This is a genomic window from Mesorhizobium sp. M9A.F.Ca.ET.002.03.1.2 (assembly GCF_003952365.1).
GTDB lineage: Bacteria > Pseudomonadota > Alphaproteobacteria > Rhizobiales > Rhizobiaceae > Mesorhizobium.
In genome coordinates this window covers 4,129,580-4,355,820 of record NZ_CP034443.1, presented here as the reverse complement: position 1 = coordinate 4,355,820, position 226,241 = coordinate 4,129,580, and the positions used below count along the sequence as shown (strand labels likewise).

Annotated in this window: 205 protein-coding genes, 3 tRNA genes and 9 pseudogenes (2 of these 217 running past the window's edge); 93 read left to right on the top strand and 124 right to left on the bottom strand. The window is 63.0% G+C overall.

From position 1 onward, the window contains the following. From lon to clpP, 3 genes are all read right to left on the bottom strand, one after another. Positions 1-2,074, bottom strand: the 5' portion of a protein-coding gene (lon, locus tag EJ066_RS20940; RefSeq protein ID WP_126041259.1) for an endopeptidase La. 338 nt of this gene lie to the left of the window's left edge; the window shows 2,074 of its 2,412 coding nt (coding positions 1-2,074); its start codon is at positions 2,072-2,074; the stop codon falls past the left edge of the window. 281 nt (positions 2,075-2,355) lie between these two features. Further along, on the bottom strand, positions 2,356-3,630 hold the full coding sequence (gene clpX, locus EJ066_RS20935; RefSeq protein ID WP_029353486.1) for an ATP-dependent Clp protease ATP-binding subunit ClpX: 1,275 nt from the start codon (positions 3,628-3,630) through the stop codon (positions 2,356-2,358). A 293-nt stretch (positions 3,631-3,923) separates the two neighbouring features. Continuing rightward, complete coding sequence (gene clpP / locus EJ066_RS20930) at positions 3,924-4,553, bottom strand: ATP-dependent Clp endopeptidase proteolytic subunit ClpP (RefSeq protein WP_126041257.1); 630 nt, start codon at positions 4,551-4,553, stop codon at positions 3,924-3,926. 337 nt (positions 4,554-4,890) lie between these two features. Here clpP and EJ066_RS20925 point away from each other — a divergent pair, with 337 nt between their 5' ends. Further along, positions 4,891-5,481 (top strand): hypothetical protein, encoded by a 591-nt coding sequence (locus tag EJ066_RS20925; protein WP_126041255.1) that lies wholly within the window; start codon positions 4,891-4,893, stop codon positions 5,479-5,481. A gap of 1 nt (position 5,482) precedes the next feature. Here EJ066_RS20925 and EJ066_RS20920 read toward each other — a convergent pair whose 3' ends face one another. Continuing rightward, positions 5,483-6,586 (bottom strand): FAD-dependent oxidoreductase, encoded by a 1,104-nt coding sequence (locus tag EJ066_RS20920; protein ID WP_126041252.1) that lies wholly within the window; start codon positions 6,584-6,586, stop codon positions 5,483-5,485. Between the two features lie 104 nt (positions 6,587-6,690). Here EJ066_RS20920 and EJ066_RS20915 point away from each other — a divergent pair, with 104 nt between their 5' ends. Then, on the top strand, positions 6,691-7,929 hold the full coding sequence (locus EJ066_RS20915; RefSeq protein ID WP_126041250.1) for a cytochrome P450: 1,239 nt from the start codon (positions 6,691-6,693) through the stop codon (positions 7,927-7,929). A 27-nt stretch (positions 7,930-7,956) separates the two neighbouring features. Further along, positions 7,957-8,676: a transporter substrate-binding domain-containing protein gene (locus EJ066_RS20910; RefSeq protein ID WP_126041248.1), complete on the top strand. Its 720-nt coding sequence runs from the start codon at positions 7,957-7,959 to the stop codon at positions 8,674-8,676. A gap of 116 nt (positions 8,677-8,792) precedes the next feature. Here the strand turns inward: EJ066_RS20910 and EJ066_RS20905 are convergent, their stop codons facing one another. From EJ066_RS20905 to EJ066_RS20885, 5 genes are all read right to left on the bottom strand, one after another. Next, positions 8,793-9,143 carry a cupin domain-containing protein gene (locus EJ066_RS20905; protein ID WP_126041246.1) on the bottom strand — a complete coding sequence of 117 codons (351 nt, stop codon included), beginning with the start codon at positions 9,141-9,143 and terminating at the stop codon, positions 8,793-8,795. Positions 9,144-9,164: 21 nt separating this feature from the next. After that, positions 9,165-10,445 (bottom strand): O-acetylhomoserine aminocarboxypropyltransferase, encoded by a 1,281-nt coding sequence (locus tag EJ066_RS20900; RefSeq protein ID WP_126041244.1) that lies wholly within the window; start codon positions 10,443-10,445, stop codon positions 9,165-9,167. 165 nt (positions 10,446-10,610) lie between these two features. After that, positions 10,611-11,132, bottom strand: a complete 522-nt coding sequence (locus tag EJ066_RS20895; protein WP_126041242.1) for a CoA-binding protein — start codon at positions 11,130-11,132, stop codon at positions 10,611-10,613. After that, on the bottom strand, positions 11,129-11,905 hold the full coding sequence (locus tag EJ066_RS20890; protein ID WP_126041239.1) for an AAA family ATPase: 777 nt from the start codon (positions 11,903-11,905) through the stop codon (positions 11,129-11,131). The genes EJ066_RS20895 and EJ066_RS20890 overlap by 4 nt, the downstream gene beginning before the upstream one ends. A gap of 12 nt (positions 11,906-11,917) precedes the next feature. Beyond that, entirely contained in the window at positions 11,918-12,340 is a 423-nt protein-coding gene (locus EJ066_RS20885; RefSeq protein WP_126041237.1) for a VOC family protein, read from the bottom strand. Between the two features lie 74 nt (positions 12,341-12,414). Here EJ066_RS20885 and EJ066_RS20880 point away from each other — a divergent pair. Beyond that, positions 12,415-13,178, top strand: a protein-coding gene (locus EJ066_RS20880) for an IS5 family transposase (protein ID WP_126034609.1) whose coding sequence is annotated in 2 segments (ribosomal slippage) — positions 12,415-12,748 and positions 12,748-13,178 — 765 coding nt in all. Because the reading frame shifts where the segments join, the coding sequence is not laid out codon by codon here. A 2-nt stretch (positions 13,179-13,180) separates the two neighbouring features. Here the strand turns inward: EJ066_RS20880 and EJ066_RS20875 are convergent. After that, a complete protein-coding gene (locus EJ066_RS20875) occupies positions 13,181-14,002 on the bottom strand; it encodes an enoyl-CoA hydratase (RefSeq protein WP_126041235.1) in 822 nt (273 codons plus the stop codon). A 180-nt stretch (positions 14,003-14,182) separates the two neighbouring features. On the opposite strand from EJ066_RS20875, the gene EJ066_RS20870 reads away from it, so the two are divergent. The 4 genes from EJ066_RS20870 to rpsI all read left to right on the top strand — a co-directional run bounded on the left by EJ066_RS20870 (position 14,183) and on the right by rpsI (position 16,105). Continuing rightward, a complete protein-coding gene (locus EJ066_RS20870; protein ID WP_126041233.1) occupies positions 14,183-14,638 on the top strand; it encodes a PaaI family thioesterase in 456 nt (151 codons plus the stop codon). 18 nt (positions 14,639-14,656) lie between these two features. Then, on the top strand, positions 14,657-14,920 hold the full coding sequence (locus EJ066_RS20865; RefSeq protein WP_126041231.1) for a type II toxin-antitoxin system HicB family antitoxin: 264 nt from the start codon (positions 14,657-14,659) through the stop codon (positions 14,918-14,920). A 236-nt stretch (positions 14,921-15,156) separates the two neighbouring features. After that, positions 15,157-15,621: a 50S ribosomal protein L13 gene (gene rplM / locus EJ066_RS20860; RefSeq protein ID WP_023674645.1), complete on the top strand. Its 465-nt coding sequence runs from the start codon at positions 15,157-15,159 to the stop codon at positions 15,619-15,621. 1 nt (position 15,622) lies between these two features. Further along, positions 15,623-16,105: a 30S ribosomal protein S9 gene (gene rpsI, locus EJ066_RS20855; RefSeq protein ID WP_126041229.1), complete on the top strand. Its 483-nt coding sequence runs from the start codon at positions 15,623-15,625 to the stop codon at positions 16,103-16,105. 69 nt (positions 16,106-16,174) lie between these two features. Here the strand turns inward: rpsI and EJ066_RS20850 are convergent, their stop codons facing one another. Continuing rightward, a complete protein-coding gene (locus tag EJ066_RS20850; protein ID WP_126041227.1) occupies positions 16,175-17,083 on the bottom strand; it encodes a LysR family transcriptional regulator in 909 nt (302 codons plus the stop codon). A gap of 95 nt (positions 17,084-17,178) precedes the next feature. On the opposite strand from EJ066_RS20850, the gene EJ066_RS20845 reads away from it, so the two are divergent. Beyond that, positions 17,179-18,051, top strand: a complete 873-nt coding sequence (locus tag EJ066_RS20845) for an aldo/keto reductase family oxidoreductase (RefSeq protein ID WP_126041225.1) — start codon at positions 17,179-17,181, stop codon at positions 18,049-18,051. 246 nt (positions 18,052-18,297) lie between these two features. Here the strand turns inward: EJ066_RS20845 and EJ066_RS20840 are convergent, their stop codons facing one another. After that, positions 18,298-19,356 carry a glycerophosphodiester phosphodiesterase family protein gene (locus EJ066_RS20840; RefSeq protein ID WP_126041223.1) on the bottom strand — a complete coding sequence of 353 codons (1,059 nt, stop codon included), beginning with the start codon at positions 19,354-19,356 and terminating at the stop codon, positions 18,298-18,300. A gap of 422 nt (positions 19,357-19,778) precedes the next feature. Here EJ066_RS20840 and speB point away from each other — a divergent pair, with 422 nt between their 5' ends. Genes speB through EJ066_RS20825 form a run of 3 tightly spaced genes read left to right on the top strand, consistent with a single transcriptional unit; the run spans position 19,779 to position 22,589 of the window. Further along, positions 19,779-20,786, top strand: coding sequence for an agmatinase (speB, locus tag EJ066_RS20835; protein ID WP_126041221.1), 1,008 nt, complete (start codon positions 19,779-19,781; stop codon positions 20,784-20,786). Between the two features lie 30 nt (positions 20,787-20,816). Next, positions 20,817-21,749 carry an N-acetyl-gamma-glutamyl-phosphate reductase gene (gene argC / locus EJ066_RS20830; protein ID WP_126041219.1) on the top strand — a complete coding sequence of 311 codons (933 nt, stop codon included), beginning with the start codon at positions 20,817-20,819 and terminating at the stop codon, positions 21,747-21,749. Then, positions 21,750-22,589, top strand: coding sequence for an aminoglycoside phosphotransferase family protein (locus EJ066_RS20825; RefSeq protein WP_126041217.1), 840 nt, complete (start codon positions 21,750-21,752; stop codon positions 22,587-22,589). On the opposite strand, the pseudogene EJ066_RS20820 reads toward EJ066_RS20825, so the two are convergent. Further along, a pseudogene (locus EJ066_RS20820) lies at positions 22,579-23,669 on the bottom strand (COX15/CtaA family protein). The gene EJ066_RS20825 and the pseudogene EJ066_RS20820 sit on opposite strands and share 11 nt — an antisense overlap. A gap of 149 nt (positions 23,670-23,818) precedes the next feature. Between EJ066_RS20820 and EJ066_RS20815 the strand changes: the two are divergent. Continuing rightward, positions 23,819-24,037, top strand: a complete 219-nt coding sequence (locus EJ066_RS20815; protein WP_126041215.1) for a DUF2842 domain-containing protein — start codon at positions 23,819-23,821, stop codon at positions 24,035-24,037. 12 nt (positions 24,038-24,049) lie between these two features. Here the strand turns inward: EJ066_RS20815 and EJ066_RS20810 are convergent, their stop codons facing one another. After that, entirely contained in the window at positions 24,050-25,108 is a 1,059-nt protein-coding gene (locus tag EJ066_RS20810) for a polysaccharide deacetylase family protein (RefSeq protein WP_126041213.1), read from the bottom strand. Positions 25,109-25,199: 91 nt separating this feature from the next. Here EJ066_RS20810 and EJ066_RS20805 point away from each other — a divergent pair, with 91 nt between their 5' ends. Together EJ066_RS20805 and EJ066_RS20800 are read left to right on the top strand one after the other, a co-directional pair. Further along, entirely contained in the window at positions 25,200-26,420 is a 1,221-nt protein-coding gene (locus EJ066_RS20805) for a GNAT family N-acetyltransferase (protein ID WP_126041211.1), read from the top strand. 418 nt (positions 26,421-26,838) lie between these two features. Further along, positions 26,839-28,080 (top strand): NAD(P)/FAD-dependent oxidoreductase, encoded by a 1,242-nt coding sequence (locus tag EJ066_RS20800; RefSeq protein WP_126041209.1) that lies wholly within the window; start codon positions 26,839-26,841, stop codon positions 28,078-28,080. Between the two features lie 51 nt (positions 28,081-28,131). On the opposite strand, the gene EJ066_RS20795 is transcribed toward EJ066_RS20800, so the two are convergent. Continuing rightward, positions 28,132-30,351: an exopolysaccharide transport family protein gene (locus tag EJ066_RS20795; protein ID WP_126041207.1), complete on the bottom strand. Its 2,220-nt coding sequence runs from the start codon at positions 30,349-30,351 to the stop codon at positions 28,132-28,134. Between the two features lie 359 nt (positions 30,352-30,710). Between EJ066_RS20795 and EJ066_RS20790 the strand changes: the two genes are divergently transcribed. The 5 genes from EJ066_RS20790 (at position 30,711) to EJ066_RS20770 (ending at position 35,435) form a co-directional block, all read left to right on the top strand. Next, positions 30,711-31,274: a polysaccharide biosynthesis/export family protein gene (locus EJ066_RS20790; RefSeq protein ID WP_126041205.1), complete on the top strand. Its 564-nt coding sequence runs from the start codon at positions 30,711-30,713 to the stop codon at positions 31,272-31,274. A 6-nt stretch (positions 31,275-31,280) separates the two neighbouring features. Continuing rightward, positions 31,281-32,411: a glycosyltransferase family 4 protein gene (locus EJ066_RS20785; RefSeq protein ID WP_126041203.1), complete on the top strand. Its 1,131-nt coding sequence runs from the start codon at positions 31,281-31,283 to the stop codon at positions 32,409-32,411. An 89-nt stretch (positions 32,412-32,500) separates the two neighbouring features. Beyond that, entirely contained in the window at positions 32,501-34,036 is a 1,536-nt protein-coding gene (locus EJ066_RS20780; protein WP_126041201.1) for an undecaprenyl-phosphate glucose phosphotransferase, read from the top strand. Then, positions 34,033-35,322 carry an O-antigen ligase family protein gene (locus EJ066_RS20775; protein WP_126041198.1) on the top strand — a complete coding sequence of 430 codons (1,290 nt, stop codon included), beginning with the start codon at positions 34,033-34,035 and terminating at the stop codon, positions 35,320-35,322. Before EJ066_RS20780 ends, EJ066_RS20775 begins: the two co-directional genes overlap by 4 nt. A gap of 36 nt (positions 35,323-35,358) precedes the next feature. Further along, positions 35,359-35,435, top strand: a tRNA-Pro gene (locus EJ066_RS20770). 561 nt (positions 35,436-35,996) lie between these two features. Here the strand turns inward: EJ066_RS20770 and EJ066_RS20765 are convergent. Then, positions 35,997-36,281: a helix-turn-helix transcriptional regulator gene (locus tag EJ066_RS20765; protein ID WP_126041196.1), complete on the bottom strand. Its 285-nt coding sequence runs from the start codon at positions 36,279-36,281 to the stop codon at positions 35,997-35,999. A gap of 457 nt (positions 36,282-36,738) precedes the next feature. On the opposite strand from EJ066_RS20765, the gene EJ066_RS20760 reads away from it, so the two are divergent. Further along, on the top strand, positions 36,739-37,014 hold the full coding sequence (locus EJ066_RS20760) for a hypothetical protein (RefSeq protein WP_126041194.1): 276 nt from the start codon (positions 36,739-36,741) through the stop codon (positions 37,012-37,014). Between the two features lie 58 nt (positions 37,015-37,072). Here EJ066_RS20760 and EJ066_RS20755 read toward each other — a convergent pair whose 3' ends face one another. The 7 genes from EJ066_RS20755 to EJ066_RS20725 form a co-directional block, all read right to left on the bottom strand. Continuing rightward, complete coding sequence (locus EJ066_RS20755; RefSeq protein WP_126041192.1) at positions 37,073-37,411, bottom strand: hypothetical protein; 339 nt, start codon at positions 37,409-37,411, stop codon at positions 37,073-37,075. 92 nt (positions 37,412-37,503) lie between these two features. Then, positions 37,504-38,046, bottom strand: coding sequence for a MerR family transcriptional regulator (locus EJ066_RS20750; protein WP_126041190.1), 543 nt, complete (start codon positions 38,044-38,046; stop codon positions 37,504-37,506). A gap of 194 nt (positions 38,047-38,240) precedes the next feature. Then, positions 38,241-38,564 carry an integration host factor subunit alpha gene (locus EJ066_RS20745; RefSeq protein WP_126041188.1) on the bottom strand — a complete coding sequence of 108 codons (324 nt, stop codon included), beginning with the start codon at positions 38,562-38,564 and terminating at the stop codon, positions 38,241-38,243. 103 nt (positions 38,565-38,667) lie between these two features. Continuing rightward, the gene (locus tag EJ066_RS20740; RefSeq protein WP_126041186.1) at positions 38,668-39,639 is read right to left on the bottom strand and encodes a beta-ketoacyl-ACP synthase III; all 972 of its coding nucleotides are present in this window, start codon (positions 39,637-39,639) and stop codon (positions 38,668-38,670) included. 9 nt (positions 39,640-39,648) lie between these two features. Then, complete coding sequence (plsX, locus tag EJ066_RS20735; RefSeq protein ID WP_126041184.1) at positions 39,649-40,719, bottom strand: phosphate acyltransferase PlsX; 1,071 nt, start codon at positions 40,717-40,719, stop codon at positions 39,649-39,651. Between the two features lie 130 nt (positions 40,720-40,849). Continuing rightward, a complete protein-coding gene (locus EJ066_RS20730) occupies positions 40,850-41,398 on the bottom strand; it encodes a DUF177 domain-containing protein (RefSeq protein ID WP_126041182.1) in 549 nt (182 codons plus the stop codon). Between the two features lie 25 nt (positions 41,399-41,423). Further along, positions 41,424-41,966: a ubiquinol-cytochrome C chaperone family protein gene (locus tag EJ066_RS20725; protein ID WP_126041180.1), complete on the bottom strand. Its 543-nt coding sequence runs from the start codon at positions 41,964-41,966 to the stop codon at positions 41,424-41,426. Positions 41,967-42,080: 114 nt separating this feature from the next. Between EJ066_RS20725 and EJ066_RS20720 the strand changes: the two genes are divergently transcribed. Next, entirely contained in the window at positions 42,081-42,608 is a 528-nt protein-coding gene (locus tag EJ066_RS20720) for an outer membrane protein assembly factor BamE (protein ID WP_126041178.1), read from the top strand. A gap of 217 nt (positions 42,609-42,825) precedes the next feature. On the opposite strand, the gene EJ066_RS20715 is transcribed toward EJ066_RS20720, so the two are convergent. Together EJ066_RS20715 and EJ066_RS20710 are read right to left on the bottom strand one after the other, a co-directional pair. Beyond that, complete coding sequence (locus tag EJ066_RS20715; protein WP_126041176.1) at positions 42,826-44,967, bottom strand: sodium-translocating pyrophosphatase; 2,142 nt, start codon at positions 44,965-44,967, stop codon at positions 42,826-42,828. A gap of 252 nt (positions 44,968-45,219) precedes the next feature. After that, the gene (locus tag EJ066_RS20710) at positions 45,220-45,720 is read right to left on the bottom strand and encodes a DUF2165 domain-containing protein (RefSeq protein ID WP_126041174.1); all 501 of its coding nucleotides are present in this window, start codon (positions 45,718-45,720) and stop codon (positions 45,220-45,222) included. Between the two features lie 79 nt (positions 45,721-45,799). Between EJ066_RS20710 and EJ066_RS32155 the strand changes: the two genes are divergently transcribed. Then, positions 45,800-46,033 carry a hypothetical protein gene (locus tag EJ066_RS32155; protein WP_245454950.1) on the top strand — a complete coding sequence of 78 codons (234 nt, stop codon included), beginning with the start codon at positions 45,800-45,802 and terminating at the stop codon, positions 46,031-46,033. Between the two features lie 24 nt (positions 46,034-46,057). On the opposite strand, the gene EJ066_RS20700 is transcribed toward EJ066_RS32155, so the two are convergent. The 19 genes and pseudogenes from EJ066_RS20700 to EJ066_RS20610 form a co-directional block, all read right to left on the bottom strand. Continuing rightward, a complete protein-coding gene (locus EJ066_RS20700) occupies positions 46,058-46,807 on the bottom strand; it encodes an ABC transporter permease (protein WP_126041170.1) in 750 nt (249 codons plus the stop codon). Further along, complete coding sequence (locus EJ066_RS20695) at positions 46,804-47,742, bottom strand: ABC transporter ATP-binding protein (RefSeq protein ID WP_126041167.1); 939 nt, start codon at positions 47,740-47,742, stop codon at positions 46,804-46,806. The genes EJ066_RS20700 and EJ066_RS20695 overlap by 4 nt, the downstream gene beginning before the upstream one ends. After that, positions 47,739-48,905, bottom strand: coding sequence for an ABC transporter permease (locus EJ066_RS20690; protein WP_126041165.1), 1,167 nt, complete (start codon positions 48,903-48,905; stop codon positions 47,739-47,741). The genes EJ066_RS20695 and EJ066_RS20690 overlap by 4 nt, the downstream gene beginning before the upstream one ends. A 329-nt stretch (positions 48,906-49,234) precedes the next feature. After that, positions 49,235-50,146: an ABC transporter substrate-binding protein gene (locus EJ066_RS20685; protein WP_126041163.1), complete on the bottom strand. Its 912-nt coding sequence runs from the start codon at positions 50,144-50,146 to the stop codon at positions 49,235-49,237. A 157-nt stretch (positions 50,147-50,303) separates the two neighbouring features. Continuing rightward, entirely contained in the window at positions 50,304-51,521 is a 1,218-nt protein-coding gene (locus tag EJ066_RS20680; RefSeq protein ID WP_126041161.1) for an MFS transporter, read from the bottom strand. Then, positions 51,518-52,018, bottom strand: coding sequence for a transcription antitermination factor NusB (nusB, locus tag EJ066_RS20675; RefSeq protein ID WP_126041159.1), 501 nt, complete (start codon positions 52,016-52,018; stop codon positions 51,518-51,520). The genes EJ066_RS20680 and nusB overlap by 4 nt, the downstream gene beginning before the upstream one ends. Next, positions 52,015-52,509 (bottom strand): 6,7-dimethyl-8-ribityllumazine synthase, encoded by a 495-nt coding sequence (ribH, locus tag EJ066_RS20670; RefSeq protein ID WP_091591567.1) that lies wholly within the window; start codon positions 52,507-52,509, stop codon positions 52,015-52,017. The genes nusB and ribH overlap by 4 nt, the downstream gene beginning before the upstream one ends. A gap of 80 nt (positions 52,510-52,589) precedes the next feature. Then, positions 52,590-52,821, bottom strand: a pseudogene (locus EJ066_RS20665) (type II toxin-antitoxin system RelE/ParE family toxin); the annotation flags it as partial. Positions 52,822-53,036: 215 nt separating this feature from the next. Continuing rightward, a complete protein-coding gene (locus EJ066_RS20660; protein ID WP_126041157.1) occupies positions 53,037-53,693 on the bottom strand; it encodes a class I SAM-dependent methyltransferase in 657 nt (218 codons plus the stop codon). A gap of 611 nt (positions 53,694-54,304) precedes the next feature. Continuing rightward, positions 54,305-54,922 (bottom strand): riboflavin synthase, encoded by a 618-nt coding sequence (locus EJ066_RS20655; protein ID WP_126041155.1) that lies wholly within the window; start codon positions 54,920-54,922, stop codon positions 54,305-54,307. A gap of 60 nt (positions 54,923-54,982) precedes the next feature. Next, positions 54,983-56,110 (bottom strand): bifunctional diaminohydroxyphosphoribosylaminopyrimidine deaminase/5-amino-6-(5-phosphoribosylamino)uracil reductase RibD, encoded by a 1,128-nt coding sequence (ribD, locus tag EJ066_RS20650; RefSeq protein WP_189644547.1) that lies wholly within the window; start codon positions 56,108-56,110, stop codon positions 54,983-54,985. Further along, the gene (nrdR, locus tag EJ066_RS20645) at positions 56,107-56,598 is read right to left on the bottom strand and encodes a transcriptional regulator NrdR (protein ID WP_095485765.1); all 492 of its coding nucleotides are present in this window, start codon (positions 56,596-56,598) and stop codon (positions 56,107-56,109) included. Before nrdR ends, ribD begins: the two co-directional genes overlap by 4 nt. A gap of 149 nt (positions 56,599-56,747) precedes the next feature. Beyond that, positions 56,748-57,368 carry a hypothetical protein gene (locus EJ066_RS20640; protein WP_126043991.1) on the bottom strand — a complete coding sequence of 207 codons (621 nt, stop codon included), beginning with the start codon at positions 57,366-57,368 and terminating at the stop codon, positions 56,748-56,750. A 70-nt stretch (positions 57,369-57,438) separates the two neighbouring features. After that, positions 57,439-58,752, bottom strand: coding sequence for a serine hydroxymethyltransferase (gene glyA / locus EJ066_RS20635; protein WP_126041151.1), 1,314 nt, complete (start codon positions 58,750-58,752; stop codon positions 57,439-57,441). Positions 58,753-58,871: 119 nt separating this feature from the next. Beyond that, on the bottom strand, positions 58,872-60,512 hold the full coding sequence (locus EJ066_RS20630) for a Na+/H+ antiporter (RefSeq protein ID WP_126041149.1): 1,641 nt from the start codon (positions 60,510-60,512) through the stop codon (positions 58,872-58,874). Between the two features lie 121 nt (positions 60,513-60,633). After that, entirely contained in the window at positions 60,634-61,887 is a 1,254-nt protein-coding gene (locus EJ066_RS20625) for a L,D-transpeptidase family protein (RefSeq protein ID WP_126041146.1), read from the bottom strand. Positions 61,888-62,224: 337 nt separating this feature from the next. Continuing rightward, positions 62,225-62,740, bottom strand: coding sequence for a winged helix DNA-binding protein (locus EJ066_RS20620; RefSeq protein WP_126041144.1), 516 nt, complete (start codon positions 62,738-62,740; stop codon positions 62,225-62,227). A gap of 204 nt (positions 62,741-62,944) precedes the next feature. Further along, the gene (locus EJ066_RS20615; RefSeq protein WP_126041142.1) at positions 62,945-63,367 is read right to left on the bottom strand and encodes a DUF6163 family protein; all 423 of its coding nucleotides are present in this window, start codon (positions 63,365-63,367) and stop codon (positions 62,945-62,947) included. Next, complete coding sequence (locus tag EJ066_RS20610; protein ID WP_126041140.1) at positions 63,364-64,407, bottom strand: enoyl-CoA hydratase/isomerase family protein; 1,044 nt, start codon at positions 64,405-64,407, stop codon at positions 63,364-63,366. The genes EJ066_RS20615 and EJ066_RS20610 overlap by 4 nt, the downstream gene beginning before the upstream one ends. 161 nt (positions 64,408-64,568) lie before the next feature. Here EJ066_RS20610 and EJ066_RS20605 point away from each other — a divergent pair, with 161 nt between their 5' ends. The 5 genes and pseudogenes from EJ066_RS20605 to EJ066_RS20585 all read left to right on the top strand — a co-directional run bounded on the left by EJ066_RS20605 (position 64,569) and on the right by EJ066_RS20585 (position 68,070). Beyond that, the gene (locus tag EJ066_RS20605) at positions 64,569-65,393 is read left to right on the top strand and encodes a DUF2066 domain-containing protein (RefSeq protein WP_126041138.1); all 825 of its coding nucleotides are present in this window, start codon (positions 64,569-64,571) and stop codon (positions 65,391-65,393) included. Between the two features lie 98 nt (positions 65,394-65,491). Next, positions 65,492-66,574, top strand: a complete 1,083-nt coding sequence (gene hemB / locus EJ066_RS20600; protein ID WP_126041136.1) for a porphobilinogen synthase — start codon at positions 65,492-65,494, stop codon at positions 66,572-66,574. Then, positions 66,571-66,867, top strand: coding sequence for a nucleotidyltransferase domain-containing protein (locus tag EJ066_RS20595; RefSeq protein WP_126041134.1), 297 nt, complete (start codon positions 66,571-66,573; stop codon positions 66,865-66,867). Before hemB ends, EJ066_RS20595 begins: the two co-directional genes overlap by 4 nt. 48 nt (positions 66,868-66,915) lie before the next feature. Continuing rightward, a pseudogene (locus tag EJ066_RS20590) lies at positions 66,916-67,227 on the top strand (HepT-like ribonuclease domain-containing protein). Positions 67,228-67,425: 198 nt separating this feature from the next. Next, positions 67,426-68,070, top strand: coding sequence for a dihydrofolate reductase family protein (locus EJ066_RS20585; RefSeq protein ID WP_126041132.1), 645 nt, complete (start codon positions 67,426-67,428; stop codon positions 68,068-68,070). Positions 68,071-68,403: 333 nt separating this feature from the next. On the opposite strand, the gene ppk2 is transcribed toward EJ066_RS20585, so the two are convergent. Then, entirely contained in the window at positions 68,404-69,324 is a 921-nt protein-coding gene (ppk2, locus tag EJ066_RS20580) for a polyphosphate kinase 2 (RefSeq protein ID WP_126041130.1), read from the bottom strand. Between the two features lie 270 nt (positions 69,325-69,594). Between ppk2 and EJ066_RS20575 the strand changes: the two genes are divergently transcribed. Beyond that, entirely contained in the window at positions 69,595-70,638 is a 1,044-nt protein-coding gene (locus EJ066_RS20575) for an aldo/keto reductase (protein ID WP_126041128.1), read from the top strand. 182 nt (positions 70,639-70,820) lie between these two features. On the opposite strand, the pseudogene EJ066_RS32150 reads toward EJ066_RS20575, so the two are convergent. Then, positions 70,821-71,058 (bottom strand): annotated as a pseudogene (locus EJ066_RS32150) (DUF4158 domain-containing protein); the annotation flags it as partial. Positions 71,059-71,159: 101 nt separating this feature from the next. Between EJ066_RS32150 and EJ066_RS32145 the strand changes: the two are divergent. From EJ066_RS32145 to EJ066_RS20555, 3 genes and pseudogenes are all read left to right on the top strand, one after another. Next, positions 71,160-71,276 (top strand): annotated as a pseudogene (locus tag EJ066_RS32145) (recombinase family protein); the annotation flags it as partial. A gap of 88 nt (positions 71,277-71,364) precedes the next feature. Next, positions 71,365-72,417: a glycosyl transferase family 90 gene (locus tag EJ066_RS20560; RefSeq protein WP_126041124.1), complete on the top strand. Its 1,053-nt coding sequence runs from the start codon at positions 71,365-71,367 to the stop codon at positions 72,415-72,417. 182 nt (positions 72,418-72,599) lie between these two features. After that, positions 72,600-73,580 carry a glycosyltransferase gene (locus tag EJ066_RS20555; protein ID WP_126041122.1) on the top strand — a complete coding sequence of 327 codons (981 nt, stop codon included), beginning with the start codon at positions 72,600-72,602 and terminating at the stop codon, positions 73,578-73,580. A gap of 108 nt (positions 73,581-73,688) precedes the next feature. Here the strand turns inward: EJ066_RS20555 and EJ066_RS20550 are convergent, their stop codons facing one another. From EJ066_RS20550 to EJ066_RS20540, 3 genes are all read right to left on the bottom strand, one after another. Further along, positions 73,689-74,348, bottom strand: coding sequence for a TylF/MycF/NovP-related O-methyltransferase (locus EJ066_RS20550; protein WP_189644330.1), 660 nt, complete (start codon positions 74,346-74,348; stop codon positions 73,689-73,691). A 228-nt stretch (positions 74,349-74,576) separates the two neighbouring features. Beyond that, positions 74,577-75,119 (bottom strand): methyltransferase domain-containing protein, encoded by a 543-nt coding sequence (locus EJ066_RS20545; protein WP_126041118.1) that lies wholly within the window; start codon positions 75,117-75,119, stop codon positions 74,577-74,579. Positions 75,120-75,655: 536 nt separating this feature from the next. Beyond that, positions 75,656-76,489, bottom strand: coding sequence for a polysaccharide pyruvyl transferase family protein (locus EJ066_RS20540; RefSeq protein ID WP_126041113.1), 834 nt, complete (start codon positions 76,487-76,489; stop codon positions 75,656-75,658). A 318-nt stretch (positions 76,490-76,807) separates the two neighbouring features. On the opposite strand from EJ066_RS20540, the gene EJ066_RS20535 reads away from it, so the two are divergent. Continuing rightward, the gene (locus EJ066_RS20535; RefSeq protein ID WP_126041111.1) at positions 76,808-76,960 is read left to right on the top strand and encodes a hypothetical protein; all 153 of its coding nucleotides are present in this window, start codon (positions 76,808-76,810) and stop codon (positions 76,958-76,960) included. Positions 76,961-77,269: 309 nt separating this feature from the next. On the opposite strand, the gene EJ066_RS20525 is transcribed toward EJ066_RS20535, so the two are convergent. Together EJ066_RS20525 and EJ066_RS20520 are read right to left on the bottom strand one after the other, a co-directional pair. Further along, the gene (locus EJ066_RS20525; RefSeq protein WP_126041109.1) at positions 77,270-77,527 is read right to left on the bottom strand and encodes a DUF982 domain-containing protein; all 258 of its coding nucleotides are present in this window, start codon (positions 77,525-77,527) and stop codon (positions 77,270-77,272) included. 58 nt (positions 77,528-77,585) lie between these two features. Then, positions 77,586-78,251 carry a GntR family transcriptional regulator gene (locus EJ066_RS20520; RefSeq protein WP_126041107.1) on the bottom strand — a complete coding sequence of 222 codons (666 nt, stop codon included), beginning with the start codon at positions 78,249-78,251 and terminating at the stop codon, positions 77,586-77,588. A gap of 180 nt (positions 78,252-78,431) precedes the next feature. Here EJ066_RS20520 and EJ066_RS20515 point away from each other — a divergent pair, with 180 nt between their 5' ends. The 3 genes from EJ066_RS20515 to EJ066_RS20505 all read left to right on the top strand — a co-directional run bounded on the left by EJ066_RS20515 (position 78,432) and on the right by EJ066_RS20505 (position 80,574). Beyond that, positions 78,432-79,691 carry a multidrug efflux MFS transporter gene (locus tag EJ066_RS20515; RefSeq protein ID WP_126041105.1) on the top strand — a complete coding sequence of 420 codons (1,260 nt, stop codon included), beginning with the start codon at positions 78,432-78,434 and terminating at the stop codon, positions 79,689-79,691. Positions 79,692-79,757: 66 nt separating this feature from the next. Then, the gene (locus tag EJ066_RS20510; protein WP_126041102.1) at positions 79,758-80,138 is read left to right on the top strand and encodes a YkvA family protein; all 381 of its coding nucleotides are present in this window, start codon (positions 79,758-79,760) and stop codon (positions 80,136-80,138) included. Between the two features lie 61 nt (positions 80,139-80,199). Continuing rightward, on the top strand, positions 80,200-80,574 hold the full coding sequence (locus EJ066_RS20505; protein WP_126041100.1) for a DUF423 domain-containing protein: 375 nt from the start codon (positions 80,200-80,202) through the stop codon (positions 80,572-80,574). 118 nt (positions 80,575-80,692) lie between these two features. Here EJ066_RS20505 and EJ066_RS31485 read toward each other — a convergent pair whose 3' ends face one another. Both EJ066_RS31485 and EJ066_RS20500 read right to left on the bottom strand, forming a co-directional pair. Beyond that, the gene (locus tag EJ066_RS31485) at positions 80,693-80,842 is read right to left on the bottom strand and encodes a hypothetical protein (RefSeq protein WP_189644329.1); all 150 of its coding nucleotides are present in this window, start codon (positions 80,840-80,842) and stop codon (positions 80,693-80,695) included. Between the two features lie 63 nt (positions 80,843-80,905). Then, positions 80,906-81,049 (bottom strand): hypothetical protein, encoded by a 144-nt coding sequence (locus EJ066_RS20500; RefSeq protein WP_126041098.1) that lies wholly within the window; start codon positions 81,047-81,049, stop codon positions 80,906-80,908. Between the two features lie 246 nt (positions 81,050-81,295). Between EJ066_RS20500 and EJ066_RS20495 the strand changes: the two genes are divergently transcribed. Further along, positions 81,296-82,378: a LacI family DNA-binding transcriptional regulator gene (locus EJ066_RS20495; RefSeq protein ID WP_126041096.1), complete on the top strand. Its 1,083-nt coding sequence runs from the start codon at positions 81,296-81,298 to the stop codon at positions 82,376-82,378. A 336-nt stretch (positions 82,379-82,714) separates the two neighbouring features. Continuing rightward, positions 82,715-83,533: an alpha/beta hydrolase gene (locus EJ066_RS20490; RefSeq protein ID WP_210211035.1), complete on the top strand. Its 819-nt coding sequence runs from the start codon at positions 82,715-82,717 to the stop codon at positions 83,531-83,533. A gap of 195 nt (positions 83,534-83,728) precedes the next feature. Here EJ066_RS20490 and EJ066_RS20485 read toward each other — a convergent pair whose 3' ends face one another. After that, positions 83,729-84,946 (bottom strand): OpgC family protein, encoded by a 1,218-nt coding sequence (locus tag EJ066_RS20485; protein ID WP_126041094.1) that lies wholly within the window; start codon positions 84,944-84,946, stop codon positions 83,729-83,731. A 207-nt stretch (positions 84,947-85,153) separates the two neighbouring features. Between EJ066_RS20485 and EJ066_RS20480 the strand changes: the two genes are divergently transcribed. The 3 genes from EJ066_RS20480 (at position 85,154) to EJ066_RS20470 (ending at position 86,869) form a co-directional block, all read left to right on the top strand. Then, positions 85,154-85,825 (top strand): alpha/beta hydrolase, encoded by a 672-nt coding sequence (locus EJ066_RS20480; protein ID WP_126041092.1) that lies wholly within the window; start codon positions 85,154-85,156, stop codon positions 85,823-85,825. Positions 85,826-86,282: 457 nt separating this feature from the next. Continuing rightward, positions 86,283-86,756, top strand: coding sequence for a helix-turn-helix domain-containing protein (locus EJ066_RS20475; protein ID WP_126041090.1), 474 nt, complete (start codon positions 86,283-86,285; stop codon positions 86,754-86,756). A 7-nt stretch (positions 86,757-86,763) separates the two neighbouring features. Then, positions 86,764-86,869 (top strand) — tRNA-Arg (locus tag EJ066_RS20470). 108 nt (positions 86,870-86,977) lie between these two features. On the opposite strand, the gene sthA is transcribed toward EJ066_RS20470, so the two are convergent. Next, a complete protein-coding gene (gene sthA, locus EJ066_RS20465) occupies positions 86,978-88,366 on the bottom strand; it encodes a Si-specific NAD(P)(+) transhydrogenase (protein ID WP_126043988.1) in 1,389 nt (462 codons plus the stop codon). A gap of 206 nt (positions 88,367-88,572) precedes the next feature. Here sthA and EJ066_RS20460 point away from each other — a divergent pair, with 206 nt between their 5' ends. From EJ066_RS20460 to EJ066_RS20450, 3 genes are all read left to right on the top strand, one after another. Then, positions 88,573-89,043, top strand: a complete 471-nt coding sequence (locus EJ066_RS20460; protein ID WP_126041088.1) for an RDD family protein — start codon at positions 88,573-88,575, stop codon at positions 89,041-89,043. Between the two features lie 137 nt (positions 89,044-89,180). Then, the gene (locus EJ066_RS20455) at positions 89,181-89,945 is read left to right on the top strand and encodes an arginyltransferase (protein ID WP_126041085.1); all 765 of its coding nucleotides are present in this window, start codon (positions 89,181-89,183) and stop codon (positions 89,943-89,945) included. 131 nt (positions 89,946-90,076) lie between these two features. Continuing rightward, positions 90,077-90,973, top strand: a complete 897-nt coding sequence (locus EJ066_RS20450; protein ID WP_126041083.1) for a DMT family transporter — start codon at positions 90,077-90,079, stop codon at positions 90,971-90,973. On the opposite strand, the gene EJ066_RS20445 is transcribed toward EJ066_RS20450, so the two are convergent. Both EJ066_RS20445 and parC read right to left on the bottom strand, forming a co-directional pair. Beyond that, positions 90,961-92,169 carry an AI-2E family transporter gene (locus EJ066_RS20445; RefSeq protein WP_126041081.1) on the bottom strand — a complete coding sequence of 403 codons (1,209 nt, stop codon included), beginning with the start codon at positions 92,167-92,169 and terminating at the stop codon, positions 90,961-90,963. The genes EJ066_RS20450 and EJ066_RS20445 overlap by 13 nt on opposite strands. Before the next feature lie 138 nt (positions 92,170-92,307). Beyond that, on the bottom strand, positions 92,308-94,560 hold the full coding sequence (gene parC, locus EJ066_RS20440) for a DNA topoisomerase IV subunit A (RefSeq protein WP_126041079.1): 2,253 nt from the start codon (positions 94,558-94,560) through the stop codon (positions 92,308-92,310). A 295-nt stretch (positions 94,561-94,855) separates the two neighbouring features. Between parC and EJ066_RS20435 the strand changes: the two genes are divergently transcribed. After that, the gene (locus tag EJ066_RS20435) at positions 94,856-96,046 is read left to right on the top strand and encodes a hypothetical protein (protein ID WP_126041077.1); all 1,191 of its coding nucleotides are present in this window, start codon (positions 94,856-94,858) and stop codon (positions 96,044-96,046) included. An 81-nt stretch (positions 96,047-96,127) separates the two neighbouring features. Here the strand turns inward: EJ066_RS20435 and aspS are convergent, their stop codons facing one another. Continuing rightward, entirely contained in the window at positions 96,128-97,918 is a 1,791-nt protein-coding gene (aspS, locus tag EJ066_RS20430; RefSeq protein WP_189644546.1) for an aspartate--tRNA ligase, read from the bottom strand. Between the two features lie 259 nt (positions 97,919-98,177). Here aspS and EJ066_RS20425 point away from each other — a divergent pair, with 259 nt between their 5' ends. The 3 genes from EJ066_RS20425 to rnd all read left to right on the top strand — a co-directional run bounded on the left by EJ066_RS20425 (position 98,178) and on the right by rnd (position 101,439). Beyond that, positions 98,178-98,684 (top strand): DUF3280 domain-containing protein, encoded by a 507-nt coding sequence (locus EJ066_RS20425; protein ID WP_126041073.1) that lies wholly within the window; start codon positions 98,178-98,180, stop codon positions 98,682-98,684. Between the two features lie 283 nt (positions 98,685-98,967). Continuing rightward, on the top strand, positions 98,968-100,215 hold the full coding sequence (locus tag EJ066_RS20420; RefSeq protein ID WP_126041071.1) for an MFS transporter: 1,248 nt from the start codon (positions 98,968-98,970) through the stop codon (positions 100,213-100,215). Between the two features lie 72 nt (positions 100,216-100,287). Continuing rightward, positions 100,288-101,439 carry a ribonuclease D gene (gene rnd, locus EJ066_RS20415; RefSeq protein WP_126041069.1) on the top strand — a complete coding sequence of 384 codons (1,152 nt, stop codon included), beginning with the start codon at positions 100,288-100,290 and terminating at the stop codon, positions 101,437-101,439. 103 nt (positions 101,440-101,542) lie between these two features. Here rnd and EJ066_RS20410 read toward each other — a convergent pair whose 3' ends face one another. Together EJ066_RS20410 and guaB are read right to left on the bottom strand one after the other, a co-directional pair. After that, a complete protein-coding gene (locus EJ066_RS20410) occupies positions 101,543-102,082 on the bottom strand; it encodes a hypothetical protein (RefSeq protein ID WP_189644328.1) in 540 nt (179 codons plus the stop codon). A 28-nt stretch (positions 102,083-102,110) separates the two neighbouring features. After that, positions 102,111-103,613, bottom strand: coding sequence for an IMP dehydrogenase (guaB, locus tag EJ066_RS20405; RefSeq protein ID WP_126041065.1), 1,503 nt, complete (start codon positions 103,611-103,613; stop codon positions 102,111-102,113). 453 nt (positions 103,614-104,066) lie between these two features. On the opposite strand from guaB, the gene EJ066_RS20400 reads away from it, so the two are divergent. Beyond that, complete coding sequence (locus tag EJ066_RS20400; RefSeq protein ID WP_126041063.1) at positions 104,067-105,488, top strand: MFS transporter; 1,422 nt, start codon at positions 104,067-104,069, stop codon at positions 105,486-105,488. 197 nt (positions 105,489-105,685) lie between these two features. Here the strand turns inward: EJ066_RS20400 and EJ066_RS20395 are convergent, their stop codons facing one another. Together EJ066_RS20395 and EJ066_RS20390 are read right to left on the bottom strand one after the other, a co-directional pair. Further along, positions 105,686-106,423 (bottom strand): RlmE family RNA methyltransferase, encoded by a 738-nt coding sequence (locus EJ066_RS20395; protein ID WP_126041061.1) that lies wholly within the window; start codon positions 106,421-106,423, stop codon positions 105,686-105,688. 99 nt (positions 106,424-106,522) lie between these two features. Then, positions 106,523-107,929: a Ppx/GppA phosphatase family protein gene (locus tag EJ066_RS20390; protein WP_126041059.1), complete on the bottom strand. Its 1,407-nt coding sequence runs from the start codon at positions 107,927-107,929 to the stop codon at positions 106,523-106,525. Positions 107,930-108,260: 331 nt separating this feature from the next. Here EJ066_RS20390 and EJ066_RS20385 point away from each other — a divergent pair, with 331 nt between their 5' ends. The 3 genes from EJ066_RS20385 to EJ066_RS20375 all read left to right on the top strand — a co-directional run bounded on the left by EJ066_RS20385 (position 108,261) and on the right by EJ066_RS20375 (position 110,598). Beyond that, positions 108,261-109,193, top strand: a complete 933-nt coding sequence (locus EJ066_RS20385) for a lysylphosphatidylglycerol synthase domain-containing protein (protein ID WP_126041057.1) — start codon at positions 108,261-108,263, stop codon at positions 109,191-109,193. A gap of 91 nt (positions 109,194-109,284) precedes the next feature. Continuing rightward, on the top strand, positions 109,285-110,238 hold the full coding sequence (locus EJ066_RS20380; protein WP_126041055.1) for an IS5 family transposase: 954 nt from the start codon (positions 109,285-109,287) through the stop codon (positions 110,236-110,238). 286 nt (positions 110,239-110,524) lie between these two features. After that, positions 110,525-110,598 (top strand) — tRNA-Gln (locus EJ066_RS20375). Between the two features lie 187 nt (positions 110,599-110,785). On the opposite strand, the gene EJ066_RS20370 is transcribed toward EJ066_RS20375, so the two are convergent. The 13 genes from EJ066_RS20370 to EJ066_RS20310 all read right to left on the bottom strand — a co-directional run bounded on the left by EJ066_RS20370 (position 110,786) and on the right by EJ066_RS20310 (position 125,706). Beyond that, positions 110,786-111,073 carry a hypothetical protein gene (locus EJ066_RS20370; RefSeq protein ID WP_126041053.1) on the bottom strand — a complete coding sequence of 96 codons (288 nt, stop codon included), beginning with the start codon at positions 111,071-111,073 and terminating at the stop codon, positions 110,786-110,788. A 19-nt stretch (positions 111,074-111,092) separates the two neighbouring features. Then, positions 111,093-112,064, bottom strand: a complete 972-nt coding sequence (locus EJ066_RS20365; protein WP_126041051.1) for a hypothetical protein — start codon at positions 112,062-112,064, stop codon at positions 111,093-111,095. A 114-nt stretch (positions 112,065-112,178) separates the two neighbouring features. Then, positions 112,179-112,499: a hypothetical protein gene (locus tag EJ066_RS20360; RefSeq protein WP_126041049.1), complete on the bottom strand. Its 321-nt coding sequence runs from the start codon at positions 112,497-112,499 to the stop codon at positions 112,179-112,181. A gap of 40 nt (positions 112,500-112,539) precedes the next feature. Then, positions 112,540-113,121, bottom strand: a complete 582-nt coding sequence (locus tag EJ066_RS20355) for an acyl-homoserine-lactone synthase (protein ID WP_245454949.1) — start codon at positions 113,119-113,121, stop codon at positions 112,540-112,542. A gap of 173 nt (positions 113,122-113,294) precedes the next feature. After that, positions 113,295-114,008, bottom strand: a complete 714-nt coding sequence (locus EJ066_RS20350; protein ID WP_245454948.1) for a LuxR family transcriptional regulator — start codon at positions 114,006-114,008, stop codon at positions 113,295-113,297. A 203-nt stretch (positions 114,009-114,211) separates the two neighbouring features. After that, positions 114,212-118,021 carry a methionine synthase gene (gene metH / locus EJ066_RS20345; RefSeq protein WP_126041045.1) on the bottom strand — a complete coding sequence of 1,270 codons (3,810 nt, stop codon included), beginning with the start codon at positions 118,019-118,021 and terminating at the stop codon, positions 114,212-114,214. Positions 118,022-118,134: 113 nt separating this feature from the next. Continuing rightward, entirely contained in the window at positions 118,135-119,205 is a 1,071-nt protein-coding gene (locus tag EJ066_RS20340; RefSeq protein WP_245455223.1) for an ornithine cyclodeaminase, read from the bottom strand. Between the two features lie 29 nt (positions 119,206-119,234). Beyond that, the gene (locus EJ066_RS20335; RefSeq protein WP_126041041.1) at positions 119,235-119,864 is read right to left on the bottom strand and encodes an FMN-binding negative transcriptional regulator; all 630 of its coding nucleotides are present in this window, start codon (positions 119,862-119,864) and stop codon (positions 119,235-119,237) included. Beyond that, entirely contained in the window at positions 119,864-120,745 is an 882-nt protein-coding gene (locus tag EJ066_RS20330; RefSeq protein WP_126041039.1) for a branched-chain amino acid ABC transporter permease, read from the bottom strand. Before EJ066_RS20330 ends, EJ066_RS20335 begins: the two co-directional genes overlap by 1 nt. A 3-nt stretch (positions 120,746-120,748) precedes the next feature. Further along, on the bottom strand, positions 120,749-121,453 hold the full coding sequence (locus tag EJ066_RS20325) for an ABC transporter ATP-binding protein (protein ID WP_126043986.1): 705 nt from the start codon (positions 121,451-121,453) through the stop codon (positions 120,749-120,751). A 4-nt stretch (positions 121,454-121,457) separates the two neighbouring features. Beyond that, complete coding sequence (locus EJ066_RS20320; protein ID WP_126041037.1) at positions 121,458-122,630, bottom strand: ABC transporter substrate-binding protein; 1,173 nt, start codon at positions 122,628-122,630, stop codon at positions 121,458-121,460. Between the two features lie 32 nt (positions 122,631-122,662). Next, complete coding sequence (locus EJ066_RS20315; protein WP_126041035.1) at positions 122,663-124,540, bottom strand: branched-chain amino acid ABC transporter ATP-binding protein/permease; 1,878 nt, start codon at positions 124,538-124,540, stop codon at positions 122,663-122,665. Further along, a complete protein-coding gene (locus EJ066_RS20310) occupies positions 124,540-125,706 on the bottom strand; it encodes an FAD-binding oxidoreductase (protein WP_126041032.1) in 1,167 nt (388 codons plus the stop codon). The genes EJ066_RS20315 and EJ066_RS20310 overlap by 1 nt, the downstream gene beginning before the upstream one ends. Before the next feature lie 145 nt (positions 125,707-125,851). Between EJ066_RS20310 and EJ066_RS20305 the strand changes: the two genes are divergently transcribed. The 5 genes and pseudogenes from EJ066_RS20305 to EJ066_RS20285 all read left to right on the top strand — a co-directional run bounded on the left by EJ066_RS20305 (position 125,852) and on the right by EJ066_RS20285 (position 130,873). Then, positions 125,852-126,805, top strand: a complete 954-nt coding sequence (locus EJ066_RS20305) for a MurR/RpiR family transcriptional regulator (RefSeq protein WP_126041030.1) — start codon at positions 125,852-125,854, stop codon at positions 126,803-126,805. Next, entirely contained in the window at positions 126,802-127,449 is a 648-nt protein-coding gene (locus EJ066_RS20300) for an isochorismatase family cysteine hydrolase (protein WP_126041028.1), read from the top strand. Before EJ066_RS20305 ends, EJ066_RS20300 begins: the two co-directional genes overlap by 4 nt. After that, positions 127,446-128,768, top strand: coding sequence for a glutamine synthetase (locus tag EJ066_RS20295; RefSeq protein ID WP_126041025.1), 1,323 nt, complete (start codon positions 127,446-127,448; stop codon positions 128,766-128,768). Before EJ066_RS20300 ends, EJ066_RS20295 begins: the two co-directional genes overlap by 4 nt. Then, positions 128,768-129,412: pseudogene (locus EJ066_RS20290) on the top strand (N-formylglutamate amidohydrolase); the annotation flags it as partial. The gene EJ066_RS20295 and the pseudogene EJ066_RS20290, both read left to right, overlap by 1 nt. A 144-nt stretch (positions 129,413-129,556) precedes the next feature. Further along, positions 129,557-130,873: an aspartate aminotransferase family protein gene (locus tag EJ066_RS20285; RefSeq protein ID WP_126043985.1), complete on the top strand. Its 1,317-nt coding sequence runs from the start codon at positions 129,557-129,559 to the stop codon at positions 130,871-130,873. A gap of 9 nt (positions 130,874-130,882) precedes the next feature. Here the strand turns inward: EJ066_RS20285 and EJ066_RS20280 are convergent, their stop codons facing one another. After that, a complete protein-coding gene (locus EJ066_RS20280; protein WP_126041023.1) occupies positions 130,883-131,647 on the bottom strand; it encodes a hypothetical protein in 765 nt (254 codons plus the stop codon). A 143-nt stretch (positions 131,648-131,790) separates the two neighbouring features. Here EJ066_RS20280 and EJ066_RS20275 point away from each other — a divergent pair, with 143 nt between their 5' ends. Genes EJ066_RS20275 through EJ066_RS20245 form a run of 7 tightly spaced genes read left to right on the top strand, consistent with a single transcriptional unit; the run spans position 131,791 to position 138,017 of the window. Next, positions 131,791-132,408, top strand: a complete 618-nt coding sequence (locus EJ066_RS20275) for a DUF4129 domain-containing protein (protein ID WP_189644327.1) — start codon at positions 131,791-131,793, stop codon at positions 132,406-132,408. Further along, on the top strand, positions 132,405-133,604 hold the full coding sequence (locus tag EJ066_RS20270) for a DUF4350 domain-containing protein (RefSeq protein ID WP_126041019.1): 1,200 nt from the start codon (positions 132,405-132,407) through the stop codon (positions 133,602-133,604). The genes EJ066_RS20275 and EJ066_RS20270 overlap by 4 nt, the downstream gene beginning before the upstream one ends. Beyond that, the gene (locus EJ066_RS20265) at positions 133,591-134,547 is read left to right on the top strand and encodes a MoxR family ATPase (protein WP_126041017.1); all 957 of its coding nucleotides are present in this window, start codon (positions 133,591-133,593) and stop codon (positions 134,545-134,547) included. Before EJ066_RS20270 ends, EJ066_RS20265 begins: the two co-directional genes overlap by 14 nt. Beyond that, a complete protein-coding gene (locus EJ066_RS20260; RefSeq protein ID WP_126041015.1) occupies positions 134,544-135,854 on the top strand; it encodes a DUF58 domain-containing protein in 1,311 nt (436 codons plus the stop codon). The genes EJ066_RS20265 and EJ066_RS20260 overlap by 4 nt, the downstream gene beginning before the upstream one ends. Next, the gene (locus tag EJ066_RS20255) at positions 135,851-136,867 is read left to right on the top strand and encodes a stage II sporulation protein M (RefSeq protein ID WP_126041013.1); all 1,017 of its coding nucleotides are present in this window, start codon (positions 135,851-135,853) and stop codon (positions 136,865-136,867) included. The genes EJ066_RS20260 and EJ066_RS20255 overlap by 4 nt, the downstream gene beginning before the upstream one ends. Continuing rightward, positions 136,854-137,720: an RDD family protein gene (locus EJ066_RS20250; RefSeq protein WP_126041011.1), complete on the top strand. Its 867-nt coding sequence runs from the start codon at positions 136,854-136,856 to the stop codon at positions 137,718-137,720. The genes EJ066_RS20255 and EJ066_RS20250 overlap by 14 nt, the downstream gene beginning before the upstream one ends. A 21-nt stretch (positions 137,721-137,741) precedes the next feature. Next, positions 137,742-138,017: a hypothetical protein gene (locus EJ066_RS20245; RefSeq protein WP_189644326.1), complete on the top strand. Its 276-nt coding sequence runs from the start codon at positions 137,742-137,744 to the stop codon at positions 138,015-138,017. Between the two features lie 22 nt (positions 138,018-138,039). On the opposite strand, the gene EJ066_RS20240 is transcribed toward EJ066_RS20245, so the two are convergent. Continuing rightward, complete coding sequence (locus tag EJ066_RS20240) at positions 138,040-138,726, bottom strand: D-lyxose/D-mannose family sugar isomerase (RefSeq protein WP_126041009.1); 687 nt, start codon at positions 138,724-138,726, stop codon at positions 138,040-138,042. A 142-nt stretch (positions 138,727-138,868) separates the two neighbouring features. Between EJ066_RS20240 and EJ066_RS20235 the strand changes: the two genes are divergently transcribed. After that, positions 138,869-139,927 carry a D-TA family PLP-dependent enzyme gene (locus tag EJ066_RS20235; protein ID WP_126041007.1) on the top strand — a complete coding sequence of 353 codons (1,059 nt, stop codon included), beginning with the start codon at positions 138,869-138,871 and terminating at the stop codon, positions 139,925-139,927. A gap of 78 nt (positions 139,928-140,005) precedes the next feature. Here EJ066_RS20235 and EJ066_RS20230 read toward each other — a convergent pair whose 3' ends face one another. The 8 genes and pseudogenes from EJ066_RS20230 to hutI form a co-directional block, all read right to left on the bottom strand. After that, on the bottom strand, positions 140,006-140,758 hold the full coding sequence (locus tag EJ066_RS20230) for a heme ABC transporter permease (RefSeq protein ID WP_126041005.1): 753 nt from the start codon (positions 140,756-140,758) through the stop codon (positions 140,006-140,008). A 103-nt stretch (positions 140,759-140,861) separates the two neighbouring features. Further along, the gene (locus tag EJ066_RS20225) at positions 140,862-142,634 is read right to left on the bottom strand and encodes a glucan ABC transporter ATP-binding protein/ permease (RefSeq protein ID WP_126041003.1); all 1,773 of its coding nucleotides are present in this window, start codon (positions 142,632-142,634) and stop codon (positions 140,862-140,864) included. Positions 142,635-142,994: 360 nt separating this feature from the next. Then, a pseudogene (locus EJ066_RS20220) lies at positions 142,995-151,555 on the bottom strand (glucoamylase family protein). A 246-nt stretch (positions 151,556-151,801) separates the two neighbouring features. Continuing rightward, positions 151,802-152,389, bottom strand: coding sequence for a HutD family protein (locus EJ066_RS20215; RefSeq protein ID WP_126041001.1), 588 nt, complete (start codon positions 152,387-152,389; stop codon positions 151,802-151,804). Between the two features lie 8 nt (positions 152,390-152,397). After that, positions 152,398-154,068 (bottom strand): urocanate hydratase, encoded by a 1,671-nt coding sequence (hutU, locus tag EJ066_RS20210; protein WP_126040999.1) that lies wholly within the window; start codon positions 154,066-154,068, stop codon positions 152,398-152,400. Between the two features lie 34 nt (positions 154,069-154,102). Next, positions 154,103-154,921, bottom strand: a complete 819-nt coding sequence (hutG, locus tag EJ066_RS20205; protein WP_126040997.1) for an N-formylglutamate deformylase — start codon at positions 154,919-154,921, stop codon at positions 154,103-154,105. Positions 154,922-154,976: 55 nt separating this feature from the next. Further along, a complete protein-coding gene (gene hutH, locus EJ066_RS20200; protein WP_126040995.1) occupies positions 154,977-156,512 on the bottom strand; it encodes a histidine ammonia-lyase in 1,536 nt (511 codons plus the stop codon). Then, positions 156,509-157,744 carry an imidazolonepropionase gene (hutI, locus tag EJ066_RS20195; protein ID WP_126040993.1) on the bottom strand — a complete coding sequence of 412 codons (1,236 nt, stop codon included), beginning with the start codon at positions 157,742-157,744 and terminating at the stop codon, positions 156,509-156,511. The genes hutH and hutI overlap by 4 nt, the downstream gene beginning before the upstream one ends. 98 nt (positions 157,745-157,842) lie before the next feature. Here hutI and EJ066_RS20190 point away from each other — a divergent pair, with 98 nt between their 5' ends. Both EJ066_RS20190 and hutC read left to right on the top strand, forming a co-directional pair. Continuing rightward, positions 157,843-159,267 (top strand): formimidoylglutamate deiminase, encoded by a 1,425-nt coding sequence (locus EJ066_RS20190; RefSeq protein ID WP_126040991.1) that lies wholly within the window; start codon positions 157,843-157,845, stop codon positions 159,265-159,267. A 36-nt stretch (positions 159,268-159,303) separates the two neighbouring features. Next, complete coding sequence (gene hutC / locus EJ066_RS20185) at positions 159,304-160,050, top strand: histidine utilization repressor (protein ID WP_126040989.1); 747 nt, start codon at positions 159,304-159,306, stop codon at positions 160,048-160,050. A gap of 76 nt (positions 160,051-160,126) precedes the next feature. Here the strand turns inward: hutC and EJ066_RS20180 are convergent, their stop codons facing one another. After that, entirely contained in the window at positions 160,127-160,471 is a 345-nt protein-coding gene (locus EJ066_RS20180) for a RidA family protein (RefSeq protein WP_126040987.1), read from the bottom strand. A gap of 232 nt (positions 160,472-160,703) precedes the next feature. Between EJ066_RS20180 and aztA the strand changes: the two genes are divergently transcribed. The 5 genes and pseudogenes from aztA to EJ066_RS20155 all read left to right on the top strand — a co-directional run bounded on the left by aztA (position 160,704) and on the right by EJ066_RS20155 (position 165,131). Further along, complete coding sequence (gene aztA, locus EJ066_RS20175; RefSeq protein ID WP_126040985.1) at positions 160,704-161,522, top strand: zinc ABC transporter ATP-binding protein AztA; 819 nt, start codon at positions 160,704-160,706, stop codon at positions 161,520-161,522. Next, positions 161,522-162,397, top strand: a complete 876-nt coding sequence (gene aztB, locus EJ066_RS20170) for a zinc ABC transporter permease AztB (RefSeq protein WP_126043983.1) — start codon at positions 161,522-161,524, stop codon at positions 162,395-162,397. Before aztA ends, aztB begins: the two co-directional genes overlap by 1 nt. Positions 162,398-162,420: 23 nt before the next feature. After that, positions 162,421-163,359 (top strand): zinc ABC transporter substrate-binding protein AztC, encoded by a 939-nt coding sequence (gene aztC, locus EJ066_RS20165; protein WP_126040983.1) that lies wholly within the window; start codon positions 162,421-162,423, stop codon positions 163,357-163,359. 119 nt (positions 163,360-163,478) lie between these two features. Further along, positions 163,479-164,676, top strand: a pseudogene (gene zigA, locus EJ066_RS20160) (zinc metallochaperone GTPase ZigA). A 116-nt stretch (positions 164,677-164,792) separates the two neighbouring features. After that, positions 164,793-165,131 carry a TIGR01244 family sulfur transferase gene (locus EJ066_RS20155; RefSeq protein ID WP_126040981.1) on the top strand — a complete coding sequence of 113 codons (339 nt, stop codon included), beginning with the start codon at positions 164,793-164,795 and terminating at the stop codon, positions 165,129-165,131. On the opposite strand, the gene EJ066_RS20150 is transcribed toward EJ066_RS20155, so the two are convergent. Then, a complete protein-coding gene (locus tag EJ066_RS20150) occupies positions 165,128-165,595 on the bottom strand; it encodes an Lrp/AsnC family transcriptional regulator (protein WP_126040979.1) in 468 nt (155 codons plus the stop codon). The two genes, EJ066_RS20155 and EJ066_RS20150, sit on opposite strands and share 4 nt — an antisense overlap. Before the next feature lie 140 nt (positions 165,596-165,735). Here EJ066_RS20150 and hppD point away from each other — a divergent pair, with 140 nt between their 5' ends. The 3 genes from hppD to EJ066_RS20135 all read left to right on the top strand — a co-directional run bounded on the left by hppD (position 165,736) and on the right by EJ066_RS20135 (position 167,516). Beyond that, positions 165,736-166,848: a 4-hydroxyphenylpyruvate dioxygenase gene (hppD, locus tag EJ066_RS20145; protein ID WP_126040977.1), complete on the top strand. Its 1,113-nt coding sequence runs from the start codon at positions 165,736-165,738 to the stop codon at positions 166,846-166,848. A 69-nt stretch (positions 166,849-166,917) separates the two neighbouring features. Then, positions 166,918-167,145 carry a type II toxin-antitoxin system prevent-host-death family antitoxin gene (locus EJ066_RS20140; protein ID WP_126040975.1) on the top strand — a complete coding sequence of 76 codons (228 nt, stop codon included), beginning with the start codon at positions 166,918-166,920 and terminating at the stop codon, positions 167,143-167,145. Beyond that, a complete protein-coding gene (locus EJ066_RS20135; protein ID WP_126040973.1) occupies positions 167,142-167,516 on the top strand; it encodes a type II toxin-antitoxin system VapC family toxin in 375 nt (124 codons plus the stop codon). Before EJ066_RS20140 ends, EJ066_RS20135 begins: the two co-directional genes overlap by 4 nt. 25 nt (positions 167,517-167,541) lie before the next feature. Here the strand turns inward: EJ066_RS20135 and EJ066_RS20130 are convergent, their stop codons facing one another. From EJ066_RS20130 to hmgA, 6 genes and pseudogenes are all read right to left on the bottom strand, one after another. Next, positions 167,542-167,862, bottom strand: coding sequence for a BrnA antitoxin family protein (locus EJ066_RS20130; RefSeq protein WP_126040971.1), 321 nt, complete (start codon positions 167,860-167,862; stop codon positions 167,542-167,544). Then, positions 167,834-168,107, bottom strand: a pseudogene (locus tag EJ066_RS20125) (BrnT family toxin). Before EJ066_RS20125 ends, EJ066_RS20130 begins: the two are co-directional and overlap by 29 nt. 77 nt (positions 168,108-168,184) lie before the next feature. Then, complete coding sequence (locus EJ066_RS20120; protein ID WP_126040969.1) at positions 168,185-168,721, bottom strand: DinB family protein; 537 nt, start codon at positions 168,719-168,721, stop codon at positions 168,185-168,187. Positions 168,722-168,744: 23 nt separating this feature from the next. Then, entirely contained in the window at positions 168,745-169,758 is a 1,014-nt protein-coding gene (locus EJ066_RS20115; protein ID WP_126040967.1) for a fumarylacetoacetate hydrolase family protein, read from the bottom strand. 23 nt (positions 169,759-169,781) lie between these two features. Further along, a complete protein-coding gene (locus EJ066_RS20110) occupies positions 169,782-170,657 on the bottom strand; it encodes an MBL fold metallo-hydrolase (protein ID WP_126040965.1) in 876 nt (291 codons plus the stop codon). Next, positions 170,654-171,967, bottom strand: coding sequence for a homogentisate 1,2-dioxygenase (hmgA, locus tag EJ066_RS20105; RefSeq protein ID WP_126040962.1), 1,314 nt, complete (start codon positions 171,965-171,967; stop codon positions 170,654-170,656). Before hmgA ends, EJ066_RS20110 begins: the two co-directional genes overlap by 4 nt. A 130-nt stretch (positions 171,968-172,097) precedes the next feature. On the opposite strand from hmgA, the gene EJ066_RS20100 reads away from it, so the two are divergent. Continuing rightward, positions 172,098-172,574 carry a MarR family transcriptional regulator gene (locus EJ066_RS20100; RefSeq protein WP_126043982.1) on the top strand — a complete coding sequence of 159 codons (477 nt, stop codon included), beginning with the start codon at positions 172,098-172,100 and terminating at the stop codon, positions 172,572-172,574. 418 nt (positions 172,575-172,992) lie between these two features. On the opposite strand, the gene tdh is transcribed toward EJ066_RS20100, so the two are convergent. Together tdh and EJ066_RS20080 are read right to left on the bottom strand one after the other, a co-directional pair. Beyond that, complete coding sequence (gene tdh / locus EJ066_RS20090) at positions 172,993-174,027, bottom strand: L-threonine 3-dehydrogenase (protein WP_126040958.1); 1,035 nt, start codon at positions 174,025-174,027, stop codon at positions 172,993-172,995. Positions 174,028-174,244: 217 nt separating this feature from the next. Continuing rightward, positions 174,245-175,432 (bottom strand): glycine C-acetyltransferase, encoded by a 1,188-nt coding sequence (locus EJ066_RS20080; RefSeq protein ID WP_126040956.1) that lies wholly within the window; start codon positions 175,430-175,432, stop codon positions 174,245-174,247. Between the two features lie 276 nt (positions 175,433-175,708). Between EJ066_RS20080 and EJ066_RS20075 the strand changes: the two genes are divergently transcribed. Further along, positions 175,709-177,781: an EAL domain-containing protein gene (locus EJ066_RS20075; protein ID WP_126040954.1), complete on the top strand. Its 2,073-nt coding sequence runs from the start codon at positions 175,709-175,711 to the stop codon at positions 177,779-177,781. A 107-nt stretch (positions 177,782-177,888) separates the two neighbouring features. On the opposite strand, the gene EJ066_RS20070 is transcribed toward EJ066_RS20075, so the two are convergent. Next, positions 177,889-178,317, bottom strand: coding sequence for a MarR family winged helix-turn-helix transcriptional regulator (locus EJ066_RS20070; protein WP_126040953.1), 429 nt, complete (start codon positions 178,315-178,317; stop codon positions 177,889-177,891). Between the two features lie 119 nt (positions 178,318-178,436). Between EJ066_RS20070 and EJ066_RS20065 the strand changes: the two genes are divergently transcribed. Beyond that, positions 178,437-178,844, top strand: a complete 408-nt coding sequence (locus tag EJ066_RS20065; RefSeq protein WP_126040950.1) for a hypothetical protein — start codon at positions 178,437-178,439, stop codon at positions 178,842-178,844. A gap of 146 nt (positions 178,845-178,990) precedes the next feature. Here EJ066_RS20065 and EJ066_RS20060 read toward each other — a convergent pair whose 3' ends face one another. Beyond that, positions 178,991-181,036: an NADH:flavin oxidoreductase gene (locus EJ066_RS20060; RefSeq protein ID WP_126040948.1), complete on the bottom strand. Its 2,046-nt coding sequence runs from the start codon at positions 181,034-181,036 to the stop codon at positions 178,991-178,993. Positions 181,037-181,174: 138 nt separating this feature from the next. On the opposite strand from EJ066_RS20060, the gene queF reads away from it, so the two are divergent. Further along, positions 181,175-181,636 carry a preQ(1) synthase gene (gene queF, locus EJ066_RS20055; RefSeq protein WP_126040945.1) on the top strand — a complete coding sequence of 154 codons (462 nt, stop codon included), beginning with the start codon at positions 181,175-181,177 and terminating at the stop codon, positions 181,634-181,636. 28 nt (positions 181,637-181,664) lie between these two features. Here the strand turns inward: queF and EJ066_RS20050 are convergent, their stop codons facing one another. The 5 genes from EJ066_RS20050 to EJ066_RS20030 form a co-directional block, all read right to left on the bottom strand. After that, entirely contained in the window at positions 181,665-182,852 is a 1,188-nt protein-coding gene (locus EJ066_RS20050; protein WP_126040943.1) for a mandelate racemase/muconate lactonizing enzyme family protein, read from the bottom strand. A gap of 8 nt (positions 182,853-182,860) precedes the next feature. Beyond that, positions 182,861-183,391, bottom strand: coding sequence for a hypothetical protein (locus EJ066_RS20045; protein ID WP_126040942.1), 531 nt, complete (start codon positions 183,389-183,391; stop codon positions 182,861-182,863). Positions 183,392-183,395: 4 nt separating this feature from the next. Beyond that, positions 183,396-183,875: a DUF3828 domain-containing protein gene (locus EJ066_RS20040; protein ID WP_126040940.1), complete on the bottom strand. Its 480-nt coding sequence runs from the start codon at positions 183,873-183,875 to the stop codon at positions 183,396-183,398. Between the two features lie 96 nt (positions 183,876-183,971). Then, entirely contained in the window at positions 183,972-185,621 is a 1,650-nt protein-coding gene (locus EJ066_RS20035) for an ABC transporter substrate-binding protein (RefSeq protein ID WP_126040938.1), read from the bottom strand. 43 nt (positions 185,622-185,664) lie between these two features. Beyond that, positions 185,665-187,215, bottom strand: coding sequence for a trimethylamine methyltransferase family protein (locus EJ066_RS20030; RefSeq protein WP_126040936.1), 1,551 nt, complete (start codon positions 187,213-187,215; stop codon positions 185,665-185,667). A gap of 92 nt (positions 187,216-187,307) precedes the next feature. Here EJ066_RS20030 and EJ066_RS20025 point away from each other — a divergent pair, with 92 nt between their 5' ends. Next, positions 187,308-188,216 carry a LysR substrate-binding domain-containing protein gene (locus tag EJ066_RS20025; protein WP_126040933.1) on the top strand — a complete coding sequence of 303 codons (909 nt, stop codon included), beginning with the start codon at positions 187,308-187,310 and terminating at the stop codon, positions 188,214-188,216. A 53-nt stretch (positions 188,217-188,269) separates the two neighbouring features. Here EJ066_RS20025 and EJ066_RS20020 read toward each other — a convergent pair whose 3' ends face one another. Next, positions 188,270-188,578 (bottom strand): antibiotic biosynthesis monooxygenase, encoded by a 309-nt coding sequence (locus tag EJ066_RS20020; protein WP_126040931.1) that lies wholly within the window; start codon positions 188,576-188,578, stop codon positions 188,270-188,272. Between the two features lie 119 nt (positions 188,579-188,697). Here EJ066_RS20020 and EJ066_RS20015 point away from each other — a divergent pair, with 119 nt between their 5' ends. From EJ066_RS20015 to EJ066_RS20005, 3 genes are all read left to right on the top strand, one after another. Next, entirely contained in the window at positions 188,698-189,660 is a 963-nt protein-coding gene (locus EJ066_RS20015; protein ID WP_126040929.1) for a helix-turn-helix domain-containing protein, read from the top strand. Positions 189,661-189,720: 60 nt separating this feature from the next. After that, a complete protein-coding gene (gene mutL / locus EJ066_RS20010; RefSeq protein WP_126040927.1) occupies positions 189,721-191,580 on the top strand; it encodes a DNA mismatch repair endonuclease MutL in 1,860 nt (619 codons plus the stop codon). Between the two features lie 135 nt (positions 191,581-191,715). After that, positions 191,716-192,162 carry an AAA family ATPase gene (locus EJ066_RS20005; protein WP_245455222.1) on the top strand — a complete coding sequence of 149 codons (447 nt, stop codon included), beginning with the start codon at positions 191,716-191,718 and terminating at the stop codon, positions 192,160-192,162. 44 nt (positions 192,163-192,206) lie between these two features. On the opposite strand, the gene EJ066_RS20000 is transcribed toward EJ066_RS20005, so the two are convergent. Beyond that, a complete protein-coding gene (locus tag EJ066_RS20000) occupies positions 192,207-193,100 on the bottom strand; it encodes a DMT family transporter (RefSeq protein ID WP_126040923.1) in 894 nt (297 codons plus the stop codon). A gap of 89 nt (positions 193,101-193,189) precedes the next feature. Here EJ066_RS20000 and EJ066_RS19995 point away from each other — a divergent pair, with 89 nt between their 5' ends. After that, positions 193,190-194,116, top strand: coding sequence for a LysR substrate-binding domain-containing protein (locus EJ066_RS19995; RefSeq protein ID WP_126040921.1), 927 nt, complete (start codon positions 193,190-193,192; stop codon positions 194,114-194,116). A 275-nt stretch (positions 194,117-194,391) separates the two neighbouring features. Continuing rightward, a complete protein-coding gene (locus EJ066_RS19990; RefSeq protein ID WP_027153867.1) occupies positions 194,392-194,625 on the top strand; it encodes a DUF2093 domain-containing protein in 234 nt (77 codons plus the stop codon). 180 nt (positions 194,626-194,805) lie between these two features. Here EJ066_RS19990 and lpxK read toward each other — a convergent pair whose 3' ends face one another. From lpxK to EJ066_RS19960, 6 genes are all read right to left on the bottom strand, one after another. After that, positions 194,806-195,891 (bottom strand): tetraacyldisaccharide 4'-kinase, encoded by a 1,086-nt coding sequence (lpxK, locus tag EJ066_RS19985; protein ID WP_126040919.1) that lies wholly within the window; start codon positions 195,889-195,891, stop codon positions 194,806-194,808. Between the two features lies 1 nt (position 195,892). Beyond that, on the bottom strand, positions 195,893-197,209 hold the full coding sequence (waaA, locus tag EJ066_RS19980; protein WP_126040917.1) for a lipid IV(A) 3-deoxy-D-manno-octulosonic acid transferase: 1,317 nt from the start codon (positions 197,207-197,209) through the stop codon (positions 195,893-195,895). Continuing rightward, a complete protein-coding gene (locus EJ066_RS19975; protein ID WP_126040915.1) occupies positions 197,206-197,994 on the bottom strand; it encodes a lysophospholipid acyltransferase family protein in 789 nt (262 codons plus the stop codon). The genes waaA and EJ066_RS19975 overlap by 4 nt, the downstream gene beginning before the upstream one ends. A gap of 5 nt (positions 197,995-197,999) precedes the next feature. After that, positions 198,000-198,245 (bottom strand): DUF4170 domain-containing protein, encoded by a 246-nt coding sequence (locus EJ066_RS19970; protein ID WP_126040913.1) that lies wholly within the window; start codon positions 198,243-198,245, stop codon positions 198,000-198,002. A gap of 74 nt (positions 198,246-198,319) precedes the next feature. After that, complete coding sequence (locus tag EJ066_RS19965; protein ID WP_126040911.1) at positions 198,320-199,126, bottom strand: 3'(2'),5'-bisphosphate nucleotidase CysQ; 807 nt, start codon at positions 199,124-199,126, stop codon at positions 198,320-198,322. Further along, the gene (locus EJ066_RS19960) at positions 199,113-200,456 is read right to left on the bottom strand and encodes a TldD/PmbA family protein (protein ID WP_126040909.1); all 1,344 of its coding nucleotides are present in this window, start codon (positions 200,454-200,456) and stop codon (positions 199,113-199,115) included. The genes EJ066_RS19965 and EJ066_RS19960 overlap by 14 nt, the downstream gene beginning before the upstream one ends. A 206-nt stretch (positions 200,457-200,662) precedes the next feature. Between EJ066_RS19960 and EJ066_RS19955 the strand changes: the two genes are divergently transcribed. The 3 genes from EJ066_RS19955 to EJ066_RS19945 are packed head-to-tail and all read left to right on the top strand — an operon-like array spanning position 200,663 to position 202,830. Further along, positions 200,663-201,736 carry a glycosyltransferase family 2 protein gene (locus EJ066_RS19955; protein WP_126043981.1) on the top strand — a complete coding sequence of 358 codons (1,074 nt, stop codon included), beginning with the start codon at positions 200,663-200,665 and terminating at the stop codon, positions 201,734-201,736. Further along, entirely contained in the window at positions 201,711-202,403 is a 693-nt protein-coding gene (locus EJ066_RS19950) for a class I SAM-dependent methyltransferase (protein ID WP_126040907.1), read from the top strand. Before EJ066_RS19955 ends, EJ066_RS19950 begins: the two co-directional genes overlap by 26 nt. Further along, a complete protein-coding gene (locus EJ066_RS19945; protein WP_126040905.1) occupies positions 202,381-202,830 on the top strand; it encodes a GtrA family protein in 450 nt (149 codons plus the stop codon). Before EJ066_RS19950 ends, EJ066_RS19945 begins: the two co-directional genes overlap by 23 nt. Positions 202,831-202,930: 100 nt before the next feature. Here the strand turns inward: EJ066_RS19945 and EJ066_RS19940 are convergent, their stop codons facing one another. Further along, on the bottom strand, positions 202,931-203,563 hold the full coding sequence (locus tag EJ066_RS19940; protein ID WP_126040903.1) for a hypothetical protein: 633 nt from the start codon (positions 203,561-203,563) through the stop codon (positions 202,931-202,933). After that, positions 203,550-204,713, bottom strand: a complete 1,164-nt coding sequence (locus EJ066_RS19935) for a hypothetical protein (RefSeq protein ID WP_126040901.1) — start codon at positions 204,711-204,713, stop codon at positions 203,550-203,552. The genes EJ066_RS19940 and EJ066_RS19935 overlap by 14 nt, the downstream gene beginning before the upstream one ends. Before the next feature lie 191 nt (positions 204,714-204,904). On the opposite strand from EJ066_RS19935, the gene EJ066_RS19930 reads away from it, so the two are divergent. Together EJ066_RS19930 and EJ066_RS19925 are read left to right on the top strand one after the other, a co-directional pair. After that, the gene (locus EJ066_RS19930) at positions 204,905-206,377 is read left to right on the top strand and encodes a phosphatidylserine/phosphatidylglycerophosphate/cardiolipin synthase family protein (RefSeq protein WP_126040899.1); all 1,473 of its coding nucleotides are present in this window, start codon (positions 204,905-204,907) and stop codon (positions 206,375-206,377) included. Between the two features lie 17 nt (positions 206,378-206,394). Beyond that, on the top strand, positions 206,395-207,195 hold the full coding sequence (locus EJ066_RS19925; RefSeq protein ID WP_126040897.1) for an endonuclease/exonuclease/phosphatase family protein: 801 nt from the start codon (positions 206,395-206,397) through the stop codon (positions 207,193-207,195). A gap of 66 nt (positions 207,196-207,261) precedes the next feature. On the opposite strand, the gene EJ066_RS19920 is transcribed toward EJ066_RS19925, so the two are convergent. The 6 genes from EJ066_RS19920 to EJ066_RS19895 form a co-directional block, all read right to left on the bottom strand. Then, positions 207,262-209,247 (bottom strand): glycoside hydrolase family 127 protein, encoded by a 1,986-nt coding sequence (locus EJ066_RS19920; protein WP_126040895.1) that lies wholly within the window; start codon positions 209,245-209,247, stop codon positions 207,262-207,264. A gap of 28 nt (positions 209,248-209,275) precedes the next feature. Then, positions 209,276-210,133 carry a carbohydrate ABC transporter permease gene (locus tag EJ066_RS19915; RefSeq protein WP_126040893.1) on the bottom strand — a complete coding sequence of 286 codons (858 nt, stop codon included), beginning with the start codon at positions 210,131-210,133 and terminating at the stop codon, positions 209,276-209,278. Beyond that, positions 210,133-211,059 (bottom strand): sugar ABC transporter permease, encoded by a 927-nt coding sequence (locus tag EJ066_RS19910; protein ID WP_126040891.1) that lies wholly within the window; start codon positions 211,057-211,059, stop codon positions 210,133-210,135. Before EJ066_RS19910 ends, EJ066_RS19915 begins: the two co-directional genes overlap by 1 nt. Before the next feature lie 361 nt (positions 211,060-211,420). Continuing rightward, positions 211,421-212,674 carry a sugar ABC transporter substrate-binding protein gene (locus tag EJ066_RS19905; RefSeq protein WP_126040889.1) on the bottom strand — a complete coding sequence of 418 codons (1,254 nt, stop codon included), beginning with the start codon at positions 212,672-212,674 and terminating at the stop codon, positions 211,421-211,423. Between the two features lie 132 nt (positions 212,675-212,806). Next, complete coding sequence (locus EJ066_RS19900; RefSeq protein ID WP_126040887.1) at positions 212,807-213,844, bottom strand: LacI family DNA-binding transcriptional regulator; 1,038 nt, start codon at positions 213,842-213,844, stop codon at positions 212,807-212,809. Positions 213,845-214,247: 403 nt separating this feature from the next. Then, complete coding sequence (locus EJ066_RS19895; protein ID WP_126040885.1) at positions 214,248-215,684, bottom strand: DUF6600 domain-containing protein; 1,437 nt, start codon at positions 215,682-215,684, stop codon at positions 214,248-214,250. A 611-nt stretch (positions 215,685-216,295) separates the two neighbouring features. Between EJ066_RS19895 and EJ066_RS19890 the strand changes: the two genes are divergently transcribed. Further along, entirely contained in the window at positions 216,296-219,442 is a 3,147-nt protein-coding gene (locus EJ066_RS19890; protein WP_210211034.1) for a class I SAM-dependent DNA methyltransferase, read from the top strand. 26 nt (positions 219,443-219,468) lie between these two features. Here EJ066_RS19890 and EJ066_RS19885 read toward each other — a convergent pair whose 3' ends face one another. Then, a complete protein-coding gene (locus EJ066_RS19885; RefSeq protein ID WP_126040883.1) occupies positions 219,469-220,368 on the bottom strand; it encodes an HNH endonuclease in 900 nt (299 codons plus the stop codon). Positions 220,369-220,600: 232 nt separating this feature from the next. Here EJ066_RS19885 and EJ066_RS19880 point away from each other — a divergent pair, with 232 nt between their 5' ends. After that, a complete protein-coding gene (locus EJ066_RS19880) occupies positions 220,601-220,954 on the top strand; it encodes a hypothetical protein (protein WP_126040881.1) in 354 nt (117 codons plus the stop codon). A 179-nt stretch (positions 220,955-221,133) separates the two neighbouring features. On the opposite strand, the gene EJ066_RS19875 is transcribed toward EJ066_RS19880, so the two are convergent. From EJ066_RS19875 to EJ066_RS19860, 5 genes are all read right to left on the bottom strand, one after another. Continuing rightward, positions 221,134-222,087: a DMT family transporter gene (locus EJ066_RS19875; RefSeq protein WP_126040879.1), complete on the bottom strand. Its 954-nt coding sequence runs from the start codon at positions 222,085-222,087 to the stop codon at positions 221,134-221,136. Positions 222,088-222,519: 432 nt separating this feature from the next. Further along, positions 222,520-222,687: a hypothetical protein gene (locus EJ066_RS31480; RefSeq protein ID WP_189644325.1), complete on the bottom strand. Its 168-nt coding sequence runs from the start codon at positions 222,685-222,687 to the stop codon at positions 222,520-222,522. A 23-nt stretch (positions 222,688-222,710) separates the two neighbouring features. Beyond that, entirely contained in the window at positions 222,711-224,132 is a 1,422-nt protein-coding gene (locus tag EJ066_RS19870) for a TRAP transporter large permease subunit (protein WP_126040877.1), read from the bottom strand. After that, positions 224,129-224,776, bottom strand: coding sequence for a TRAP transporter small permease subunit (locus EJ066_RS19865; protein WP_126040875.1), 648 nt, complete (start codon positions 224,774-224,776; stop codon positions 224,129-224,131). The genes EJ066_RS19870 and EJ066_RS19865 overlap by 4 nt, the downstream gene beginning before the upstream one ends. A gap of 72 nt (positions 224,777-224,848) precedes the next feature. Further along, the gene (locus EJ066_RS19860) at positions 224,849-225,979 is read right to left on the bottom strand and encodes a TRAP transporter substrate-binding protein (RefSeq protein ID WP_189644324.1); all 1,131 of its coding nucleotides are present in this window, start codon (positions 225,977-225,979) and stop codon (positions 224,849-224,851) included. 154 nt (positions 225,980-226,133) lie between these two features. Here EJ066_RS19860 and EJ066_RS19855 point away from each other — a divergent pair, with 154 nt between their 5' ends. After that, positions 226,134-226,241 carry the start of a CapA family protein gene (locus EJ066_RS19855; protein WP_126040873.1) on the top strand. The gene runs 1,032 nt beyond the window's last position, so the window shows 108 of its 1,140 coding nt (coding positions 1-108); the start codon lies at positions 226,134-226,136; its stop codon lies beyond the right edge, outside the window.

Here is a 226,241-nt window from a genome sequence, read left to right as displayed (position 1 = left end):
CCGAGACGATCGCCGTCGCCATCGCCACACCCGCCGACGGTCCGTCCTTGGGGGTAGCCCCCTCCGGCACGTGGACGTGGATGTCGCGCTTGTCGAACAGCGGCGGCTCGACGCCGAAATCGATAGCCCGCGAGCGGACATAGGAGGCCGCCGCAGAGATCGATTCCTTCATCACGTCGCGCAGATTGCCGGTCACTGTCATGCGGCCCTTGCCGGGCATCATGACGCCTTCCACCGTCAGCAGCTCGCCGCCGACTTCCGTCCAGGCAAGCCCGGTGACGACGCCGACCTGATCGTCCGCCTCGACCTGACCGAAGCGGAAGCGCGGAACACCAAGGTAATCGGCGAGATTGTCCGCCGTGATGTTGATCGTCTTCTTTTTCGTCTTCAGGATCTCGGTCACCGCCTTGCGGCCGAGCTTCATCAGCTCGCGCTCCAGGCTCCTGACGCCCGCTTCACGGGTGTAGGTCTGAATGATGCCGCGGATCGCGTCCTCGCCGACGGAGAACTCCTTCGGCTGCAGCGCGTGATCGCGGATCACCTTGGGCATCAGGTGGCGCTTGGCGATCTCGACCTTCTCGTCCTCGGTGTAGCCGGCGATACGGATGATCTCCATGCGGTCCATCAAGGGCGCAGGGATGTTCAACGTGTTCGCCGTCGTCACGAACATCACGCTCGACAGGTCGTATTCGACCTCGAGGTAGTGGTCCATGAACGTCGAGTTCTGCTCGGGATCGAGCACCTCGAGCAAGGCCGATGACGGGTCGCCGCGGAAATCCTGGCCCATCTTGTCGATCTCGTCGAGCAGGAAGAGCGGATTGGATTTCTTCGCCTTCTTCATCGACTGGATGACCTTGCCGGGCATCGAGCCGATATAGGTGCGCCGGTGCCCACGGATCTCGGCCTCGTCGCGCACGCCACCCAGCGCCATGCGGATGAATTCGCGGCCGGTCGCCTTGGCGATCGACTTGCCGAGCGAGGTCTTGCCGACGCCGGGAGGTCCGACGAGGCACAGGATCGGCCCCTTCAGCTTCTTCTGGCGGCTCTGCACGGCGAGGTATTCGACGATGCGGTCCTTGACCTTGTCGAGACCGAAATGGTCGGCGTCGAGCACGTTCTGCGCGTAGGCCAGATCCTGCTTGACCTTGGAGTTCTTGCCCCACGGTATCGACAGGATCCAGTCGAGATAGTTGCGCACGACGGTTGATTCAGCCGACATAGGCGACATCGTCCTGAGCTTCTTCAGTTCGGCTTCCGCCTTTTCGCGGGCCTCCTTGGAGAGCTTGGTCTTCTTGATGCGCGCCTCGATCTCGGCGGCCTCGTCGCGGCCGTCCTCGCCCTCGCCGAGCTCCTTCTGGATCGCCTTCATCTGCTCGTTGAGGTAGTATTCGCGCTGCGTCTTCTCCATCTGGCGCTTGACGCGCGAACGGATGCGCTTCTCAACCTGCAGGACGGAGATTTCGGCTTCCATGAAGCCCATCGCCTTTTCCAGCCGCTCCTTGACCGAAAGCGTGGCCAGCATCTCCTGCTTCTCGGGGATCTTGATGGCAAGATGCGAGGCAACCGTATCGGCGAGCTTGGAGTAGTCGTCGATCTGGCTGGCGGCACCCACCACTTCGGGCGAGATCTTCTTGTTCAGCTTGACGTAGTTCTCGAAGTCGGTGACGACGGACCGGGCCAGCGCCTCGACCTCGACCTCTTCCTCCTCCGGTTCGACCAGCACCGCGGCGCGGGCCTCGTGGAAGTCGGGACGGTCGGTGAACGAGACGATTTTCGCGCGCGAGGCGCCTTCGACCAGCACCTTCACAGTGCCGTCCGGCAGTTTCAGCAATTGCAGCACATTGGCGAGCGTGCCGATGTCAAAGATGGCATCGGACTCGGGATCGTCATCGGCGGCATTCATCTGGGTCGCGAGCAGGATCTGCTTTTCCTGACCCATCACCTCTTCCAGCGCCTTGATCGACTTTTCACGCCCGACAAAGAGCGGAACGATCATGTGCGGGAACACCACGATGTCGCGCAGTGGGAGGACTGCGAAAACGCCGTCGCTGGGAGCCTTGGATATTTTGGCCATTGTCCAACCTTTCATATCGCAGCCGCCAATCGGCCAGCCGCGAATCTCATATTAACGACCGAGGGTCGTTCCGCCTACCACCGTTTGTGACGGGAGTTTTACAGCACAGAATTCGGCACCACGGCCTTCCCCCGTTAGTTGGAGGCACGCGGGGCAAAGATCAAGGGTCAACACGAATCCGTTCATCCAATCGCCGTATCCGCTCATCACAATGAGGCACGTCCGTAACAGCAAACGGCGCCTCGCGGCGCCGTTTCACAAAAGTCCATTGCCGGCTCACGTCAGGCGCTGACGTTGCCCTTCTTTTCCTTCTGCTCGGAATAGATGTAGAGCGGCCTGGCATTGCCGGACACCACCTCCTCCGAAATAACCACCTCGCGCACACCTTCCAGCGCCGGCAGCTCGAACATCGTGTCGAGCAGGATCGCTTCCATGATCGAGCGCAGGCCGCGCGCGCCTGTCTTGCGCTCGATGGCGCGCTTGGCGATCGCCGACAGCGCGTTCTCGTGGAAGGTCAGATCGACATTTTCCATCTCGAACAGCCGCTGATACTGCTTGACCAGCGCGTTCTTCGGCTCGGTCAGGATCTGGATCAGAGCCGGCTCGTCGAGATCCTCCAGCGTCGCCAGCACCGGCAGGCGGCCGACGAACTCGGGAATGAGGCCGAACTTCAACAGATCCTCAGGCTCGACCAGGCGGAAAACATCGCCGGTGCGGCGATCCTCGGGCGAAGCGACGGTGGCGCCGAAGCCTATCGAGGTCTTGCGGCCCCGGTCCGAGATGATCTTGTCCAGCCCGGCGAAGGCGCCGCCACAGATGAACAGGATATTGGCGGTGTCGACCTGCAGGAATTCCTGCTGGGGATGCTTCCTGCCGCCCTGCGGCGGTACGGAAGCGACCGTGCCTTCCATGATCTTCAGCAGCGCCTGCTGCACGCCCTCGCCCGACACGTCGCGGGTGATCGAGGGATTGTCGGACTTGCGCGAAATCTTGTCGATCTCGTCGATGTAGACGATGCCGCGCTGGGCGCGCTCGACATTGTAGTCGGCAGACTGCAGGAGCTTCAGGATGATGTTCTCGACATCCTCGCCAACATAGCCGGCCTCTGTCAGCGTTGTCGCATCGGCCATGGTGAACGGCACGTCGATGATGCGGGCCAGCGTCTGCGCAAGCAGCGTCTTGCCGCAACCGGTCGGGCCGATCAGCAAAATGTTGGACTTCGCCAGTTCGACGTCGTTGTTCTTGCCGGCATGCGCGAGGCGCTTGTAGTGATTGTGGACGGCCACCGACAGCACGCGCTTGGCGTAGGGCTGGCCGATGACGTAGTCGTCGAGAACCTTGAGGATCTCCTGCGGGGTCGGCACGCCCTCGCGCGACTTCACCATCGAGGTTTTGTTCTCCTCGCGAATGATGTCCATGCAGAGCTCGACGCATTCGTCGCAGATGAACACCGTCGGGCCGGCGATCAGCTTGCGCACCTCGTGCTGGCTTTTGCCGCAAAACGAGCAATAAAGCGTGTTCTTGGAATCACCGCCGTTGTTGCCGACCTTGCTCATTTTCATGTCCTTTCATAGCCGCCCGCCGATGGTCTGGTTGAAAGGGCGCATATTCAATCTATCGCGGGAAATCGCCGCCGCCAGTGTCCCGGCTCCCGCAACGCATTCCATACGAAACACATATCAGAAAACGTCGCAATGATTCGCACCAACCCCACACGAAGCTAAGCCGTCGAAAATCAACATAGGCTTAACGTAGGCAATTGCTCCCGTCGAGGGAACAGCCAATTGTGGCCGAAATGCCGCAAGCCGCGCCAAAAGCGTGTTTTCCCGCCATCCAACCGCCACCGGGCTTATGCGGCGGCAACCTCAGCCGGCTCGCGCGACGAAATGACCTTGTCGATGAGGCCGAAATCCCTCGCCTCGTCAGCGGTCATGAAGTGGTCGCGGTCGAGCGTCTTCTCGATCTCGTCGTAGCTCTTGCCGGTGTGCTTGACATAGACCTCGTTGAGACGGCGCTTCAGCTTGATGATGTCCTGTGCGTGGCGCTCGATGTCGGAAGCCTGGCCCTGGAAGCCACCGGAAGGCTGGTGGACCATGATGCGAGCATTCGGCGTCGCGAAACGCATGCCCTTCTCGCCTGCGGTGAGGAGCAGCGAGCCCATCGAGGCCGCCTGGCCGATGCACAGCGTCGACACCGCCGGCTTGATGAACTGCATGGTGTCGTAGATCGCCATGCCGGAGGTGACGACGCCCCCGGGCGAATTGATGTAGAGGTTGATTTCCTTCTTCGGATTCTCCGCCTCGAGGAACAAAAGCTGCGCGCAGACCAGCGTCGCCATGCCGTCCTCGACCGGGCCGGTGATGAAAATGATGCGCTCTTTCAGCAGCCGCGAGAAAATGTCATAGGCCCGCTCGCCGCGATTGGTCTGTTCGACCACCATCGGAACGAGGTTCATGTAGGTTTCGACGGGGTTCTTCATGGACTATCCCTTTTCAAAGGTGGGATTCCGGCGCCGGGGGGATATTAGCACATCGGGCAGAATCGGTTCTGGATCGTTGTCCTGTAAATAGGATGTCGGCTCACCCTAGCGCAAGGCCGCCTCTCCTAGCCATCCGGTTAAGTCGAATCAAGTCTTCCGCACAGGATTCGCCCGAAGCGGTACCGGCTGCTGTTGAAGCGGCGTGGCCGCGCCGTCGAGTAGCAGTTTCTTAACCGCGTCGCTTAACGAAATGTGTCGAAATCGCTTTCCCCCGATCCGGCTTCCCTTACAATTCAACGTTGAACTTGTGTTTTGAAGTTCAAACAGGGGGAGTGCCATGATTGGGAAAGCTGCTTCCTTAACCATTGCCGGCCTAGCTGCTCTCGGCACGGCGTCAGAAACGGCTGCCGGCGGCAGCGCCATCGAATGCTACCAGCAGGTCGACAGGCCGGCCGTGTATGAGACCGTCTACGAAAACGTGCTGGTCAGCCCCGGTGGCCAGCGGGTCGACTATGATCCGCCGATCTACGGGACGCGCGAGAGCGTCGAGCAGACCGCGCCGGCCCGCGTCACTTATGAGGTGGTGCCAGCGGTCACGCGCACCGTGTACCACACGGTCAAGGTGGACGACAGCGGCTATGTCTGGGGATGGCGCATAATCCACGGCCGCAAAGTGCTGTGCAAGGTGTGGCGCAAGGCCCGCTATGCGCGAGTCTCCGAAACCTTGGTGGTTGAACCCGAACGCGCAAGGCGCGTGGTCATCCCCGCCGAGTATGAGAGCGTGGCCCGAGAGGTGCTGGTGCGGCCCGAGCAGCGGCGCGTCATCGAAATCCCCCCGTCCTACCAGACAGTGGCACGGCGGGTGCTGGTCAGGGAAGGCTCGTTGGGCTGGCGGCGTGTGCATATACCCAGGCATTGCCGGTATTAGGTCAGGCCGTTTCGGCCCGCAGCCACGCCTTCAAGCCGGCGACGTCGCCATTGCCGATGGACGCTGCAACGCGCCTGCCGACCGCCGCGCCGAACTTGTAGCCGTGACCGGAGCAGGCCGAGACAACAAGGCATCTGCCCTTCTCATGCGCCAGGAACTTCTCGTCGGCGGTGAAGGTGTAGGCGCAGGTGACGACCTCGGTCACCCTGTATTCCTCGATACGGGCGATCGGCGGTGAAAACAGGTTGCGGATCGCCTCACCCTCGCCCGCCACCGGCTTGCGGTTCCAGTCGGCATCACTGGTCGGCACCTTGTGCAGGCCCGAGCCGAATTTCATGCCGGCGCCACCGGAGGGCGGGATCATGTAGCCGTCGGTCGTGCCGCCGACATCGAGGATAACGGGTGCCGCCTGCCATGCCGCTTTCAGACCCGCCGGCGGTTCGACATAGGCGAGCGCGGTTCGGTATGTGGTCAACTCACCGCCCAGTTCCGGAAATAGTTTCAGCACCCAGGCGCCAGCGGTAACGACGATGCGGTCGGCCTGCATCGTGTCGCCGCTTTCAAGCACGACGCGGCCGGCCTCGGCGTCGACCTCCGTCGCCTTGCTGTTTTCGTAGACATTGGCGCCGTTGGTTCGCAGCCATTCGGCGAGGCCCGCCGCGATCTTGCGGCAATGCAACGCGCCGCCTTGCGGCGAGAAGAAAGCGTAGCGAAAACTTCCGGTCTCGAGGAATGGCCAGCGTGCTACGGCCTCGCTCGGCTCGATCATCTCGAAGGGAAAACCGCCGGCCGCCAGCCCGTCGCGCATCTGCTCGGCGTCATCACCCTCCTCGCGCGAAATGCAGATGAAGCCACGCGGGTCGAGATGGTTTTCGCCGAGATCGGCCCACATATCGTCCCAGGCTTCATAGGCCTCGGTGATCAGGCGGCCATAGCCTGCCGCTGCACCATAAGCGCGGCGGATGATGCGATGATGGTCGCCCGAGGCAGCGAGCGGATTGGGGATCGGCCCCTGCTCGACGATGGAAACGCTGTGGCCGGCCTTGACGAGCGACCAGGCGGTCGAAAGGCCTGCAATGCCCGCGCCGACAACAATCACATTCATCAAATCAGACTTTCCGCAGCTGTTTCGGCTGGCTCAATGATGAGGACTTTGGCGGCCAACATACGGTCTGGCACCAGGGAGGCAAGGCGCGCTATTGGTCAAAGATGATGCCAGACTATCTCGTCTTCGATCCCTCGACGCGCCATCTGCGGCTCGATCCGCACGAGCCGGCGTTTTTCCAGAACCCTTACGATGCCTATGCCTTCATGCATGGCGCATCGAGCGCCTTCTTTTGGGAGGAGTTCGGCTTCTGGTGCGTTGGCGGCTTCGACGACGTCAACCGGCTGCTGCGCGACCGCCGCTTCGGCCGCCAGAACCCCGCCGGCATCCCCGACAGCCGGGGCATCGGCCAGGATCGCGCGCATCTCAGCGCCTTCGACGGCGTCGAGGCCAATTCGATGCTGGAGCTGGAACCGCCCGTGCACACCAGGCTCAGGACACTGGTCAACCGCGCCTTCGTCTCGCGTCAGGTCGAGCGGCTGCGGCCGCGCGTCGAGGCGCTCGCCAACGAACTGATCGACCGTTTCAAACCGGACCAGGTCGATCTGCTGCCGGCGTTCGCCTCACCTTTGCCGATCACCATCATTGCCGAAATGCTCGGCGTGCCGGTCGAGATGGGGCCGCAACTGCTCGACTGGTCGCATCGGATGGTCGCCATGTACATGCACGGCCGCACGCGCGAAACCGAAGAGACGGCCGATCGCGCGGCGCGGGATTTTTCGGACTTCCTGCGTGGCTATGTCGCCGAGCGGCGCAAAAACCCCGGCGATGATCTTTTGTCGCTGCTGATCGCGGCGCAGGAGGACGGCCAGAAGCTCTCCGAGGACGAGTTGGTGTCCTCGGCCATCCTGCTGCTCAATGCCGGCCACGAGGCGACCGTCCACCAGACCGGCAATGCGGTGCGCTCGATCCTTGCACAAGGTGGCGACCCGCGCCGCTTCTTCCCGTCGCCGGAGGCGACCGCGGCAACCGTCGAGGAGTGCCTGCGTTTCGATGCGCCGCTGCACATGTTCACGCGCTATGCCTATGAAGAGATCGAAGTCGGGCCTGGGATCGCCCTGCGCCCTGGCGAGACGATCGGCCTGCTGCTCGGCATGGCCAACCACGACCCGGCGGTTTTTGCCGAACCCCTCGCCTTCAGGCCGGACCGCGCGGATCAGAAGAACGTCTCGTTCGGCGCCGGCATTCATTTCTGCATCGGCGCGCCGCTCGCCCGGCTCGAATTGCAGGTGTCGCTGAAAACCTTGTTCGAGCGGCTACCGCGGCTCCGTCTTGCCGAGCAGCCGCGCTTCCGCGACACCTATCATTTCCATGGGTTGGAAACGCTCGCCGTGCACTTTTGAGAACTGCGGACCCGAGGCCGAGAACGCATGCCCGAAAAGATGAAATTCGCTTTCTTGCAAGAACCTCCTTTCTGTTTCACCGACGCTGCCGGAGGTGTCTCAGGCTGCGACGTCGAGCTCGCGCACAAGGTTTGCGAAATGTTGGGGCTGGGAGCCTTTTTGCCTGTTGAGACCGAGTTCGCCAAACTGCTTCCCGGACTGGCCGAGGGCCAGTGGGACATGACCACCGGTCTGTTCGTCTCGGACGAACGCAAGAAATCCGTCGATTTCACGCGACCGATCTGGGTCCTGCAGGACGGGTTGCTGGTCGCGAAAGGCAATCCGCGCGAGTTCCGGGGCTATCGCTCCATCGCCGCAGATGAGGAAGCGCTGATCGGCGTCATATCGGGCCAGATCCAACATCAAACGGCTCTGCAAAATGGCGTTCCGCCCCAGCGGATCAGGATATTCGCCACGCAAGCGGGCGCGGCCGATGCCGTCGCTGCCGGCGTGGTGCATGCCTATGCAAGTGTCGCCATGGCGCATCGGGGCTATCTGGCTCAGCGCCTCGACGCGCCTCTTGCGGTCATCGACGTTCCGGCAGCCGAAAAACAGCCAGCAGCCGGCGCGTTCGCGCTCGCCAAAGGCAATGCGATCCTGCGCCAGCGCATCGATTCATGCCTCGATGGTTTGCTTGGAAGTCCCTGGCACAGGGCCATGGTGTGCGGATACGGATTTTCCGATACCGACATCGATCGCCTTCTGTGAAGCCCGATGCTCCAATGCATGTCGCCCAAAAGTGCGCAGCGGTTTTGGGGCAACGACATGCATAAAAACAACAAACTTAAAGCGCGTCGCATGAATCCCTTCAGACGTGACGCGCTTCAAAGGCGGATAACATACTCCTTGCGAGTCGTTTCAAGCACTTCCCAGCTGCCCGTGAAGCCCGGCCTGAGCACGAAACTGTCGCCGGCCCTGACGGTGCGCGCCTCGCCGCCGTCTTCCGATATCACCGAGACGCCGGACAGGATGTGACAGAACTCCCACTCGTCATACTCTATGCGCCATTTGCCCGGCGTCGCCTCCCAGATGCCGGCATAGAGCCCGCCGTCGCGTTCCTCGACATTCCAGGTGCGGAACGTCGGATTGCCTGAAATCAGTCGATCCGGCGCCGGCGCGCCAAGTTCCGGTTCGACGCCGCCGACGCCGACGGAAAGAAATCTTGGCGCGCTCATGGAAGCTCCTTCCAGCATGGATCAAACCTTGCCAAGGGCCTGTTCCAGATCGGCGACGATGTCGTTGACATCCTCGATGCCGACCGAAAGCCTGACCGTATCCGGCCCGGCGCCGGCCGCGACCTTCTGCTCGTCGGACAGTTGCCGGTGCGTGGTCGATGCCGGGTGGATGACCAGCGACTTGGTGTCGCCGACATTGGCGAGGTGGGAGAACAGTTCGAGCGCCTCGACAAATTTGATGCCCGCCGCATAACCGCCCTTCAGGCCGAAGGTGAACACCGCACCGGCGCCAAGTGGCGCGTACTTCTTCTGCAACGCGTTGTTCTTGTCGCTGGGCAGGCCGGGATAGGACACCCAGGCAACCTGGGGATGGTTGGACAGCCAGGCGGCGACGGTGACCGCATTGTCGCAATGGCGCTGCATCCTGAGCGGCAGGGTTTCCAGTCCGGTCAGGATCAGGAACGCATTGAAGGGCGAGATCGCCGGGCCCATGTCGCGCAGGCCCAGCACGCGCGCGGCAATGGCGAAGGCGAAATTGCCGAAGGTCTCGTGCAGGACGAGGCCGCCATATTCGGGGCGCGGCTCCGACAGCATCGGATATTTGCCGGATTTCGACCAGTCGAAGGTGCCGCCGTCGACAATGGCGCCGCCGATCGAATTGCCGTGGCCGCCGATGAACTTGGTCAGCGAATGCACGACGATGTCGGCGCCATGCTCGATCGGCCGCACCAGATAGGGCGAGGCCAGCGTGTTGTCGACGATCAGCGGCAGACCGTGCTTGCGGGCGATGTCGCCGATCTTCTCGATGTCGACGAAGACACCGCCCGGATTGGCCAGGCTCTCGATGAAGATCGCCTTGGTCTTGTCGTCGATCTGGCTCTCGAAGGTCGAGATGTCGTTGGTGTCGGCCCAGCGCACCTGCCAGCCGAAATTCTTGAAGGCGTGGCCGAACTGGTTGATCGAGCCGCCATAAAGCCTTGTCGCGGCGACGAAATTGTCGCCGGGCTGCATCAGATTGTGGAAGACGAGCACCTGCGCGGCATGGCCCGACGCCACGGCCAGCCCTGCCGTTCCGCCTTCAAGTGCCGCGATGCGTTCTTCCAGCACCGCCTGCGTCGGGTTCATGATGCGAGTGTAGATGTTGCCGAAGGCTTTTAAGCCGAACAACGAGGCGGCATGGTCGGCATCATCGAAGACAAAGGAGGTCGTCTGGTAGATCGGCGTGACACGCGCGCCCGTCGCCGGATCGGGCTTGGCGCCGGCATGGACGGCGAGCGTGTTGAAACCGGGCGTGCTGGTCATCGAATACCTCCCTGAATGGTGAATGGTGAATGGTGAATGGTGAATGGTGAATGGTGAATGGCAAAGTCGGGCAGCCCTACCCTGATTGCAAGCGGCTCATATACCGCTTTGCCCGCCTTCCAGAAAAATCCTTCTATTCACCATTCACTATTCACCATTCACTACCTACTTCTGGCGAACGCCGAAACTCTGGAATCCCGACCGCATCAGCGGCTTCTTCGACGACAGCACGCCGGAATTGACGCCGGTCCAGCCGATCTCGCCCGACAGCTTGCCATATTCGATCTTGGGGCAGCGATTCATCACCACCTTGATGCCGGCGGCTTCGGCGCGCGCGGCGGCCTCGTCATGGCGCACGCCAAGCTGCATCCAGATGACTTTCGGCAGCGGATCGAGCCGCAGCGCGTCGTCGACCACGCCCGGCACTGCCGCGGAGCCGCGAAAGACGTCGACCATGTCGATCGGCTCGGGAATGTCAGCGAGCCTGCTATAGGTCATCCGGCCAAGGATTTCCTTGCCGGCCTGGCCGGGGTTGATCGGGAACACCGAAAACCCCTTGCCCAGCAGATATTTCAGCACGAAATAGCTCGGCCGCACATCGTTGGCGGATGCGCCGACCATGGCGATGGTCTTCACCGAATTGAGGATGCCGGCGATATAGGCATTGTCGTAGGCGTCGTGATTCATGCCTCGTCCTCATACAGCGCTTCGGCGAGAAAACCATCCGGATCGCTGCAGAAATTGCGCATCATGCGGAAATGATCGGTGTCATGGAAATCGGTCGGGTCGAGCCCGAACCGGCTGATGCGAAACAGCCGCGCCCCGGGACAGGCCATCAGCAGCGGCGAATGCGTCGCCATGATCACTTGCGCCGTGCCTGACAGATCCATCCGCCGCAGCATCTTGAGAAGCTCGATCTGGCGCGTCGGGGAAAGCGCGCTTTCAGGCTCGTCTAGAATGTAGATGCCTTGCCGGCGGCAGCGCTCCTCGAAGAAGCGGATGAAGCCCTCGCCATGCGACCAGGACAGGAAATCGGGCGGCGCCTCGTGAGCGTCCAGCGCCGCCTGATCGAGGTAGCGGGCGACGGAGTAAAAGGATTCGGCGCGAAAGAACCAGCCAGCGGTGACCTTCGGCAGCCAGTGGCCGCGCAGCGTGTCCGCCAGTGCCGCGCCGCTCTTGTCGATGGCGCGGGAGTGGTCGATGGGCATGTAGCCCTTGCCGCCGCCGGCCTCATCGTATCCGGCCAGAGCGCCGATCGCCTCGAGCAATGTCGACTTTCCGGTGCCGTTCTCACCGACAATGATGGTGATCGGCGTGGTGAATTCGAGCTGGAATTCCTGGCTGCGGAAGATCGGCAGGTTCCAGGGGTATTTTTCCCAGTCGGCGACCCGCGACGGCTCGAGCAAGATGCGTTTGAGATAAGGCGCCTTCAGCCGCGTCAGTTGCTTGCGATACGCCATCTGGAAGAAGGATCAGCCCGGCAGCGAAATGCTGCCGTCTTCCGCGATCGGAAAGGCCGGATTGTGCGCCACTTCCCAGATATGCCCGTCGGCGTCGGCGAAATAGCCGTACCAGCCGCCCCAGAAAGCGCGGCCGGCCGGCTTGACGATACGACCGCCGGCCTTCTCGGCCATCGCAAGCACGTCATCGACCTCCCTGTCGGAGCGGGTGTTGTAGGCAAGGTAGATGGCGGACGGCGCCGTGCCGAAGGTGACGCCTGAATCCGCTTCGGCGCTTTCGCGCGGAAACAGCCCGAGAATGACGCCACCCATCTGGAAGAAGGCGACGCCATCGGTGATCCCGGCATGACGGGTCAGGCCCATCGCCTCATAGAAGCGTGTGGCGCGGTCGAGATCGTCGACGGCGATGGTGATGATGGAGACGCGGGGTTCCATAGCTAGGCTCAGGACCCATTAATTGGTTGAGTTGTCGGCTGGGTGATGATTCAAGGTGGCAGGAGGATGCCACCTTGACTGATTTGCTGATGTTGACCCCGGAGCAGATGCGCCGGATTGAGCCCTATTTCCCGCTTTCGCATGGGGTTCCACGCGTGGACGACCGGCGGGTGCTGAGCGGCATCCTGTTTGTGATCCGCAATGGATTGCGCTGGCGAGATGCCCCTGCCGGCTACGGTCCGCACAAGACCATCTACAACCGCTTCATCCGCTGGAGCCGGCTGGGCGTGTTCAACCGCATCTTGGCCGAGCTAGCCGCGCAAGGTGGCGGTACCGAGAGGCTGATGATCGATGCCACTCATCTCAAGGCGCATCGAACGGCGGCGAGCCTGCTCAAAAAGGGGCTCTACCCCGATGTATCGGACGCAGCCGGGGCGGGCTGACCACCAAACTGCAGGTGGTTTGCGACGGCAAGGGGCGGCCGCTGCTACTCTATCTGAGCGAGGGACAGGCCAACGATCACAAGACTGCTGCCGCAGTTCTCGAGCAGCTACCGCACGCCAGCTTCCTGCTCGCCGACAGGGCCTACAGTTCCGCTGCCTTCCGGCAGGCGCTGGCAGATCGAGGCATCACGCCGTGCATTCCTCCTCATGCCAAACACCGCACAAAGCACGTATACGATCCAATCCTCTACCGACAGCGCCACAAGATCGAGAACATGTTCGCCCGGCTCAAGGACTGGCGTCGCATCCACACCCGCTACGACCGATGCGCTCACACCTTCCTGTCAGCCATTGCCTTCGCCGCAGCATTCATCTTTTGGATCAATGAGTCCTGACCCTAGTCGTCCGACCATTGCGGCTTGCGCTTGCCGATGAAGGCGCCGATGCCTTCTTCGGCGTCGCGCGCCAGCATGTTTTCGACCATGACGCGGCCGGTATAGGCATAGGCGTCGGCCAGCCCCATCTCGGCCTGCGCGTAGAAGGCTTCCTTGCCGGTCTTGACGACCAAAGACGATTTGGCAGCAATGGTTTGCGCGTATTTGGCGACAATCTGATTCAGGTATTCGCGCGGCACGATGCGGTTGACCAGGCCGAATTCCTTCGCCGTCGCCGCGTCGATCGTCTCGCCGGTCAGAAGCATCTCCATGGCGTGCTTTCGCGAGACGTTGCGCGACAGCGCCACCATCGGCGTCGAGCAGAACAGGCCGATATTGACGCCTGGCGTGCAGAAGGTCGCCTCATGCGAGGCGATCGCCAGATCGCAGCTTGCGACCAGTTGCGCCCCGGCCGCCGTCGCCAGGCCATCGACCTCGGCGATGACAGGCCTGGGATGGCGCACGATCGCCTGCATCAGCGCCGCGCAAGCGGAAAACGTTTCCTCGAAGAACGCCTTGCCGCGGTCGGCGTCGGCGCGGCGCGCGGTCATTTCCTTGAGGTCGTGCCCGGCGCAGAACACCTTTCCGGCCGCCGCCAGGATGATAACGCGGACGGATTTGTCAGCCTTGGCCCGGTCGAGTTCCTCCATCAGAGCCGCCATGACTGAAAGCGACAGGGCATTGGCCGGCGGATTGGAAAGCGTGAGGCGCAGGATGCCCTTGTCCAATCTGGTGACGACCGGACCTTCGGTGGCAGCCGGTTTGATGGCAAGGATTTCAGCCATTTCTCTAAACCTCTTCGTCGACCCGCAGCGCATTCAAAGGCCATGGAACAAAAGAACTAGCACGCTGCCGATTGAAGAACAGTCGTCAGACGTGTTTTCTCATGAGCAACAATTGGCCCAGCCGTCTCGTTCGACAAGCGGGCCGGTACGGCACGTCGGCACCCACCAACGGTGAACATAATGCCCGAGCAGAACAATCTCAAACCGGTGCTGACTGCCGAGCAAGTCAACGCGCTGATGGAAACCGTCTACCCCCAACTCAACGATACGTTCCGTTTCTATGAGGCGACCGATGTGTTTCCGGGCGGCTGTACGGTGCGCCTCAATGCCGACGAGCGGCATTTGCGCCCCGGCGGAACCGTGTCGGGCCCGTCGCTGTTCACGCTTGCCGACATAGGCGGCTATGTCTGCGTGCTTTCGCATGCCGGGCCGGATGCACTTTCGGTCACCACCAACCTCAACATCAATTTCGTCCGCAAGGCCGAGGCCGGGCCGATCGACGGCCATTGCCGCATCCTGAAGCTGGGCAAGAGCCTGATGGTGTTCGACATCGACATCGTCGCCGGACCGGAGGGACATACGGTGGCGCACGCCACGGGCACCTATTCGATCCCGCCGAAGCGAGCGCTGTCTTGAGACGCCTTGGGGGCTGCAATGAAGAACTATTTCGCATTGGTCGACAAAGATTCCGACAGCGCGTTCGGCATCCGCTTTCCAGACATTCCCGGTTGCTTTTCGGCTGCGGACGCGGTGGAAGACATCGTACCGAATGCCGTTGAAGCACTGCGATCGTGGGCGGAAGATATGCCCGTTCCCAAACCGTCCAGCCACGAGGCGATTGTCGCGCTTCCGGATATACGCAACGCGCTCGCCGAAGGCGCCTATCTGGTTTCGGTGCCGCTTAAACCTATGTGGTAAAATAGTACCTTTAACTCAAGCCTTTGTTTTTGCGTCGCTTTATACGATACTCGTCTTTTAATTCGCCTTGACGCCATAACCGCCCTCGCCTATAAGCCGTCACGAAGCAGCGGCCCGCACAGGCCGCCGTTTTGTTATTGGCGGCGGGCAAGCGCTCTCCTTCAATCCAAGCAACAAGAAACGCCTTTCTCCTATTGTTCGAAAATGGGGAAGGTCCGAACCGAAAGCAGAAATCCATGGCAACCTTTTCGCAGAAGCCTGCGGATGTGGTGAAGAAGTGGGTGCTGATCGACGCCGAGGGTCTCGTCGTCGGCCGTCTCGCCACTGTCATCGCCAATCATCTTCGCGGCAAGCACAAGCCCACCTTCACTCCGCATGTCGACGACGGCGACAACGTCATCGTCATCAACGCCGACAAGGTGGTGTTCACCGGCAAGAAATTCACCGACAAGGTCTATTACTGGCACACCGGTCACCCTGGCGGCGTCAAGGAACGCACGGCACGCCAGCTGCTCGAGGGCCGTTTCCCCGAGCGTGTCGTCGAGAAGGCCGTCGAACGCATGATCCCGCGTGGCCCGCTCGGCCGTCGCCAGATGAAGAACCTCCGCGTCTATGCAGGCACGGAACATCCGCATGTCGCCCAGCAGCCCGTCGTGCTCGACGTGGCCAAGCTGAACGCCAAGAACAAGAAGGTTTCGTAAGATGGCTGAGCTTTCCTCGCTCGCAGAACTCGGAACTGCAACCGGCAACACCAACACACAGCCGGCCGCACCCGTCCACGTCCAGAAGCTCGACAAGTCGGGTCGCGCCTATGCCACCGGCAAGCGCAAGAACGCCATCGCGCGTGTCTGGGTGAAGCCAGGCTCCGGCAAGATCGTCGTCAACGACAAGGAATTCGCGTCCTATTTCGCGCGCCCGGTCCTGCAGATGATCCTCAACCAGCCGATCATCGCCGCCAACCGCGCCGGCCAGTACGACATCGTCGCCACCGTCATCGGCGGCGGCCTGTCCGGCCAGGCAGGTGCGGTGCGCCACGGCATCTCCAAGGCGCTGACCTATTACGAGCCGGCGCTGCGCGCCGTGCTCAAGAAGGGCGGCTTCCTCACCCGCGACAGCCGCGTCGTCGAGCGCAAGAAGTACGGCAAGGCGAAGGCCCGCCGCTCATTCCAGTTCTCCAAGCGCTAAGCGTTACGCAGCTTCAGATCTTCGAAAAGGCCGCCTCCAGGCGGCCTTTTTCCTTTGGCGGCCTTCATTTCAGGCGTGGCTGGCTGGTGCCTTGACGAAGTCGATAAACGCTCGCAGCGGGGCGGGCACGAGGCGTCGGCCGGGATAATAAAGGAACGGTCCCGAGAAGCTCTGCCACCAGGATTCGAGGACGGGTTCGAGCGCACCGCTCTCGAAGTGAGGGCGAAGCCAGTCTTCGAACAGGCTGACAATGCCGGTGCCGGCGATGGCCGCATCGACGGCGAGATCGGCCGCTCCGCCCAGGGTCACCAGGAGCGGGCCGGTTGGATCGACCCGCACAACCTCACCGTCGCGTTCGAACTCCCACGGCGGCATCGCACCGCTGGCGAAGCGGCCGCGCAGGCAGGCATGACCGAGCAGCTCGCGCGGGTGTTGCGGCCGGCCATGACGATCCAGGTAGGCAGGGCTGGCAGCGGTGGCAAAGCGTTGCAGGCGCGGTCCGATCGGCACCGCGATCATGTCCTGTTCCAGCCGCTCGTCGTAGCGGATGCCGGCGTCGCAGCCGGCCGCCAGCACGTCGACGAAGCTCTCCTCGGCGATCACCTCCAGCCGGATGCCGGGATAGGCGGCGAGGAACCGCGGGACGATCGCGGGCAGGACCAGCCGCGCAGCGCTGACCGGCACATTGAGGCGCAGCGTACCTGCCGGCCGATCGCGAAAACCGTTGACCACGTCAAGTGCCGCCTCGACCTCATTCAGGGCCGGGCCGAGCCGCGCCAGCAACCCGACGCCCGCTTCGGTCAAGGCGACGCTGCGTGTGGTGCGGTTGAGCAGCCTGACACCGAGCTGCGCCTCAAGACGGCGCACCGCCTCGCTCAAGCCCGACGCGCTGCCGCCGCTTGCACGCGCGCCTTCGCGAAAACCGCCGGCGCGCGCCACCGCCAGGAAAGCATTCAGATCACCAAGTTCGATATTCACTGTTCGCTATTCCGCACAAGCCGTGCGGATAGTAGCGGATTATCAGGACAGCGCACAGCGACTATTTCTGCCCCATCAATCGAAGGAGACAGACCATGTCCAGCATCGACAAGTCAGGCACTTTCCCTCTCGGCGACCGCACCGTGAAGCGGCTCGGCTACGGCGCCATGCAGCTCGCGGGGCCCGGCGTCTTCGGCCCACCCAAGGATCGCGACGCAGCCTTGGCCGTGTTGCGCGAGGCCGTGTCATCCGGGGTGAACCATATCGACACCAGCGACTTCTACGGCCCGCACGTCACCAATCTGCTCATCCGTGAAGCGCTCGCGCCCTATTCCGACGACCTCACCATCGTCACCAAGATCGGCGCCCGTCGCGGCGCCGATGGCGCGTGGCTCCCGGCGTTCTCTCCCGAGGAACTGACGCAGGCGGTGCATGACAATCTACGCAATCTCGGGCTCGACGTGCTGGACGTGGTCAACCTCAGGATCATGTTCGACGTGCATGAACCCGCCGAAGGGTCGATCGAAGAACAGGTCGCCGCGCTGGCCGCTATGCAGCAAAAAGGCCTGGTGCGTCACATCGGGCTGAGCAACGCCACTTCAACGCAGATAAGAGAAGCACGGCGGATCGCCGAGATCGTCTGCGTGCAGAACCAATACAATCTGGCGCACAGGGGCGACGATAACCTGATCGACGAACTTGCGCGTGAAGGCATCGCCTATGTCCCGTTCTTTCCGCTCGGCGGCTTCAGCCCGCTGCAGTCGTCTACCCTATCCGGCGTCGCTCAGCGCCTGGGCGCCACGCCCATGCAGGTCGCACTCGCTTGGCTGCTTCGCCGCGCGCCCAATATTCTGCTGATCCCCGGCACCTCGTCGGTCGAGCATCTCAGGGAAAACCTCGCCGCAGCCGAACTCGATCTGCCGGACGATGCTCTGAGCGAACTGGACGGCGTGGCGATGGCCGTCTGACGGCGCGCAGGAGCCGTCGACGCTTCATCAGCGAAAGGTCACGGCTGTCACCCCACCCGCGCCTGCGGCGCGACCTCCCCATCAAGGGGGGTAGAGCGCCGCGCCTTACATTCATTCAGAGCACCGGTGCCTGCCACCCTTTGCGGACCAGTCGGCGAACGGGGAAGCTGCCGCGACCTTCTACCTCCCCTCGATGGGGAAGTCGGCGCGAAGCGCCGGGTGGGGTGAAGCGCGGTGTCGGATTTCCTAGTTGATGCTCGCCGTGTTGGCGGACTCGGCCGGCCGCGCTTCATCGCGATAAGGCACGCGGTAGCCGTTCGCCGCCAGCCAGTCGATGGCCAATTTCGGCTCGTCGGTCTGGATGATGGTGGCGCCTCGCTCGGCCCAGAAGCCATAGGTCTCGCGCGGTAGACTGGCGAGCACCGCCAGTTCGTCGCCGCGACCGCCGGCAATGAAGCCGCCCGGCTTGTTGACGATGGCATAGGTATTGGCCCAGATGTGCCAGTCGCCCCTTATCGCCGCCGCGCGCATGCGGGGGCTGAACAGCGGCCCGCCGGTCTCGGTCAGCGTCTCCGCGCCGGCCCGCCAATTGATCAATTCGATTGCGGGCGCCGAAAAAGCTCCGCTGACTTTCTCGGCGAAGCCTGCATCACGCACCGCATCGTCGGCGATGATCGGCATGAACTGGAAACCGCTGCCGATCGCACTCATGGCCACTTTCACTGCGGCAATCCTCTCAGGATTCCACAGGTTCTCCTTGACGATCACCTGTTCGGCCATGCCCAGATCGCGCGCGACCGCGATCATGCCGGCCAGGCTATCGACGTCGAGCTTGTTGTCGATATTGACGAGGATCCTGTCTTTGGTCGCCATCAGCATCTCGCGCAGTGTCGAAACCGGCTCATCGGTGACGGCGCCGGTACCTTCGATCACCAGCCTGCAGGTCTTGAGTTCAGCCAGCGTGCGCTTGACCACCTCGCCCTTGCAATTCGTCGTGCGGTCGAGCCAGCTGTCATGCACGACGACGTACTGACCGTCCTTCGACCGCCTGACGTCGACCTCTACGATTTCGGCACCAAGCACGATCGATGCCTCCACGGCGGCGATCGAGTTCTCCGCATAGAGCGTCTTGCCGGCCTGCATGCTGCCGGCGCGGTGTGCCACCACCATCACATGGTCGCGCCACTGGTTGGCGTGCTCGAAACGGTCGAGAATCTGTCTGGCGCGTGTTTCGCCTGCCGATGCATGGCCAACGGAAACCGTCAGCGCGGCGGAAAGCAGAAGGCTCAGCCAGGTTGTTCGCATGAGAATCGCTCCGTACCGGATCGACACCCGGTTAAGCGACGCACGTGACAGCCCAGTGAACGAAGCCGGCTTCGTAAACGCTGGAAAGTCAGATCACTGCGGCCATTCCTGCACCTCATACGATAATGGCAATCGGCAGGTTGCCGGCAATCAGATTGCCGAAATCGATGCCGCTGTGGCGGTCGGTGTGGCTGACCTGGCGCCCCATATCTGTTCCGCTCCCCGGCCGACACCCGGCCACGGCTGGCTACTTTCGGTTGTATTCGTGATTATCTGCGCAATTGCCGGGTCAGCCCACGTGGGCTCGCCCGGCAAGCAAGAATTTGTGACCGGGCTCGAATGGCCCTGCTCTCCGGAAGGGGGTCGCATTTCTGAGAATTATGTCCAATAAGGTTGCGCGTCGACGCACAGGAGATCGCTTCATGCCGAACACGAACATCGACCACGCCTTCACCGCCCGCTCCAGGACGGGCGCTTCCTTCGAGCCGACCTATGCCGGCGCGCTGTCGTTCATGCGACGCAAATACACGAAGGACGTGAAGGGCGCGGATGCGGTGGTGTGGGGCATCCCCTTCGACGCCGCCGTCACCAACCGGCCGGGTGCGCGCTTCGGGCCGCAGGCGATTCGCCGCGCCTCGACCATCCTCGACAACGATCCGCAATATCCGTTTTCGCGCGATCTGTTCGAACATCTCGCCGTGGTAGATTATGGCGATTGTCTGCTCGACAGCGGCAATCACCAGAAGACGCCCGGGACGATCGAGCGCGAGGCGGCAAGGATCCTGAAGTCAGGCGCCTTCCTGCTGTCGCTCGGCGGCGACCATTTCGTCACCTGGCCGCTGCTCAAGGCGCATGCCGCCATTCATGGGCCGCTGGCCTTGGTGCAGTTCGACGCCCACCAGGACACCTGGCCAGACGACGGCAAGCGCATCGATCACGGCTCCTTCGTCGGCCGCGCGGTCAAGGAGGGCATAATCGACCCCGACCGTTCGATCCAGATCGGCATCCGCACCCATGCGCCTGACACGTTTGGCATCAAGATCATCTACGGCCACGAAGTGGAGGAAATGCGCGCGTCCGATATCGCCTATGCCATCGTCGACCGCACCGGCGGCAAGAAGACTTATGTCACCTTCGACATCGATTGCCTGGACCCGGCTTTCGCACCCGGCACCGGTACACCGGTCGCCGGCGGGCCGTCCTCGGCAAGAATCCTGTCGGTGCTGCGCCAGCTTACCCAGATCGACATCGTCGGCGCCGACGTCGTCGAGGTTGCACCCGCCTATGATCACGCCGATATAACGGCAATTGCCGGCTCGATGGTGGCCATGCACTATCTCGGGCTGCTGGCGGAACGTAAGGCCCGGCTCGAAGAGCTGAACAACGGCAATCACAGTGCTGCAGGATTGAATCAGGCAAGCGGCATATAGTTTTGAAATACCAGGGAATTCAGGCAGGCAATGAAACCGAAAATCTTCATCGACGGCGAACACGGCACCACCGGCCTCCAGATCAGGGCGCTGCTTACCGAGCGTGGCGACCTGGAGATCATCTCCATTCCGACCGAGCGCCGCAAGGAAACGGCAGCTAGAGCCGAATTCCTCAACGCCGCCGATATCGCGATCCTGTGCCTGCCGGACGCAGCCGCGAAAGAAAGCGTTTCGCTGATCACCAGCGACACCACCAAGGTCATCGACGCCTCGACCGCGCATCGCGTGGCCGAGGGCTGGGAATATGGTTTCGCCGAAATGGACAAGGACCAGGCGAAGGCGATCGCCAAGGCGAAGCGCGTCGCCAATCCGGGCTGCTGGCCGCAAGGTCCGATCGCGACGCTCAGGCCGCTGGTGGCGGCCGGCCTGTTGCCGCCGGATTTTCCGGTCACCGTCAACGGCATTTCGGGCTATTCGGGTGGCGGCCGCCCGATGATCGAGGACTATGTCGCCAAGGGCGAGGATGCGTCGGAATTCCTGCCCTACGGGCTGACCCTGCAGCACAAGCATGTGCCGGAGCTCAGGACCTATGCGAAGCTGTCGCATGATCCGATCATGCAGCCGGCGGTCGGCAATTTCGCGCAAGGCATGATCACCGTGGTGCCGCTGCAGCTCGGCGGCCTCGACTATGTGCCGACCGGCGCCGAGCTTCATGCTGTCATCGCCGACCATTTCGCCGCCATCGATGGCGGCGTGGTCGAAGTGGCGCCCTACGCGCATCTGGAGCGCGTGCCGGAGATCGATCCCGAAATCTACAACGGCACCAACCGGATGAAGCTCTATGTCTTCGCCAATGACGACAGAGCCCAGGCGCTGCTGCTCGCCGTCTACGACAATCTCGGCAAGGGCGCCTCGGGTGCTGCGGTACAGAACATGGATTTGATGCTTGGCCTCAAGCTCTGAATGGACGTTCCGGCATTTCCAGAACGCTGGAAGGTCAGCGCGCCAGAACTGATTGCAGAAACCTTCAGCAGCCGCATCTGGAAGGTTTTTCGCGACGACGGCTCGCCGGCGATCGTCAAGGCCCTCAAGCCTTTCGACGACGTCGAAGACGAGTTGCGCGGCGAGCATTTTCTCGCCTGGCGGCGCGGCGAAGGCGCCGTCCGCCTGCTCGGCCGCGACGGTCACCGCATGCTGCTCGAATACGCCGGCGACAGGATGCTGTCACACGACCTTGCCGAACATGGCGACGCCGCCGCGACCGAGATCGCGGCCGAGGTGATGGCAAGACTGTTTTCGCCGTCGAAGCACCCTGCCCCATCGGATCTCCAGCCGCTGCGGGCACGGTTCTCCAGCCTGTTCAAGAAGGCGAAGGCCGATCGCGACGCCGGCGAAAAGAGCCTCTATGTCGAAGCGGCTGCGACCGCGGAACGGCTGTTGGCCGACCCTGCCGACGTGCTGCCGCTGCACGGCGACCTGCATCACGGCAACATCATGAACGGACCGCGCGGCTGGCTGGCGATCGACCCGAAAGGCGTTCTCGGCGATCCCGGCTTCGATGCGGCGAACATGTTCTACAATCCGCTCAACCGCGACGACCTTTGCCGTGATCCGCTGCGGATTGCCAACATGGCCGAGATGTTCTCCAAGACGCTCGGCCAGACGCCGTCCGCCATTCTCGACCACGCCATCGCCTATGGCTGCCTGTCAGCCTCATGGCATCATGAAGATGCCAACGCGGTTGAGGAAAGCCGCGAATTGTCCATCGCCATGGCGATCCGGACGGTGCGGTTCAGCCTCTGACGGCGATCTCGTTGGGCAGCGGATAGGGGCCTCGTGTGGCTCGCCAATGCGCCGCGGCAAAGCCCAGCAGGATAAGCGCGAATGCCTGATGCGTCAGCGCCATGTGCAGCGGCACGTGCATCAGCAGTGTGCCGATGCCGATCACGGCCTGCACCAGCACCAGCAGAAACAGCAGCGTCGCGCGGCGCGCATGCGTTGTCGCGGGCTGGCGGCGATGCGTCGCGATCATGTGCCAAAGCGCGGCGACGAAGATGATGTAGGCGCCGAGCCGGTGGATGAACTGAACCGTCTTCGGGCTCTCGAAGAAATTGCGCCATGTCGGCTCGAGGATCATCAGATCGCCGGGGATGAGCTGGCCGTCCATCAGCGGCCAGGTATTGTAGCTCAGGCCGGCATCGAGCCCGGCGACCAGCCCGCCGAGATAAATCTGGATCAGCGCCAACAGCACCAGAAAGCCGGCCAGGCGCTGCGTCGAACGATCGGCGGCGGGCTCGGAATGGGGAGCGAGCCCTCGCGCCACCACCATGATCGCGGTGAAGATAAGCGCGGCCAGCGTCAGATGCATGGCCAGCCGGTACTGGCTGACGGAGACCCGGTCGACCAGCCCCGAGGCGACCATCCACCAGCCGATCGCGCCCTGCAGGCCGCCGAGAACGAGGATACCGGCCAGCTTTGGGCCAAGCCCGCGTTCGATGCGGCGCGTCGCCCAGAAAACACCAGCGGCAAGGCAAAAACCAGGCCGATACCGCGCGCCAGAACCCGGTGCACCCATTCCCACCAGAAGATCGACTTGAACGCTTCGATGCTCATGCCCTTGTTGAGCTCGGCATATTGCGGGATCTGCTGGTAGCGCTGGAACTCCTCCTGCCATTCGGCGTCGTTGAGCGGTGGAACGATGCCGTGGATCGGCTTCCATTCGGTGATCGACAGGCCGGACTCGGTGAGCCTGGTGGCGCCGCCGACCAGCACCAGCGCAACCAGCACCAGAAGCACGACATAGAGCCAGCCGCGCACCAGCGCCCGGTTGTGCAGGTCGCGTTCGCGGGCCACATAAGGCGCGGCAGCTGATATGGCAGCCATGGGTTCGTCCCGGCAGGTTGGCGTCGCGGATTGGTGAACCATCGCAACTCAACTGGCAAGACCGGACAGCGCGGCACGCCGTCGCGCTGCGCCTGGGTTGCGCGGTTCCTCGGTTAGGCCTAAGCGATACCCGTCAACGAGATAGCGAAATGCCCATTCGCCTGAAGAAGCTGATCGGAACGTTCCTGCTGGTGGCGCTGGTCATTGTCTATGCGCTGGTCGCATCGATCGTGGCGGTTGCGCAACTGGCCGAATCGGGACCGTGGACGCATTTCCTGTTCTTTCTGCTCAGCGGCATGCTCTGGGTGCTGCCGGCCATGGGCATCATCAAATGGCTGATCCTTGAGCCCCCACGGCCGAAGGGCTGAGATTCGCCGTCGCTAGATTGTCACCACCATCTTGCCGGCATTGGCCAGCGGCGTCGTCACACCCGACAGCATCGTGCGGATATGGGCAACGCTCTGGTAGCGGCCGTTGACCGAAATGCGCGGCAGCGCTTGCAGGAAGTTGGCATGTTCGGCGCGCAGCACGCCGTGGCGTGTCGTCACCGCCGAGGCATAGCCGGCGTCGCGGACAAGGCCGACTTCGCGGCTGCCAACGGCGCTGGCATAGCCATAGGGATAGGCGAAATGGCGCGGCACCTCGCCAAGTTCCGCCTGCAATATGCGCCTGACGTCGTCGACCTCGTGCCGCGCATCTATCTCGGGAAGCCGCTTCAGATTGCGGTGGTTGACCGTATGCGCGCCGATCGTCACCAACGGATGCCCGGCGATAGTGCGGATCTCGTCCCAGTTCATCAGCGTGCTCTGGAGCGGCCCGTCCAACTCGATGCCGTTCGACCGCGCCAATTCACGCAGCACCGCGCGCTGGTCCTCCTCGCGGACCTCCAGCGTCAGATAGGCCTGCAGGCGCGCAATGGCCTGGAGTTTCTTGCCCGGGGTCGAGCAGTCGATCTTCATGCGGCCTTGCGGCGTCGGCAGGGTCAATTGATCGCGCGCGTTGACGATGTCCTCGACCGCCTCCCACCAGAGATCGGCGGCGCCGTTTATCAGCCCCGGCGCGACATAGATGGTGACCGGCGCGCCGTGCTTTTCCAGCACTGGCAGCGCTTCGGTCATGTTGTCGCGGTATGCGTCGTCGGCGGTGATCGCTGCGAACTGGCCGCCCTTGCCGCCGGCCTTGATGCGTTCGATCGCCTCGTCCAGCGTGACGAATGCATAGCCGTTCGCCTTCATGTCGGCGATCACGGCGTCGAGGAACTCAGGCGCGATGTTGAGATGCCGGTTGACGCTATCAGGCTTTTCCGGCGTGGCGGTGACCCGGTGCAGCATCAGGATGGCGCCGATGCCGCCGACAAACGGCTTTGCCAGCGGAGCAAGGCCGGTATAGCGGACGACGTTGAGCGCCAGTTTCCGGATCGCCTCGCCCCCGTCGATCATTCATTCACCTTTTGCGCCTAGGCTCATTCGGGCACGGAATGCGCCTACGCGAGCCCCCAATCGCGGTGAATACGCCCTAAAGGATTGAGGTATGGTTGACGCCATCGCGTCATTTGACGGCAATCAGCTCGAAGCCATGGAGGCTGCGCCGCGCGCGTTGGATCATGCCGGCCTGTCGGTCTCGGTCGCCGACGGTGCGGCATTTGCAGCCTATGCCGAGTTCTGTCGTTCGGCGCTGTTTGCGCCCGCGCAGAGCCCGGCCTGGATCGTGAACTGGGCCAGATACGCCGAAGCGGACGCCGTTTTGGCGACACTGAATGCTGAAGGCCGGCCGGTTTTTTCGCTGGCGCTGGAAGTCACCCGCAGCGGGCCGTTCCGCGTCGCCCGCTTCATGGGCGGCCGCCATGCCAACGGCAATTTCGCCGCCACCGACCCGTATTGGCTGACCAAGGCGGATGATGCGGCAATCCGCTCGACCCTGGCGGCGATCGCCAGGGCGCGGCCGGACATCGACCTCGTCGCTCTTGAACGGCTGCTGCCCGATCTCGACGGCATCGCCAATCCGCTTGCCTCGCTTCCGCATTTTCCGAGCCCCAATCTGTCGCTGGCCGTCGACTTGGCGGGAGGTTTTGATGCGCTGCTCGCGCGCGCGAGCGGCAAGCGCAAGCGCAAGAAGCACCGCTCGCAGACGCGCAAGTTCGAAGCCGTCGGCAACCATCGCCGCATCGAGGCCCGGACGGCGGACGAGGTCAACCGACTGCTCGATGCGTTTTTCGAGATGAAGGAATCCCGCTTCCGCAAGATGGGCATCGCCAATGTCTTCGGCGACCCGGAGGTTCGTGCTTTCTTCCGCGCGTTGTTCGTTGAAGCGCTTTCCGACGACAAGCCGCCCTTCGTGCTGCACGGGCTCGAGGTCGCGGGCAAGCTTCGCGCCGTCACCGGATCGAGCCGCTCCGGCAAGCGTCTGATCTGCGAGTTCGGGGCGATCGCCGAGGACGACCTCACCCATACCAGCCCCGGCGACTTCCTGTTCTTCGACAACATCCAGGAGGCCTGCGAGAGGGGGTTCGACGTCTATGATTTCTCGGTCGGCGACGAACCCTACAAACGGCTGTGGTGCGATATCGAGACCCAGCATTTCGAGGTCCTGATTCCGCTGACGTTGAAGGGCCGCGCGCTGGCGCTTGTCCTGCGGCAAGGCGCGCGCCTGAAAGCCTTCATCAAGAACAGCCCGACGATCTGGAAGCTGACCAAGATGCTGCGCCGCAAAGCAGTCGGACAGGCCATGCCGGCGGGCGAGGATGACAACTAAGCAACGTCGGACATGGATCTGCCGACCGAGCATGTCGCAGATGCGCCAAATTCCGGACTGTGGCGACTAACGTCGCGAAGGGTCGTGCTTGAATCGCCAAGCCGGTCCTTGCAAAGGCGACCACAGTTACTCTGTTGACAAGTGGTAAGTGGGTGGCTTTCGACAGCCCTGTACTTTGGTTTCACCATTGCCGGTCGCGAGCGGGTATTTGATCGTGCCGTGAGCCGACAGAGCTGTTATCGTGGCCCTCGCACCGGAGGGGAAATCATGCGGATCGCGGTGATCGGTTCAGGCGGCATCGGCCGCCATCTCGGCGGTTGGCCGCTGACGAAGGTGAAACGTTCATCGCGCGCAGTGCCGCCTCGAACACGATCGAGGCGCTGCAAGGTGTTAGCAGCATCAGGACCCGCGGCAAACGATGAGTAACGCCAACGTCCTTGATGCGGTAGTAATCGGGGCAGGCTGGGCCGGCCTGGGTGTCAGCTATTGGCTGGCACGACGGGGCCTGCGCCATAGCGTATTGGAGCGAGGCCGCATAGGAGAGACATGGCGCGCACAGCGATGGGATTCATTTCGGATGAATACCCCCAACGTGCAGACCGTTATGCCAGGCGACTGCTATGACGGCCCAGATCCGTCTGGTGCCCTGACGCGCGACCAGTTCGTCGCTCTCCTCGAGGACTTCGCCAGGCGCAACGCGCTCCCGGTCGAACCGGATACTGCGGTGACCGAACTTTCGCGCGCGCACGAGAACGGCGCGTATCGGCTAACCACCTCACGTGGCACGCTTTTGGCGCGGAACGTGATCGTCGCAAGTGGCAGCCTGAATTGTCCGGTGCGGCCAATTTGGGCCGCTGCGTTACCGCCTGTCCTTCGCCAGATCGACGCTTCCGGCTACCGCAGCGCTGCGGATCTCCCCGATGGAGCGGTGCTGGTGGTCGGAAGTGGCCAATCGGGTGCCCAGATCGCGGAGGAGTTGGCGGAAGCAGGCCGAACAGTCTTCCTTGCCACCAGTCGTGTCGGACGGCTGCCACGGCGCTACCGAGGCCGCGACGTCATGGTCTGGCTCCTCGAATGTGGGTTTCTCGACGTGCGACGAGAGGAGGTCATTCGACTTGCGGGACGCATCCCGCCTCGCGGTGTGCTTGGGTCGGTGCATACGATAAGCCTTCAAGCGCTCAGCGCCCAAGGTGTCGTGCTTCTTGGGCGATTGACTGGCGTCGAGGATGGCGGCCGCCTCTCGTTCGCCGACGATCTCGAAGCGAATGTTCGCTTTGCAGATGAAGCCTCCGACAACATCAAACGCCATATCGACGAATATATCAGCCGCGCTGGAATCGATGCACCCGTTTCGGAGCCCGACCCGGCGGAGACGGTCGCGATACGTCAGCCAAACCCGACGATCGGTTTGCTTGATCTCTCCCGGTCCCGCATAACGAGTGTAGTGTGGTGCACAGGCTTCAAGGGCGATTTCAGTTGGGTGAGACTTCCCGGGGCGCTCGATGCCGCGGGACAGCCTGTTCACGAGGATGGCGTGGCCGCCCTGCCAGGCCTCTACTTCGCCGGGTTGGATTTCGCCTCCACCCGCAAGTCAGGCATAATATTGGCGATCGCCGAGGAAGCACCTCGCCTTGTCGAACACATCGTAGGGCATTCGTGACGGCCTGGACACTAAACCGCCCAAGGCAAGCAGCCGCTTTGCGCCACCACCTCAGGCCGCCGAGCGCCGTCCGGGCATCGGCGTTCCTGGCGTCTCATGGCCGACCGGCGTCACCAGCGTCAGGTCGGGATAGCCGCTCTCGATCAGCTCGATCGCGGCCTGCGCCACCTCGTCGTCCGGCTCCAGCATCGACAGGAAGACCTCGGTGCCCTCGCCCACCAGGCGGCTGATGCCTTGCGCGTCGGTGGGTCCGCATTCGACCACGACCAGATCGTAGGCAGTGGTCAACGACTGCATGATGATCGGCAGCCGGTCGGCGGCGCGCATGGCGCGGACCGGATCGGCGGTGCCGACGGGAATGACGTGGCAGTCCGAATAGAGATCGGGATGGATCACGTCGCTGAACACCGCTTCGGAGGCGAGCAGATTGGTAATGCCCGGGAAAAGCCTGCTGTCCAGCATCGGCCGCGAGGCGGCGCCCGAAGCGGTGAGATCGAGCAGGAGCACACGCAGGCCGGCGTCCGAGACCTCGCGCGCCACCAGGACCGCCGAGGCGGCAGCCTCGTCGCCTTCCGGCGAGACGAATATGGCGCGCGCGGCACCACTGGCGATCAGTTTTTCAGCTGCATGCTCGATGTCGATCTCACCCAAGGTCGCACGCGCCGGTACTGGCTCGGCGAACGCCTGCTCTTCGGAGGCCGGCTCTTCGGCCGTCGCGATCATATCGGGGGCCGCTGCAGCATAGGGCATCGCGGCGGTATAGGGCTTCGCGTCGGCTTCCGGCTGACGCTCCTCTGTCTCCTGGAGGACAGTGGGTTCCTGGCGGACAGCCGGCATCGCGACCTGTTCGATCCGCTCGAAGCGAGCGCCGGTGGCCGGCCGCATGGCGCGACCCGAAAACAGCTCTTGCAGAAGCGTCACGATCGCCATGAGCAGCAACGAGCCGACCAAGGCCGCACCGGCAATCGGCAGGATCTTCGGGAAATAGGGCTCCGACGGCGCCACCGCGCGGGAAAAGACACGGGCATCGACCGGCAGATAGTTGCTGTCCTTGCGCGAGGACGCCTCACGGTAGCGGGTCAGGTAGGATTCGAGCAGTTGGCGCTGGGCGGTCGCTTCGCGCTGCAGCGCATCCAGTTCGACCTGCTGGTCGCCGGCGCGCGCCGATGCGGCCTTCAGCGTGTTGACGTCGGCGACAAGCTGGTTTTCACGGGCCTGGGCGGTCTGCGCCTGCGTCATCAGGCCTTTCATAATCTTTTCGGCCTCGTTGCGGATCTGGCGATCGAGATCTGCAAGCTGCGATTTCAGCGCCCGGATGCGCGGATGATTGTCGAGCAAGGAGGTGGAGAGGTCGGCGATATTGGCGTTGAGCTCGACCTGCCGCTCGCGCAGGCGCTGGATGAGCTCGGAAGACAGCACCTCCGGCACCGCATCCAGCGAGCCGCCATTCTGCAGCGCCCTGCGCACGCTGTCGGCGGTCGCTTCCGCCGAGGCGCGATTGGCGCGCACCCGCGACAGTTCGCTCGACAGTTCGGAAAGCTGTTGCGTGGCGAGCACCGAATTGTTGCCGCCCATCAAGAGATCGGACTGGGCGCGATAGCTTGCCACCTTGGCCTCGGCATCCTTTACCCGCCTCGACAGGTCGGCGATCTCAGGCGCCAGCCAGTCGGTTGCGGCGGAATTCGATTCGGTCTTGGCATTGCCCTGGACGGAGATGTAGGCGTCGGCGATGGCGTTCGGAATTTCGGCGGCGAGCCTGGGGTTTTCCGAGGAGAATTCGATGACGATAACGCGAGACTTTTCAACGCGGTAGACGTTGAGCTTCTCGCGCATCGTCTTCAGCACGCGTTCTTGCGGCGGAATCTCGTTGGGGTCGCTTTTCAGGCCGGCGATGACGAGCAGACGGCTCAATACCGGCATGTCCGCCGTTTCGTCGAACTCGGGAAGCCGCGACAAATTGAGCTTCTGCGCCACCTGCTTGAGGATGTCGGTCGAGGAAATGACCTCGACCTGACTGGTCACGCCTTCCTCGTCCAGAATCGGCTTGTCGTTGTCGTTTGTGCCGTCGGGGCGCGTGTAAACCGATTCACGCGTTTCGATCAAAAGCCGTGTTTCGGCCTTGTAATGCGGCGTAGCGAGCCAGGCGAGCGCTAACGCCAAGCCGGTTACAACCAGCGCGACGACAAGAATGCGAAGCCAGTTCCTCGCAAGGCTTGCGAAGAGCTGCCTGAGATCGACGTCGACATTTGCGGCCGCGGATTGAACGGACATGCATCCTGCTCCGGTACTTAAAGCGCGTCGCGTTTGAACAGATTCATGCGACGCGCTTTAAGGTCTTGTTTTCATGCATGCCGTTATCCCAAAACCGCTGCGCACTTTGGGCGACATGCATTGGTCACGATGCACCGTAAACAACTATGGTAACTCAGCCGTTAATATCGCGATAAGCCTCTGTTAGGGTTTACTGGCAAGCGGCAACAAAAGCATCAGAATCGGCCATCTTTCATCCGTTGCCGCCACTTCGGCAGCGCGCCTTTACCGGCCATTAACCCTAACGGGACGATAACGGACCCCGATCCTCAGGGTTTGCCGCGGTGTAACGGCGGCCAGTCGAAGGTACGTGTCCGGTCATGAAAAGCACTGCTTCCCTCTTCCGCGCGCTGCTCACCGTGTCGTTGCTTGCCGGCTGCTCCAGCTACCGGCCGGCGCCGGCAGCCTTTCATAAAACGCTCGACCAGCCCTATCGCCTCGGCGCCGGCGACCGGGTCCGCGTCACCGTGTTCGAGCAGGAAGGATTGACCAACATCTACAGCGTCGACCAGTCCGGCTACCTGTCCATCCCGCTCGTCGGCGCCGTGCCGGCGCGCGGCCACACTGCACATCAACTCGAAGGCGAGATCGCCGACAAATTGCGCCAAGGCTACCTGCGCGACCCGGACGTTTCGGTCGAGATCGACCGGTACCGGCCGATCTTCATCATGGGCGAAGTCGGTGCCGCGGGCCAGTATTCCTATGTTCCCGGCCTGACCGTGCAGAAGGCGATTGCCATCGCCGGCGGGTTCAGCCCGCGCGCCAACCAGGAAAGCGTCGACATCACCCGCGACATCAACGGCAAGGTCATGACCGGTCGCGTGCCGACCTCCGACCCGCTTCTGCCCGGCGATACGATCTACGTCCGCGAACGCCTGTTCTAGACCCACGTGGCGGACACTCTCAGGATCGTCCACTGCTTCCGCTCACCTGTCGGAGGGATTTTTCGTCACGTGCGCGACCTGACCGAGGCGCAGGTAGCCGCTGGGCATTCCGTCGGCATCGTCTGCGATTCGACGACGGGCGGCGATTTCGAGGAACATCTGTTCGAACAGATGAAAGGCACAATGGCGCTCGGCATCCATCGCACGCCGATGCAGCGACATGTCGGGCCGGGCGACCTCGCCTCAGCCTGGCGCACCTTTGGGATCATCAAGGAATTGCGGCCGGACGTGCTCCACGGGCACGGCGCCAAGGGTGGCGCCTATGCCCGCCTGTTCGGCTCATTGTTGCGGGTATCAAGGTCTCGCGTAGCCCGCCTTTATTCGCCTCATGGCGGCTCTCTCCACTATGACGAGACGACCGCCACGGGCAAGCTGTTCTTCGCGCTCGAACGGTTCATGGCGCGTTTCACCGACTATCTTCTGTTTGTCTCCGATTATGAAAGGCAGACATATCGCAGGAAGGTCGGCGAACCACCCATCCCGAACAACCTTGTCTACAACGGGCTACGCGCCGCCGAGTTCGAGCCGGTGCGGGTCGAGCGGAATGCAGCCGATGTCCTCTATATCGGCATGATGCGCGACCTCAAGGGACCGGACATCTTCATCGATGCGCTGGTTCTTGCCGCAACGCGGCTCGGCCGCCCGTTGAAAGCGGTGATGGTCGGGGACGGCGACGACCTGCCGCGCTACCATGCACAAGTGAAGCGGCTCGGGCTCGAAGGCCATATGCGCTTCCTGCCGCCGATGCCGGCGCGCGAAGCCTTCGCGCTGGCCGAGTTGGTCGTCGTTCCCTCGCGCGCGGAAGCCATGCCCTACATCGTGCTGGAGACGCTCGCCGCCGGCAAATCGATGATCGCCACCGCCGTCGGCGGCATACCGGAAATCCTGGGCGCCGGTTCTCCTGCGCTGATCCGGCCCGATCCGCGCGAACTCGGCGACAAGATGAGTGCGGCGCTGGCCGACCTCAAAGGCTACGGCAACCTGATGCCCGATACCATCAACCTCAAGGCGCGATTCGGCGCCGACGTGATGGCCGGCGCGATCGAGACGGCCTATTTCGCCGCGCTCAAGCGCTAACCCCAAAGCCGCTCCAAAGCCACCAGTTGTTTCAAGGGTTTCTTAGCTCTCTTTTGCTACTCACCTGAGGGAAGCTTTGCGGATACACCATGAACGAGATCGACCCCGCGCGCCGCTTTTCGATAGAGGCGGTGCGTAAATTCGACGGTCCTCCCGAGAGCCCGACGTCCGGCGGCATGAATGACGTCGCCCGTCAGGTCGCGACGCAGTACCGGCGCGATACCATGTCGCCGATCATGGTCAGCGGCGTCCTGCGCATGGTCGAATTCGCGCTGCTGTTCCTGTCAGGTCTCAGCCTCTATCTCCATTATGTCGGCTTCTTCAACCATCTCGCCTGGCAATATCCGCTGACGATCGCCGCCGCCTCGTTCCTCGCCGTGGTGCTGTTCGACGTCACCGACTGCTACCAGATCGTCTCGCTGATGCGGCCGATTGCCAATTTCGGCCGTCTCCTGCTGGTCTGGGCCGGCACCTTTGCCCTGATGGCACTGACGGCATTCATCATGAAGATGTCGGAGGATTACTCGCGCCTGCTTTTCGGCACCTGGTTCGTCGTCGGTTTCGTGCTGATCTTCGGCCTCAGGCTCATGATGTCCAAGCTGATCCGGCGCTGGGCGCGCGACGGGCGCATGGAGCGTCGCGCCGTCATCGTCGGCGGCGGCACGGCGGCGGAAGTCCTGATCCGCTCCGTCGAAAAGCAGCCTTACAACGACATCCGCATCTGCGGCATCTTCGACGACCGCGGCGACAAGCGCTCGCCACCCATCGTCGCCGGCTACCCGAAGCTCGGCACCGTTTCCGAGCTCATCGAGTTCGCCCGCATCGCCCGCATCGACATGCTGATCGTGTCGCTGCCGCTGACCGCCGAATCGCGCGTCCTGCAGCTTTTGAAGAAGCTGTGGGTGCTGCCGGTCGATATCCGGCTATCGGCGCATTCGAACGCGCTGCAGTTCCGGCCGCGCTCCTATTCCTACATCGGCTCCGTGCCGATGCTCGATATCTTCGACAAGCCGATCAACGACTGGGATTCGGTCGCCAAGCGCGCCTTCGACATCGTCTTCTCGATCATCGGCATCATCGTGTTCTCGCCGGTCATGCTGGCGACCGCGATCGCCATCAAGCTCGACAGCAAGGGACCGGTGCTGTTCCACCAGAAGCGGCACGGCTTCAACAATGAGGTCATCGAGGTCTACAAGTTCCGCTCGATGTATACGGACAAGGCGGACCCGACGGCCAAGCAGACGGTGACCAAGAACGACCCGCGCGTCACCCGCGTCGGCCGCTTCATCCGCAAGACCTCGATCGACGAGTTGCCGCAGTTCTTCAATTCGCTTTTCGGTTCGCTGTCGCTGGTCGGCCCGCGCCCGCACGCCATTGCCGCCCAGTCGCACAATCTCCTCTACAATGAGGTGGTCGACGGCTATTTCGCACGCCACAAGGTCAAGCCCGGCGTCACCGGCTGGGCGCAGATCAATGGCTGGCGCGGCGAGATGGACACCAACGAGAAGATACGCATGCGGACGGAGTACGACCTCTATTACATCGAGAACTGGTCGCTGCTGTTCGATCTGAGGATCCTGTTCCTGACACCGGTCCGGTTGCTCAATACGGAAAACGCCTATTGAGCGCCGTCACGCGCGAACTGCCGCCGGCCGTGGTCAACGCCAAGCTGATCGCGCTGATTGCGTCGGGCGCGGTTTTCCTCGGCGTCTTCCTGTCCGGTTTCGTCATCGACGAGCCGGCGCCATACGACCTCTACATGGCCGGGCTGATGGCGGTGTGGACCCTGTTCGGCCTGCGCATATCGCGCGCGGCGGCGCCGCTGCTGGTGCTCTTGGTGATCATGAACATCGGCGGCATGATCTCGATGACCCAGATGTCGGATATTGCCAGCACCCCGCTCTATCTCTCGGTGTCGCTGTTCCTTGCCTTCACCGCGGCTTTCTTCGCCTCGGTGACATCGGTCCAGCCCAGTCTCTACCGGTCGATCTTCCTGGCCTATGTGATGTCGGCGGTGCTGACCTCGATGCTTGGTATAGCAGGCTATTTCCATGCCTTCCCTGGGGCGGAGATCTTCACCAAGTACGACCGCGCCACGGGCGCCTTCCAGGATCCGAACGTGTTCGGGCCGTTCCTGGTGCTGCCCGGCATCTACCTGCTCCATCTCCTGCTGACAGGCCCAGTCTCACGCATGCCCTTGCTGGCGGTGCCGCTGCTGATCATCACGGCCGGCATTTTCTTCTCCTTCTCGCGCGGCGCCTGGGGCATGTTCGGCGTTGCGGCGATCCTGCTCACCGGCGCTCTGTTCCTGCAGAGCGCCAGCGGCATGTTCCGGCTGCGTGTCGTCGTCATGACCGTCGCCGCCATCTCGCTGCTGGTCGTCGCGATGCTTGTCATCCTGCAGCTGCCGGGCGTCTCGGAGATGTTTTCCAGCCGCGCCCAGCTGGAGCAGAGTTATGACACCGCCCGCCTCGGCCGCTTCGCCCGCTACACGATCGGTTTCCAGATGGCGCTGGAGCATCCGCTCGGCATCGGCCCGCTCGTCTTCGGCACGATTTTCGGCGAGGACACGCACGACATCTGGCTGAAGATGCTGATGGACTATGGCTGGCTCGGCTTCGTGTCGTTCCTGACGCTGACGTGCTGGACGATCGCCGCCGGCTTCCGCATTCTCCTGCGCGACAGGCCGTGGCAGCCCTATCTTCTGTGCGCCTATGTCGCCTTCATCGGCAATATCGGCTTGGGCACCTTCATCGACATCGATCATTGGCGCCATGTCTATCTGCTGCTCGGACTGATCTGGGGCGCCATCGCGCTCGAATACCGCCATCAGCGGCAATTAAGGCCGGCGGCGCAGCCCATGCCGGCGGCTGCAATTCCATCTGGCAGAAAAGCCGCCGAATTCGGTTGACCGGAACCGGGTTATCACGATACATCGCGACCGGTCCGGAGTGTAGCGCAGCCCGGTAGCGCACTTGACTGGGGGTCAAGGGGTCGTCGGTTCGAATCCGGCCACTCCGACCATTAAGTCCTTGAAGCCCAAGGCTTATTGAAATCCGGGGAAACTAGGGACGCGCGAGAACGGGAAATTAGGGCCTTCGAGGCCTTTCCTTTCCGGCCACCGTGGCTTTTTGGAGCCGCGCCCTCCAGCCGATCAGTTCGCGTCAAGCCCACCACCAGCTCAGCCTTTTTGGTATCACACGCGATCGATATCGAAACCAAATGGGGGATCAGGTGTGGGTGGCCCACCGAAACCGGCATCGAATGTAGCCGGCAAATACTCCCATGAGCGCGCATGACGCACGTCAGGACTCAGCTATCTTTAGGTGCGGGAGTGCCTAACTTTCGCCTGACCGGCGCCGCCAGGCATCCCCTATACCTGCAGCGCCGGTCACCCTTTGTTCTTGCTTCCCGCACGGACGCGCTGCGGCGCAATTCCACCGACCATGGCGGGCGGCCCCCTTCTCGAAGGCGGCCGCCGCCGTTGGACCGGCCGCAAAAACGGCCATGCGATCCGGGGTCGAGAGCTCGCCGGTTCGAATTCGGCCGCTCCGACCATGTTGAGCAGATACTCTGGTGTCGCTGTTACGAGACGGGTCGATTTTCCGCGGATTGTGCCAGAACGGCTGTATCGATCAGCGCGTTTTCCGGAAGCCGAAGCGCAGAGGCTATTCGTCGAAGCTTCGACGGGTCGGCACTCCTGCCGTTTTCGATGTCCGCGATCTCATCGACCGCCAGGCCGCACGTCAGGGACAGCTCTTCCATGCTGTATCCCCTGGTTTCCCGGATGGCTCTGAGGGCGCTGTGATCAGGCACAGCTTCGATTGCCGCCAGTTCGGAGATGGGCTCTTTTTTTGCTATGTGGGGCATTGGCAACTCCATGGGCTGAAAGAGTTTGATCAAATAATGATGTTGCCTGGAACGGTTGCGAGAATGCCCGGTCATTAACGATTTGCCAAGCACCAAAAAAACCGTCACGGCATCGTGATACCGACCAGTGCAGACTTGGCATAGGCCGCAGCGACGCCGGCGCGGGATGCCATTCCGACCGGGTTCGTTCGACTGGCCGATCGCCGACCTGTTTGACGGCTCCGAGCCGCTCGCTCGTCAAGCGACTGTCACTGGCCGCCAGCCGTTTTGAGAGATCGGATCAGCAGCGGGAACTTGATGCAAGCGCAAACGCGTCAGGGGCCGCGAATTTTTCTGAACGCACGTGTGAACCTTTCCTCTGAGAGCCGCACCAAGATGGCATGGACGCCAAGAAGGCGATCCCCAACCAGAAGGACGCCAGGACGGCGATCCTCGATCCAGAGAAGGAAATGCTCAAATGACCAATATCTCGAACTTCAAGCGCCTTTCGCTCGCCGCGGCCATCGTCGTCTCGGCCTTCGGCTCGATTTCCGTTCCGAGCTCGGCCTTCGCCGACGGCACCATTCCGAGCGGCGGCGGCGCTGTCTGCAAGGGTCACGGCCCCTGTATGGTGCTGCAGCTCGACTGCAAGGGCAAATACGTTGACGGCACTGATTCCTCCGGCACCGTCTATGGCAAGTGCTACCAGACCACTCAGGTCGGCACGAAGGGCAAGATCAGGCTCGCGCGCTGATCGACTGTCGTCGACAAAAATGGCGGCCGTCCGCGGACGGCCGCCATTTTCTTTTGTCTCAACGTGCCGATCTCGATGTCGCTCGCGACGTTTTCTGCTGCCGGCTGAGGAACAGGCTGGCGACGAGCCCGACCACAACCAGCCCGACAGCAGCCGCTGTCGCCGGATGATCGCGCGCCGTCTTCTCGATCGCTCTGCCTTGCTTCCTGATCGCGGGCAGAGCGTCGCTGAAGCGCTCGGCAATATCCGAATAATAGCCCGATGCGGCGTCACGCCCATCCTCGTAGTAGGAGCCGCCCCGCCTGGACACGGCTTTCCTCAACGCCGCCAGTTCCCTGGAAAGGGCCGCGACCTGCTTTTCAAGATCGATGTCGGAGAGGGTGGAAAATAATGTCATGATGTACGTCCTTCCTTTGCGGAAGGAACGCATGATTCCGGAAGCAGTTCCGGTTTCTGCCCGCGATCGATCGGCTCTTAAAGCGCGTCGCGTCAGCGCACCTGATCGAGCAGGCGCTTGCACTCCAGAAGGTCGAACAGCGCCTCCTGCAGCAAAGCGCGATTGTCACGCGAGAGTTTCGACGTGCCCGGTTGCACCGGGCCTTCGTCGTCGGTCTTGCCAATGCCGAAAAAGCGCCGGCTGGGTTTCACCTTGGGCTCGCCAACCAGCATCTCGTCATCCGCGCCGCGCGGCTGGGCAGCCGGCGTCAGCGGCACCGCATCGGCCTGCCGGCGCTGCGCGATCGCCTCGACCGCTGCCATGTCGCCATTGCCGATGGCGACCAGGAAATGGTTGCCGTTCTCGCGCAGCAGCTTCTGCACGCCCTTGATCGTGTAGCCCTGGTCGTAGAGCATGTGGCGGATGCCTTTGATCAGTTCGACATCCTGCGGCCGGTAGTAGCGGCGGCCACCGCCGCGCTTCATCGGCTTGATCTGATTGAAACGCGTTTCCCAGAAACGCAGCACGTGCTGCGGCAGGTCGAGATCTTCTGCGACCTCACTGATGGTGCGGAAAGCATCGGGGCTCTTGTCCATGGGCGAAATCCTCACGCTGGAGCATGATCCCGAAAAGTGGGAATCGGTTTTCGGACAAGATCATGCTCAACAAAGAGTCATTCCGATCCGGCCTGTCCTGCCGAATCAGGCTTTATTTCAGCGGTTTATGAAACAATATTCAAGCCTGGCGTCAAAGGGAGCGGCTGTTTTCAACCGAAGCCTTGAAGCAGGCGCTACTTACCGCCCTTGGCCTTGCTGTTCTGATGGGCGCGCAGGATGCGGTTCTTCAGTACATTCGACGACTTGAAGGTCATCACGCGGCGCGGCAGGATCGGCACTTCTTCGCCGGTTTTGGGATTGCGCCCGATGCGCTCGTTCTTGGAGCGGACATGGAACGTTGCGAACGACGACAATTTCACCGTCTCGCCGCGAACGATCGCTTCGCAAATCTCGTCCAGAACCGCCTCGACCAGTTCGGCCGATTCAGTACGCGACAGGCCAACCTTGCGGTAAACGGCTTCGGCAAGGTCGGCGCGCGTAAGTGTCTTTCCCCCCATGCGAACCGTCCCATCAGCTCAAAAACATAAATCGATACAAGCAACGGCAGAACCTAAGTAATTGATCCGTCAAGGTCAAGGACCGAACCTGTCAGTTCGGCACTTACCAGCGAACCAAAACCGCGCCCCAGGTGAAGCCCCCGCCCATCGCCTCGAGCAGCACCAGGTCACCCTTCTTGATGCGGCCGTCGGCGACGGCCACCGACAGAGCCAGCGGCACGGAAGCAGCCGAGGTGTTGCCGTGCAAATCGACCGTAACCACAACCTTTTGCTCTGCTATTTCGAGCTTTTTGGCGGAAGCGTCGATAATTCGTTTGTTGGCCTGATGCGGCACGAACCAGTCGAGATCCTCAGCGGTGATGCCGGCAGCCGAGAATGTCGCCTCGATGACGTCGGTGATCATGCCGACCGCGTGCTTGAACACTTCGCGGCCTTCCATCCTGAGATAGCCCACCGTTCCGGTGGTCGATGGTCCGCCATCGACGAACAGCTTGTCCTTGTGGGTCCCGTCGGAGCGCAGGCTGGCCGCCAGCACGCCGCGGTCGACAATGCTGCCCGTCCCCTCTCCTGCCTCCAGCACCATCGCGCCGGCGCCGTCGCCAAACAGGACGCAGGTCGAGCGGTCGCTCCAGTCGAGGATGCGCGAGAAGGTTTCCGAGCCGATCACCAGCACGCGTTTGGCCAGGCCGCCACGGATATAGAGGTCGGCGGTCGTCACCGCGTAGACGAAGCCCGAGCACACCGCCTGCAGGTCGAAGGCGAAGCCGTGATGCATGCCGAGCCGGTTCTGGATGTCGACGGCGGTGGCCGGAAACGTGTTGTTGGGCGTCGAGGTCGCCAGCACGATCAGATCGATGTCATCAGGCGTCAGCCCGGCATTGTCGAGGGCCGCGCGCGCCGCCGCCTCGCCGAGCGAAGCCGTTGTCTCGTCGTCGGCCGCGATATGGCGCTGGCGGATGCCGGTGCGCTGGGCGATCCACTCGTCGGAGGTCTCGACCATGCCTTCGAAATCGGCATTCTTCATGATGCGGCGGGGCAGCGCGGCGCCTGTGCCGCGCACGACTGATCTGATCAAGGCTCTTTCCTATTCCTTTGCGTCGGCAACGACGTCGGATTTCCTGGATGTCTGGGCATGCGGATTGCGCGCATGGAACAGGTCGAGATCGGCTTCGATGCGATCGAGCAGATTGTTACGCACCATGTCGTAGCCAAGCTCGATCGCTGCCGCGAAGCCATCCGAATCAGCCCCGCCGTGGCTTTTCACCACGATGCCGTTCAGCCCCAGGAAAACACCGCCGTTGGAGCGGCCGACATCCATCTTCTCGCGCAGGCGATCGAAGGCGCCCTTGGCGAATATATAGCCGATCCTGGCCATCAGCGTCCGGTTCATCGCGGCGCGCAGGTAACCGGCGATCTGCCTCACCGTGCCTTCCGCCGTCTTCAGCGCGATGTTGCCGGCAAATCCTTCGGTGACGACCACGTCGACAGCGCCCTTGCCGATGTCGTCGCCCTCGACGAAACCGTGGTAGTTCATCGAGGCCATGTTGGCCTCGCGCAACATGCGGCCCGCCTCCTTGACCTCTTCCTGGCCCTTGATCTCCTCGACGCCGACATTGAGCAGGCCGACACTCGGCCGTTCGATGCCGAAAACCGAGCGCGCCATGCCGGTGCCCAGAATGGCGAAATCAATCAGCTGATGCGCATCCGCGCCGATGGTGGCGCCGACGTCCAGCACCACGCTTTCGCCGCGCAATGTCGGCCAAAGAGCGGCGATCGCCGGGCGGTCGATGGTCGCCATGGTGCGAAGGCAGAATTTCGACATCGCCATCAAAGCACCGGTGTTGCCGGCAGAGACGCAGGCATCGGCAGTGCCTGCCTTGACTGCCTCGACCGCTTTCCACATCGACGACTTCCAGCGGCCATGGCGCAGCGCCTGGCTCGGCTTGTCGTCCATGCTGACCGCTATCTCGCAGTGGATGAACTCGCTCACTGCCGCCAGCTTGGGGAGTTTTGCGAGCTCGGGGCGCACCGCCTCCTCGCGGCCATAGATGACGAAGCGGATGTCGGGGCGCCGGGTCGCGACCGTCATGAGCGCCGGGATGACCACGCTTGGTCCGTGATCGCCGCCCATGGCATCGATGGAAATCCTGATCACGCGGTAATCATCTCACAGTTTGCTTGAGCGAGCGCCTGGCGCTTGCGACGGTTCGGGGCTCGCGAAGGTTCGGCGAAAATAGCGGTTTTGGGCCGCCGCACAACCGGCTTTTCTCCGATTGGGTCGGGTTTCAGGATTTTCCCAGCAGGGAACGCAGCTTTTGCTGGAATTCGCTTTCCGCAGTCCCGGCATCGTCGGCAGCCTCCATCGAAACGCCTTGCTTGCGCGGATAGGGATCGATCGCCAGTCCAAAGAACTGTTCGGCGAGCGCCCCGACATCGATCGTATTGCCGGAAAAGGTTTCCGGGCTGTCCGGCCCTTCGGCATCGAGCAGAATCTCGCCGCCGCCCTCGAAACCCTGCCGCCCGAGCTTGGACTGCTCCGGCAGGAACAGTGCGTCGACCGCCTCGTCGATATGCGCCTCGACCGGATCGAGGGTGACGATGCAGGCCTGGGTGATGTCGGCTTCGACGCGGCCGCTGACCTGGACGCCGTTGCGCTTCCATGGCGCCACCAGCAGTTCGGCGCGGTAGTTCTCGACCGAAAGCAACTCGTGCTCGGCGGCCAGCGCGGCACGCTGCGCGGCGTCGGCCTCGACCACCACCTGCAGCCCCTTTTGCGGCAGCCGGGCGACGTTGGCCACGAAGGACACGGGGCTCTTGGGATCGGCGTGTTTCATCTTTTCCTTAGATAGCCTTGTTTCCTTAAATAGTCTTGGCGACGGGGAATGCCACTGTGCCGGAAACAATCGATTCGGTCGGCTGTTCCGCGAGTTGCCTGGAGGCGCCGGCGACGTAGCCGGCCAGATGCGCTGCCTGCGGCCAGGCGCCGGCATCGGGCCTGACATTGCGGGCAAGAGCGGCGGCGAGTGCATCGTGGTCATTTCGTTCCAGCGCATCGTCATAGGCGGCGGTGCGGCCATAGAACATCTTCGCCAGTTTCTTCATGCGCTTGGGCACACCGACGTCGCCGATGCCCAGTTCCCGCAGCGAATGCTCGACATCCATGAAGAACTCGTCGATCAGCACCTGCGCGACCTCGCCTGCAACACCGCCCTCCCCGCGCAGCCGGTGCTGGAACAGGAACATGTGCAGCGACAGCATCTCGAAGCGGCCAAGCGGGGTGTCCGGTACATTCCAGCCGGAATAAAATACGGTTTGCCGCGCCGCTGCCACGATTTGTACGTAAAGCGCCTCGGTGATAGCGCGGTTGGCATGACGTTCGCGGCCGAAAAGGCGCTGGAACATTGAGGGTGGTCTCCCGGGGACCGTTTGTTGAATTGGCCTTGTTGCATCGGCGAGCAAGCTGGTTTACCGGTTTTGCGGCCCAGCGCAAGTTGCGGCCAGCTAATGGAGTTGTAGTTGCGCGCGCTGAAATTCAAATCGACTTTTCTGCCCAGGTCCGCCGGCGCGATCTCGCTGCTGGCGGTTGCTTCGGCGCTTTCCGCCTGCAACTCGTCGAAGATGATCGGCGATCTCAATCCGAGCGAGACGCTGACGCAGGGCTATGTCATCGACCAGCAGGCGATCGACCTGGTGCCGGTCGGCTCGAGCCGCGAACAGGTGCTTCTGGCGCTCGGCACCCCGTCGACGAAGGCGACGTTCGACAATGAGGCCTTCTATTACATATCGCAGACGCGCAAGCGTTACGTAGCCTTCGACAAGCCGAGGCTGGTCGACCAGAAGGTGCTGGCCGTCTATTTCGGCGAGGACGGGCGTGTTACCCAGATCGCCAATTACGGCTTGAAGGACGGCAAGGTGTTCGACTTCATCTCACGGACCACGCCGACCGGCGGCAAGGACCAGAACTTCCTCAGCCAGATCATCAACGGCGCCAGCAAGCTGGCGCCTGGCCTCCCCGGCGGCGGCGGCAGCACGCCCGGTAGCTGATTTTTCTTTGCTTCCCGAAAGCAGCAACATCTCAGGCGACCGAAAACCCGCGGGAGCGATCCTGCGGGTTTTTGTTTCGAGACAGCGGCATTGCCGCAAGCTTCGGACCACGGACGCTTGAATGCAGCCTGGACCCGTCACAGCATCCAAAACCAAACCCGCGGGATCGCTCCCGCGGGTTTGGTTGTAGATTTGACTCTGGAAAGGCCGAGCGGCCTCAGCCGTGCGCGAGCACGGCCAGCAGCAGCAGGGCGACGATGTTGGTGATCTTGATCGCCGGGTTGACTGCCGGACCGGCGGTGTCCTTGTAGGGATCGCCGACCGTGTCGCCGGTCACCGAGGCCTTGTGCGCTTCGGAACCCTTGAGGTGCTTGACGCCGTCCTTGCCGGTGAAGCCGTCCTCGAACGATTTTTTCGCGTTGTCCCAGGCGCCGCCGCCAGAGGTCATCGAGATCGCGACGAACAGGCCGTTGACGATGACGCCGAGCAGCGAGGCTCCAAGTGCTGCAAAGGCGGACGCCTTCGAGCCCGAAATCAGCAGCACGCCGAAATAGACGACCAGCGGCGCCAGCACCGGCAGCAGCGACGGAATGATCATTTCCCGGATCGCCGCCTTGGTCAGAAGGTCGACCGCACGCGCATAGTTCGGCTTCGACGTGCCGGCCATGATGCCCGGATCCTCGCGGAACTGCTTGCGCACCTCCTCGACAATGGCGCCCGCCGCGCGGCCGACGGCCGTCATGGCGATGCCACCGAACAAATACGGAATCAGGCCGCCGAAGATGAGACCGGCGACAACGTAAGGGTTGGAGAGGTCGAAGGAGACTTCGCCCATGCCCTGGAAGTAAGGATATCTGTCGCCATTGGCGGCAAAGAACTTCAGGTCGTTGGAGTAGGCCGCGAACAGCACCAGCGCGCCGAGACCGGCCGAACCGATGGCGTAACCTTTTGTCACCGCCTTGGTGGTGTTGCCGACGGCGTCGAGCGCATCGGTGGATTGGCGCACTTCCTTGGGCAAGCCAGCCATTTCGGCAATGCCGCCGGCATTGTCGGTGACAGGGCCGAAGGCGTCGAGCGCAACGATCATGCCGGCGAGGCCGAGCATAGTGGTTACCGCGATCGCCGTGCCGTAGAGGCCGGCGAGCTGGTAGGTCGAGATGATGCCGCCGACGATGACGATCGCCGGAAGTGCTGTCGATTCCAGCGAGACCGCAAGGCCCTGGATAACGTTGGTGCCGTGACCGGTGACCGATGCCTGGGCGATGGAGTTCACCGGGCGCTTGTCGGTGCCGGTATAGTATTCGGTGATCACCACGATGAGGCCCGTCACCAGAAGGCCGATCAGGCCGCAGATGAACAGGTTCGTGCCGGTGATGACCATGCCGGCGACCGTGCCGATCTCGCCCCAGCCCAGCGTTAACGAGGTGGCGGCCGAGAGCCCGACGATCGACAACAGGCCGGTGACGATCAGGCCCTTGTAGAGTGCGCCCATGATCGAGCCGTTGGAGCCGAGCTTGACGAAGAACGTGCCGACGATGGAGGTCAGGATGCAGGCGCCACAGATGGCCAGCGGATAGAGCATCGTGGCGCCGAGAACGGCGGTGCCGCCGAAGAAGATGGCGGCGAGGACCATGGTGGCGACCACGGTCACTGCGTAGGTCTCGAACAGGTCGGCGGCCATGCCGGCGCAGTCGCCGACATTGTCGCCGACATTGTCGGCGATGGTGGCCGGATTGCGCGGATCGTCTTCGGGAATGCCGGCTTCGACCTTGCCGACGAGATCGCCGCCGACGTCGGCGCCCTTGGTGAAGATGCCGCCGCCGAGACGCGCGAAGATCGAGATCAGCGAAGCGCCGAAGCCGAGCGAAACCAGCGCGTCGATGACGATACGGTCGTCGGGCTGAAGGCCCATGAACTGGGTGAGGATCGTGTAGTAGATCGAGACGCCGAGCAGGGCCAGGCCAGCGACCAGCATGCCGGTGATGGCGCCCGATTTGAAGGCGATCTCGAGGCCGGCTGCGAGGCTGTTGGAAGCCGCCTGCGCGGTGCGCACATTGGCGCGCACCGAGACGTGCATGCCGATGAAGCCGGCGGCGCCCGACAAAACGGCGCCGATCAGGAAGCCTATGGCGGCGGTGATCGAAAGCAGCCACCACGCGAGCAGCAGCACCACGACCCCGACGATGGCGATGGTCGTGTACTGGCGCGCCAGATAGGCCTGCGCGCCTTCGCGGATGGCCGCGGAGATTTCCTGCATACGCTGATTGCCCTGATCGGCCGCAAGGACCGAACGTGTCGCCCAGATGGCGTAAAGGACTGAAAGCAGGCCGCAGGCGATGACAGCGGAAATTATGGTCATTGCCGAATTTTCCTCGATTGATGGCCCAAAAGAACCCCTCCCTGGGCCGTTGAGACGGGGAGCGGATTCCGCGCGCGGAATCCGCTCCCTTCGCACCGGCTTATGCGAAACAGGGTTGCGAACGTCAAGATATTGTTCGGTTTTTGCCCGGCTTTCGCCCAAAAGCGCCCGCTTTCGGCCAAAAGTTATGGGCGGCATCACGCTCGCCAGCGCCGCCGCCGGTTTAGATCGATTGAAATCGGCTGGTGGTCGTCAGCCTTTGCGCAGGTCGCCGTCAGGCTGGACAACGAAGATCAGCACCGCCAGCATGGTCATGTAGAATTTGAACGCCGCCTCCTGGCCGTTCCATGTCGAAGACTGCCACATGGCAAACCACTCGCCGCCGACGACCATGAAGCCGAAATACCAAACGAGGAAACCCATGGTGGCGGCGATCACCACGAATTTCTTGGCGTCGTTGAAAGCCTGCCCGCTGGCATTGCGCGCCTGCCACAAATTCCAGGCCGCGATCAGATAGAGCAGGCAGGTCAATGCCTCGCCCAGGATGATCAACCAGTAGCCGGCCGTCCACAATGACGGGTTGGTGATCGAGCGATACATCAGCGCGTTGCCGGGAAAGGTCGTGTCCATGCTCAGCACATGCTGGACAAAGGCGAAGTTTGAGCCGTAATCGGTGATGTTGCCGAAAGCAACGAGGAAGGCGAAAACCGCCAGACACAGACACATGACGATCTTGGAGAAACGCAAGGTCATGGCAAGAACTCCTGCTGAAAGATCGGGGCATCGGACAGATCAATCGCCGAGTCCCGAAGATCGCGCAACCGGCGCTCCAGTGATCATCATGCTCACCACCATCGCGAGACATTATGCCGACCAGCAAGGCATTGCGGAGACTGTCGAAGCCCTCGATCTCGACAGTGGTTGCGCCGTGGGTGATCTGATTTCTTTTGTGAAAGCCGGAAGACCGTATGATTTTGCAGTCATCCGCCGCCGTTGGATCGCCGGCGAGACGGGCATCACGCTCGAACTGACGCTCGATCACCCGGCCCGTTCGAGCGGAGACTGAAACCAGAGAGCTTCGCCCGAGACGCTACGCCGCCTCCCGCCCCATGCGCCGCGCGGTATAGCGCTCGATCGCCGACAGCCCGTCATAGATCAGCACGGCAAGGGCCGCGACGATCAGGCCGCCCTGCAGGACGAAGGCGAGGTTGTTCGACAGCAGACCGGCGATGATCACTTCGCCCAGCGTCTTGGCCGCCACGGTCGAGCCGATGGTCGCGGTGGCGAGACTGATGACCACCGACAGCCGGATGCCGGCGAGAATGATCGGCGCGCTGAGCGGCAGCTCGACCTTGATCAGCCTTTGCCAGCCGGTCATGCCGGCGCCGCGCGCCGCCTCGACCACATTGACCGGCAGCGTCGTCAACCCGGTCAGCGCATTCTCGAAGATCGGCAGCAGGCCGTAGAGAAACAGCGCGATCAGCGTCGGCTTTTCGCCGAAGCCGACGGCCGGCACGGCAAGCGCCAGCACCGCCACCGGCGGAAAGGTCTGGCCGATATTGACCAGGCTGCGCGACAGCGGCAGGAATTCGACGCCGGCCGGCCTGGTGACCAGGATGGCGAGCGCCACGGCAACGATGACCGCGGCCATGGTAGCGATCAGCACGGTCCTCAGATGCAGCAGCGTCAGCGTCAGCAGGCTACCCTGATTGTAGATCGCCGGCGCGTTGTTCTCGGTCAGCGGCTTCAGCAGCGGTTCGAACCAACCGGGATTGGTCACGAAGGCCGCCAGCAGCAGCACCAGAACAAGCCTGAGCAGCGAGGGAAGGCAGGCTTTCATGCCGGCCTCGCCGCGCGTTTCACCAGCCCGTCCACCGTGACGCGGCCGAGCGGCTTGCCGTCGGCGTCTTTCACCGGCAGCGCCGGCCGGCCCGACCAGAGGAGTTCGGCCAGCGCATCGCGCTGGCTGGCGTCGCCGGGGATCGCCTCGCCTTCGGCGATCCCCTTCTCCACCGCGTCGCGCACGCGGCCGAGCGACAGCAGCCTGAACGGTTTTTCGCTGGCGCCGACCAGGGTTTCGACGAAGGCGCTGGCCGGCTTCGCCAGGATCTGGGCAGGTTTGGCATACTGCACCAGCTTGCCGGCATCCATCACCGCGATCTTGTCGCCCATATGCACGGCCTCTTCCATATCGTGGGTGACCAGGATGATGGTGGTGCCGAAGCGCTTCTGGATCGCCAAAAGATCCTCTTGCGCCTTGTTGCGGATGATCGGGTCCAGTGCGCCGAACGGCTCGTCCATCAACAGCACGTTCGGCTCCGCAGCCAGCGCGCGGGCGACGCCGACGCGCTGCTGCTGTCCGCCGGAGAGCTCGTGCGGATAGCGTGGCCCGAATGCCTGAGGATCTAGCTGGTAGAGCGTCATCAACTCGTCGACACGGCGCTTGATGCGGGCCGCATCCCAGCCAAGCAGCACCGGCACGGTAGCTATGTTCTGCGCCACCGTGCGATGCGGAAACAGCCCATGACCCTGGATGGCGTAGCCGATGCTGCGGCGCAGCTCGTAGCCGGGCAGCGAGCGGTTGTCGGCGCCGTCGAGCTTGATCACGCCCGAGGTCGGCTCGACCAGCCGGTTGATCATGCGAAGCAGCGTCGTCTTGCCGGAGCCGGAGGTGCCGACGATGACGGTGATGGTGCGCGGCTCGATCACCATCGACACGTCGTCGACCACCGCTGTCGCGTCGTAGCGCTTGGTAATGCCCTCGATCTCGATCATGCGGGTTGTGCCTCGCGTCTCTTGGTGGAGGTCATTTCGATGACCGCGTCGAGGATGATGGCGGCGGCAAAGGCCAGCGCCACCGTCGGCACGGCGCCGAGCAGCACCAGGTCCATCGCCGTCTGGCCGACGCCCTGGAACACGAACACGCCGAAGCCGCCGCCGCCGATCAGCGCGGCAATGGTGGCAAGGCCGATGTTCTGGACCAGCACGATGCGGATGCCGGTGAGGATCACCGGGAAGGCCAGCGGGAATTCGACGCCGAACAGGCGCTGGCGATCGGTCATGCCCATGCCGCGCGCGGCGTCGTTGGCGGCGCGCGGCACGCCGGCAAGACCGACCACGGTGTTGGCCACCACCGGCAGCAGCGAATAGAGGAACAGGGCGACGAAGGCGGGCGCGGTGCCGATGCCGCGAATGCCGAGGGAGGCTGCGCCGGGCACATGCGTTGCGACCCAGCCGAGCGGCGCGATCAACAGGCCGAACAGCGCGATCGAGGGAACGGTCTGGATGATGTTCAGCACGTTCAGCACGCCGGCCCGCAATTTTTCGACGCGATGGCAGAGGACGCCGAGCGGCAGGCCGACGACTACCGCCGCCGCCAGCGAACCCAGCGCCAGCGTCACATGTTTGGAGCCTTCGGCCCAGAAGCTGCCGGCACGATTGGCGTATTCCTTGAGGATCGACAGATTGTCCCAGCTTCCCGAGACCAACAGCAGGCCAACCGATGCTGCCGCGACGACAAGCACGCCGACCCGCGCCCAGGGCGACAGGTTCAACCTTGTCAGCACATCGGCGAGCAAAAGCGTAAAGGCGAAGATGAGCAGCCAGAAGCCCGACGCGGGCGAGACGCGGGCAAAGGTATTGCCCTCAGGCGTCAGGAAGCTGCCGGCGACGCCGATCAGCAGCGCCAGTGCTGCAAGCGCGACCAAACTGGCGGCAAGGCGCAGGATCAGCGGCGTCTTCAACAGCGCGATGAGCGCCGCGGCGACGACGATCGCCAGCAGCAGCGAGCCTATCGCTGGCGGCAACGCCTCCAGAATCGGCCGCGCTTCGCCGGGCACGATGCGGTTGGCGCGGAAGGTGGCGAAGGGGGCGAGGAAAGCCGCATAGGCAACGATCGCGGCGATGACCACGCCGAGCTTGTCGAAGCGGATGGTCATTGAAAACCCTTCGGATAAGCGAGCGAAGGCCTCGCGGGCGTGGCGGCAACTTTGGAGATTGGCGAAAGCCGAGGCGACATCCAATCTCCCCCCTTGCGGGGGAGATGTCCGGCAGGACAGAGGGGGGTGTGAAGGATCGCGACCGTCGGATTAAGGGCCTGCTGGAAATGAAACCTGCCAGATGCCGTTGTTACAATTGGTTGGCAGGTCGGCGGGACAGCACCCCCCTCTGTCCTGCCGGACATCTCCCCCGCAAGGGGGAGATCGGCAGTTCCGCCAACCGCGCCTTTCCCACTCGCACCGGTGTCACGTTCCCAACTGCGTGCCGACTACTTCAAAAAGCCATTCTTCTTCAAAAAGTCTTCGGCGACGCCCTTGACCGGCTCGCCGCCGACCTGCACGCGCCCGTTCAATTCCTGCAGGGTGACGAGGTCGAGCTTGGCGAAGACCGGCTTCAGCAGCGTCTCGATTTCGGGGTGCTCCTTCAGCACCGCCTCGCGGATGATCGGCGCGGGCTGATAGACCGGCTGTACGCCCTTGTCGTCGTCGAGCACGACCAGGCCGGACGGCGCGATGCCGCCGTCGGTGCCGTAGACCATGGCGGCGTTGGCGCCATTGGTTTGGTTCGCCGCAGCGGCGATGGTCGCCGCCGTATCGCCGCCGGACAGCGTGATCAGCTGGTCCGGCTTCAGCGTGAAGCCATAGGTGGTCTGGAAGGCCGGAAGCGCTGCCGCCGAATTGACGAACTCGGCCGAGGCCGCCAGCACCACCTGGCCGCCGCCCGAGACGTATTTGCCGAAGTCGGACAGCGTCGCCAGCTTGTTGGTCTCGGCGACCTCCTTGCGCAGCGCGATCGCCCAGGTGTTGCTGGCCGGCGACGGCGACAGCCAGACGATCTTGTTGGCGTCGTAATCGAGTTTTTTGGCCGTCTCATAGGCCTTGGCGGCATCCTTCCACACGGGGTCGTCGGCCTTTTCGAAGAAGAAGGCGGCATTGCCGGTGTATTCCGGATAGATGTCGATCTCGCCGGCGGTGATCGCCTTGCGCACCACCGGAGTGCCGCCGAGCTGGATGCGGTCGGTGGTTTGGATGTTGTTGGCGTTCAGCATCAGCTGGATGATGTTGCCGAGCACGCCGCCTTCGGTGTCGATCTTCGACGACACCACCACCTGGGCGCTCGCAGAGGCCGCGGCGATGCCGAGCGCCAGAGCCGCGCCGGCCAGAACCTTGACTGAAAACATTTCACAAATCCCTTGCTGAGAACCGGACTACGGCTGCCGCATATGAGCATGGCTTCAATGCCCCGTCGGGGTACACGGTTTCATAACGACGGGGACGGGCGCAATAATTTTGTTCCTACGTGGCAAATTCGGCGCGCCTCGTCCCGACAGCGTTGTGTCAGGTGGACCGGCGCGCGCTCGTCGCCTTCAAAACGCCCAGTGCCACGAAGCACAGCACCGTCACAGGGAAGATGATCCAGTTCAGCATGTCCCAGCCCCAGGCATTGTAGACGGCGCCCGACATCAGCGAGGCGAAGGCTACGGAGCCGAACAGGACGAAATCGTGAAAACCCTGGACCTTGCCCTTTTCGGATGGCCGGTAGCTGTCGGCGACCATGGCGGTGGCGCCGATAAAGCCGAAATTCCAGCCGAGCCCGAGCAGGATCAGCGCCGTCCAGAATTGCCACAACGCCAGGCCCGAGAGCGCCACCAAGGCGCAGCCGATTAGCAACACAAGGCCGGTGGCGACGATCCGTTCGGCGCCGAAGCGATGGATCAGCGAGCCGGTGAAGAAGCTCGGCGCGAACATCGCCATGACATGCCAGGAAATGCCAAGCGTGGCATCGTCTGTCGACAGGCCGCAGCCGACCATGGCCAGCGGTGCGCCAGTCATGACGAAGCTCATCAGCGCGTAGCTGCCGACGGCGCAAAACAGCGCCGCCACGAAGCGCGGCCTTGTCACGATCTCGGAGAGCGGCCGCGCATCGCCGTCGGTGACTTCCACTTTGCCCGTTGACTTGGCCGGGATGCGCAGGAACGACAGGATGACAGTGCCGACCGCCGCCAGAACCAGGATGGCCGCGAACGAGCCGGCAAACATCACCGGCGCAAACAATTCGCGGGTGAAGATGACGATCTGCGGCCCAAGGATGGCGGTGACGATGCCGCCGGCCAGCACGAAGGAGATCGCGCGCGCCTTGAATTCAGACGGCGCGTTATCGGCGGCGGCGAAACGGAATTGCTGGACGAAGGCACCGCCGATGCCGATCACCAACAGGCCGAAGGCGAACAGCCAGAAGCTGGCGTGGAACAGCGCCAGCGTGGCGACCAGGCCACCGAGCGCGGTGACGATCGTGCCGGTCATGAAGCCGTCGCGCTGGCCGAGCCGGCGGATGATGGCGGCGGCCGGCAATGCGCCGAGCGCCACGCCGACGTTGAAGCCGGTGATTGGCGCCGTCGCCAGCGACTTGTCGGCGGCAAGCAGATAGTGCCCGGCCAACCCACCCATGGAAATGGCGATGGGTGCGGCCGAACCGATGATTGCCTGCGAAGCGGCAAGGATGAGCGCCGTGCGGCGCGCGTCCCTGCCGGCCTCGGTAATAACGATGGCCGTCATGAAGCGTCCTTGCCGCGCCCCTCGCCGCGCACCCGGCGCGACACGCGATCGAGCACCGCATTGACCAGCTTCGGCTCGTCTTCTTCGTAAAACGCCTTGGCGATATCGACATATTCCGAAACGATGACGGCCACCGGCACGTCCTCTCGCTTCATCAGTTCGTAGACGCCGGCGCGCAGGATGGCGCGCAGCGTCGAATCGAGCCTGGACAACGGCCAGTCCTCGGTCAGCGCCTGGCGGATGATCGGATCGATGGTCTTCTGGTTCTCGACCACGCCGGCGAGGATGGCGCGAAACCATTGCGCGTCCGCCTCGCGATAGAGCGCGCCGTCGACTTCCTTGCCAAGCCTGAACGCCTCGTATTCGGCGGTGATCTCGAAGATGCCGCTGCCGGCCACATCCATCTGATAGAGCGCCTGCACGGCGGCCAGACGGGCAGCGCCGCGCTTGTTGGCGTGGCGTGCCGCGGGTTGGCCGGGTGATGCGGGTTCGCTCACGATCGCTCTCCCAGCTGTTGCTTCAGGGCTATCATAGTCAGCGCCGCACGCGCGGCAAAGCCGCCCTTGTCGCCCTCCGAACGTCTGGCCCGCGTCCAGGCCTGCTCGTCATTTTCGGTGGTCAGGATGCCGTTGCCGATGCAGACCGCTTCCTGCACGGAGAGGTCCATCAGGGCACGGCTGGATTCATTGGCGACGATGTCGAAATGATAGGTGTCACCGCGCACGATGGTGCCGAGGGCGACAAAACCGTCATAGCTCGGCCCGCCTTCGGCGGCGCCGTCGAGCGCGAAGGAAATCACAGCGGGAATTTCGAGCGAACCCGGAACGGTGACGACATCGTATGTCGCGCCCGCTTCCTCGAGCGCGCTTGTCGCGCCTTCGAGCAGCGCGTCGGCAAGATCGTCGTGGAAGCGCGCCTCGATGACAAGAAGGTGGGCCTTCTTCTTCGGGCGGATGAACGCTTTGCCGTGTTGGGATGTGCCAGCCATTGATGTCTCCGGGGAACGCGGTGACTTAGGCCGAAGCCGGTTTGATCGCAAGCAGAAGATTGTTGGCGCGGCGGCAGTGCCTATCGATCTTCTCGCGTGTGCCACAGGCGGAGCACATAGATGGTCGATTGCTGGATCTCGTAACGCATTTCGTAGTGCCCACCAAAAATGCGGCGGACTTCGCGCGATTCGAACTCTTCCACTCTTTCACGAATGCGCGGATGTTCAGCCAGCCCAAGCGGGCGCGGCAGCCAGAGGCTGCATCACGGGTGCGACCGCTTGGCTATTTATCGGCGCAAGAAAACCATGGAGCCACGCCCACCAGGCCGCAAGCTCACGACGCGAATGTCAAATTCAAAACTCTACTAGAAACATATATTTGCTAGTGGTTCTTTTGATTCTGACGTTCGCAGCGAGACCGTCGAAAGGATGCGAATGTTAGAATCAGACCGCTAGGTGTAAGCGAACTGTCTGGCGGTGCTGTTTAGAATCTCACCGAGCGGCACCGATTTCGCGACCTCCTCCGGTCATGCGACATGCAACTCGGCAAGATACCAGCCGGTCTCCTCCGCGCCAGTGGCATCGACGCCCGCCCTGCGAAGGTTGTCGAGCACATGCTGCCGTTCCTCGGCGGAAGCAAAGCGCCGCTGCCGAAACAGCCCCTCCAGCTTTTCCGTGACATAGCCATGCCGGCTCAGCATTTCTTCCGAGGCCCCGAAATCGAACATGCGAAGCACGAAATGCGCCATCCATGGGCGGCTGTCCAGGCTCGTTTCCAGAAGCCGTTCCAGCGAGGTCTCCGTGACGTAGCCGACGCAGCCGGTCGAAATGATGAGGTCGGCGTTTTCGATCGCTGCCGTGTCTTGCGGCGTGGGATCGTCTTTCTCGAGATCGGTCGCAACACCTGCATCGAGCATACCCGCATCGACAGCGTAAGATAGCGCGCGATGCGCCGGATCGACACCGACCATTTCGAGCGCAGCATCCGCCGGCTCGGCGTAGAGATCGCGGTCTCGCTGGAGGAGCTTCCCGGGGTCGCCGGCCTCCGCCGCTTCGTAGAGCCGGTAGAGTTCGTCCATCGAAAGTCCGTGCTTGAGAAGCGCGCCATTGACACCATAAGAGCAGCCAATGTCGATCACCTTGGCCGGTTCGGATTCGGTGGCGCTCCGCCGCGCTTCGATCAATCGTTGAAATCTAGGTTTCGCCTCCTGGGGAATTCGATAGCCGAGGCGAGACAAAGTTGAAAAATAAGCTGTCGGTTCCGGATTGTTATAAATATTGTTCAAGTTTATCTTACCAGTTGCGTCGTAGCTAATATTTTCCAATATAACGGCTCCGTTTTTCATAATGCGAATACCCGTTTCGCCTTCACAAAATTCGTGAAGCGTACACAGGGCGCGTGAGGGCGATTATTTTCCGTTTGGAGTTTTTATTATAGCGCGTACGATCGAGAATAGAACCCGCAACGGGAACAAAAATCTCACCGCCGTGCAAAATAGCGGCATTGCCGCAAGCCACGCAGCAGCGGATCAAGCTCGACCCGCACTCCTCGCGCCTACCCTTGCGGCCGTTTCGAGTGGCTGTACGCGCGCGAAGACTCTAAAAGCGCGTCGCGTCTCAAGGGATTCGCGCGACGCGCTTCAAGTTCTTGTTTTTATGCATGTCGTTATCCCAAAACCGCTGCGCACTCTTGGGCGACATGCATTAGCGGCTCGACCGCTTCGTAAGCCAATCCGCAAGCGTCTTCTTCGTCGGACTATCGCAAAGTCGGCAAGACGGCTTGCACGACAGGCATTCAAAGCCCCTCTTTCGCCGCCTCCGCCAAGCGCGCCGCGTAACGGGCCATGGTGTCGATTTCCAGATTGACCCGGTCGCCGACCTGGCGTTCGCCCCAGGTGGTCACCGTCAGCGAGTGATGGATCAAAAGCACGTCGAAGCGGGTGCCTTCGACCTTGTTGACGGTGAGCGAGGTGCCGTCGAGCGCGACAGAGCCCTTGGGTGCGATGAATTTGGCCAGTTCGCGCGGTGCGTCCAGCGTGAAGCGCACGGCGTCGCCCTCCTCCTCGCGCGCCACGATCTCTGCCCTGCCGTCGACATGGCCCGATACGATGTGGCCGCCGAGTTCGTCGCCGATCTTCAGCGCCCGCTCCAGGTTGATCCTCGTGCCGGATTTCCAGCCCATGGCTGTCGTCAGCCTGAGCGCTTCTTCCCAGGCCTCGACCTCGAACCAGCGCGCATTGGCGCCGCTTTCCGGCAGCGCCGTCACCGTCAGGCAGACGCCGCCGCAGGAAATCGAGGCACCGATGGCGATGGTCTGCGGGTCATAGGCGGTATCGATGCGCAGGCCGACGCCCTCTCGCAGCGGCTTCACGGCAGCAACGGTGCCGACATCGGTGACAATCCCGGTAAACATCAGGCTCTATCTTTCAGTTTGACCTTGATCTTGTCCAAAACCGGTTCCCACCTTTTGGGATCATGGTCTTATCCACTCGGCGTAATGATCTTCGCCAAAGCGCATCTCGCGCAATTTGCGGAACCCCGCCGGGATATGGTCGGCGTCGATGGGCGATGCAATGCCGCCCTCGCCGATCGGTTCCTGCCCCTGGAACAGCATGATGCGGTCGACCAGCCCTTCGGCGAGGAAGGCCTTGGCCACCTTGGCGCCGCCCTCGACCAGCACGCTCGCCATGCCGAGCGCGGCCAGATCCTCGAGCAGTTCCGGCAGCGCAATATCGCCTTCATACGTCTCGGTGCCGATGAAGCGCACGCCGGCGCGTTCGAGCGCGGCCCGCCGGTGCGGGTCGGCTTCGGCGCAGGCGGCGACGTAGAGCGGAACCCGGTCGACGCCGGCGACCAGTTTCGACGTTTCCGGCAGCCTGATCTGGCGGTCGAGCACAATGCGCGCCGGCGAACGGTTCTCCAGCCCCGGCAACCGCACCGTCAGCGCCGGATCGTCCTCCAGCGCCGTGCCGATGCCGATCAGTATTCCGTCGGCTTCGGCCCGCATCAGATAGACTTCGCGCCGGGCGATGTCGCCGGTGATCGAAACCTGCCCCTGGCCTTCCATGCCGATCTTGCCGTCGCTGGAAAGCGCAAGTTTCAGAATCACTTCCGGGCGTTTTTTGAGAGATCGAATCATATAGCCGGCCATCTGCTCGGCGGCTTCGGCCTCGAGCACCTTTTCGACCACTTCGACACCGGCGGCGCGCAGGATCGCATAGCCCTTGCCGGACACTCGTGGATCGGGGTCGCTCGCGGCCCCGACCACCCGTGCGACGCCGGCATCGACCAATGCACTGGCGCAAGGCGGCGTGCGGCCGTGATGGGCGCAGGGCTCCAGGGTGACATAGGCGGTGGCGCCGCGTGCCAGTTCGCCGGCCTCGGCCAACGCCTCGGTTTCGGCATGCGGCCGGCCGCCGACAGCGGTGACGCCGGCGCCGACGATCATCGGCCCGGTGCCGTCATCGCGCACGATCAGCGTGCCGACCGAAGGATTGGTCGAGGTCCGCCCGGCGTTCTTCCTCGACAGCCTGAGGGCCGCCGCCATGAAGCGGCGATCAAGAACCTCTTGTTCGGCTTGGCTGCGCCCTGCCATGCTCAGCCAGCGTCCTCTTCCTTGAGTTCGTCGCCCTTGAGCTCGTCACCCTTCAGTTCACCTAGCACGTCGTGGAAATCCTTGGCCTCGCGGAAATTGCGATAGACCGAGGCGAAGCGCACATAGGCGACGTCGTCGAGCGACTTCAGCGCCTCCATCACCAGCCGGCCGACCTCGCCCGAGGCGACTTCGGTCTCGCCCGAGCTTTCGAGCTGGCGCACGATGCCGGTCACCGCACGGTCGATGCGCTCGGGATCGACATTGCGCTTGCGCACCGCGATCTCCACCGAGCGCAGCAGCTTGTCACGATCGAACGGCACCTTGCGGCCGGATTTCTTAACGACGACGAGATCGCGCAACTGCACGCGCTCGAAGGTGGTGAAGCGGCCGCCGCAATCGGGGCAGACGCGCCGCCGGCGGATCGCCGCGCCGTCTTCGGCGGGTCGCGAATCCTTCACCTGCGTATCTTCGGACTGGCAGTAGGGACAGCGCATGGCAGGCCTTCGGTTCGCGATTCTCGTGGAGCGAAAGGCTTAGAGGTTTTTGCCGCGATGGCAAAGGATCGGGAAAGCCTCTCGCGCCTCAGAGATAGCGAGGCGCGCGAAAAATTACCAGCATCATCCCAGACGGCAATACCGGCCGATTACGGCGCGACGTCACCGGTCGGAAAGCCGCATGACATGCCGAGGCTGCGATAAGCCTTCGTGAAGCCGTCCATCGATACCGTCGCGACCGGCTTGTCGGCGAAGGTGACATCGAGTGCGCTGGCACGGCGCATGGCACGCAGCAGCGCCAAGCTGGTCTCGGTCTTATTGTTCATCATCCACTGTCCGCCGGCATCCGAAATGGTATTGACGGTCGCTTTGACCTTGCTGTTGGCGTCGCCGAACACCGCCGGAATGTTCTCGCCGGTTGGCAGTTCCTTGTTTTTCATGGCGATGACAAGGGTCGGATAGCCGTCGGGCGGCAGTGCGTCACCGTTCGAGATGGCGAGCGTCAGGGTGCCGCTGGTACCGCTCGCGTCGAGAAAGGCGGTCGAGGCGGCGCAGGTCTTGCGCACATCCTCGCCGGTGTCGACTTCGTCGACGATGGTGGACCACGTGCCGAAGGTCTCCATCTTGGGCGCCGCCTGGGCGGGCGCCGCCTGGGCGGGCGCATCCTGGGTGGACGCGGCCTGCGCCAAGGCGAACCCGGATAGCGGCAAGGGGCTCACTGTGGCGAGCGCACCAAGAGCGCCGAAGCCGGCAAGACGGAAAATTCGCATCATCGTCAAGGCTCCTTGTCCGGACCGCCCACGTCTGTCCGGCCGATAAGGGATGACTGCCCGCTTCAGGTCAACCGAGATATGGATAGAGCGGAAAACGATCCGTCAACGCTCCCACCTTCGCCTTGACCGCTGCCTCGACGGCTGCATTGCCCTCGTCGGAATTCGCGGCCTTGAGCCCGTCCAGCACCTCGGCGATCAGCTTGCCGATCTCGCGGAACTCGGCCTGGCCGAAACCACGCGTGGTGCCGGCCGGCGTGCCGAGCCGCACACCGGAGGTGACGAACGGCTTTTCGGGATCGAAAGGAATGCCGTTCTTGTTGCAGGTGATGTTGGCGCGGCCAAGCGCTGCCTCGGCACGCTTGCCGGTGGCGTTCTTCGGGCGCAGGTCGACCAGCATCAGATGATTGTCGGTGCCGCCGGAGACGATGTCGAGGCCGGTCTCCTGCAGACTGGAGGCCAGCGCCTTGGCATTGGCGGCGACGCTCTCGGCATAGATCTTGAAGCTCGGCTTCAGTGCTTCGCCGAGCGCCACGGCCTTGGCGGCGATGACATGCATCAGCGGCCCGCCCTGCAGGCCCGGAAACACGGCCGAATTCATCTTCTTGGCGATGTCCTCGTCGTTGCACAGGATCATACCGCCGCGTGGGCCGCGCAGCGATTTGTGCGTGGTGGTGGTGACCACATGGGCATATGGCAGCGGCGACGGATGCACGCCGCCGGCGACCAGGCCGGCGATATGCGCCATGTCGACCATCAGATAGGCGCCGATCGAGTCGGCGATCTCGCGAAAACGCTTCCAGTCCCAGACGCGTGAATAGGCGGTGCCGCCGGCCAGGATCAGCTTCGGCTTGGTCTCATGGGCGATCTTCTCGATCGCATCCATGTCGAGCAGATGGTCGTCCCTGCGCACGCCGTAGGAGACGACCTTGAACCATTTGCCGCTCATGTTGACCGGCGAGCCATGGGTCAGATGCCCGCCCGAGTTCAGGTCGAGCCCCATGAAGGTGTCGCCGGGCTGCAGCAGCGCCAGGAACACCGCCTGGTTCATCTGGCTGCCGGAGTTCGGCTGGACGTTGGCGAAGTTGCAGCCGAAGAGTTTTTTGGCACGCTCGATGGCCAGGTCCTCGGCCACGTCGACGAACTGGCAGCCGCCATAGTAGCGCTTGCCCGGATAGCCCTCGGCGTATTTGTTGGTCATGATCGACCCCTGCGCCTCCAGCACGGCGCGGGAGACGATGTTTTCCGACGCGATCAGTTCGATCTCGTGGCGCTGGCGGCCGAGCTCGTTGCGGATCGCGCCGAATATCTCAGGATCGGCATCGGCCAGCGTGGTTTCGAAGAAGGATTCGAATTTGTTCGACACTGCCGTTGCTGTTGCCATGGCTTGATATCCTTGAGGTCCGGGGGGTCTGCCGCGCCATTAACACAGTTGCTCTCGCCCCGCCACGTTTGCAGCGCGAAATTTGCTGGCCGGATTGCGGCAGCGCGGGTCCGCGGATCCTATTTTCTTGTCTGTCGGCCCTTTAGCAGGGCCTCGGTGAGGGTGATCTCGGTAAACAGCGCCCGCATCGTATGATCGTTGATTTCACGGCTGCGAAACATGGCGCGCACGGCCGCGCGCTCTGCCTCGATGCCAGCCAGGCGCAGCTCGAGCTCCAGCCGCCCGGCTTCGCGGGCCTCGGCGCGCGCCTCATCGGCCTCGTCGGAAGCGGCGATGCGGCGCCGGTAGCCGGCGACTATGCTGTCGGCTATCGCCAGCCGGGCGCCGGCCTCCTCTCCTTCGCTGCCGTCATTGGCAATGCTCTCGATGCGGGCGATGGCCGCGTTGGCCGCGCCGACACGCGCCAGCCGCTCCTCGGCAGCGCCTGGATCCTCGCCCGGCTCGACCAGCCCGCGCGCGATCTTCGGCAAGGCGAGGCTGGCGATCACCAGCGAGCAGATGATGACGCCGGCGGCGAGGAAGATGACCACGTCGCGCGCCGGAAAGGGTGAACCGTCGGGCATGGCGAGCGGCAGCGACAGGATGCCGGCCAGCGTGATGGCGCCACGCACGCCGGCCACCGAACCGGCGAGCCGCACGCGCTGGCCGAACGGCTCGGCCTTGCGCTTGCCGAGCCGCGCGGCAAGGCGCGCCGCGATGTCACCGACCCAAATCCACAGGAAGCGCAGGCCGATCAGGCACAGCGTCAGGACCAGCACCGTGGCAACCGGCTCGATCAGCCAATGCCGGCTGCTCAGTTCGGGCGGCACGTTGCGGATGATGTCGGGGAGCTGCAAGCCAAGCAGAATGAACAGAGCGCCGTTGAAGACAAAGGACAGCGTCGTCCATAGCGACAGGGCCTGCATGCGAGCGGAGACGCCGAGATAGCGGAAAATCCCGGAACCACCGGTCAACAGGCCGGCGGTAACCGCCGCCAGGATGCCCGAGGCTTCGACATGTTCGGCGCCGAGATAGGCGATGAACGGCATCAGGATCATCACCAGCACTTGCGCCTCGGCCGGGACACTGCCGATGCGGTTCAAAAGTTGCAGCGTTTTGGTCGCAATAATCAAGGCCGCCACGCCAGCCAGGATGCCGGCGGCGACCGCATAGAGAAAACTCAGCGAAGCGGCGGCGAAGGAGAAGCTGCCGGTCAGCGCCGCCGCCACGGCGAAGCGGAACATCACCAGCCCCGACGCGTCGTTAAGCAGCGACTCGCCTTCCAGAATGTGCATCAGCCGCGCCGGAACCACATTCCTGTCGACGATCGAGGATACGGCCACGGCGTCGGTGGGCGACAGCACCGCTGCGAGCGCGAAAGCGACGACCAGGGGGATGCTCGGCACCAGCCAGTGCAAGGCGTAGCCGAAGCCGACGATGGTGAAGAAGACCAGCCCGATGGCAAGGTCGAGGATGGGGCCGCGCAGCGCCAGCAACTCGCGCTTGGGTGCTGCTACCGCGTCGCTGAACAGCAGCGGCGGGATGAACACCAGCAGGAAAAGCTCGGGATCGATCTCGACATGGATGCCGCGCACCGGCCAGGCGAGCGCGGCGCCTATGGCAATCTGCAACACCGGCAACGGCACCCGCACCAGCCGGACCAGCGCGCCGGAAACCGCGACGAAGACGAGCACGACCAGGATGAAGATTGCGACCTGCATGGCACCGTTCCCGAGTGTTTTTCGGCCCCGCCAATCCGTTCAGCCGGCGCGCCCCGGCGGGGACGTCAGAAAGCAAAAAGGCCGCCTCTCCGGGCGGCCTTTCAGCAAAAAGATCAGTCGCTTAGAGCGCAGAGGTGATCTGCAGCTCGTTGGCTCCGTCGAGCCCGTAGATGTCGTCGCGGAACTGCACGACGCCAGGCCCCGTCGACCAGGCCGAGATGTAGAGGAAATAGACCGGAACCGGATTGGTGACCTGCACCGGGATGTTCTCGCCGCTCTTGATCGAAGCCTCGAAATGCTGGCGGGTCCAGCCCGGCGTGTCGCGCAGGATCCAGGTGACGAGGTCGCGCACGTTCTGGACGCGCACGCAGCCCGAGGAATCGAAACGCATCATCTTGCCGAACAGGCTCTGCTGCGGCGTGTCGTGCATGTAGACGCCGTCCGGGCTCGGGAAATTGATCTTGACCGAGGCCATTGCATTGCCGGAGCCCGGATCCTGGCGAAAGCGGTATTTCTCGGCGTCGTCGGTCGACCAGTCGACGGTCAGCGGATCGACCTCGCTGCCATCCGGCGCGAACAGACGGATTTTGCTGTCCTTGAGATAGTTGGGGTCCTTCCGCATCAGCGGAATGATGTCCTTGCGCACGATCGAGACGGGCGCGTTCCAGTAGGGATTGACGATGATCTCGTTGATCTTGGAATCGACGATCGGCGTCTGGCGGTCGATCTTGCCGACAACGGCAGTGTGGCGCAGCACGACACGGTCGTTCTCGACCGCCTCGATCTGGGCGCCGGGGATATCGACCAATACATAACGGTTGCCCAGCGTGCCGGCGCGCTCGTTCAGCCGCTGCAGATTGGTCTGCAGCTGGCCAAGCCGGACCTGCGCCGAAACATTCATCGCCGCATACGTATATTGGCCAAGGGTCCCGTCGGCGGGCAGGCCGTGACGCGCCTGGAAGCGCTTGACCGCCGAGTCGACATAGGAATCGAAGGCCTCTGAAATGCCGGCGCCCTGCGCCAGGTCGCCCGAAACCATCAAGCGCCTGCGCAACGGCACCACGTCGGGGTCAACGACGCCGAGCTGCAATTTCTTGGTGTCCGGAACCGGCCCCCAACCGCCCTGCATAACAATGTTCTGATATTGCGCGATCGCCTGCTCGGTATACGCAACGGTCTGCAGGCTGACGATCGGCAGCGTCGAGGCCACCTTGCCGCCCTGGCTGGCGCGAGCGTCGAACTGGTCGTCCCAGTTGCTGCGGCCCGAGGATTTCAGGATATCCGCGATCACGTCCTGCGCGCTGGCGCCACCGGCGACCATCGTTGCTGCCAACGCGGAGGCTCCGGAAAGGAAGAAACGGCGACTGGTTCTCATGTACGCTCCAGACAATCTTGTAACAATTCTTTCACCGGGCGATCCGCCCGCACTCTAGAGTTGGCATGCTTAACAATTAGCCAACCATGGCCCTACCACTTCGGTGTAAGAACGCGCCGGGCGCGACGCGCGTTCAGGGGACGCTTGGGCTCTTGCCGCAACATCACTCGCATTCTCGCTTCCACCGGGATTATGGCGGCAACGTGACCCTGACCGCGATTTGGATCGGCTGGTCTCGCGAAACGGAAAGACCGATGCTTTTCGGCATCGGTCTTCAGGTCGTGGACTTGCTTTTCGATCGCGCTTCTTCAGTGCGGTTTCCCTGTAGGGATCTGCCTTACATGCGATAGGCGATGGTGTCGTTCCAGAAGCGGTCGAGGCGCTGCAGGGCGCGGTTCATCTGCTTGAATTCTTCGGTGTTGATGCCGCCGACCTGCTCGATCGAGCCGACATGGCGCTCGTAGAGGCCGGCGACGACTTCCGCCACCGCATTGCCCTTCGGCGTCAGCGAAACCCGCACCGAACGGCGGTCGATGCGCGAGCGCTGGTGATTGATGAAGCCGAGATCGACAAGCTTCTTCAGATTGTAGGAGACGTTCGAGCCGAGATAGTAGCCGCGCGAGCGCAGTTCGCCGGCGGTCAGTTCCGAATTGCCGATGTTGAAGAGCAGCAGCGCCTGGATGGCGTTGATGTCGGAACGGCCGTTGCGGTCGAATTCGTCCTTGATCACGTCAAGCAGACGGCGGTGCAGCCGCTCCACCAGCTGCAGCGATTCCATGTACAGCGAACGGATCGCCTCGCGGCGGTCGTCAGATACGTTGGCGGTCTTCGCCGCCGGACGGGAATTGATCATTGTCTTTGCCTCTCGTTTGTCGCCTGGTGATTTTTTGTTTTTCACCTTGATCGCGACACTATCGAATACTCATAAAATTCGACTTAAACGCCAGGGCTAACAAGAGCTTACCGGTAATAGCTTTCGAAAGAGGCTTAACGAAGGGTCACCCGAACAAGGATGATTAACCTAAAGATTTAGCCAATGATTTCGGGGCACCGCGCCTTATCGCCGGGTCTGGCGCTTCTGCATCCAGATCACCACGCGAAAGACGATGTAGAGCAGCGCCACCGCCGCATGCGAGGCGACGATCAGCGGCCGGCGGCCGAAGAGCTCGGGAAAGCCGGCATACATGATGGTTTCGGTCACCGCGCAGATGAACCAGATCACCGGCCCCCAGGAGGCCAGCATCCACAGGCCGGCGGCGGCGAAGGGAAAGAAGACGGCGAGCATCACCGCCGCCACCTGCCAATGCACCGGCATCAGGTCGAAGCGCCACAACGCGCCGGGGTAGAAGCCGATCAGCCGGATCCAGTACAATATCCCGAACAACAGGCAGTAGCCTGATATGGCGCGCTGGAACCAGGCGAAGATGACCTCCACCATTGTGGGCTGGAGCACGACGCGTCTCGACGTGACCTCGCTCACAGCTCGAGTTCCCGTTCGCCGAGCGGCGCGAAATAGGCATCAACGTCGGCAGCGCCGACTGCGTCGATGCCTGCCGGCCGCCATTGCGGCGTCGAACCCTTGTCGATGATGGCGGCGCGGATGCCTTCGTAGAAATCGTGGCCCGCCAGCATGCGGTTGAGGATGCGGAACTCCATCCGCATGCACTCGTCCATCGACAGCGTCAGCCCGGCGTTGATCTGGCGCCAGGCGACATGCAGGCTGGTCGGCGAGCGGGAGCGGATCGTCGCCAGCGTCTTTGCCGCGAATTCATCGGCTGGTGCAGCGCGCTCCAGGCTGGCGATGACGTCACCCAGCGACGGTTGCGCAAAATGCCGGGCGATCGCTTCCAATGTCGGACTGTCCGTTTCACGCCGGGCCGGGATGGAAAAGCCGCGCAGCGCCGATTCCGGATCGCCGGTCGCAATGAGCCGGTCGAGAAAGCCGGCCTGGTCCTGCGCCATGATCGTATGCGTCGCCAGGCCCGACCACAAGGCGTCGCCATAGCGGATGCGGTTTCCGGTCAGGGCCAGATAGATGCCGAAACTGCCGCCAAGGCCCGGCAGCAGATGACTGGCGCCGACATCCGGGAAAAAGCCGATGCCGACTTCCGGCATGGCGAACTGGGCGTTCTCGGTCATCACCCGCTGCGAGCCGTGGAACGAGATGCCGACGCCGCCGCCCATGACGATGCCGTCGATCAGCGCGACATAAGGTTTCCCGAACCGCGCGATGCGGGCGTTCAGCCGGTATTCGTCGGCGAAGAAATCGACCGGCGGTTTTCCCGCCCGGCCGGCCTCGTAGATGTGGAGGATGTCGCCGCCGGCCGAAAACGCCCTGCCCTCGGCCCTGACGACGACGGCATCGACGCCGTCATCCCGTTCCCAGGCGCGCAGCGCCTTGTCGATTGCCCCGACCATGCGATGGGTGACGGCGTTGAGCGCCCGCGGCCGCGTCAGCGTGACGATGCCTGCCCGGCCCAATCGTTCGAAGCGGATCTCGTCGCCGCCGCCAAAATCCATCGTAAGAGAATCCCTCCCCGCGCCTGCGGGACTGAAGTGCTAAAGCGTGGCGCATGGGTGCGTCAATGCCGGCTGCGCAATCCTGCCGTCTTGGCCACCGCCGAAGCCCGATGCTAGAACTGACCATCTTGATGACGGGTTTTCGAACCGGACGTTGAGCCATGCCTAGATTTTTGCGTCTTACCCTTGTGGTGATCGGCCTGATGGCGGCATGCGCGACCGCTCGTCCCGCATCGGCCGGTGACGACCTCTACCGCGCGAAAACCATCGTCACTGGACAGGGCGAGGAAAACCGGCTGATCGGCTTCAAGGCCTGCCTGGATGCGGTTCTGGTCAGGGTCTCCGGCGATCAGCGCTTGCCGAAAAAGCCTGCGATGGCGGCGCTGCGCGACAAGGCTGGCAGCTTCGTCGCCGAATTCCGCTACCGCGACCGGATGGAAGGCATCCCGATCCACGACGAACAAGGCACACATGACCGGCCGCACGATCTTGACTGCCTCTACAAACCCGCCGTCATCGACCCGGTGCTGGCATCGCTCGGCAGCAAGCCGTGGCTTGCCGAGCGGCCGCGGCTGGCGATCTTCCTCGCAACCGAGCGAGGCGCAAGGCGTTTCGCGCTGGCCGCCGACGATGAGCACGGCGCACCGATGCGCGAATCGTTCCTGAATGCCGCCGACCCACTGGCGATGCTCATCGCATTTCCCGAGGCGTCGCTGCTCTCCGAGTCCGGGCTGACCGACAAGGCGCTGCACGAGACGGATATGGCGGCTCTGGACAAGGCCGCCAAACAGGCCGGCGCCGATCAGGCGCTTGCCGGCAGCATCGTCTGGAGCGACGGGGAACTGGGCTGGATCGCCGATTGGCGGCTTGCCACGGGCGGCAAGACCTACAGCTGGCAGGTGCGCGGCGTCAGTTTCGACGAAGCGTTCCGCGTCGCTATGCGGGGTGCCGCGCAGGTCCTGTCGGGCAACGGTCAGCCGGAATAGGTATACCGGTATCCAAGCAATGCCAGCCTGGCATAATCGTGTCGCATTGGTCAGCGGCGAAGGCTCGTGGTAAGGCTGCCCGATCCGGAGTTTTGGCGATGAACAAATTCAACCCAGCAAAGCCTGCCGGCGCGCGCAGCGTCGACGAGATCACCGGCAGCCGCCGTTTGCGCCGCATGCGCAAGGCCGACTGGTCACGCCGCCTCGTCCAGGAGAACCGGCTGAGCGTCGACGACCTGATCTGGCCGATTTTCGTCGTCGATGGGAAAAATATCCGCGAGCCGATCGCTGCCATGCCCGGTGTCTTCCGCCTGTCGCTCGACCTTGCCGTCAAGGAGGCCGAGCGCGCGGCAAAGCTCGGCATTCCAGCGATCGCCACCTTCCCCAATGTCGAACTCGGCCTGCGCGACCAGACCGGGTCGCACATCCTCGACCCGGAAAACGTCATCAACCGCACCACGCGCGCCATTAAGCAGGCGGTGCCCGAGATCGGTATCATCACCGACGCAGCGCTTGATCCTTTCACCTCGCATGGCCACGACGGCATCTTGCGCGACGGCATCATCGTCAACGACCAGACGGTGGAGCAGGTCACGGCGGCTGCCGTCATCCAGGCTGCGGCGGGCGCCGATATCATTGCCCCTTCCGACATGATGGACGGCCGCATCGGCGCCATCCGCGACGCGCTCGACGCCAATGGGTTTCAGGACGTGGCGATCATGTCCTACGCGACGAAGTTCGCCTCAGCCTTCTACGGTCCCTACCGCGAGGCAGTCGGCACCGCCGGCCTGCTCAAGGGCGACAAGAAGACCTACTATCTCGACCACGCCAATTCCGACGAGGCGCTGCGCGAGGCCGAGCAGGACCTCGCCGAGGGCGCCGACATGCTGATGGTCAAGCCTGGCCTGCCCTATCTCGACATCATCCGCCGGCTGAAGGACGAATTCCGGATGCCGACCTTCGCCTATCAGGTGTCGGGCGAGTATTCGATGATCAAGGCGGCCGCCGCCAATGGCTGGATCGACGGCGACAAGGCAATGCTGGAATCGCTGCTGGCCTTCAAGCGCGCCGGCTGCGACGGCATTCTGACTTATTTCGCGCCCGAGGTGGCGGAGATGCTGAAGGGTAGGCACTCGCATCATTTTGGGATTTTAGTGCAATCCGCTAGAATGGACTCATGAGCAGGAATGAGGTCATCGAACGGTTGCAGAGAAACGCAGATGCCATCAAAGGCATGGGCGCGACTTCGCTTTATCTGTTCGGGTCGGCGGCGCGGGACGATGCACAGCCGGACAGCGATCTTGATCTGTTCATCGACTATGATCCGGCGCGGCGCTTTTCTCTGATCGATCTGGTCGGCATCAAGCAATTTCTGGAAGAGAAGATGTCAGCGGAAATCGACATCACCACACGCGACAGCCTTCATCCTATGTTGAAGGCGGAGATCGAACAATCGGCCGTGCGCGTATTCTGATGGCAGTCCGCCGGATCGAGCCGATCCTAGCCGAGATTTTAGCGGGCTTTGGATGGGATCGCGGCGGCCACCGCAGGAAAGACCCTGGAAGATTTTCGTGACGACTGGCTGCTTCGCCATGGCGTCGAGCGCGGCATCGAGATCATTTCCGAAGCCACCCGGCACATTCCGGACGAGTTGACCACTCTTGCTCCGGAAATTCCCTGGAAATAGGTTCGCGGAATAGGGAATATTTTGCGTCACGAGTATCACAAGACCTCCGATGCCATCGTCTGGGCGGTGGTGACGGACAACTTGCCGTCACTACGCGTTGCCGTCGAACGTATCCTCGAAGCATCCGATCCAGAGCGCGGCAAATAGCACATTCCTCGCCGTGCGCTTGATACGGCATACTGGCAAATTCCGTCCCGTGGTGACATCGGACCGAACGGCCAACGGCTGCGATCGTTGCGGTACGGTCGTTTGCTGCCCACGGCGCGCGAAAATACCACTTGCAATTTGCAATCAGTTTGCTACAAAACAACCGCTTGCAAATTACAACTGGTTTAGGAGGCAGCCGTGTCCAAGCTCCGCGTCAATGCATTCACCGTGTCGATCGACGGCTATGGCGCCGGTCCCGACCAGGACCTGAAGGACCCGCTGGGTGTTGGCGGGGAAGCCCTGCACAAATGGATGTTCGGCACCCGCACCTTCCACAAGATGACGGGCGAGGATGGCGGGGCCACCGACACGGACGAGGCGTTCGCGGCGCGGAGCTTCGAAAATGTCGGCGCATGGATCATGGGCCGCAACATGTTCGGGCCGATCCGCGGCGAATGGCCGGATGACAGCTGGAAAGGCTGGTGGGGCGACAACCCGCCCTACCACGTGCCGGTCTTCGTGCTGACCCACCATGCGCGCGATCCGATCGTCATGGAGGGCGGAACGACCTTCCATTTCGTCACCGACGGCATTCACTCAGCGCTGGAAAAGGCGAAAGCAGCGGCTGATGGCAAGGATGTACGGCTGGGTGGCGGCGCCGCCACGATCCGGCAATATCTCAGGGAAAAGCTCATCGACGACATGCACCTGGCGATATCGCCGATGCTGCTCGGCTCCGGCGAGAGCCTTTTTGCGGGCATCGACATGGTCAAGCTTGGCTATCAGTGCACGGAGCAGGTTGCGACGCCGGATGCAACGCATATCATCATCGAGCGGACGTAGTCACAAGGATTGTTGTCTGCGGCGCTGCGGCGCTCGGAAGTAACGGCATGGATCCTAGGGTCTCCGCGACGTCGCTTCGCTCCTGCTCCGCCCTAGGATGACGAATGCATGGTAGCCCTTGGCCAATCGCCAACGTAGGAAGTTGGCCGAAAGCGACACCCCGTCGTCATCCTAGGGCGTAGCGAACGCGAAGCGGAGCGCAGACCCTAGGATCCATGCCATGACAAAGGCCGAAGAGCGCAGCGATGCAGGGGCGCGCCGTGCTTTCCCGTCTGTCCGCACCCTCCCGCTGGAATGGCCGAGCGAAAGGAAGTCGGGTAATCCGAAGCAGTCTCAATACTTCTCCGGCACGTACAGCTCGCGCGGCAGCACCTGGCGCTCGTATTCGGGATTGAAGACGCGCTCGGGCAGCGTGATCTCCTCGTTCGGGACTTCCTCATAGGGCATTTGCTGCAGGAGATGGTCGATGCAGTTCAGACGCGCCCGTTTCTTGTCGTTGCCCTCGACGATGAACCAGGGCGCCTCGGGAATGTTGGTGCGGGCGAACGTCTCTTCCTTGGCCTTGGTGTACTGCTCCCAGCGCACGCGCGACTGCAGGTCCATCGGCGAAAGCTTCCACTGCTTCATCGGGTCGTGAATGCGCATCAGGAAGCGCATCTGCTGCTCCTCATCGGTGATGGAGAACCAGTATTTGACCAGCGTGACGCCTGAACGGACGATCATGCGCTCGAACTCCGGAACGTCGCGGAAGAACTCCTCGACCTGATCGGGCCCGGCAAAGCCCATCACCCGCTCGACGCCGGAGCGGTTGTACCAGGACCGGTCGAACAGGACGATCTCGCCGCCTGCCGGCAGATGCGGGACATAGCGCTGGAAATACCATTGCGATTTCTCGCGCTCGGTCGGCGCCGGCAGCGCCACCACGCGGCAGATGCGCGGATTGAGCCGCTGGGTGATGCGCTTGATGACGCCGCCCTTGCCGGCCGAGTCGCGGCCCTCGAAGACCACGACAAGCTTCTTCTTGTGGTAAGCCACCCAGGACTGCAGCTTGATCAATTCGGATTGCAGCGCGATCAGGTCGCGAAAATACTGCATGCGGTCGATCGAAGGCGGATGCGCCTTCTTGTAGATCCTGGCGATCTCCAGCGACAGCGCCGGCTCCGACATTTCCAGCTCGTAGTCTTCGTCGAGCGTGTCCGCGAGCTCCGCTTCCAGCCAATCCCTGGCCGGAGAATTCTGTTTCGATTCGGTCATTTGCGCTGCTCCGCGTGCAAGCCCCTGCCGGGCGCCCCGCCACCCGGCCTGCCCGGCCGGGATGGACTCCTGAGCCGACTTGCATACAGGCCGGCAATGACGGTTTTATTGCAGTCGGCCTGCGTGCTGGTGGCCGCTTCCAATCCGCGAGATGTGATCGGTCCCTCCCTGCGGCGCGGGGCGACAAGCCGCGAGAATTGTCCTACAAATGCCAGGCTTATTTCGGGCTGCCCTTGAGGCCCTCTCCCAACACAATCGTGAGGATCTGACATGGAATACCGCACACTCGGCCGTTCGGGGCTGAAGGTTTCGACGCTGACCATGGGCACCATGACCTTCGGCGGCGCCGGCGCATTTTCGGCGGTTGGCAAGACCGATCTCGACGAGGCGCGCCGGATGATCGACCTCTGCATCGACGCCGGCATCAACGTCATCGACACGGCCAATGTCTACTCGAACGGGCTTTCGGAAGAGATCATCGGCGAAGCGCTCGGCGGCAAACGCAAGGGCGACGTGCTGATCGCCTCGAAAGCGCGCATGCGGATCGGCACCGGCCCCAACGACGAAGGCCTGTCGCGCTACCATCTGATCCGCGAGTGCGAGAGAAGCCTGAAGCGCCTCAAGACCGATGTCATCGACATCTATTTCCTGCACGAATGGGACGGCACGACGCCGCTCGAGGAAACCATCGCCGCGCTCGACACGCTCGTCAGCCAGGGCAAGGTCCGTTATGTCGGCTGTTCCAACTATTCCGGCTGGCAAGTGATGAAGGCGCTAGGGATCAGCGACCGTCAGCACCAGCCGCGCTTCGTCACCCAGCAGATCCACTACACGCTGGAGGCGCGCGAAGCCGAATACGAACTGCTGCCGATCTCGGTCGACCAGGGGCTTGGCGTGCTGGTATGGAGCCCGCTTGCCGGCGGATTGCTGTCCGGCAAATACAACCGCGACAGCCCCACCGCCCGCCAGCTCAGCGGCTGGTCGGAACCGCCGATCCGCGACGAGGACCGGTTGTGGCGGATCGTCGATGTCCTTGTCGAGATCGGCACGAGCCATGGCGTGTCGGCGGCGCAAGTGGCGCTTGCCTGGCTGCTCGGCCGGCCTGCCGTCAGTTCGCTGGTGATCGGCGGCCGGACCGAAGCGCAGTTCAAGGACAACATCGCCGCTGCAAGCCTGGTGCTTACCGACGACGACCGCAAACGGCTCGACGCGGTGAGCAGGCCGCCGGTGCTCTACCCCTATTGGCACCAGCAGTTCACGGCAAAAGACAGATTCGGCCCGGCCGATCTGGTTCTTGACCGGGATGGCGCCTAGCAGGGGTCAATCGCCGTAACGCTACCCCGAAATATTGCGCCAGACCTCGGGATTGGGCTCGATCTGGCCGCTGAGCAGGAAATATTGAGATGCTCGGCGATTTGAAGGGGCGTGTTGAGCTTCTCGGCCAGGAAGTCGCGCGCCTCGGCCGAGATCCAGTCATTGGCCTTGGTCCCATCGACCAATCCGCGAGCCCAGCCCAGGAGGTCCTCCCGGTCAGGATGCGTCAGATCCTTGAAGCCGTATGTCTGGCGAAGGACGGCCAATTGTTCACAGCGGGTCGGAGAGCGCCGGGTAAAATTCGTGAGCACATCCGGCTCGAGGCCAAGCTGGTCGAAGGCCAGTGCGACCTCCGGGATCATTTCGCCGCGTTGGATCAAACGCCCCGGATAATGAAGCGCAGAGCTGGGGCGCCAGGCCTTCGCACCCTTCACATGACTTACGCTACAGGACAAGATATGTGACAATTTGGAAGATTCTGGCGCACCGATTTGTGGGCGTCACCCAAAACGGACGTATAAATGACAGCCCTGATCGGATATGCGCGGGTACCCAAAGCCCACGGCAGCCAAGTCCACGACTTGCAGCGCGATGCGTTGATCAAAGCGGGTGTTCTTCCCGACCATATCTATGAGGACGGCAGATATATTCTCTGGTGCCCAGACGGCCAACATCTAGCTGGCTCGACGCGGTCGTCGCCGATCTCGCCGCTTGAGAGGTAAGCTGATGAAGTCGCCTTTCGGACGAAGAGTCGGCCGTGCCGTCTATTATCTCCGCAACATTGCGCGAGACAGTGCGCCGCAGATCATTTTCAGGAGCCGACAGAATGCGATCGTTGGCAGAACGCACCAATACGATGCCGATTATCTGTCATGGCGATTAAACTACTACAACAGGCTCTCGGAATGTGTGCAGGGCGGGCCGTACTCCTCCACCGTCAGCAGCATTCCGATGAGCAAGAGCATGTACTACTACGATCTGAAGGAGCATGCGCGTTATTTCCCGAGGCACCTGAAGCTAAATCATCTCTTCGGTGACCTGCGGTATGTTCCCGACAACCCGAGCATCGTCAAGAGTCGTCCGATCGCAGGAGACAACCGAAATTCCGTCATCATGAAACTTGTGAAGTTTCGGAATTTCTATTTTCCGACAGACCGAAGACCTTTCACCGACAAGAGGCCGGTCGCGGTTTGGCGTGGCGGCCAGAACAATCCGAAACGCCTCGAGCTTGTTCGACTCTATCACTCGCATCCGCTCTGCGACGTCGGTCATACCCATGGTCCAAAGAATGACCTTTCACATCGCCAGTTCCTGCAGCCTGCCGAGCAGATGGAATTCAAATACATCATCTCCATCGAGGGGAACGACATGGCCACGAACCTCAAATGGATTCTTGCGTCGAACTCCCTCTGCCTGCAGCCGAAGCCCGAGATCGAGACCTGGTTCATGGAGGGGCGGCTTGAAGCCGGGAGACACTATGTCGAGCTACGCGACGACTTCGCCGATCTCGAGGAGAAGATCCTCTACTACGAGCGCCATCCCGATGAGGCGATGGAGATTATCCGCAACGCGAACGCCCATGTCGCCCAGTTCCTCGACAGCGAGCGCGAGCAGCTCCTGTCGCTGCTCGTCCTCTGCAAATATTTCGTTCTGACCGGACAGATCGCGGCCGATCCCGCCTGGGCGGATCTGATCATGTCTCGTACCGAGGGGGCGCCTATTGCGCGCCCGGCCGCGCAAATGTCCTCGGCGCCGGGTCGATGGGACCAAGGCCAATGACGTGATCTCGGCCGAGGCGCGCGACTTCCTGACCGAGAAGCTCAACACGCCCCTTCAAATCGCCGAACCCGCGTCAGCGGCCCATCCACCAGGGAATTTCGCACCTGTTATGCCCAAGGCTATTGCATCTGCACATGCTGGCCGGATAGAGGTCTGATAGCTGCCGGGGGCGCTCACAATATATGTCGCAAAATATGTCGCAAAATCCGTGTTTCTTTTTCGCTGCCGATCATAACTATTTCCCGTACGCCTGCTTAGCCGCGCGACGTGTGTTGGACGTATCCGGTCCTATCAAGGGCTTTCTTCTTCAGACTGGTGTCGGCGCAAAAGACTTGGAGGTCGGTGAACGCTTACTGGGCTCCGCGGTCAGTATCCTTGACGTGTCGAAGTTCATGGAAGCAACGAATTTTAATCCGGGCCATCTGAGCTTGGCGACCTATATCAGGCTGTTCGCGGATCAATTGCCTGAATTCGAGCCCTACGATCACATCGTCTATGCCGACAGCGACGTACTCTTCAATCGATCGATAGCCGACCTCGCCCACACACAACTGCAGGCGCCATTATTGGCCGCTCATGATGAGCAATGCTATTTCGACACGAAGTATCGCCGGCGCCTGCCGATGAAGCCCGGCGCGCCGAAATTCAATGCGGGCGTGCTGGTGTTCAACATGCCCATGGTGCGGCGAGAGGGTCTATTGCAGAGGACCCGAGAACTCGCCTCGCAGCGCATCGATGAAATGGACCAGGGTGCACTCAATGTCGCTTTTGAAGACAGATGGCAGACGATGCACCCATACTGGAACCTCATGACGAATTTCAACAGCCAGGTACGATTCGACAAGGCATTTGCGCGTCATTTCACGCGTGGCAAGCCCTGGTCGAACCGCCCGATAGGTGTCGAGTTGGAGGCGTTGGCCATCTATCGCCAACTCGCAAAGGACACGCCTTGGGCAGGTCATTTCGCCCGGCATACGCGGTTCGCCCTCAAACGGTTTACCAGAAAGCTTGATGGCATAATGGGTTTCCTCGCCAACGACGAGAAACTCCGGCGAAGATCCCTGTTCGACGCTGAAGAGACCAGCAGGATTTTTGCGGACCACGCGGATCGGTTGATGATGGCCGTGCGATATCCCGAGCGCGTTTCGGGAATTGAAAGGTAAAAACGCACGCCGCCTCGGCACCCTCCGGTTAGCCTTCCAAACAACGTCAATGAACACGGGCACTTCAGCGGGTCGCGCAACGCCGAGCACGGAAATGACGGTGCGGGCCTATGATCGCTGGACCACGGCATGAGGGAGCGTTCGTATCAGACGGCAGTCAGCACGGCCTGCAAGGAATTGATCGGTCGCCGTCCGGCATCCGCCGTAGTCGTTGTAGTCGTCAAGGATCATGAGCCCGCCTAGGCTCAACACCTCTAGGGTCCGCTCAAGGCAGAACTTGACCGGATCATGCCAATCGCAATCGAGATGGGCCAACGCTATCCTGCTTTTCGGATGAAAGTGCACCGTGTCTTCGAACAGGCCCTTGTGAAAGACGATCCTTTCGCCATCGACCGGGACGCCAAAGTCCGTGAAGCTGGCACTCACCTTGTCGAACAGATCGCCTTGATACCCGTAATACGTGTCACCGCCAATGCCCCTGGATCGTCCCGATCGGATGGTCTCGTAACGGGCCTTGGATTTTTCATCGTCCTGTTCGGTCGGGCTCGGAATCATGCCAAACACATCGTAGCCGTGGAAATGACGGTCGCCGTCGAGCTCGGACGCGATGTAGATGGCCGAGCCACCGAGTGCGATACCGTATTCGATGAAGTCGCCGGGGACCTTTTCACGCCTTACCTGCCTGATAGCGTCCCGGAGGCTGATAAACTTTGCGTCCGAAAGATACGTCAGCCGAGCGCGCTGCACCGAGCGGGCGACGGCCGGCACTCTAAGCCCGTTTGCATTCTTCAGTAAGCGTCGAGTCAGTCCTGACAGCATCGTGCGAAGCTAGGCAGCAGCCTAGCGATTTGCAAGCGCAGTGAAGACTGCCAGAATACCGGCCGCTATTTCAGCATCCTGCCGATGGCATTACGCCTTTTGCGCACGGATCGGGCGGCCTTTGCCATAAATTTCTTGATTCCGTGCTCGGTAAAAAGGAAATCGGTAATCGGTCGGTCATTGATCCATTGAACACCGCCACCGGCAGACAGCGTGGCGCTGACGAAGATCGTGTCCCCGCGCGTTGCCACGATGTCGACGTGTGAGAGCGCAAAATCGATGTGTGATTAGGAGAGCGTCGCCGGTCGCGAAGTTGTTATGTACTTTCATGCCGGCGCGTCGCCACTTCTGCGGGTTAAGAAAGTATGTGAAGATCACTTGGCGGCCCGGCGCATGCGCGGCAAGTGCCCGGAAAAATTCGGCCAGATCATTGATATATTCGAGCGATCCCGCGCAAACGACAACATTGAAAGGTACGTTTGGTAGCCTGAACTCCTTGTTGAAGTCCACGACAAAGGTTCCAGGAAGATCATTGACGCAATCGACCGGCACATACGTACTGGCAGGGGAAATGAACTTCTTCAGCTTCTGATCGCCCGCACCTATGTCGAGAACGGTGTCTGTCGCTCGGATCAGCTTTGCGATGATACCTGCCCTGAATTCCCAATCGGGCTGTGCCCCGACTGCTACGCTGCGCCATTCATCAATATCTGTCTGCATCTTTCACCCCCTAGCCAGCATCGCGTGAACATAGGCCCTAGTTCCACGTCAGAGGCAAGATGGGAGCGAAATATAAAAATCGTCGCCATCAGAATACACGATCGACATGAACGGCCGCGGCAACAACGCCCTGGTCATCTGCTAATTTAGCTAACTGTAAAACGCCAGCCTTCATCGCCATCAATGCCGCCTGAGCTCAATGGTCTTGGGTGGCTTGCAGTTTTTGCGACCAAGAAGCGCGGGCGTGTCAATTCTCGCGGCCAGATGGCGAGCGCGCGCAGTTAAAAAAAGCCGTCAATGCACATCAAAGACAAGAGATACTGAATTCCATCGCAATGGCGTCTTGTCCTGCTACAGGCAGAGCCGTCCATTTCGCAAATAGCATCGTAAATTGCCTGAGCGACATATTTGACACAAGCCGACCGATACGAGCCGCGCAGAGGCGAACAAGAAGATGATGCTCAACAGGACCGAGGCCGCCCGCCTTCGCAACAAGCCGTTAAAACGCCAACCTCACCGTAAAGCTTCGCTGGCAGCTAAAGCGACGTCGGAACTTTCACCTTCAAGCCATGGGCTTCTAAACGTGCGTGAAGGTCGCTGGTAATGCGCTTCTTCACGTCATCGAATGCCGGTTGGCGTACAGGTAAGCTTTCGATGCGCGTGCGCGGGAACAATTTTGTTCGAACCGACGGGATACCGATCAGGTCGATGACCGCAGTCCGGCCGTCGCGACGACCGGTATAAACGACCGGGATGCCCATCGCTGCGCAAGGCATGGCGCTGTGAATGCGGCTAGTGACGACCAAGCCCGCATTGAGTCGGTAGAAGTCGAGCAGGTTCCTTGCCGCCTCAAATTTGACTTCGCTCGCCATCGGAAACGGCAAAATGTGCCCGATCTGGCTAGCCCGCTTGCGCTCCGACCGCGCGAAGTGGCGCCGTTTCTGATCCACGAGGATCACCTTCGGCTCGGCAGGTTCCTTCTTTCGGGCCGGGAATGTCATCGTCGCGCAGCCGCTCACATAGGCATCGACACCCCATGACTTGACGATATCGGCCGTCGCCTGATCACGGCATCCGATTGGCGCAAAGCGCTCGAAATATGCCTTATGCTTTTCGAACACGGACGCGACCTTCGGGGTCAGATGAAAGCCGAAGAAGATCGGCGTGATCGCTGGCGCAGGTGGCCAGTTCTGCGGCTCGTGCGTGAACCAGCCGTTCATGAGGACGACGCACGGCTCGCCATCATATCGATGCAAGAAGTCACGGTCGACCAGGCTGTATTCCTGATCGATATGCTGCGCGACAGCGAGCGTTTGTATATTATCGCCGATGTTGTTGGTGTTAGGATAATTCAGCAGTGCGATATTCATTCTCTGTTCTCAACCCTCGACGCATTCTGTTCACAACCCCCGAAGCATAAAGAATCCCGCGGTCCCGTTACGCCTGATGAATGCGGAGATCAACATCAATTACCTCGCTCGGAGTTAAGGCGCGCGGACTGATGCAGCCCGGCGAGCCTGCGATGGAACAGCGCCTGCGGTGCGTTATCGCGCATGGCATTGCGGAACCGCGTGGAGCCGGTCCCTGCCGGCCATCCATGGAGCCGATCGGCCTTTGCGGTGTTGTATTTGCAGCCCAATGCTCCTAGGCAGGGCTCAAGAGCCTTCAGGATCGTGAAAGGAAGAGATATGGCGCGAGCACCGAATTACGGCCAGGAACGCAAGGAACGCGACCGGCAGAAGGCCGCCAAGAAGGCGGAAAAGCTGGCGGCCAAGGCCGCAGCCAAGGAACGTTCGAAGCCCGAGGACGAGACCAAGCCCGAGACTGAAACGGCAGAGTAGAACTGCAGGGCAATCGCATCAGACAAGAGATAGCTCCAACTCATGTTGGAATGCCCCACTGTCGAAGTCGGCGCCGTCCCGCCTGCCGGCACCTTCTCCCCGTATAGTGACGGGGCGAAGGGGGCTGGCCGCAAACTTGGCACGCTTTCCGCAACGCTGCAGATTAGCGAAATCCCTTGCGAAGGCGTCTTTCTCCCCGTCCGGGGAGAAATGCCCGGCAGGGCAATGAGGGGCAGCGCAAACCTGAAGCGATTTGCCCAGAGTAAAACGGTATCCGGCCCGCGAGGCGGACCGGATTTCGCTGTGCCTTCAGGCCGGCGCCTTGTCGCTGACGAAGACGTTCACTTCGCGCGCGGCGGCGATGAAGGCGCGCCTTGCGGTCATGGCCGGTTTGTCGCCGGCCAGCGCATCATGGCAGGCCTGCAGCCCTTCGCGATGCTTTGGACTGCGCTTGCCGGGCCAGTTGTTGAGGAGGTAATCGGAAGCCTCGCGCACCGTACGCAAGAGCTGATTGGTTCCCGCCGTGCCCTTGACGGTCACGAGTGTTGCAAATCGGTTGTTTTCCATCGCCGCTCTTACGCCATCGGCGCTCGCGAAGCGAGGGCCAAAGTGGTTGCCTCCGCAATCAGGCCGCGACGACGGCGAATCCCCTGGCGCGCAGGCCGCGCCGGTCATTGTGCAATGATGTCACCAGCCGGTCGCGGCTGCCGACGATATGAGCCGAAAGCCGGCGCGCTGCCTCGCCGGCATCGCCGGCCCGCACCGCCGCCAGAATGGCATGATGTTCGGCCCAGGCACGACCGAGTGCCGCCTCGTCGCGAACCTCCAGCCAGCGCGCGCGCGACAGCCTCGTCATCGCATCGCGGACCGCCCTGAACAGGAACTCGTTGCCGGACAGGCGCGCCAGCTCGATGTGAAAATCCATGCCGACGCGGTGCCATTCCTCGCGAGGGGTGCCGGCGTCGCAGGAGTCCAGCATCGCCTCGAGGAGGTCGACGGCGCCCCTGTCCTCCAGGGCACAGGTCAGCCTGAGTGCCGCGACCTCGACCGCTTCGCGGTAGACGGCGATCTGCTCGAGCTCGGCGAGGTTGATGGGCGACACCGTCCAGCCGCGGCCGTCGCGGCAGACCAGACCTTCCGTCTCGAGCCGTAGCAATGCTGCCCTGACCGGCGTGCGCGAGGCGCCGAAGCGGCCTTCGATCCAGCGTTCCGTCAGCCGCTCGCCCGGACCGACCTCGAGGCCGAGGATCATCTCGCGAAGCCCAATTTCGACATTCTGCATCTGCGACATCGTGGTTTCCGTTTTTCCGCTGTTTTGCTGGCGATCGGCTCGCTGACTACAGTTTTGCCAATCACGTTCGAGCGGGCCGCATTGACAGTGGCCGGGCTTGCGTCCATGACGGATACCAGATTGGTATCCCAAAATGGTATCCGGAGCAAGTTTTCATACGAGCTGGCCGGACAGGACGACATGCCGCAACAAAGCACCCCTGCCCCGCAAGGCGCCCACAACATCCACTGGCGGCGCAATCTCGCCGTGTGCTTCGCCGGCTCGTTCAGCACGCTGATCGCGATGACCCTGCTGCTGCCCTTCCTGCCGCTTTATGTCGAGCAGCTGGGTGCCGAGGGGCACGCGGCGATCGTGCAGTGGTCCGGCATCGCCTATGGCGCCACCTTCTTTGCCGCAGCACTTGTGGCGCCTCTGTGGGGACGGCTGGGCGATCGCTACGGCCGCAAGCTGATGCTGGTGCGCGCCAGTTTCGGCATGGCCATCTGCATGTCGCTGACCGGCATGGTGGAGACTGTCTGGCAATTGGTGCTGCTGCGCCTGCTGATCGGCTTCGCCGGCGGCTATTCCTCAGGTTCGACCATTCTCGTCGCCATGCAGACGCCGAAGGACCGGTCCGGCTGGGCGCTCGGCGTGCTGTCGGCCGGCATTACGGCCGGCGCCCTCGTCGGTCCCCTGCTCGGCGGCGCGCTGCCGCCCCTGATCGGCATCCGCGCCACCTTCCTGCTCGCCGGCGGCGTCATTTTCCTGGCGTTCCTGGCAACGACTTTTCTCATCAAGGAGAACCCTCGCCCGGCAATCGACACATCAGCATCGACCGAGAAGCGGCAAGGCGGCTGGGCGCAGATTCCCGACAAGCGCCCGATCGTCGCCATGCTGGCGACCGGCATGCTGTTGAGCTTCGCCACCATGTCGATCGAGCCGATCATCACGGTCTATGTCCAGCAGCTCATCGAGGATCAAAGCCTGTTAACACTGACCTCCGGCGTCGTCATGTCGGCGGCGGCGCTTGGCGCCATCCTGTCGGCCTCGCGTCTCGGCAAGCTCGCCGACCGCGTCGGCCACTGGAACGTCATCGTCGGGGCGCTTGCCGTCTCGGCGCTGCTCCTGATCCCGCAGGCCTTCGTCACGCAGGGCTGGCAGCTCGTCGGCCTGCGTTTCCTAATGGGGCTGGCGCTCGGCGGCCTCCTGCCCTGCATCACCAGCGTCATCCGCCACAATGTTCCGGACGGCGTCGGCGGCAATGTGCTCGGCCTGTCGATCTCGGCGCAGTATGTCGGACAGGTCGCCGGCCCCCTGCTCGGCGGCTTCGTCGGCGGTCATTTCGGCATGCGCGCGGTGTTTCTCGGCACATCCGTGCTGATGGCGGGCGGAGCGGCGTATAACTGGCTGGTCCAGTCGCGCCGCGCGCGCGACATGCTGGTGCAAGCTGGCGAGTCGTGACACGGTTCGGCAGTGTCGCAGATTGAATTGTCGGCCGTCATCTTTTTTTGCTGATAAACCCGTTCGATGAACAGCAAGCTGAAAGACTGGGCACGCGCCGTCAAGCGAGACGCGCATGCCGTCTACCTCGCAGCCGGCGATCCTCGCACGCCTTGGTACGCAAAGGCGCTGGCGCTATGCGTTGCCGGATATGCACTGTCGCCCATCGACCTTATTCCCGACTTCATACCGGTGCTGGGATATCTCGATGACGCGATAATCGTGCCGCTCGGCATTCTGGCTGTGATGAAGATGATTCCGCCGGAGGTCATGGCCGAACATCGAGCCGCCGCCGCGCTGGCCGCGGAGCGCCCGGTGAGTCGCACCGCCGCAATGGTGATCGCCTGCGTCTGGGGCGTATCGGTCGCACTGGCTGCGTGGCTCGGCTATCGCTACTTCACCGGCTGAACGTCAAACCGAGACATTTTTGAAGCCACACCCGTCGTCTGGCAACTCACGGAGGATCCCAATGAGCACGGCCGAGCAACCAGCAAGCGGCAGCGGCCGCATCCTCGTTTTCGCCAGCGGCCTGTGCGGCGCGGCCGGCGTGGCGCTCTCCGCCGCGGCGGCGCATCTGGGCGGCGCATTCGTCGGCATGGTCGCGTCCTTCCTGCTCATGCATGCGCCGGTCTTTCTTGCCGTCGGCCTCGTCGGCGCAAACCGGATCCTGCGAACCGCAAGCCTTGTCCTGCTTGTCGGGCTTGTGTTGTTTTGTGGTGATCTCCTCGCCCGGGACTTCCTCGGCTCGCGGCTGTTCCCGATGTCGGCGCCGATCGGCGGCACCTTGCTCATCGCCGGCTGGCTGGCGGTTGCAGCCTCGGCGCTGGTGCGCCCACGTTCCTGAGGCGGCATCCCGCACTCATCGAGGGAGTTTCAGTTGGCATGGCTCCCCGCTCAAGGTGCGGCGCTTGCGGCAAACGGCCGGGTCCCGTTTCCGCCAACAACGGGCAATCGGACGACAGTTAATCTTGCCGGCGCTCGGGCCGGACCGGCAGCTCGCGATTGCCTGCGGCCGGCTTGGTCAGGCGCCGCCGCTCCGGCCTGTCGGTGGCCGGCGAGATGCCCCAATAATTGCGATAGATGTCTTCGAACAGATGATGGATCGGATGCATGAGCTGGTTCCCTTTTTTCAACTTGAATCGATTCAACCGACAGGCATGAAAACGCGCCGCCGATCAGCTCCGCTTGCGCTCCACGAGAAAACGCAGATCGCGAACCCACGGACCGGCGCCGCCGCGACGTCTCCGGGTCGCCGCGTTCGAGGTAATGCTCCAGTCGTTGCGATAAATGTCTTCGAACAGATAATTGACGGGGTGCATGGCGCTCTCCTTCCTGAATCGATCCAATCGACAATTGGCGATACACTTGGATCGATTCAAAAATATACCCCTGCCTCACCGATGTCAAGCAAAAATTTGAATCGATCCAACGAAAGTGCTAGGCAGGGTTCCGCAAAAGTGTCCCACGGTTTTGCGATAGGAACCTGCGACAGACAAAGAATCTAAGCAGGCATTCGTGGGCCAGCCCACGAATGCCTGCTTAGACAGGAATCCGGAGGCAGAAAAATGGCGTCATCCACCGAAGGCAATGCAAGACCCGTCCGGCTGGCCGATATCGCCAAAGCCGCCGGGGTTTCGCACGGCACCGCCTCCAACGTGTTCAGCCGTCCGGAGATCGTGCGCGAGGAAGTCCGCGAACGGGTCAAGGCGGCGGCCGAGGCGATGGGCTATGCGGGTCCGGATCCCAAGGGCCGGCTGCTGCGCGCCGGCAAGGTCAACGCGATCGGCGTCGCCACGACCGAGCCGCTGTCCTATTTCTTCGACGATCCCTTTGCCCGCACGATGATGGCCGGGATTTCCGAGGCCTGTGATGCCACCGGCGCCGGAATAGCGCTGGTGTCCGCCGGCAATGAGGAGAAGCTTGCCTGGAACGTCCAGAGCGCGCTGGTCGACGGCTTCATCCTGTTCTGCATCGAGGGCGGCTCACGCCTTGTCGAGCTGACGCGCGAACGCAAACTCCCCTTTGTCGCGCTTGAACTCGGCTTCGACGACGACACCGTTTCGGCGATCGGCGTCGACAATGTCGCCGGCGCCCGCCTGGCGGCGCACCATCTGGCCGAGCTTGGCCATCGGCGCTTCGCCGTTCTGGCGCTGCCTTTCGCCGACGACAGCACCGGCCTTGTCACGCCGGAGCAGGTTCGCACGGCCGTCTATACCGGCACGCGCGATCGCCTCGTCGGCTATTTCGAGGCGCTTTCCCGGTTCGGCGTCGATACCGCCAGGGTGCCGGTCTACGAGACCGAAAACGACGAAGCCAGCACAAGGGCCGGCCTCGAAACGATCTTCGCCTCGGCGGAGCCGCCGACGGCCATCCTGGCGATGTCGGACCGGATGGCCATGATCGCAATCGAGTGGCTGGCCGCGCGCGGCATGGCGGTTCCCGACGACGTCTCCATCGTCGGCTTCGACGGCGTGCCCGACGCCGCGCTTTGCGATCCCCCGCTCAGCACGGTGGCCCAGCCGATCGCCGAGATCGGCCGCCGGGCGGCACGAACGATACTCGATTTCGACGGCACGGTGCGACGCGAGACGCTCGGCGTCGAGCTTGTCGTCAGGGCATCTTCCGGACCGCCGCCCAAAACAGCTTGAGCCGGACGGCTAGAGCGCAGACCCAGTCAGTTGGCTACCGCCGATGGCCAATATGGGGGTGGAATGCTGCCATTCGTCTCGTCGATTGGGAACAAGAAAGTGGCGCCATTTCCTGACCTTCGAGGCTCGTCTCCAAACCTGCCCTTTGCGCTACGACGTGATGCGACTCGTCGCGGTCGTCTGCGATAACCACGACAAACGGCTCGATTGAGCGAAAAGTTGCCAAGCGGCATTCGACCCTTGTGCATATATTTGGCTGGTTCCATAGTCGGGTGCAATCGACCCTGTGGGCAAGACAGTTGGACGAGCGCGAGGTGTTCGCCGCAGGGCTATTATTTGCTTGCCAGCAGCAGCGTTTTCGACTGCAAGCGGTTGTGCGACAGATGTTCTTTGGGGGACAAGCTTGGGATGACCATCGTTCTCGTTCATGGAAATCCGGAAACGGAGGCGATCTGGGACGATCTCATCCCGCATCTGCGCGACGATGACATTGTTCGGCTGTCTCCACCCGGATTTGGGTCCGTCATCCCTGCCGGCTTCGACTGTTCCATTGATGCTTATCGCGACTGGCTTGCCGGCGAACTCGAGAAGTTGGCGCAACCGATCGATCTCGTGGGGCATGACTGGGGCGGGGGACATGTCATGCGTATCGCAATGGACCGCCCGGACCTAATACGGTCTTGGACGGCCGATGTTCTGGGCGCGCTCGACTCGGATTACGTCTGGCACGACCTGGCGCAGGTCTGGCAGACACCGGAAATCGGCGAGCAGGCGGTTGCGCAGATGGTCGGCACGCCGGCCGAGGCCAGAGCCAAGCGGTACGAGAGCTTGGGCATGACCTCGACGATCGCTGAAAAGGTGGCGGCGGGTGCGAACGCGGAGATGGGCAGGGCAATCCTGGCACTGTACAGATCAGCCGCTCAACCGGTGATGTGCGAACTCGGAACCGGCTTGCCGCGGGCAGCCGCCAAACCCGGCCTGGCGCTGAGCGCGACGGAAGATTCCTATGGCGGCGGCGAGACGCTCGCGCGCCGTTCTGCCGAGCGCGCCGGGGCAAAGGTTGCCGTTCTGGAAGGGGCGGGTCATTGGTGGATGTGCCAGCATCCAAAGCAAGGTGCTGACGCGATCAACGCGTTCCTGGCAAAGCTGAACTAGGCCAGAACCGCGTTCTCGGTGCCGCCGGCGGCGACCAATCGCTGCATGTCTTCGATGGCTCGCTGCATCCTGACAATCGGGCCGCGCTGGTTGGCGCACCTTGGGCGGGGGCAGCCATTCCTGCCGAATGCCCCACCAGACCGCCCTCTTCCTGCTGTCGGGTTTGGTCGCCTTGTGCGGGATTGAGTTTCGACCCTACAGGCTGGCACTTGCCGTCATGCCCCCTACACCGAAGGACGCATGGACAGCCGGCGCCTCGCTGCGGACCGGCTTGCTCTTGCCGCCAATACCCGACAGCCATTCGAGATAATAGGCGAGCGCGAACTGCATGGCGATGCCGGCTGATATCAGCAGGCTGTCATAGGCAAACCCGCCCGGGTTGATCAGCTTCATCACCTGCGCCGCCATGGCGATCAGCGTGCCGGCGATGAAAACCGGCAGCGAGCGCTTGCCCAATATGGCGAGCGGATGGTCACGGCTGGTGCGGAACAGGTTCGAGACAGAAGGAATGGCCACCACCAGGTAGCTCACGGCCAGGATGTGCAGCAACCTCGGCAGCGACAGGAACGTTTTGTCGAAGCCGGTCAGCACCACGGGCAGATCCAGCCACGACACCCGCCCCCACAGCGGGCTGTGCACCCAGACCAACGCTCCGGCGACATAGATTGCCGCCGCGCCGACCAGCCAGCGGTTGACCGGAATGGTGCCGCCGCGCCTGACATGCAGCATGCCCGCCATGCCGATGGTGAAGAGGAACTGCCACGACAGCGGATTGAGGAACCAGAAGCCGGACTCCGGATAATTCGGCGGGGCGATCTGGTAGATCCCGGCAACCAGCCACAGGACTCCGGAGAGTGCGAGCGCCGCCAGGGGCCTGTAGCTGACGAGGAGCAGGAAGGCCGGCGCCATCAGCAGCAGCACTGAATAGACCGGCAGGATGTTGTTGTAGCCGAGCTGATGGCCAAGTGTGACGATGCCGATCAAAGCTTGCGGGGCGTTGCTGATCAACGGCCCGATGTTGATCATCGTCAGTATCTCCGGCCGCTTCGCGAACACCGCCGCCGCGCAGAAGATGGCCACCACCACCATCGTCGTGACGATGTGGGCGATATAGAGCACGCCGGTGCGGCGCCATAATTTCAGTGCCGCCAGGAGCCGGTTTCCGGGCTGGAACTTTGAGCCGTAGGCGAGCGCGACGGACATGCCCGAGATCAGCACGAAGGCCTCCGCGGCATCCGAAAAGCCGAAATTCTTGTAGGTCAAGGTTTCGAAAACGGTGCCCGGCACGTGATCGACAAATATGATCAGCAGAGCGAGAGCGCGGAACACGTCAATACGCGTATCGCGATCCGGGACACGCGCGCTGCGATCCGGGATACGCGTATCCCGTCCCTGCGAAATCGGTATGGTCATCGATAAAAGGCCTCAAAGCTGGTTGTTCATGCCCGGAGATTCGATGCGACCGCCCGGCGCAACGCTTCAACTCCTGCCGCAGGAGGAATATCAGCGGAAAACGGGTTGAAATGCGCCCGGTTCAATCAACTTTGTAGGGGCTCGAAAATATTCCGTTTTGAAGCCGGCAAATTAAGAAAAATCGCATGAAATCAAAAGGATGCAACCATGGCAGAAAAACCTCCGGAAGATGGCTTTTTGCGGCGCGACCTGGCGTTTTCCTACCGGCTTTACCGACCTGTGGATTTGAGCGGCGAATGCCTTTTCCTGCTGCATGGATCCGGCGTCGACGAGACGACGCTGGTGGCGCTGGCGCGGCAGATCGCACCGCGCGCCGTGCTGGTGGCGGTCCGTGGCCGCATCGCCCAGGAGGACGGTTTCCGCTGGTTCGGGCGGATCACACCGACGCGCTTCGAACAGCAGAGCATCCGCACGGAGGCGGACGCTTTCGCGGGTTTCATCGCCGAGGCGGCGAAGCGCCACGGTCTCGATCTCTCCCGAACGGTTTTTCTCGGCTATTCGAACGGCGCCAACCTGGTTTCGACCGTGATGCTGCTGCATTCCGGCCTCATCGAACGGGCAGTATTGCTGCGCCCGATGCCGGTGCTGGACGACGTGCCCCCGGCCGACCTCGGCAAGGCGCGCGTGCTGGTCATTGCCGGCGCCGTCGACCTGACCTACGCGCCCTTCGCGCCGGCGCTGGTCGCGTTGCTCAGCCGGCATAGCGCCGAGGTCGACGCCCGCATCATTGCCTCCGGCCATGAGATCGGCGATCGGGATGCCGGAATCGTCAGGCAATGGCTGGCAGGCCCAGCAATCGCCATTGCGCAAGCGGACTGACAGGGCGTTCGAGCTCACGGCGTTCGTCATCATTCGACCGCGACTCTGGCCTCCGCTCCGCCAATCAGCAGCGCAAGGCAGCTTTCGCAACAGGGCTTTGTGACCGCCGGCGCTACAATGGGCTAGGATTTGCACAACCGTGGCCAATTCTGCGGCGGCGTCCAGCGTGGCACCGCAACGTAGTGCTGGCTTGACCGGGTGTCCCGTGGTTCAGGGGCCCATTTGATTATATAGCATCTGACATCAACGAATCTGCAAACTGTATATCGTTTATATCAAGTCTTAATTTGGGTGAGTCTTCGGACACCCGGCCGGATGTCCTCAAAAACACTCCCCCATGACCTGAGGGTCAGGGGCGGGTGAATCACATGACATCCCCATTCGCGACCCAAGCGCTTGATTTTCCGCTCTTCGTAGCCGACTTTAGCTGATGAACAGCCGCATAGGAAACGATCTCATGGCTAAAGCCGCACAACCATCCGACACCGAGAAGCTCCGTGTCAATGAAAAGAAATGGACTAAGCCTCTATGGGCAGCCGGGTGGAGTGGCATTCCGAACATTATTATCGAGAAGCAGGCCGCCCTCGGGCTCGATCCCCTCGACATGAACATCATCCTTCACCTCACCCAATACTGGTGGAAGGCAGACAATCCTCCGTGCCCTTCGGTCGGCACGATCGCCACGGCGCTTGGCGTCACCGAGAGGACAATCCAGAAACGTATCAAAGCGCTTGAGGAACTGCACTTGATTGAACGCGTGGAGCGCCGTCAAACAAAGTACGGCAGCATGCCGAACATATACAAACTCGATGGGCTCATTGCCGCAGCCACTCCTTACGCGCAAGAGAAGCTGAAGGAGATCGAGCAGGCGAAGGCGGCAAAGAAAGCTCGTATTCTACGAAAGAAGCCCGTGCTTTCCGTGGTCAAATAACAAAATTCGCGACGTAGCTCAGCTGGATAGAGCGCCTCGCTTCGACATAGTAGTAAACAGCGCACCTACTATGGGTGAGGAGGCCGCGGGTTCAAGTCCTGCCGTCGCGCCCAAATTTCTTTTTCCGGCCAGCACCGTGTCTGTGCCCGCCGCTGCTCATCGCAGCTCGCTCGCTTGCTACGCTGCGCCGTCAAGATGCATAACGAGCCGCCGTGGGATAACTACCCCCGCCCCATCCGGTTCCAGGCATCCAGCCCTGCGATCTTGTAGGCTTCGGCCAGCGTCGGATAGTTGAAGGTGTTGTTGACGAAGAAATCGACGGTGCCGCCGAGATTGATGACCGCCTGGCCGATATGGATCAGTTCGGTCGCGCCTTCGCCGACGATATGCGCGCCAAGCAGCCGACGCGTTTCGATCGAGAACAGAAGCTTCAGGAAGCCGGTGTTGACGCCCATGATGTGGCCGCGCGAGGTCTCGCGGAAGCGCGCCACGCCGACCTCATACGCGCCGCCGCTCTCGCGCACCTGCTCCTCGGACTGGCCAACGGTCGAGATCTCAGGCACGGCGTAGATGCCGTACGGAAAGGTTTGCGGCGGCGGCGGCAAGGGCTCGCCGAAGGCGTGGCAGGCGGCCACCCTGCCCTGTTCCATCGAGGTGGAGGCGAGGCTCGGAAAGCCGATGACGTCGCCGGCGGCATAGATGTTCGGCGCGCTGGTCCGGAAGGTCTGCGGATCGACCTTGATGCGGCCCCTGGAATCGGCCTCGATGCCGACCACGTCCAGGCCGAGCGCGCCGACATTGCCGGTGCGTCCCGCGGCATAGAGCACCATCTCCGAGCGTATGGTGCGGCCGTCGGCGAGCGTCACCTCGGCGTAGTCGGCTTTCGAGGCGATCTCCTTGATGGCGCTGCCCAGCCGGATCGTCATGCCGCGGTCGCGCATCTGATGGATGAAATCGTCGACGATCTCGCGGTCGACGAAATCGAGGATGGTGTTGCGCGGCTCGACCAGCGTCACCGGCACGTCGAGCGCCGAAAAGATCGTCGCGTATTCGACGCCGATGACGCCGCCGCCGATCACCGTCAGCGTCCGCGGCAGGCGCTCGAGTTCCAGCATCTCGTCGCTGTCGAAGACACGGGTCTTGTCGAAGGGCACGTCGCGCGGCCGGTGCGGGCGGGTGCCGACCGCGATCAGCGCATGCGCGAAACCGACTTCGCTGTAATCGCCGGCGTCCGTCGTCAGGCTCGCTCTGTTGGGGCCGAGAAACTTGACCGCGGCGCGCGCGCTCCTGACCGTGTTGCGCATGAACTGGTGCTGCAGCACCTCGACCTCGTGATCGAGCGTCTTGTGCAGGCGCTCGATCAGGTCGCCGACCGAAATGTCCTGCTTGACCCGGTAGCCGCGCCCGTAGAAGCCGCGTTCGCGCCAGCCCGAGAGGTTGAGCACGGTTTCCCGCAGCGTCTTCGACGGGATGGTGCCGGTGTGCACGGAAACACCGCCAAGACGCCGGCCCCTGTCCACCACCAGCACGGATTTGCCGAGCTTGGCCGACTGCACCGCGGCACGGCGCCCGGAAGGCCCGCTGCCGATGACCAGCATGTCATAGTCCATGTCGCCCCGCCCCTCGCCTGCACTCTTGTTGCGCTGCAGCAAACTAACGCCATCCGCGCTGCGAATTCAACCGGTTCAGGCTGCGCCCGGCGCCGCTTCCCATCGTATGCCGTGGAAAGGCTTGATCTTGATTCCGCCGCAAGACTTCACCATTTCAAGGCCAGGCGGCCCGCACTCTATCCCGGGCCTGATTACGAGGAAATGACATGAACGCGCGCGTTCTCGACGGCGAAATCATCACCACCAGGCTCGATGATATCAGGGCTTATGACGGCGTGCGCACGCGGCGTGTCCTCGCCTTCATCGTCGACTATTGCATCGTCGCGCTGCTCACCATCCCGTTCGCGATCCTGGTGTTCTTCCTTGGGCTCTTGACGCTCGGCCTCGGCTGGATGCTGTTTTCCGTCCTCGTGCCGGCCGTCGCCATTCTCTACATCTGGAACACGCTTGGCAGCGCCGACCAGGCCACGACTGGCATGAAGATGATGGGGATCCGGCTCGACCGTCTGGACGGCACCCGCATCGACGGGCTGACGGCCGTGGTGCATTCGGTGCTGTTCTGGGCCGGCAACGTCATCCTGACGCCGCTGGTCCTTCTGGTGACGCTGTTTGCCGACCGCAAGCGCACGCTGCACGACCTGCTGCTCGGCACGGTGGTCAGCCGCAGCGACCGCTGAGACAGCTTTTCCGAGTTCCCACGAGCGTTTATGCGCAAATATGAGGCATCCTGTCGGCCGCGCTTTCACAATCCTGTTGAATTTTTCGCCGTCCGCGCCAAAGGTAGAGAGATTCGCAGGAGTGTTTCCAAGGTTCGATGACGCACCATCCGACCCAGTCGCCGCAGTTCTTCCTGACCGCGCCGTCACCGTGCCCGTATCTTGAGGGCCAGTTCGAGCGCAAGGTGTTCACGCATCTGGTCGGCGACAAGGCGCCGGAGATGAACGACCTGTTGACGCAAGGCGGCTTCCGCCGGTCGCAGAACATCGCCTACAGGCCGGCCTGCGAAACCTGCCGCGCCTGCGTTTCGGTACGCATCCTGGCCCAGGAATTCACCACCAGCCGCAACATGAAGCGGGTGATACAGCGCAATTCGGACCTCGTCGGCGCCATGCACGACGCCCAACCTTCCACCGAGCAGTACTCGCTGTTCCGCAGCTATCTCGATGCCCGCCACCGCCGCGGCGGCATGTCCGACATGACGGTGCTCGACTACGCCATGATGGTCGAGGACACCCATGTCGACACCAAGGTCATCGAATACCGGCGCCGCGGCCCCGACACCTTCATCACCGGCAAGGGCCAGGGCGAGCTGATCGCAGTCGCCCTCACCGACAAGATGGCCGACGGCCTGTCGATGGTTTATTCCTACTTCAATCCGGACTTCGAGGACCGCTCGCTCGGCACCTTCATGATCCTGGATCACATCGCCCGCGCCAGGGCGATGGGCTTGCCCCATGTCTATCTCGGCTACTGGGTCAACGGCTCGCGCAAGATGAACTATAAGATGCGCTTCATGCCGCAGGAGCATCTCGGCCCCAAAGGCTGGGAACGCTACGACCACGAAGCGGTTTCGCGCTGATCCGCTCTCTCGCCAATCATCCTTAAAACCGTTCCAAGGAGGATACTGCTGGCTTTTCGGCCATTTGGCTGAAGGGACAGACGCTGGCCAATTTTGCGCCCGGCCTCCAAACTCATTGCGAGAATTGCCGCATGTCATCCCATATCGACCACCAGAAGGGTCTTCTCATCACCGCCATCGGCGGGCTGACGCTGACCGTCGACATTCCACTGATCCGGCTCGCCGACGGCGAGGCGTGGACGATCCTGCTACTGCGCACCGGCACCACCTTGGTCGCGGCGCTGATCATCTGGGCTGTCTGGCGCTCGCTGAGCAGGAACGCGCCGCAGCTCATCCCCGGCTGGTCGGGCCTGGTTGTCGCCATCTGCTACGGGCTGACCTCGGTCACCTTCATCACCAGCATCTATCACACCACGACCGCCAACCTGGTCTTCATCCTGGCCTTCAACACCGTGTTCGCGGCGCTGCTGTCCTGGGTGGTCCTGAAGGAGCGGCCGCGACCGGCCACGGTGGTCGCGATGCTGGTCATGATCGTCGGCGTCGCGATCATCGTCGGCGATTCGATCGGCACCGGACACCTGTTCGGCGATTTCATGGCGCTGTGCTCGGCTTTCTTCATCGCACTGGCCATCACCCTCTCGCGCGCCAGCGGCAAGGACATGGGATTCGCTTCGCTGATCGGCGTGATCCTGCCCCTGGGCGTCGCGGTGTTCATGGTCTCGAGCGAAGGCTTTCAGGTGAACGCGCCGTGGTGGATCATCTTCAACGGCGCCGTCATCATGCCGATCTCGTTCTTCTGCCTCGCCAACGGGCCGAAATACATTTCCGGGCCTGAGGTGGCGATGTTCTATGTGCTCGAAACCGTGCTGGCGCCGGTCTGGGTGTGGATGGTCTTTGCCGAAACGCCGTCGCGCAACAGCCTGATCGGCGGCGCGATCCTCATCGTCACGCTGGTCGCCCATTCGCTATGGCAGCTGCATGAGGGGCGCAAACGCCGCGCAGCCCTTGCGGTCAGTCACCCGGCCTGAGATTTCTTCTCGGCAACGATTTCGATTTGCGGCGGAGCACCTTCCAGCTCCGCCGGTGCCGCCGAGGCAAGTTCATCGGCCAATTCCACCTCGCGCAACCATTCGCGCCAGATCGCGACCAGCAATGCCATCAGCACCGGACCAATGAACAGGCCGAGAAAGCCCATCGTCTTGACGCCGCCGATCAGGCCGAAAAAGGTCGGCAGGAACGGCAGCTTTATCGGGCCGCCGACCAGTTTCGGACGCAATGTCTTGTCGACGATGAACAGTTCGACGGTCCCCCAGATGAACAGCGCCAACCCGGCCATCAGCGAGCCGCTGGCGGCGAGATAGACCGAGACAAGCGTGAAGGACAGCGGGGCGCCGCCGGGGATCAGCGCCATGATGCCGGTCAGGGCGCCAAGCGTCACCGGCGACGGCACGCCGGCCAGCCAGTAGGCCACGCCCAGCACCACCCCCTCGCCGATGGCGATCACGGTCATGCCGGTCACCGTCGAGGAAATCGTCGCCGGCACGACGCGTGAAATCCGCTCCCACCTGGCCGGCAGGATGCGTTCGCCGAGACGGTCGACTTGCCCGGCGAAATGCTCGCCGTCGCGATAGGCGAAGAACAGCGCGATCATCATGAACAGCAGCGCCAGCAGAAGCCCGAAGGCGCTGCCGCCGGCGGCCAGGACGCCGCGATAGATGCTGCCGATGTTGGCGCCGCTGATCAGCTGGATCAGTTCGCCGATGCCGCCGGGATGGCCGAGATTGCGCGTCCACTGCTCGTTGAGCCAGTCGCCCACCACAGGCAGCGTGGCGATCCATTGCGGCGTCACCGCGCCGTCGCGGTTGGTCTCGATCGCCCAGCCGACCCATTCGCGGACTTCGTTGGTGGCGTAGGCGCCGGCGAGCGCAATCGGCACCACCAGGAAGGTGAGGATGAACAGGATCGCCAATGTCGCGGCGATCGTGCGGTTGCCGCCGACAGCGGCAAGCAGCCGCCGATAGAGCGGCCAGCTGGCAAAGGCGATAACGAGAGCGGCCAGCACGGGGACCAGGAAACCATGAAAGAAATAGACCCCGGCGGCGACGATCAGCACCAAGAGCCAGCGCGCCGCCGACAGCGGCGGAATGACGGCGGATCTGACCGGCGTTGACAGGCCGAACAGGCGCTGCTGCCCTTCCGGTTTCCGAATCCTAGCTTCTTTCAAATGCCCATCGCTCCCAAACGCATCCGCCCCGCCTCATGTAGCGATGCTTATGCAGGATCATAGTGCAGCAATCGTGACGATAGTCCAAATGTTTGCGCCTCTTCCTTCTCCCCGGGGGGAGAAGGAAGAGGCGCGTTGCTACCCGAACTTCCCCGTCCGCGGGAATCCCTTCGGCACCATGCGTCCGGCCGAGGCTCGGGCGCCGATCCATTCGACCAGCTCTTCGCGCGATTTGATGAAGGTGCGGTCGGCCGAATCCTGCCAGGAGAGACCGCTTGCAAGCGTGAAGGTCTTGATGTCGAGAACGCCGCCATCCTTGTATTTCTGCAGGCGAACGCCCTTGCCGCGCCCCATCTCCGGTATTTCGGCGAGCGGGAAGACCAGCATCTTGCGGTTCTCGCCGACGATGGCGAGATGGTCGCCGGCGACCGGCACACAGCGCTTGGCCTCGTCGGGCGCCTTGACGTTCATCACCTGCTTGCCCTTGCGGGTGTTGGCGACGACCTCTTCCTCCGGCACGATGAAGCCGTTGGCGCCGTGAGACACCAGGAGCAGCTTGCGCTTGGGATCATGGACAAAGGCGGTGACGATGTCCTGGTCGTTGTCCATGTCGACGATGATGCGGATCGGTTCGCCATGGCCGCGCCCGCCCGGCAGCCTGTCGGCGCCGATCGTGTAGAACTTGCCGCCGGTGGTGAAGACCAGCACCTTGTCGGTGGTCTGGGCGTGGAAGGCGAGCTTGAGGCTGTCGCCCTCCTTGAAGGTCAGGGCCGAATGGTCGGTCAGGTGACCTTTCATGGCTCTCAGCCAGCCCTTTTCCGAAACGACCACGGTGACCGGCTCGCGCTCGATCATGGCGTGGGCGATGTCGGTCAGGTCGTGTTCGGGGGCGTCGGCGAACTGGGTCCGGCGCTTGCCGAGCTCGGTCTCCGGCCCGAATTTGTCGCGGATGCTGGAGACTTCCCACTTGATCGTCGACCACTGCCTGGCGTCGGACGCAAGCAGCGCCTCGATCTGCTTCTTCTCGGTGGTGAGGCCGTCGAATTCCTTGCGGATCTCGAATTCCTCGAGCGTGCGCAGGGCCCTGAGCCGCATGTTGAGGATGGCTTCGGCCTGGTTGTCGGTGAGCGACCAGCGGGCCATCATCACCTGCTTGGGCTCGTCCTCCTCGCGGATGATCCTGATCACCTCGTCGATGTTGAGATAGGCGATCAGATAGCCGGCGAGGATCTCCAGCCGCCTTTCGATCTCGCCGAGGCGATGCCTGGAGCGGCGGATCAGCACGTCGCGACGGTGCTCCAGCCATTCCTTGAGCACGCCTTTCAGCGACAGCACGTTGGGTATCTTGCCGCGCGACAGCACGTTCATGTTGAGCGGAAAGCGGCTTTCGAGCTCGGTCAGCTTGAACAGCGATTCCATCAGGATGCCGGGATCGACCGAACGGCTCTTCGGCACTAGGACGACGCGGATGTCCTCGGCGCTCTCGTCGCGGATATCCTCGAGCAGCGGCAATTTGCGCGCCATCAGAAGCTCGGCGATCTTTTCGATCAGCCGCGCCTTCTGGACGCCATAGGGGATTTCGGTGACGACGATGTTCCAGGTGCCCCTGCCCTGGTCCTCCTGGCTCCATGTCGCCCTGACCCGGAAACCGCCGCGGCCGGTTTCGTAGGCTTCGAGGATCGAGGCACGGCTGTCGACGATGATGCCGCCGGTCGGGAAATCCGGGCCTTGCACGAAGTCCATCAACGTCGTCACCGGCGCATCCGGATGCTCGATCAGATGCAGGGCGGCGTCGCAGAGCTCGGCGGCATTGTGCGGCGGGATCGAGGTCGCCATGCCGACGGCGATGCCGGACGAGCCGTTGGCGAGCAGGTTCGGGAAGGCGCCGGGCAGCACGACCGGCTCCTCGTCTTCCTCATTGTAGGTCGGCCGGTAGTCGACCGCGTCCTCGGTGATGCCGGAGAGCAGCTCGGTCGCCACATCGGTCATGCGCGCTTCGGTGTAGCGCATGGCGGCGGCATTATCGCCGTCGATATTGCCGAAATTGCCCTGCCCGTCGACCAGGGGATAGCGCATCGAAAAATCCTGCGCCAGCCGCACCAGCGCGTCGTAGATCGACTGGTCGCCATGCGGATGGAACTTGCCCATCACCTCGCCGACGATGCGGGCGCATTTGGCAAAGCCCTGGTCGGGGTTGAGCCTGAGCAGCCGCATGGCATGCATGATGCGACGATGGACCGGCTTCAGCCCGTCGCGCACATCCGGCAGCGCCCGATGCATGATGGTCGACAGCGCATAGGCGAGATAGCGCTCTTCCAGCGCTTTCTTCAGATCGACCGGCTCGATGTTGTCGCCGCCGCCATCTCCAGGCGGCAAAAGCCTCTTTCCCATGGGCTGGGACTAGCCGAGCGGGTGATTCGCGGCAAGAGGCAAGGCCCCTTCTGCAACACGAACTGGACGTGCGGCAGCGCCGACCAACATCAACCGGTTACATCCCGCTTCTATGGCAAAGCACGATGGACTGGGCGCGATGGACCGGGTTTGCGTTTCGTCGCGTTTTTCGACCATTGTGCGGATGAACGCCTTTTTCCCGTCCAGTTCGTCACGAAAGGGTGACGCCGCAAGGAATTCGAGAATAATCTAGGACACACTCAAAATACTTCAGGAAACGCTCAGGGAACTCGCGATGACGATCAAACGCTCGACACTCAACAAACTCGCTTTTTCGACCTTTTTGCTGACGCTGCCGCTGAACGCGGCCTTCGCGCAGGATGCGGCGGTCGCCGACCGGCTCAAGGCGGCTCTCGCTGCTCAGGGGGTCGACATCTCCTGGACCGGGGTGACGGGCGATGCCTCCAGCATGGTGCTGCAAGGCGTGGCCGTCAAACCGGCGGCCGAGAAGGAGGCGCTCAAGATCGGCGACGTCAAACTCGAAGGCGTGACAGAAGCCAATGGCGGTTATGAAATCGAAACCGTCTCGACTGCGGCGTTCCAACGCAGCGAGGACGGCGTCACGATCGACCTCAGCCCCTTCATCATCCGCGACATGACGGTTCCCGCCGACGGTGCCACGGGTCCGCTGGGCTCGCTGATGATGTACAAATCGGCCGAACTCGAGACCATGACGGTCAAGGTCGCCGACAAGACCGCCTTCTCGATGGTCGGGCTCGCCATCGAAATCACCCCGCCGGTCGACGGCAAAGCGATGGGGTTTTCCGGCACCACGGAAAAATTCAATGCCGACCTGACCCTGATCGAGGACCCGAAGTCCAAGGACGCGATCAACGCGCTCGGTTACCAGAACATCACCGGAAACCTTGCAATGGAGGGCACCTGGCAGCCCGCGGACGGCAAGATGGAGCTGTCGAAATACGACATTTCCGTCGACAATGCCGGAACGCTCGGCATGACCTTCGGTCTCGGCGGCTACACGCTTGACGTCATCAAGTCGCTGCAGGAGATGCAGAAGAAGATGGCGGCTCAGCCCGAGGGCGCCGACAAGTCGGCTGAGGGCATGGCCATGCTCGGCGTCTTGCAGCAGCTTTCGTTCAACAGCGCTTCGATCCGCTTCGACGACGATTCGCTGACCAACAAGGTGCTGGACTATGTCGGCAAGCAGCAAGGCATGTCCGGCAAGGACATCGCCAACCAGGCCAAGGCGATCGTGCCGTTCGGCATGGCGCAGCTCAACAATCCGGAACTGACGGCGCAGGTGTCGGCTGCGGTCGGCAAATTTCTCGACGACCCGCAGAGCATCGAGATCCTGGCCGAGCCGCCGGCGGCAGTGCCGTTCGCAATGATCATGGCGGGCGCCATGTCCAACCCGATCGACCTGACGAAGACGCTTGGCGTGACGGTCAAGGCGAACGAGGACTGACCGGACCGGTCGCTTGAAAGCGAAAAGCCCGGCAGATGCCGGGCTTTTTTGTGAATCAACAGAATCGGTTGCGGGAGGTTTTTAAACCTCTTTCTTAGTCACCGCGACGCGCAGCGACAATTCGCGAAGCTGCTGCGGGCTGGCTTCCGACGGCGCGCTCATCAACAGGTCATAGGCCTGCTGGTTCATCGGGAACATGGTCACTTCGCGCAGGTTCCTGGCACCGACCAGCAGCATGACGACGCGGTCGATGCCGGCTGCCATGCCGCCATGCGGCGGTGCGCCATATTGGAAGGCGCGGTAGAGGCCACCGAACTGCGCCTCGACCGTCTCGCGATCCAGCCCGACGATCTCGAACGCCTTGACCATGGTTTCGGGCAAATGGTTGCGGATGCCGCCGGAGGCGATCTCGAAACCATTGCAGACCATGTCGTACTGGAACGCCTTGATCCCAAGCGGATCCTCGCCGTTGAGCGCATCGATGCCACCCTGCGGCATCGAGAACGGGTTGTGGCCGAAATCGACGCGCTTCTCGTCCTCGTTCCATTCGTAGAAGGGAAAGTCGACGATCCAGCACAATTCGAAGCGATCGCGGTCGACGAGGTTCAGCTCCTCGCCGGCGCGGCTGCGCGCCGCGCCCGCGAAGGCGACGAATTTCTTCGGGTCGCCGGCGACGAAGAAGGCGGCGTCGCCATCGGCAAGGCCGAGTTGCTGACGGATCGCCTCGGTGCGCTCCTCGCCGATGTTCTTGGCGAGCGGTCCGGCGCCTTCGAGCTTTTCGCCCTCCTTGCGCCAGAAGATGTAGCCGAGGCCGGGCTGGCCCTCGCCCTGCGCCCAGGAATTCATGCGGTCGCAGAAGGCGCGGCTGCCGCCGGTCCTGGCCGGAATGGCCCAGACCTCAGCCTTGGAATCATTGGCGAGGATGTTGGCGAACACCTTGAAGCCTGAATCGCGAAAATGATCGGAGACCGCCTGCATCTCGATCGGGTTGCGCAGGTCCGGCTTGTCGGTGCCGTATTTGCGCATGGCGACGTCATAGGCGATGCGCGGAAAGGCCTGCGTCACCGGCTTGCCGGCGGCAAAGGTCTCGAACACGCCTCGCATCACCGGCTCCATGGTCGCCAGCACGTCGTCCTGCTCGACGAAGCTCATTTCCAGGTCGAGCTGGTAGAATTCGCCCGGCAGGCGGTCGGCGCGCGGGTCTTCGTCGCGGAAGCAGGGCGCGATCTGGAAATAGCGGTCGAAGCCCGACACCATGATCAGCTGCTTGTATAGCTGCGGCGCCTGCGGCAGTGCGTAGAAATTGCCCGGATGGATACGGGACGGCACCAGAAAGTCGCGCGCCCCTTCGGGCGACGAAGCGGTCAGGATCGGCGTCGAGAATTCGGTGAAGCCGACCTCGCCCATGCGCCTGCGCATCTCGGCGATGATCTTGGTGCGCGCCACGATGTTCCTGTGCAGCGTGTCGCGGCGCAGGTCGAGGAAACGGTATTTGAGGCGGATATCCTCGGGATAGTCCGGCTCGCCGAACACCGGCAGCGGCAACTCCTTGGCCGCCGACAGCACTTCGATCTCGCGTGCGAAAACCTCGATCTCGCCGGTCGGCAAATTGGCGTTCGCCGTCTCTGCCAGGCGCGCCTTGACCTCGCCGTCGACGCGGATGACCCACTCGCCGCGCACGGTCTCGGCGATCTTGAAGGCCGGCGAATCCGGATCGGCGACGATCTGGGTCAAGCCATAATGGTCGCGCAAATCGATGAACAGCAAGCCGCCATGGTCGCGCACGCGATGCACCCAGCCCGACAGGCGAACGGAAGAGCCGACGTCGCTCTTCCTCAACTGGGCACAGGTATGGCTGCGGTAACGATGCATTGTCATTCGTAAAGTCCGGATGTTGATTGCGGCCAAGGCATGATGGCCCGGCCCGAAAATTTGCGCGAAAAGCACATGAGAGGCCGCCTTTGTCAAGGCAGGCGGCGCTCGGGCGGCATCTCGGTTCGAACTTCGGCCTTCGACCGAGGCCATGTGAAAACGCCACGCCACGGTCAAAGCGAAGAATTTCCCCTGCTTTGATCGTGATCTGGATGATCAAGCCGTGTACAATGGCCGCCACATTCACGGGAGGACTACCATGCGCATTCGCACATTGACTGTCCTGATGACGCTGCTTGTCGGCACCTGCACATTTGCATACGCCCAGCAGACAAAGCCAGCGTCGATCGAGGTGTTTCCTTTCGAATTGGAGGACAAGAGCGCTGGGGCCGGAATAATTCCCCCGGATGAACACGACAAGCGCTATCTGTCCGAGTCGGCACAGGTTGCGAAGGATATGCTCTCCCAGTCCGGCCGCTTTACAATCGTCGATGTGCCAGCCGGGGACGAGCCGGCGGCTGCGCCGCATGGATTGCGCAATTGCGGGGGCTGTGAAGGCAAAATTGCCAAGGAGCATGGCGCGTCCCTTGCCCTGCTGGGCGTCGTAACGCGCGTCAACCGGACAGAGCATACCATGTTCATTCGTATCCTCGACGCTGAAACCGGGAAACCTGTTTTGCAGGGCTTTACCGATCTTCGCATGGGTGCGAACTACGCCTGGCCCCGTTCCGTGAAATGGCTGATGACGAACAGAATTCTGCGATAGGCAGGCCAGCCAACGCCCGCTGCGAAAAACAGAATAATCGACCGCCGTGGTCGTTCGCCCATTGATGGGCCAAGCATCCGGACTTTCTGGCGATTGCCTGTCGCAAGGGGCCAATGTCCGCCTGCCACTCCCCGAGCGCGCACCGAGAGTGCGCAAGATCGATCCCAAGCAGAAAATCAAACTGAGAAACCGATTGCCGGTGCTGGCCCGCTAACTGCCGGGAATTGCCGCTGGCATTGGCGCGGGCGATGGTTCAAGAAGGGTCAACGACAGGCCTTCCTTCATGTCCTCCATCCGCCCGCTGATTCCGCTCCTCATTGCCGCCGGCATCCTGCTCGGCGGCAACGGCCTGCAGAGCACCTTGATCGCGCTGCGCGGCGCGCAGGAGGGATTTTCGGCCTCGACCGTCGGCCTGATGGGCACGTTCTATTTCGCCGGCTTCCTGCTCGGCTGCCTCGCCGTCACCCGCATTATGAAGGCCGTCGGCCATGTGCGCGCCTTTTCCGCGCTGGCGGCGATCGCTTCCGCCGGAACATTGCTTCTGGTGCTGGTCATCGACCCGGTCATGTGGTGCGCGGTGCGCTTCGCCGGCGGGTTCTGCTTTGCCGGCCTGTTCACCATCATGGAAGCCTGGCTCAATTCCGGGGTCGCCAACAGGGACCGCGCGCGGGTGCTGGCCATCTACCGGATGGTCGACATCGGTTCGGTCACAGGCGCACAGTTCCTGATCCCGATCGTCGGCGCCGGCGGTTTCGCCATCTTCGCCATCATGTCGATCATGATCACGCTCTCGCTGGTGCCGGTGTCGCTCGGCGACCGCTCCAACCCGACCCCACCGGAAGACGTCAAGCTCGACCTAGGCCGCGTCTGGCGGATTTCGCCGCTCGGCTGCTTCGGCTGCATCGCCGTCGGCGTCACCAACAGCGCCTTTCGCACCTTGTCGCCGGTCTATGCCGAACAGATCGGCATGTCGGTCACCGACGTCGTCACCTTCGTCAGCGTCGGCATTTTCGGCGGCGCCATCATCCAGTACCCGCTCGGCTATCTGTCCGACCGCTGGGACCGGCGTTCCGTGCTGCTGATAACGACATGCTGCGCGCTGTTTGCAGCACTGGCGCTGGCGTTCGTGGCCGGGAGCAATCCGTTCCTCAACTTCCTGACCGTCTTCTTCTTCGGCTGCTTCGCCATGCCGCTCTACTCGCTGTCGGCGGCGCATTCCAACGACCGCGCCGACAGGGGCGAGTTCGTGCTGATCAACGCGGCACTGATGCTGTTCTATTCCTTCGGCGCCATCGGCGGGCCGTTCGCCGCCTCGACGGCGATGCAGTATTTCGGGCCAAGCGCGCTGTTCGTGTTCTGCGCCATCGTCTACGCCATCTTCGTTGTCGTCATCCTGTACCGGATGCAGGTGCGATCCGGCGTGCCAGCGGGCAAGCGCAGCCGTTTCATCGCGCTTTTGCGCACATCGACGGTTTTTGCCCGGCTGGCCAAGCGCAACGACGATTCCGACAGGCCAGGCAAGCACCGATGACGGCCCTGCGGCTTGACGAAAGCCCGCGCGGCTGAAATTGAAGGAAACCTTACCTTAGCCAAAAGCGATTTGATGCACGTCATCACCACCCAGGAAGAACTCGAGACCGCTCTTGCCGCGTTCGAAAAGTCGGATTTCGTCACCGTCGACACCGAATTCATTCGCGAGACGACCTTTTGGCCGATCCTGTGCCTGATCCAGATGGCGGCGCCCGGCGTGACGGCGCTGATCGATCCGCTGTCGCCCGATATCGACCTGAAGCCGTTCTTCAGGCTGATGGCCAACGAGGCCGTCATCAAGGTCTTCCATGCGGCGCGCCAGGACATCGAAATCATCGTCCATCTCGGCGATCTGGTCCCGCATCCGGTGTTCGACACCCAGGTGGCAGCGATGGTCTGCGGCTTCGGCGACAGCGTCTCCTATGACCAGCTCGTCCAGAAGATCACCGGCGCCCGGCTCGACAAGTCCTCGCGTTTCACCGACTGGCGCCACCGGCCGCTGTCCGACAAGCAGCTCGATTACGCGCTTGCCGACGTCACCCATCTGATCGAGGTCTATCAGCAGCTCAGCGCCGAGCTTAAGCGGGAAAACCGCGCCCACTGGCTGAACGAGGAGATGGAGGTGCTGACCTCCCGCGCGACCTACGACCCGCATCCGGAGGACGCCTGGAAGCGGCTGAAGATGCGGCTGCGCAAGCCGCAGGAGCTGGCGATCGTGCAAGCGGTGGCGGCATGGCGCGAGCGCGAGGCGCGCGAACGCGACGTGCCGCGCGGCCGGGTGCTCAAGGACGACGCCATCTACGAGGTGGCGCAGCAGTCGCCGCGCGATGCGGCAGCGCTCGGCAAGCTGCGCACCACGCCGAAAGGCTGGGAACGTTCGGCGACGGCAACGGCGCTGCTCGGCGCGGTCAACGCCGCGCTTGCCTTGCCCAGGGAAGACATGCCGAAGCTGCCGAAGACTTTTCAGCCGCCCGAAGGCTCCAATGCCGCCGCGGAACTGCTGAAAGTGCTGTTGCGGATCGTCGCCGAAAAGGAGGGCGTCGCCTCGAAGGTGCTGGCGACGAGCGACGACATCGACCGCATCGCCGCCGAGGGCGAAGCCGCCGACGTGCCGGCCTTGCAAGGCTGGCGGCGCGCCGTGTTCGGCGAGGCCGCGCTCAAACTGGTGCGCGGCGAGATCGCGATCAAGTTCGACAAGCGCAAGATCGCGGTGTTCGATTTGTAGCACAGTTGAACGTTCGGGACGCCGGCGGGACAGAGGGGCGCGAAGGATCTCGACAGACCGGCTCTGTGCCGCTCATGGTGACGACGCGCGGCGCTGTAGGTCCCTAAGCCCGGCGCCGCTGACCCGTCAGGTGGAAAACGACGATGACGATCACCGGTATCGCCAGAAGCGCGAATTTGGTGACGATCAGCGCCGAGGCGAAGGACAGCGAATCCGGATTGGCCGACTGGAAATCGGAGAGCAGACGGGCCACCGCGATGTTCTGCGCATAATCGGCAAGCGTGTAGGGCAGCACCAGGACAAGCGCGAACAGCGACTGGAGCTGCGCGGACTGAGCCCGGAAGTTCTTCAGCCGCCGCCCCGTGGCCAGGATCAGGCTGACCAAGGTCAGTGACAGCAGCGCCGGGAACAAGAGGTCGAAGGTCAGGTAGTGCCAGACGAGAATGATCTCGCTGCCGCGCCGGCCGAGCGCCGTCAGCCAGGCCATACCCTCATCCGGGGCGAAACCGGTGAAGCGCATATCGAGCGACGGCAGGCCGCCGCTCAACTGGCGGAAATAGAGGAACTCCATCGCCGTCATGGCGGCGAAAACCGCCAAGCAGACAAAACACAGTGCTGCAGCGTGGCGTGACAGCCGCAGCATCGTTGCCGTCAGGCTTCGCGCGAGCTGGTCAGGCTCCGCCGGGGTAATTCGGGCTTTCGCGGGTGATCGTGACGTCATGGGCGTGGCTTTCACGAAGTCCGGCGTTGGATATGCGCACAAAGGTGGCGCGTTCGCGGAAATCGGCAAGGTCGCGACCGCCGACATAACCCATGGCGGCTTTCAGGCCGCCGGCAAGCTGGTGCAGCACGCCGGACACAGGTCCCTTGTAGGGAACCTGCCCTTCGATGCCTTCCGGCACCAGTTTCAGCGTGTCGCGGACCTCGGCCTGGAAGTAGCGATCGGCGGAGCCGCGGGCCATGGCGCCGACCGAGCCCATGCCGCGATAGGCTTTGAACGAGCGGCCCTGGTGCAGGTAGACCTCGCCCGGGCTCTCGTCGGTGCCGGCCAGCAGCGATCCGATCATGGCGGCACTGGCGCCGGCGGCGAGCGCCTTGGCGAGATCGCCGGAATATTTGATGCCGCCATCGGCAATGACCGAGACGCCCGATTTCTGCGCCGTCTCGACCGCCGACATGATCGCCGAAAGCTGCGGCATGCCGACGCCGGCGACGATGCGGGTGGTGCAGATGGACCCCGGCCCGATGCCGACCTTGACGGCGTCGGCGCCGGCGTCGATCAGCGCCAGCGTGCCGTCCGACGTGGCGACGTTGCCGGCAAGGATGCGGACCGAATTGGACAGCTTCTTGGCCCGCGTCACCGCGTCGAGCACGCGTTGCGAGTGACCATGCGCGGTATCGATCACCAGAAGGTCGACGCCGGCGTCGATCAGGCGCTCGGCGCGCTCGAAGCCGTCATCGCCGACGCTGGTGGCGGCCGCCGCGCGCAGGCGCCCCTGCACGTCCTTGGTGGCGTGCGGGTTGAGCTGCGACTTCTCGATGTCCTTGACGGTGATCAGCCCGACGCAATTGCCGTCGCTGTCGACCACGACCAGCTTTTCGATGCGGTGCTGGTGCAGGAGCCGCTTGGCCTCGTCCTGATCGACGTTCTCCTTGACCGTGATCAGGTTCTCACGGGTCATCAGCTCGTAGACTTTCTGCGCCGGGTCGGAGGCGAAGCGCACGTCGCGGTTGGTCAGGATGCCGACCAGCCGTCCGACCGTATGCCCTCCGGCGCCGCCGTTCTCGACCACGGGAATCCCTGAAATGCTGTAGGTGCGCATCAGCCCCAAGGCGTCGGCGAGCGTCGCATCGGGACCGATGGTGACGGGGTTGACCACCATGCCGGATTCGAATTTCTTCACTTGCCGCACCTGCTCGGCCTGCTCGGCCGGCGAGAAATTGCGGTGGATGACGCCGATGCCGCCGGCCTGGGCCATGGCGATGGCGAGACGCGCCTCGGTGACGGTATCCATGGCGGCGGAGAGGATCGGCACGTTGAGGTCGATGTCGCCGGCGATGCGGGTGCGGATGTCGGTCTCGCCGGGCATGACCTCTGAATGACCCGGCTGCAGCAGCACGTCGTCAAAGGTCAGCGCCAACGCGCCCGTGGACGTTTCGATAATTTTTGCCATGGCCAGCCCTCGGAATGCATGAAAAGCGCTGGACCGGATGGACAGCGCCGACTCGTATCTTCCCTTTCAGGATTGGCGCTGGCTCGTAACACGTCCCGTCGCCGATGAAAAGCCGGTTTGCTTGCGAGGGGCAGCGCCATGATCGGCAATCGGTCTGAAGCGATTGCCCTAACGCAGTCGCGCGATCCATATCGTGTGGGTAGATTCTGCTTGCTTTGTGACGGCAGGTATGCTAGGAATTTATTCATGGTGCTGATTTGCGCCAGCGACCCGCCCTCAAGGCGGGTTTTTTATTTGGGTGCCATGCTTCGCAGGGTTCCGAACTGGCGCGGCTGCCAGGGTCGCACAAATGTGACGGCAATTAGCGCGACATCGGACCCAACCCGTGATAACCGCCCTGCGTGTCGGCTTGCCCCCGGTCGGCCGCGCAACATTCAAATCCGGACGCGCTCCATGAACCGCACCATTCCGCTCATTCTGGCGGTCGCTCTTTTCATGGAAAACATGGATTCGACCGTTATCGCGACGTCGCTGCCGGCGATCGCCGTCGACATCCAGACCAGCCCGGTGGCGCTCAAGCTGGCGCTGACCGCCTATCTGGTGTCGCTGGCGGTCTTCATTCCGATCAGCGGCTGGATGGCCGACCGCTTCGGCGCCAAGAACGTGTTTCGGGCGGCGATCGCGGTGTTCATCGTCGGTTCGGTGGCTTGCGCGGTGTCCAATTCGCTGCCGGCTTTCGTGATGTCGCGCTTCCTGCAAGGCATCGGCGGCGCCATGATGACGCCGGTGGGGCGGCTGGTGCTGGTGCGCGCCACGCCGAAAAGCGAGCTTGTCGCCGCCATGTCCTGGCTGAGCATTCCCGCGCTGGTCGGCCCGCTCGTCGGGCCGCCGGTCGGCGGTTTCATCACCACCTATTTCACCTGGCACTGGATCTTCCTGATCAACGTGCCGATCGGGCTGATCGGCATCTGGCTCGCCACGCGCTTCCTGCCGGAAACCGAATCGGCGCGGACGCCGCCGCTCGACTTCACCGGCTTCGTGCTGAGCGGGCTGGCGGCATCGGGCATCGTGTTCGGCCTGTCGGTGGTCAGCCTGCCCGCCTTGCCGCCGATTGCCGGCTTCCTCACCGTGGCTGTCGGGCTTGTGTCGGCCGGGCTCTACCTCTGGCATGCGCGCCGCGCCAGAAATCCGCTGCTGGCGCTCGAGCTGTTCCGCAACCAGGTGTTCCGCTCCTCGGTCCTCGGCGGCGGACTGTTTCGCATCGGCATCGGCGCCGTGCCCTTCCTTTTGCCGCTGATGTTCCAGATCGGCTTCGGGCTGACGCCCTTCCAATCGGGAATGATCACCTTCGTGGCGGCGGTCGGCGCCATGGGCATGAAATTCGCCACCGCGCTGATCTTCAGGGTCGCCGGGTTCCGCCGCGTGCTGATATCAGGCTCGCTGATCGCGGCGGCGTCGATCGCCATCAACGGCCTGTTCACGCCCGACACGCCCTATCTGCTGATCCTCGCCGCCCTGCTCGCCGGCGGCTTCATCCGATCGATGTTCTTCACCGGCATCAACGCGCTTGCCTATGCCGAGATTTCGACCGCCGACACCAGCAGGGCAACGCCGATCGCCGCGGTGTTCCAGCAATTGTCGATCGCGCTCGGCGTGGCGCTGGCCGGCGGCGTCCTGGAAGTGTCGACGACAATCCATGGCGGGCCGCTGCGGCTTGCCGACTTCCACATCGCGTTCTTCATCGTCGCGGCCGTGTCGGCGGCCGCATCGCTGTCGTTCCTGCGGCTGGCGCCCGATGCCGGCAACGCCGTGTCGGGGCATGGCGGACTGACGCGGGGCAAGACGCTGGAGCCGGTCAGCCCGCCTGGGAGTTGACGTCACCGACTTCGTCATCCTAGGGCGAAGCGAACGCGAAGCGGGAGCGCAGACCCTGGGATCCATGCCGTAATATCAGAGCGCTGCTGCGGGTGCAGAATGAGTTGCATCGGAATGAGCTATGCCAAGGGATCTCTGCACCGTCGGTGCCCTTCGGCGCCGGTAACGGCATGGATCCCAGGGTCTCCGCAACGTCGCTACGCTCCTGCTTCGCCCTGGGATGACGAAGGTGGGTGTTCTCGCCCCTTAAAATCCTTCGCCAGCAGATAAAGCTCCACCGACTCATCGCGCGAGGCCGGCGGCTTGACGTGGTGGACCGAGCGGAAATTCTGCTTGAGCCTGGCGAGCAATTCGTTCTCGGCGCCGCCCTGAAAGGTCTTGGCCAGGAAATGACCGCCCGGCTTGAGCACCGACAAGGCGAAATCGGCCGCCACTTCGCACAGATACATGGTGCGGATGTGGTCGGTCCGCTTGTGGCCGGTGGTGGGTGCAGCCATGTCGGACAAAACGATGTCCGGCTGACCGCCCAGCGTTTCGGCGAGCTTTTCCGGCGCCTGCGGGTCGAGAAAATCCATCAGCAGCACCGGCGCGCCGGGCACCGCATCCATTTCGAGATAATCGATGCCGACGACATGCGGGTGTTCGGCCGTCGATTTCGTGCGCGCGGCGGCGACCTGACACCAGCCGCCGGGCGCCGCGCCAAGGTCGATGACCTTCATGCCGGGCTTGAGCAGATGGTGCTTGTCGTCGATCTCGATCAGCTTGTAGGCCGCGCGCGAGCGGTAGCCGTCGGCCTTGGAGCGCTGGACATAGGGATCGTTGATGTGGCGCTGCAGCCAGCGGCGCGACGATTCCTTCAGGCCGCTTTTCTTCTTGACCCGTGTCTTCAGCACGCGAATGCCGGCGGAACCCGGCTTTTCCGGTTTCTTGGTCATTGGTTAATTTCTGGTCTGAGCATGATCTTTTCCGAACCGAAGGTCAGCGAAGCAAAAACCGGTTGCCACTTTTCGCTGACGCGGTCCTCCGGTTCGGGATCATGCTCTGGCCCGCCCGCTGTTGCGCCAGACGCCGTCGTCGGCCATCAATTCGCTCAATATGCCCTCGCGCAGGCCGCGATCGGCGACGCGCAGCCTTTCCGACGGCCACATCGCGCGGATCGCCTCCAGGATGGCGCAGCCGGCCAGCACCAGATCGGCGCGGTCGGCGCCGATGCAAGGATTGGCGACGCGCTGCTGGAAATCCCAGCCGACCAGCCTTTCGACCATGCGGTCGACGCTGTCGCGGTCCATCCACAGCCCGTCGACCCGGCGGCGATCGTAGCGTTCCAGGTCAAGGTGAACGCCGGCCAGCGTCGTCACCGTGCCCGAGGTGCCGAGCAGATGGAATTTCGGGCTGGCGAGCACATGGCTCAGCCGGTCGCGCCCGTCGAAGGCATGCAGGCGCACAGCCACATCCTCGACCATGGCGGCGAAGACCTCGCGGGTGACGGTGCGGCCGCCGAAGCGCTCGGCCAGCGAGACGACGCCGACCGGCAGCGACGTCCAGGAGACGATGTGGTTGGCGAGCCGCGGCGAGCGGTGGCCGGTGAGGTCGATCAGCGCGATTTCCGAGGAGCCGCCGCCGATGTCGAACAGGACGACGCCTTGCGTGTCGCGCTCGACCAGCGAGCCGCAGCCCGACACCGCCAGCCGCGCCTCGGTCTGACGGTCGATGATCTCGAGCTTCAGGCCCGCCTCGCGCTCGACGCGGTCGAGGAACTCGGCGCCGTTCGCGGCCGTGCGGCAGGCTTCGGTGGCAATCAGCCGGGCCTTCCTGATCTTGCGGCTGCGCAACTTGTCGCCGCAAATCTTCAGCGCCTCGACCGCGCGGTCCATCGCGGGCTGGCCGAGCCGGCCATTGGCAGTGAGGCCCTCGCCCAGCCTGACGATGCGCGAGAACGCGTCGATGACCCGGAACTGGCCATGCCGCGTCGGGATCGCCACCAGCAGCCGGCAATTGTTGGTGCCGAGATCGAGCGCGGCAAATACCGGCAGTTCCTGCACCGGCGGGCGGCGAACCGCCTGCTCCGGCCTTGCCTGCGAAACCGAGGGCAAGGGCGCGACGATCGCCTCGGGCGGGCGGCCGGCTGGAGCGCTGGTGACGGCGGGCGCCGACAGTCCGGCGGCTGCGAACTGAGCGTCATCGCGCGCAAAAACCTTGCGGCCGCGCCGACGCTTGCGCCGCTTCCTGGTCTTGGCCTTCTGATTCTGGCCATTCTGGTGCTGGCCATTCTGGTGCTGGCCATTCTGATCTCGGGACGCGTCGCCTGCCTGGCCGGACCAAGGCTGCACCGGGCGGCCATTCTGCCGGCCGGCGGATGGGCTTGCCGGGCCCGAAGGCGGCGGCGAAGCCGTTGACACGCCCACTTCCGGCGCGCCGGCGCCGGTGTCGTGGTCTTCCACTTCAGTTCCTTCCGGCGCCGCGCGAACCGGAGACCGGACGCAGCAGGCGCTTTCACATGTTTCAAGTTGCCGCCAGACTAGCAGCGCCGGGCCGGATCACCAAGAGCGCAGCGGCCGAATTTTGGGGCGGCATAGTCTTGCCTGCCCGATGATGGCGGGACAGCACGAAGGATCGCCACGCTTTCCTTCTCCCCGCAGCCCGCCTTCACGGTTGAATAGCCGGCTTCGATAAGGCATTTCTGAAATGGGGATGAAACATCCGGAATCGCGGGCGATTTTCCAGAAGCGAACCGGAGAAGGGTAACGGGCTGCAACGCATGATCGTCACGCCATGAACTGGAAGCGCTATTTCTGGCCGGTCGTCGGCATTGCGGCGGTCGTCTTCTCGCTGTGGCTGCTGCTGCACGAGCTGCGCGGCATCTCGCTCGACGACGTCTGGGACGGCATCGTCGCCATCCCTGCCCGCGGCTGGATGCTCGCCGCGCTGAGCTCGGTCGTCGCCTATGCGTCGCTGGCCGGCTACGACCACATCGCGCTCCTGCATATCGGCAGACGAGTCTCTTGGCTGTTCGTCACCCTTTGCTCGTTCACCACCTATGCGCTATCGCACAATATCGGCGGCTCGGTGTTCTCCGGTGCGGTGATTCGCTATCGCGCCTACGGCACCAGAGGCCTGACCGGACAGGATGTCGGCATTCTGGTGGCGGTCTGCTGGATCACCTTCGTGCTGTCGACGATCCTCGTCTCCGGCCTCGTGCTGGTCTTCGAGCCGGAGATTATCGACCGGTTTTCCGGCGTACCGCACCATGGCCTGGCCATGGCGGCGGGCCTCGCAATGCTGCTCGTGGTGGCGGCCTATGTCTTCGGCAGCTGGCTGCATCTCAGGCCGCTGAAGATCGGCAGCTTTCAGATCCATTATCCGGCGCTGCCGATCGTCGCGCGGCAATTGCTGATCGGCCCGGTCGAGCTGCTGGCAGCGGCGGCGATCATCTATTTTGCCCTGCCCGCGGCTGGTAATCCCGGCTATTTCGTCGTGCTCGGCGTCTTCCTGGTTTCGTTCTCGGTTGCGCAGATCTCGCATGCGCCGGGCGGGCTCGGCGTGTTCGAGGTCGTCTTCCTCGCCGGCCTGTCGCACATGGACCCGGTCGGCGTGCTGGCAGCACTGCTGGTGTTCCGGCTGTTCTACCTGATCATCCCGCTGCTGATCGCGCTCGGTGTGGTGCTGTACTTCGAGCACTCGCAGCTCGGCCGGAACGAGAGTTGAGGGCGCCGCCCCTTCTTCCTTCTCCCCTTGTGGGCCTGTTGCGTAATTCACTGGTTGTGATTCTCTGAGGCGAAAGCCGAGGAGAATCGCGATGGCGGTGAAGCGGACGGGTCAGTTGAGCCTTGCGGAGGCATTTCTGGGGGACAAGCAGGCGGGCGGGTCTTCGCCGCTCGACCGGTTGGTTGACTTGGTGAAGTGGTACCGCTTCGAGAAGCTGCTGACCCCGCTGCGTGATGGTGGGCCGGGACGCGCGGCCTGGCCGCCGCTGCTGCTGTTCAAGGCGCTGTTGCTGCAGTCGCTCTATGGGCTGTCGGATCGCGAGCTGGAGGAAGCGCTGGGTGACCGGCTGTCGTTCCGGCGCTTCGTTGGGCTTGGCCTGGAGGAGAGCATTCCCGATCACACGGTGCTGTCGCGCTTTCGCAATCTGCTTGTTGGCGAAGGTCTCTTGGAGAAGCTGTTTGGCGAACTGGACCGGCAATTGGAGAAGGCCGGTGTGATCCTGAAGCGCGGCACGATGCTGGATGCGACGCTGATCGATGCGGTCTCAGCACCGCCGACAAGCGAGCGGCCGTCGAAGGATGCCGAGGCACGTGGCGTAAGACAGGGCAAGAAGGGCTTCACCTTCGGCTACAAGGCCCATGTCGGCGTGGACGAGGGTTCCGGCCTGATCCGCACGCTGCTCACGACGCCAGCCAACGTCAACGACACGGTGGTGGCCGATGGTTTGATCCGCGGCGACGAGAGGACGGTGTGGGCGGACGCCGCCTATGACACCCATGCCCGCCGCGCGCGGCTCAAGGCCGAAGGCAAGAAGCCGCGCATTGCGCGCCGCCCCAACAAACACCATCCGCTGCCGCCGCGGCTCAAGCACTACAATCGCCTGATCGCCAGACGGCGGGCGACGGTGGAGACCACCTTCGCCACGCTCAAGAACCGCATGAAGCTGACCACGATCCGTTACGTTGGGCTAGCCAAGGCAGCTGCCCAGGTGACGATGGCGGCGATCGCCTTCAACATGCGCCGATGGGCCGCCATCACGGGATAGGTGCGCCCGGTGACCGGCCAAACGCCGCACCAATACCCCTCAAACTCCAAACCAGACGCCAAATCACCCAAGCAAAGCGGAATGCTAACGGTGAAACCGTTCCGCAGCCTGTCCTCGCTAACTGCGCAACAGGCCCACAAGGGGAGAAGGGAGAGCCAACGAGAACCTGAAGCAATCGTGCCGATTGAAATGCCTGGGCAGGCTTGACTATTTTCCGGCGGCGGCTACAAGGCACGCGCGGCGCCATCGCCGCCCTGCCCGCGCGGTTTTCTTCAACCGGGCCTGCTGGGGAATAGGTTAACGGTAGACCCACGGACTCTGACTCCGTTAGTCCTGGTTCGAATCCAGGTTCCCCAGCCAGAAAATTACTCAACGAATATAAGCCTTGCAGTTCCGCACCATCAAAATGCGACTAGGGCTGTGTCGCGTCTTGTTGCAAGAAACTCCTGAACTTTTCTTAAAGCCTCAGAAATGTTCTCAGAAACTCGATGCTACATGACCTGCAACATGAAGGATCAGTGAAAGCCACATCAAAAACCTCTGACGTTCAGATGCATTGAGGATATGAACGCACGATCGCCTGAATCTCTACTTCGAATCCTTGCGCTCGCTGAGAATTGAAGCGTGCGATATCTAGAACAGCTTGCTTAACGAAGGCTATGTCAGCAGAGGGAATATTCAAGGCGAAGCCATGGGCGTGACACGCGGCCAGGAACTGCTCTCTTCCGCCGAGGGATGTAATAAGATCAACGACCTCAAAGACTTTCTCCGGAGTCATAGGTGGAGGCGTCTCCGGAACGCTGCTGATTTCCATTTCACTGAAATTTACTGCCATCTCATGTCCTCCCTTGCTATTATCGACGGCTATCGAACGCCTGCTGCAAGCGTACGTTGTTCAATTCATCTTCGATGCGCTGCTCGGCAATTGTGAGCGCCCGCTCATCTGGCCCGGTTGGCATAACGAATGCTATGGCAACTTTGTGAACGTCAGACCGATCGTTTCTGACGGTCCCAGATGCCTTTGAGAGTTCAAACGGCTCGCCGAGTGGGTTCAGTGAAACGGATGGCCCAACCGAACTCCCGGCGCTCGTCGTGAACGTCAAAGTTATAGTATAGGGAGTCTTCGACGTGTCGAGATTGCCCGATTGGTTCATGCTCAAAAATGTTTGAGCATACCCGCGCAATTCTAGGGCTCCGGTAATCGGATAAATATAATTTTTTCTGTGCGGTGGCGCCAATTCGCAATACTCATGGTCGGGAACAAGCGTTACCAATCGACCGAAGGTGTCTAAGACACGGAAATTTTCAACACCATTGCGCTGCAGCGTAGCCGATGCCGAGAGACCTAGTCCAATAGCTCCTCTGCTCAATGCCCCAACGAAATCAACCATGCCTGTAGTGGCGTTGGTCTCCGTCGCGTCCAAATTGAATTCGTAGCCGACCAGAACATTTTCATATCTTGCAATGATTGGGCGAACATCTTTAGGAAGTCTGGAGACTTCGAGATTCAAAAAATCTTCGTCAGTCGTAAATTTTCTGGAATACTCCTCATGACGCCGAATTATTGCCTGTCGCATTAGATCGCGGACAGCATCTCTCATCTCGCATCTGACTCGAAGGGCGATCTGGTAACTAGAGACTTTTGAGTAATCTGCCGCTTTAGGTGGGATGGCGCAAGAGGCTAGCAGCAGTCCGATTGCGATAACGCTGGCTAGATAACTTCGCAAAACTATCCCTCCCCAAAGGATATTAGCAGTTGCCAGATGAGCAAAAAATGTGCCTGCGAGTGTCAACAGACTTACGCAGGCCTTCAGTGTAAAAATCATGTTCTATTAGCGTGACCAGAAGTACAAGCCAGACCACTTACTACGGCCAGCCGCTCCTCGATAATGAGAAGTTATTCAACGCTTGTTGATGCCAACACACCTTGACAGTGTCGTTCAATGCACGATTTCGACGCTAATTTTTGCGATCGACTTTGCCTCAAAAAATATTTCAACGTCGGTGTACTCTGGTGCGTCTGGCCGAATGACGGAGTCGTAACGTGCTTGCACCCAAGTCATCACCTGCGGCCACATTCCCGGCCGTTGCACAAGATGCAGGTCAAGAAGCAAGATTTTGTTATTAATCCCTTGCGGCTCCCGAAAAGCAAGAAAGCCTTCAACGCCTGGATTTCCTACATATACCTCGCCAATGACGTGAAAATCATCTGGCTTGGGAGGCATGGTATTGATCCAGGCATACCAATCGCGCGTTTCCATATCACTTTCTCCCGTTGGATCGTTTTCGACAATGTGGATATTATGCTTGATTTCGGGCTCGCTGCGGCTCGCGCCAACTCGAAATGTCGACAAACGGCACCTGCGCACCGCGCCGAACCAGCAGCGAATTGTCGACCCCAAGAATCTTCCGCACGCTCGCCAGCGCCGCCTCATTCACCTCGATATAGGCCACGATGTACCATTCGCCGTTTTCTTCTCGCGCCATGCCCATCGGCTCGGCGTGCCACTTCAGCGCGCCGTGGTGCGGCATGAAGTACGTCTCCTGGACGCCGCCCACCGCACTGAGGCCCTCGTCCAGCGCGTATTCCATCACGGCGCAGCAGAGCTGCGTCAGCGTGCCGCGCAGCCCGGTCGAACGTTTGTCGGGAACGACGAAGGTACGGGTCCATTCGGCCCAATCGGGGCGCCTTGGGACGCCCGATTTTTCGCACATGTGAGAAAAGACCTCCGAGACCATGTGCGGCTCGCTCGTTGGGATCAATCGAGCCGAGGTCACGACGCGACCGTCTTCAATACCCAGCAGGTAGGTCGCCGCGTCCGTATCGAACTGGTCTAGCTCGCGACCATCCGGGCTCGGAGGGCGCCAATGTTTTTGGTGCACGAAAAAATCGTGCCGCCGGCGCAGGAATTCGTCGAATTCGGTCTCGTAGAGATGCTTATTATGCGCATTGACAACATGAGCAGTAATCATAGCGCGACCCCCCGATCGTTCTCGGAGGGATAGTTGCAGTCATCCTAACATTGGTCACCTGTCCGATCGGACAGTTGACGCGTTCACGGGTGAATCAGGCGCCTGCGCACTGCTTCAACGACGGCCTGCGTGGTCGTGGCGACGCCAAAAGCCTCGCGCGCCCGCGTCGAGTGCCATTTGACAGTGCGCTCGGTCAGGCCGAGAATTTGTGAGGTTTCGGATGAGGTCTTGCCGGCAGCTGCCCACAGGAGCACTTCTTTTTCCCGTTCGGTCAGCGGACCTTCATCTTCGCCGTCGCCTATGTCATTCGACAAGGCCTGGATCGACATGCCGGCATAGACCGCCATGGTGACCAGTTGCACTTGATGTCGCGGCGACAGGATGCAGGACTTTGCGGACGACGCAAACGACAGAACGGACTGCCAATGGTGGACGCTGAGCATCGGCACCGCAAAGCCACTCCATATGCCGAACTCCGTCGCTTCTCCGGCAACGCGTCGGGAGTCGTCCGTGTCGGACCATTTTGCGGGAACATCGGCCCAGAAGAATGGCTTCAGGGTCTTTGCCGAATAGATGCAAACGCCGTCGACAGCAGCATGCTCGGCTTCGACATAGCGCTCGAACCAGCCCGCGGGCCAACCATTCAGTTCAACCATCGGCGCAAGTTTCTGACCACTGAGCGGAACCCCGCTCAGGATAAGATGCTCGAAGCCGAGATTTCTCACGGTTTCAAGAAGGTCACCCAGAAGCGGCCCTGTTGCTGTGTGTTTCCTGCAGCGTTCGACAAAGTCGAACACCTCTGAATCAATCATGCCAGAGACCCCCGCCTCCATGCCGAAAAATGAGTATACCTCAAATTAGAGCTTTCGAATACGGCGCTGGCCAAGGCGGTCGATCAGTTCGTCCTGTCTGCGCAAGACGAGCGCGCGACCGAGGCAAAGCTGCTGTCATTGAGGCGCCGGCTTCTCGCCCTATCAGTCTCGCAGCGTGATTTCCCGCCTCACGCAGCCGCATCCAGCCCCTGTGCCGACACATAATTAAGTATCGGCCCGAGCCAGCGTTCTACCTCGGCCAGCGGCATGCCTTTGCGCCGCGCGTAGTCCTCGACCTGGTCGCGTTCGACCTTGGCGACGCCGAAATAATAGCTTTCGGGATGCGACAAATAGATGCCGGAGACGGAGGAGCCCGGCCACATCGCAAAACTTTCGGTCAGGCTGACGCCGGCATTGCGCTCGCCGTCGAGCAGGCGAAACAGCGTCGCCTTCTCGGTGTGGTCGGGCTGCGCCGGATAGCCGGGCGCGGGGCGGATGCCGCGATAGGGTTCGCCGATCAGGTCGTCCGGCGCCAGATCCTCGTCCGGCGCGTAGCCCCAGAACTCCTTGCGCACCTTCTCGTGCATGCGCTCGGCGAAGGCTTCGGCGAAGCGATCGGCCAGCGCCTTGACCATTATCGAGGAATAATCGTCGTTGGCCCGCTCGAAGCGCTCGGCGATCGCCGCTTCCTCGATGCCCGCGGTGACGATGAAGCCACCTATATAGTCGGCCTTGCCGCTGTCGGCAGGCGCGACGAAATCCGACAGCGCGACATTGGCCTTGCCGTCGCGCTTGGCCAGTTGCTGGCGCAAGGTGAAGAAGGTCGCCAGTTCCTGCGATCGCTTATCGTCCGTGAACAGTCTGATATCGTCGCCGACGGCGTTGGCCGGCCAGAAGCCGATGACGCCCTTCGGCGCGAACCATTTTTCGGCGATGATCTTCTTCAGCATCGCTTGCGCATCTTCGAACAATTGCCGTGCCGCCGGCCCTTGCGCCTCGTCGTCGAGTATCTTGGGATATCGCCCCTTCAGCTCCCAGGTCTGGAAGAACGGCGTCCAGTCGATATAGCGGGCAAGCTCGGCCAGATCCCAGCCTTCGAAGACCTTCAGGCCGAGGAATGAGGGCTTCGGTGATTCGTAGGCTGACCAGTCGATCCGGTGGGCGTTGGCCCGCGCCCTGGCCAGCGGCAGGCGCTGCTTGTCGGCTTCGCTGCGCGCATGCGCATCGGCGACCTTCCTGTATTCGGCGCGAACATTGTCGACATAGCCAGCCCTGGCCTCGTTCGACAGCAACGCCGATACCACCCCGACCGCGCGGCTGGCGTCGGCGACGTACACCGTCTGGCCCTTGGCATAGCGCGGATGGATTTTTACCGCCGTATGCACGCGGCTGGTCGTCGCGCCGCCGATCAGCAGCGGAATGTCGAAGCCTTCGCGCTCCATCTCGGCCGCCATGTGCGCCATCTCGTCGAGCGAGGGGGTGATCAGACCGGACAGGCCGATGATGTCGACCTCTTGCTCGCGCGCCGTCTGCAGGATCTTCGCCGCCGGCACCATGACGCCGAGGTCGATGATCTCGTAATTGTTGCAGGCCAGAACCACGCCGACGATGTTCTTGCCGATGTCGTGGACATCGCCCTTCACCGTCGCCATCAGGATCTTGCCGGCGGTCTGGCGCTCGCCATTGTCGATGCCATTGGCGGCATTCGCCAGCTTCTCCGCCTCCATGTGCGGCAATAGTCCTGCGACGGCCTGTTTCATCACCCGCGCCGACTTCACCACTTGCGGCAGGAACATTTTTCCCGCGCCGAACAGGTCGCCAACGACATTCATGCCGGCCATCAGCGGGCCTTCGATGACATGCAGCGGGCGCTCGGCGGCACGCCGCGCCTCGTCCGTGTCGGCGTCGATGAATTCGGTGATGCCGTTGACCAGTGCGTGCGAAATGCGCTGCTCGACCGGCCAGTCGCGCCAGGCGAGATCGCGTTCCTGCGCCTCCTTGCCGGCCGTGCCCTTGAAGCGTTCGGCGAGTTCCAGCAGGCGCTCGGTCGCCGTGCCGCCGCCCTTCGGCTGGCGGTTGTTGACGACATCCTCGCATGCTTCGCGCAGCTCCGGATCGATGGTGTCGTAGACGGCAAGCTGTCCGGCATTGACGATGCCCATGTCCATGCCCGCCTGGATGGCGTGGTAGAGGAATACGGCATGCATGGCCTCGCGCACCGGCTCGTTGCCGCGAAACGAGAAGGAGAGGTTCGACAAGCCGCCCGATATGTGGACATGCGGCAGCGTCGCGGTGATCTGCCGTGCGGCTTCGATGAAGTCGACGCCGTAATTGTTGTGCTCGTCGATGCCGGTGGCGATGGCAAAGACGTTGGGATCGAAGACGATGTCCTCCGGCGGGAATCCGGCCCGCTCGGTCAAAAGCTTGTAGGCGCGGGTGCAAATCTCGACCTTGCGCGCCTTGGTGTCGGCCTGGCCGTCCTCGTCGAAGGCCATGACGACCACCGCCGCGCCATACGCGCGGACGAGCTTCGCATGATGCAGGAAAGCCTCCTCGCCTTCCTTCATCGAAATGGAGTTGACCAGCGGCTTGCCTTGCACGCATTTCAGGCCGGCCTCGATGATCTCCCATTTGGAACTGTCGATCATCACCGGAACGCGGGCGATATCAGGCTCGGCGGCGATCAGGTTGAGGTATTCCACCATCGCCTTCTTCGAATCGATCAGGCCCTCGTCCATGTTGATGTCGATGATCTGCGCGCCATTGGCGACCTGGTCGCGGGCGACGTCGAGTGCCGCGACATAGTCGCCTGCCGTGATCAGCTTCCTGAACCGGGCCGAGCCCGTGACATTGGTGCGCTCGCCGACATTGACGAACGGGATCTCGTCGGTCAGCGTGAACGGCTCGAGGCCGGACAGGCGCATCTTCGGCTCGATCTCGGGAACAGCGCGCGGCGGATATTTCTTCACCGCCGCCGCGATGGCGCGGATGTGGTCGGGCGTCGAGCCGCAGCAGCCGCCGACGATGTTGACCAGGCCGTCGCGCGCGAACTCCTCGATTTGCGCGGCCATGAATTCCGGGCTCTCGTCGTAACGGCCGAATTCATTGGGTAGGCCGGCATTCGGATAAGCGCAGGTAAAGGTGTCGGCGACGCCGGAAAGCTCGTCCAGATGCGCGCGCATGGCCTTGGCGCCGAGCGCGCAATTGAGGCCAATCGTGAACGGGCTGGCGTGACGGACCGAATGCCAGAAAGCCGTCGGCGTCTGGCCAGACAGCGTGCGGCCGGACAGGTCGGTGATCGTGCCGGAGATCATCACCGGCAGGCGCACGTCCTTCTCGATGAAGATCTCTTCTGCTGCGAAGATCGCCGCCTTGGCGTTCAGTGTATCGAAGATGGTCTCGATCAGGATGATGTCGGCGCCGCCGTCGATGAGACCGCGCAGCTGCTCGCCATAGGCAAGGCGCAATTCGTCGAAGGTCACGGCGCGGTAGCCGGGATTGTTGACATCCGGCGACATCGACGCGGTGCGGTTGGTCGGCCCGAGCGCACCGGCGACGAAACGACGCCTGCCGTCCTCCTGCTGCGCCCGCAGCGCCGCCCGACGCACCAGCCGTGCACCGTCGCGGTTCAGAGCGTAGACGACGTCCTCCATGCCGTAATCCGCCTGGGCGATGGCGGTCGAGGAGAAGGTGTTGGTTTCAAGGATGTCCGCGCCTGATATGGCGTATTGGTAGTGGATCTCCTCGATCGCCTTGGGCTGCGTCAGGATCAGCAGGTCGTTGTTGCCCTGCTGATGGCAGGCGCAATCGACGAATGTGTCGCCACGGAAGTGGTTCTCGTCGAAGCCAAGGCCCTGGATCTGCGTGCCCATGGCGCCGTCGAGGATGAGGATGCGTTCGCGCGCCGCCGCCGTCAGCGCGGCAAGCACTTCCGAGCCGTCGGGCTTTGCCGCGACGGGGCCGAACAGATCGTCCAGCGATGAAGAGTTTTGCGACATTTCTCATCCTCAACGCGACGGTCGCGCTTAGGTCACATAAAGACATCTTTATGTCAATATACGCTTTTTGTTCGCTGCTGTCACCTAGCGCCGGGAAATGCTGCCCGCTGGCGCTACAATGCAGCCTGCGCTGTCTTCGCCGATGCTGCCCTGAGCAGCATCCCGAACAGGTCGCGTGGCTCGTCGGGGTCGGCCAGCATGTCGAGCTCCTGATAGAGGCCGGTCGAGTGCAACTGGTCTCTGATATAGCGCAGCGCCGAAAAGTCCTCGATGGCGAAGCCGACGGAATCGAACAGCGTGATCTGGGCCGGGTCGCGCCTGCCTTGTACGGCGCCGGTGATGACCTGCCACAGCTCGGTCACCTCGTGGTCCGGTGCAAGCTGCTGGATCTCGCCCTCGATACGGGTCTGCGGCGGGTATTCGACGAAGATGTCGGAGCGCAGCAGGATGTCGCGATGCAGCTCGGTCTTGCCGGGGCAGTCGCCGCCGACCGCGTTGATGTGGACGCCCGCGCCGACCATGTTGTCGGTGAGGATCGTCGCATACTGCTTGTCGGCGGTGACGGTGGTGATGATCTCAGCCCCCTCGACGGCTTCCTCCGTCGAGCGGCAGGCGACCATGTCGAAGCCCAGCCCGGCAAGATTGCGGATGCATTTTTCCGTCGCCGAGCGGTCGATGTCGAAGAAGCGCAATTTGCGCACGCCGAGCAAGGCCTTGAAGGCCAGCGCCTGGAACTCGGCCTGGGCGCCGTTGCCGATCAGCGCCATGCAGTCGGCATTGGGCGGCGCCAGGTGCTTGGCCGCCAGCGCCGACATCGCCGCCGTGCGCAGCGCGGTCAGGATGGTCATCTCCGACAGCAGCACCGGATAGCCGTTATGGACATCGGCGAGCATGCCGAAGGCGGTCACCGTCTGGCGGCCCTCGCGCATGTTCTTCGGGTGGCCGTTGACATATTTGAAGCCGTAGACCTCGCCGTCGCTGGTCGGCATTAATTCGATCACGCCCTCGGCGCTGTGCGAGGCGACGCGCGGCGTCTTGTCGAAGGCTTCCCAGCGGCGGAAGTCGTCCTCTATGTAGCCGGCAAGTTCGGTGAGAAACCGCTCGACGCCGATCTTCAGCACCAACTTCATCATGTTGTCGACGCTGACGAAGGGAACAATGTTGAGATTGGGGATCATGGCTATAGTGTCCTCCCGCCACGTTGCGGCGGCAATCAGTCTTTGCGATGTGCGTTGTGTATCTTCATCATCGTCGCCAGCGCCGGATCGCTTTCCTCAAGCGCGCCGATCGCGGCATTGGTGTCGTATAGCCGTTCGTCCTGCCCCATCTTGAACTTGGCCTCGAGCCGCTCGATCGGCAGGTCGAAGCCAAGGATGTGCGGCATGCGCCGCTCCATGCCGCCCGGTCCGAGCTCGCGCATGCGCCAGCGGTCGTCGCGATCCTTTTCCAGCATGTCGACAAGCCGCAGCAGGTGTCGGGCGGTGGCGTGGTCATCAAGCGGCACTGGCCGGCCGTGGCAATGGACGACGGCGAAATTCCAGGTCGGCGCGCTGTCGCGTACCGGGTTGCGCGGATACCAGGACGGCGAGATATAGCCATGCGGTCCGTGGAAGATTGCGATCGTCTCCCGGCCTTCGGCGATCAACGCGCTGTGCGGGTTCTGCCGGGCAAGATGCGACACCAGGGTGCCGTTCTCTCCCCGCTCACGGTCGAGCACGAAAGGCAGATGCGAGACGATCAGCCCCTGCGGCCCTGATGTCACCACCGTGGCGAAGGCAGCCGCCTCGATCAGGCCGAAGACGTCGCCCGGTGACAACGGTGCAAATTCGGGCTTGGTATACATCAGCTTCTCTGGGCGCGAACGGCCGGGATCAGGCCTTGCGGCCGCACCAGCAGCACGGCGATGACGCCTGACAGCACGATCGCGTCGCGATAGGGCGCGACCGCCGCCGGCAGTGTCGCCTGCAGCAGCACTTCGATGACGCCGAGCAGGAAGCCGCCGGCGACCGCGCCGGGCAGGCTGCCGAGCCCGCCGACGACGGCGGCGATGAAGGCCTTCAGCACTGGCGTGAAACCCATCAGCGGGTCGACGGAGGCGCGCTGCGCCACCCACAGCATGGCCGCCAGTCCGGCCAGCAGGCCGGAAAGCAGGAAGGCGGTGGCGATGATGCGGCTGGCCGGGATGCCCATCAGCCGGACCACGTTGAAATCCTCGGCCGCGGCGCGCATTGCCGTGCCGGTGACGGAACGGCGCAGGAAGACCTCCAGCGCAATCAGCGCCAGTGCCGAGACAACGATCGAGATGCTAGGGCCGACGCCGATGGTGAAATCGCCGAAGGAGAAGGCGCCGGTCATCCAGCCCGGCATGGCGACGGCCTGCGGCCGAGCCGAGATGCCGTTCTGGAAGACGACCTTCAGCAAGCTCGAAACGGCAAAGCTGGTCAGAAGCAGACTGGTGACGCTGGCGCCACGCATCGGGCGAAAGGCAACGCGCTCCATGGCAACCGCTGCGAGCGCGCCGCAGGAGACGGCGACAAGCACCGCCGCCGGAAACGGCAGACCGAAAATCAGCGCGGCAAGCAAGGCATAGCCCGACAGCGTCATCAGCTCGCCATGGGCGAAATTGATCAGGCCGACGATGGAAAAGACGATCGCCAGCCCCAGCGCCAGCAGCGCATAGACGCCGCCGAGGCTCACTGCATTGATGATCTGCTGCGCGATCATGGCTCAGGCTCCGAGATAGGCTTGGCGGACGAGATCCGAGGTGGCGAGCTCCTTCGCGGTGCCCGACAGCACCACCTCGCCATTGGCAAGCACGATGGCGCGGTCGGCGATCTCCAGCGCAAGCGCCACGTTCTGTTCTACCAGAAGGATGGTCAGGCCGTTACGGCGCAGTTCTGCGATCAGGTCGAAGACCGTGTCGATCAGTTGCGGGGCAAGGCCGAGCGACGGCTCGTCGAGCAGCACCATGCGCGGCTTGCCCATCAGCGCGCGGGCGATCGCCAGCATCTGCTGCTCGCCGCCAGAGAGGTTGCCGCCTTTGACGCGATGATAGCGTCGCAGAATCGGGAACAGTTCCAGCATCTCCTCTTCGCGTGCACTCGCCTCGACCGCCGACAGATGCACGGCGCCGCCAAGCCGCAGATTGTCGGCCACGGTCAGGCCGGCGAAGATGCGCCGGCCTTCCGGCACCAGCGACACACCCTTGCGGGCGATCGCCTCCGGCGCCAGGCCGGTGATGTCGACGCCGTCGAAGACCACTTTGCCGGAGACTGCCGGCACCAGCCCGGCGATGGCGCCGAGCGTCGAGCTCTTGCCGGCGCCGTTGGCGCCGACCAGCGCGATGATCTCGCCGCTGTCGACGGCGAGGTCGACGCGGCGCACCGCCTCGACCTCGCCGTAGCGTATCTTAAGGGCTTCGACGCTCAGCATCATGTCACGGCGCCGGGACGTCGGCGGCGGCGGGGATCATGGTCTGGATATGCTTGCCCTCGCCGCCTTCATAACGCATCAGCGCCACGGGCCTCAGCGGCATGCGGTCGGTGCCGGCATAGGTGATCTTGCCGGTGATACCTTCGAAATCCTTGAGGCCGGCGATGGCGTCGCGGATCGCCTTCGGCTCGTCGGAGCCGGCCGTCTTGACCGCATGGTCGAGGATCAGCCCGATCTCGTAGCCGTTCACCTCATAGGTCGATTCCGGTGCGTGGCCGGCATATTTGGTGAAGGCGGCGTCGAAGGCTTCCAGCTTGCTGCCCGGCTCGGCATAGCCGGCCGCCGTGTAGACGACACCGTCGACCAGCTTGCCCAACCCCTTGATGGTCGGCGTGCCGATGGCATCGGCGCCATAGACCGGAATGGTGACGCCGGCACCACGCAATTGCTGGATGAAGGCCGGGAAATCCGGCTCGTAGGCGGCCGTCATGATCAGGTCAGGCTGCTCGGCGAGGCCCTTGATGTTGGTGATCTCGGCTGAAAAGTCCGGCTGGCCCATCGTGTAGGTGCCGCGGCCGGCAATGGCGCCGCCTTTCTTCTCGAACACCGTGCCGAAATATTCGGGCAGGTTGGCGGTGTAGGTGGAATCCGGCGAGGTCAGGAGATAGACCTTCTTCTTGCCTTCCGCGATGGCGAAGTCGGCGACCGCTGTCGCCTGCACATTGTCGGCCGGATAGGTGCCGAACATGACGTCGCCGACCGCGGCGGTGAGCACCGGGGCGGAGCCGCACAGCGTCAATGTCGGAATGCCGAGCGGCTGGGTGAGCTGGCCGGCCGAGATCGAGGGATCGGCGTCGCAAGGCGTGATCATGATCTTGGCGCCGGCGTCGATCAGCTCCTGGGCGACGGTGGCGGTCTGCGCCGTATCGGAGCGGGTGTCCTTGATGATCAGTTTGGCGGTGTATTTGCCGCCAAGCCCGCCCTTGGCGTTGAGTTCGTCCAGCGCCATGCGCAGGCCGGCGAGTGCCGGCTGGTCGTAGGGAGCAAGGCCGCCGGTCTGCGCGGTCGCGGCGCCGATGACGATCTCCTCGGCGGAAGCCGTCGAAACGACGGCGATGGTCGTGCCGAAGGCCGCCGCATAGAGGGCGGCGCGGCGGAGGCGATAGAGCTTTGGCATGTCGGTTCTCCTTCTGGATTTGTTATCGTTGGCTATGCGGTTTCACTTGCAGGCGTCTCGTTGGCGGGCGCCGCGCTGGTGGTCTTGGCGCGAGCGGTGCGGCTGCCGAGATAGGCGGCGATGACGGCAGGATTCTTCTGCACCTCGGCCGGCGTGCCGTCGGCGATGACGCGGCCATGGTCTATGACGACGATGCGTTCGCACAGGTTCATCACCAGCCGCATGTCGTGCTCGATCAGGACGACGCCGATGCGCCGCTCGGCGCGGACGGCCGAGAGGATGGAAACCAGCTCGGCGGTCTCGACCGCGTTCATGCCGGCGGCGGGCTCGTCGAGCAGCAGGAAACGCGGCTTCAGCGCCAGCGCCCGCGCCACCTCCAGCCGGCGGCGCTGGCCATAGGCGAGCCCGGCGGCGGGCTGATCGGCAAATTTTTCCAGCCCCATGCGGGAAAGCTCGCGCAGCGCGGCCGCCTCGGCCTGGCCGAGGTCGGGCTCGACCGAGCGGGCGGCGACCACGACATTTTCCAGCACGGTCATCTGCGGGAAGATGCGGATGTTCTGGAAGGTGCGGGCAATGCCGGAGCGGGCGAAGCGGAAGGCCGAGGCCTGCCTCACCAAGCCGCCGATCGACACGCTGCCGGCGCTCGGCTCGACGTCGCCGGCCAGCATGTTGAGCAGCGTCGTCTTGCCGGCGCCGTTCGGGCCGATGATACCGGTGATGCTGTCGGTGTCGAAGGCAAGCGTGACGTCGTCGACGGCAACGACGCCGGCATAGCGCCGCGTCAGGTGGTCGGCCGCCAGCCGGTCGCGCTCGGCATGCAGCGGCGGCTCAGCCGGGACAGTCGCGGCCTGACGACCGGGCCGGCGCAAAAGGTTCAGCTCGCGCTCGCCGAACAGGCCGGTCGGCCGCCGCCAGATGACCAGGATCATGGCGACGGCAAGCACGCCCTGGGTCAGGCCGAACAGCACCGGCAGATGCAGGCCGAACACCTCGCCGCCGCCTTCGAAACGGCGCACCACCTCGATGACCACGATGGTGACGACGACGCCGGCAAAGGCGCCGAGCGAGGAGCTCATGCCGCCGACGATGAGCATGGCGAGCATGGTGAAGCCGAGATCGAAATAGAAGTCGCGCGGCGAAAAGGCGCCGAGGAACTGCGCCATCATGGCGCCGGCAGCCATGGCGGCGACCGCGCCCACCACCCAGGCGGCCAGTCGCGATGTGCGCTGATCGACGCCGACGGCGGCTGCACCACGCTCGTCATTGGCGGCGGCGCGGGTGGCAAGGCCGAAGGCGGTTTCCCGGAAAAGCCTCGCCGCCACCAGCACCACCGAAGCGACGCCGATGGCAGTCCACAGCCCGACCTCGCGCGGCACGCCATAGAAAGGCTGGCTGCCGCGGGTGATCTCGCGCCCGGCGACCAGCAGCGTGTAGACGATGATCAGCATGGCGAGCGTGGCGATCGACGCGCTCGACCCGGTTAATCTCAGCAGGGGTGTGCCGGTCAGAAGGCCGATGACGATCGCAAGGACAATGACGACGGCGAGAGCAGCGAAGAAGGAGAGTTCATAACCGGCGAGGAATTGCGGCAGGTCGCGCAAAGCCGTGCGCTGAAGTGCGGCCGGCATGGTCAGAATGCCGGTGGCATAGGCGCCGAGACCGACAAAGGCGGCGTGGCCGAAGGAGACGATGCCGCTGTTGCCAGAGAATATCTGCAGGCCGAGCACGGCTGTCAGCATGATTGCGGCATAGGTGACCACACGCTGCATGGCGGCGCCACCAAAAAGAAAGACGGCAAGCGCCGCCAGCAGTAGCACCGCCACCATGCAGAGCGCGTCGGCGCTGGCGTTGCGGAACGCGGCCGGCATGAAGGACCGCGCCCTGGCCTCGCCTATCGCCACCGACGACATCACGCTGCCTTGAAACGGCTGGGCGAAAACGGCGCAAGGATCGGCTGGGCGCCTTCGGTGACCAGTCTGGCCACCGCTTCGCCGACCGCCGGGCCGGTCTTGAAACCATGGCCGGAGGAGCCGGCCGAAACGAACAGCCCGTCGACGCCAGGCATGGCGCCGATAACCGGCAGGTCGTCGGGGCTCATATCGTAGAGCCCGGCATAGCCGGGGCGGATGCCGAGATCGGCCATGGCCGGCACACGCGTCGCGAAGGTTTCCAGGATCTCCACCGATTCCGCTTCCTCGACGCCTTCCATGTAATTGTCCGGATTGTCGACGAAACGCGGACGGCCGGCATGCTCATGGCGCAAGCCGGTGCCGCCGCCGGCCCAGGTGCCGGCCAGGATGACGCCGTCATTGTCGGGCCGCGCATAATTGCAGGCGATGTCGTCACACCAGGCGAAGGGCATGACCTGGCGCGCTTTGCCGGCGGCGTCGAGCACGGCCATCGGATGACGCTCGACATGCAGCGGCAAATCGAGGCCAAGCGTCGCCAGCAGGCGGCGCGTCCATGGCCCGGCGGCGAGCACCACGGCATCGGCCTTTAGCACCGTGCCATCGGCGAGCGCGACGCCGCTGATGCGGTCGCCCTCCTTCACCAGCCGCTCGACGAGGGTGTTCTGCATGATCCTGGCACCGCGCGCCTTGGCGGCGCGGGCAATTGCATTGGTGGCGCCGAAGGCGTCGGCATAGCCGTATTCGGGCTCCCACAGCGCCAGCGCGACATCGTCCAGCGCAAAGCCGGGCGTGGCGTCGGCGAAGGCTTGCGGCGACAGCGTCTCGATCAGTGCGCCCTCGCCGCGAATGCGTTCGGCGGCAGCCTTCCAGCTCGCTTCATTGTCGTTGCCGCAGACCCACATCATGCCGATTTCGGTGACGAAGGGGCCCTCGCCCGATATCTCCGGCAAGGACACCAGGATCTCGCGGCCACGGATGGCGAGCTGCGATAGTTCCGGCAAGAAATAGAAGGCGTGCAGCAGGGCCGAAGACTTGCCGGACGGTCCACCGGCGGGATGCGTCTGCTCGACAAGCGTCACGTTCACCCCGGCCGCGGCCAGATGATAGGCGGCGCTCGATCCAACAATTCCCGCACCGACGACGATGACGTCGCTTCCTGTCCGCATGGCTGTTCCCCACAGTCTCTGGCTGCTTTCCGACAAAGCTAAGACCAGTCGTCCGGCTATGTCAACATCTCTTCATTGTTGACCGAAATTAAATTCTCTGTAATAAACTCGACACAACGAAGGAACACCGAATTCGGGGAGGCCAATGGCGATACGCGACGTTCTGATGCGCGGGGATATTGTGCTGACGCCGTCGGAGGAAAAGATCGTCCGGCTGCTTTTGACCGACTATCCGACCTCCGGCCTTGGCACTGCTTCGTCACTCGCCCGGCGCGCCGGCGTCAGCGACCCAACCGTGGTCAGGCTGGTGGTGAAGCTCGGCTATGATGGCTTCCCGGATTTTCAGGCCAAGCTTCTGGCGGAGGTCGAGGCCAGGCTGCATTCGCCCCTGCTGATGATGGAGGCCAAGCGGCCGACAGGCGCTGAAGACAGCGCCATCCTCGCCTATCTTGGCTCCGTCGGCGCCGCGCTCGAGAAATCCGTCAGCCTGACGCCGCTGCAGAGCTACGAGCGCGCCGCCCGTTTGCTGATGGAGACCAAGGGTGAGGTGGTTATGCTCGGCGGTCGTTTCAGCCGCCATATCGCCAGCATGTTCGCCGGCTACATGCTGCAGTTCAGGCCGGGCGTGCGCGACCTCGGCACGCTGTCGGCACAGGCTTTCGACACGCTGGCCGATCTCGGCCGCCGTGACGTATTGGTCGTTTTCGATTATCGCCGCTACCAGTTCGACGTCATCGACTACGCCAGGCAGGCGGCGGCGCGCGACGTGCGCATCGTGCTGTTCACCGACCAGTGGCTGTCGCCGATCGCCGATCTCGCCGAGGTTACCATCGTCAGTCCGCTGGAAGTCGCCTCGCCCTATGACACGCTGGCGCCGGCGATCGCGCAGATGGAGGCGCTGGTCGCCCAGATCGTCTCCTCGCTGGGCGATGCCGCTCGCGAACGCATCGAGAGGCTCGAAGACGTGCGGCATGCCAATGCCGTGACCCTCGACAGCGCCGGTCTCGAAGAGAACGGGGCGCGTAGGACGCCCGGGCCCAAATCGGCCCAACCTAAATCCGCCCAAACCAAATCAACAAAGCAGGGCCAGAAAGCATGACGCAACCACTGCCAAAACGAAACGAGCCGTTCCGGGCCGGCGAAACCGCGTTGCTCGTGGTCGACATGCAGCGCATCTGGCTGGAGCCCGGCGCCGATCCGTCGCATCCGGAGCGCGGCCCCGACCACTATTTCTACCGGCAGACGGCATCGCAGACGATCCCCAACCAGGAGCGCCTGCTGGCGGCGGCCCGCGCCAATGGCGTCGAGGTGATCCACACCATCATCCAGAGCCTGACGGAAGACGGCCGCGACCGCTCGCTTGATCACAAGCTGACGCCGATCCATATCGCTCCCAGCCTGCCGGAGGGCTTGCCGGTGCCATCGCTGGCGCCGGTCGGCGACGAGATCATGCTGCCGAAGACGTCGTCCGGCGTCTTCAACTCGACCAATATCGACTATGTGCTGAAGAATCTCGGCGTGCGTTACCTGATCGTTGCCGGCATCATGACCGACCAGTGCGTCGACATGGCGGTGCGCGACGCCGCCGACCGCGGCTATCTCGTCACTTGCGTGTCGGATGCCTGCGCCGCCGCCACGCAGGAGCGCCATGACGGCGCGCTCATGGCCTTCGGCGGCTATTGCTGGGTCACCGATACGGCCACCGTCGTCGATCGCTTCGAAGCCTTGGGAAAAGCCGCATGACATCGACCGTCGAACCGCTCGTTGCCGTCGTCACCACCGATCTCTCCGCCATCACGCGCGGCCGCTCGGTCGTCGAAAGCAAGCTGCAGAAGATCGCCGCCACCGGCGTCGGCTGGCTGCAGGCCAATCTGTCGCTGACGCCGTTCAATTCCATCGTCGATCCCAATCCCTGGGGTTCGTCCGGCGACGTGCGGCTGGTGCCCGATCTCAACGCGCGTTTTCGGACAGTGCTGACCGGATCGGCGACGCCCTTCGACATGGTCGTCGGCAACATCGTCGAACTCGACGGCGGCCCTTGGGTCGGCTGCACGCGCACCATGCTGATAGACGCGCTGGCGGAACTGAAGGCCGCGACCGGGCTTTCCCTGGTCGCCGCCTTCGAGCATGAGTTCCACATCGCCGACGCCGGCTTCGGGCTGGGTCATTCGATGTCGTTCGCCGCGCTGCGCCGCGCCGACCCGTTTGCGCCCAATCTGATGGCGGCGCTGGAGGAAGCGGGCGTGGCGCCCGAAGTGGTCATCGCCGAATTCGGTGCCGACCAGTTCGAGGTGACGCACGAGCCGGCCGACGCGCTTGCCGCAGCCGACCGCGCCGTTGCCATCCGAGAAATCACCCGCGAAGTGGCGCGCAATGCCGGCTGGCGCGCCAGCTTCACACCGAAACCTGCTCCCGATGCCGTCGGCAACGGCGTCCATATCCATTTCAGCTTCGTCGACGAGGCCGGCAAGCCGGCGACCTACGATGCGACGCGGCCGGGCGGTCTTTCCAGCCAGGCCGGCGCCTTCTGTGCCGGCGTGCTGCGCCATCTGCCCGGTATCACCGCCATGACGGCGGCGAGTGTGTCGTCCTACTACCGGCTGAAGCCGCATAGCTGGAGCTCGTCCTACACCTGGCTTGCCGATCGCGATCGCGAGGCGTCCTTACGCATCTGCCCGACGGTGACGATCGGCGGGCGCGATCCGGCGCGGCAATACAACATCGAATACCGGGCCGCCGACGCCACCGGCAATCCCTATCTGTCGCTGGCGGCCATCGTGCGCGCGGGACTGGAAGGGCTGAAGGCCAAGCTGCCGGCACCACCGCTGGTCACCGGCGACCCGACGCTGATGAGCGAGGCGGAGCGCAAGAAGCTCGGTCTCGTACGCCTGCCTGAAACCCTGCCGGCGGCGCTCGACGCGCTCACCGCCGACCGAACCGTCACCGGATGGTTCGCACCGGTCTTCGTCGAGACTTTCGTCGGCCTCAAGCGGCATGAGACAGAGCGCCTTGCCGGTCTCGATCCGGTGGCTGTCTGCGACCTCTACCGGACGCTTTATTGATGGCCGCGCAGCCTGAAAACGCCATCCAGCCTGAAAAGAATTGGCCGGCTGCCGTCGAAGTTCTTAACGAAAGCGGGCGCTCCGACATCGTGCTGTTGTGCGAGCATGCATCCAACCATATTCCGGCGGAATATGGACAGCTGGGGCTCGATATCAGCCATTTGCAGCGCCACATCGCCTGGGACATCGGCGCCGCCGAAGTGACGCGCCGTCTGTCGGTGCTGCTCGACGCGCCGGCCTTCCTCAGCGGTTATTCGCGGCTGCTGATCGACCTCAACCGGCCGCTAGGCACCAATGGCAGCATTCCGGTCCTATCGGAAGACACCGATATTCCCGGCAATGTCGGGCTCGATCCGGCGGAGCGGGCCCGCCGCGCCGAGATCATGTTCACGCCTTTCCATGACCGGGTGGCCGCCCATCTCGACCGCCGGTCGAAGGACGGCAGGCCGACACGGATCGCGACGATCCACAGCTTCACGCCGGTCTTCCTCGGGATTTCCAGGCCATGGCATGCCGGCGTGCTTTACGACCGCGCCGGCGAATTCGGCGACGCGATCCTTTCCGCCCTGCGCATCGACGCAGCGCTCAACGTCGCGGCCAACGTGCCTTACGTGATCAGCCGCGATGCCGACTACGCCGTGCCCATCCATGGCGACGATCGCGGCATTCCCGCCGTCCTCATCGAGATCCGGCAGGATCTGTTGTCGAGCCGCTCCGGCATCGAGGCATGGGCGGACCGCCTGGCAGCTGCCTTGCTGGCGCAGCAGAAGAAGGAAGAAGAAGGCGTCATGAGCAATCTCAGCCTGCGTGAGCGCGACGCGGCAATCATCGCCCAAATCGGCAAGCTGCGCTTCTCGCCGCTCAGCGTCGTCGGCGGCCAGGGCAACCGGCTGATCGAGGAAGGCGGCCGCTCGCTGCTCGACCTGTCCGGCTCGGCCGGTCCGGCGATCCTCGGCTACGGCCACAAGGCAATCGTCGCCGCGGTCGAGGCGTCTATTCGCGACATGGCCGGCGCCAGCCTCTTGCTCTACCCGAACGAACCGGCGGTTTCGCTGGCCGAGCGGCTGCTTGCCATCACGCCCGGCAACGGTGAGCGGCGCGTCTGGTTCGGCCATTCCGGGTCGGACGCCAATGATTGCGCGGTGCGTGTGTTGCAGGCGGCGACCGGCCGTTCGCGCTTCATCTCCTTCATCGGCTCCTATCACGGCAACCTCTCCGGCTCGATGGGCATCAGCGGCCATACAGCCATGACCCACACGCTGCCAAGGCCGGGCGTGCTTCTGCTCCCCTACCCCGATCCGTTCCGGCCGCGATTCAGCGCCGAGGACGTTCTCGCTCTGCTCGACTACCAGTTCGAGACCACCTGCCCGCCGCATCAGGTCGCGGCGGTGTTCATCGAACCGCTGATGTCGGATGGCGGGCTGATCGTGCCGCCGCCCGGCTTCCTCAAGGCGTTGCAGGAGCGTTGCCGCAGGCATGGCATCAAGATCGTTGTCGACGAGGTCAAGGTCGGGTTGGCCCGCAGCGGCATGATGCATTGTTTCCAGCATGAAGGATTGACGCCCGATCTCGTCGTGTTCGGCAAGGGCATCGGCGGCGGCCTGCCGCTGTCGGCGGTCATCGGCCCGAAGGAGATCATGGACCACGCACCGGCCTTCGCGCTGCAGACCACCGCCGGCAACCCCGTGGCGGCGTCCGCCGGCAACGCTGTGCTGAAGGTGATCGAGGCGGACAGGCTGATCGAGCGCTCGGCGCGCGTCGGCAAGCTGTTCTCAGATGCGCTGCGGGTGCTCGGCGCCAAACACGAGATCGTCGGCGACGTGCGCGGGCGCGGCCTTGCCGTCGGCGTCGATCTGGTCAAGGACCGCAAGACACGCGAGCCGGTCGCGGCGACAACGACGGCCAAGATCATCTATCGCGGCTACGAACTGGGCGCGGCCTTCAGCTATGTCGGACTGAAGGCCAACGTGCTCGAATTCATGCCGCCGCTGACGCTGACCGAGGACGAGGCGACTGAAGGCGCAGCCATCGTCGATCAGGCGATCGCCGACGTGACGGCAGGCAAGGTTTCCGACGCGGATGTCGCTTCCTTCATGATGTGGTAGATCGGCCCGCTATGAGAAGATTTCCGCCAGTTCGTTGACGCTCGTGCCTTCCTTGACCTCGCGCAGTTCGACATAGCTGACCGCCGGGGCGACCGACGTCACCACGGACACGACTGATGTCACCAGGGCGTCCAGGACGAGGGCCACAGTCATGCCGAAAATCGTGACGAGTTGGCTGAGCACGAGCTGGATGGCGATCGCGGCGATGATCAGGATGATCCAGAATCCGAACAGCGCCCAACGGCTCCCCTTGGTCAGGTCGCGACTGCGCTTCATGCTGCCGAGCACCCCCAGCCGCTCCTGAACCAAAGCCGGCACGGCGACCGACCAGCGAAGCCACAATATGATGCCGGGAACGATGAGAAACATGAAGCCCAGTCCGGCGCCAAGCGTGACCAGCACTGCAATGCCTATTACCGGCAACAGGAGGGAAAGCGCCGTCCCGATGCAATCGCCTATCGCAGGCCGCTTGCCGTTCAGATCCTCGATGGCCCCGCGCACCAGCGCCGCCTGCAAAATGGCCGCCAGCACCATGGAAATCAGCACGGCAACGACCGTGAAAGTGACGCGTTGGGCCGAGAATTCCGGGGCGGTTGTCCCGATGCCGGTCACCGATTCCCAGATCCAAAGCTGGTAGAGGAGTGTCGGCAAACCCGAAAACAGCACTGCCAGCCCGAGGCAAAGGACGGGATTTCGGCTGATGACCGCAAAGCTGTCGTTGAAAACCCTGCCGATGCGGAACTTGTCCGGTCGCTCGCTGGCGATTGAAGCCATGTATATTACCCCCTGCTCATAGATATCCGAAATCAGAAAGTATAATTCGCCAAGATTGATACTTGTGGTTGGACGCGCTTGCAATTGTCTTGCAGCATTGCCAGTGTCCACGTGGAACCGCAGGTTGCGTGGGGAGCGGTGAAGTGGCAGAGCCGGACATCGGGGGGCTGGTGGAACTGCACAAGCAGTTGCTTGCGGACGATTCGATCCAGTTCGATCTGCCGGCCTATGTGCCGCCCAAACCGCCGGAATGGCTGAAGCCCTTGGCGGACCTGTTGTCCTGGCTCGGCCCCTACATGATCTATCTGTTCTGGGGGGCGGTGATATCGGGTGCCGCGATCATCCTGTTATTGATCGTGCTTGAGGTGAAAGGCGTCGCCTGGCGTCTGCCGTGGCGGCGGGCAAAGCACGAGATCGAAGCTGAGGAAGTCTGGCGCCCCGATGCCGGCGCCGCGCAGATCCTGCTGTCGGAGGCCGACGTGTTGGCGGCGCGGGGCGACTATGACGAAGCGGTCCATCTCCTGCTTCGCCGCAGCGTCGCCGATATTGCCGGACGGCTGCCCGACTTCCTGCGGCCGTCGCTAACGGCGCGCGACATCGCCAATGCCCCTTCCCTGCCGGCACGGGCTCGCCACGCATTCACCGAGATCGCGCGCATCGTCGAGGCCGCGCTGTTCGCGAGCCGACCGGTCGGCGCCGAAGGCTGGCAACAGGCGCGCGGCGCCTATGAGCGTTTCGCCTTTCGGGATGCCTGGACATGAGCGCACCGGCGATCGAGGCGCACGAACCGTTCAATCGAAGAACGCTGTTCTGGGGGATTTTCGCCAGCCTGCTCGCGGCGGCAGGCTTCTTCCTGCTGTCCACCTATGCTCCCGATTTCAGGCAGCCCAGCGATGGCGGGGCGACGCCGCTGTCCAGCGGTGGCTCCGGTTATGCAGGGCTGGCGAAATGGCTGCGCCTGACCGGCGATTCACCCTCCATGGCGCGCAACGAAAGCGACCTGACCGATCCCGCCTTGATGATCGTCACCATTTCGCCCGACAGCGATCCCGAAGCGCTCAGCCGCATCATCGAGTTTCGTGAGGAACTGGACACACTGTTCGTGTTGCCCAAATGGCAGACCATGCCGCTATGGCACCACGAGGGATGGGAGATGAAAACAGAGCGGCTGCCCGATTCGGTAATCAATAGCTGGCTCGGCCGGATCGCCAACGCGAAGATCGGCAATGGCGAGAGCACGGTGAAGCAGTTCGATGTCGCGGGCCAGATGGTCAACGTTCCCGATCAGCTGCAATGGGTGCCCGACCAAGCCCCGCTCATTGCAGCCGGCAACGGCAAGGCCGTGCTGACCGAGGTGGAAGACAAGCCGTTCTACATCCTGACCGACCCCGACCTGATCAACAATGCCGGGCTCAAGGATCCCGACAGGGCCGCGGCGGCGCTGAAGCTGATCGCCTTCCTGCAGCCCGAAGAAGGCCGGGTGATGTTCGATCTGACGCTGCATGGCGCGGGCCGCAAATACGATCTCGCCAAGCTTTTGGTCGAGCCGCCGTTCCTGGCGCTGACACTGACGATCCTGATCGCGGCGGCGCTGGCGTTCCTGCATGGCCTTGGCCGTTTCGGCCCAGCGCGTGCTGAATCGCGCGCTATAGCCTTCGGCAAGCGCGCGCTGGTGGACACAACGGCAATGCTGTTGCGGCGGGCCGGGCGGCTGGAGGAACTGGGGGACCGCTACGCAGCCTTGGCACGGGTGCGCGCCGGCGCGCTGCTGGGCGCCCCACATGGGCTGCAAGGCGAAGCACTCGACCACTGGCTCGATTCTCGCGATAAGGACGAGGTCGGCGGATTTACCGCGCGGGCGCAAGCCACCGGCGAGGCGAAGAGCCTGACGCAAATGCACGAAGCAGCGGAGCGGCTGCACGATTGGACGGCAAGGAGGCTCGGTGAACGTCGATGATGTGAAGGCCCTGGCGACACGGATCAGGGAAGAAGTGGCCAAGGCGATCACCGGGCAGCACGACACGGTCGACCTGATGCTGACCGCCTTGTTCGCCGGCGGGCATATCCTGTTGGAAGGCCCTCCGGGCACGGCCAAGACAATGACCGCGCGCTGCTTCGCGCAAGCTCTGGGCATCGCTTACGGACGCATCCAGTTCACCCCGGACCTGATGCCTGGCGACATCGTCGGATCGAACATCTACAATTTCCAGACCGGACAGTTCACGCTGACGCGCGGTCCGATCTTCTGCGACCTTCTGCTTGCCGACGAGATCAACCGCACGCCGCCGAAGACGCAGGCAGCGCTGCTGGAGGCGATGCAGGAGCATGCGGTCACCTTTGACGGCACCACGCATTCGCTGGGCCGTCACTTCATGGTGGTCGCGACCCAGAACCCGATCGAGCATCAGGGCGTCTATCCCCTGCCCGAGGCACAGCTCGACCGCTTCCTGTTCAAGCACCGGGTCAGCTATCCCGGCCCCGAGGAAGAACGGGCCATCATCATCCATCACGGCGGCGGCTCCGCTTCGCATGACATCGCGCAGTACGGCATCAAGGCCCAGGCGGACCGCAAGGCACTGGAGGCCGCGCTCGCCACCGTCGGCTCCGTAACGCTTGTCGACGACGTCGTCGGTTACATCGCGGCTCTGGTGCGCGCCACACGCGAAAGCCCGGACCTGGAAGTCGGAGCCAGTCCACGCGCGGGCGCCATGCTGGCCCGGGCGGCACGAGCGCGGGCGGCGCTGGACGGCCGCGCCTATGTGATCCCCGACGACGTCAAGGCGCTGGCGGTGCCGGCGCTGCGCCATCGCGTCATCCTGTCGCCGGCTGCTCAGATCGATGGCCGCCTGGTCGAGCAGATCGTCTCCGACCTGGTCGACCAGACGGAAGCGCCACGTTGATCTATCCGAGTGGCCGAGCAGTATGGACGGCGGCGGCAGGCGCGGTGCCGGCCTTCCTGGTCGCGCTGGCGGTGCCGTCATTGTGGTATCTCGGATTGCTGTGGATCTGCTTGCTGCTCGCCTTCCTGGCGGTGGACGCCGCGGCAGGACACGGCCGGGCATCGCTGACGGCCAGCCTCCACGCGCCGCCGCAGGTCGGCGTTGGTGGAGAGTTCACCGTCCATGTCGCCACCCGTTTTTCGGGCCGGCCGCGGACGCTGGAGGCGCGCGTCGGCCATGACGAGCGCCTGGCGCCAATAGGCCGCACCGGCGGAGCCCTGGCCCCGACCAGCGACGGCGGATCGCTCGACCTTCGGTTTCAGGCGCTGCGGCGCGGCATCGCCAGCTTCGATCGTCTGTGGGTGCGCTGGCGCGGGCCGTTCGGACTGGTCTGGAACCAGGTCATTCTGCCGATGGACAGCAAGGTGGCGGTGTTGCCCGACGTAAGCAGCGCCCGCGACCAGGCAATCACGTTGCTGCAGCGCGAGGCCTTGCCCGACGGGCACGCGCAGCGCCGGGCCGGCCAGGGCCGGGAATTCGAGGCGCTCAAGGATTATCAGCCGGGCATGGGCCGGCGGATGATCGACTGGAAGCGCAGCGCTCGCCATGGCAAGCTTCTGGCGCGCGAGTTCCGTATCGAGGAAAACAACAACATCGTGTTGGCCATCGACAGCGGACGGCTGATGTGCGAGCCGGTCGACGGCGTGCCGAAGGTGGACCGGGCGGTGACGGCCGCCTTGCTGTCGGCGTTCATCGCGCTCAAGGGCGGCGACATGGTCAGCCTGTTCGGCTTCGATGCGCGGCCGCGCGTCTCAAGCGGCGCGGTGCGCGGCTCCGCCAGTTTCGCGATGATCCAGAAACGAGCGGCGGAGATCGACTATTCCAATGAGGAGACCAATTTCACCCTGGCGCTGACCACGCTTGCGGCGCGACTCGACCGGCGCTCGCTGGTGATCATCTTCACCGACTTCGTCGATCCGATCAGCGCGGAATTGATGCTGCGCACCGTCGGCCGGCTCACCGAGCGGCATCTGGTGCTGTTCATGATGATGAGGGATGTCGAGTTGGAGGCCTTGGCCGACATGCCGCCCCGGTCCGGCGAGGATGTCGCCCGCGCCGTCGTTGCCGGCGGGCTTTTGCGCGAAAGGCAGGTCGTCATCGGCCGGTTGCGGCTGCTTGGCGCGCATGTGATCGAAGCCGACCATCAAAGGCTGGGACCGGCGCTGGTCGAGCGCTACCTGCAGTTCAAGCAGGAGGATTTGTTGTGACTGTGCCGGTACGCGGCGATGCCGTACGCCAGTCGCTGGCTAGCTTCCGTCGGGAGCGCGAGGCCGACTGGAAGGCGTTCGAGGCGCTTCTCGCCCGCGTTGAGAAGCGCGCGCCGCGAACGCTGTCGGAAGAAGAGCTGCTGTCGCTGCCGTTGCTCTACCGGTCGGCATTGTCCTCCCTTTCGGTAGCGAGAGCGACATCCCTCGACAGCGCGCTGATCGCCTATCTCGAATCCCTGTCGCTGCGGGGTTACTTCTATCTCTATGGGGCACGCCGCGGACTGCGGCAGCGCATTGGCGATTTCTTTCTGTATGACTGGCCCGGTGCCATCCGCGATTTATGGCGCGAGACGCTGGTGTCGGTGGCGCTGATGTTTGTCGGCGTCGGCGCCGGCGCCTGGCTGGTGGCGTCCGACAAGGATTGGTTTGACGCGATCATTCCGTCTGGTCTGGCGGGAGGCCGTGGCCCCGATGCTTCGGCCGAGTTGCTGCGCGGGATGCTCTATGATGGCGACAATGGCTTTCTATCGGGTTTTGCCGCCTACCTTTTCACGCACAACGTCCAGGTCGCAATCCTGGCCTTTGCGCTTGGCTTCGCCTTTGCGATGCCGACGGTGCTGCTGATGCTGTTCAACGGCTGCATGCTCGGCGCGCTGTTCCAAGTCTACTGGGCAAAGGGGCTTGGCACGGAGCTCGGCGGCTGGCTGGCCATTCACGGCACCACCGAATTGTTCGCCATCGCACTGGCCGGCGCTGCCGGCATGCGCATCGGCACGCGCATCGCCTTTCCCGGTGAGTTCTCCCGCATGACGGCGGCGGCCCACGCGGGACGCGTCGCGGCGACCGCGATGGTTGGCGTTTCGGTCATGCTGCTGTTTGCCGGGCTGCTCGAGGGCATCGGCAGGCAGACGATCACCGGCGATGTCGCGCGCTATGCCATTGGCGGCGGCATGCTCGCGCTATGGGTCGGCTATTTCTACCTGTTCCAGGTGGTGCGGAATGGCGACCGCTAGACGCACAGCACAGGCGACGACACGCTCGCTGATCACGCCTGAAGGCGTCGATCTCCAGATAAAGCTGGCCGATGCCGGCACGCGGGCTGCCGCTTTCCTGCTCGATGTCGTGTTCATCGTCACGGCTGCAATCGTGGTCACGGTTGTCGCGCTGTTCGGGGTGAGAGGCCTTGGCACCGATCAAATGCAGCCGCTTTTCATCGTCTGGATCATCCTGATCTTCTTTCTGCGCAACGTCTATTTCATCGCCTTTGAGGCCGGCCGGCGCGCATCGACTCCCGGCAAGCGGATCGTCGGCGTCAGGGTGGCGTCGCGCAGCGGAGCCGGCCTGTCGGTTGATCAGGTCATTGCCCGCAACCTGATGCGCGAGATCGAAGTCTTTCTGCCGCTGTCGATTATCGCCGGACGCGGTGGGATGGGCGTCGCCGATACGCTGACGACGGTCTTCGGACTGGTGTGGGCGCTGCTGTTCGCCCTGTTCCCGCTTTTCAATCGCGACCGCATGCGGATTGGCGATCTGCTGGCGGGAACCTGGGTCGTCGAGGCGCCGAAGCGCACGCTGATGGAGGATCTGTCGGCAAGGCAGGATCCGGTCGCCAAGGCCTTTCAGTTCAGCCACGCCCAGCTCGACGCCTATGGCATCGCCGAACTGCACAGACTGGAGGAAGTGCTGCGGCGCGACGATTATTTCGCGCTGCGGACGGTGACGGAAACGATCGGACGCAAGATCGGCGTGAAGATCGAGCCGATCGATTCCAAGGCCTTCCTGACTGCCTATTACGGCGGGCTCAGGGCGCATCTCGAGCGCAAGCTGCTGCTCGGCAACCGCAAGGCGGATAAGTACGCGCGGTAGCCGCGAACCGATGAGGCCGCAATGAACTCTTCACTATCCGAACTCGAATTCCAGGAAATGGACGCTCGAACCGCCGCGACCCAGCCCGCCCCATGGAAATCATGGGTAGAGGGCCGGGATTTTCTCGGGGGATCGAATTTCATCCAAACCGGGCAAGGCCCCGATCGCGGCGAAGACATCGAAATGACCGGCGCGACGGCTGCGGATCAGGATTTCATGGCCGCCGCCTGGCAGGACATCCCTCGTCTGATTGCTGAAGTGCGCAGGCTGCGGGGACTCCTTAGTCGCTCGAAATAGAGAGGCAGCGTGGCCGCCTGCTTCACCCCACCCACTTCTCGTAATCGGACACGAGCAGGTGCAGCGGCGCGACATCCTCGTCGATGTCCGCGAAGCGGCCGATCGGTTCGCGGAAGACATTGTCGGTGAGATCGTCATTGACGGTCGACACCTCGCCGATCAGCACATCCTTGCCTTCGGCCCAGAAGGCGTGCCAGACGCCGGGCAGCAGCGTGACGCTCTGGCCCGGATCGAGCTTCAGGAGCCCGCCCGCCGGCAGCCTGTGGATGGTTCCGTCGACAGGCACCGATACCTCGGCCTTCGGATCGATGCCGCCATCGCGATCGTGCATGAACAGTTCCAGCACCAGCTTGCCGCCACCACGGTTGATGATGTCTTCGGCCTTGATGTTGTGGCGGTGCATCGGCGACAGCTGGTCCTTGCGCGAGATCATGATCTTCTCGGCATAGAGCATGCCCATGCCCTTCTTCATGTCCTCGTAGCGACCGTTGCGAACGGTGAACAGGAAGAGGCCGAGCTCGTCGAACTTGCCCTGCCCGTAGTCGGTGATGTCCCAGCCAAGCCGTGAGGAGAAGATTGCCGACGAATCCTGCCGGCGCGCCTTCATCTCTTCCGGCGACCAATAGGCGAAGGGCGGCATGATGTAGCCGAACGAGCGGATGAAGGCGTCGGCATCGCGGATGATGTCGTTGACGGTGGAACGTTTCATGGTCGTGATCCTTCTTCAGGCGGTGCCTGACCGAATAGCCGAACACCGATCCGGTGTCGACGTAAACTGCATGAGCTGGCCTCATGACATCCGGTCCGATCAAGGCCATAAGTTCGAGCGAATTCCTGACGGTGACAATCCCATGCGCAGCATAGATGACCTCGATACGCCGGCGATCCTGATCGATGTCGACCGCGCCGAAGCCAACATCGCGCGGGCGCAGGCCCATGCCGACCGCCACGGGCTGAAGCTCAGGCCGCACATCAAGACCCACAAACTGCCTTACTGGGCAAAGAAGCAGGTCGCAGCAGGCGCCGTCGGCATCACCTGCCAGAAGATCGGTGAAGCCGAGGTGATGGCCGATGCCGGCCTCACCGACATTTTTCTCCCTTACAACATTCTGGGCAGGGCCAAGCTGGAGCGCCTCAAGGCGCTGCACGGCCGCGTGACGCTGTCGGTGACATCAGACAGCGTGGAAACGCTTGGCGGTCTCGCGGCCACCTTCACCGATCCCGGCCACCGGCTGCTGGTGTTGGTGGAATGCGACACCGGCATGGGCCGCTGCGGCGTCCAGTCGGCCAGCGAGGCAGTCGCACTGGCCAGAGAGATCGACAAGGCCAAGGGGCTGGCCTTCGGCGGGCTGATGACCTATCCGGCGGCCGGCCGCGCCGCCGAGGCCGAGACGTGGCTCGCCGATGCGCGCCAGGCGCTCGTCGCATCCGGCCTTGCCTGCGAACGCATCTCCAGCGGCGGCACGCCGGACATGTGGCGTTCCGGCGAGGATAGCGTCGTCACCGAATACCGGCCCGGCACGTATATCTATCTCGACCGCTACCAGGTGGCCAAAGGCGTCGGAAGCCTCGACGATTGCGCGCTGACGGTGCTGTCTACGGTGGTCAGCCATCCGACGCCGACACGGGCCATTCTCGATGCTGGCAGCAAGGCCTTGTCCAGCGACACGTTAGGGCTTGCGGATTTCGGCGAATTGCTGGGCGTTCCGGGCGCCACCGTCACCGGCCTCAGCGAGGAGCACGGCAACATCACGCTTTCCGGCGACGCCAGGCTGCGTATCGGCGAGCGCGTGCGCGTCGTGCCCGACCATTGCTGCGTCGTCACCAATCTGTTCGACGAGGTCCACCTGATCGCCGGAGAACGGGTGCTGGAGACGCTGCCGGTGGTGGCGCGCGGCCGCATGGGGTGAGTGCGGAATTTCTCAGAACGCTGGCGGGACAGCATCCCCTCTGTCCTTCCGGAGGGGCGCGAAGGAACTCGGCAGAGGTCAGTTAGCCTGCCTCGCTGCGATGCGGCGCATGGAATTGACACGGCGCCGCCGGATTTCGGTGCGCATCGCCATCAGATGCAGCGCGAAGAACAGCACGGTAAAACCCAGAGCCATGACCAGCAATGGCCACAACAGGCTGGGATCGATGGTCGGCCCGCCGAGCCGGAACACCGAAGCCGGCTGATGCAGCGTGTTCCACCAGTCGACCGAGAATTTGATGATCGGGATGTTGATGAAGCCGACCAGAGTGATGATTGCGGCGGCCCAGGCGGCACGTGCGGCATCGTCGAGTGCCCGCGTCAGCGCGATGATGCCGAGATACATCAAAAACAGCACGAAGACCGAGGTCAGCCGCGCGTCCCACACCCACCAGGTGCCCCACATCGGCTTGCCCCAGATCGAACCGGTGATAAGCGCGAGCGCTGTAAAGACGGCGCCGATGGGTGCCGCCGATTTCAGCGAGACATCGGCCAGCGGATGGCGCCATACCAGCGTACCCAACGCGGAAACCGCCATCAGCGTGAAACACATCATGGCCAGCCAGGCGAAGGGCACATGGATATACATGATGCGCACGGTGATGCCTTGCTGGAAATCCTCCGGCGCCGTGAAGCTCATATAGAGCCCGGCGGCCAGGATGAGTGTGGCACTGGTCGCCAGCCACGGCACCACCTTGTCGGCCAACCCGACAAACCGCGTCGGGTTGGCGAAATCCATCCAGCCGCTGAGGCGTGAAGTCATATCACTCATGCGGCTTTACATAAACCGCCGATGCGTTTGGGGCAACTACAGCGCCGTGTCGTAGGCGGGGTCTTCCCTTCTCCCACGAGGGGAGAAGGGAAGCAGCACCTGTTCAGGCGGCCTCGTCCGTGATGGTGCGGCTGAGGCGACGGACTTCCTCGTCGTTGAGCAGACCGCCGGCGCGCAGCAGGCTGGCAAAGCGGCCATTGCGCAGCGATAGCTCAGTGAAGCCACCCATTTCGACCACCTTGCCCTTGTCCATGAACACGACCAGATCGGCATCGCGAACAGTGGTCAGGCGGTGGGCAATGATGAAGGTGGTGCGGCCGCGCCGCAACTCATCGATCGCTTCCTTGACGCGGTCTTCCGTCTCGACATCGAGCGCGCTGGTCGCTTCGTCGAGCACCAGGATGGGCGAATCCTTCAGCACGGCGCGTGCGATCGCGATACGCTGGCGCTCGCCTCCCGAAAGCTGTCCGCCGCGTTCGCCGACGACCGTGTCGTAGCCGTTGCTCTTCGACAGGATGAAATCCTGCGCGGCTGCGGCATTGGCGGCGGCGTGGACCTCGTCATAGGTCGCCTCGGCGCGTCCGACGCGGATATTGTCCTCGATCGAGCGGTTGAGCAGGCCCGCATCCTGGAACACGGTAGCGATCGAGTGGCGCAGCGACTTACGGGTCACCGTGCGGGTATCGATGCCATCGATCAGGATACGGCCGCTGGACGGCGCAAAGACGCGCTGCAAAAGATTGATGAGCGTGGTCTTGCCGGCGCCCGTCGGACCGACGATAGCCACCGTCTGGCCAGCGTGGACCTCGAATGACACGTCGTGCACGCCCTGCCCCGAATTGGCGAATTCGAAGCTGACGTCTTCAAAGCGCACATGACCAGTGACGTTGACGAGGTCGCGCAACCCATCCGGCTCGGCGACGTCGGCCGCAGAGTCCTCAAGGCGATAAAATTCCTCGAGCTTGGCCCTGGCTTCCGAAATCTGGTTGGCGAAGGCCGACATCTGGTCGAGCCTGGCAATCAGCAGCGTGGCAAAGCCCGTAAAGGCGATGACGTCACCGATACGCAATTGGCCATGCATGACCAGATAGGAACCGATCAACAGCACGACCATCATCGAAATGGTCGACGACAGGCGGTGCAGAGCGTTGGCCAATGCCCACCAGTCAAGCACCGGATACTGGGCATCGAGCAGATTCTTGACATAGCGCTTCAAGGCGTCGGTCTCGTGGCCGATGCGATTGTAGCTCTGCAGCACGGCGACGTTGCTGACCGAGTCGCTCACATGCGCGAACACTTTGTGGAAGTGCCGCTCCACGGAGGCCTGGCCTTCCTTGGTACGGCGCATCACCAGCCGCCCGATTCCGACGTAGAGCGCGCCCAGCGCCAGCAGGACCATCGACATGCGAATGTCCATGCTGAGCGCCGTCGGCACCAGCAGAACCAGCGCAACGGCGGTGGACAGATGCTGCCTCATGAACTCGAGCCAGAGGCTGAACAAGGTCTCGACCGCGCGCAGAAGCGTATGCAGGGAATTGGAGGTGCCGCGCTGATGATGCCACGCAAGCGGCATGGTGATCACGCGTTCGAACGACTCGCAAAGGACATCGCTGCGCCGTGCATGGGCAAAGCGGTCCGCGCCGCGCGCCACCAGGACGAAGGCAACGATGTTGAAGGCGCCGATACCGGCCCACAGCCCGAGCGTCGAGAAGACCGAGCCGCGGTCCGAAATAGCATCGATCACCCGTCCGAACATGATCGGCTCAAGGATGGCGATAATGGCAAGCGCGACATTCGCCCCGCAGATAAACGCCACGCGTTTTCTGTCGGCGGCGAGATAACCGAGCGCTCTCCAGTAGATTTGCAGAAGGGACACTTCAGCTACTCCGGCAAATTGTTATTGTGCACTGCATCATTTTCTGACTCGTACCTGTTGACGTGTCGCGAAACAATGCCCGTGTACCTCTTCAGTTCCCATTTCGCGAACAAAAGATAGCGACGTTCCGAAATCTGCCGTGATCACCTAACGGTTTGAGAAAAAAGGTAAAATGTCAGCCTTGCGGCAAAATCGTGGCAGGCTGGAAGCACTGCCGCAATTTTAATCAGCAAGTGGTTATGTACGTGTCCCGAAAGCCTGTACCGGCTTTTCGGAAAACTCATGCGCAATAGAATTGGCAGAGCATCCTTAAGCAACGCGCGCCCTCAAGACGTGCAAAGACGCTCCAAATCCTTGAAACTACGCTGGTATCCTGACGACCACTTCAGACTTTTCGCCGGCTTTCGGTTCGAAAGACGCAGCCTTCGTCTTTTTACCATTTACCTCAAGCGAGATGGCTTTGGCCTTGGTGTCGCGGATAACGCGAACCCTCAGCTCGGCCCCCAGCACCTTGAGCGTTGCTGCATAACCGTCCCAATGGCTGGGGAGTTTCGGCCTGAATTGGATGCGCTCTCCCCTGCGCTCGATGCCGAGGATGCCTTCGACCGCCGCGCGATAAAGCCAGCCGGCCGAGCCGGTATACCAGGTCCAGCCGCCGCGGCCGCCCTTGCCTTGGCCGGCGTAGACGTCGGCCGCGACGACATAAGGCTCGACGCGGTAGGTTTCGGCAGCGGCCTCGTCGAGCGCGTGGTTGACCGGATTGAGCATCGAGAAACAGCGGTAGGCGTCGTCGGTGCGTCCCATTTCGGCGAGAGCTATGACGAACCATGTCGCCGCATGGGTGTACTGGCCACCGTTCTCACGGACACCCGGCGGGTAACTCTTGATGTAGCCCGGGTTCTGTTCCGTCCTGGAGAAGGGCGGGGTGAAAAGCTTGACGATCTTGAGCTCGTCGTCGACGAGCATTTTCATCGCCTGCTGCATCGCCGTGGTTGACCGCGCCGGATCGCCCTCGCCCGACAGCACGCTCCACGACTGGGCAATCGAGTCGATCTTGCACTCCTGCGAACCGCGCGACCCCAGCGGCGTGCCGTCATCGAAGCTGCCGCGGCGATACCACTCACCATCCCAGGCCGTGCTTTCCAGCGCCCGCTTCAGCACGTCGGCGTGTTTTGTCCAGGCTTGCGCGCGCTTGGTGTCGCCTTCCGCCTTGGCGACAGCAGCAAAGTCACCCAACGTCTTCAGCAGGAACCAGCCCAGCCAGACGCTCTCGCCCTTGCCGTGCTCGCCGACACGGTTCATGCCGTCGTTCCAGTCGCCACCGAGGATCAGCGGCAGCCCGGCGGGGCTGCTGCGCTTGACGGCAAGGTCGAGCGCGCGCGCGCAATGATCATAGAGCGAAGCGGTCTTCTTCGAGACCTCCGGGGTGAAGAAGGCGTCATGCTCGCCTTCTTCCAGCGCCTGCCCTTCGATGAAGGGCAGTTGCTCCCTGAGGATCGCGGTGTCGCCGGTCACCAGCAAGTAGTGGGCCGTGGCATGGGCGAGCCAGACCACGTCGTCGGAAATCATGGTGCGGACGCCTGCCTCGCTGCGCGGCAGCCACCAGTGCTGCACGTCGCCTTCGGGGAATTGCCGCCGCGCCGCGTTGAGGATCTGGTCGCGCGCCAGTTTCGGATCATGGGCAAGCAGGGCCAGCGTGTCCTGCAACTGATCGCGGAAGCCGAAGGCGCCGCTCGCCTGGTAAAAGGCGGAGCGAGCGCGGATGCGGCAGGCAAGGCTCTGATAGGGCAACCAGTGGTTGACCATGGCGTCGAGCGCCTTGTCCGGAGTCTCGACCTGGATGGTGTCGAGGAACCCTCGCCACGTGCGCTCGTTGTCAGCCAGCCGCTGATCGAAATCCTTGCCGCGATGATGCTGCACCAGGACGCTGGCTTCCTCGGCAGAGGCTGCATCGCCGAGCAGCCACAGCAGCGTCACGTCGCCGCCGGCAGGGATGTCGATGTCGCGTGCGATTGCAGCACAAGGATCGTCGCCGGCCTCGACGCGGCCGGACAGGCTGGCGCCGCTGAGCACAGCCTGCGGAAGTTCGCTGGTGCCGTGCCGGCCGATGAACTCGCCGCGGTCGGCCGTGACCGACTGTGCCGCGCTGTCGGCGGCCAGGAAGGCGATCCGCTTGCTGAAGTCGAGCCCGTAGGGATTTTGCGCCAGCAACGCGCCCGTCGCGGCATCCCTGGACGGAACGATCGTCGCCGCCGTGCGCGAACGATGGCTGCCAAGAACCCACTCCGCATAGGCATAGACGCGCAGGCGCGCCGGCACCGAACCCGAATTCTGGATGCGCAATCGGGAGATTTTCACCGGATCGACCGGATCCACCACATGGGTAAGGTCCATCGACAGCGGCCCGCGCCTCGAACGGAAGGTCGAAAAACCCTGCCCGTGCCATGTTTCGTAGGTCATGGCTGGATCGCGCACGACGGCGGCCATCGGAGAGAACGCCCGGCCGCTGGCATGATCGTAAATATAGATGCCCTCGCCGGGGCGGTTGGTAACCGGGTCGTTCGCCCACGGCGTCAATTGATAGTCGCGGCTGTTTCGGCTCCAGGTGAAGGCAGCTCCTTCAGCCGAAACATGGAAACCGAACGAGGCGTTGGAAATGACGTTGATCCAGGGCTGCGGCGTCGTGCGCCGGCCAGCAAGGCGCACGACATAATGGCGTCCGTCGCCGTCGAAGCCGCCAAAACCGTTCCATTGGTTAAGCCCGCTGCCATCGGCACCACCTTCGATCGAGGCCTGAGCAGCCCATGTCTGTGGTGCAGGCGAAGATGGTTCGCGAAAGGCTGCGGCACCTACCGGCTGCAAGGCGTCCCGCGCTTGCAGCGCGGCGGCCTCGGCGCGCTCGATCTGATCGAAGATGGTACCGTTGCGCGTGTGCAGGACGACGCGGGCTACGGCGAGCAACGTCTTGTAGGTCGTCTCGTCCATCAGGTCGCGGCGCACCGCGAAGATGTGCTGGCGGGGTCCGAGTTCCTTGCCGCGCAGGCGGCTGTTTTCGCACAGCGTTTCGACCGCCCGTTGCAGATCCTGCACGTAGGATGAAGCCTGCTCGTTGACGACGACAAAGTCGATCATCATGCCGCGGGCGCGCATGTATTCCTGGAAGCGGAGCGCCTGGGCGATGATCTCCAGGTCGGCGACGTCGCCAATCCTGACCAGGAAAATCGGAAGGTCGCCGGATATGCTGGTCGGCCACAGGCTGGACTGCCTGCCGAGCCCGGAGGCGATCGATTCGGCCGGAAGGCGCAGGAACGGATCGGGATAGATCAAATAGCGTGCCAGCTTCTGCACATTGGCGGCGTCGGCCAGGCTGAGGCCGAGATGACGGGTCTGCACCTGCGAGCGGGTCCAGGCGAGCATCGCCTGGCGGGCGAAGGCTTCCGGATGATCGAGCCGCGCAACGGCTTCTTCGAGTTCGGCACGGTTGGCGCCGACGGCAGTCCAGAAGGTCAGCGAGATCTTCTTGTTGGCCGGCACGCGCACCTGCCGGCGAAGTGCGGCAACCGGATCCAGCGTGAAGCCGGAATGGCCGCCGAGCTTGGCGCCGGGATCGAAGGCGGCGGCCTCGGCAATGGTACGGCCGCGGCCGATGAAGGCGCGCCGGTCGGTCTCGGCCTCGGCGTCGCGCGTCGACCCGGACGGATCGGTGACGAAATGCACCATGGTGACGTCAGGCTCGTTCGCTTCCCGCTTGCGCCTTGTGGCGAAGATCGCCGCGTTATTCGCAGCGATCTCGGTTTCCACGAACATTTTCGAGAAGGCCGGATGCGCGTTGTCGGATACGTCAGAGCCCAGCACCAGTTCGGCAAAAGAGGTCACTTCAATATGCCGGTCGACCGCGCCGTCATTGTAGAGCGTCACCCGCCTGCCTTCGCCGTTTCCCTCCGAGATGACGATGCATTCGACCTCCGAACGCAGCGATCCCAGCGATTTGACGAAGCTCGCCTTGTCGTCGGAGAACAGCGTCTGCACCACTTCGTCGGGGGCACGCTTGGGCTCGGCGGTGGCCGACCACCAGTCGCCGGTGCCGGCATCGCGCAGGAAGATGTAGGAGCCAAGCCGATCCTCGGTCGGGTCCGGCTGCCAGCGCGTGACGGCAAGCTCGCCCCAGCGGCTATAACCGGAGCCGGTCGCGGTGACCATAACCGAGTAGCGGCCATTGGACATGACGCTGGTCGAACGCAGCGCCCTGCGCGGGTCGAGCACGATGCGCGTATCGGGGCTCTCGACTTCGGTTTCGTCCTTCGACCGTTCGTCGGCCTCGGTCCTGACGGTGGCGGTGGGGATGTCGCGCGGCGCTCTTTCCTGTAGCAGCAACTCGGCCGACTCGATCACCGGATCGCTGTGGAAGCGGTCGCGCAGGCGTCCTTCGAAGATGGCGTCGGCAACGGCGGCGATCGACATGCCGGAATGGTGGGCCATGTAGTTCAGCACGACGGCATGGTCGGTGCCGTCCGGCACACGCTGCGGCGTGAAATCGACCGCATCGTAAAAGCCGTGCCGGCCAAGGGCGCCGATCTGCCGTAGCCTAGCCAGGTTCTGCACTGATTCACGCGGGGTGAACTGCGCCGCCAGCACGGTCGCGTAAGGTGCAATCACCGTGTTCTGGCCAAGACCTCGCTTCAGGCCCAGCCCGGGCACGCCGAAATTGGTATACTGGTAGGTCAGTTCGCGGTCGCGGGCGTTGTAGGCGGCTTCCGAAATCCCCCAGGGCACATTCTTCGAGCGGCCGTACTGGATCTGGCGCTTGATGATGAGCTTGCTGGTCTGGTTGAGGATGCTGCCCTGCGGCTCCTTCATCACCAGCGGCGGCATCAGATACTCGAACATCGAGCCGGACCAGGACATCAGCGCGCCCTGGAAACCGATCTCGACGATCGGCCGGCCGAGGTGGAACCAGTGCTCCGTCGGCAGATCGCCCTTGGCGATGGCGAACAGGCTTGTCAGCCGCGCCTCGGAAGCCAGGAGGTCGTAGCAGCTTTCGTCGAGCTGATGCTCCTCGACCCGGTAGCCGATCGACAGGAGCTTGCGTTCCTTCCGCATAAGGAAGGAGAAATCCATCTCGAAAGCGAAGCGGCGCGTGCGCTCGCGCAACGACAAAAGCTTGGCCCGCAAGGCTTCGACGGCATTGTCGTCGCTATGTGCGTCATGGACATGCGCCTCGCAGGTGGCTTCCAGTCTCGCCGCCCAGTCGGCGATGATGTCGCTCGGTGTCGATGCGGCCTCGGTATGGATGGCGGTTGCGAGCTTGCGGATCTCGCCGGCCAGAACGGCGAGGTTGATGGTGCGGATCGACGCCATCTCGGGTTGTGCCTTGATCGATTCGACCGCCCGCCGCATGCCGTCGAGGCGATCGGCGAGCCGTTGGCGCAACGGCCGCAACTGGCGGCGGTCGTCAGGCAACGCCGCCAGGCTTTCGTCGAGGATCGTCACCGTATCGAGAATGCCCTCGAAGTCGCCCTGAAGATGGACCGCAGGTGCTTCCGCCCATTCGGCGCAGGCGGCCGCCACCGCCACCAGATGGCCGGCGAGATTGCCGCTGTCGACGGCGGAAATGTAAAGCGGATAGAGCGGCTTCAGCGTCGTCGTGTCATACCAGTTGAAGAGATGGCCGCGCTCACGCGGCATGCTCTCGATGGTCGACATCGTGGCGTCTATGCGGGTGGTGGCGTCGGACAGGCTGATCCAGCCGAAGTCGCGCGCCGAAATCACGGACAGGAGATAGACGCCGATATTGGTCGGCGAAGTGCGGGGGCCACGACTGGCGCCGGACTTTCCTGGAAATTGTCGGGCGGCAGATTGTGGTGCTCGGCCGTCACGAAGGTCTCGAAATAATGCCATGTACGCCGCGCGACCGTGCGCAGCGCATGGATGTCGGCCGCCGATATGCGCAAGCGGTCCTCGGTTTCGGCCGAGCGGCTGATCCAGCAGGCGAAGGCCGGCGAGCCGATCCAGAACAGCGCGAAGAAGAAGGCGACGAAAGCGCCGGTGGAATCGGCCAGAACCGGAATGGCGAGGCCGACGACGCCGACAATCACCGCGCCATACATCATGCCGTAATAGGAGCCGAGATCGTTGTCGCCATTCTTGTGCGCCTGCGAGGCGGTGCGCCATTCGAGCAGGTTCTGGCGGCTGACGAACAGGCGATAGAGCGTACGGATGATGGCATCGCCCATCATCCAGGCATTGTGCGCCATCAGCACGATCTTCAGGGCCACCAGGGCGGTGCCGAAGACAACGTCGCGCGCCAGCGCCGAGAAATGGCCGCGCGGCGTCTGGTCGCCACTTTTTGGCAGGATGGCGTGGACGATGTCGAACGTCGGCGCCATGAACAGTGTGAGGATCAGCAGCGCCTGCCATTGCGCGGCCTGCGTGAAGGGCAGCAGCGTCCAGCCTGCGATCGCCGCCATCACCCAGAAGATCGGCGTCAGCGAGCGGCGCAGATTGTCGACCATCTTCCAGCGTGACAGCGCCGGCACGCCGGAGCGTGGATCGAGAAGGAAGCCCAGAAGCTGCCAGTCGCCGCGCGCCCAGCGATGGTGGCGCGATGCGTCGACCGAATAGCGTGTCGGATAATCCTCGACCAGTTCGACGTCCGTGACCAGCGCCGCGCGTGCCAGAGCGCCTTCGAGCAGATCGTGGCTGAGGATGGTGTTTTCCTCGATGCGGCCCTTCAGCGCCGCTTCGAAGGCATCGACATGATAGAGGCCCTTGCCGGTGAAGGAGCCGTCGCCGAAGACGTCCTGATAGATATCCGAGACGGCAAAGACGTAAGGATCGAGGCCGCGATTGGCGGAAAAGACCCGCTGGAAGAAGGATGCCTCGTCACCGCTGGTCAGCGAGGCGGTGATGCGCGGCTGCAGGATGGTGTAGCCGGCGGTGACAAGGCGCTTTGCCGCGTCGAAATGCGGGCGGTTGAGCGGATGGCAAAGCTTGCCGACCAACGCGGCGACGGCATCGCGGGTGGTGCGCGTGTCGGCGTCCAGCGTCATTACATGGACGACGTTTTCCGGCAACGGCACATCCAGCGGCAGGAAGGTGGTGTCGCTGTCGCCGCGCAGCAGAAGATTCAGTTCGTGCAGCTTGCCCCGCTTGCGTTCCCAGCCCATCCAGGCGCCCTGGGATTCATTGTAGAGCCGCCGGCGGTGCAGGACGTAGAAACGCGGCGCGCCTTCGCTGGGATAGCGGGCGTTCAGCCGTGCGATCTCGTCGCGGGCATATTGGAGGATCTCAATATCGGCCGCATCGATTTCGGTTTTGCTGTCCGGCCAGTCCGAAAGCAGAGCGAAATGGATTTCGTCCGCCGTGTTGGCCAGGTGATGCACTTCGATGTTGCGGATGTTCTCCTCGACGTCGTCGCGCGAGCCGATCAGCGACGGCACCACCACCAGGGTGCGCGCCTCCGGCGGCATGCCGCGTCTGTAGTCGTAGCCGACGAGGCGCGTCGGCTTCAGGAACAACGATACGACGGTGTTGAAGAAGGCAAGCGCGCCCTCGCTGGCCGGCACGGCAAACAGCGCCAGCATCAAGACGATCGACGGCACGGACAGGCCGAGATTGGCAAGGGCGTTGCCGGAGAGGACCAGAAGCAGGGCCGTCAGCGCGAACACCGGCACGACAATGCCCAGCCATCCGGTCTTGCCGAACGCCCGTTTGGTCGCGACGCTGACGGTCGGCCGATAGCCGATCGCTTTTTCCAGTTCCAGCCGGCGCGGGCCGACCAGAAAGAACCCGACGTCGGTGTGATCGGTCGGACCGGTGCCGGTCGTATCGGTGACAGCGGCGTGGCCGGCGAGTTCGATGGCCTTTTCGGCGACGCGGAATTCGGAACGGTCGGAGCGGCGCGCCAATTCCTCGATCGCGGTCCGATACTGGTCGCGCGAGAAGAAATCGAGCGTGGCGAAGTCGGTGCGCTCGCGCAGCAAGGTGTCGATGCGGCTGACACCTTCGAACCAAACCGTCCAGTCGATATCGTTGATGAGTCTGAGGCCGCGGATGATGTTACCAGTGGTCACATTGCCGCCGGACAGCGTGCGATGCTCGCTGATGATGATCTCCTCGGCATCGGAGCCGGACTTTTCAAGCTCGTTCTCCAGCCATTCCAGCGCCCTGCCGGCATTTTGCGACCCGTCGCGCAGCCGGTAGAGCAATTGGGTGGCAAAGGTGGTGTCCTGTGCATGGGGGACGTAGCTCGACAGGATCGCCTGACGGTCGGCGCTGTCGTCGATCGCCAGCACGCGATCGGCAACCTCGTTGGCAATCTGGCGCATCTGCCGGGTGCGATTGACCCGAACCGCGATCCGGCGAAGATTTTCGATCAGAACGAAACGCAGCAGTGACGGCAGCGCCCAGAGTTCGCCGATCTTCAACGGCTCGACAGCCTGAAAGCCTTCGACGATCGCCTTGAACATCGTCGCCGAGACGGAACTGTCCGAATGCGCGACATAGGTCCAGGCCAGCGCAAGCGCGCGCGGCACGCTGGCGCCGTCGGACAGTTTCAGGGTGGGCAACTGCCGATAGAAACGGCGCGGCAGGTCGCGCTTAACCTGAAAGATGGTTTCCTCGACCAGATAGTTGTTGTCGAGCAGCCATTGCGCCGCCGGGGTGATGGTCTCGCCTCTCGCCTGCGCGGCGTTGGTCGAGCGGTAGACTTCGAGGATCTTCCTGGCGCTGTCGCGGATGCGTGACTGGAACTCGAACGGCTCCAGGCCGAACAGATCCCTGACGTCGTTCTCGGCGAGGCTTGTACCCAGCGTGCGCAGGCGCTCTTCCGGCAGGAAATTGGAGCGTATCGGCTCTTCCGTGATGGCCGGGAAGCTCGCGCTCGTCTTTTCCATTTGGGTGGGATTTGTCTGGATATTCATTGAAAATTCCGCATAGGGGGACGCATAGCGGCGTCACCGCCACGGCAATGTCCCTAAAACCGATTCAAATGCAATTGGTTGCATCGAAACATGGCCGAAAGTCTGTTTTCGCAGCACGACTTCCAGACGAGCACCCCCTCGCTTCCGTCGGGCCTTGATCGACGGAAGGATTCGGGCTTTTTCGTGATGTGAGCTTGAGCTTACGGCATATTTTGCCGGTGTCGCGATCATGTTTCGAAACAGGCGTTAATCGTTTGCAGCAACGCGATCGATGCGGATCACGAACAGCGACGCCGTCCGGGCAGGCTCCAGGCGCAGTTTCATGGCGTCCGGCCTGAGCAACAGCGTGTCGCGCGGCCCGATGCGGACAGGCGCCGCGCCGGCCACCGTGATCCCCCCGTCAAGACTCAGGATGAGGGTCGCATCGGCCGCCGACTGGATGTCCGTCGGGGCCGAAATCACCACGCGTTCGACAGCGTGGGTCATCCGTCCGCGCCGCGTCATGACGTTGAGATCGATGATCGGACCGGCGATCAGAGCCGCCTGCGTCGGGACATCGGCGGGAAAGGAGAGCGGGGCGGAAGCCCTGGTCACCGTTGCTGCCGAGCGGCCAGCGATATCAAGGACAACCCCCTCGCCTTCCAGCACGGCCAAGGTTCGGTCCACTCCGGCAAAACCGGAGAAGGGCCCGCCGCTTTCGACGCGCGCCATGGAGACGCGCCAGTCGAAAGCGTCGAGCGCTGCACCAGCCGGCGAGACGGCGATTTCCGTCGTCACCCCGCCGCCGTTCTTCCACGGCATGGACCGGTATTCGGCTGCCCGGAGGATGCGCAAGGTGCGGCTCAGCCGAGGATGCCGGGCAGGTTGAGCTGGTGCTCCCTGGCGCAGTCGATGGCAATGTCATATCCGGCATCGGCGTGGCGCATGACGCCGGTCGCCGGGTCGTTCCACAAAACACGCTCGAGGCGTTTGGCGGCTTCGCGTGTGCCGTCGGCGACGATGACCATGCCGGCATGCTGCGAAAAGCCCATGCCGACGCCGCCGCCATGATGCAGCGACACCCAGGTTGCGCCGGAGGCGGTGTTGAGCAGCGCGTTGAGCAACGGCCAGTCGGATACGGCATCCGAGCCGTCCTTCATCGATTCCGTCTCGCGGTTCGGCGAGGCGACCGAGCCGGAATCGAGATGGTCGCGGCCGATCACGACCGGCGCCTTGAGCTCGCCCTTCGCCACCATTTCGTTAAAGGCGAGGCCGAGCCGGTGGCGGTCGCCGAGGCCGACCCAGCAGATGCGCGCCGGCAGACCCTGGAAAGAAATGCGCTCGCGCGCCATGTCGAGCCAGTTGTGCAGGTGGGTGTTGCCGGGCGTCAGTTCGCGCACCTTGGCGTCGGTCTTGTAGATGTCCTCGGGATCGCCTGAGAGGGCTGCCCAGCGGAACGGGCCGATGCCGCGGCAAAACAGCGGGCGGATGTAGGCCGGCACGAAACCCGGGAAGGCAAAGGCGTTCTCGAACCCTTCCTCCTTCGCCACCTGCCGGATGTTGTTGCCGTAGTCGAGCGTCGGCACGCCGGCGTTCCAGAACGCCACCATCGCCTCGACATGTTCGCGCATCGACGCGCGCGCCGCCTTCTCGACCGCCTTCGGGTCGCTGGTGCGCTTCTCGCGCCATTCGGCGAGCGACCAGCCCTTGGGCAGATAGCCGTTGAGCGGATCATGCGCCGACGTCTGATCGGTGACCATGTCGGGGCGCACGCCGCGGCGCACCAGTTCCGGCACGATGTCGGCGGTGTTGCCAACGAGGCCGACCGATTTAGCCTCGCCTGCCCTGGTCCAGCGGTCGATCTTCTCCAGGGCCTCGTCGAGCGTGTCGGCGCGTTCGTCGACATAGCGGGTGCGCAGCCTGAAATCGATGCGGTCGGGATCGCATTCGATCGCCAGGCAGCAGGCGCCGGCCATGACCGCGGCCAGCGGCTGGGCGCCGCCCATGCCGCCGAGGCCGCCGGTCAGGATCCATCTGCCCCTGAGATCGCCGCCATAATGCTGGCGGCCGGCCTCGACGAAGGTCTCATAAGTGCCCTGCACGATGCCTTGCGTGCCGATATAGATCCACGAGCCGGCCGTCATCTGGCCGTACATCATCAGGCCCTTCTTATCGAGCTCGTTGAATTTCTCCCACGTCGCCCAGTGCGGCACGAGGTTCGAATTGGCGATCAGCACGCGCGGCGCATCGGTGTGCGTGCGAAACACGCCGACCGGCTTGCCGGACTGCACCAGGAGCGTCTCGTCATCTCCAAGCGTCTTCAGAGAGGCGACGATGCGGTCGAAATCGTTCCAGGTGCGCGCCGCCCGGCCGATGCCGCCATAGACGACCAGTTCGTTGGGGTTTTCGGCGACATCGGGATCGAGATTGTTCATCAGCATGCGCAACGGCGCTTCGGTCAGCCATGTGCGGGCGTTGAGCTCGCTGCCGCGCGGGCTGCGGACTTCGCGGATGTTATGACGAGGATCGGTCATGGTGTCACTGTCCCTTTCGAATGGCGGCGGCGCGTCAGCCTTCAGCCCAGGCAATCGCGCTTTCGAGGATCTTCTTCAGCGTCACGCGGATCGGCGCCGCAAAATCGGCATCGTAGGGCACCGGCCAATTGTCCGGCGCACCCTTGCCTTCGGGCTCACGCATGTAGCCGCGGTTGGACAATTCCATCTGCAGCGCATGGATGCCGTTTTGCGGCTGGCCGAAATGGCGCGTGATCCAGCCGCCCTTGAAACGGCCGTTGACGACGAAGGTCTCGCCGGTTTCGGCCAGGATCTGGCCGACCATCGCCTGCAGGGCCGGATCGGCGCTGTTGCCGTCGTTGGTGCCGAGACTGAACACCGGCAGCGTACCCTCGAACAGGCGCGGCAATACCGAGCGGATCGAGTGGCAGTCATAGATGACGATCTTGCGGTGCAAGGCGCGCAGCCTGTCGATCTCGGCCTGCAAGGCGGCATGATAGGGCACAAAGAATTTTTCGCGGCGCTCGCCGATCTCCGACGGTCCCGGCTCTTCGCCCTCGCGATAGAGCGGATCGCCATCGAAGGTTTCGGTCGGGCAGAGACCGGTCGTCGCCTGGCCGGGATAGAGCGAGGCGCCGGACGGATCGCGATTGACGTCGATAACGGTGCGCGAGATCGCCGTATGCACCACCGTCGCGCCGAGGCCTTCGGCGAAATCATAGAGCTTGTCGATCCACCAGTCGGCGTCGCGACGGCCGATCCAGGGCGAGGCCAGCCGGTTCTCAAGGCCGGTGAGATCGATGCCGGTGTGCGGGATCGAGACCAGCAGGGGGGCCGTGCCCTGAGCGACGGTGAGCCAGGAGGGTGACGTCATGAGTGATCTCCGCAGGTTGGAGCTCTACGGCGCCCCCCTGTCATGATATACGCTCTCATGACGTAATCCCCGGCAGCGCCACCGCGCCCGCCGCCCTCACCGCCGCGCCGCTGCGCACCATGGCGATGGCCTTTTCCATGTCGGGGTGGAAATGCCGGTCGTTGTCGAGATGCGGCACCTCGGCCCTGACCAGTTTTCGCACAGCCTCGAGTGCGGCACTCGACGCCAGCGGCGTATGGAAATCGCAGCCTTGCGCCGCGGCCAGCAATTCGATGCCGATGACGGCCGCCGCATTCTCGACCATGCCGATCAGCCGGCGCGCACCGTGCGCTGCCATCGAGACGTGGTCCTCCTGGTTGGCCGAGGTCGGGATCGAATCGACGCTGGCCGGATAGGCCTTCTGCTTGTTTTCCGAGACGAGTGCTGCCGCCGTCACTTGCGGGATCATGAAGCCGGAATTCAAGCCGGGCTTCGGCGTCAGGAAGGCCGGCATGCCCGACAGCGCCGGGTCGACCAGCATGGCTATGCGCCGTTCCGACAGCGAGCCGATTTCGCAGACGGCGAGCGCGATCATGTCGGCGGCGAAGGCCACCGGCTCGGCGTGGAAATTGCCGCCGGAAAGCGCTGTGTCGTCCTCGGCGAAGATCAGCGGATTGTCGGTGACGCCGTTAGCCTCGGTGGCCAGCGTGTCGGCGGCCTGGCGCAGCACGCTGAGCGCGGCGCCCATCACCTGCGGCTGGCAGCGCAAGCAGTACGGGTCCTGCACGCGCTCGTCGCCGAGCCGGTGCGATTCACGGATGGCGCTGCCGGCCATCAGATTGCGCAGCGCCTCTGCCGTCTCGATCTGGCCAGGATGCTTCCTGAGCAGATGGATGCGCGGATCGAAGGGGGCGTCGGAGCCCTTGGCGGCGTCGGTCGAAAGCGCGCCGGCGACGAGCGCCGATTGGTAGAGCACTTCGGCGTCGAACAGGGCGGCCAACGCGTAAGCCGTCGAGAACTGCGTGCCGTTGAGCAGCGCCAACCCTTCCTTGGCGCCTAAAGTCACCGGCTCCAGCCCGTGCGAGACAAAGGCGACCTTGGCCGGAACGCGGCCATGCGGGGTAAAGCATTCGCCGACGCCGATCATCACCGCCGTCATGTGCGATAGCGGCGCAAGATCACCGGATGCGCCGACGGATCCTTGCGCCGGCACCACCGGGATGACGTCGTTGGCGAGCATTGCTTCCAGCAGCTCGATGGTCTGCGGCCGCACGCCGGAAGCGCCCTGCGCCAGGCTGGCCAGCTTCAGCGCCATCATCAGCCGGCAAACAGCAACCGGCATTGGTTCGCCGACGCCGGCGGCATGGGACAGCACGATGTTGCGTTGAAGGGTTTCGAGGTCGGCGGCGGGAATGCGGACGCTGGCCAATTTGCCGAAACCGGTGTTGATGCCATAGACCGGCTCACCCTTGGCGACGATCCGCGCAACCGCCTCGGCGCTGGCCTTGATCTTCGGCCGGCAGGCAGCGTCCAGCTTCGGCACGGCGCCACGATAGATTTCGCGCCAGTCGGCCAGCGTTGCGTTGCCCGGCTTGAGTTTGAGTTCGCTCATCGTCCTCTCCAGATGCGGGCATGCAGCGGATTGAAGCCCATGCGATAGACGAGTTCGGCCGGGCGCTCGATGTCCCAGATCGCCAGATCGACCGACTTTCCGGCCTCCAGCGTGCCGGTCCGTCCGAGCAGCCCCAGCGCACGGGCGGCCTCGCGGGTGACACCGGCAAGGCATTCGTCGATCGTCAGGCCAAACAAGGTCGCCGCCATGTTCATGGTCAGCAGCAGCGAGGTCAGCGGCGAGGTGCCGGGATTGCAATCGGTGGCGACCGCCATTTTGACGCCGTGCTGGCGAAACAGGCCGACCGGCGGCTTCTTGGTCTCGCGGATGAAATAATAGGCGCCGGGCAGGATCGTCGCCACGGTTCCGGCCTTCGCCATCGCCGCGGCACCCGCCTCGTCAGTGTATTCGAGGTGGTCTGCCGACAGCGCCCCGTAGCGCGCTGCGAGTTCGGCGCCGTGCAGATTGGACAATTGGTCGGCATGGAGTTTTACCGGCAGACCCACCGCCTTCGCCGCATCGAACACGCGAGAGATATGCACCGGCGAAAAGGCGATGCCCTCGCAAAAGCCGTCGACGGCATCGGCTAGGCCCTCGGCGGCGACGGCCGGCAAAATTTCCTTTGCGACCAGATCGATAAAACCGTCCTTGTCGCCATTGGCTTCTGGCGGCAGCGCGTGAGCGCCGAGGAAGCTCGTCCTCACCGTTACCGGACGGTGTTCGCCCAGGAGCCGCGCTGCGCGCAGCGACTTCTTCTCGTTTTCGATGTCGAGGCCGTACCCCGACTTGATTTCGATGGTGGTGAGGCCTTCGGCGATCAGCGCATCGAGGCGCGGCAGCGACTGCGCAACCAGTTCATGCTCACTGGCAGCGCGCAGCGCCTTGACCGACGAGACGATGCCGCCGCCGGCCTTGGTGACCTCTTCATAGGTAGCGCCGGCCAGCCGCATCTCGAATTCGTTGGCGCGATCGCCGGCATGGATCAGATGGGTATGGCAGTCGATCAGGCCTGGCGTGATCCAGCGGCCTTCGCAATCGACAATCTCACCGCTCTGGCTGAGCACTGCCGGCATGTCGGCTTCCGGGCCGGCATAGACGATCGCGTCATCGCGCGCGGCGATCGCGCCGTGTTCGACGATGCCAAGTCCAACGGCGCTTTCGGCCATGGTCGCCAGGCGGGCGTTGCGCCAGATGCGAACCTCCCCTGCCCGATCTTTGCTCTCTCCAGCCATCATCTTTTCCGTTTCAATCGGTGGCGATTATGTATATACATATTGGAACGCACCGCAAGTGCTATCATCATACTGCCAGATGGGATTTGGAGGAAAACGTGACGGCGATCTTTGCGGAACAGGCGCTTCTGCCCGACGGCTGGCATGGCAATGTGCGGATCGTTGTAACCGACGGTCGTATCGCGACAGCCGAACCCGACACCAAATCCCAGCCCGGCGACGAACGCCATGCCATCCTTTTGCCCGGCATGCCGAACCTGCACAGCCACGCCTTCCAGCGCGGCATGGCCGGCCTTGCCGAGCTGCGCGGCCCTTCCGCCGACAGTTTCTGGAGCTGGCGCGAGGTGATGTACCGCTTCGCCCTGTCGATGACGCCGGATCAGATCGAGGCTGTCGCAGCCCAACTCTATATCGAGATGCTGGAGGCAGGCTTTTCGCGCGTCGGCGAATTTCACTATTTGCACCACGATCGCGACGGCCAGCCCTACGCCAACATCGCCGAGATGGCTGAGCGCATCGCTGCCGCCGCTGCCGACACCGGCATTGGGCTGACGCTGCTGCCGGTGTTCTATGCGCACTCCTCCTTCGGCGGCGCTGCACCGAACGAAGGCCAGCGGCGATTCATCAATGATGTGAATCGGTTCTCGCGGCTTGTTGAGAAATGCCGCGAATCCGTTCGCGCCTTGAATCAAAGCAACGTTGGGAATCAAAGCAACGTTGGGAATCAAGGCGTCGTTGGGAATCAAGGCGTCGTTGGCGCCGCCCCGCACAGCCTGCGCGCCGTGACGCCGGAGGAATTGGAAAACATCGCGACGCTAATGCCGGATGGACCGATCCACATCCATGTCGCCGAGCAAGTGAAGGAAGTCGAGGACTGCCTTGCCTGGTCCGGAGCGCGGCCGGTCGAATGGCTGCTCGCCAATGCCAAGGTCGATGGGCGCTGGTGCCTGATCCACGCCACTCACATGACCGAGACCGAGACGGCGGCCATGGCGAAAAGTGGAGCAATCGCCGGCCTCTGCCCGATCACCGAGGCCAATCTCGGCGACGGCACCTTTGCAGCACCTTTGTTCAGACAACATGGGGGCCGCTTCGGTGTCGGCTCCGATTCCAACGTGCTGATCGGCCTGCCGGACGAATTGCGGCAACTCGAATATTCGCAGCGCCTCACCCACCGCGCCCGCAATGTGCTGGCGGTCGCCGGTGGCTCGACCGGCCGCGCTTTGTTCGATGCCGCACTCGACGGCGGCAGTGCCGCCCTTGGCGCGGGACCCTCGCGGATCGACGCCGGTGCGTCAGCCGATTTCATCTCGCTCGATGGCAATCACCCTTCGCTTGCTGGAAAGACCGGGGCCGGCAAGACGGGCGATGCGGTGCTCGACGCCTGGATCTTCGCCAACGGCACCAAGGTCGACTGCGTCTGGGTGCATGGCAAGAAACTGGTCAGCGGCGGCAGGCATTCAAGGCGCGATGCCATCGCCGAGCGTTTTCGCAGCGTGATGACGGAACTCGCGGCTGGCTGAGCCGAGCCTCACCCAGCAGGCAGTCAGGATTGCGGCATGAGCATGATCGGAACAATGGACGCGGACGTCGGCGAACCTCTCTCGCTGCACCAGCGTATCCTGTCCGACATCAGCGAACGGATCCTGTCCGGCGCTTGGGTGCCCGGTCACCGCATCCCGTTCGAGCATGAACTGACGGCCGAGTACAAATGTTCGCGCATGACGGTGAACAAGGCGCTGTCGCAGCTTGCCAAGGCCGGGCTGATCGAGCGCCGCCGCCGCTCCGGAAGCTTCGTCCGGCGGCCGCAGTCTCAGGCGGCAGTGCTGGAGATCCACGACATCAGGATCGAGGTCGAGGCGCTTGGGCTTCCCTATCGCTACGAGCGTGTGGCGCGACACAAAAGACGCAGCAGCGCGGAAGATCGCGCCTTGCTGGAACTCGCCGCCGCCGGACCGGTGCTGGCGCTGGAATGCCGGCATTTCGCCGGCAAGCGGCCGTTCGCGCACGAACAGCGGCTGATCAACCTGGCCGCCGTGGCCGAGGCCGCCGACGAGGAATTTCATGCCATCGCGCCTGGGCCGTGGCTGATCGCCCGCGTGCCGTGGAGCGCCGCCGAGCACCGCATCCGCGCCGTCGCCGCCGACAGACACATTGCGGCCGCGCTCGACATCGAGGCCGGCGCACCGTGCCTAGTGGTCGAGCGACGGACATGGAGCGCCGAGCACCCCGTCACCCATGTCCGTTTCACCTATGCAGCCGAGAGCCACACTCTGGTGGCAAGGTTTACGCCTTCGCAGGGATAAATAGGCGCTTGAGGTTGGCGAAAGCCGGCGCGCCGGCCGATCTCCCCCTCGAGGGGGAGATCGCAGCTTCATTGCCTCAAATCGCAGCGGTAACGATGATCTCGACCAGATATTCCGGTCCGGCAAGCTTGGCTTCGCCGGTGGCGCGAGCAGGTGTATGGCCCTGCGGCGCCCACTTGTCCCATTCCGCGTTCATCTCGGCAAAGGTGCCCATGTCGGCCAGCCAGATGATCGCCTGCAGGATCTTGGTCTTGTCGGTGCCCGCCTTGGCCAGCAGTTCGTCGATGGCCGCCAGAATGTCCCTGGTCTGGGCGCCGACGTTTCCGCCCGGCTCGCCGACCTGACCGGCCAAATAAACGGTATTGCCGTGGATGACGATCTGGCTCATGCGTGGGCCTACATCGATGCGACGAATGCTCATGGGACGTTTCCTTCCTTTGTGGCTTGCGCCTCTTTAGAGTCGCGGTCGGTCTCGGGCAAGGTCGCCTGAGCGAATCCTCTTGAGCCAACAGGCACGAGGAAAAGGCACGAGGCAAACCTCCCCGGTCGCCGTACTTCCGCCCGATTGACTTGTTGACTAATGTAATAACATCACATATCCAGTCGGCCGCCGTCCGCAGCCGCGCGGATTGTAGTCGCACACGGATTGTCACATGACCCAAACCTGCCTGACCTTCCGCGACCTGACGCTGGGCTACAACAGCCATCCGGCGATCCATCATCTCGACGGCACGATTCGCCGCGGATCGCTGACCGCCGTCGTTGGCGCCAATGGCTCGGGCAAGTCGACCCTGATGAAAGGCATCGTCGGCGTGTTGAAGCCGATGGCCGGCGCAGTCATTCGCGCACCCGGCGTGCGCGCCGCCTATCTGCCGCAGCAGTCGGAGCTCGACCGCACCTTTCCCGCTCGGGTCGTCGATCTGGTTTCGCTCGGCCTGTGGCCACGGCGCGGGCTGCTCGGCCGCTATACCAAGGAAGATCGCGATTCGGTCAGCCAGGCGCTGATGGCCGTCGGCCTCGGCGGCTTCGAGAAGCGCCCGATCGACACGCTGTCGGGCGGCCAGCTACAGCGAACGCTGTTTGCCCGCGTGCTGCTGCAGGACGCTGATCTCATCCTGCTCGACGAGCCGTTCAATGCCGTCGACACCAAGACCGTCGGCGACCTGATTGCGCTGATCGAGCGCTGGCATGGCGAGGAACGCACCATCATGGTTGTCGTCCACGACCTGGATCTGGTGCGCCAGAATTTCCCCGAGACGCTGCTGCTGGCGCGCCAGCCAGTCGCCTGGGGCGACACCAAGGAAACGCTGCGGCCGGAAAACCTGTTGCGCGCGCGCCGCTTTCACGAAGCCTGGGAGGAGAACGCGCCCTGGTGCGAGCCCGACAACCACGAGCACGGTGATCAGGATCACGACCATGGGCACGATCATGGGCACGACCATCATCACGGCTCCGGGCCGAGGGCGGCATGATGGACACGCTCTACGGGTTTTTCATCGCCCCGTTCGCCGAGTTCGCCTTCATGCAGCGGGCGCTTTTCGGGTCGCTGATGCTGTCGCTCGGCGCCTGCCCCGTCGGCGTCTTCCTGATGCTGCGGCGCATGAGCCTTTCCGGCGACGCCATGGCCCACGCCATCCTGCCGGGTGCTGCCGCCGGTTTCCTGTTCTATGGGCTGGAGATCCTACCGATGACCATTGGCGGGTTGATTGCCGGCATCATCGTTGCGCTCGGCGCCGGCGCCGTCTCGCGCTTCACCATCCAGCGCGAGGACGCCTCGATGGCGGCCTTCTACCTGATTTCGCTGGCCATCGGCGTGCTGATGGTGTCGATCCGCGGCTCCAGCGTCGATCTCATGCATGTGCTGTTCGGCACCGTGCTGGCGCTTAACGATGAAGCGCTGACGCTGATCGGCGGCATCGTCCTAGTCACGCTGGTCAGCCTCACCATCTTCTGGCGGGCGCTGGTCGCCGAATGTCTCGACCCGCTGTTCCTGCGGTCGGTCAGCCGGCTGGGCAGCCCGGTGCATTTCATCTTCCTCGGCCTCGTCGTGCTCAACCTCGTCGGCGGCTTCCAGGCGCTCGGCACCCTGCTTTCCGTCGGGCTGATGATGCTGCCCGCGGCCGCTGCCCGCTTCTGGACCATGCGTGTCGAGCCGATGTGCTTGCTGGCGATGCTGATCGGCTTTGCCTCCTGCGTCGCGGGGCTGCTCTTGTCCTATCACGCGTCGCTGCCTTCCGGCCCGGCCATCATCCTGTCCGCCGGCGTCGTCTATTTCGCCTCGATCCTGTTCGGCACGCGCGGTATCCTGCGCGCCCGTATCGTCCATCACCGCCACAGAACCGCCTGATCCCCAACAGAGGAGACCTGTCCGTGCTGAAATCGATCCGCGCCGCCCTGACAATGAGCGTTATAACATTAACCGCCTTTGGCGCGTCGTCGGCCCTCGCGGAACCGCTGAAAGTGGTCGCCAGCTTCACGGTCATTGCCGATTTCGCCAAGAATGTCGGCGGCGACCGCATCGATCTGACCACCATCGTTGGCCCGGATGGCGATGCCCATGTCTACGAGCCGAGCCCGGCCGACGCGGTGGCCATGGCCGGGGCGGATGTGGTGCTGGTCAACGGCCTGCACTTCGAAGGCTTTCTGCAGCGCCTGGTCGATGCCAGCGCCACCAAGGCGACGATTGCCGTTCTGACCAAAGGAGTCACACCGATCAATTTCAAGCCGGAATTCGCCGATGCCGACGCCCATGAAGACGCAGATACCGGCGGCGAGGCGGCTACCGATCCGCACGCCTTCCAGTCGATCGCCAATGCGAAGATCTACGTGAAGAACATCGCCGACGCTTTCTGCACCGCCGACGCCAGCGGTTGCGACAGCTACAAGGCCAATGCCGCCGCCTACACCGAAAAGCTCGACGCGCTCGAGGGCGAAGTGCAGACGGCGATCCAGTCGATCCCGAAAGAGAAGCGCGTGGTCATCACCTCGCATGACGCCTTCGGCTATTTCGAAAAGGCTTATGGCCTCACCTTCCTGGCCCCCGAAGGAGTGTCGACCGAGTCGGAGCCTTCCGCTGCCGACGTTGCCAGGCTGGTCAGCCAGGTGAAGCAGGACAAGGCGGCGGCGGTCTTCATCGAAAATATCACCAACGCGCGGCTGATCGAGCAGATCGCCAGCGAGACCGGTATCAAGGTCGGCGGCACGCTCTATTCGGATGCGCTGTCGCAACCCGACGGCCCAGCCTCGACCTATATCGACCTGATGCGCAACAACATCGCCCGGATCAAAGGCGCGATCCTCGGAAGCTGAGGCCCGCATCATCGGGAAAGGCGGAGCCGGACTCCGCCTTTTTCGGGCCATCATTTGTTATGTAATAACATACATATTCCTTCAAGCCCGTTCAGCCGCGGCCAACCTTCGGACACATAATGCTTCAGACTTCCAAACGCCTCCCTGTCACCGTGCTCTCCGGCTTTCTCGGCGCCGGCAAGACCACGCTTTTGAACCACATATTGTCGAACCGCGAAGGGCGCCGCGTCGCGGTCATCGTCAACGACATGAGCGAGATCAACATCGATGCCGAGCTGGTGCGCGACGGCGCCGACCTCTCGCGCACCGACGAGAAGCTGGTGGAAATGTCGAACGGCTGCATCTGCTGCACGCTGCGCGACGACCTGCTCAGGGAAGTCCGCGCGCTCGCCGAACAGGGCCGCTTCGACTATCTGCTGATCGAATCCACCGGAATTTCCGAGCCGCTGCCGGTCGCCGCGACCTTCGATTTCCGCGACGAGAATGGCGACAGTCTCGCCGACGTCGCCCGCCTCGACACGATGGTGACGGTGGTGGACGCGCTCAACCTGCTCAAGGACTATTCCTCCTCGAATTTCCTGCGCCAGCGCGGCCAGTCGCTCGGCGAGCAGGACGGCCGCGCGCTGGTCGACCTTCTGGTCGAGCAGATCGAATTCGCCGACGTCGTGGTGCTGAACAAGATCGGCGCGGCAAGCACATATCAGCGCGACAGGGCGCGCCTGATCGTGCGCGCTCTCAATCCCGACGCCGAGATCGTCGAGGCCGATTTCGGCAAGGTGCCGCTCGACAAGCTGCTTGCCACCGGCCGCTTCGACTTCGACAAAGCGCAGCAGAACCCGCTCTGGTTCAAGGAGCTCAACGGGTTTCGCGACCATATCCCCGAAACGGAGGAATACGGCATCCGCTCGTTTGTCTATCGGGCGCGAAAACCGTTCGAGCCCGCCCGATTCCAGGCCTTCATCGACCGCGCATGGCCGGGCGTCGTGCGTGCCAAGGGCTTCTTCTGGCTCGCCACCCGACCGCGTCACGTCGGCGAGCTGAGCCAGGCCGGCACGCTGGTCAGGACCGAAAAGCGCGGCCTGTGGTGGGCGTCGGTGCCATCGGGCCGATGGCCCGACCATCCCGAATGGCGAGAGAGCATGCGGCGCTATCTCGATCCCGTCTGGGGCGACCGGCGCCAGGAGATGGTCTTCATCGGCTGCGAGCCGATGGACGAGGCCCACATCCGCGCCGGACGACTGCCTGATCGAGGCCACGGCCTTCGAGCCCGAACTCTGGCGCGGACTGCCCGATCCGTTCCCAGACTGGAAAGCCTGAGCTGGATTCTCCGCCGGAAATGTCTATCTGCACGAGTGGGATTTCATTGTGCGCGGATTGCCGGCCTCGTCGGGGAGTGGCAAGACTGTCGCCAAACCAGATTGCGAGGACAGGACATGGACTATCGTCAGATCAGCAAGGATTATTCGGTCTCGGGCCAGATCCAACCCGAAGAGGCCGTCGCCATCAAAGCCGCCGGCTTCAAGAGCGTGATTTGCAACCGGCCCGATGACGAGCAGCCCGGCCAACCTTCGGCGAACAGCGTCAAGGCGGCGGTCGAAGCCGCCGGGCTCGCCTTCCGCTATATCCCGGTCATCAGCGGTCAGATCACGGCCGAGAATGTCGAGGACCAGGCCGAGGCGCTGGACGAGCTCGAAGGCCCGATCTTCGCCTATTGCCGCTCTGGCGCGCGCTGCACCAATCTTTATGGGCTGATCCAGCAGTCGAAGGGTTAAATCGGCAGCGCGCCGGTTTCCTTCAGCGTCTCGAGCACGATCGCCGTCTTTACATGCTGCACGGATTCGTGCGGCAAAAGCACGCCGTTGACGAACTCCGACAGCGACTTCAGGTCGGGCGTCACCACTTTCAGGATGTAGTCCATCTCGCCGGTCAGCGCGTGCGCCTCCTGCACTTCCGGCAGCCGCGCCACCAATTCGCCGAAGCGCCGCGCATTGTCGCGGTTGTGGGTGGCGAGCGTTACCGAGATGACATTGACCAGCGAGAAGCCGAGCTTGTCGCGGTCGAGCACCGCGCGATAGCCCCTGATATAGCCGTCCTCCTCCAGCCTCTGGCGGCGGCGCGAACATTGCGACGCCGACAGATTCACCCGTTCCGACAGATCGTTGTTGGTCAGCCGTGCGTCGTCCTGCAACTCAGCCATTATCTTGCGGTCAAACTGATCAACGCGCGCATCATCCATGGATTCTTCTCCATATGTGCACAGTTCACGCATAACCTGATCATTTCAAGCGTTTGAATGCAAGCACCGTGCGCCCGCTCCGCGCTATGATTGCGCTGTAATGGCCTTTTCCGGCCACGCCAGCTTTTGGAGGCAATGTCATGGGTCCCTTCCCGCACGACGCACCGCCCGCAAAGATCAGCAAGGCCAACCCCGCCGGCACCGATGGCTTCGAGTTCGTCGAGTTCGCCCATCCCGAGCCGAAAAAGCTCGCCGAGCTTTTTACCCGCATGGGCTATGTACCGGTAGCGAAGCACCGCACCAAAGAGATCACCGTCTGGCGGCAGGGCGACATCAACTATGTCGTCAATGCCGAGCCCGGCTCGCATGCGATGAAATTCGTCGACAAGCACGGCCCGTGCGCGGCTTCGATGGCCTGGCGGGTGGTCGATGCCAAGCATGCGTTCGACCATGCCGTCGCCAAGGGCGCCACGCCTTATGAAGGCAAGGACAAGACGCTCGATGTGCCGGCAATCGTCGGCATCGGCGGCTCGCTGCTTTATTTCATCGAGGCCTATGGCGAGAAGGGCTCGGCCTATGACGCCGAGTTCGAGTGGCTGGGCGAACGCGACCCGAAGCCGGAAGGCGTCGGCTTCTATTATCTCGACCACCTCACCCACAATGTCTATCGCGGCAACATGGACAAATGGTGGGATTTCTATCGCGACCTGTTCGGCTTCAAGCAGATCCATTTCTTCGACATCGACGGTAAGATCACCGGGCTGGTCAGCCGCGCCATCACCTCGCCCTGCGGCAAGATCCGCATCCCGCTCAACGAGTCCAAGGACGAGACCAGCCAGATCGCCGAGTATCTGAAGAAGTACAATGGCGAAGGCATCCAGCACATCGCCGTCGGCACCGACGAGATCTATGGCGCCACCGACAGGCTGGCCGCCAACGGGCTGAAATTCATGCCCGGCCCGCCGGAGACCTATTATGACATGTCCCACGCCCGCGTGAGCGGCCATGACGAGCCGATCGAGCGCATGAAAAAGCACGGTATCCTGATCGACGGCGAAGGCGTGGTCGACGGCGGCACGACCAAGATCCTGCTGCAGATCTTTTCAAAAACCGTGATCGGGCCGATCTTCTTCGAATTCATTCAGAGGAAGGGCGACGAAGGTTTTGGTGAGGGCAATTTCCGAGCCCTGTTCGAATCGATCGAGCAGGACCAGATCAGGCGCGGCGTGATCAAGGTGGAGGCGGCGGAGTAAGCGGTCGTCATCAAGATTTCTTGCGGATAGACCATTTATGACCTAAATTCTGGTCATAAGAGGTCTGACATGAACGTTCCAATGGCGAAAGCGAAGGCCCAGCTCTCTGAGTTGGTGAAGCGTGCCCAGGCAGGCGAAGAGATCCATCTCACGCGGCACGGGGAGATCGTCGCGACCTTGAGTGCTCCCGCCCGGCTTGGCGGGAGCAAAGGCCTGTTTGGGGCCTTGAAGGGCCAGATTCGGATATCGGATGATTTTGATGAGCTCGGTCCCGAATGGGACGAGTACATTAAATGATCCGCAAATATCTGGTCGATACCCATATTCTGCTTTGGGTGCTCAACGCGGACCCACGTCTGTCGGATCGCCATCGTGACATCTTTCTCGCCGGCGAGGATGTGATCGTCAGCGCCATCTCCGTGGCGGAGATCACCATCAAGAAATCGCTCGGCAAAATCATGCTCACTGGCAACATTGTCGAAATCCTGCGGTCGAACGGGATTCCAATCCTCAGTGTGAATGAACTACACGCCGCGAGGCTTGAGCATTTGCCTTTTCATCATCGCGATCCCTTTGACCGTCTGCTCATCGCCCAGGCTCAAATCGAAGGCTTGACGTTAATCTCCACGGATCGTCATTTTTCGGCCTATGACGTCGAGTTGGCCTGATCCTCCAACCCCAACCGCTCGACGGCTACTTCGGAAGGCCAGCGGCCTTACGCAGGATGTCGTTGATCCGGCTCTGCCAGCCGGGGCCGCCGGCGCGAAAGCGGGCGACCACATCGCTGTCGAGCCGGAGCGTCACCTGCTTCTTCGGATTGTCGAGCGCCGGCCGGCCGCGCGCGCGGCGAATGCTTTCGGCAAGGTCCGGGAAGACCTCGGTGAAAGGACGGGCGTTTTTGAAATCCTCCTCCGTCCATTCGGGGTTGTCCGAAACGGCATCCCAATCTTCCTTGGTAAAGCCCTTGCCAGGCTTGAACTCCTTGTCAGGCTTCGTGATTTTCAGTTTTGCCATCGAACAACCTCCTTTCAGCCGGGTTGGCCGGACGCATCGAAATTATCGAAACACCCTCGGAGCCAAGCCTGGCAAAGATCACCACAATCACCCCGCCAGCTGTCCGGCCTATTGCCATGAGGCGGGCCCGCCTTGGCGGTTCGAATCGTCGAGGCAAGAAAGAATTCGTCACCTAAAACGGCAAAATCCAACCCATGCTTTTCGATGTTGGCCAGCCGTTTCGGTTCATCCCAAACGATCTTCATCTGAATTTATGTACCTACAATAATCGAGTCAATAATTTTCGTAACTACAATAATTTCTCGGGCATGACCGCTTTCAATCACAAGCCCAGCCGCTTGATCTCTACCTGTCTCAGCTTCAGATCATAATCGAGCAGGAACTCGTCGAGTTGCGGCGGCTTGACTGAAGTGCCGGACAGCATGGCATGCACCTGGCCGCGATGGTGGATGTCGTGCAGGAAGACGTGAGCGAGTATGTCGCCGATGCGTTCCGGGATCATGCCGTCCTCGCGCCGGTCGGTGATGACGCGACGGTCGAGATCGTCAGCCGACAAGGCGTCGCAGAAAGCAACCAGCCTGCGGTCGAAATCGGCCTGAGCCACCGCCAGGCTTGCGGCGTCGTCGAACGGCACGAAGTCGTCAAAGACGGCGGCGCCGACGCCGCCCTCTTCGAGAAAGTCGAGATAGAGATGATCGACCGCCAATATGTGGTTGAGCGTCGCCTTGATCGAGGGGAAAAAGCTGGTTCGCTCGGCCTCGAACTCACCGAGCTTAAGCTGCAGCACGGCGCGATAGAGCCGGTCGTTCGACCAGAGATTGTTGCGCGCCATGCGGCGATTGTGGTCCAGCAGGTTCATCGTTTCGGAGGTCTCCCCAAACCTTACCCGACGTATTTCTCGACCTTCTGCTCGATCGCACCAAAGATCGAATGTCCGGTCCCGTCCTTCATCTCGATGCGCACGGTGTCGCCAAAACGCAGGAATGGCGTTGTCGGCGCGCCGGCCTCGATGGTTTCGATCATGCGCAACTCGGCAATGCAGGAATAGCCTGCGCCGCCCGCCGAGACAGGCTTGCCCGGGCCGCCGCCCTGCTTGTTGGAGACAGTGCCCGAACCGATGATCGTGCCGGCGGCCAGCGGCCGGGTTTTCGCGGCATGCGCAATCAGCGCCGGAAAATCGAAGGTCATGTCGATGCCGGCATCCGCCCGGCCGAACGGCTTACCGTTGAGATCGACCAGCAGCGGCAGGCTGACCTTGCCGCCATCCCAGGCCTCGCCCAATTCGTCCGGCGTCACCGCGACCGGAGAAAAGGCCGAGGACGGCTTTGACTGGAAGAAGCCGAAGCCCTTGGCAAGCTCTGGCGCAGTGAGGGAGCGCAGCGTGACGTCGTTGACCAACATAACCAGCCGGATCGCGGCCTGCGCCTCATCGAGGCTTGCGCCCATCGACACGTCGTCGACGATGACGGCGACCTCCGCCTCCATGTCGACGCCAAAAGCCTCGTCGGCCGCCCGGATCGGGTCACGCGGCGCGATGAAGGCGTCCGAGCCGCCCTGGTAAATTAGCGGATCGGTCCAGAAGCTTGCCGGCATCTCGGCGCCGCGCGCTTTCCGCACCAGCTCGACATGATTGACATAGGCCGAGCCGTCGGCCCACTGATAGGCGCGCGGCAGTGGTGAATGGGCGTCATGCTCGTGAAAGCGGTCTGACGGCACCGCATTGTTCTCAAGCGATTCCGCGATTGTCGCCAAATGCGGCGCTATCCGGCTCCAGTCGTCGAGCGCCGCCTGCAGCGTCGGTACCAGAAACGAGGCATCGGTGAACCGCGTCAGGTCGCGCGAGACGACGACGAGTTTCCCATCGCGCGTCCCGTCCTTCAATGAGGCAAGCTTCATGCGGTTTCCTCTCCTGATGCGGCTTAGTCACCGCTTAGCTGTACAACAAGGCCGTCGCGGGCGATCGTCAAGTCGCCGGCCCATGTTTTCCTGACGGCGGCGATCCAGTCGGCCTCGCCGATCTCAGGATCGTCGGCCGGAATGAGGTGGTTGAGCAGGAGTCTCCTAACCCCGGCCTCGGTGGCGATGCGCCCCACCTCTCCGGCAAAGCTGTGACTGGAGATCAGATGTTCCCTCAACCGCGCGCCGTTGCCGGTTTTCGCGACGAGCCGCTCGATGCCTTCTTCCAGCATGGCTTCATGGACGAGGATGTCGGCGCCTTTGGCAAAATCGGCCAATGGCGGAAAGAATGCCGTATCGGCAGAGAACACGACGCTTTGTCCGGCATGCTCGAAGCGCAGCGCAAAACAGTCGGCCACCGGCGGATGATCGACGCGCAGCGCTGAAACCTTCAGGCCGTGCTCCTCCATCACCCGGCCTTCGCCGAATTCGACGATCGAAACCATATCTTTGATATTGGGCCGGCCTTCGTCGGCGATGCGGATCTCGATGTCGAATTCCATCGCCTGGCAAAAGCGCTGCCAGTAATGCCCGGTGCCGGGCGGGCCGAACACGGTGACCGGTGTCGCCAGGCCCGCCGTCCAGGCGGTGTGGATCAGCGGACCGAGTTCCAGCACATGGTCGGAGTGCAAATGCGTGACGAAGACCAGGTCGAGCGCCTTCAGGCTGATGCCGGCGTCGGCCAGCCCGCGCGTCACGCCAAGCCCGCAATCGACGACGATATTGCGGCCGCCGAATTCCAGCAATGACGAGCTCGGCCACGGACCGCCCGGCCGCAGCGCCGGGCCGCCCTTCGAGCCCAGAAGCACCAGCCGATCCGGCGTCGGATCAGCGCTCAAGACCAGTCGCCCTCGGGCGTGCCGTTGAAGCGCTTCTTCAGATCGGCCCAGCAGTCGATGTAGTTGTCCTGCCGGGTTTCGAGCTCGGCGGCGTAACGGGTCAGCATCTGCGGGAATCGCGTCTCGAACATGAAGGCCATGGTATTGTCGAGCTTGACCGGTTTCAGATCGGCGCGGAAGGCCTTTTGGAAGCCAGACGCGTCTGGCCCATGGGCCAGCATCATATTGTGCAGGCTGATGCCGCCGGGGACGAACCCCTCTTCCTTGGCGTCGTACTGGCCGTGGATCAGGCCCATGAACTCGCTCATGATGTTGCGGTGATACCATGGCGGGCGGAACGTGTCTTCGGCCACCAGCCAGCGCGGCGGAAAGATGACGAAGTCGATGTTGGCGGTGCCCTCCTCGCCGCTCGGCGCGGTCAGCACGGTAAAGATCGACGGGTCGGGGTGGTCGAACAACAGTGCGCCGACCGGCGAAAAGGTCGCAAGATCATATTTATAGGGTGCGTAGTTACCGTGCCACGCCACCACATCCAGCGGCGAATGGCCGAGCTCGGTGACATGGAAATTTCCGCACCATTTGACGGTCAGCCGGCAAGGCGTTTCCTTGTCCTCGAACCAGGCGCAAGGCGTCTTGAAATCGCGCGGATTGGCCAGGCAATTGGCGCCGATCGGGCCACGGTCCGGCAGCGTCAGCTTGGCGCCGTAGTTCTCGCAGAGATAGCCGCGCACTTCGGCATCGACCAGCTCGACCTTGAACACGAGGCCGCGCGGCAGCACGGCGATCTCGCCAGGGCGCAATTCGATGACGCCCATCTCGGTGACGAGGCGCAGGCTGCCGACCTGCGGCACCACCAGCAACTCACCATCGGCATTGAAGAAATGATCGTCGACCATCGAGCGGTTGGCGACATAGACGTGTGCCGCCATGCCGGTCTGGCCAAGCACGTCGCCGGCGGTGGTAATCGAGCGCATGCCGGCGATGAAGTCGGTCGGTTCCTTCGGCATCGGCACCGGATTCCAGCGATATTGGCCGAGCGCCAGCTCGTGATCGCCGACATTCGGCGCGCTCTTCCACAGCGGATAGCTCGCCGGCTTGAAGCGGCCGGTGTGCCTGACGCTCGGCCGGATACGATAGAGCCACGAGCGCTCGTTGGTGCCGCGCGGCGCGGTGAAGGGCGAGCCGGACAGTTGCTCGGCGTAGAGGCCGTAGGCCGGCCGCTGCGGCGAATTCCGCCCCTGCGGCAGCGAACCCGGCAGGGTTTCGGTTTCGAAGTCGTTGCCGAATCCCGGCATGTAGGAAAAGGCCATGGCATCCTCCCTGATCCCGGTCTCTCAGCCAGTTGAACGCGGCTTGCCGGTAATGTTGACCAAAGTGGTTTCATTTGTAACCATCGAAAATGTAACTATCAACGGCGAACGCCGCATCCACAGTGCGCACATGGAAATCCTCGAACTCGAAAGCTTCTTGCCCTACCGGCTCTATAGGCTTGCCGATTCCGTCAGCCGCGAATTCTCGAAGATTTACCGAGATCGCCACGGCCTGACGCGGCCGGAATGGCGAACGCTTTCAGGTCTGGGGCAGCATGGCACGATGACGGCAACTGAGCTTGGCGAGCAATCGGCGATGCATAAAACCAAGGTGTCTCGAGCGGTGGCCGAGCTTGAGCGGCGGCGCTGGCTGACCCGCACGCCAGACGAGAAAGACCGTCGTGTCGAGCATCTGGCGCTGACCAAAGCGGGCCTGGCCGCCTATCGCGAAATGGTGCCGCTAGCGAAGGCGTTCGAGCGGGAACTCTTGGCGAAGCTGAGTGAAGGTGATCGCGCGGCAATCACGAAAGGGCTGACCGCCTTGGAGGGTAGTTTGGGGCGAGCCAAGGTTAGGGTCGAAGCCAATCGCTCTGAACGCAACGCCTAGCCACCGCCTGACATTTGTCGAGAAAGTGACCAGTCTTCACTTATAACTTCAATCGCTTCGTCGCGAAAATAGAACAGGAACTGTCGTGACTTGGGCCCGTCAGGCGACAGAACCTCCCAATCGTGCTCACTGGTCGGCCGGCTATCACCGATAACCTCATAGAATTCGCCCCATTTTGGTGCGTTTCCGGCGTAAAGACCTTCCCCTGCGAACCATGCGTGGTCGTTTGTTGAGTCCCACCGCCAACGACTGCAGCCAATGAAACGAAGGGTCCCCTTCTCTCCTTTGCTGGCGTCATAAGCCCATGGGTTCAAGCGAAAGGTAAGCTGAACGGTATTGCCCTCAACTGTTAGCTCAACATCGGGAGCGTTAGGCTCTGCGTTCCAATCTAGGTTCAGGTGTCGGAAAGATAAGGCGCTCACCAGTCCATCACCACCTTGCCGGAATTGCCGCTCTTCATCGCCTCGAAGCCGGAAATATAGTCGTCAATCCCAATGCGGTGGGTGATCAGCCCGGTCACGTCGAGCGGGCCTTGCACGAGGGCGATCATCTTGTACCAGGTCTCGAACATCTCACGGCCGTAGATGCCCTTGAGATGCAGCATCTTGAAGATCACCTTGTTCCAGTCGATCTCGAAGCCGGTCGGGGCAATGCCCAGAATGGCGATCTTGCCGCCATTGTTCATGGTGTCGATCATGTCGCGGAAGGCGGGCGCGGCGCCCGACATTTCGAGGCCAACGTCGAAACCTTCGGTCATGCCGAGCGCCGGCATCACGTCGCGCAGCTTTTCCTTCGACGCGTCGACCACATGCTGGACGCCGAGTTTTTTCGCCAGCGCCAGCCGCACCGGGTTGATGTCGGTGATGACCACTTTTCGCGCGCCGACGCATTGGGCGACGAGCGCACCCATGATGCCGATCGGCCCGGCGCCGGTGACCAGCACGTCCTCGCCGACCAAATCAAAGGACAATGCGGTGTGCACGGCATTGCCTAAGGGATCGAAGATCGCGGCGATCTCGTCGGGCACGTCGTCGGGGATCGGCACGACATTGTGCTGCGGGATCGCCAGGTATTCGCCGAAGGCGCCGGGACGGTTGACGCCGACACCGAGCGTGTTGCGGCACAGATGCCCCCTGCCCGCGCGGCAGTTGCGGCAGTGGCCGCAGACGATGTGGCCCTCGCCCGAGACGCGCTGGCCGACCTTGTACTCAGTCACCGCCGCGCCGAAATCGGCGACCGTGCCGACGAATTCATGGCCGGTCACCATCGGCACGGGCACTGTCTTTTGCGCCCACTGGTCCCAATTGTAGATGTGGACGTCGGTGCCGCAGATCGCGGTCTTCCTGATCTTGATCAGAACGTCGTTGGGGCCGATTTCCGGCACCGGCACCTCTTCCATCCAGATGCCTGGCTCGGCCTTGGCCTTGACCAGCGCCTTCATCATGTTCGACATCAGGCCCTCCCGACGCTTTGAAAGGTAGCGTTCCTTCGCGCCCCCCTCAGTCCTGCCGGACATCTCCCCCACGAGGGGGAGATTGGCAGCTTACGCGTCGCGCCTTTTTTGCCGCGTCGGCGATTGGCCAGGGCGAAGACGAGAGCCGATCTCCCCCCGTGTGGGGGAGATGTCCGGCAGGACAGAGGGGGGCGCCGTTGAGCGAAAGCATTTGCGATTATCCGATCACGCCGAGTTCTTTGCCAACGTCGCCAAATGCCTCGACCGCGCGGTCGATATCGGCGCTGGAATGGGCGGCCGACATTTGCGTGCGGATGCGCGCCTGGCCCTTCGGCACCACCGGAAAGGAAAAGCCGATGACATAGATGCCGCGTTTCAGCATGCGCGCCGCCATCTCCTGCGCCAGCGTCGCATCGCCCAGCATCACCGGTATGATCGGATGGTCGGCCCCTGCAAGCGTAAACCCGAGCTTACCCATCTGCGACCGGAAGCGCGCTGCATTGTCGTAGAGCCTGTTGCGCAATCCGTCACCGTCCTTGATCAGTTCAAACACCCGGATCGAGGCGCCGGCGATCGCCGGCATCAGCGTGTTGGAAAACAGATAGGGGCGCGAGCGCTGGCGCAGCCAGTCGACCACCTGGCTCTTGCCCGACGTGTAGCCGCCGGACGCGCCGCCCAGTGCCTTGCCGAGCGTGCCGGTGATGATGTCCACCCTGCCCTCGACGCCGCAATGCTCGGCCGAGCCGCGGCCGTTCCTGCCAACGAAGCCCACCGCATGGCTGTCGTCGACCATCACCATCGCGTCGTACTTCCCGGCGAGATCGCAGACGCCCTTCAGATTGGCGATGATGCCGTCCATGGAAAACACGCCGTCGGTGGCGATCAGCCGGAAACGGCAATCCCGCGCCTCCTTCAATCGCGCCTCCAGATCGGCCATGTCGTTGTTGGCGTAGCGGAAGCGTTTTGCTTTCGACAGCCGCACGCCATCGATGATCGAGGCGTGGTTCAGCGCGTCGGAGATGACGGCGTCCTCCTCACCCAGCAGCGTCTCGAACAGACCGCCATTGGCATCGAAGCAGGAGCCGTAGAGGATCGTGTCCTCCATGCCGAGGAAGCCAGAAATCGTCGCCTCGAGCTGCTTGTGCTCTTCCTGCGTGCCGCAGATGAAGCGCACCGACGCCATGCCATAACCATAGCGGTCAAGCGCCTGTTTGGCCGCGTCGCGCAATTCGGCGCTGTCGGCGAGGCCGAGATAGTTGTTGGCGCAGAAATTCAGCACCTTCTGGCCACCCACCTCGATCTCGGCCGACTGCGTCGAGGTGATCACCCGCTCGGATTTGTAGAGGCCGGCCGATTTCAGCCCTTGAAGCTCGCTGTCGATATGGGAGAGGAACGCCGCGCTCATGATCAGGCCCTGTTGATGATTGAATGGACTGTCGCCCCGCGCGCGCGAAAAATCCACCGCAAAAGCGACCGCTCCGGTGGCACGACGGCCACTGGCCAATGCCGCGAATGACGGATGTTCAAATGCAGATGCGGCGCGAAAGAACGCGATAACCATTTCGCGAGCTTTCCACCGCTGCCGCTGTCGCCCGTCTGTCGGTTTCCAAACCTGTTAACACTTTCAAGCCAATGGTTCTCACACCCAACAATCTGTCGGCGAGAGGGACCGCCCCGGAAAATGTCGCAAGAACCGGTGCAAACTATTTCGGGCAGGCTCATACTGCTGATCAAGGCCGGCTATTGGCTGGCGCTGCTGATCATCGCCGCCATGGTGATGGCCTCCTTCATCCTTCTCCAGCAGATGATGGCTGCCCAGCGGCACGGCGATGCGCTGCTCGATGTCGTCAGCACGCAAAAGGCGCTGTCGCAACGCATCGTCTTCCTTGCCAACGCGGCAGGCTCTGCTTCGCGCGACCAACAACCGGCTCTGGTCACCGCATTGAAACAGGCAACGGCGGAGTTCGAGAGAAACTACGATCTTCTGCTCGAGCGGGTCGTCGCCGACCCGGCATCACCAGCAAGGTTCGATCCAAAATCGGTCGAGAGCGTGCTGTTCGCCAAGCCGTTTCATCTCGACTACTTCTCTGTCGGGCTTATCGCCAACGGCGAACGCCTGGTTTCGGCGTTTGAATCGCAACTCGGCATGGCCGGTAATGGCGGCTACAAGGGCGGCACCGAACGCGTCAACCTCGACGCTTCCATCGCCAATGCGACCCTGTCGGGCTATGCGGCACTTCGCCAGCGCATCAGCACCCATGCCGACGCGCGATCGGAAAAGCTTCTTAATCTCCATCGAACGCTGTTCTACGCCACCATCGGCGTCATCGTACTGGTGGCACTTTTCATCTTCAGGCCGATGTCGAACGCCATTCTGCGCAAGACGCATGAACTGATCGATGCCCGCAATTCCATGGCCTTCATCGCCGTGCATGACGGCCTTACCGGCCTGCACAACCGCACCTTCCTGACCGATCATTTCGACACGCTGATCAAGGGGGCACAGCGTCGGCGAGAGCGGCTTGCGGCGATCCAGTTCGACCTCGACCGGTTCAAGCAGATCAACGACACGCTTGGCCACGCCGCCGGCGACTATGTGCTGGTGGTGACGGCGCAGCGCATGCGCGATTCCTGCCGGGCGTCGGATCTTAGCGTGCGTCTTGGCGGCGACGAGTTCGTGATGATCCTCAACGGCGCCGGCGGCACCGAGGACATCAACATGGTCGCCAGGCGGGTCCTGACGCAGATTAACGAACCGATCGTCTTTCGAGGTACGACCATCCTCCCGGGCGCCAGCGCCGGCGTCGCCGTCTATCCGCTCGACGCCGACAATGCGCAGGATCTGCTCGTCCATGCCGATCTCGCGCTCTATTCCGCCAAGAAGCAGGGGGGCGGCAGCTTCTCGTTCTTCTCCGAGGAATTGCGGCGTGAGCTCGATTACCGCAAGCAGCTCGAGCATGACATCAGGATCGCCATTTCGCAGAAAGAGTTCCAGGTCTATTTCCAGCCGCAGGTTTCGTTGTCGAACGGCACGATCGGCGGCATCGAGGCGCTGATTCGCTGGAAACATGCCGAGCGCGGCATGATCGCACCGGGCGAGTTCATTCCCGTCGCCGAAAAATGCGGCCTCATGGCCGAGATCGGCCGCATCGTCATCGCCAAGGCGATCACCGAGGCGGCCGAATGGAACCGCGCCGGCATTGCCTTCGGACGGCTCGCGGTCAACGTGTCCGGCACCGAACTGCGTGAGCCGGATTTCGACGCCTTCCTCTTCGATACGCTGGAAAAGGCTGGTCTGCCGCCAGAAAAACTGTCGCTGGAAATCGTCGAATCCGTCATTCTCGACGACGAGAAGACCGGCATCGCCGCTAAGCTGCGCCACATCCGCGCCGCCGGCGTCCATCTTGAACTCGACGATTTCGGCACCGGCTACGCGTCGCTCAGCCACGTCAACCCGAACGAGATCGACCGGCTGAAGATCGATCGCCGCTTCGTCCAGAACATCAATGAGAACGGCGACAACAGCAAGATCGTGCGGGCCATCACCGAACTCGCCCGCGGCCTTGGCATCTCGATCGTCGCCGAGGGTGCCGAAACCGAGGCTGAGCTCGATTCGCTGATGGCGATCGGCTGCGACCAGGTGCAGGGCTACTCGATCGCCTTCCCGATGCCGCAGGACAAGGCACGCGAATGGCTGGCCGCGAGGGCGCCGAAGAAAGCCAGGCTGACGCTGCTGCAGGGAAGCGTGGCGTAGGGCGCCAACCTTGACAAGCCTGCTCGGGAATGGCGGCCTCTACACCTTCGGCGCGATCTCCGGCTATGACGGCTGAAACACATTCGCTAAATTTCGGGCTGCTCCAGCTATCCTTCGATATTAGCCCGCAGCGCCGCAAGCACTTCCGCGAAGTCCGCCAACTTGTCGTCGGGCAACCCGGCCCGAAGCCGCTTGTCGAAGGCAAGCGCTGCTGTCCGCAATTTTAGGAAAAGAGCCTCTCCGGCTTCGGTCAGTTCGACCTGGTGGACCCGGCGGTTCTCGGGATCGCGGCGCCGGGTCAGCAGGCCTTGCGTCTCCATCGCGTTCAGATGGTGGGTCAGCGTCGCGCCCTGGATGCCGATCATGCCGGCGAGTTCGCGCTGGTTGGCGAGTTCCCGCGACTTGACCGACAGCAGAGTGACCCAGACCGGCAGTGTGCCGCCCGCTTCGACCAAGGCAGCGTCGAAGGCCTGTGCGACAAGCTTGGCGGTGCGGGCGAGATTCATCCCGACAGGCGGGCGGTCAAAGGGCGTCATGATCCGACACTAGAGCAAGGGCAAGGCCGATGGAACTGGTTCAAGCCTATACATTGACATCTAATCATTAGATATCTAACCTAATGGCTAGTGGTGGGCAAAAAAGAGGAAATGCGGCCATGCAATATGTCTACATCATCGTCCTCGGCCTTCACGTCCTGGCTGGTGTGTTCTGGGCCGGTACGACCATCGCGGTCGCCCGCGATCCCGAGATTCGGATCGAACGGTTTTTCCGGCCGCAAATGGGTGCGGCCGGCATGGTTTTCGTCACCGGCATTCTGCTCTGGTATTTCTTCCATGAAGGCGTTTTCGGCTCGATGGAGAAAGTTCTGGCGCTGGGCATCGTGACGGCCTTGATCGCCGCCGGCGTCCAGGGGGCGTTGGTCGGCTCCGCCAGCAGGCAACTGGCTGGTGCAAACGCGGTGATGCAGACCCAATTGCGCGCCAAAATGACAAGAGGCGAACGCATCGCCGGCGGACTGCTGGTGGTCACGGTGCTGTGCATGGCGGTTGCCAGGATGTTTTGAACGGCCTGGCCCTGCCGCAATCACGGTTCACAAGATCGTACGGTGTCCGGCAACAGGCCGGCGGCGTGCGCGGCGCGCAGACCGGGCTGAAGTGCCTGGTGGCTCTCCGTACAGAGGTTCGGCTGCGCGCCACCAATCGACAGTCCTCAGATCCGCAACCCGAACCTGATGCCGTCATAGATGGCGGCGTGGATGTTGCGTGATGCCACCGCATCGCCGATGCGGAAGAGCACGAAGCGCGCTTCCGGATTGCGTGCCGGGAAAATGTTGCCGCCGTTGACCAGTCGCTCGTAATCCACCGCGCCGCTGTTCTTCGACAGCGGCTTCAGCGCCAGATAGAGGTCGTCGAGCGGCAGCGTGCCGTGCTCGACCACAACCTGGTCGACCCGCCGCTCGCCGCGCCAGCCATCAGCGAAGTCTGAGCCGAGCTCCGCAACCAGCTGATTGCCCTCGCGCCGCACCGAGCGCAGCCGCGTGTTGATGGTGATGGTGACGCCCTTCTCCTGGAAGGCACGCATATAGGGGACGTGGTTCATTCCGCCCATTTCAGGCGCAAAAAAGCGCTCGGGTGAAACCAGCTCCAGCCTCGAGCCGCTGTTGGCTATGATCTCGGCCGCGCCCATGCCCTGATGGCCGCCATTGTCGTCATAGAGAAGGACGTTCTCGGCCGGCTTGACGCTGCCGGCCATAATGTCCCAGCTCGAGGTGACGAGGCTGTCGCCTGCCGCCAGCGGCGGGTTCTGCGGCAGGCCGCCGGTGGCGACCACCACTACGTCGGGCGACAGCGCCAGAATATCGTCCTTCTCCGCCCAGGTGTCGTAGCGGATCTCGACGCCGAGCCGGTCGAGTTCGGCCAGCCGCCAGTCGATGATGCCGATCAGTTCCTTGCGGCGCGGGTTCTGTGTCGCCAGCCGCACCTGGCCGCCGGCCTGGCTCGATGCTTCCAGCACCGTCACCTGGTGCCCGCGCTCTGCAGCAACGCGCGCCGCCTCCAACCCTCCGGCCCCGCCGCCGACGACGACCACGTTTCGCTTCGGTCCCTCGGTCCTCGCGATGATGTGCGGGATCTCAGCCTCGCGGCCGGTTGCCGCGTTGTGGATGCACAGCGCCTCGCCACCCTCATAGATGCGGTCGAGGCAATAGGTGGCGCCGACGCAAGGGCGGATCTCATGCTCGCGGCCCTCCATCACCTTGCGGATGATATGCGGGTCGGCAATGTGGGCGCGGGTCATGCCGACCATATCGAGCTTGCCGGCGGCGATGGCGTGGCGGGCGGTGGCGACGTCGGAAATGCGCGCCGCGTGGAAGGTCGGGAATTTCGTCGCCGCCCTCACCTCGCCGGCGAAATCGAGATGCGGCGAGGAGCGCATGCCGGTCACCGGGATGACCCTGGTCAGCGCGGCATCGGTCTCGATCGAGCCGCGGATGATGTTGAGGAAATCGACCTTGCCGGAGCCGGCCAGCCGCCTGGCGATCTCGACGCCCTCTGCCTTCGACAGGCCTTTTTCGAAATCCTCGTCGGCGACCATGCGGATGCCGACGACGAATTCTTGGCCGACAGCCGAGCGCACGGCGTCGAGCACCATGTTGGTGAAGCGCAGGCGGTTGTCGAGCGAGCCGCCAAACTCGTCGTCGCGATGGTTGGTGGCCGGCGACCAGAAACCGTCCATCAGATGGCCGTAGGACTCGAACTCGATGCCGTCGAGACCGGCGGCCTGGCAACGCTGGGCGGCGGAAGCGTAGTCGGCGACGATGCGCTCGATGTCCCAGTCCTCGATGGTCTTTGGAAAGGCGCGATGCGCCGGCTCGCGCACCGGTGAGGCCGAAAGCACCGGCAGCCAGTCGGCCTTGTTCCAGCCGGTGCGGCGGCCGAGATGGGTGATCTGGATCATCACCTTGCAGTCATGCTCGTGGCAGGCATCGGCGAGCTCCGTGAGCCACGGCACGATGCGGTCGTCATAGACATGCAGGTTGCCAAAGGCGGCGGGGCTGTCGCGCGAGACGATCGCCGAGCCGGCGGTCATGGTCAAAGCCATGCCGCCCTTGGCCTTTTCGGCATGGTAGAGCCGGTAGCGCTCTTTCGGCATGCCGTCCTCGGAATAGGCCGGCTCGTGACTGGTCGACATGACACGGTTCTTCAGCGTCAGATGTTTGAGCTGGTAAGGCTGGAGAAGCGGATCGTTGCTGGTCATCGTCTTCCTGCTGTTTCAAATTGTGCTGGAGCAGCGTGTGCTGCTCCAGCTCTTTAGTTAAGCATCGGATTTATCCGAAAACCGCTGCGCACTTTTCGGTCCGATGCTAATGAGCGGCAAATCCAAGGAACAACCGCTATGATCGATACCAAGAACCTCACCCAGCTCGGCGCGCACGTCGAGACGCCACGGAGCCCCGAAGCTGCGGTCCTGGAGACCGTGCCGTTTTCGCGCGGTGACGGGCCGCCGGCCATCGTGCGCTTCACCTGCCCGGAATTCACCTCGCTCTGCCCGGTCACCGGCCAGCCGGACTTCGCCCATATCGTCATCGACTACGCGCCCGACACGCTGCTGGTGGAATCGAAGTCGCTGAAACTGTTCATGACCTCGTTCCGCAACCATGGCGCCTTCCACGAAGACTGCACCGTGATGATCGGCCGCCGCATCGTCGCGGCGACCAAGCCCTTGTGGCTGCGCATCGGCGGCTACTGGTATCCGCGCGGCGGCATTCCGATCGACGTGTTCTGGCAGACCGGCGCGCCGCCGGAAGGCGCCTGGCTGCCCGACACAGGCGTGGCGCCCTATCGCGGGCGCGGGTGAGCCTGATCCGTCGCGCAAGCCCATGGCGTCAGTTGAGCGGCAGCCGCCGGTAGCGGCCGGGATTGTTCGGATCGCTGAAATGGCCCATAGGCCCGTGCTCGGCAAAGTGCCCGGCCCAGCGTTTCATCGCGGCAGGATCGAGTTCAACGCCGAGCCCGTCGCCTTCCGGCACGCGCACCGTGTTGTCTTTCTGCCGGAACGGACCGTCCTTGATGACGTCGCCGATCTGCCAGGCAAACAGTGACTGCGATGCCTCGGTGATCCATGGCGTGGCGGCGACGACGTGCAGATAGGCCGATGTCATGATGCCGAGATCGTTCGAATAGCACCAGAACCCCTTGCCCATCGCCTCGCAGGCGGCGATGAATTTCAGGGTCTTCGACAGGCCGCCGAGTGCCGCGAAATTGCAGACGAAGGTATCCGGCGCGCCGAGCGCGACGGCCCGTCTGAGATCCGGGACATGCGTGGAGAACGGAATGCGCGAATGCTGGCGAAGTGCCGCCATCTCCTCGAAGGTCGCGACCGGATCCTCGTAGTTGCGGATGTTGAATGGCTCGATCTCGCGCAGCACCCAGCGCGCCGTGGTCAGCGACCACTGCATGTTGGAATCGAGCTTGATCTGCGCCTTCTCGCCGAGCGCCTCGCGCAGCATGCGCACCGTCCTGATCTCGAGCTCGGGATCGCCCATGATCAGCTTGCCCTCGAAAATCGTCGAGCCGTGCTGCTCGCGCATCCTGAGGCAGTAATCGACGATCGCCTCGGGCGTCATCTCGCCACCTGCCCCGCCCTGCGCGGCGGCGCGAAAGGAGAAATATTCCGAAAACGGAATGTCCTTGCGCACCGCGCCGCCGAGCAGCTTATAGAGAGGCATGCCAAACACCTTGCCCCTGATGTCCCACAGCGCCAGTTCGACGGCGCCGAAGGCCACGGAGGCGGCATTCTCGCCGGTGTTGGCGGTGATCTGCCAGGGCGGCACGCAGCGCGCCTCGCAGTCGGCGAGGTCGAGCGGATCGGCGCCGATCAGCGCCGGCGCGATCTCGGCCTTGATCACCTCGCCGAAATGCCACCACGGCGCCTCGCCCAGTCCGACCACACCTTCGTCCGTCTCGACCTCGATGATCGACTTCGAGGCGCCGCCGTAGAGGCCGGCCGTCCACCAGAACGGAGCGTCGAGCGGAACGTTGACATGGGTGACGCGGATGTTGGTGATCTTCATCGGTTCCCCTATTCGCACTGATACTGGCTGAGCGCCCATTCGCCGGTCACCGAAAGCAGGTCCGCGACTTTCCAGTCGCCGTCGACCTTCTTGAATTTCCATTCCAGCCGGTGCGGATTGCCGGCGGCGACGAAGGCGGCGACGACCTTGGCCTCGTCGCCATCGACCGCTTCGATGGTCTTCAGGCTCTTGTCGATCTCGGCCTTGTCGTATTGCGCATTGTCGAGCGCCATGTTGGGATCGAGGCATTCGCCCTGCCCGGATTTGCGCAACGCATCGCTCTTGTCGAGCACCGACTTCGCGGGATCGGCGAAATGGCCGCGCTGAGCCGGATCGAGCTCGAGCCCGACATGCTCGTAGAACGGTTTCACCACCGCGGTCGGCGAACCCGGCCGCACCGGCGCTTCCCCTACGTTATCCGCCGGCGGCGTTGCGGACGGGGCGCTTGCGGGCGGCGTGCCGAACAGGCCCTGAGCAGCGGCGCTGCTCAACCCCGCCGCCAGCAGGCACACAGTCGCCAGGGCCAGGGCGCAGGCCATGGCCTCACTCCGGAGTCTGGCCGGCCAGGCATTCGAGCGCACTCAACGTCCAGCCGCTGGATTTGGAGGCGATGTCGGCGACTTTCCATTTGCCGTCGACCTTCTTCAGAGACCAGACCATTTCGCGTTTGGAATCATCGCCTTCCGGGAAGAGGTTGAAGGTCACCGTCACGTCGGCGCTGTCGCCATCTACCGCTTCCGACAGTTTCAGCGTCTCGGCGACGGTCTTTTCGTCATAGTCCTGCGCATCGAGACCGGGGGCGAAGTCGATGCAAGGCACTTCATCCGGCTTGTTCTTCCGCGCCTGGTCGTTGAGGTCGAACAGCTTGGTCACCGGCTCGGTGAAACGGTCGCGGTATTTCGCATCGGCCTCGAACTTGACCTCGGGCATGTAGAAGAACTTCACCGCATTGGATGCCGACCCGGCCAGGGCGGCCGTAGGTCCTAAGATCGAGAGGGCGGCGGCAAGCACTGTCAGTCTCATCCGATCATCTCCAGGATTTCGTGGTGGGAACCGTTCAATACCACGAATCCTGCATCCCGGCTTTTTTGCGGCCCATGAAATCCCTTGGGCGTTAACTCAGGCGTCCAGCCAGACGTTCTGGAGATCCATCTCGAAGGTCTGGTGGACAGCGTAATTCTTCACCTTCTTGTCCATGTGGCTGTACAGCTTCTGCCAGAACGGCTGGATGATGACGCCCGAATCCTGCAGGATCTGCTCGACGTCCTTCATCACCTCCTTGCGCTTGGCGACGTCGATGAGCGAAAGAGCTTCTTTGAGCTTGGCGTCGAAATCGGGATTCGAGAACGCCGTCTCATTCCAGGCCTCGCCGGTGCGATAGCCGAGCGCCAACACCTGGACGCCGAGCGGGCGCATGTACCAGATGGTCATGGAATAGGGATATTTCGTCCAGTCGTTCCAGAAGGTCGACCCCGGCAGCACCGTGCGCTTCACCTTGATCCCGGCATCACGCAGCTGGCCGGCGATCGCGTCGCCGGTGTTCTTTTGCCAATCGTCCTCGACGGTGATCAGTTCATGCTCGAAGTCGGCCTGTCCGGCATCAGCCATCAGCTTCTTGGCGCCCGCCGCGTCGCGTGTCTTCTTGGGCAGCGGGTAGTATTCCGGATGGATCGGGCTGACGTGGTGGTTTTCACCGGGGGTGCCCCGCCCGGCATAGCCAAGTTGAAGCACCGCATTGTTGTCGACGGCCATTTGCAGGGCGTTGCGCACCCGCTGGTCATCGTAGGGCTTGTGCGTGATGTTGGTCCGGGCAACGAGCGTCGTTGCTGTCGCGACCTCCGATTTCATCAGATCCATCTTGTCGAGGATGTCTATGAAGTCGGCGGGTGTCTCGAAATTGACATCGATCTCGCCGGACTCGAATGCGTTCACCGAGGCGTTGAAGTCGGTGCCGTAGTCGATGAATTCGACACCGTCGAGCGGCGCTTCACCGCCCCACCACTTGCCGCTCTCACGACGCTTGACGACCGCATTCTGGCCGACCGAATAGGACACAAGTTCGAACGGCCCGGTGCCGATTGGCTTGGCGAGCGGATCAGCGCCGTCGGCATCGAAATTGCGGTGGACGACGAGCGCCGGATAGTCGGTGAAGTTGGGGATCAGCGAGATATCCGGTTCGTTAAGCGTCAGCTTGACCGTGTTGTCATCGACCTTGGTGATTGCTCCTTCCCTGGCCTTGCCGGTTTTTTCGTCGATCAGCGCGCCGACGCGGGCGGCCATCGAATTGCCGGCGGCACCCTTCTCGCACCAGCGCGTCAGATTGTGGACAACGTCATCGGCGTTGAGAGCATCGCCGTTGTTCCAGGTGATGCCCTTGCGCACGTGCAGCACGTATTCGGTGGCGTCGTCGTTGACGTCCCAGCTTTCGAGCAAGACCGGCTCGAATGTGAATTCGCGCGTATAGCGGACAAGCGGCTCGAGCCAGCAGCGCGAGATGTTCGCAAGTTCCACCCAGTCGTAAGTGCGCGGGTCCTTTTGCGCCTTGACCGACATCGAAACGCGCAGCGTTCCGCCCTTCTTCGGCTCTTCGGCCAGGGCCTGTTGCGGCGCGGCAAGACCGATCATGCCGTAGGCAAGGGCCGTCGATGCGCCGAAGGCGCTTGCCAGCGCCAGGAACTCGCGCCGGTCCATGCGACCCGCGCGCGCCTCGTCCGCCATCGCCTCGATGGCGCTCGGCACGTGGTCGCCGTTGCTTCTGAAGAATGTCATTTTTTCCTCCCTTGTCGTTTCGTCGGGTCTTCGCCCTTTTGCATCAACTAACGCTGTCCGGCAGTTTTTCCTCCCGCAGCGCGATCAAATCCTTGAGACCCTCGGCGATACCCTCGTCGAGCTTCGGCTCCTCATAATCCGCAAGCATGTTGCGGGCTTTCTCGCGGCCGCGGGTGTCGTGGTCCTTTGCCCCTTCAGCCTTCCACTGTTCGTACGAATTGAAGTCCATGATGCTGGGCATGAAGAAGGCGGACTCGAAATGTTCGAGCGTGTGTTGGGTGCCGAGGAAATGGCCGGCCGGGCCGACCTCGCGGATCGCCGCCATCGCGTCCTTGAAATCGTCGAAGGAGAGCCCGCCTGCGTATTTGTACCAGCCGACGAGCTGTTCGCAGTCGGTCGCGAATTTGGAATAGCCGCAGGTCAGGCCGGCCTCGAGCCATCCGGCGGAATGCCAGATATAGTTGGCGCCGGCAAGGATGGCGGCATGCATCAGCATGTTCGCCTCGTAGCCTGCCTGGGCGTCGTTCAGCTTCGACCCGACATGGAAGCCGGACGTGCGCCACGGCAGCCGGTATTTCCGCGCCAGTGCTCCCATCAGATACATCATCTGGGCCGCCTCCGGCGTGCCGCCCATGGGAGCGCCGGTCTTCATGTCGACCGTGACCATGAACTGCCCGTAGATCTGCGGCGAACCTGGACGCAGCAGCTGTGTGAACGCGACGCCCGCCAGTGCTTCCGCATTGACCTGCGCGACCGCGCCTACTGCAGAGGCGGAAGTCGAGGCGCCGCACAGCGCGAAGGGTGCCAGAATCAGCGGCTGGTTGTGGCGCGCATAGACCTTCATCGCGTCCAGCATGGTGGCATCCCAGACCAGCGGCGAATTGCAGTTGGTGATCGCCACCAGCACCGGGTTGTCGCGGACAAAATCCTCGCCGAAGACGATGCCTGCCATCGCCATCGTGTCTTCCGCCCGATCCTTGGAGGTCACGATGCCCATGAACGGCTTGTCGGAGTGCTTCAGCGCCGAATGGATGATGTGGAGGTGACGCTTCGGCACCGGGATTTCCATCGGCTCGCAGATGATCGAGCTCGACGAGTGCAGCGCCGGCGCCATGTAGGCGAGCTTATGGAAATTCTGAAGGTCGGCGAGCGTGCCGTAGCGCCGGTTGTTCTCCAAATCGCGCACGTAGGGCGCGCCGTACATCGGCACGAAGATGGAGTTTTGTCCGCCAACGCGCACCGAACGTTGCGGATTCCTCGCATTGAGCGTGAACTCCGGCGGGACCTTCGATACAAGCTCCATCAAAAGCGCGCGGTCGATGCGGACTCTCGTCTCCGAGACGTCTGCTCCCGCCGCCTTCCAGAGTGCAATGGCCTCGTCGTCGCGGAATTCGCATCCCACCTCTTCGAGGATCGAGAGCGATTCCTGGTGGATCAGCTCCACCGCCTCGTCCGGCACCATCTGGTAGACGGGAATCTGGCGGACCAGGGTCGGAAACGACGTCACGGGAGCCCCCCGCAGCGCCTTGCGCCCCAGCCGGCCGCCGCTGCGGCGGTTGGCGTGTTCGGTCACTTCGGCGGCCTGTGCGTTCATGGCAACTCCTTCCTCCCCATGACAGTCAACTTAGCGAGACGAAATATGACTGTGACGCTGGAAAATCCTGATCTCTTGTATAAGGTCAGCTTATGCGAAACCTGCGCCACCTGTTGCCCTCCGCCGGCAGCCTGATCGTCTTCGAGGCGGCCGGGCGGCTGTCGAGCTTCACCGCCGCCGGGCGGGAGCTCGGCATGACCCAGGCGGCCGTCTCCTATGCGGTGCGTGGCCTGGAGGAACAACTTGGCGCCAAGCTTTTCCAACGCCGCCACCGCCAGGTCAGCCTGACCGAGGCCGGCGAGCGTTTCCATGCCGACGTTTCGCTTGGGCTGTCGCATATCCGCAAGTCGGCGGAGGATCTGCGCCTGCAGGCAACCGGCGGCCATGTGACGCTTGCCGCATCGACGGCCTTCGGCTCGTTCTGGATGATGCCGCGCCTGCAGCAGTTCCGCGACGAATTGCCGGGCATCGATCTGCGCATCCAGACCGCCGACCGCGACCTCGACATCATCGCCGAGGGCATTCCGCTCGGGGTCCGCGGTGGTGATCCGAAGCAATGGCCGGACTATCATGGCCTGCCGCTGGCCGACGAGGAGATATTCCCGGTCGCGGGCGCCAGCTATGTGGCGAAGTTCGGCCTGCCGCGGACGGTCGAGGAATTGGCGTCACATCGCCTCATCCACCTCGAGGAGCCGTTTCGCGAGGCTGCAAGCTGGGAGGAGTGGTTCGCGTCAGCCGGGGCCAGCCTGAAGGAGGCCGACGCCGGGCGCGGCCTGCGCATCAACGACTACGCGCTGGTGATCCAGGCGGTCATGGAAGGGCAAGGCATCGCGCTTGGCTGGCGGCACCTCGCCGAGCGGCTGCTGACGACCGGGCTGTTGGTGCGCGTGACCGATCATGTGCTGAGGACCGGTAAGGCGTTCTACGTCACCTGGCCGAAGAACCGCGACCTCAGCGACAACGCCCGCAAGGTGCGGGACTGGCTGGCCGCGCAGGCGTGAGGCTGCCGCTGCAATCCGGCACATGGCCGGACCGCAGCGCGCATGGGCGCAGGTCAGACGGAACCGTCGTTCTTCAGCCCGAGCACATCGATCTGGTCGATAGTCGGCGGACCGACGAACAGCGTTTCGGCGTTGGCCATCAGCGCCTTCGCGATCTCGCCGGTGAGATGCGCCTGCCGCCCCGTCTCGTCATGAAAGGCATCGAACACGCCGAACACGCTGGGGCTCAGCCTGAGCGCAAACCAGATCGGCGTCTTGGCCTCTTGATTGGCCAGTTGCAGGCCTGTCTTCAAGAATGCGGCGATGTCATTCTCCTTGCCGGGCTTGGCTTCGAAGCGTGCGAACAATGCGAGCTTGATCATCAGTCTTCTCCTCCACGTTGGTCGTTGTGCGCGGCCGATCGGACCGTCGGGAGCAACAATCGCAGAAGCGTAACGAAAAGCGTACTGGCAAAAATGACATCTTTGATATCATTTTTGCCATGAACATTTCTGTCCTTGCCCTCGATGGTGTTTTCGATACCGGACTGGCCACGGTGCTCGACGTGTTCGGCACCGCCAACGAACTGGCCGTGATGCTGCCGGCAACGCCCTGCCGCTTCGCCACGACCATTGTCGGGGTGAGCGAAACGGTGTGCACGGCGCAAGGCCTGCAGGTGCCGGTGACGGCAATAGGCAGCGAGCCTGTTCCCGACTGGCTGGTGATCCCTGCGCTTAGTCAGAAAATGCCAGACCCGCTGCGCGAGGCGTTGCTGCGGGTGGACATTGCCGAGGCGGTCACAGCGTTGCGTGCTATCGCTAATGCCGGCACGCGCATCGGTGCCGCCTGCATCGGCACCTTCGTCTTAGCTGAAACGGGCCTGCTCGATAGGCGGCCGTCGACCACGACATGGTGGCTGGCGCCAATGTTTCGCCAACGCTACCCGCAGGTGCGGCTCGATGCCTCGCGCATGCTGGTCAATGACGGGCAGTTCGTCACCGCCGGGGCCGCACTTGGCCATATCGACCTCGCCTTGATGGTGATCCGGCAGACAAGCCCGGAACTGGCGGCGCTGACCGCGAAATATCTGATCGTCGACAGCCGGCCGCTGCAATCTGCCTATGCGATATCAGACCATCTCACTCATTCGAACCCGCTGGTGGAACGCTTCGAGCGTTGGGCGCGTGATCATCTCGCCACCGGCTTCAACCTGGATGAGGCGGCGGCTACGCTCGGCGCTAGCAAACGCACCCTGTCGCGGCGGGTCAACGACGTGCTCGGCAAGACACCGCTGTCCTATTTCCAGGATTTGCGCGTCGAGCATGCGGTGCATCTATTGAAGACCACGTCCGACAGCGTCGAGCAGATCGCCGCGAAGGTCGGCTACGGCGATGGGGTGACGCTGCGCAATTTGTTGCGCCGGCGACTGCGCAAGGGCGTGCGCGAAATCCGCGCTGTAAACTGATCTATCCTGCAGGCAATTCTACCCCTCCCGCATCGACCACGAATCCGCCTATAGTGCCTCATGCCCATCCGCCAGCTTTCCGAAACGATGATCAACCAGATCGCCGCCGGCGAAGTCATCGAGCGTCCGGCAAGCGTGGTCAAGGAACTGGTCGAGAATGCGCTCGATGCCGGTGCTGCCAGAGTAGAGATCGTCACCGCCGGCGGCGGGCTGAACCTGATCCGTGTCACCGACGACGGTGCGGGCATTCCCGAACAGGAACTGGCGCTGGCGATCGCACGGCACTGCACCTCGAAGCTCACTGAAGACATCCACGACATCCGCTCGCTCGGCTTTCGCGGTGAGGCGCTGCCGTCGATCGGCTCGGTGGCGCGGCTGTCGATCCGCTCGCGAACGGCCAACGGCGACAGCGCCGCCGAGATCGGCATCGAGGGCGGACGCGTGTCGGCCGTCAAGCCGGCGGCCGCCAATCGCGGCACCACGGTCGAGGTGCGCGACCTGTTCTTCGCCACGCCGGCGCGGCTCAAATTCATGAAGGGCGAGCGCGCCGAAAGCTCGGCGATAAGCGACGTGGTCAAGCGGATTGCGATCGCCTTCCCCGCCGTGCGCTTCACGCTGGCCGGCTCCGACCGCTCGACGCTGGACCTTTCGGCGGCCGGCGACGGCCCCGAAGGACGACTGCGCCGCGTCGCGCAAGTGATGGGCGCCGACTTTCCGGACAATTCCATCGCCATCGACGCAAGCCGAGACGGCGTGCACCTTGCTGGCCACGTCTCGATCCCGTCCTTCAGCCGCGCCAACGCGCTGCAGCAATATGCCTATGTCAACGGCCGGCCGGTGCGCGACAAGTTGATTGCCGGCGCCATCCGCGGTGCCTTCGCCGACGTGCTGCCGCGCGATCGCCATGCGGTGACGGTGCTGTTCCTGACGCTCGATCCGGCCATCGTCGACGTCAATGTCCATCCGGCCAAGGCCGACGTCCGCTTCCGCGATCCGGGACTGGTGCGCGGGCTGATCGTCGGCGCCATTCGCGAGGCGCTCGCCAACGCCGGCATCCGGGCCGCCACCACCGGGGCCGCTGGCATGATGGCGGCATTCCGGCCGGGCGCGGCGTCCTATGCGCATCCAGGACCGGCCAATGGCCACCGCAGCTACGAGGCGGCCTACCGGGCCTCAGGCTCCGCCGGTTTCGACCCCTCCCGCTCGCCGCAGCGGCCGCTGGATATGGGATTTGCTGATGGCGGCTTCGGCGAAAACGAGCAGGCGGCATTCGACGCCGGACCGCTTCACAGCGCCGACGCGCGCGCCGGGCAGGACGAAGCCACACAGACGCTGCTTGGCACGGCGCTGGGTGCCGCACGCGCGCAGGTGCATGAGAACTACATTGTCGCGCAGACCACGGATTCGCTTGTCATCGTCGACCAGCATGCGGCGCATGAGCGGCTGGTCTATGAGGCGTTGAAGAACGCACTGCATTCACGCGCCGTGCCGTCGCAGATGTTGCTTCTGCCCGAGATCGTCGACTTGGCCGAAGAGGATGCCGAGCGGCTCGCCTTGCATTCCGAAACGCTGGCCCGCTTCGGCCTCGCCATCGAGCGTTTCGGCCCCGGCGCCGTCGCCGTGCGCGAGACGCCGTCGATGCTCGGCGAGACCAACGTTCAGCAGCTGGTGCGCGACCTTGCCGACGAGATCGCCGACAACGACACGGTCGACACGCTGAAGGAGCGGCTGGACAGGATAGCCGCGACCATGGCCTGCCACGGTTCGGTGCGCTCCGGCCGGCTGCTCAGGGCAGAAGAGATGAACGCGCTGCTGCGCCAGATGGAGGCGACGCCGGGCTCCGGCACCTGCAACCACGGCCGCCCGACCTATATCGAACTCAAGCTCGCGGATATCGAGAGGCTGTTCGGGCGGCGGTAAAGACTACAGGGTTGAGTTGCTCCCCTCACCGCTTTCTGAGGTCGCTTTGTGCAACGGATAGTCATCCTCGGAAATGCCGGAAGCGGTAAATCAACCCTAGCAAGGGAAGTGGGCGAACGGTTGAAATTGCCGGTCGTGCACTTGGACAAGTTGTTCTGGGGGCCAGGCTGGACCAAATCTCAATACGAGGTTTTCCGCGCACGCGTTAGCGAGGCCATCTCCGGTGATGGCTGGGTGTGCGAGGGAAACTATCATCGCCAGACCTTCGATTTGAGGCTTCCCAGAGCTGATCTCGTCGTCTGGCTCGACACCCCTCGCGTAAGATGTTTGAGCCGGGTCGTATTGCGCAGCGCATTGAACCGGCCCCGGCCCGATATCGCGGAAGGATGCCACGATAGGCTGGACAAGGAGTTTTTGTTGTTTCTGCGCTACGTCTGGAATTTCGATCGCAACAGTCGGCCGTTCATCGAGGCGGAGCGCTTGGCCAGGGGACCGCTTGTGCCGGTGATGAGATTGCGTGGCAACCGTCAGATTTCCCACTTTGTAAGCTCGCTTGCTCGTCAACCAGTGCAGAGCCCCTGAGCAGGCGATCATTTTAAGTCAGGAAAACCTTACAACCCTCTGATTCACCTTTTCAAATTCACCACGATGACGCCGCCCAGAGCCAGCGCGCCGCCGATGATGCCGAGCAGCGTCGGCACTTCGCCGAGCCAGAAGAAGCCGATCGACGTCGCCACTGGCGAAACCAGGTAGAGGAAGTTCGAGGCGCGGGCTGCCGGCAGGCGGGAAAGTGCTGTTGCCCAGGCGGCGTAGGCGATCAGGCTCGGCACGATGCCGAGAAAGATGACGGCCCCGAGGCCGGCGGTATCGGCGACCGCCGCCTGCGACAGGCCGCTCGGCAGGAAGGGCACCAGGCAGAGTGCGCCGAGCACCATGTTGGAAGCCGAAATGGTCAGCGGATGATGGCGGGCAAACAGCGGCTTCTGGACGATGGTGTTGACCGCCGAGCACAGCGCCGAACCCAAAACCAGCAGCGCGCCGGTGTTGAAATTCAGGCCCTGCCCCTCGCCCATCGCAATGATGCCGATGCCGGCGAAGGAAATGGCGGTGCCGAGCCAGGCCACGCCCGAAAAACGTTCGCCGAGCAGCGCCATCGCCATGATCGCGGTGAAGATCGGGCTCACATTGATGATGAAGCCGGCAGCACCAGCAGAAACCGTCAGCTCACCGTAGTTGAGCATTACCGTATACAGCGCAACGAAGACGACGCCGCCGATCGCAAAGCGCCACAACTCGTCGAGCCGGGGCAGCGCCGGCCGCTTGACGGCGAGGAAGATCGCCGCCGGCACCGCCGCGATGGCGAAGCGCAGCGCGCCGAGTTCCAGCGGCCCGAAGGCGGCGAGGCCGGCGCGGATTGCCGGAAAGGCAGAGGCCCAGCCAACCACCGTCAGTGCCACAGCGATGGCTGCCGTGGTGTCCATCCGCTGTGTCGTATTCAACGTTCCGGCATAGGCGCTCATCTCACATCCTCGTGCTTTATTGTCCCGGAGGCAGAAAACGCCATTGCGGGCCGGTTGACAAACGACCAAATCGAGAGTGAGCTGTGACTATGGATCACAGCTCCGACACGATGCTGCCGCTCGAAACCCTGCGCGCCTTCGACGCCGCGGCGCGGACAGGCAGTTTTTCGGCCGCCGCCGAAAAACTCAACATCACCCATGGCGCCGTCAGCCGGCAGATCGCCAAGCTCGAGGATTGGCTCGGGCTCAAAGTGTTCGATCGCGGCGCGCGCGGCGTTTCGCTGACGATCGAAGGCAACCGGCTGCATCTGCGCACCAGCGAGGCCTTCGCCTTGATATCCAGCAATTCGGACCGCTGGGTCGAGCCGCGCGGCACCGCCGTGGTGCGGCTGACCTCTATCCCCTCGGTCAGCGGGCTGTGGCTGATGCCGCGCATGGCAGAGCTGGAAAACAACCCGTCCAAGCTGCGCATCGTGCTCGATGTCGACATCCGCCAGGCGGACCTCGCCGAGGAGGGTATCGATCTGTCGATCCGCTGCGGCCGCGGCCGCATCCCGGGCCGCGTCTCGGTGCAGCTTTTCGAGGAACATGTCTTCCCGATCGCCTCGCCGGACCTCGCCAGGGAGATCGGCCGCGGCGACCCTGCCCGGCTGCTCAAATTCCCGCTGATCAACGATTCGGACGCCTCGGCCTGGCGCGCCTGGTTTGGTGCGCAGGACATGGACTATCGCCCGCGCCCGCAGGACCGCCGCTTCGAGGACTACAATCTGGTGCTCGACGCCGCGGCCCATGGCCTCGGCATCGCGCTGGCGCGGCCGCCGATGACCAAGCATCAGCTGACGTCGGGCCGCATCGCCGCTGTCGACGACCGCATCGTGCTGAGCCCGATATCCTACTGGCTCGACCGGCCGATGGGGCGGCCGCGCGCCGCCGCAGCCGAGCTTGCGCGGCGCATCGCGCTGCAGGCTGGGCTGGCGGCGGAGACAATCGAGGATTTCATCGCGGCCGAGCAGTAAGATACCGGGCGTCCACCTTGCGGCTTGAAGATGGCACCGAGGCCTGAAATAAAAACCCGCCTCGGCGGCGGGTCGTTGGCGCAAATCAGCACCATGCTTAAATCCATAGCATAACTGCCGGCACAAAGCAAGAACAAATATGCTATGCCCCGGGCCAACCGGCTTTGCGCTGAGCCCGCGTTTCCCGCGCCTCGCTGCCCGCTTCATCTCGCTCCAAGCTTGACCTTGCCCGCGATTTGTGGCGATGACATCGTCATGAACCTTGGCGCCACCTCATGATGAACCGTTTCGAAGGCCCTGGCGGCAAGGAAGCCCGTATCCGCTACCTCGACGGCGACTTCCAGGTGACCAGCCCTGGCGCCTTCGTGCGCTGCGCGGTCACCGGCGAAAGCATCCCGCTCGATGAGCTCAAATACTGGAGTGTCGCCAGGCAAGAGCCCTATGTGAGTGCCGCCGCCTCGCTGCGCCGCGAGATCGAGGCGCATCCGGAGTTGCGCAGCCGGCGGTAGTCACCTCTCCTTCGTCATCCCAGGGCGAAGCAGGAGCGAAGCGACGTCGCGGAGACCCTGGGATCCATGCCGTGAGTTCGGCCGAAGAACGCAGCGGCGCAAAGGTTGCGATCCCTTCTGCCTGACTTCCGCACTGCAGGTTCTGCACCGTTGTGGCGCTCCCATGTCGCGGCATGGATCCTAGGGTCTGCGCTCCGCTTCGCGTCGCTCCGCCCTAGGATGACGAAGCGTCCACTGCTCACCCTTCAGCTTGCGCTGCCGCCAGGCATCGAGCGTCTCGTCGATGATGCGTTCGGGCACGTGGTCAGGATCGAACACGGTGTCGATCTCCAGCACATCGAGCTGCCCAAGGAAATCGGCGGGCGCGGCATCGTGGCGCAGCCGGGCGGCGTCCTTGGCGGTGGTGATGAGGCCAAGCCCGGCACGGCGCGCCGTCGTTGCCAGTTCGGCAAGCTCGTCCTCGCCGTAGAAATGATGATCAGGAAACGACCGGGTCAGCGCGACTTCGCCGCCGGCCTCACGGACCGTGTCGAAGAATTTGTCGGGATGGCCGATGCCGGCAAAGGCCAGAAACCGCTTGCCGGCCAGCCCCGCCTTGCTGCTTGGCCGTGTACGCGCCTCGAAGATCGGCCGGCCGGCGCGCGCCGCCTGGCGGACGACCGCATCGGCAGCAAGGCCCTCGCCCATCTTCAGCAGCGCGCTGGTGAAGACCAGTTGGTCGACGATACCAGCCCTGAGCGGACCGCCGGGAATGACACGGCCATTGCCGACGCCGTAGCGTGCGTCGACGACGACCAGCGCGTAATCGATATGGATGCGCGCGCTCTGGAAGCCGTCATCCATGATCAGGAAATCACAGCCGTGTTTTTCCAGTAGAAGACGCGCGCCGGCGGCGCGGTTCGGCGTCACCGCGACCGGCGCGTGTTCGGCCAGAAGCAGCGGCTCGTCGCCGACATGCCTGGCGGCGTCGTGATGGCGATCGACGACATGCGGCTCGCCGAACGAGCCGCCATGGCCGCGCGACAGGAAACCGGGATTGAGCTGCATGCGCCTGGCCTGTCCGGCCAGCGCGATCGCCACCGGCGTCTTTCCGGTGCCGCCGACGGTGAAGTTGCCGACGCACAGCACCGGCGCCTCGACCTTTTCGCGCGCCGCCGAGCGCATGCGGCGGCCGGCAACGAGTGCATAGATCGCGGACAGCGGCGCCAGCGCCAGCGCGCGCCAGTCCGGTTCTTCCCACCAGAAGGGTGGCGCTTCGCTGGCCACTTTAGCGGCCGTTGGCGCCCTTGAGGCGCGACTTGACGACCAACGGCTGGATGTAGGGCTCGAGCGACTTCAGTGTGCACGCCAGCGCGCCGCGCATCTCGTCGACGGTCGCCGCACCCGCTGCTATCATCTCGTGGCGCGCCACCTCGTTGGTCAAAAGGAAATTGACGGCGCCGGCCAGCATGTCGCGGTCGCGCACCAGCTTGGCGCCGCCGCTGTCGAGCAGGCGCTGATAGGCCTCGCGAAAATTCTGGACATTGCGGCCGGACAGCACCGCCGTGTCGAGCATGGCTGGCTCCAGCGGGTTCTGGCCACCCTGCGAGGTGAGCGAACGGCCAACGAAGGCGATCTCGGTCAGCCTGAGATAAAGCCCCATCTCGCCGATCGTGTCGCCGAGCAGAATGTCCGTATCGGCGGTGATCCTGTCGCCCTTGCTGCGCCGCGCGACTTTCAGGCCCATGCCGGAAATCTGCGCCGCTAGCGCTTCGGCGCGATCGGGATGGCGCGGCACGACGATCGTCAAAAGACCGTGGTGACGCTTGTGCAGCGTCGCGTGAACTTCGGCGGCCACCACCTCCTCGCCGTCATGGGTCGAGATCGCCGCCCAGGTCGGGCGGGTGCCGATCTGGCGCTTCAGCGCGGACAACGCCCGTTCATCGGCCGGCGGCGGCGTGGTGTCGACCTTGAGGTTGCCGGACACGGTGACCGGCCGGGCGCCGAGCGAGAGGAAGCGCTCGCCATCGATTTGCGATTGAGCGACGACATGGGCGAGATTCTCGAACAGCGCCTCGGCGATGTTGGCGCGCTTCTTCCAGGATTTGAACGAACGGTCCGACAACCTGCCATTGACCAGCACCTGCGGCACACGGCGCGCGCCGAGCTCCAGGATGGTCATCGGCCAGATCTCCGATTCGGCGATGATCGCCAGATCCGGCCGCCAATGGTCGAGGAAGCGGCTGACCGCCGGCTTGAGGTCGAGGGGCACATATTGGTGGATGATGCGGTCGCCGAGCCGTTCGTCGGCAACCTGAGCGGAGGTGACGGTCCCCGTCGTCAGCACGATGTTGACGCCATAGTCGAGGATGCTCTCGACCAGCGGCACGACGGCGATGGTCTCGCCGACGCTCGCCGCATGGATCCAGATCAGCGGCCCCTCGGGGCGCTCGCGTCCGGCGATGCCATAGCGCTCGCGGCGGCGAATTCGGTCTTCCTTGCCCCTGGAGGTGCGCCAGGCGACATAGGGCCCGATCAGCGGATAGGCGGCTGCGCCTGCGAAACGATACGCCGTCAGGAAGGTGCGCGCCCAGCGCTCGCTCATTTCGAGCCATCCACGAGACGGTAGGCCTCGGCGGTCGCGGCGTTGAGCGCGGCCGTGACCTCCTGGCGCTTGCGTTCCATTTTGGCCTCATCAGCGTCGGCCGGAACGAAGACCGGCGCTCCCACGACGATCGAGGAGCGGCCGAACGGCAGATTGATCGTGGTCTTGTCCCAGCTGCGCTCCAGCACCTTGCGGCGGCTGGTGGCGATGGCGGCGGGCAGGATCGGCCGGCCCGAAAGCCGCGCCAGGAGAACGATGCCAAGCCCCGCGTCGCGCGGCGTGCCATGCGGAATGTCAGCGATCATGGCGACGTTCTTGCCGGCGGCGAGCGACTTTTTCAGGGCAAGCAGCGCTTTGGCGCCGCCCTTGTCGAGATGCTTCGAGTTTTGGCGCCCGCCCGAGCCGCGCACCGCCTCGATGCCGAACCTCTCGAGCATCAGCGCGTTGAGCTCGGCGTCGGCGCTGCGCGACACCATGGCGACCAGCTGCCGTCCCTTGGGATAGTAGGCCGGGGTCAGAAGATGCTGACCGTGCCACAGCGCAATGATGCCCGGCTCGAATTGCCGGTAGGCGCCGCCCGACATCTGCGTCGATCCGTCGACCACACGGTTGGTCAGGCGGATGAGGCGAACGAACTGCGCGAACAGGCTGGCGATGGCGTTCTTGACGAATCGCGATTGCGCCAGCGGTTCGCGTATTCTGCGCCAGAATGTCTTCGAGGTGCCGCCACGGCGCCTTCTGCCCGCGGATCTCGTGGCCAGCCCTTTCACTGCTTCATGGTCCATCGATGTTAACTGGCAGCCTTGTTGTCGGGGTCGAGCAACCGGTGCAGGTGAACGACGAAATAACGCATATGGGCATTGTCGACGCTGGCTTGGGCCTTGGCTTTCCACGCCGCTTTCGCGGACTGATAATCGGGATAGATACCAACGATGTCGAGCGCGTCGAGGTCGCGGAATTCGGCTCCGCTCAGATTCTTGAGTTCGCCGCCGAACACCAGGTGCAAAAGTTGCTTCTTTCCGTCTTCCGCGGCCATGTCGGTCCTTCACATATCGTGAGTTTGTGACAGGTCTAGACCAAAGCCGCCGACTTTGGAACCATTGAAAATGCTCAATTGTCCAGCCCGGCGATGACGCCGGAGAGGATGGCGAGGAGTTCGCCGCTGCCGGCAACCAGCGCGCTGTGGCGGATCACTTCGCCGGCATAGCGCGGCGCGCGGCCGTTCTGGTCGAGCAGTGCGCCGCCAGCCTCGCGCAGGATGAGGTCCGCCGCGGCAATGTCCCAGTCATGTGCGTTGGGTTTGACGAAGGTCGCGTCCAGCGCGCCATTGGCGACCATCGCCAGCCGATAGGCGAGCGAGGGAATATAGGGCACGCGGTTCAGCCGGCCCCGCCATTCCGCCGGCATCAGGTCGATCAACGGCTTCGGCCCGCCAATGTCGACCGTCGCCGCCGGGCGGCGCGCGGCAATGCGACGGCCGTTCAGGAACGCGCCCTCGCCGGGCAGCGCCCAATAGGTCTCCTCCATAGCCGGACATTCGAGCACGCCGGCAAGCGTGCGGCCGTCCTCGACCACCGCGACGCTGACGCACCAGGAGCGGAGGCCTTCGAGGAAGCCGCGCGTGCCGTCGATCGGATCGACGACGAAGGTGCGGCGGGCGGCAAGCCTTGCCGGATTGTCGGCCGTCTCCTCCGACAGCCAGCCATAGTCCGGCCGCGCCGCAAGCAAGGTTTCGCGCAGATAGGCGTCGGCGGCGTGGTCGGCCTCGCTGACCGGCGAGGTGCCGCCCTTCATCCAGACTTGCGGGTTGTTGCCGAAATAGCGCATGGCAATGGCGCCCGCCTCGCGGGCAGCGTCGCGCAGGAGGGCCAAATCCGCGCGAGCCCCAGCGGATATGACCTGGTCAAGCTCCGGCAAGGGTCATGCCTTCGATCAGCAGCGTTGGTGCCGCGGTGCCGAAATTGCGATCGAGATCGCTCGCCGGGACCATGCTGAGGAACATGGCCTTCAGGTTCGAGGCGATGGTCACCTCGGCGACCGGATAGGCAAGCTCGCCATTCTCGATCCAGAAGCCGGAAGCGCCGCGGCTGTACTCGCCGGTCACCATGTCGACGCCCTGGCCGAACACTTCGGTGACGTAAAAGCCTGATTTAAGCGACTTGATGAGGTCTTCGGGCGTCCGCTCGCCCGGCTCGATGGCGAGGTTGGTCGATGACGGCGAGACCGAAGAGCCGCTGCGCGAGCCGCGGCCGTTGGTGATCAGCCCCAATTCCCGCGCGGCCGAGGTCGACAGGAACCAATGGTTCAAAACACCCTTCTCGACCATGAGCAGTCTTTCGCCCTCGATGCCTTCGCCGTCGAACGGACGCGACGCCTGGCCGCGGCGCCGGAGCGGCTCGTCGGTGACGGTGATCGCGGCCGCCGCCACCTTTCTGCCCATCATGTCGCGCAAAAAGCTGGTCTTGCGCGCGACCGACGCGCCATTGATGGCGGCGCCGAGATGGCCGGCGATGCCGCGGGCGACGCGCGGGTCGAACACCACGTCGACCGGCCCGGTCGCCGCCTTGCGCGCGCCGATACGCCGCGCGGCGCGTTCGCCGGCCTTGCGCCCGATATCCTCCGGCGCATCGAGATCGGCAAAATGCTGGCGCGAGGAATATTCATAGTCGCGCTCCATGCCGGTGCCCTCGCCGGCGATGACGCTGGTCGAGCGCGAAAAGCGCGACGCGACATAGTGGCCGACGAAGCCGTGCGAGGTGGCGAGCACCAGACCGCCGAGCCCGGCGCTGGCGCCGCTGCCGGCCGAATTGGTGACACCCTTGACGGCAAGCGCCGCCGCTTCCGCGGCAAGGGCTGCTTCCTTCAACTGGTCGGCGGAGACCTCCGTCGGGTCGAACAGATCGAGGTCGCGCGGCTTATCGACCAGCAGGGCCGGGTCGGCAAGGCCCTGATAGGGGTCCTCGGGCGAGACCTTCGCCATCGCCACGGCGCGTTCGGCGAGCGCTTTAGGATCGGAGGCAGCGGTTGCCGAGACGCTCGCCACCCGCTTGCCGACGAAGACGCGCAGCGCGACATCCTCGCTCTCGGACGCCTCGGTACCCTCGACCTTGCCAAGCCGCACCGACACGCCGGCCGAACGGCCGCGCACCGCAACCGCGTCGGCGGCATCGGCGCCGGCGCGTTTGGCAGCCTCGACCAAGGCTGCGACGCGGTCGGTCAATTTCGCTGCGTCGAGCGTATCCGTCATGCGCATGATCCTGCACTTTTCGACCGCTTTCGGCGCGGCCCATTGCTGCACCATCTATTGTTCCGGTGCGGCTTGTGCAATGGGCGAAGTGGCAAGGATGCATCAGCGAGAGACATCGGGACCGTAGAGTTCTGCCCGAATTCGCCAAATTAGCGATTTCTTATGTGTCATTGGAACTTTCTAGCTTACCATCCAGTTTTAATTGCATGCGAGACGCTGTGATCCAAAGCATCAGGACTGCGGTTAACGTATCGCCGCCGCGCTACTCGCTGGTCCTTCCAATATACAACGAAGAAGAAGTGTTGCCTCGACTGATCGAGCGGATCAGTTCCCTGATCTGCCGACTGGACGGAGAGGCTGAGGCGATCTTCGTCGATGACGGAAGCGTCGATGGAAGCGTCGAATACCTTCGGAAGGTGGTCGCTGTCGAGCCGCGCTTCCGGCTGATCGAGCTTTCCCGCAATTTCGGCCATCAGGTCGCGATCACCGCCGGCATGGACGCGGCTACGGGTGATGCCGTCATCGTCATGGACGCCGACCTGCAAGACCCGCCGGAGGTGGTTCTCGATCTGGTGGCGAAGTGGAAGGACGGTTTCGAGATCGTCTATGCCCGCCGTATCAAGCGTGAGGGCGAATCCTGGTTCAAGCGCGTGACGGCGAGTCTCTTCTACCGTCTGCTGGAGAAGATGACGTCGGTCGACATCCCACGCGACGTCGGGGATTTTCGTTTGGTCGGCCGCAAGGCGCTGGAAACCTTCAAGCATATGCCCGAACACGATCGCTTTGTCCGGGGCATGTTCGCCTGGATGGGGTTCAAGCAGGCGGCGGTTGCTTTCGAACGCCCCGCGCGGACGCTTGGCCAGACCAAATACCCATTCTGGAAGATGATGCACCTTGCCGTTCACGGCATCGTCAGCTTCTCCGAAAAGCCGCTTCGCATGGCGCTGTGGGGAGGATTGGCCATCTCCGCGCTTGCCGTAGTGTTCGGTGCTTACGCCGTCTTCGCCTGGATTTTTGAAACCGGCATCATTGCCGGCTGGACATCCACCGTGGTGATCGTGTCGCTGTTGTGCGGCATCAATCTGTTCATGACCGGCGTGGTCGGGCTTTATGTCGGCGGCATCCACGCCGAGGTGAAACGCCGTCCGCTTTACGTGATCGATCGGGTCACCGGCTTCGACAAGGCGATGCGTGCCGCCACCCCTGGTCAGAGCCGCCGATCGATTCGAAAACCCAGGAATGGAGCCTCGGCTGATGGCCGAACTCTTCGACAGCTATAAATCAAATTATGGCGAGGCGGTCGCAGGATCCATCCGGTTTTCTGGACTCAAGCACGACTTCTTTCTGATCGCCAAGGCCGACCTGCTGCGGCGCCTCGTCGTCGAGCGAGGGCTTCGGCAGGGCGGTGCGAGTGTGCGAGCGCTGGATGTCGGCTGCGGCGTCGGGTCGCTCCACCCTTATCTCGAAGGCGCTTTCGAGAACCTGGATGGCTGCGACGTCTCGGAGGAATCGATCCTGCGCGCCGGCCAGGACAATCCGCGTGTGAGCTACAGGGCCTGCACCACGCCGAGCCTGCCTTATGAGGACGGTGCGTTCGATCTGGCTTTCGCCAGTTGCGTCGTCCATCACGTTCCGCCCGTCTCCTGGCTCGATTTCTTCCGGGAAATGCGGCGCGTCGTGCGTCCGGGCGGCGTCGCCTGCATCATCGAGCACAATCCCTATAATCCGCTGACGCGTCTTGCGGTGTTCCGTTGTCCGTTCGACCGGGACGCCGTCCTGCTCAACGCCGCCAAGGCAGCGTCCTTCTTTCGGGAGGCGGGCTTCAGCGATATCCGATCCGAGCACTTCCTGCTGCTGCCGTCGGCAAGGCCCTTCGCCAAAAAAGTCGAGCGCCTGCTCGCTCCTCTGCCGCTTGGAGCCCAGTATGCGTGCAGTGCGCAGGTCTGAGGCCCGTTCGACCGCCGGCGCCGGACTGAGGCTGCTGGCGCGCTTCGGGTTGGTCGGCATCGCCGCGACGATCCTATATGCTGTCTTGGCTATCGCCTGGGTCAGATGGATCGGCTTCACCCCCGTCCAGGCGTCACTTGCGGCTTACGCCGCGGCCGCCGTGTTTTCGTATCTCGCCCACAAATCTGTGACCTTCCTGTCGAGCGGATCGCATCGATCGGAAGCTCCGCGTTTTCTCATGCTGACGGCGACAGGCTTCGCCGTGGCTTACGCGGCGCCGGCGCTTTTGACGGCGAAACTCGGCCTGCCGCCCATCATTGCCATTCTGGTTACATGCTCGCTCATTCCGGTGATCAATCTTCTCATGCTCGACCGATGGGTTTTTGCGCAGCGGAAACCCGGCCGGCAAGGCGATCGCTCCACCTAAAGCGCGTCGCGTTTGAACGGATTCATGTGACGCGCTTTAAGTTCTTGTTTTTATGCATGTCGTTATCGCAAAACCGCTGCACACTTTTGCGCGACATGCATTAACCCGCTTCAATGGCATCCAACCGGAACGATACCAGCTTGATGGAGCGTTTGTAGATGTTGCTGGCGGCCGGAGTTGGCGGAATTCCGTCGAGATAGTCGAAGGCGATGTCGAGTGCCTTGGCCTCGCCCAGAGCCGCCGGTGGAATGACGAACGAGACCTTTCGCAGTTCCTTGCCAGACAGCGTCACCGCATGCGCCCGGACGCCGTTCACCGAGATCACCACCCTCTGCGTGATCTGCGGAGGACGAATGACGGCGGTCATTTGCAGCGTGGCAACCAAGCCGTGACCGAGTGGCGGTATCTCCAGGCGAAGCCGCGAGGTCTCGCCCAGGGAATGGGTGCCGTCGCCTGCCGACCCCGACCAGCCACAGACCTTTATGCTGGCTGCCCGTTTGGCGCCGTCGCTGCGGAAGGATACCGTCTGGCCAAGTGTGTAGCTGCCGGTGGCGTCGCGGTTGAGGCAGGTCGTCGTCCGATCGACGTAAAAGGCGCGATAATCGGCGTTGACGTTCGGATTGAGAGCAAGCGCAAGGATGACGATCTCGGCCGCCCCTAGAACCGCTGCGAGCGCATAGCCGCCGAGCCGAACGGCACGCCGATACGGATCCGCAAAGTCAGACCAGGGCAAGGTAGCCTCCGATCCACGCTGCAGTCATGAAATAACAGGCGCCCAGGAAAAGGAACAAAGCTGCCAGACAACTCAGCTTCGACGCCGATAACAGGACGGCCAGCAACATTGTCAGAGGCGCAAGACCAACCACGTATCTGACCATGGAGGCCAGGTTGGTGATCAGAGGCAGGATGATGCAGATCGCGCAGAACAGCGCGGCGCCATATTGCCTGCGGACCGCCAGACCCGCCGACAGCGCCAGTCCGGTGACCGCGGCCAGCGCGCTCCATTGCGGCGCCGTGGGCAGCCATCCGGTGGTCGGAACAGCCGAGAGCCCGTCCCATAAAAAGACGAGCGGGTTGCCGGCCACCCGTCCAAACGCGCGCTGGACGTGCAAGAACGCAAAGCCGTCCCCGACCGTGAGATGGAGAAACAGCATGTAAGCGAACAAGCCGGCAGGCGAGATGAAGATCGCCACGAGCAAATCCGGTCGGCCAAGCACCCAACGAGGGAAGGACGGCATCGATCCGCCTCGCTCGCGATGCTCCTTGAACATTTGAATGACGATCGCAAACACAACAAGGACCCCGACGAGCCTCGTTGCCGACAGCAGAGCGGATGAGACACCCGCGGCGAGATAGCTGGAGCGTTTGAGCGCTAGAAAAACGCAGGAAGTCAGGAGCACGAAAAGAGGTTCGGTCAGGAACGTCGTGAAGTGGAACGAGAACGGGCCGCTGAGCAGAAAGGCGCAATATAGTATGTAGGCCCGCATGTTCTTCTCGAGCAGCGGCCATGCCACCAGACAGGCGGCGTAGCTGCAGAACATGGAGGTGATCGTGGCGACCAGTATCGTCTGGAAAGGGAAAACAACACGGATCGCCGCCATCAACATCGGATAGAGTGGAAAGAAGCCCCAGCGACCGACATTGCTGTGGTTTGGAATGGGAAAGCGCTCGTAACCCTGTTCGCTGATGCCAATATACCAGGCGCAATCCCACCGGCAGAGCGCACGGGCATAAGCAGTGAACCCTGATTCTGCCGATATCGAGGCAAATGCGGCATAGCGAATGGCTAGGCCGCTGATCGCGAACAATAACGGCACCGCTGCGACGGCCATGACCATGAGGCGACCGCCAGCGTTAGGACGCACGACATCTTCGAGCGCCAATTCTGCCTCCACCCAGTGAGTGACTGACGCCACTCGCCCACTAGATCAGCGCCTTGCCATGGCGAAGTCAAGCCGTGCCCCTCACAGGCGCAAATCAGTGAGCCGCAGGCCACAACCCGGCGCAAGCCCGTCAACACCAGACATGAGCAGCTGCATTGCGTTCTGCGACCGCACGCTGGATAGTTTCAGCAATGTGGCAGACCTTGATGACTCATTGGCCAAACGTCCTCGTGATCATTTCGGCGGTGATGGCGACCGTCGGCATCGCCCATGCCATCATGACGAAGGAAGACGTCCGCGCCGCCACTGGCTGGGTCGGCGTGATGTTCCTGTCGCCGTTCCTCGGTGTGCTGATCTACGCTGTTGCTGGCATAAACCGTATCCGCCGTGCGTCGATCGGCGCGCAGCGGCTGCTCGCCAGCGACGTGGCTTCCGCAAAACACGACCGCGACATTGCCGCCGAAGGATTGATTGCCGAGCGATACGGCCAACGGTTCACCGGCCTGAAGACGTTGGGCGACAGGGTGGCGCGGCGTGCCCTGACGTCGGGCAACGCAATTGCGATGTTGAAGACAGGTGACGAGGCCTATGCCGCGATGTGCGGAGCGATCGATCGCGCTCAACGCAGTATTCTCCTTGAAACCTACATCTTCGACAATGACGACGTCGGGCAGCTTTTCGTCGAATCGCTTGGCCGTGCTGTCCGGCGCGGCGTGACCGTACGCGTGCTGATCGACGCCGTCGGCGTGCGCTACTCGGTGCCCAGCATCCTCAGGCAGCTCAAGGCGGCTGATGTCACCGCCGATCTTTTCAACGGCAACATCGTCATGGGCCTGCGACTTCCCTATGCCAATTTGAGAACCCACAGGAAGATCCTGATTGTAGATGGCATGATGGCGTTCACGGGAGGGATGAACATCCGCAAGGGATTCTCGGCCGAGTTTGCCGGCTCCTCCAGCGCCAGGGACACGCATTTCCAGGTCACCGGGCCGGTTGTGGCCGACCTTTTCTCGGTTGCGGCCGAGGATTGGCGCTTCGCCGGCAACGAGGCCTTGAAAGGCGACGCCTGGAGAATAGAAAATCCCTCGCCCCCGGACCGCACCTTGGCCGGCCAGCCGATGCTGGTGCGCGCGGTGGCAACGGGGCCGGATGCCAGCATCGAAACGAACCACCAATTGCTGATCGGGGCATTTTCCGTTGCCCGCAAATCGATCCGCATCATGTCGCCCTATTTCCTGCCGGACCGGGAACTGATCAGCGCGCTGACGACAGCTGGCCGGCGCGGCGTCGAGATCGATATCGTCGTGCCGGCGGTGAACAACCTCTTCCTCGTCGACCGCGCCATGACGGCGCAGTTCGACCAGGTGCTGAAGCACTATTGCCGCGTATGGCGCCACGCGGGCTCGTTCGATCATTCGAAGCTGATGTCGATCGATGGCGTGTGGGCCTATGTCGGATCCTCCAATCTTGATGCCCGCTCGCTCAGGCTGAATTTCGAGATCGACATGGAGGTTCTGGATGCAAGCTTTGCCGCCGAGATCGATGAGAGGATCGGCTCGGCGATCGCCTCCGCCATACCCGTAACGCTCGAAGCCTTGCGAGCCCGACCATTCATCGTTCGCCTGTTCGACCGGGTGCTGTGGCTGGGGTCGCCCTATCTCTAAGGAATAACGGCAGGCACATGCAGAAAAACGGACGCAGCTTTCAGGAGACCGTGCTCTTGTCGATCCGCAGCAGAAATGCGCGGAAGGCAAAATCCGAGCAGCGCAAGCGGGTGGACGGCACCGAAATGGTGGTCGCTTCCTACAACGTCCACAAATGCATCGGCGTCGACCGGAAATTCGATCCCGAACGGACCGCTCGCGTCATCCGGGAAATCAGCCCGGACGTCATCGCGCTGCAGGAGGCCGACAACCGCTTCGGTGATCGTGCCGGGCTGCTCGACCTTGCCCGCCTCGAAATGGAAACGGGACTGATGCCGGTGCCGATTGCCGGAAACGGCAAGGGACATGGCTGGCGCGGCAATGTGCTTTTGTTCAAGCGTGGCACCGTGCGCGACGTGCACCAGATCAAGCTGCCGGGGCTGGAGCCACGTGGGGCGCTCGTTGCCGAGATCGATCTCGACGAGAAACCGACGCTGCGCGTCATCGCAGCCCATCTCGGTCTGCTGCGCCGCTCGCGCTCCGAACAGGCCCGTGTCGTGCTCGACATCATGAACAGCCCCGACGAAAGGCCGACATTGCTGCTCGGCGACCTCAACGAATGGCGGCTCGGAAACCGTTCCGCGCTGAACACGCTGCATACGACTTTTGGTTTTTTGCCGCCGGCGGTCCCCACCTTTCCATCGAGCCTTCCGCTGCTGGCGCTCGACCGGATCATGGCCAATCGACACGGCATGATCTCGACCGTCGAAGCGCACGACACCCCGCTTTCGCGGGTTGCCTCCGATCATCTGCCGCTCACCGCTTTCGTCCGCCTGTAATGCAAGGCTGCTGTCTGGCGCACGGTGCAGCACGCCATGAATCCGCCGCAGCCATGGCTGTAGCTCTCATCCGTCCCGCAACCACACCAGCATCTCGCCTGGCTCGCGGTTGTCCCAGGCAAAGTACGGAACGGCCGTGACTTTCGTCTCCTCTGCCGCCGGTGGCTCGGTGCGATAGAGCCCGCTTTCCCAGTTTTCAGAGGCCTCCTTGCCGGCGATGGCCGAAAGCGTGACGACGCCGCCGAGAAGGTTGGGCTCGTCACGCGCCTCGATTTTTGCCGCCCGTGGCAGAGCCAGGCGATGCAGCTGGCCGGCATTGTCGGTCTCCTCGACACAGTAGATCAGCGGCCCGCGCGCAAGCGCGACGCGGCCGATGTCCTGCCGCACCTCAGGGTTGGCGTAGAGGCGGTCGACGGCCATTTCGAGATCGAGTTCCACCCGGTCGCCCTTGCGCCACTCGCGCCTGATCGCGGCATAGCCGTCGCTCGTCACACCATCCAGATCGACCGCCTCCCCGTTCACCTTGAGCGCCGCCTTGCGGCACCAGGCCGGCAGGCGCAGGTGCAAGGTGAACGCGGTCGGCGCCTCGGGCTCGACGCTGATCGACACCGCGCCGTCCCAAGGATAGTTGCTGGTCTGGGTCAGGGTCACCGGCCTGTCGCCGATATCGAAACGGGCCGTTCCGTTTCCATAGAGATGGACCGCCAGCGCGTCATCCGACAGGCCGTAGAAATAGCTGCCGATCGAGGCGACCATGCGCCCGATATTGGGCGGGCAGCACGGGCAGCGATGCCACTTCCAGCGGTTGTGCTTGCCCCGGCTTTCCAGCGGATTTTCGTAGAAGAACAGCGAGCCGTCGAGCGACAGGCCCGAGATCGAGCCGTTGTAGAGCGCCCTCTCCATCATGTCGGCATAGCGCGCATTGGGACCCATGCCGAGCATGCGGCTCGCCCAGAACACCAGGCCGACCGAAGCGCAGGTCTCGGCATAGGCGGTTTCGTTGGGCAGATCGTAGTCGGCGGTAAAACCCTCATTGTGCGACGACGGCCCAATCCCGCCGGTGATATAGAGGTTCTTGGTCGTGAGATCGTCCCACAGCCGGTCGAGCGCCACCCGCAGCGTGTCGTCGCCATATTCGGTGGCGATGTCGGCCATGCCGGAATAGAGATACATCGCCCTGACCGCGTGGCCGACGACCTTGTCCTGCTCGCGCACCGGTTTGTGCGACTGGCTGTATTCGTAGGTCTTGAAATGATAGGCCTTCGGGTCGGCGCCGCGGGCACGCGCCTCCTCGTCGAAATAATGCGGCTCAAGACCACGCTGGTCGATGAAGTATTTGGCGAGGTCCATGTACTTCTGCTCGCCGGTTGCGCGTGCGAGCTTCACCAGCGCCAGCTCGATCTCCTCGTGGCCGCAATAGCCTTTCTTCTTGCCGGGCTCGGGACCGAACGTCTGCGCGATATGGTCGGCATAGCGGCACATGATGTCGAGCAGCTTGCGTTTTCCGGTGGCCTGGTAGTAGGCGACCGCGCCTTCGATCAGATGGCCGGCGCAATAGAGCTCGTGGCAATCGCGCAGATTGGTCCAGCGCAAGCCGGGCTGGATGCGCTGGTACCAGCTCGACAGATAGCCGTCGGGCTGCTGCAGCTTGCCGTAGATGTCGATGACAGCATCGATCTTCTTCTCCAGATCGTCATTGCGGCGACGGTAGAGCGAATAGGCCGCCGTCTCGATCGTCTTGCCCCAATCCGAGTCCCAGAACATCTGGGTCGTCACCGTCGAGCCGGTGAACTCGGCCCCGGAGCCGGATGCTTCGTCGGGCGATGGCGAGTGGAACGGAATGACGACGCCCGGCGATGGCCGGTCCGGATCGATCTGCTCCAGCATGCGCGCCTCGACGCAGCGGTCGTAGAGGATGCCGGCGGTGCGCGTGGCGACGGCGTCGACGCGGTCGCCCCAGAAACCTCTGATATCGACCTGCGGCACGGGCAGCGGACGGAAGGCGAGCTTGCCCGACGCGGCGGCCTGTTTGGTGGATTGCGATGCGGTCATGAACTTGCTCCGTTCGAATTTCGATTGGTCATTTCACCGCCCCTGCCATGAGGCCGCGGATGTAGAAGCGCTGCAGCAACAGGAAGAGCACCAGGCACGGCACCATCATCACGGTGACGCCCGCCTGCACCGCGCCCCAGTCGATGGCGCCGAAGCGGCCGGACTGCAGCGCCGTCATCATGATCGGCAGCGTGAATTTGGACTGGTCCGTCATCAGCACCAGCGCCGCCAGGAATTCGTTCCAGGCGCCGAGGAAGGCGAACAGCGCGATGGTGACGATGCCCGGCCAGACCAGCGGCAGCATCACCTTGATCAGCATGGTGACATTGTTGGCGCCGTCCATGCGGGCGGCTTCCTCGATCTCGCGCGGAACCGCGTCGAAGGCGTTGCGCATCATGAAGATCGAGAACGGCAGCTGCAGCGTGACGTAGACGCAGACCAGCCCGGTCAGCGTATTGTGCAGGCCGATCTTGGTCAGCACCAGGAAGATCGGCGTCAGGATCGACTGGAACGGGATCATGATCGTCGACAGGATGGTGACGAAGAGCAGGTTCTTCAGCGGAAAGCGGAAGCGCGAGAAACCGTAGCCGGCTAGCACGCCGACGATCACCGACAGCACCACCGTCATCACCGAGACATAGATGCTGTTTTGCGCCGGCAGCCACAGCCCGTCGCCGAAAGTGTTGAGCGTGGCGTAGTTCTCGACCGAAAAACCCGTCGTCGGCCAGGGCGGCAGCGGCGGCTTGCGCGCCTCCTGCGCCGGCTTGAAGGCCGAAAGCACGGTCCACACGATCGGCGCCAGGAACAGCAGCGAGGCGATGATGCCCGTCGCGTGCTCGGCGATCCGGGTGCCGATGCGGCTTTTGCGGCTCATTGCCTGCGCCATCAGTCGACGCCCTCCGGTTGGCGCAGCAGCCGCAGCTGGACGAGGCTGAGCGCGACCAGGATGACCAGCAGGACCATCGACAGCGCCGCGCCATAGCCGAGCTTGAACGACACGAACGACTGGTTGAAGATCCAGTAGACGGCGGTCAGCGTCTGGTTGCGCGGGCCGCCGCGCAGGATGATGTAGAACTGGTCGAAGGCCAGCACCGAGCCGGCAACCGACAGGATCAGCGCCAGCGCCAGCGTGCGGCGCATCAGCGGCAGAGTGATCGCCCGGAAGCGCGCGAACGGCCCTGCCCCGTCGATCATCGCCGCCTCCTGCAGGTCCGGCGGGATCGATTGCAGGCCGGTCATCAGGATGATCATGGTGAAGCCCGCCACCTTCCAGACGACCATGGCGATGATCGACCAGAAGGCCGGCTGGAAGGTCGCCAGCAGATTGACCTTCTTTTCGGTCAGGCCGAGGCCGACAGCGGCCGGGCTGAACAGGCCCGCATCGACGTTGAGCAGCCACGACCAGAGCAGGCTGGCCGAGGCGAAACCGATGACGGCCGGCATGAAGAAGGACGTCCGGTAGAAGCCGGTCAGCTGCCTGGGCTTTTCGATGAACAGCGCCAGCGGAAAGGCGACGGCGAAGATCGCGATGGTGACGATCACCGTGTAGTAGCCGGTGAATTTGAGCGCGTTCCAGAACCTGGTGTCGCGCAGGATCGCCCAGTAATTGTCGAGGCCGATGAAGCGGTGCGCGCCCATCAGCGGCCAATTGTGGAATGACATCCACGCCGTCATGCAAAGCGGAATGATGAAGAAGACGACGACGAGGGCGACGGCCGGCGCGACGTAAAGCAGGCCGATCCACTGCCGGCGGCCGGCGCCGACCAGCTTGCGGCGGCGCGCCGGGGTGGAGGTGGTTGCGATGATGGTCATGGCTGGCCGCTCGCTTTTCCTTCTCCCCTTGTGGGAGAAGGTGGCACGACCCGACAAGGCTTGGGTTCCTCGCCCCCGCCAAAGGCGGGGGAGAGGTGGCCGCGAAGCGGCCGGAGAGGGGGCTTTCGTAGGGCGCAGTCCCCCTCTCCGTCTCGGCTTCGCCGAGCCACCTCTCCCCCACTCTGTGGGGGCGAGGAACCCAAGCTGGAATTGCCCTCCCCCTTGTGGAGAGGGGTCAGGGGTGGGAGTAGACCGGGCAGATGCCCCAAAGCTTCCATGCAAGACAGCCCTGATGTTGGACGGATGCGATTGTCCGGCCGCCGGCCCAGGGAGACGGGCGGGCGGCCGGATCGGCGCCAGCCTACTGCTGCGGCGCCGAATCGATGATCGACTGCATGGTCTCCTGCGCGTTGGCGATGGCGCCGTCGACGTCTTCGCCGAAGAAGACCTCGTTGACCATCTGGTTCCACGGACCGTTGGCGGAGTTGATCAGGTCGTTGAACACCACCGAATAGGGCGTGCGGCCTTTGGACATGGCTTCCGCGGCGACCTTGTAACGCGGGTCGAGCTCCTTGAGCGCCTCATTGGCGATGTCGCCGCGCACGGGAAGGCTGCCATATTTCGCCAGGATGGTCTGGCCTTCCAGCGAATAGGCGAAATCGAGGAACTCCTTCACCACGGCGATTTTCGTGGTGCCCTTGGTGACGACGAAATTGTCGCCGCCGGCAAAGGACGACCAGCCGCCATCCTTGCCCGGCAGGAAGGTGACGCCGTAGTCGATGTCTGGGTATTGCGTGTTCAGCGCGCCGATGGCGAAGGCGCCGGACGGCGAGATGCCGATATTGCCGGCGGCGAAGGCGGCAAAGAAGTTGGAGCCGGTGTCGGTCTGCGCGCCTGCCGGCACCAGATCCTTCTCGACCATCGAGCGGTAGAGGTCGATGGCGCCGCGCAGCTGCGGACTGTCGAGCGTCGCCTTCGAGCCGTCCTCGGTGAGGATGTCGCCGCCCGACGCCCAGATCAGCGGCGTGAAGGTGAAGATGTTGCAGCCGCCGCAATTGCCGGAGAAATAAAAGCCCTTGATGTCGCCGCCGAGCGCGTTGACCTTTTCGGCGGAGGCTTCGATCTCGGCCCAGTTGGCCGGGCCTTTCTCGGGGTCGAGACCGGCCTGCTTGAACAGCTTCTTGTTCCAGATCAGCACCGAGCTGTCGGCGGAAAACGGCAGCCCGTAGATCCGGTCCTTGTAGGTGCCGGTCTTGACGTGCGCCGGCGACAGGCTGGCGAAATAAGGCAGCGATTTCGCCCAGTCGGTGATGTCTTCGAGCTGGCCGGCGGCGGCGAAGGACGGCGTGTAGATCAGGTCGAGCGACAGCGCGTCGGGCGCCGTGCCGCCGGCGGCGGCAGCACCGTATTTCGGGATGATCTCGGCATTGGGGATGATGTCCAGCTTGATCTGGTTCTCATGCCCCTTGTTGAAGGCGTCGACGATGCGCGGCATGAAGTTCGAGCCGTCGGCGCGCACCCAGATGTTGGCGGTTTCGGCGGCTGTCGGCCCGACCGTTGCCAGCGTGGAAAGAATGCTCGCGGCAAAAGCGAGCCCGGTAATCATGGTCCTCATGTTCTCCTCCTCATGGTTTTTCTCCTCACTCGGCCGCGCTGCCGCGCGGGTAACAATCAAAACGGCGGCCTTTACTTTCATGCATGTCGTTATCCCAAAACCGCTACACACTTTTGGGCGACATGCATTGGTTCAGCCGCCCAGTGGACGGCCGCATGACTGACGCACCACCAGCCGGCACGGCAGTTTTCGGATGCCCGGCGCGGCGGGTTGGCCGCCGACGAGCGAAAGCAGCGTAAGCCCGGCCTCGCGCCCAAGCGCCGCCAGGTTCATGTCGACGGAGGTCAGCGGCGGGCGGGTCGCCTCGGCCACGATCGACCAATTGTCGAAACCGATGACGCCGACATCATCAGGCACGCCGAGGCCGCGCTCGCGCAGCGCATCGATGACGCCGCGCGCGATCTGGTCGTTGCCGCAGAACACGGCATCCGGCACCCCTTCCCGGCCGCTGCCGAACAGTTTTGCAACGGCCTCGTGACCCCACGCTTCCGACCACGATCCGAGCAATGGTTCCATGACCGGCAAGCCTTTCTCGGTCAGCACGTCACGATAGGCCTGTGCCCGCTCGTGCACCACGGCAAAGCTCGCCGGCCCGGTGACGTGAGCAATGCGCCGCCGCCCGAGCCGCCAAAAGTGCTCGACCGCCAGGCGCGCGCCGCCGGCGTCGTCCGAGACGAAGGCGATGGCGCCAGGATCGGGCTGGGTGAAGGCATAGATCACGGGAATGCGCAGATTGGCGAGATCGACCGGCAGATGGCGGTCGATGCGCTTGCCGGTGGCGATGATGCCGTCGACGCGCTTGTCGAGCATGGCCTCGACATGGAGCTGGGCGAGCCGCGTGTCGTCCTCGACATTGCACAGGAACACCGAGACGCCGGCATCGACCAGCGCATCGGAAACGCCCGACATCAGCGGCAGCGAGAAGCGGCCATAGGTGTCGTTGGTGAGCAGCCCGACGGTGAAGGAGCGCCGCCTGAGCAGGCTCTGCGCCAGGCTGTTCGGCCGAAAACCCAGCCGCCGCGCCGTCGCGCGAATGCGCTCGCGCGTCTCGGCCGTCATCCGCCCCTGCCCGTTCAGCGCCTTCGAGGCGGTGGCAACACTGACGCCGGCGGCGGCGGCCACCTCGCGCAGGGTGACGGGGGCGGGCGCTGGCGAGGCGTCGGAGGACATGGTGGGCTCTTTAGTTGGGAAAAGGTTTTCTCTTGTTGGCCTGCGGGGCGGTTGGGTGGTGAGGTCAGCGGGTGCAGGGCGATTTGGGAAAAGGTTTTCTCAAAGGGAGATTAGGGGAAGGTGGAGGGATTGGCAAGAGGGATGGCCTGGTCACCAGGGCGAAATCATGAATCGTTAACGACGAGGCGATTCCGTGTTTGTTCTGACCGCGCGGTGGCGCAACACTGAACGCACGTCAACGATTCATGATTCCGCCCTGGCCTGATCACAGGCATGTTCGGGCAGTCAACCGCGAATGTCTGCCCTGGGTCCACGACCTGCCATGGGCGGCCCCGACGGCAGCGCATTCCGTTCCGCGGGCACCGCGATCGAATAGTCGCGGCGCCGCAGTCTACCCGCACAACTAGCAGTTCTCAGTCTGCGGATCGCACGTCTTGTTTTCCTGCTTCTGAGGCTTGGGCTTGGCCGCCTGCTCGGGCTCGGCTTGCTGCTGCTCGGCGGCGGGCTGCTTCTTGGCCTTCGGCTTCTCAGGCTTGGCCGCCTGTTCCGGCTCGGCCTGCTGCTGCTCGACGGCGCGCTGCTTCTTGGTCTTCGGCTTCTCAGGCTTGGCCGCCTGTTCCGGCTCGGCCTGCTGCTGCTCGACGGCGCGCTGCTTCTTGGTCTTCGGCTTCTCAGGCTTGGCCGCCTGTTCCGGCTCGGCCTGCTGCTGCTCGACGGCGCGCTGCTTCTTGGCCTTCGGCTTCTCAGGCTTGGCCGCCTGCTCGGGCTCGGTCTGCTGCTCGGCGGCGGGCGGCTCCTTGGTCGTCGGCTTCTCAGGCTTGGCCGCCTGCTCGGGCTCGGTCTGCTGCTCGGCGGCGGGCGGCTCCTTGGTCGTCGGCTTCTCAGGCTTGGCGGTCTTTTCCGGCTCGGCCTGTTCGGTCGTTGCTGCGCCTTCGGTCGGCTTCGATTTGCGGCCAGCCTGAACCTGCTTCACCTCCTCGATGTCTTTGAGCTCAGCTGGTTGGGCATCGGCGTCGGCTTTCACCTCACCTTCAAAGACCGTGACCTTATCGTTGTCCAATTTGCCGGACTGCTCGGGCGCGTCGGTCTTGCTGACCTTGACGGCAGTCACCTCCTGGTTCGTCTCCTTCTCGATCAGATCAACATCAATGACTTTGTTGATCACTATGTTGTTCTGGATCGTCACGTCGCCGGCCGGCTCGGCCGCCTCGACAATGCGCACAAACTCCGGCTCATCACGGATAACGACGACAGAAATGTCCACAGCAAGGAATTCGCGGGTGGGGACTACAACCCAGTAAAAATCCGGCGTCGTGTCGAAGGTCACCTCGATTGAAATCAAATCCGGATCGCGGCGCGGCGGCAGCGGAGCCCAAATCATGTGCTCCCTCTCACGACGCCAACTCACCCATGCTGGCGCCCAACGAGTGCCCGGAACCCAGTACCAGCCGATATCGTCGGCATAGCCCCACCGACCGTAATGGTACGTCGCCCAGCCGAATGGCTCGTCGGATACCCACAGCCAGCCATACTGCTCGGTATAGACCCAGTGTCCAACAGTATACGGACGCCAATCGTCAGGCACATCAACCGGCACGAAGACGGACGCTCCGTGATACGAAACCCAATCACCATGGGAAGACAGGTCTTCGTAGAATGTGCTGATCGAAACCTCGGTGGCAGCCCTTGCCTCGGACACAAGCGACAACGGCATGATCGGGTTGGGAATTTGGACGACCGTGAGCAGACAGGCGGTTACGCCGCCCAGCATCAGTCGTACCGCAGTTTGGGCAAGGACGCGTTTCATCGCAATCTTCCTCCGAAACAGATCGCCCTTCATCTTAGGAACCCGCTGCCTCCCGGATTGTTCCACTTTGCTGACGTTACCCGCATCCCCTACTGGTTGGAAATGGCCGGCCACCCACCCGGCGCCGAAACAAAGGTCGTGAAATCCGCCTGAGCAACCAGCTCGTCGGAGAGATCGGGCGAGGTGGGCGCGGTCTTGGCCTCGCTAAGTGCACCTTACGACGCCGAGTGACGGTGCCAGCATCATCCATATCGACAAGGAGACGCCGCCTCACTGCTTAAAGCAGTGCTCACGGTGCCACTGCAAAAACCGAGGATGCGGGCGTGAAGGGGCCTGATAGCAACGAGCAACTTCTACCCGGGTTTGGAGGACCTGCATCATCAGCAACGGGCCGCCATCCGCCCGGTGTGGCGAGCGTAAGCTCTTGCAAACTTGATTGCTAAGCTCGTGTAATAGTAAAAAGATTCCGCTTGGATTAGTTCGATTGCCAACCGTCAAAAAAGGCAATTCGTCCAGCAAGCCAACTTCAGTAAATCTGACTACGATTCACCCTGTTTCCGACCCTCAGTTGACTTCTTTCAGGATAGATTGAAATATTACGGTGCCAGCCTGAATACAGGCGGCGGGCGGAGGGGAATTGCGTCATGAGTTCGAGTGTTGGTGCGCTCGCACCAATGATGACGCCGGTTGCGTTCATCAGAAAGTGGAAAAGAGCCTCACTGACTGAGCGCCAATCTGCTCAGGAACACTTTATCGACCTTTGCGCACTCTTCGGTCATCCGACACCAACCGAAGAAGACCCCACAGGCCAGTTCTTCGCATTCGAAAAAGGTACAAGCAAAGTGGCGGGTGGGCGCGGCTTTGCCGATGTCTGGAAAAAGGGCCACTTTGCGTGGGAGTATAAACGAAAGAACGGCAATCTCGACGACGCCCTCTTGCAACTTGTCCGCTACGCACCGGCTCTACAAAGTCCGCCGCTGCAAGTCGTCTGCGATATCGAGCGTTTCCGGATTCACACTGCATGGACGAATACGGTCCCTGTAACCTACGAGATCACGCTTGACGAACTGGCCGAGCCAGCCCCGCGCGAAATCCTGCGAAATGTCTTCTATGACCCCGAAAAACTGAGGCCGTCTAAGACGCGCGCTGCTGTGACGGCCGAGGCGGCCGACAAGTTCTCCACGATCGCGTTGCGTCTGCAAGGACGGGGTACACCCGATGAAATCGCTCATTTCGTCAATCAGCTCGTGTTCTGCTTCTTCGCCCAAAGTGTGAAGCTGTTGCCGGACGGGTTGTTTGCGAAGCTGCTGAGGCGCTCCGCCCAAAGCCCAGAGAGAGCGATGGGTTACCTCAGCAAGTTGTTCGAGGCGATGGAGGGCGGTGGCGAATTCGACCTCACCGAAATTGCTTGGTTCAACGGGGGCCTTTTCGACGGCAGCCGTGCTCTGCCGCTCGACGACGGCGATATCGGGCTGCTGATCGCTGCCGACAGTCTCGACTGGAGTCTGATCGACCCGACGATTTTTGGAACGCTATTCGAGCGCTTCCTCGATCCAGACAAAAGAGCACAGATCGGCGCACACTACACTGATCCAGGTAAGATTATGAAGCTTGTCGACCCCGTCATTCTGAGGCCGCTTCGGGCAGAATGGGAGGTCGCCAAGGAGCAGATCGCCGCGCTATTAAATGGCGAACGTACACCGCCGATGCGTAGGAAACCGCACCGACGCATGACGCGGAAGGAAGCCGCAGAGGAAGTTCGCGCCCAATTCCTGGAACGACTGCGCAATTTGCGTATTCTCGATCCGGCATGCGGATCGGGGAATTTTCTTTATCTTGCCCTGCAGGGCGTTAAAGACATCGAAAACAGGGCCAACCTCGAATGCGAAATACTTGGCCTTAGTCCGCAACTGCCACTCGTCGGCCCGGAAATCCTTCGCGGAATAGAGATCAACACGACGGCGGCCGAGCTTGCCCGAACCACGATTTGGATAGGCGACATCCAGTGGCAATTGCGAAACGGCATCCGTTCGAAATCGATTCCCATCCTGCGTAAACTCAAAGCAATTGAAAGGGGCGACGCACTCGTCACGGCAATGCCGCCCTCAGTCAACGGCGAGACAAGAGGGAATGACGGTCTAGAGATTACGGCAGCCAGCACGAAGTTTATCGAGACTGATTGGCCCGGTGCGGAGTTCATCGTCGGCAACCCTCCATTCCTCGGCATACGGTTAATGCGCCACGGCTTGGGCGACGAAACCGTGGATCGTCTGTTCGATGTTTATAATGACCGCGTTTCGCGAGAGGCCGATCTCGTCTGCTATTGGTTTGAAAAAGCGCGTGCTGCCCTCAAATTCGGTCATTCACGACGCGTCGGTCTTGTCGCTACCAATTCGATCCGTGGAGGCGCCAACCGAAAAGTTCTTGATCAGATCGCATCTGAGAGCCGTATTTTTGAAGCCTGGAGCGATGAGCCGTGGATTATCGATGGTGCGGCCGTTCGTGTGTCGCTCATATGCTTCGGTGAAGGCGAGGATACCTTACGACTCGATGGCAACGATGTTGCGGAGATCAATCCGGATCTTACTGCCGGAGTAACGAACCTCACCCGTGTCCGCCGACTCGCAGAAAATTATAACGTTGCATTTATGGGAGATACCAAGGGTGGCGCCTTTGATATCCCAGGAACGCTTGCGCGGGAGTGGTTGCAGCTTCCTCTGAATCCCAATGGTAAGCCGAATTCAGATGTGTTGCGCCCATGGCGCAATGGAATGGATGTGACGCGCCGTTCACGCGATATGTGGATTGTCGATTTTGGTTCGGAACTTTCGGAACAGGGAGCCTCTCTATACGAAGCCCCATTCCAATACGTGAAAGAGCATGTATTTCCAGAAAGGGCTCAAAATAGGCGAGACGCTTATCGCGAACGCTGGTGGCGCCACGTCGAGCCCCGACCTGCGATGTTGGCAAAAGTCTCATCGCTAAGGCGCTACATCTTGACGCCACGTGTCGCCAAGTACCGAATATTCGCTTGGATGGATGGCACAGTTCTCGCGGATAGCGCGACAATCGCAATTGCGCGCGACGATGAGACGATCTTCGGAATTCTCCATTCCCGGTTTCACGAAGCGTGGTCCTTGCGACTGGGAACATGGCTCGGGGTGGGCAATGATCCGCGCTATACACCCACAACCACCTTCGAAACTTTTCCATTTCCAGATGGCCTGACACCGAACATTCCCGCTAGACGCAGTGAAAATGATCCCCGTGCTATGGCTATCGCTCAAGCCGCTAGGCAGCTCGATGATCTCCGCAATCGGTGGCTCAATCCGGCCGATCTCATTCGTATTGAGCCTGAAGTCGGAGCCGGCTATCCGGAACGCATTTTACCCAAAGACGCAGTCGCGGCTTCTATCCTTCGTGAGCGGACTCTGACCAACCTCTACAATCAGCGCCCGCAATGGCTTGTTGATGTGCACTGCGAACTCGACGCAGCTGTTGCCGCCGCCTATGGCTGGCCAGCGGAAATTTCGGAAGAAGACGCCTTGGCGAGACTGCTCGAACTCAATCTTGCTCGCACCGCAGCCGGTACCGTGTCTGCATCTGCACGACCGGTGAAAAAGACGCGACGCAAGACACCTGAGGAATTAAGAGCGCAACCGCAACTGCTGTTGCCAATTCCAGGCAAGAAGCAAAAACAAGAGGAGCTTCCTCTCGGCGACCGTGAGAAGATAGCGGAACAATCTGCGACAGTTACGCGACGTCCTGGCAAGGCACGCCGTGCCGGTTAGCATCAGAGACACAGCCTGGGCGCGTCTCACTGCTTAAAGCAGTGCTCACGGTGCCACTGCAAAAACCGAGGATGCGGGCGTTCAAACTGCCGGCCTGGCGGAAGCGCGCGGCGAGTCTTGTTGATGAATGCCTGCACGCTGTCGAGGTCATTGACCTGTCGCGAGATCAGGATTTCCAGGTCATCGGATAGGCTGATCAACCCGCGATCGAACATCCAGTGCGCGGTGCCGGACAGTGCGATCCCATTGTTGATGATATCGGGTCCGTTCTTTTCGACTGGTCGAATGTGGGCGGCGGAAACCTCTGCTCGGCCGCCGCCATTTATCAACTTTAGTCCCGTGATCGCGCACCGCTCATCATAGGCGCGCAAGACGATGCGGCGGAAAATGCGGTCCCGTACAATTCGCGATCCGATGTAGTTTACGCGATCACGGCTCTGCTCGAATTCGAATGGCGCCTGCTCATCCTGAAAACCGATAGACGTGTCGACCTCGTCAACGCGCGGCAGCAGCAACTCGTTCGTGTCCAGACCCAGGTCGATAATGCGGTTGAAATCGGCAGGACTGATTGGGCGGACGGCCGATTGAGCGCGACCAGAAATCCGTCCCTTGTCATTGAGCAGGCCCCGCTCAACGAGACCATCGGTTCCGTTAAATGCAACAGGATTGACGAAATCGAGGTAGGTTCCGGGCTCAATCAGAGCGAGGTACATATCAGGTGTTGCAGGATCGGGAATGACCTGTTGGACCTTGGCTACGGCGTAATAGCCACGAGTGTCGTTTACCTTGCTGGGTTCGTAGTAAATGATCCAGCCGCCGACGCATGCTTGGACGCGGCGCAGATACGGGCGAGGAAACTGATATTGCTCGGCAGGGCGGTCGTTGTAAATCGAATCAGAGCGGTGAATAAAGACCCCGAATCCCATGATCTTCCTGTAATGCGTTCTTTGGGAATATCTGCCTCAGATGTAACACCAAAATCCGATCTTGGGAGCTTAGTCCAGGCCGGACGAGCTTGCCGATAGTGGCGCCGAGGCAGGCACTCACATCCCCTCGTTAAACCAACGGTAACGAGAATTGTGTTCCCCCGTCTCATCGCCGCTGTCTCCCTGCGGTTGCGGCAAGGAGGCTCGAAAATGCTCTGGAGAAGGAACCGGGATGAGACTTGCCGTGTTTGCCGCGCTGGCCTTGGCAGCAACTGGATGTGTAAGCTCTCCGGTCAAGTATGGAGCGTCGCTTTCGACGCAGGACCCGAAATGGCTATCGCCGGAATGTCAGCAAGCCCGTGTCGAGGCTTCGGACTATGATGCCCGCGAAAAAAAGCATCCAGGTTGGGGGACAGGCATCTTCCTTGGCCCCTACGGATTGGGGCTCGCGGCGGCCATCAAGGAGCACGAGCAAAAGCAGCGAAAGATGTTCGCCCGCGAGATCCATTTGCGGTGCTCGAGTCTGCCGCTGCCGAAGGAACTCGAGGGCGATCCGCCCCCCCAGGCCACGACGAAGTATCCCTGAGCTGGCATAGCGTTCCTGCCAGCAACTGCCGCTGGAACTGGTCTCGGCCGCGCCGTTCAGCAATGGCGTGGTGGCGCTGGAATATGCGCCTTTGCACGTGAAGCCGTGAGACGCTTCGATGCGACAGCGCCCAACTTGCCGGCGATCGATGTCGCGCCGCCCCGCCACCCGGTGGATTTCTACACGACGGGTGCGGGACTCGGCCTGGGTTTGAGCACAGTGGCGAGCACTATCCCGGCTACGATAAAGGCAGCGCCAACCAGATCGTAGTCGTGCAAGCCCTCTCCGAGCAACAAATAGGCGAGCAAGGCGACGAACATTGTCTGCAAATAGAGCAGCATGCTCGCCCTGCTCGCGCCAAGTGTTTCGACGCTTCGGTTGTAGAGATAGTACATCAAGGCACCGCCCGGACCTGCCACATAGGCGAGTGCGAGCATGCCATTGACATGCAAGGCGGAGCGTTCGCCGTTAAACAATTCCCACACGTGGAAAGGCAAGGCGACCAGCGCACCGGCTCCGAGCAGGAGCACGACCATCGGCAAGAGTTCGATGCCGAATTTCGCACGGCGCAAAAGCACGGTGTATAGGCCCCAACTGAACGCGCTACCTACAATCCATAACTCGCCAGGATTGAACCGGAGTTGAAGGAGCGTTGTCAGGTTCCCGTGCGCGACGATTACCATCATTCCGGCCAGGGCGACCAGCGCGCCAAGCGACTTCCAAAGCCCGAGCGGCTCGCCAAGCACGAAACGAGCAAGCACCATCGTCATGACAGGAGATAGCGCCATGATGATGCCGGCCGTGGTTGCATCGGTGTCATTGAGGCCATGGTAGATCATGCCTTGGCACAGCGTGAGGCCGATCGCCCCTACGGCGAGAACCTCCACGGCTCGAGATCGTACAAGCCCTATCATCGCGCCGTGATGACGGTGCACTATCGGCAGCAGGATGGCGCAGGCCAGGGTCAGCCGCCAGAAGCAGAGGCCCCAGGGAGGCATTTCAGGCGCCACCCATTTGGCCGCGATATACACACCAGCCGAAAGAAGCCAGCATAGGACGGCGGCCGGATAGCCTGACATAGAGGACCCGACGGCAGGCTGCTCCCCATGATGAGCAATCGGCATTGCCTGCATGTCGTGACCTCCCTCCAACGAACATTAGCTCAAGGACATTAGCCCGCCAAGGCATGGAAGACGGCGAAAAGCAGCAGCCAACAGCATCGCAAAATGCCAGGATGCAGTTGTAGCGATGAACACAACGCCTTCGGCTGCGTCTTCAACGCTGGCCTCAGCTAATACCCTTCCCACGCCTGCTCTTGCGAGGCGCGCGGCAGCGTTCCCTCCCCCTTGTGGGGAGGGTTAGGGTGGGGGTCCATCTTCACAAGAATCCAAATGCGATTGCCCTGCCCTCAAGGGGGGAGATTGGCAGCTCGGGTCTTGGCGCTCGTCCTGCAGCGTTGGCGATTAGCGAAATCTTCGACGAGGGCGATCGTTCGCTCCCAAGACTCTGGCGTTGTCACGCCGGGTTGATCGACGCTGCGCAGCTTGCCCGCGACCGCCCGGCGATTACCGCGCGCGAGACCTCAGCTGGCTCCAGAGATCGTAGCCCGCAAGGAGGACGCCGATGCCGATCGCTACGCCTAGATCGGGATGCGGGACGAACCGGATCACGACGCCGAAAAACGCCAGGAAGGCAACGAACGCCAGGACGGCCAGGAAGCGGCTCAGGGTCATCTATTGTCCTCCACGCGGCATCCTCAGCCCCCGTAGATCAGGTTGGGCAGCCCGTACACGATCTGCGGGAAGATGTAGATGATGATCATGCACAGGATGACGATCAGCATATAGGGCATCATTCCGCGGAAAATATCCGAAAGCTGAACATGCGGCGGCGAAATGCCCTTGAGGTAGTAGGCCGACATCGCCATGGGCGGCGACAGAAAGGCCGTCTGAAGGTTGACAGCGACGAGCACGCCGAAAAACAGCGGATCGATCTCGAAATGCGCCAACAGCGGCAGAAAGATCGGTATGAAGATCACGATGATCTCCGTCCATTCCAGCGGCCAGCCGAGGATGAAGATGATGAGCTGGGCGACGATCAGGAACATCAGCGGCGACATGTCGAGGCCGGTGACGAAATCGCTGATCAGCTGCTGGCCTCCCAGATAGGCAAAGACCGAGGCGAAGGTCGCGGAGCCGACGAACAGCCAGCACACCATCGCGGTCGTGCGCGCCGTCAAATAGACGGACTCCTTCAGGCGTTGCCACGTCAGGGCGCGGTAGGCGGCGGCCAGCACGACGCCGCCGAGCGCGCCGATGGCGGCAGCCTCCGAAGGCGTGGCGAGGCCGAAGAGAATAGCGCCGAGCACCGCGAGGATCAGGGCCGCCAGAGGGACGAAGGACGTCAGCAGCATCCAGCTGATCTGCAGGGCCGAATAGTGCCCTACCTCGTCTCGGGTCGGCCTCGGCGCCATCTGCGGCTGCAGCACCGCCTTGGCCACCACATAGACCAGATAGAGGCCGGCAAGCAGCAGGCCTGGAAGCAGGGCCGCGGCATACATGCGGACCACCGACACACCCGCCGTCGCGCCATAGACGATGAGCAGAATGGACGGCGGAATGAGGATGCCGAGGGTTCCGCCCGCGCAGATCACTCCCGAGGCATACCTGACGTCGTAGCGCGCCTTCAGCATGGCGGGAAACGCCAGCAGGCCCATGAGTGTCACGACCGCGCCGACAATGCCGGTGGCCGTTGCGAAAAGGGTGCAGGTGACGAGGGCGGCGACCGCCATGGAGCCGGGAACGCGCCGGGTGGCGATAAAGAGGGTGCCGAAAAGGCGCTCGATGATATTGGCCCGCTCGACGATGTAGCCCATGAACAGGAACAGCGGGATAGCGGTCAGCACGTCGTTCGAGATCACCGAATAGGTCTGATTGACGAACAGATCGAAAATGCGGTTGTTGAAGAAGCCGCCGATCCAATGCTCCGTGAGCGTCCAGGCGTCGGCACCATCCGCAACCGCCCGTTCGTAGGCGCGCCACATCCGCCCCGGATCGAAATAGGCGTAGTAGCCAAAGCCGACCCCGAGCGCCATCAAAGTGAACGCAACCGGGAAGCCAAGGAAGATCGCCAGAAGCAGAATGAGCAGCATCGCGACGGCGACCTGAGGATCGCTCATCTGTCTTCTCCGTCGCGGTCGGGTTTATCGTCGGGGTGGAGGAATGGGAGGTCGACGGCTTCCGAGCCGTGATGCAGAACATCGAGCGTCTTGGCTTCCATCAGCACCTTCTCGGTCTCTTCCACGTCTTCAGCCGCGCGCGGCCATGTTCCGGTTCGCAGACAGACGACGCAGCGGAACACCTGAGCAATCCCCTGCACGAAGAGCAGGATGCCTGCCGCCACGATGACAGCCTTGAACTGGAAGATCGGAATCCCGGCCGGACTGTTCGAGCTTACCTCGAGATAGCGGAAGCTGCGCGCGGCATACTTCCATCCGGCCAGAACCAGCGCCGTCACGCCTGGAAAGAAGAAGATGAAGTAGAGGACAAGTTCGACCGCCGCTTGCGTGCGCGGCCGCCACAGACGGTAGACGAAATCGCCGCGCACGTGCCCGTCTCGCGACAGGGTGTAGGCGCCGGCCATCATGAACATGGTGCCGTAGAGCATGTAGCTGAGGTCGAATGCCCACGCGGTCGGCGCGCTGAACAGGTATCGCACAACAACTTCATAGCTCACGCCGAGCGTCATGATGACGACGCTCCAGGCGAACACCTTTCCAAACCATGCCGAAAGTTCATCGGCAAATGCAATGTAACGGAGCATGTGCTGGGTTCCGTCAGATAAGAATCCGGCGGTCCGGAAGACCGCCGGATTTGTCGAAGCGGAGGGTGCGAATTAGAGCTTCAGCTTGCCTGGGAAATAATGTTCGTATGCCAGTGTCAGGTCGGCTGAATTCATAAGCTCGTAGTAGACCACGCGTTCGACCCATTGGCGCTGGCTGTCGAGCACCCGCTTCATGAACTCATCCGCCTCCAGCGTCGGGATGATCTTGTCCCAAGCCTTGAGTTCTGCGTCGAGAATCTCCTTGGAGGTGCGGTGCACGGTGACGCCGTGCTCGGTCTGCAGTTTCTGCAGGTCGGCCGAATAGTTGTCGAGGGCGAGCGCGGTGGTCGCGGTGCTGGCCGCCTCCACGCCATATTCGAGAATGGCCTTCAAATCGTCGTCGAGGTCGTCGAACACGTCCTTGTTGAACAGGAATTCGAACGACTCGCTCGCCTGATGGTAGGACGACAAGATATAGTTCTTGGCGACGTCCTGCGAACCGAAGCGAAGGTCGGATGACGGATTGTTGAATTCGAAGGCGTCGATAACCCCGCGCTCCATGGCCGGCACGATTTCACCGCCGGGCAGCTGCGCCACGCTGAGGCCAAGGTTCTGCATGAGATCGGCGGCAAGGCCCACCGTCCGGTACTTGAATCCCTGCAGTTCAGCGACGGTCGTGACAGGTTTCTTGAACCAGCCGAACGGCTGCGCCGGCATCGGGAAGCCATAGAAGCCGACGACGTTGAGGCCCATGATGTCCTGCGTCAGCTCGCGATAGAAATCCTTGCCACCGCCCTGGTGGAACCAGGCGAGCATGGTGGTGGCGCTGCCGCCAAACACAGGGCCGGTTCCGAAAAGCGACGCAGCCTTGTGCTTGCCGTACCAGTAGACGGGGACGGTATGCGCGGCGTCGATGACGCCGTCATTGACGCCATCCAGCACCTGGAACGCGCCCACGACCGCACCCGCGGGCAGGAGCTCGAACTTCAGCCGGCCGCCCGACATCCTTTCGACGCGCTCTATGTATAGCCGCGCGAAATCCATCCAGATGTCCGAAGCAGGCCAGGAGGTCTGCATCTTGATGGTGACCGGCGCCTGCGCCAGCACGGCCGGGGTCGCGAGCGTCGTCGCCGCAGCAGCACCGGCGGTAATGGCGGTGGACTTTTCCAGGAACCCGCGACGCGAGATTTTCTTGTCCGACATTTTTATTCCTCCCATGATTGTAAACGCTTCTCCCACAAGCAGAATATGCGAACCTGCCCCTTGCGCAACCAGTTTCGCCGCCGGCCGATCCGGGCGAGCGCAAATTGGGGCTGGAACCCTCAGCCTCGCTGGAGGTTGGCGAGGAGGAGATCCGATGCCGCGGATCGCGAACAATGCCGCCGGGCTCGTCCGAAGCAGCGCGAAGCTGTTCCTGTGCGGCGACGTCATGCTCGGGCGCGGCATCGACCAGATCCTCGCCAAT

What these genes read in the sequence shown, in the direction of transcription:
- clpX (WP_029353486.1), bottom strand. Translation starts at nt 3,630, where the DNA reads ATGAGCAAGGTCGGCAACAACGGCGGTGATTCCAAGAACACGCTTTAT.
- clpP (WP_126041257.1), bottom strand. Translation starts at nt 4,553, where the DNA reads ATGAAGAACCCCGTCGAAACCTACATGAACCTCGTTCCGATGGTGGTC.
- EJ066_RS20925 (WP_126041255.1), top strand. Translation starts at nt 4,891, where the DNA reads ATGATTGGGAAAGCTGCTTCCTTAACCATTGCCGGCCTAGCTGCTCTC.
- EJ066_RS20920 (WP_126041252.1), bottom strand. Translation starts at nt 6,586, where the DNA reads ATGAATGTGATTGTTGTCGGCGCGGGCATTGCAGGCCTTTCGACCGCC.
- EJ066_RS20915 (WP_126041250.1), top strand. Translation starts at nt 6,691, where the DNA reads ATGATGCCAGACTATCTCGTCTTCGATCCCTCGACGCGCCATCTGCGG.
- EJ066_RS20910 (WP_126041248.1), top strand. Translation starts at nt 7,957, where the DNA reads ATGCCCGAAAAGATGAAATTCGCTTTCTTGCAAGAACCTCCTTTCTGT.
- EJ066_RS20905 (WP_126041246.1), bottom strand. Translation starts at nt 9,143, where the DNA reads ATGAGCGCGCCAAGATTTCTTTCCGTCGGCGTCGGCGGCGTCGAACCG.
- EJ066_RS20900 (WP_126041244.1), bottom strand. Translation starts at nt 10,445, where the DNA reads ATGACCAGCACGCCCGGTTTCAACACGCTCGCCGTCCATGCCGGCGCC.
- EJ066_RS20895 (WP_126041242.1), bottom strand. Translation starts at nt 11,132, where the DNA reads ATGAATCACGACGCCTACGACAATGCCTATATCGCCGGCATCCTCAAT.
- EJ066_RS20890 (WP_126041239.1), bottom strand. Translation starts at nt 11,905, where the DNA reads ATGGCGTATCGCAAGCAACTGACGCGGCTGAAGGCGCCTTATCTCAAA.
- EJ066_RS20885 (WP_126041237.1), bottom strand. Translation starts at nt 12,340, where the DNA reads ATGGAACCCCGCGTCTCCATCATCACCATCGCCGTCGACGATCTCGAC.
- EJ066_RS20875 (WP_126041235.1), bottom strand. Translation starts at nt 14,002, where the DNA reads ATGGCTGAAATCCTTGCCATCAAACCGGCTGCCACCGAAGGTCCGGTC.
- EJ066_RS20870 (WP_126041233.1), top strand. Translation starts at nt 14,183, where the DNA reads ATGCCCGAGCAGAACAATCTCAAACCGGTGCTGACTGCCGAGCAAGTC.
- EJ066_RS20865 (WP_126041231.1), top strand. Translation starts at nt 14,657, where the DNA reads ATGAAGAACTATTTCGCATTGGTCGACAAAGATTCCGACAGCGCGTTC.
- rplM (WP_023674645.1), top strand. Translation starts at nt 15,157, where the DNA reads ATGGCAACCTTTTCGCAGAAGCCTGCGGATGTGGTGAAGAAGTGGGTG.
- rpsI (WP_126041229.1), top strand. Translation starts at nt 15,623, where the DNA reads ATGGCTGAGCTTTCCTCGCTCGCAGAACTCGGAACTGCAACCGGCAAC.
- EJ066_RS20845 (WP_126041225.1), top strand. Translation starts at nt 17,179, where the DNA reads ATGTCCAGCATCGACAAGTCAGGCACTTTCCCTCTCGGCGACCGCACC.
- EJ066_RS20840 (WP_126041223.1), bottom strand. Translation starts at nt 19,356, where the DNA reads ATGCGAACAACCTGGCTGAGCCTTCTGCTTTCCGCCGCGCTGACGGTT.
- speB (WP_126041221.1), top strand. Translation starts at nt 19,779, where the DNA reads ATGCCGAACACGAACATCGACCACGCCTTCACCGCCCGCTCCAGGACG.
- argC (WP_126041219.1), top strand. Translation starts at nt 20,817, where the DNA reads ATGAAACCGAAAATCTTCATCGACGGCGAACACGGCACCACCGGCCTC.
- EJ066_RS20825 (WP_126041217.1), top strand. Translation starts at nt 21,750, where the DNA reads ATGGACGTTCCGGCATTTCCAGAACGCTGGAAGGTCAGCGCGCCAGAA.
- EJ066_RS20815 (WP_126041215.1), top strand. Translation starts at nt 23,819, where the DNA reads ATGCCCATTCGCCTGAAGAAGCTGATCGGAACGTTCCTGCTGGTGGCG.
- EJ066_RS20810 (WP_126041213.1), bottom strand. Translation starts at nt 25,108, where the DNA reads ATGATCGACGGGGGCGAGGCGATCCGGAAACTGGCGCTCAACGTCGTC.
- EJ066_RS20805 (WP_126041211.1), top strand. Translation starts at nt 25,200, where the DNA reads ATGGTTGACGCCATCGCGTCATTTGACGGCAATCAGCTCGAAGCCATG.
- EJ066_RS20800 (WP_126041209.1), top strand. Translation starts at nt 26,839, where the DNA reads ATGAGTAACGCCAACGTCCTTGATGCGGTAGTAATCGGGGCAGGCTGG.
- EJ066_RS20795 (WP_126041207.1), bottom strand. Translation starts at nt 30,351, where the DNA reads ATGTCCGTTCAATCCGCGGCCGCAAATGTCGACGTCGATCTCAGGCAG.
- EJ066_RS20790 (WP_126041205.1), top strand. Translation starts at nt 30,711, where the DNA reads ATGAAAAGCACTGCTTCCCTCTTCCGCGCGCTGCTCACCGTGTCGTTG.
- EJ066_RS20780 (WP_126041201.1), top strand. Translation starts at nt 32,501, where the DNA reads ATGAACGAGATCGACCCCGCGCGCCGCTTTTCGATAGAGGCGGTGCGT.
- EJ066_RS20765 (WP_126041196.1), bottom strand. Translation starts at nt 36,281, where the DNA reads ATGCCCCACATAGCAAAAAAAGAGCCCATCTCCGAACTGGCGGCAATC.
- EJ066_RS20760 (WP_126041194.1), top strand. Translation starts at nt 36,739, where the DNA reads ATGACCAATATCTCGAACTTCAAGCGCCTTTCGCTCGCCGCGGCCATC.
- EJ066_RS20755 (WP_126041192.1), bottom strand. Translation starts at nt 37,411, where the DNA reads ATGACATTATTTTCCACCCTCTCCGACATCGATCTTGAAAAGCAGGTC.
- EJ066_RS20750 (WP_126041190.1), bottom strand. Translation starts at nt 38,046, where the DNA reads ATGGACAAGAGCCCCGATGCTTTCCGCACCATCAGTGAGGTCGCAGAA.
- EJ066_RS20745 (WP_126041188.1), bottom strand. Translation starts at nt 38,564, where the DNA reads ATGGGGGGAAAGACACTTACGCGCGCCGACCTTGCCGAAGCCGTTTAC.
- EJ066_RS20730 (WP_126041182.1), bottom strand. Translation starts at nt 41,398, where the DNA reads ATGAAACACGCCGATCCCAAGAGCCCCGTGTCCTTCGTGGCCAACGTC.
- EJ066_RS20725 (WP_126041180.1), bottom strand. Translation starts at nt 41,966, where the DNA reads ATGTTCCAGCGCCTTTTCGGCCGCGAACGTCATGCCAACCGCGCTATC.
- EJ066_RS20715 (WP_126041176.1), bottom strand. Translation starts at nt 44,967, where the DNA reads ATGACCATAATTTCCGCTGTCATCGCCTGCGGCCTGCTTTCAGTCCTT.
- EJ066_RS20710 (WP_126041174.1), bottom strand. Translation starts at nt 45,720, where the DNA reads ATGACCTTGCGTTTCTCCAAGATCGTCATGTGTCTGTGTCTGGCGGTT.
- EJ066_RS20700 (WP_126041170.1), bottom strand. Translation starts at nt 46,807, where the DNA reads ATGAAAGCCTGCCTTCCCTCGCTGCTCAGGCTTGTTCTGGTGCTGCTG.
- EJ066_RS20695 (WP_126041167.1), bottom strand. Translation starts at nt 47,742, where the DNA reads ATGATCGAGATCGAGGGCATTACCAAGCGCTACGACGCGACAGCGGTG.
- EJ066_RS20690 (WP_126041165.1), bottom strand. Translation starts at nt 48,905, where the DNA reads ATGACCATCCGCTTCGACAAGCTCGGCGTGGTCATCGCCGCGATCGTT.
- EJ066_RS20685 (WP_126041163.1), bottom strand. Translation starts at nt 50,146, where the DNA reads ATGTTTTCAGTCAAGGTTCTGGCCGGCGCGGCTCTGGCGCTCGGCATC.
- EJ066_RS20680 (WP_126041161.1), bottom strand. Translation starts at nt 51,521, where the DNA reads ATGACGGCCATCGTTATTACCGAGGCCGGCAGGGACGCGCGCCGCACG.
- ribH (WP_091591567.1), bottom strand. Translation starts at nt 52,509, where the DNA reads ATGGCTGGCACATCCCAACACGGCAAAGCGTTCATCCGCCCGAAGAAG.
- EJ066_RS20655 (WP_126041155.1), bottom strand. Translation starts at nt 54,922, where the DNA reads ATGTTTACCGGGATTGTCACCGATGTCGGCACCGTTGCTGCCGTGAAG.
- nrdR (WP_095485765.1), bottom strand. Translation starts at nt 56,598, where the DNA reads ATGCGCTGTCCCTACTGCCAGTCCGAAGATACGCAGGTGAAGGATTCG.
- EJ066_RS20640 (WP_126043991.1), bottom strand. Translation starts at nt 57,368, where the DNA reads ATGCGAATTTTCCGTCTTGCCGGCTTCGGCGCTCTTGGTGCGCTCGCC.
- glyA (WP_126041151.1), bottom strand. Translation starts at nt 58,752, where the DNA reads ATGGCAACAGCAACGGCAGTGTCGAACAAATTCGAATCCTTCTTCGAA.
- EJ066_RS20630 (WP_126041149.1), bottom strand. Translation starts at nt 60,512, where the DNA reads ATGCAGGTCGCAATCTTCATCCTGGTCGTGCTCGTCTTCGTCGCGGTT.
- EJ066_RS20625 (WP_126041146.1), bottom strand. Translation starts at nt 61,887, where the DNA reads ATGAGAACCAGTCGCCGTTTCTTCCTTTCCGGAGCCTCCGCGTTGGCA.
- EJ066_RS20620 (WP_126041144.1), bottom strand. Translation starts at nt 62,740, where the DNA reads ATGATCAATTCCCGTCCGGCGGCGAAGACCGCCAACGTATCTGACGAC.
- EJ066_RS20610 (WP_126041140.1), bottom strand. Translation starts at nt 64,407, where the DNA reads ATGGATTTTGGCGGCGGCGACGAGATCCGCTTCGAACGATTGGGCCGG.
- EJ066_RS20605 (WP_126041138.1), top strand. Translation starts at nt 64,569, where the DNA reads ATGCCTAGATTTTTGCGTCTTACCCTTGTGGTGATCGGCCTGATGGCG.
- hemB (WP_126041136.1), top strand. Translation starts at nt 65,492, where the DNA reads ATGAACAAATTCAACCCAGCAAAGCCTGCCGGCGCGCGCAGCGTCGAC.
- EJ066_RS20595 (WP_126041134.1), top strand. Translation starts at nt 66,571, where the DNA reads ATGAGCAGGAATGAGGTCATCGAACGGTTGCAGAGAAACGCAGATGCC.
- ppk2 (WP_126041130.1), bottom strand. Translation starts at nt 69,324, where the DNA reads ATGACCGAATCGAAACAGAATTCTCCGGCCAGGGATTGGCTGGAAGCG.
- EJ066_RS20575 (WP_126041128.1), top strand. Translation starts at nt 69,595, where the DNA reads ATGGAATACCGCACACTCGGCCGTTCGGGGCTGAAGGTTTCGACGCTG.
- EJ066_RS20560 (WP_126041124.1), top strand. Translation starts at nt 71,365, where the DNA reads ATGAAGTCGCCTTTCGGACGAAGAGTCGGCCGTGCCGTCTATTATCTC.
- EJ066_RS20555 (WP_126041122.1), top strand. Translation starts at nt 72,600, where the DNA reads ATGTCGCAAAATATGTCGCAAAATCCGTGTTTCTTTTTCGCTGCCGAT.
- EJ066_RS20545 (WP_126041118.1), bottom strand. Translation starts at nt 75,119, where the DNA reads ATGCAGACAGATATTGATGAATGGCGCAGCGTAGCAGTCGGGGCACAG.
- EJ066_RS20540 (WP_126041113.1), bottom strand. Translation starts at nt 76,489, where the DNA reads ATGAATATCGCACTGCTGAATTATCCTAACACCAACAACATCGGCGAT.
- EJ066_RS20535 (WP_126041111.1), top strand. Translation starts at nt 76,808, where the DNA reads ATGGCGCGAGCACCGAATTACGGCCAGGAACGCAAGGAACGCGACCGG.
- EJ066_RS20525 (WP_126041109.1), bottom strand. Translation starts at nt 77,527, where the DNA reads ATGGAAAACAACCGATTTGCAACACTCGTGACCGTCAAGGGCACGGCG.
- EJ066_RS20520 (WP_126041107.1), bottom strand. Translation starts at nt 78,251, where the DNA reads ATGTCGCAGATGCAGAATGTCGAAATTGGGCTTCGCGAGATGATCCTC.
- EJ066_RS20515 (WP_126041105.1), top strand. Translation starts at nt 78,432, where the DNA reads ATGCCGCAACAAAGCACCCCTGCCCCGCAAGGCGCCCACAACATCCAC.
- EJ066_RS20510 (WP_126041102.1), top strand. Translation starts at nt 79,758, where the DNA reads ATGAACAGCAAGCTGAAAGACTGGGCACGCGCCGTCAAGCGAGACGCG.
- EJ066_RS20505 (WP_126041100.1), top strand. Translation starts at nt 80,200, where the DNA reads ATGAGCACGGCCGAGCAACCAGCAAGCGGCAGCGGCCGCATCCTCGTT.
- EJ066_RS31485 (WP_189644329.1), bottom strand. Translation starts at nt 80,842, where the DNA reads ATGCATCCGATCCATCATCTGTTCGAAGACATCTATCGCAATTATTGG.
- EJ066_RS20500 (WP_126041098.1), bottom strand. Translation starts at nt 81,049, where the DNA reads ATGCACCCCGTCAATTATCTGTTCGAAGACATTTATCGCAACGACTGG.
- EJ066_RS20495 (WP_126041096.1), top strand. Translation starts at nt 81,296, where the DNA reads ATGGCGTCATCCACCGAAGGCAATGCAAGACCCGTCCGGCTGGCCGAT.
- EJ066_RS20485 (WP_126041094.1), bottom strand. Translation starts at nt 84,946, where the DNA reads ATGACCATACCGATTTCGCAGGGACGGGATACGCGTATCCCGGATCGC.
- EJ066_RS20480 (WP_126041092.1), top strand. Translation starts at nt 85,154, where the DNA reads ATGGCAGAAAAACCTCCGGAAGATGGCTTTTTGCGGCGCGACCTGGCG.
- EJ066_RS20475 (WP_126041090.1), top strand. Translation starts at nt 86,283, where the DNA reads ATGGCTAAAGCCGCACAACCATCCGACACCGAGAAGCTCCGTGTCAAT.
- sthA (WP_126043988.1), bottom strand. Translation starts at nt 88,366, where the DNA reads ATGGACTATGACATGCTGGTCATCGGCAGCGGGCCTTCCGGGCGCCGT.
- EJ066_RS20460 (WP_126041088.1), top strand. Translation starts at nt 88,573, where the DNA reads ATGAACGCGCGCGTTCTCGACGGCGAAATCATCACCACCAGGCTCGAT.
- EJ066_RS20455 (WP_126041085.1), top strand. Translation starts at nt 89,181, where the DNA reads ATGACGCACCATCCGACCCAGTCGCCGCAGTTCTTCCTGACCGCGCCG.
- EJ066_RS20450 (WP_126041083.1), top strand. Translation starts at nt 90,077, where the DNA reads ATGTCATCCCATATCGACCACCAGAAGGGTCTTCTCATCACCGCCATC.
- parC (WP_126041079.1), bottom strand. Translation starts at nt 94,560, where the DNA reads ATGGGAAAGAGGCTTTTGCCGCCTGGAGATGGCGGCGGCGACAACATC.
- EJ066_RS20435 (WP_126041077.1), top strand. Translation starts at nt 94,856, where the DNA reads ATGACGATCAAACGCTCGACACTCAACAAACTCGCTTTTTCGACCTTT.
- aspS (WP_189644546.1), bottom strand. Translation starts at nt 97,918, where the DNA reads ATGCATCGTTACCGCAGCCATACCTGTGCCCAGTTGAGGAAGAGCGAC.
- EJ066_RS20425 (WP_126041073.1), top strand. Translation starts at nt 98,178, where the DNA reads ATGCGCATTCGCACATTGACTGTCCTGATGACGCTGCTTGTCGGCACC.
- EJ066_RS20420 (WP_126041071.1), top strand. Translation starts at nt 98,968, where the DNA reads ATGTCCTCCATCCGCCCGCTGATTCCGCTCCTCATTGCCGCCGGCATC.
- rnd (WP_126041069.1), top strand. Translation starts at nt 100,288, where the DNA reads ATGCACGTCATCACCACCCAGGAAGAACTCGAGACCGCTCTTGCCGCG.
- EJ066_RS20410 (WP_189644328.1), bottom strand. Translation starts at nt 102,082, where the DNA reads ATGCTGCGGCTGTCACGCCACGCTGCAGCACTGTGTTTTGTCTGCTTG.
- guaB (WP_126041065.1), bottom strand. Translation starts at nt 103,613, where the DNA reads ATGGCAAAAATTATCGAAACGTCCACGGGCGCGTTGGCGCTGACCTTT.
- EJ066_RS20400 (WP_126041063.1), top strand. Translation starts at nt 104,067, where the DNA reads ATGAACCGCACCATTCCGCTCATTCTGGCGGTCGCTCTTTTCATGGAA.
- EJ066_RS20395 (WP_126041061.1), bottom strand. Translation starts at nt 106,423, where the DNA reads ATGACCAAGAAACCGGAAAAGCCGGGTTCCGCCGGCATTCGCGTGCTG.
- EJ066_RS20385 (WP_126041057.1), top strand. Translation starts at nt 108,261, where the DNA reads ATGAACTGGAAGCGCTATTTCTGGCCGGTCGTCGGCATTGCGGCGGTC.
- EJ066_RS20380 (WP_126041055.1), top strand. Translation starts at nt 109,285, where the DNA reads ATGGCGGTGAAGCGGACGGGTCAGTTGAGCCTTGCGGAGGCATTTCTG.
- EJ066_RS20370 (WP_126041053.1), bottom strand. Translation starts at nt 111,073, where the DNA reads ATGGCAGTAAATTTCAGTGAAATGGAAATCAGCAGCGTTCCGGAGACG.
- EJ066_RS20365 (WP_126041051.1), bottom strand. Translation starts at nt 112,064, where the DNA reads ATGATTTTTACACTGAAGGCCTGCGTAAGTCTGTTGACACTCGCAGGC.
- EJ066_RS20360 (WP_126041049.1), bottom strand. Translation starts at nt 112,499, where the DNA reads ATGGAAACGCGCGATTGGTATGCCTGGATCAATACCATGCCTCCCAAG.
- metH (WP_126041045.1), bottom strand. Translation starts at nt 118,021, where the DNA reads ATGTCGCAAAACTCTTCATCGCTGGACGATCTGTTCGGCCCCGTCGCG.
- EJ066_RS20335 (WP_126041041.1), bottom strand. Translation starts at nt 119,864, where the DNA reads ATGTATACCAAGCCCGAATTTGCACCGTTGTCACCGGGCGACGTCTTC.
- EJ066_RS20330 (WP_126041039.1), bottom strand. Translation starts at nt 120,745, where the DNA reads ATGATCGCGCAGCAGATCATCAATGCAGTGAGCCTCGGCGGCGTCTAT.
- EJ066_RS20325 (WP_126043986.1), bottom strand. Translation starts at nt 121,453, where the DNA reads ATGCTGAGCGTCGAAGCCCTTAAGATACGCTACGGCGAGGTCGAGGCG.
- EJ066_RS20320 (WP_126041037.1), bottom strand. Translation starts at nt 122,630, where the DNA reads ATGCCAAAGCTCTATCGCCTCCGCCGCGCCGCCCTCTATGCGGCGGCC.
- EJ066_RS20315 (WP_126041035.1), bottom strand. Translation starts at nt 124,540, where the DNA reads ATGTCGTCGGTGGCGATAGGCGAGGCCAGGGCGCGGTCCTTCATGCCG.
- EJ066_RS20310 (WP_126041032.1), bottom strand. Translation starts at nt 125,706, where the DNA reads ATGCGGACAGGAAGCGACGTCATCGTCGTCGGTGCGGGAATTGTTGGA.
- EJ066_RS20305 (WP_126041030.1), top strand. Translation starts at nt 125,852, where the DNA reads ATGGCGATACGCGACGTTCTGATGCGCGGGGATATTGTGCTGACGCCG.
- EJ066_RS20300 (WP_126041028.1), top strand. Translation starts at nt 126,802, where the DNA reads ATGACGCAACCACTGCCAAAACGAAACGAGCCGTTCCGGGCCGGCGAA.
- EJ066_RS20295 (WP_126041025.1), top strand. Translation starts at nt 127,446, where the DNA reads ATGACATCGACCGTCGAACCGCTCGTTGCCGTCGTCACCACCGATCTC.
- EJ066_RS20285 (WP_126043985.1), top strand. Translation starts at nt 129,557, where the DNA reads ATGAGCAATCTCAGCCTGCGTGAGCGCGACGCGGCAATCATCGCCCAA.
- EJ066_RS20280 (WP_126041023.1), bottom strand. Translation starts at nt 131,647, where the DNA reads ATGGCTTCAATCGCCAGCGAGCGACCGGACAAGTTCCGCATCGGCAGG.
- EJ066_RS20270 (WP_126041019.1), top strand. Translation starts at nt 132,405, where the DNA reads ATGAGCGCACCGGCGATCGAGGCGCACGAACCGTTCAATCGAAGAACG.
- EJ066_RS20250 (WP_126041011.1), top strand. Translation starts at nt 136,854, where the DNA reads ATGGCGACCGCTAGACGCACAGCACAGGCGACGACACGCTCGCTGATC.
- EJ066_RS20245 (WP_189644326.1), top strand. Translation starts at nt 137,742, where the DNA reads ATGAACTCTTCACTATCCGAACTCGAATTCCAGGAAATGGACGCTCGA.
- EJ066_RS20240 (WP_126041009.1), bottom strand. Translation starts at nt 138,726, where the DNA reads ATGAAACGTTCCACCGTCAACGACATCATCCGCGATGCCGACGCCTTC.
- EJ066_RS20235 (WP_126041007.1), top strand. Translation starts at nt 138,869, where the DNA reads ATGCGCAGCATAGATGACCTCGATACGCCGGCGATCCTGATCGATGTC.
- EJ066_RS20230 (WP_126041005.1), bottom strand. Translation starts at nt 140,758, where the DNA reads ATGAGTGATATGACTTCACGCCTCAGCGGCTGGATGGATTTCGCCAAC.
- hutU (WP_126040999.1), bottom strand. Translation starts at nt 154,068, where the DNA reads ATGACCGATCCTCGTCATAACATCCGCGAAGTCCGCAGCCCGCGCGGC.
- hutG (WP_126040997.1), bottom strand. Translation starts at nt 154,921, where the DNA reads ATGACGTCACCCTCCTGGCTCACCGTCGCTCAGGGCACGGCCCCCCTG.
- hutH (WP_126040995.1), bottom strand. Translation starts at nt 156,512, where the DNA reads ATGAGCGAACTCAAACTCAAGCCGGGCAACGCAACGCTGGCCGACTGG.
- hutI (WP_126040993.1), bottom strand. Translation starts at nt 157,744, where the DNA reads ATGGCTGGAGAGAGCAAAGATCGGGCAGGGGAGGTTCGCATCTGGCGC.
- hutC (WP_126040989.1), top strand. Translation starts at nt 159,304, where the DNA reads ATGAGCATGATCGGAACAATGGACGCGGACGTCGGCGAACCTCTCTCG.
- EJ066_RS20180 (WP_126040987.1), bottom strand. Translation starts at nt 160,471, where the DNA reads ATGAGCATTCGTCGCATCGATGTAGGCCCACGCATGAGCCAGATCGTC.
- aztA (WP_126040985.1), top strand. Translation starts at nt 160,704, where the DNA reads ATGACCCAAACCTGCCTGACCTTCCGCGACCTGACGCTGGGCTACAAC.
- aztB (WP_126043983.1), top strand. Translation starts at nt 161,522, where the DNA reads ATGGACACGCTCTACGGGTTTTTCATCGCCCCGTTCGCCGAGTTCGCC.
- EJ066_RS20155 (WP_126040981.1), top strand. Translation starts at nt 164,793, where the DNA reads ATGGACTATCGTCAGATCAGCAAGGATTATTCGGTCTCGGGCCAGATC.
- EJ066_RS20150 (WP_126040979.1), bottom strand. Translation starts at nt 165,595, where the DNA reads ATGGATGATGCGCGCGTTGATCAGTTTGACCGCAAGATAATGGCTGAG.
- hppD (WP_126040977.1), top strand. Translation starts at nt 165,736, where the DNA reads ATGGGTCCCTTCCCGCACGACGCACCGCCCGCAAAGATCAGCAAGGCC.
- EJ066_RS20140 (WP_126040975.1), top strand. Translation starts at nt 166,918, where the DNA reads ATGAACGTTCCAATGGCGAAAGCGAAGGCCCAGCTCTCTGAGTTGGTG.
- EJ066_RS20135 (WP_126040973.1), top strand. Translation starts at nt 167,142, where the DNA reads ATGATCCGCAAATATCTGGTCGATACCCATATTCTGCTTTGGGTGCTC.
- EJ066_RS20130 (WP_126040971.1), bottom strand. Translation starts at nt 167,862, where the DNA reads ATGGCAAAACTGAAAATCACGAAGCCTGACAAGGAGTTCAAGCCTGGC.
- EJ066_RS20120 (WP_126040969.1), bottom strand. Translation starts at nt 168,721, where the DNA reads ATGAACCTGCTGGACCACAATCGCCGCATGGCGCGCAACAATCTCTGG.
- EJ066_RS20115 (WP_126040967.1), bottom strand. Translation starts at nt 169,758, where the DNA reads ATGAAGCTTGCCTCATTGAAGGACGGGACGCGCGATGGGAAACTCGTC.
- hmgA (WP_126040962.1), bottom strand. Translation starts at nt 171,967, where the DNA reads ATGGCCTTTTCCTACATGCCGGGATTCGGCAACGACTTCGAAACCGAA.
- EJ066_RS20100 (WP_126043982.1), top strand. Translation starts at nt 172,098, where the DNA reads ATGGAAATCCTCGAACTCGAAAGCTTCTTGCCCTACCGGCTCTATAGG.
- tdh (WP_126040958.1), bottom strand. Translation starts at nt 174,027, where the DNA reads ATGTCGAACATGATGAAGGCGCTGGTCAAGGCCAAGGCCGAGCCAGGC.
- EJ066_RS20080 (WP_126040956.1), bottom strand. Translation starts at nt 175,432, where the DNA reads ATGAGCGCGGCGTTCCTCTCCCATATCGACAGCGAGCTTCAAGGGCTG.
- EJ066_RS20075 (WP_126040954.1), top strand. Translation starts at nt 175,709, where the DNA reads ATGTCGCAAGAACCGGTGCAAACTATTTCGGGCAGGCTCATACTGCTG.
- EJ066_RS20070 (WP_126040953.1), bottom strand. Translation starts at nt 178,317, where the DNA reads ATGACGCCCTTTGACCGCCCGCCTGTCGGGATGAATCTCGCCCGCACC.
- EJ066_RS20065 (WP_126040950.1), top strand. Translation starts at nt 178,437, where the DNA reads ATGCAATATGTCTACATCATCGTCCTCGGCCTTCACGTCCTGGCTGGT.
- EJ066_RS20060 (WP_126040948.1), bottom strand. Translation starts at nt 181,036, where the DNA reads ATGACCAGCAACGATCCGCTTCTCCAGCCTTACCAGCTCAAACATCTG.
- queF (WP_126040945.1), top strand. Translation starts at nt 181,175, where the DNA reads ATGATCGATACCAAGAACCTCACCCAGCTCGGCGCGCACGTCGAGACG.
- EJ066_RS20050 (WP_126040943.1), bottom strand. Translation starts at nt 182,852, where the DNA reads ATGAAGATCACCAACATCCGCGTCACCCATGTCAACGTTCCGCTCGAC.
- EJ066_RS20045 (WP_126040942.1), bottom strand. Translation starts at nt 183,391, where the DNA reads ATGGCCTGCGCCCTGGCCCTGGCGACTGTGTGCCTGCTGGCGGCGGGG.
- EJ066_RS20040 (WP_126040940.1), bottom strand. Translation starts at nt 183,875, where the DNA reads ATGAGACTGACAGTGCTTGCCGCCGCCCTCTCGATCTTAGGACCTACG.
- EJ066_RS20035 (WP_126040938.1), bottom strand. Translation starts at nt 185,621, where the DNA reads ATGACATTCTTCAGAAGCAACGGCGACCACGTGCCGAGCGCCATCGAG.
- EJ066_RS20030 (WP_126040936.1), bottom strand. Translation starts at nt 187,215, where the DNA reads ATGAACGCACAGGCCGCCGAAGTGACCGAACACGCCAACCGCCGCAGC.
- EJ066_RS20025 (WP_126040933.1), top strand. Translation starts at nt 187,308, where the DNA reads ATGCGAAACCTGCGCCACCTGTTGCCCTCCGCCGGCAGCCTGATCGTC.
- EJ066_RS20020 (WP_126040931.1), bottom strand. Translation starts at nt 188,578, where the DNA reads ATGATCAAGCTCGCATTGTTCGCACGCTTCGAAGCCAAGCCCGGCAAG.
- EJ066_RS20015 (WP_126040929.1), top strand. Translation starts at nt 188,698, where the DNA reads ATGAACATTTCTGTCCTTGCCCTCGATGGTGTTTTCGATACCGGACTG.
- mutL (WP_126040927.1), top strand. Translation starts at nt 189,721, where the DNA reads ATGCCCATCCGCCAGCTTTCCGAAACGATGATCAACCAGATCGCCGCC.
- EJ066_RS20000 (WP_126040923.1), bottom strand. Translation starts at nt 193,100, where the DNA reads ATGAGCGCCTATGCCGGAACGTTGAATACGACACAGCGGATGGACACC.
- EJ066_RS19995 (WP_126040921.1), top strand. Translation starts at nt 193,190, where the DNA reads ATGGATCACAGCTCCGACACGATGCTGCCGCTCGAAACCCTGCGCGCC.
- EJ066_RS19990 (WP_027153867.1), top strand. Translation starts at nt 194,392, where the DNA reads ATGATGAACCGTTTCGAAGGCCCTGGCGGCAAGGAAGCCCGTATCCGC.
- waaA (WP_126040917.1), bottom strand. Translation starts at nt 197,209, where the DNA reads ATGAGCGAGCGCTGGGCGCGCACCTTCCTGACGGCGTATCGTTTCGCA.
- EJ066_RS19975 (WP_126040915.1), bottom strand. Translation starts at nt 197,994, where the DNA reads ATGGACCATGAAGCAGTGAAAGGGCTGGCCACGAGATCCGCGGGCAGA.
- EJ066_RS19970 (WP_126040913.1), bottom strand. Translation starts at nt 198,245, where the DNA reads ATGGCCGCGGAAGACGGAAAGAAGCAACTTTTGCACCTGGTGTTCGGC.
- EJ066_RS19960 (WP_126040909.1), bottom strand. Translation starts at nt 200,456, where the DNA reads ATGACGGATACGCTCGACGCAGCGAAATTGACCGACCGCGTCGCAGCC.
- EJ066_RS19955 (WP_126043981.1), top strand. Translation starts at nt 200,663, where the DNA reads ATGCGAGACGCTGTGATCCAAAGCATCAGGACTGCGGTTAACGTATCG.
- EJ066_RS19950 (WP_126040907.1), top strand. Translation starts at nt 201,711, where the DNA reads ATGGCCGAACTCTTCGACAGCTATAAATCAAATTATGGCGAGGCGGTC.
- EJ066_RS19945 (WP_126040905.1), top strand. Translation starts at nt 202,381, where the DNA reads ATGCGTGCAGTGCGCAGGTCTGAGGCCCGTTCGACCGCCGGCGCCGGA.
- EJ066_RS19930 (WP_126040899.1), top strand. Translation starts at nt 204,905, where the DNA reads ATGTGGCAGACCTTGATGACTCATTGGCCAAACGTCCTCGTGATCATT.
- EJ066_RS19925 (WP_126040897.1), top strand. Translation starts at nt 206,395, where the DNA reads ATGCAGAAAAACGGACGCAGCTTTCAGGAGACCGTGCTCTTGTCGATC.
- EJ066_RS19920 (WP_126040895.1), bottom strand. Translation starts at nt 209,247, where the DNA reads ATGACCGCATCGCAATCCACCAAACAGGCCGCCGCGTCGGGCAAGCTC.
- EJ066_RS19915 (WP_126040893.1), bottom strand. Translation starts at nt 210,133, where the DNA reads ATGGCGCAGGCAATGAGCCGCAAAAGCCGCATCGGCACCCGGATCGCC.
- EJ066_RS19910 (WP_126040891.1), bottom strand. Translation starts at nt 211,059, where the DNA reads ATGACCATCATCGCAACCACCTCCACCCCGGCGCGCCGCCGCAAGCTG.
- EJ066_RS19905 (WP_126040889.1), bottom strand. Translation starts at nt 212,674, where the DNA reads ATGAGGACCATGATTACCGGGCTCGCTTTTGCCGCGAGCATTCTTTCC.
- EJ066_RS19900 (WP_126040887.1), bottom strand. Translation starts at nt 213,844, where the DNA reads ATGTCCTCCGACGCCTCGCCAGCGCCCGCCCCCGTCACCCTGCGCGAG.
- EJ066_RS19895 (WP_126040885.1), bottom strand. Translation starts at nt 215,684, where the DNA reads ATGAAGGGCGATCTGTTTCGGAGGAAGATTGCGATGAAACGCGTCCTT.
- EJ066_RS19890 (WP_210211034.1), top strand. Translation starts at nt 216,296, where the DNA reads ATGAGTTCGAGTGTTGGTGCGCTCGCACCAATGATGACGCCGGTTGCG.
- EJ066_RS19885 (WP_126040883.1), bottom strand. Translation starts at nt 220,368, where the DNA reads ATGGGATTCGGGGTCTTTATTCACCGCTCTGATTCGATTTACAACGAC.
- EJ066_RS19880 (WP_126040881.1), top strand. Translation starts at nt 220,601, where the DNA reads ATGAGACTTGCCGTGTTTGCCGCGCTGGCCTTGGCAGCAACTGGATGT.
- EJ066_RS19875 (WP_126040879.1), bottom strand. Translation starts at nt 222,087, where the DNA reads ATGCAGGCAATGCCGATTGCTCATCATGGGGAGCAGCCTGCCGTCGGG.
- EJ066_RS31480 (WP_189644325.1), bottom strand. Translation starts at nt 222,687, where the DNA reads ATGACCCTGAGCCGCTTCCTGGCCGTCCTGGCGTTCGTTGCCTTCCTG.
- EJ066_RS19870 (WP_126040877.1), bottom strand. Translation starts at nt 224,132, where the DNA reads ATGAGCGATCCTCAGGTCGCCGTCGCGATGCTGCTCATTCTGCTTCTG.
- EJ066_RS19865 (WP_126040875.1), bottom strand. Translation starts at nt 224,776, where the DNA reads ATGCTCCGTTACATTGCATTTGCCGATGAACTTTCGGCATGGTTTGGA.
- EJ066_RS19860 (WP_189644324.1), bottom strand. Translation starts at nt 225,979, where the DNA reads ATGTCGGACAAGAAAATCTCGCGTCGCGGGTTCCTGGAAAAGTCCACC.